Origin of the sequence: Pseudomonas hormoni, from assembly GCF_018502625.1 — a bacterium.
Classification (GTDB): domain Bacteria; phylum Pseudomonadota; class Gammaproteobacteria; order Pseudomonadales; family Pseudomonadaceae; genus Aquipseudomonas; species Aquipseudomonas hormoni.
This window is the reverse complement of record NZ_CP075566.1, coordinates 1658351-1887404: the sequence shown is the minus strand read 5'-3', so window position 1 is coordinate 1887404 and position 229054 is coordinate 1658351. Positions and strand designations below refer to the sequence as shown.

Here is a 229054-nt window from a genome sequence, read left to right as displayed (position 1 = left end):
TTCAAGTTCTGATTGTTATGTGATGAAGGGGATGGGGTATTCGAGCCCTGTCCCCTTTTATTTCAATCAGGAACAGCGTCAGCGCCGACAATCGTCAGCCAAGGCCATCGAGCCTGATAACTTGCGGCCTTCTGAGCAAACAAGTCGGTTTCATGCATGACCGGATTGATCCGTAGAAGTCCTTTCTCGACATAGCCGATTTTCTAGACAGCAATTTTAAGAAGATAGAATAGATGAATGATTTCAGATAGATAGAAAATAATTTGACACTGATATTTGACACTGAAATTGGGTAACGACTCGATAGCGGTGCACCGCAGCCTGCTTTGCCAATAGCGAAAATTAGAAATGTGCGATGGTCGCGCCTGCAATCGAGCCGTTATTGCCTGACTCAACGCCTGAACACGACATTGATTCATGCACAACGTTGATGGCACAGGGTGCGTGATTATAAAAAAGGAAAATTGTCTAGCTAAGGCACAGAGTGATTGAGCGGTTTGAAAACTGAGTTTCTAGTATTCGCACAGATGACTTGGTATTAATCTAGGCCCTCCAGATCGCTAAACTGCCCGATTGAGAGTTGGAGAATCTACTACGCTTGCCAGTGCACATAAATGACGACCAACATCCAATTGGCTTTACAGTTTAGCCTTCAACAAACATAGCTATTCGTCAACCCCATAGATTTTCTTATAAAGAGATTCAACTTCTAACTCAAGCTTTTGAATATCTTGTTCAATAGTACTGCTCACAATAGAATGGCTTTTGAATTTAAGGTCAACTAACGCTTCTTGAGCAGCATCAAGCCGGTCTCTCTGATTCATAGAAGAAACCCGATCGGATTTACCAGTCAGCAAATCGTACTCACTATGAAAATACTCATATAGCGATTCTATATTTCTATGACCCGTTTTTTGTTTAACTATAAAACAAATATCGTCACGCAGCCCTTCAGTCCAGCTGATTTTAAGTGATGAATCTCGTTCAAATCGCAGCAATAACAGAGTGTGAATCTCACGCGTTATAAACCTATGACGAAACATTGACAAACAAGTTCGCATGTCGTTAAATTTTGCCTGCTCACAAATTCTGGCGAACTCCCTAGTTAGACTTTCCTTGGCTAACGACTTCCCCCTATCAGTCAACAAAATTGAATTTTCCCCACGCACAACTTCCCCATCCAATGCTAAAACTTGAATATAATCTTTCCTAGCTTTGAGATAGCGGTTGAAATCTAGCGCCGCCCGCAGTGTAATATTAAACTTGCGAATTGGCGCAGGGACGCCTTGTTTTTTTGTAGGTATGCTTATCTTTAATGAAGAGATAACGTCATCATTCAAATCAAGAGGAATGTCTACAAGCTCCTCTGGTCGTAATCCAGTCAGCTTCATCATTCGTATTGTAAACATACGCCTCTCATACAAATAAACAGCAGCGCTCTGCCCTACCTCGCTATGATTTTTAGAACTACAACTCATATTTAAAAAGCGCTGCCTTTGAAGGCTCATATTATAAATTGTGTTTTGAATATCGCGAATCACTGCTTCAGTTATCACGGCCTTATCATCTTTATAAGGCTCACTCACAACCAAATCCGGGTGAAAAATATCGAGCCGCCCTGAATACCTATTAATGCGCCATGTGATCACGATACTTGGACTTTGGTCTTCAGTACCAATGAGACAATGATCAAAAAACTGCCCAAACTGCTTCGATATCCAAACTAGAAAATATAAACAACGCAACTGCACCGCGCGCACATGATTTCTTCCAACTAATTCTCCGCCGATAGCAGCGTTCTTAATTATGTTATTTTTTAAATACTGTGTGAACTCATAAAAATGATTATCATTTAGCTCGAAAATTTCTATTTTTTTAAAAAAACAATATCTAATCATATGAGTTATTTGCGAAGCGTAAACACGCGCCGTGTCCCTAGCTTTAGTCGCAGAACTGACATTCATTATCCATTGATTAGCGAGGTGACAAAGACGACCGTCGGGCCATCGAAAGAGCGGTAAATTATCTAACGTCTTGTCGCGGTAAACATAGGTTTGACGAGAAGAGAGCCAAGCGTTTCCTGGAATTTTGACGTGCTTCAAATGCGAATAGAGCTGAATACCCATGTGGACAACCCTATTTTTTTATTAATGTAAGACAAGGCTTTGCGCCGTCATAGTTACTGGCATGAGAAATGACAGATTTAAACTTGGCCTTGCTAATCTCTAGTTGTATACGAACTCTATCCGCAGCAAGATTCGGATTGGTGGTAATAGTGCCTGCCAAGCTCGATAAAAAGCACAACAACTCTATATAGGCCATTGAGCAAATATGGGCATCCAACAGGGCTAGCTCCGCCAAAACATGCGCATTCGGAAGTACCGGCGCAACTGAGACAATCGAAATATCGACCACATCTTTGACTTGACTAAACAATAATTTAAATTCCTGCCAACAAATATCATTTCTATCATCACCGACTTCCCCGTGGCTGGCTGCACTTTTAAGAGAATTGTAAGCAATGATAGCGAATGAGTCTCCTTTCATTTTGCAGAACTCCTTGATGGATGCAACATACTTGTAATTTTTATGATCAACTCTAGTCTCGCCAGCTTTAACTTTCCGCAACCAAGCAGTCCTCTCCCGGTAATTATTAAGTGTGGAAGCTCTCATCCACTTTACTCCCTATCCGAATCGCGAATTCTATCTCCAAAACTTCGGAATCATAATCCGCTGAAACTATTGCACAGGTGCTAATCTCGTAATTTTTATTTAGGCGCAAACTCATCAAAAGGTTGAGGATGTCAGAAGCATTGATCGATGAAAGACTGCTAACTTTGAAATGCTTACAACATACATCATAAAGGCTAACTAGCCCTTCGTTCTTAGTCTTATCTATCCTACCAACTTCCAAATTAATCAATTTTTCATCGACACACTCCGATTCAAACCGAAGATAGTCATCATCATATTCATCGAGAGCTATATATGCGTAAAGGTGAGCGCGATTATTGTGCCCGGCGGCATGCCGTAGCGCTTCATTTACCAGAGGGCCTTGGTGACGGTTTGTGATTAAGAGGAAAAACTTCCTCATTTCATGAACTCGCAAATACCATCTACGGCCGGCTTTATCCAAAGGTATATTTATCAGATCGCAAAACCTGTCAATGCACCGATTTGTCTGAGCAGAATTTGTTTTTTTGCCTGGTTTTTTGAAACCAAGTCCGGGTAGATAAAATAGATCCTTTGCATGATCAGTACTGTCACCGTAGATCGTGGAAAGACGAGAGCCGAGCACCTGAAGTAACTGGATGCCCCTTGCAGTAATACTTGGAATATCCCGCGCTATTTGAAAATTGATCCCCATAACGCCCGTCTTACCTTGCAGATGCTCTAAATAGCACCCACCGAACAATGGATTGATAGCCAAGCTGTCCCTTTTTAAATTACAAAGCTCTTTATTACGAATTGGTTTAAGGATTGCAATAAGAACAGCACAAGCGCCGACAAATGCTTCTACCATAGTGCGCAAATCCGGTTCTAACACAGAAACACTCTTGGCTACTGGTGTTTGAATATTTAGAACATCGCAAAGTGAGCAGACTTCGCCACTGCAAGGATCTATATAAGTCCACTGATGTTTTGTGGCCTCAAAAAGCTTTTTCTTTTTTTGGTACTGATGATTCAGTGTAGTGGAGTAGTGAATCTTTTCGAACTCCTCAGCATAATATATAGCAGCAGAAATTATGGCTTCCCCGTATATGATTACCCATTTTGCAGCCTGATTGATGGCGTGCAGGCCAATAGTTAACGGAATAAGTTTCGTATGCGACCCTCGCGAAATTGATAGATATAACTCAGATACTATCCTTTTTTTATTTATTTCCAGGAAAGGGATTAAATCGTAGGTCTGGGGGTGAGCAGTAAAAAAATACGATAGAAAAGTAATTTCGTCGAGCAAGTGGTTTTCTTTAAGGCCACCCTTATCAATTTCAGCAATTCCGATTGTATTCTGGCTCGGATAGCGTCTAACGCTACGTGCTGGCACTAACAACGTTCCATGAAGTTTAGGTTCAAACTGCCGAAAAAAAGCTTTCAAATTAGCCGACATACCAGCGCTGCCGATTCCAAAATTGGCTGTTAGAAATTTTCTAGATACAGAAGCACCTAACAGACCAGCTTTCAATCTACGGTAACTGTAACCATAATTTGATCTTAGCCACGAGATTACTGCATCTTTGAAATCTTCTGACAGACCATCAGGATTGTCTATCAGAATTTCGATCGGTGTTAGGTTGCCGGTAGCCTCATGAAAAAACTCCAAGACACGTTCTTTTACGCAAAGGGCCTGTGACCAACCTCCATTAATCAATTCTTTTAAAAGTTCCTCGATGGCATCCAAAGTTACCAACCCAAATGCGTATTTTTCTGGCAAAAATCTTTCTTTATGCCTTACGAGCCAACTTGATAATCTCACAGAGTAATCAATAAATCGGTGCCATCTTTGAGGTGAAAACTGAGAATCAACCACTGCCCCCATCCTCAAGTTGAATGCCCAGACTTGGATTGCCCGGAGAACCAGAGAATTAGATTCGTCCGTAAGCTTTGATCCATCACTGAGCACCCGATCGAAATTGATGGTTGTAATCTCGTCAGATCCTGGCGAGGTGGTTGTCCAAATACTGCTACCAATTGTTCCACTGATAAGCCACCTCGCTTCGAAACTCGGTCTCTTTTCAGAGTTATTTCTTTCTCGAGCTTGCTTCAATAGCATATCCACTCGAACGTATGGATCGATGGACTTCGTCGCTTTTGGCATTAAGATATCCCTTTCATCACTCCAAATTATTGTTTACAGTTTTTAAACCGTTCTACATAAAAATCAATTTTTTGCGTGGCTTCTGAATGCACGTGTTGAAACCGCGACACGCTGTCCCCGGAAATTTTTTCCAATACAGCCGATTCTGCACTCGACAAGTCCTTATCGATTATATCGACCGCTCCATGTATCAGTCTTGACAAATCGCATATGGATCTGTTGGAAATTATCAATTCGTGACCCGCTGTCGCTAAATTGCTAGTGGCTTGCTGCATCGAATTGTCGAATACAAGAGCATATGCATGTATGGCGGCTATACTCTCTACATCCAACTTAATTGCAATATCGGCCTCAAAAAATGATTGAAAACAGTCATTGTTGGAGTTTATATATCGTGCCAATTTGATTTGGATCAACTGGCTGAATGCATCCCCATATTTCATTGAAAGCAGCATTTTCGCGATAAATATGCGCAACTGTTGCTCGGTTCGAAATCCGTTGCTTCCAACTGCCATGGAAAGCTGTCAGTGGCAATGACTATGAGCTTCTGTTGCATCAAGCGAATAATACGGCTAGCCCAGTGCACAATGAGCCATGAAGGAATATAATATTTTCTGACAGTACGCACCGTATTACCAAGGAGACTTGCTACTTTATTTAAACTTCCGCATTCTAAAAAACATATCAACCCCTGAGCTGTTCTCAATGCGCTCAGGGTAAAACCGCTAACCTCAATATTTACGCGACTTAGATGATCTTCTATCGCAGTAAATACAGTCGATCCGCGATAACGTTTTGTACCGCACATTGCGTTCCCCATGCCTCGTGACGAACCAAGCTTTTCTCTGGATGCGAATAAAAATAGCTTGCGCCAGTTCTTCTTCCCTTCCGCTTTGAGACGTGCACGAATTATAACCGTGAGTTTTATGACGTCGGTTATAATCATCTCACTGAGGGACGAGAGGGCTGACATATTTCTTCTAGAAGCTCTTGGCTTAGATACACTAAAAACCGAGAAGCAGTTGACATCTCTCGCCCTTAAATAGTAACGTCCTGATTGGGTATAAAGGTCGCAGTTTGTCAGTGACATACTGGTAAAAGAAGGATTTTCCATAATCAAGATCGAGGAGGCCACTGCGCAGTCCCGCATAGATAACAACCCAAGCAATCTTGTGAGATATTCCGAAGATGATGTGCCCGCTGGCATGTGGCCCGCAACATCTTGCAAGCGCTTAGAGAAGCGATTGTTGTTGTAGTCACTGCACATTATCTCGCTAAAAAATGGAGCTTTGGATAGTTCCGTAATATTTAATGCAATAAATCCAGGGCCGGTAGTCAAGTACCAATGAACAATGGCTAGTGTCCAAGCCAAACCATTTGGAGCATCAGGCTCAGCCAAATGAACTCCGTTTTTGAAATAGTCTCCGGAATTTAATACTCGAATTATTTCCGCCTCAGGAATTGTTTCACGTAATTTCCTCCCTATTTCATGGCATTTTTTCATATCTTCCCAGTATTCGGTACAGCCCTCCATTACAGCATCCGTTGCACGCTGAAATTTACCCTTAATTTTCAAAAGGTATTCATCATCCTCAAGCTCTAACCCCCTGGCTATTAACATGTGCTTCGGATGCACTAAGTCAAGCGTGTGCGGTACTGCCATACGCTCTAGGTTTGCGCCAAGAGGTGCGGTAGGCTCCTCAAAACAACCACCTCTGATTTTATTATTAGGTACATGTGCAGATTTAGGTATCCAGCCTTGTCTCACCAGTTCAAGGTAGATCTGCCTTGAATATGACCATACGACCATTCGTTCTTTCGGACTTTGTGTAGTTGATAGACAGGATTCAAAGTGGCCATGCAGATGGCTATCCCAATTACCAGGCGGAAACTGTGCAATTCCACACTCCACTATGAAATTGAAAATACTATTCATAGCTTTACGATATACAAGAATACTTGATTCGCTTCCTCTCCCCGCTAGTCTTTTAAAAGAGTCAATAAATGCATCAAGCCAATTAGTATCCATTCCTTCAGGATATTGAAGACTTGTTGATCTAAAGCCAGTGCAGCAGTCACGGTCTGGCCAAGTAAAAGTGATGGTATTTGGTGGCGCCAAGTGGTGATTCAGCACAAAAGCGTCCTCTTATCCAAGTCTCACAATAGACTTGGAAAGTAAGTGATGGGAAACGCTAGTAAGACCGTTGTCAATTTTCTTCTTCTGCGTTTATATCGTTGCAAGTACTCAATCACTTAAAATTAACTAGCAGCACACTTTCCACTAACCATCACAAATGCCGATGATGTTCTTTGATAAACTCACAATACAACCGCAATCTACTTCTGAGCGCATTTATTGTGGCAGGCTTATGATTTTTCTTGCTGGCGAACTCGAGGACAAACGCTTCGATTTCATCCGCACTTGGATATTTGTGAGCACTCGAAAAACCGACTTGCTGCCCACTAAGAGCCGACCTAACCTTACGGGATTTTTTACTCGCCATATGCCACCTCCGCATACATTCCATCGCCTGAATAATCCGGCAAAATAACCGAAAAAAATTCAACCATCTTTACGGGGTTTACTAATCAGCGAGCGCCGCAAGCTGCGAAAGTTATGTTCGCCACTTCCGAGATCAATGCCACGAAACCAGCCGGAAACTATTTTTTTGAACGCGAAAACAGAGAGCGGCTTGATTTTATAGTGTGGATCAGGAAATAACAAATCACCGTCCCTGATGCCACCAGCGAGAACCCACGCCCTCAGCGCATTCGAAGGAGGGCAAATAAGAGTACAAAGATTGTTGCCCTCCCTACGTTTTTGACCTTGGATCAATACGCCAAAACCGCTCGGTTCTCGGAAATCCTTGAGTCGGGTGGTGAGGAGTTCATGCATCCTTACGCCGACCAAGGACAATTCGAGCAAGGCTAACTCCATGGCGTCTCCCCTTCTGAGGACGTTAGCAATCACCGCGTTCAGTTCGCCTTTCGTGAGTGCGGGCTCAATTTCGCTTGGCGTTTCCTCGAGCATCATCGTCACCTCATTAGTCAGTCACTCGATTACGACGCTAGTCCCATTACTAAACTTTTTCCAGTAAGTTTTTTGTGTTTTTCCACGACACTATTTTCGCGCCCAATAATAATTAGCGACATATTGACAAACGATAAAAGCCGATCGACATACATACTTATTAATTGACAAATCACACACAAATAAAAACAACCAGACATATAATAAAATATTGTTTTCCAGTACTCCGGCCCAACACGCCTTTAAGGGAATTAACTTTCGTGAATTTTTCAAGACAATTCAATTGTTCGCATTACAAATTAACGCGCAAGTGACTGATTTACAAACAACCGAGCAAATTATTATCTTACACATTGACTAATTTCCACTTAACAATGAACCACTTAGCCCTTTAAAAGAAACAATGACATTCTGATAAACATTACGACCGTCAATGCCCGTAATCCGCAGACCCATTTGAAAATGCATTCTTCCTAACTTCGATATCTGTACAAACGCCGGATGTTCCGAGCAGCCCTCGTAAAATCTCCAGAACCATTTGTCGGATGACAAAATTTCCTTGAACCGAAGGTGTGCCTTGAGCCACCAAAAAACTTCAAGGCCTATTTTTTCCGTACCTCGATTACCAAATTGCGACCAGGCGACACACCAACATCTTCCGCACGAGGCCCGCCAAAACCGACGACGCTCTGTTTACCCAGGGTGATCTCGTGGGACTAAACCAGCGCGTGAATGGCCCATAGCCCCCACCTATCAACACGTAGGAAGCACTAGATCTGCAGCGATTTCGATGTGTAGGGAATGAAAGACAGCCCGCGTTGCGGAAGTAAACGACTTGCTCTTGCACGGTGGTTCCGCCGGATGCACATCAACGGGCGTCAGCTGTCGCAGCTCATTTTCCGTTCAATCGCCGCTCTACCAAAGCATCCAGGAGGCATGAAGTCTGGGCCGATTTCGATGCGTGGGGGATGAAAAGACAGCCCGCGTTGCGGAAGTTACGACTTGCTATTGCACGGTGGTTTCGCCGGGGCACGTCAACGGGCGTCAGCTGTCGCGGATATTTGGCGTTGGGTCGCCGCTCGACCAAAGCATCCAGGAAGCATGAGGTCTGAGCCGATCTCGATGTGTAGGAAATGAAAACAACCCGCGTTGCGGAAGTAACGACTTCTTTTCGCACGGGGTTTACGTTGAGTGCAGAGCGGTAGACGCCGGCCCGTCACGGGTAGTTTTTCATTAAATGGACTTCAGCCTATTTGGAGGTCGCCCGCACATAGCTCTACCGATTCGAGAGCGCTAGGCCACTACCAGGGCTTGTGGGAGACATCAGGACTGAGCTGATATCCCTTTTGGGATACCGCACGGCCTGAAGCTGCAATCGCTCGCGACCGCTGAGTGCAATGGAGTCGCTTCTTCCGCGAAGCGGGCTGCGTTTAAGTCTCTACAAAGGGCTTCAAATCCAAACGACATCAGTTCGAATAAGCTCATCTGAAGGTTGGTCGCTCACTCTTGATGTTCCGACGGCAGCATTTCCAACAGCCATCACCGAAAAATTGCGAACACCACCAAAAAGCTGACGACATTTTTCAGCTGGTCACCGAAGATGCTTCTCTCTATCGAAGCAATGAGAAAAGGCATGAAATGGTTGTGGCGGTGCATTGGATTCTTATGGCGAGACAAGCGGTCTGAGTCGGAGCAACTGCGCGAGCGAGCATTCATAATTGCTGTAAACGGGCTCAGAACACTCCATGTCACTCCCGAAGGGCGGATGTCTATCGAACCCGAAGAAATCCGCGAGCGAGTGATCGCAGGTCGTCATGCGTTAAAGCACCTCGTGCAACGCGACTAGACCCATCAGGTAGTACAAATGCTCACAGCTCGAGAAGTCTGCCAAATCCTCCGCGAAGCATCCATGGCCTCGCGTGCAATGCGACGAATCACCTCAGCCAGCTGGAACGAAATCTACTGCGGATTGATGACGGTCGATGTAGATGGATGAGTAATCACGCTGTTCAATGATTGCGGTACGCTCGATTACTGCGATTGCTGTTACAGCCCCGACGGCCGAGAGTACGAATTCAGCTCAAGAGATGCATCCGATCCTATCGAGCTACTGACCCATGCGGAGCATCGCCAGCTCGAGGAACTGCTCCGCCGCATCTGATCCGGACTTAAGGTTTCGCCCGCAGTGCACGTGCCGACAAAGCCTCTTCGAAAACATGACTTCACAAAAAAGCCCAGCTGATAGCTCAGAGTGGCCTATAGCTCCATTCGGAATTCAGCTGGATAGAAGCCTGCCATAGGCCTGCAACTCATGCTCGTTGTCTCCAAGGTATCCAGCTGTTCACGCCCGATGGCCTTCATCAATGCGTTAGCAAGCCACACAGCGTCGAGCATGCTGAATGAATAACCCATAAAGTCGAACACAAGCTCTATCCCACCGCCTTCAATGGTATAGACCCCCACCCTCTCAGTTATGTCGCTCTCATCCACCGCAAGCTCAACAACATAGACTTGATCTTCTGTCTCATGGCCGTCGAATCGGCCATCAGCACTGTAGCTCCATTCGCCCGACACCCTTTTTCGAAATGTCCTCTCAAGCTTGCTGTCGCATGCGGTAGGCGTTGGTACAAATCCTGCCAAATTCCCAATGGTAACGAGCACCGCATCGTAGAGGCAGCGGGCGATTTCTTGAGCGACGGTGCTAGCAAACCTAAACGGCATGATGTCTAAATTTAGACTGACATAGTGATCCCCCCCTCTGGATACCTTGCACGAATACAGCTCGTCATGTTCCCGCCCACGCCAGCAAATAAATTCGCGCTCCGCAAAAAACGTTGCTGGTTGTACTTCAGTTTTGCTCACAAATTTCACCAATGCGTTGTTCTTAAAAATAACAACGGACGCGGTGCAGGAAAACTTTAGCGACAGGGTGAAATATTTGTGGACGCTAGAATTTTAGGCCTCTGAACCAGGCGGCGAGAAAGTGGCTTAGGTTCGTGCGGGCTGGTACGGCGTATCGCGAAATCACTTTGATACGCTAGCTGAAAGCGGCAGCCAGTTTTGTCGCTCACTGGCACTGACATTGTTCGTGCAGCCTGCTTCGTTGACGTCACGCACCTACCGCTATTGAAAAAATTTAAGACCGCCCTCAAGTTTTTTTATAACGATCCGTTTTTCATCTGTATGCCCTCAGCGAGAAAGCAATTTTGAACCGATCGACAACTGACTTTGCCAAGTCCCTGAGTTGCGCCATAGCGTTTTCTCAAACGACTCAAGGCAATCGGCAGCGCAGAGCGTGGGAGCGACTCATCAATTACATCGGATCGTCAGAGTCCCTTCCGGAGTTTGACAAAGCTTCGGCCCGGGCGGAGGGATATGCCCAGGCCTTGGTAGACAGCGAACAGATCTACACCAAATCCACTGAGCGCGACCTACTGATAATTGCGACCATTGATGCATGGCGCCGACACCACATTCACACAAATACTCCGATCAGCGTGTAGCACTACCCTCCCCTACTCAACGGTGATGAGCCGGTATCTCATCAGTTTCATGTTGATATACGCCAGTCTTTCACCCCTAAACCAGCAGCACCCACTCAGCTCTTCCCTATGGTGGCGGGTTCGGTAGCGTCCATGCTGGGCCACAACAGCGATCTGATGACGGTGCTTTACGCTTGCCCGGCTCATAAAAAGCCAGACGCCTAAACTCCGGTCGAGCGGCCATGCTGTTTGTCGATGCATATCCACCTTCGGAGTGACGTTCATCACAGTCCCTTCGACAAAACGGTGTCCCTCATGATCTATTCCCGCTTGCTGTATACCGAGCATGACCAACCTCACAACCATAATGGTGAAGGGGCGTACACGATTTTTTCTACACAGCAGTTGTTCAGTGCTGACTGCATGCCACTTGAGGCTGTGTGCATTCAGAAATTCGCTGTGCTTTGGGAAGATCAACCCGACACCAGAGTGATCGATTTGATCGAGCAGTCGATTATCTTGATCATTCTCTCCCCAGTGAAGCTGTTGCATGCCTCCAAAGGGATGCTTGTCGTCGTTTATGACTCCGCATTAGCCGGCGAAAACTACAAATTGTTCCACCTTGTCTGGGAGAAAATTACTGCCGGCGTGATGTATGACGATTGGACTCTACTGCTTGTCAAAGATACCGATGCAGGGCGCGGCTATGACGGAGGCAGGATATTTAGAAAATTTGCCCGCGAGATTTTGGACAACAACGAGATCGGAATTACAGAATTTACGCCTGATATGTTCTTGTTCAAGGATGACTGGACGCCTGAAAATGTCTTCGGGCCAACTCCTGTTGACGAAGCGAAAGCTGAGTCAGAAAAGCTGGGAGCTGGGCCAGACCTATTTGATGATGACTTGGATTTGTGGAGAGAGTCGACCGGCGCTCCATAACACTAGCCCATCACCGCTCAAGCCCAGTCCTTCGCACTTGAACTGCAAGATATTGAGAACGAATATGCGGCTATCTTTTGCCTGCCCTGCCGGGCCGGCTGTCGTGAACCAGGCCCGGCGATACTCGCCGTTGGCCTGGCCCTGCGGGCTTTCATCCTCACGTCTACGCGCTCCGCTTGCCCGCCTCGTCCTCGCCTTCTGGGGTCTGTAACATAGCTTTGTGCGCTGTAACGTAAGCAGCGTTACAGAGCACAAAATTGCGTTACAGACCATATGGTGGAGCATGAAATCAGTCACATCGAGCTCTGAAACCGCTGTACTTGGCAAAGCATTTTTCCAAGCTGGCGAAGAGCTGGGGCTTGATGACACAGAACTATCAGCTGTCTTGGGCGAGCAGGTTTCCACGATGCTGCGTCTACGTCACGGCCATGAACTGCTTCAACCGGGTACTGAAGCGTGGAGCCGGGCCTTGCTTTTCGTCGAGTTGTATCAGTCACTGCTCGCGCTTGTAGGAACCGAGCAAAATGCAAAGGTTTGGCTAAGCAGCAAGAATCGTGGTCTGAGTGGTCGACCACGTGATCTCATCGCATGCCGAACGGGACTGGAGTAGGTCGTCCAATATCTGGCTGCTACTCGCTCACTCATTTAATATCTCCTGCACATCGCTGAAAATGCTGCCATTGAACACGAAATCAGGAGTGCGGCATGAAGTGGTTCGGTCGATTGATAGGACTTGTTTGTCGAGACAACAGATCTGGCCAAGAGCAAGCCAGAGATCGGGCGTTCATAGCTGCCCTCAACAATCTGAAATCTCTGCGCGTGACACCAGACGGCGGTATGTCGATCGATCCCGACGAGATTCGAGAAAAAGTAATAGCGAATCGGCAATCACTTAAACGATTCGTGCGATGACCATTTGCGATTTATGTCGCGTACTGAGCCGAGCCGTTGGCTCGAAGGAGCGATGGCAGGACAGCATTGCATCGTGCTCAGCGACCTTTTTCCGGATTGACTTAAACCTGGAAAACGATATCGGATCGCCTCACACCAGTACTCCCCTTTCGAGCCTACCCATCAGCTCACTCAAACAGCGTTTATTTCTACCCTCGTCCTCAACATGTCTAGAGGCCACTTCAACCCTAAACCTTGCACCGGCGAGCTCATCCATTTTGCGGCAGCGGTGGCATCGTTTTCGAATAGGGAACGGGCCTGCTGAAACACAGCTATCAATGCCACCAGACGATCGCTTTTAGCTGTTTTCAAGCGGCCTTTTGCCCTGCGCGCCAACGTCGTGGGCGACACTCAAATAGCGTGGGAGATATCCGCACACGGCATCTGAACCAGGGTCGCTATCTGGTCGAGCAATTCGACGGGAACCCCAATAAACTCCGCCGCCTTTGACACTCTTGGTCAAGCAGGTCTGCCTCGCTTGTTCTCATTCTCCATCGCTCTGATCAGCCGCCACCTGATTCGCCTCGATGGCTTTGATCGCGGCCGCTCCTCCTCGCTTGGTGAGGTCTATGCCGATGACCTTGATGTCCTCAACGTTAGGAAACTTCGATGCGATGGCCAGCCAGTGCTCTTGCAATGCGATTACTAGATCATTAAACCCGACCCGGCCTTTGGTGGGCGTCTCCCACGCGGCCTGACCTCCATGGTTCACCAGCAAAAAGATGCCGCAGCTTGAGCTTATGTCACGGAGGTAATCCCCGCAGAGTTGGTTCTCAAGTCGTTCGAAATGCCCGGGGCCGCTCCAGTTCTGCGAAAGCTTAAGTTCGACAGGCACGGGCGCGTAGTACTGACTGTTTTGGAATCGATAATCAGGGCGCTTGTCATCGGCAAGCTGCTCTTCCTGCGGCACGACGTAGCGTCCCGCAGCATGATCCCTCAGCCATTTACCGATGAACTTCCGAATGGACGTCTCCTGATTTGTCTGGAGCAAAATTTCTGCGTAGCTGGAGTCGCTATCTTCTAAATCGTGCTTTAAGTCCAGAAGACGATCGATTGCCAGATTCCAGAGATCACGGTTGGTGGATGGCGTGCTTTCCAGCGATTTGTGAAATTCGACGACCTTCGATGGTTCCCATGGAGGAGTCTGGGAGTCGGCCGTAGCCTTCTGCTGAGCGTAGAATGCGCTCCAGGGACGTAGTCGCTCCGCAGGGTGGGCCTGTGCGATTTCCTGCAATGCTAGGAATGATTCCTTCCCAGGCGTCTCTCGGATAAAGGCTAAAAGCCCATCACGAGCATTCTGGGCATCGTCCCTAAGTCCTGGCGAATAGACTCCTTTTCCTGCACGGTCAATGTCTTCTGCAATACGTATGTATGTGTGCATTAGCAGATACAGCGATTTGACATGCTCAACCGTTTTGTACTTCTGCCGACAACGGCTGGCAGTGCGGCTTCCGACAATGGCAATCAGGCAAAGCATGGCAAATGTGGTTTTTTCCTCATCTGAAGATAACGAGTCGATGCGAGCTACTAATGCCGGGATAGCAAGTGCCGGCTCCACTCCAACCCACACGGCATACCAAGTCGGCGCAATCTCCGAATTGACTTCTTCTACGGCACGCTTGCAGGCGAGCTCGGCCAGTAACTCATCAGCGACCGATGACTCCTGCACAATGCTTAGCACGAGCTGGAGCGACTCAAGGTCGCTTATGTGCTGTGTCAGCCGAGGCATGAGCGGAGCAGCAAGCTCCTCGTACATCCAGCCCCCACCCCAACGCAGTCTCTGTAACACCCAATTACCGCCTAACTCCAAACGTGGCGCATCCATCTCGTAATTGATTTCACGCAGTACGACTTCTTGGATAACACGCGGGTGTAGCTCGAAAAGCCTGGGAAGCCACTCCGGAAAGCCGTTCAGCTCAAGCAACCCATAGCGAGCTGCGTACTTAACGTCATCAGCTGACATCTGCGAGAAGCTCGATGGCTCCTCTTTCGCTTCAATAGCGAGCCCAGTCAAGCCAAAAATCACCTGGTATGGGGTCGAATTGGCAGGAGCCCCCTCGGATGGCAGAGTCGGGCAATAGCCCCGCCAGAAATTAACAGCGCCGGTACGAAACGCTTGGGCAACTGGCAGGCCGAACTCAGTTATAAGCGACTGCCAATTGCCGCTGCTCCAAGTATTTGACGACGATGAGCCTTCACGCATGCGTTCCATTAGGTAAGATTGGCTTCGAGTCATTACGCTTGGCTGGGGGCTATTTATCAGGGCCACATCGGCGGCGAGCCCCTCCTGCCAAGAGCGACGATGCTCTGTTTCTTCAGCTTTCCGTTGGGCTGCTTCCTCTTTCCACTGAGCCTGCTGGATCTCCCACTCCTCAACTTTTCGCTCCGGTGGATTTAACAAAATCTCAAGCTTCTCGAGAAGCTCGTCTTGAAACTCAGTTGCTTGCCTGAGCTGAATCTCCCAAGAGGATGGTTTGTCATGCTGCGTGTAAATGTTGAAAGCCAGACTCAGCGCCATCAGCCGATCATGCATGTTCGTGAGGCTAGCGATGTTGTCGCAGGCGAGGCTGAAGTTTTGCCTATTCAGCGACCAGAATGGCCGGAAACCAAGCAGCTGCCAGACGTGAATTACAGGTTCACCGCGATGCACTCGACCGTTACGAGCTAGTCCAACGTCATACCAGAACAGCTTGTAGTCAAGCTCCGGCCAAGTAGGCACGATCTCCCGGAGTTTTTCTCCGAGCTCTCGAGTATCTCGCTCATCGTAAATGTGCGCTTGGGCCAGCTTGCTCAGAATCGCGAGGGCCGAGTCATCAAGCGCAAACGGGTCTCGTGCCTGGAGCAAACGGAGCACTGCCATACCAGCTATCTCGGCTAGCCAGCCGTACCTCTTAGAGATAGCGCTGAAACCGTGCTGTTCAGTTGGAGGCTTGTCTAAAAGCACACCGAGTCCGCATATGATGGCTGGCAAGTTTTCTAGCGGACAATCCATTGCCAGGGAAGAAAGCTTCAAAGCCAGGGCATCCCTACCGCTATAGCGCTCCTTCTTCGCGCTTCTCTCGATTGCCTGTAGCAGCCAAGGTAGCCATTGACTATCGAGCGCAAGCCCATCAAGCAGCTCAGCTAACCATTCCCGGTTAACCTTGGAGTCTCCTACCAGCAGCGCCAGGCGCACTTCGGCTATATCTTGGGCCGTCCCCAGATCGATAACAGCTCGGATTGCTGCCAAACGAGTATGTTTGTGCTTAGCATCTAGGGCAAATTGCTTAGTCTCTGCAAGTGCACCCACCACCTCGCCCTGCCATACCATTCTTAAAAGGAACCAAGCGATGTCATCGTTGCTACGGTAAAGCGTCAGTAGTTCTTTGATGTCTTCAGTGAGATCGTGGTGCGCGAATCGCTGTACGGCTGAATAGTCAGTCATCGTCCAGCTGTGAGCCGGCTGAGCCAAGTGCTCGCACGCCTTGCGCAGCACTCTACGGCGTGTACTCAGCGGGAGCTGCCCAGGATCGCCGCCCTCAAAAAATACCTCCGGAGCAACCTCCTCCAGCCGTGTACAAATGCGATCATCCAACAGCGCTAACCAAGGTAGAACTGGACGCATTGAAGGATTGATAACCTCCAGCCCATATTGTGTACGGAAGAACAAGTTCTCGATTTTGACCCGCGAACCTGCGCCACAGATGAGTTCGTGGAGCCATTCCGCTGTTAGGTATTCTCGGACAGTACGATGGTGGAAACGAACCGTTCCATAGATGCCCGGCTCGAAAATTGGTCGATTCAGCAAGGCTGCTGATTCTGTGTCATTCCAATCCGTCAGAACGTCGCGAATGGGAATCCCACTTTTATTCGTCTCACCATCAGGGACGCGGATCGCAGACGTTTGCCCTAATGTTGTTGCTGCTGCAATTAAGCGTACGCCTTCTCTGAGCCTATCTGGAGCAATGGGTCTAGATTCGGCACGATCTTGATCACGCTCTTCAAGGCGGCGATTAATGCTGCTTCTCATGAGCTCCAAGCGCGAGCCTATTCGATGGTGCTCGAGCCAAAAGTCGACGAGTTCCAGAAAGTCCAAGGGGCGCGTGGTTAACGACCATGCTTCCTTGCGCTCAACTGCGGCTCGAAACGCTTTGATGTCTTGGACGCCAGTGGCATTTAAGAAGCGATCAATCTGCTCGTCATGGATGTCGTCCAACGTCACCAGGAGGAACGACGTATCTGGCTCCGTTTTGTATGGAACCGTTTGCACAACGTCCTCAAAACCATCTGTTGTTGTGGAAGGAGCTTGCCGAGCTACGGGCCCAAACGCAAAAGCCTTTTCACAGATCTCAAGATCTGTCTTTGCGCGCCATGCTGTGCTTCGTCCAGTGATGATTATGTGCGCCTGGGCCACAATGTTTTGGGTCAATCGGCCAAGTTTTCGGATTGCGCGCTCGAAATCTTTCGGATCATTTAACCGAGCCTCGTCGACTGAATCCATCAGCAGCCAGCCCTCGGTGCCTGAATCGAGCCAGCTCTCGAACTCATCAAACGTCCCCACCTCGAAGGCGTCCTCCAAGTCTGAAGTTACGTTCTCAATACGAAGAAAGAATGAATTTTTTCCTTGGCTCCGGAGCTGGCAAGCGACGTTTCGGATCTCAGCGGTTTTACCTGATCCCGCCTCGGACAGCAGTATCACCCGATTATGAGTTAGCAAGTCAGGCCAGCGGAGCTCTCCATGCCGGCTATGCCTACCGCTTAGGTCGACATCGTCAGACGCATCAGCATCAAGAGGGATTTGGGAGAAGGTGCGATCAAGGTCAATGAAGGCGTCCGAGTGCTTGGTCATAGCGAGTCTCAAAGCAGGTCAGGAGCAGCCCCGACGCGGGCTGAAGGGGCTCTACCATCCTACTCGAAATGCCACCTTGGCCGGTGACCTCTATCGGGAGATCGACTCGTATCCGCAATCGCCTGATGACGAGCGCGGCCTCATTGCGTTGATGTGTCATGGCGCTAACGCAGTTCGATAACGCAGAAAATGTCAACAGTTCGCCATCTCCAAACGTGGGGTAATTTGATCCTCCGGCAGATCTAGCCCTTCGATGTCATTATCCCAAATAATAATTGTGCTGCGCATGACATGCGCGCTGGTGCGAGAGGGGTGAAAGTTTTGATCCCCATAGCTTCCCAGAATGGCATCAAGCACCTCCTGACCAAACCCATGGGGTTGTCCTGGTGCCTCACCAGGTACTTACGGTATCACCCTCATCCTACCTAGCTGTACTTCCTTCGCAGTTGTAACCCAGGGAAGAAAAAATAGAACAGACATGTCAATTCCTCGGTGTGCACATCGAAGGTTGAATCATTGAATTGCCTATGTGGCCAATATGATTGACCCTAGACTACAACCAGAGTCGACTGGAAGTCGGACTGCAGATAACAGGAGCAGTGATGCGCGTACTCATCAAATATCAGGATGGCTCAGGCCAGATTACGGAGCGTGAAATCTCGGATCTACGAAAGGAGAACGAGTCCAATATTGATGCGTTTTGCCATACCAGAGAGGAGCGTCGGACATTCAATCTCGACCGGATAATGCATGCAGTGGCCCCTGATACAGGAGAGGTATTGAACCCATATCAATTAGTGCCATTGATGCGTGATTCCGAATCAATTGACGTCCTAACCTGGAAAAGTCGTCAGGCTATCAAGGCACTAAAATTTTTCAGCCTCACGACTCGCGGCTTCGCCAAGCGTGAGCGCAAGCACGTAGACGCCTTCGTCAAATCCTTAGCCAACACCTCGATACACACAGACGAAGATATCAGCGAGTGGGTCTACAGCCTTTGGTGCGCAGACCTGTATGACTACCGTGACGGTAACGTTGAAGAATACAAAGGATTGTTAGAACAGATCCCAAATTCACTGCTTGAGGAGTGCCGAGCATTCGCAGTACGGATCGTTTTAGGCTCCGCTAGACAGCCAGAAAACCTAGACTGGATGCAAAGGGTGAATGACGAATTTAGCCCTCATCCCGTGGTGCGGAAGCCTTTGCGACCAAACTGCGATGACTGACGTACGCCCAGAGGCTAACTATCAGTATTAGTTCTTACTGACGGCCCTTGGGCGCTGCACTCAAAAATTTCTTGTTCGGATTGGGCCACACATTCGCGAATCAGCCCCGAAGTGAACAGTCCAATATCGTACCTGCGCTGTTAGATGCCAGTTTGGGCATCGCGGATACCCAACCGCGGCAGGCCACTGTTGAGGTGATTTCCCTTTCCTGCGTCGCCACGTTGTGCTGCGATCCCTCAAGAAAATGAGTTTCTCAGCATCCAAGAATCACACAACATTCTTCATCCTTCCGGTAGCTCAACCCTTAAGCTTGGCATCTGCTAACGCCTGTGACAGATAGGTATCTGGCGATTGCAATGACTTACGAAACTCAATCGTGAAGCGATCTCCATCATAGTGGGTGAGACGACCAATCAGGTCTTCCCGTATGGAGAAGGTGTTGTTCAGTTTGCTGGCATCACCACCCTTCGCAACCGCCGCAGGATTATCGGTCTTTGCAAGCACGAGCCTAACTTCTAGTTTCCCTGCCAGGGTCATTTCAAGGTGTCTTCGCAGCAAGTTCCAGCCCGCACGATTGCTGCCGTTCCACCGCGACAGTGAGTCGACATATCGAAGAACCCCACCCGCCGGGCGTTCGAAGTATTGCTCCCAGCAACTGATCACCAGAGCGCCATCTGCGGAAATGGCGGAAACGGCCCAATTAGGGTTATCAAGCTTTGCTTTGTAGCGATTAAAAGCGGTCGTGTAGTTCAGGCTAGCCATTGGCTTTACATCCTTGAATCTGGCAGTGAAAGGATCCGTATAGGGACGATCTCAGTCCGGGTGTTCGTAGTCAACTAAGAGAGATGCTGGTCACCACTTCCCAATGCCTTGCTCGATCAGAAGCTTCGCGAACTGATCACCATCGACCAGTTCGATCTGAATCCCCGTAGCTTCGGCGTATTCCTCGGCCGCCTTTACAGCGCTTTCCGCAATTGTGCCGGACGTGATAACCATCCCTAGATTGGCGTTCGCCGCCTCTATACCGTCGATTAGCTGCTCGAAGATGTTGTTCACTGGGGCTTTGTCATTCCAGTGTTTGGCTTTTGTGTGTATTGGAAGGTTTCGGCAAGGCGTACGTATTCAATTCGGTGAAGGAATGAACGAGCGGCTGTCTAGGGATATACAGCCTTGGCTGATACTGAGCCACTTGGCAATGACGCTCATGGACATGGGCGATGGTGGTATGTCGGTGAACTTGTCAATTGTCGCCACCTGGGGCAATTCTGAAGATCTGATTTTCAAACCGGCGCCCCGCAACCTCAGAGACATGCTTGGCCTTCATACAACCACATTTCAGGCGTTGGCTCAGTACTGTGCGTGAATAGCGGCATTGTGGAACCCATCATGCAGGCCATGTACTTGTGTTCATCAAAGCGACCTGACGAGCTTGAACAGTTGGTGACATACGCAATGCGAGAGGATAAGCGCCATCTAGCGTGGCGCCTGGTGATACTCTGCAATCGGCTGAGAATGATAAAGATGAAAATGCCAGTGCCGCTGCTCGCGATGCGCTGCGACGGCTGGACAAATACTGGAAAGCCTTCATCGCGTCAGATGACGCCAGATCCGACACTTGCAGCGCTTAAACGATAAGCGCCTCCGGTAAGTCGGCTAGTGCGTGCCTAACCTACACCGCGAGTAGTAACCGGTGATGAATCGCTTGGCTGGCTCTCCTGAGCAACCTACCACGCGTTCACCAGGAGTTTCGGTCAGGCTGGCTTGAGATTCATTTTGGCTTCAAATATCAGCAGATCGCTCTCCCCGTTCGCGACCATCATGTTGACGAGACGAGGGCTCACTTCGATTTCGCCGCTGGGTGCTGCTCGCAAAGTTTCGGGATACCTTTCAAGCAACATATCCGCCAGGCCATGACTATACCCATCGCGAATAAGCTTGATCTTAGTGTCATCTGCCGTTCCGTATTTGATGAGCTTGTAGAACCCAGGATCCAAGGCGCCTACGCCATTCAAAACCTCGACGAATTTGAAAATCTTATTGTCAAAAAAGTCATCTTCATCCTTGAGCCGGACGATTGCCAGGTTGATCCGCTCGGCGTCATCCTTCTTAGAAATTCTGACCCAGTTTTCGTACTTGCTGTCCCGATACTTGGTGTCGCCCCACTTGCCTACGAAAACGTGATCGCTGGCGCTGTTTTCAACCAGTTTCTTCCAGTACGCCAGCGTTGATCGGATCGTCTGCTTCACGCTGTGTTTTTTCAGCTTCCAATCCAAGATCATGGCGTAGAAGTTCCGAGCGGCCTCTTGCTTGAGACGGATCAGATCGCTGTACTCTCGGCTTTCATCGAAGTGATCAATGAATGATTTGGAAATGGCAAGCATGAGCCTGTCGACGGTATTGATCGGGCCGTTCGCCTCAATGCCTCGCTTAATTTTTCGCTCGATAGCTTCCTCCTCTGAGAACACATCAATCTCACTAACGCTGTTCGCGATTAGAAGCTTGCCCACCTGAGTAGTGACATACCTACACTCCCGATCTTGAACCACGCCAGGGTGCAAATTTTCTAGGCGAGCCACGGCATCGTCGTAGAGATCCGACACCTTTCCATCGATGATCTTAGTTGCTTCAAGCAGAACGTTGCTGACGGTGTCCTTAACCACCTTGGAGACGTTGACAGACTTATCGTAGAAAGTTTCAAGAGCTGCATTCCCGCGAGTGTAACCATCCACACCCAAGAGGTAGATGCTGGACTCCAGCTTTCTTAACGCCGCCTCAGCGCCAGGAGCAAACACCTCACTAAACCGGTTGACGCGTCCCACCAAATTCTTAAATTGAGATGGCGTCAGTTTGTTCTTCCCTTTGAAAAAATCAAAGACGAAAAGCCGTTCAATCGGCAGATTTACCCCTTCAAGGAGGGTGGAGTTGCAGACCAGAACCTTCATCTGCTTGGAGCTGCTGAAGAGGCTCTCCAGGTACAGGCGGATGGTGTCAGGAATCGAACCGTGGTGGTACATGACCCCTTTGCGCAGGCAGCCGATTAGCTTGTAGCGCCGATCAAACAGCTCTTCGAGCTCGCCGCAGGCCGTTTGAATCAATGGGCAATCCACGGGCGGCAGTACTGCAGCCAACTCGACCGCGAATGACTCAATGCTTTTCTTCTTGTTGCCATAAACGATGTTTTTGGACAGTGCTTCGCCCTGAATGAGTTCGAAGCAGTTGGCATACTTCCTATCGAACTCCATCCAGTCATTCAAGAAATGGTCGTAGAGCTTGAGCTTCGTCTGCCCCTTCCCTGCCCTGAAATCCCTGATGTAGAAACGCTCAGACTTGATGTACTCGTCTATCTTGAACCCGCTCGGGATCATGTCCAGGAAGCGCACACGGACATTGAGTTCATCGCACAGGAAGGGGGTTAGGAACTTGAACGCCGTCTCAGCGTTACGAGCCCCCAGGATGCACAGCATGGCAGCGAGTAACTCACTTCTGCGGTCACTCTGCAGCAGGTTATGGGCCTCGTCGACGAAGACCATATCGAAGCTCAGCCCGGCGTTCTCGTTCAGGAGCCTGTTGAGCCGCTCTTGAGTCAGAACAAAGGCCTTGTTATCCCGTTCCACCGAATACATCTCGGGGTGGGTTACCACCTTACCTAGCCCCTCAATGTCCGCGTAGATCAAACGCTTCTTCGTCTGGGCCAGCAGGGCCTTCGAGGGTACCAAAATCAGCACCCGCTGCTCCGGATTTTCCTTCACCGACTGAATGATGAGCTCAGATTTGCCATAGCTGGTCGGAGCAACAACGACTGAGGATTTACGGTACTCCGACTGAATGAATGTCCGCAGGGCGTCCTGTTGTTCGGTCAGCACAATGCCTTGATCGCGGAAGGTATCGATGTAACTCCCTACGATGTTCCTGATGAACGATTCGCTACGATGGTCGTCCTCGGAAAAGTAGCTGCTGATCACTGCTGAGACAGGGTGCAGGCCACTGTTGAGTGCAACATCGTACAGCGCCTGATATTGACCTGATGCGTTCCCGTAGAACAGGATGATGCGGTAGCCAAGACGCCGAATCTCGGGGGTCTTGTGATTAAGAAGGAGCACTGCGATAGCCAAAAGCTTCACTGTCTCCGTGCTACCCAGTTCGTCTCCCTTGAGAAGTTGAAAGTACAGGCCCTTGAACTTGGTGTTGCCCAGCTTCCTGATAGTCAGCTCTTCCATGCTACTGCTTCGCCTCCAGCCTCAAGAACTCTTCCAGTTTTTCCATGGTGCCCTTGTGAAGGGATAGCACCCACACCGTCTTGAACACCGCATCAGCCACAAGCTTGGTGGTGAATTTCGACACGGTCTTCTCGGCGATGGCCTGGGTGACATCGCTGAACAGAGCGGAGATGAGAAACACATTGTTGTCCAAAGCGGTCGCACCGTTTTCTTCGGCTAAATCACCTTCCAGCTCCAAAATCTCAATGACGGAGTCACGGTAATTGGCTTTGTTGTGGATGGCATTTTTCGCGGCATTGATCGCGTTGAGCCAGTGATTGAGCTCTGGCTCAGCCAAGCGCTTCTTGAGATCATCCCGAGCCAGGCGCAACTGCGCGCTGGTGGCCGAGCAAGAGGTCTTGTCTGCCCCTCTGCCGCCCGACTTGACCTCGGTGATCCAGACGTTGTTGGTGGAGGTCTCGTACAGGAGGAGATCGAACCCTTTCCGGATGCTCTTTTCTTCCATGTTAAAGAACGGCGAGACGACGTCAAAGCCGGGGAAGAGCTTCAGAATGATGACGTGGGACAGAAGCTCGCCCAGCATACCGATCCGGGTTTCCCAGGGTTTCTTGATGTAGCGCTCGTTCCAGAAATGCTTGATCGTCGCAGGGTATTTGTAGATCGCCCTGTCCTTGCTGGCCTGATCAGCGCCATGGCAGATCCGTGTAAGGTTCTCCCTCAGAGCGAGCTTGAGCTCATCAGAAAAATTCTCGACACAACACAGGGCATATTGGTCTACCTGCTTGAAGCTGACGCCGTCCATAACACTTCCCAGAAGAGCCGAAGCCGCAGAATCCCGATGCGGCTACTACGCACATTTGATGATCCATCCCTGAGTCAGGGTAGGTACCAACTCGGCAGAGATAAACGTGTACCAAGGTGAATCATGAGATGCACGATAGCGGCACCGTGCCATCTTCGCCGCAAATTAGCGTGATCGAGGGGACAGGTAAACAAAATATTGTGCAAATTTCGGCGTAACTTGTCGGAGAACCAATGCTTACGGAGCGGGGCTTCGCCATCCCTAACGCCTGGCTCACAATCAGTTTTCGCCTACAGCTATGATCCGTACATCACGCTGTCGGAGCCCGCCACCTCAGCCCCCAGTGAAGCTAAATGTTGAATGCCTACGTGGCTACCGAGTAGAAAAACAAAGCCCCGGAGGTTCGCGGCTCCAGGGCTTCTATTTTCGCCTCCATCCCTTAATGGTTTGACGAACGTGGCTAGGACATTACCAGCGGTCTAGCCACTGAAGTTTTAATACGGCCGCGACGCGGCAGAGATGCTCTAGAGCCCGCGATAGTTCACCGATTAGCCCCAGCAGGTTTAAGGCACTACATAATCGTCGTTGCACACGCATTTTAGGGTGATATGCGACCAACCTCATCTAGCCTTTAGCCGGGCCTCGTTGGCCCGAAGGAGCGAACGCAGAACTCCTGAGAAACCTATAACGCGAGCTTAATGGCCCCGCCTTGGATTTCGTCACGCGCCATTCGCAAATCATTGGCGTCCTGGTTGAGCCGGTGAATCATGTTGAGTAAACGTTGACGAAGCACCTCGTCTTGGAGCTGCTCAGCAGCACGCATCACATCAAGCGCCGCAACCTCATTGTTGGTGGCTACGGAGTCGAGCAGTTTGCGCATGCTTCTTGATGGCCGATTCATCTCCAATCTCCTAGATTTCAGTGGGCGAATCATATGGCCGGAATGTTTCGTCAGTGTTTCAGTTGTACGAACAGGTCTTAATTACCGGCTGATTTGAAGCTAGCTGGAGGGTGCCTCATGAGGTGTCAATTACCCTATACGCTCATCATGCTGTACACGTCGTTGAACTGCGACGCAATCGGCCACGCGGTACAACCCTCAGTCTATCGTGAGCCGACTTGGCAAACCGTTGCCGGCACCAACATTAGGCTGAGGCGTGCGTCCTGTTTTTGCTATTTTCAAACTTTATAAAGTCATTCACCGCAGGCGGTTACAGTTAGGGCTTGGACTCCCGTCTTTCACCATCCAATGAGCCAATCACTGACCGCCAACTAGGAGTAACAAATTGCTTACCCGTCCCGATAAAGACGCCCTCCGTGCGATGCTGGAGTCGCAAGTCCAAGAGAAGCTGCAGCATGACCCAGACGCGTTAACGACTTATGCAGCCAAGCCTGAACCAGAGCGCAAACCGTACACCAGCAAACCCACGGTTCAGGACAAGGCATTTCGCAAAGAGCTCGAGCAGATGCGTGCAGATGCCGAAGCCGGATTGATACATACGCCTAAGCGTGAGTCTCGAGACACGGGGGCTCCTAGCCTTAGGCTGGACGATTATCCAGATCTGTAAACCTACCGCCGTGAATCTCTAAATTGAACAGCTTGCAGATTCAGCCAATGGAGACCACACGTGAAAAAGCCACCGATGAAAGTGACGATCGAGGAATGGGATGGTGACGGCGCAATTCGAATTCCGGACGAAGCGCTGCAGGAGCTCGAACTGGATGTCGGCGATTCTGTGTATCTGATAGAAGAATTTGTCGGCAACACGCGCTGCCTTGTCCTATCAAAAAAGCCTCAAATCTCGGATCGAATAGACGAGCTCACTGAAGCCTGGGATAGCGGACGGCTTGGTGACGCCCCGGAAAAATGAGGCAGCGGCAATGCGCCTCTCGAATCAATCGTGGAAGGCCAACTGCGGAGTGAATCGCTCAGGGCATATGAAGACTTTGGGTCGAGCCGGGCTTAAGCCCGAATGAGCGATAGCCGATGTAGCTATAGCTCCGCAGCCCAGCAAATCGCCAATTGAATCAGAGATCAGATACTTGCGGGCCGAGAATTATGCAAAGGCATGGTTAAACGGTAGCGGTACCCAAGGCGAGCATTTATCGCCCATAAAGCGCTCAAATCACGTAAGGCTCGAACAGCCTCCGGACATTCACCCGCGCCTTCAGCTTCGCGGCCAACAGGTACAAACCTGCCACCTTGCGATGCAGAAACAGTACATCCACAGGTGGCGCGTGCCAGAAGTCGCGGTCGGCACCTAGTTCCCAACCGGTATTACGCAGGCGTACGGCCAGGTCAGACGTCGCAAAGTCATAGGCACCTTGATGCCTCAGTGGCTCGCAGGCCTGTGTAATGAGATCAGTGAGCACCGCTCGGTGTTTGGGCAGCGTTTCAGGCTGAAAGTAGCCGACGTCCAGCGCGGCATTGGTGATGGCGGCACGGTCTTCATGCAGGCCTGCAATCAGCAAGCGGCGATAAGCCTCGGTAGTGTTGCGGTCATAAAGTCGCGTGGCGCCGAAGTCCAACAACACCATCCGGCCGGAGCCTTGCTGATAACGGTAATTGGCAAAGTTAGGGTCGGTCTGCACGCACTGGAACTCGAACACCTCGCGCAGAAACAGGCCGAATAGCAACATGATGATCCGGTCGCGCTCTGCCTGGGGCGCGTGCTCTAGTGACTCCACCGCTACTCCGTCAACGAAGGACATCACCAAAATATTCGGCGTGCTGAACTGGGCATACGCACGAGGAACCAGAAAGTCATGACTGTCGGCCAACAGTTGATCAAAGCGCCGTAAGTGCTCGGTTTCTTTCATGTAGTCCGCTTCATCCTGCAGCTGACGCTTGGCCTCTTGGAGCAATGGGGCGACGTCCATGCCCTTAGGCAGCATCCCGGACATGCGCAACAAGGTAGCAACGTTATCCACATCGCTCGAAATACTCTCGCGCACGCCAGGGTATTGCACCTTGATCGCCAGGCTTTGGCCGTCCTTTCCTTTCGCAACATGAACCTGGCCGATGGACGCTGCCGCCAATGGCGTGAAGGAAAACCGTTCGAAGCGCCCTTCCCAGCCCTTGCCCCAGCTTTCGTTGAGGACTGCCACCAACTGGCTCATGGGCATAGGATGAGCGTCGCAACGCAGACGAGAAAGGATTTCGCTGAACTCGCGCGGCAACAAATCACCTGCATCCATCGATAACAACTGCCCAACCTTCATGGCGGCGCCACGCAGTTGCGACAGTTGCTCGACCACCCGATGCACATTGCTGGACGTCAACAGCAGTTCGCTGAGTGCCGGACGTTTGCCCTGAACCCACTGCCGAGCGCCTTCGGCTAGCATGCCGCCCGCGACGCCCGAGGCCAAACTGCCTAAACGCATCAAGCGCGATAAGCGGCTGCCAGGCACGGGCAACGAGCCGGGCTCACGAGGCTTCATGAATGAAGCGCCTCAACGATCGCGGCAAGCAGCAAGCAGACGCTCGCCACGAGGGTAAGCCGTAATCGCATCGGCAGGTACCAGGCAGGCAAGCTCGTAACCCGCAACATCTGCCTGTCCTGCCGGAGGTGGACAACAAAGCCGATGACCAGCAGCAAGCAACCCAATGGCATTGGCATTAACGTGGCAATCCAAGCAATAAGCGCAGGAATGACACTCCAGATGAACCGGTCGCTGCCCTGCTCGGCGCTCATGTCTTTCACGGTCATGGCGAAGCCCCAGTGTAAGGCGCCGACGAAGCTCAGGATGACTGCGCCATAGTTAACAAGCGCAATCGCAAACAACGGCCGATAGTCGAGAGAGAACGGGATCAGCAGCGGCAGAAAAATAAACGGCAACAGACCGCCATAACCCAGCAGGCTGACGTGCTTTGGCAGAGAGGTTGAAGGCAACGCGTTCATTTGTATTCCTTGCAGTGAGCGACACTCAAGACTGTAGGCCCAAAAGCAACGCTTGGGCGAGATTGATGGCGATCCGAAGCTGGGGTCAGCGTAATGAGTCGCTTTGTAGAATTAGGTCATTGCCCCATTGCTTTTCGGGCAAGCAGGCGACGGCATATGAGGAGTTTCGTATCCTTGAGATCATGCTCAGTGCCTGCATTTACCAAGTCGACCACACCCTAGAACCCTTCCAGTCTCCAGTTCTTAGTGAGCGGGTTTTTAAAGCGTTCCAATGCAATCAACAGATTCTTGAAACCAAAATTAATAGGAAAACCGCGCCAACTGTGCTTTGCCTGGTAGTCGAAGACTGCTTGCAGTCAGTCTTGGCGCGGTGTAGGTGATGGCGCCGCACCAGACTTGATTAGGCGCTAGAACATGGAAATCACGACCCCAAATGTTCGGAAATATCTGGTCGTTTCACCGTCGCTTTTAAGCATACGAGCCCGGGCTCTCGCTGACCAATCCCAGTTCCCTCATCGGGCCGCGTAGCTTTTTACGAGCTGATCCGCTCGCCATCTTGGTGCATCACCGAAACCAGACTGCGACTGCCAGCAGTGGCTCGACTTTGCGAGAAGCGGTAAAACCTATACAAAACTAAATTCGTGTATAGGTTTTCTGCAATGTGTGCCATTCTGCCATCAGTCAGCGATCACCAGCTGCTCGCGCTCGTGCCTCGTGGGGCTCTCGTCACTTTCAAAAGGGCGGTAGAGGCACACAAGTAGCCCTTGACATGGATAGCAAAACAGAACCACCACGTCTTGCCCGTACAGGGTCTATCTAAGAGCTCAGCCCATGAAAAACTCAATCTCACTAGCCTCGCGCATAGGGCTTGGCTTCGCCGTAATTGTGTCGCTCCTCATACTAATCACCGCCGTGGGCATTCAACGTGTGAGTTTTATCGATTCCACCCTGGAAGACGTAAGCAAAAATGCGGCAAAAATTCAACGCTACGCTATTAACTTTCGCGGAAGCGTGCACAATCGGGCCATTGCTATTCGGGACGCAGTGTTGGTGGATAGTGAACAAGACTTAAACGTCCACCTCAATGAAGTTGTAAATCTAGAGCAGGCCTACTCCGATTCAGCCATACCAATGGATCAGCTATTCGCAATTGCAGGAGTAACATCGCAGGAGCAACAGCTGTTACGGGCGATTAAAGACATTGAAAAGCAAACGCTAGCTTCTACCAAATCGGTAATTGCCCTGCGTCGCGCCGGGGATATTTCTGGTGCACAGGCTTTGCTGCTGCGCCAAACCTCCGGTGAATATAACGAGTGGTTGAAACGCGTGAATGCACTGATTGACTATGAAGAAGCCTCGATCAAAACCCAACTCAGTGCGGTACAAGCCACCGCTAGTGAGTTTCGAGGACTGATGCTCATGGCCACCGGGATAGCGCTGCTGCTGAGCATTATTTTGGCGATCTCTATTATCCGCTTCGTCAAGTCAACGCTGGGTGCTGATCCGACTCAGGTTGCACAGGCTATCCAACGGTTGGCCGCAGGCGATTTGCAACAAGTGATCGTTACCGATTATCCGAACAGCGTGATGGGCGTTCTGAAAACTGCCCTTAGCCGTTTGGCTGATACCATTAGTGAAGTTCGTATTGCGGCCCAAGAGGTCAACAATTCATCTCGGCAACTGTTGACCACATCGTCCACCAATAACAATCAAATCAGCCTGCAGACCCGCGAAGCCGAGCAGGTGGCAACTGCAATTACGCAAATGGCGGCAACGGTCAATGAAGTTTCGGGCTATGCATCTCAAGCAGCGGACGCAACGCGTCTAGCCGATGCTGAAGTTATAAGCGGTAATCGCGTCGTTGCGGACACCACTCTCGCTATCGAACAATTAGCGAACACACTGGTTGAAACCACCAATACCGTAGAGCAGGTGTCAAAGCGCAGCGAAGAGATCGAAATAGTGATCGAGGTAATCAATTCAATTGCCACGCAAACTAACCTGTTGGCGCTTAACGCGGCCATCGAAGCGGCCCGAGCAGGTGAGCATGGCCGAGGGTTTGCGGTTGTGGCCGATGAGGTGCGCTCTCTAGCTAATCGAACTCAGGAGTCGACGCGGGAAATTCGCGAAATGATAGGCACCCTGCAGAGCGGTACTGAAACTGCTGCACAAACCATGCGTAATAGTTGCGAACTGGTAAGCCACACCGTTGCGCAAACCCGCAACGCCCAGACGGCGTTAGCTAAAATTAGCCAGCAAGTCGGCGCCATAAACCACATGAATGCCCAAATCGCCAGCGCATCTATCCAGCAAAGCGTCGTGGCCGAAGACGTTGCGCAAAATATCACGCGCATCCATAGCTCAACGGTGCAATCGGCAACTGGCTCTCGTGAAGTTGCCACGGCCAGCCAGGAGTTAGCGCAGCTTGCTGATCGTCTTACCCTGAAGGTCGCATTTTTCAGCGTGGCTTAGGGCGCGCTCATTGTCAGTCCTTTTCTTTCGGCATATCTTGTGCAAAACCTATACAAGGTCGCTATAAATGTACAATAAAAAGGATTGGCCACTGACGCTGTACTTTGACAGTCAATGTCCGCTGTGTGCGCGCGAAATCAAGATCCTGAATCGACACGCCGCAGAGAGTCGACTGCTATTTATTGACATCAGCAGCGGTGCGTTCGACGCCAAGGCACTCGGGTTCACGTTCGAGCAAATGCAGTCCTCGCTGCACGCCCGTTTCGCCGATGGCCGCTGGGTAACCGGCCTGGACGCCACCCTGTGGAGCTGGCGAGCCGCCGGTTTGGGGTTTTGGGCAGCGCCACTGACATGGCGTGCCATCCGACCGCTTCTTGCTTTAGGTTATCGCCTCTTCTGCCGCTTACGCCCCCATTTGGCGTGGCTTCCTCACCCTGATGGCCGCCGTCGCTGTGTCGATGACCGTTGCGGGGTGCCGGAGTCAAAACCCCGCACCTGACGAGCGGCCCACTTTGAAAACAAAGCAGACCTAGAAAGCTTCGCTTTGTCATGGCCGGACGAAGAACCTGGGTCATAGCTGATCTGGTGAACAACGTGTTTTCTGGTGCGCAGCAGGCACTCCCCTACTGCCAAGTATTGCCGCCACATTAAGCGCAGCATGGCTGCCAGGAATCTAAATGAACCCATCAATAGCCAAGCATTACCGTGAAATTCTTGTCGCCGTAGGCGAGAACCCTGAGCGTGAAGGACTGCTGGACACGCCCAAGCGCGCAGCCAAAGCGATGCAATACCTTTGCAACGGCTACACGATGAGTTTGGAAGACGTGACCAACGGTGCCCTGTTCGAATCGCAAAACGATGAAATGGTCATCGTGCGCGATATCGAACTGTATTCATTGTGTGAGCATCACCTGCTGCCCTTCATCGGCAAGGCTCATGTCGCGTACATCCCCACAGGGAGGGTAATGGGCCTGTCCAAGGTCGCACGAGTGGTCGATATGTTTGCCCGCCGCTTACAGATTCAGGAAAACCTCACAAAACAAATTGCCGACGCCATTCAGCACATCACCGATGCCGCCGGTGTGGCTGTGGTTATTGAGGCAAAGCACATGTGCATGATGATGCGAGGCGTGGAGAAGCAAAACTCGGTGATGACGACCTCAGTGATGCTCGGGGCCTTTCGCGAGTCATCCGCTACGCGTCTCGAGTTCCTGCAACTGATTGGGCGACGCAGTTAAGGCCCAAAATCCGCACAAGGCGTGGGAGAGGCTCAATGAACAGTTCCTTCAAGATGAACTCCCTTGGCGACGGCTACCGTGCCTTAGTGATAGGCGCCAGTGGAGCGCTCGGCTCGGCTTTTTGTGAGTTGCTCAATAAAGATCCACGTTGTGCGGGCGTTCGTGAGCTGGGGCGCAACAGTGTTCCAAGTTTGGATCTGGAAAAGCCCGACAGTATCGCCAGGGCGGCCGCAGAATTGACTAAGGAAGCACCGTATCAGTTGATCGTGCATGCCGCAGGACTACTCCACCGCGACGACATCAAGCCTGAAAAAAGCTACTCCGCTATTGAAGCGGATACGCTCCAGGCGATATTCCAAGTCAACACACTCGGGCCTGCGCTGGTTTTGCGTCACTTTCTGCCATTGCTTGACCCTAGTGGCGCGATGGCAGTGCTCTCCGCCAAGGTGGGCAGTATCGGCGATAACCGTTTGGGCGGCTGGTACGCCTATCGCGCCTCCAAGGCAGCGTTGAACATGTTGATTAAAACGGCTGCGATCGAACTAGCACGAACACGCCCTCAGACCCGCTTGCTGAGTCTTCATCCAGGTACGGTCATTTCGGGCCTGTCCCAGCCCTTTAAAGGCGCTTCTGCCGCCAGGCCTGCAAGCCTCGCTGCCCGCGAATTGTTATCACTGATTGACCGCTTGGCGCCTGCCGACAGCGGCAATTTCTTTGCTTATAACGGAGAACGCCTACCGTGGTAGGCAGGGAGTGAACCTTGAATCTGCAAGCGTTGACCGAACGGGGCGCGAATGGCGAAGTACGAGAGTTGGAGCTGCTGTCTCTGGAAGGCGGTTTTTATCTGGCGCGAGTCGGGCTGGATCAAGGCCAGTTCACACTGCTGGACGACGAAGCAAAGCCTATGCGCCTTCGCTCCATCAATCACCTGCGTGAGTTGTTGCAGTTTGTCCCGCCATTTCCCTGCGTGCTTGTGCAGCAGTGCGTCCATGACGAGATGTGCGGCTCACGTGAAGGGCGCATTGAGCCGTTACGCATTCCTTTCTCGCTGGCTGCGCCTTGGTGAGTCACCTTCCGTTGGACTCTTTCGAATGTATAAGACTCACCGACTATGCCTGGTCTTGGGCGACCAGTTGTCTTTTGACCTGGCCTCATTGAAGGGGCTGGATAGGCAGCGCGATACGGTTTTGCTGGTGGAGGTGATGGAGGAAGCCAGCCATGTGCCCCATCATCCGCAAAAAATCGCGCTGATCTTCAGTGCCATGCGCCATTTTGCTGAGGCGTTGCAGCAGCGCGGCATCCGCGTGCAATACGTCACGCTCGATGATCCGCAAAATAGCGGCTCGGTGCCGGGCGAGTTACGGCGCTGGCAGTCGCTGCTGCAGCCGGATGAGTTGCACCTGACAGAATGCGGTGACTGGCGCCTGGAGCAGTCGATCAAAGATTGCGGCTTGGCGATTCAGTGGCATACCGATACCCGTTTTCTCTGCACCCGACTCGAGTTTGCGTCCTGGGCCGAAGGCAAAAAGCAGCTGCGCATGGAGTTCTTCTACCGTGAGATGCGACGCAAGAGTGGTCTGTTGCTCAACGGCGACGGCAGCCCGGTCGGCGGTGCCTGGAACTTTGATGCCGAAAACCGCAAGGCACTGCCCAAAGGAGTGAGAGCTCCCTCGCCAGTGCGATTTTCAGCCGATGCAATCACCAAGGAAGTGCTTGAGCTGGTCGCAAAAAACTTCTCCAGCCACTACGGCGCACTCGACACTTTTGATTACCCGGTCACCCACGCCGATGCCCAAGCGTTGTGGGATTACTTCCTCCATTGGGGCCTCGCTGCTTTCGGCGACTACCAAGATGCGATGGCTAGTGATGAACCTTTCCTGTTCCATGCGCGGATCAGCGCCGCGCTGAATATTGGCCTGTTGGATCTACGTCAATTGTGCAGCGACGTCGAGGCTGCTTACTGGGCGCACAACATTCCATTAAACGCTGCCGAAGGCTTTATCCGTCAACTCATTGGCTGGCGTGAATATGTACGGGGTGTCTACTGGCTGAAAATGCCCGACTACGCCGGTGGCAATCTGTTTGGCAACAGCAGACCGCTTCCAGAGTTCTATTGGACGGGCGACACCAAGATGAATTGCATGGGCCAAGCGATTGGCCAAAGTTTGAAACATGCTTATGCCCACCACATCCAGCGGCTGATGGTGACCGGCAACTTTGCGTTGCTGGCGGGCATCGCGCCGCCCCAGATTTGCGACTGGTACCTGGCGATCTACATGGACGCATTCGACTGGGTCGAGCTACCCAATACATTGGGTATGGTCATGCACGCCGATGATGGTTACCTGGGCTCCAAGCCTTACTGCGCCAGTGGTCAATATATAAAGCGCATGTCTGACTACTGCCGTAATTGTGCGTACAAAGTCAGTGAAAGTACGACCGACGACGCCTGCCCTTTCAATTCGCTTTACTGGCATTTTCTAATACGCCATGGTGACCTTCTGCGTAGCAATCAGCGTATGGGCATGGCCTATAAAAACCTCGATCGTATGACTGAATCCAAGCAGCAAGCACTCTGGGATCGTGGCCAGAAACTGCTCGCCAAACTGGATGTCGGGGAGTCGTTTTGAAGAAGAGTGAACTACCGATCAAAACCTGTGCGGTCTGCGGATTGCCTTTCGCATGGCGCAAGAAATGGGCGCGCTGCTGGGCTGAGGTGCGCTACTGCTCGGAGCGTTGCCAACGGCGCAGAAGCAGTGGATGCCATGTCATCCCCTCCCCAAATGCCGGACGTACTCTAAACCCTTCACGAAAACCAGCTCGCGCTTGCCGGCGCTATTTAGTCGATAGCAATGTGGATTGATCAGAGGGGATCCACTGGCGTTTCCAGTACCGCCTTGGCGCTATCCCACGCTCGACTAATGCCGAGTCGGTCACTATCCCCATTTCTCAAAGTCGCCAATTCGCTAGGAGGCAGCCGACTGGCGGCAGCCAACTTTTTAGATTTACTCCTGCGAGCCAGCAGAGGCCTGGTCGCGGGTTTTCCACAGCGACAGCAGCACACCGCCCAGCAACAGCCCCAGGGTCACGCTCAGGGAAATGCCCGCCGGAATCTTGCCGATGATGCCGACCAGGAAGATCTTGCCACCGATAAACACCAGCACCAGTGCCAGCGCGTACTTGAGGTAGGCGAAGCGGTGAATCATCGCCGCCAGGGCGAAATACAACGCACGCAGGCCAAGGATGGCGAAGATGTTCGAGGTGTAGACGATGAAAGGGTCTTGGGTGATGGCGAAGATCGCTGGCACGCTGTCCACGGCGAACACCAGGTCGGCACATTCGATTAGCACCAAGGCTAAGAACAACGGCGTCGCCCAGACCACGGACTTGCCGCTGGCATCCGCCTGAAGGACAAAGAAGCGCCCTTCATGCAGTTGCTCGGTTACCCGCATGTGTTTGCGCAAGAACTTCACCAGCAGGTTTTCGCTAAGGTTCGGATGGGCATCGACCTTGCTGAACAGCATCTTCACCCCAGTCAACAGCAGGAAGACTCCGAACACATACAGAATCCAGCTGAACTCGGCGATCAGCGCCGCCCCCAGGCCAATCATGATCGCGCGCAGCACGATTACACCGAGAATGCCCCAGAACAGCACCTCGTGCTGATACCTACGCGGGATAGAGAGGAAGCTGAAGATCATCGCCATCAGGAACACGTTGTCCATCGACAACGATTTCTCGATCAGAAAACCGGTGTAGAAATCCATCCCGGCGTCAACACCCTTGACATGCCAGACCCAGAGGCCGAACAGCAAGCCAGCCGTGATATAGCCAGCAGACAGCAGCAGACTTTCAGTAACGCCGATTTCTCGCTGCTCACGGTGGAGAACCCCGAGGTCGAAGACCAACAGGCCTATCACGATGCTTATAAAGACTAGCCACAACCAAGTGGCGGTGCCGAGGAACTCGGCCAGGAAGAACGGTTCTAGGGCAGTCATGAGCCTCTCCTCTAAGTGTCGAAGTTATACAAACTGCAACTCCGACATGGCAGCGGGTAGCTGTCAGAGGGGCCCGGCATTGCGAGTTCAAATCTAGAGAGGCGTGTGGGGTTTCTCAATCACGCAAGGTTTGCAAGTTATTTCAAATCGGTAGGTCGTAGCGGAAGTCGGAATGCCGATATGCAGAAATGATATCTGCATCCAGAGAACCTTTAACAGAGCCTGGCTCCCTGGCTTTTTTTGTTGCCGAACTTAGCGATTAAAAGAGCCTGAATATCCTATAAGCATCTCAAGCTTCCGGGGACTCAGTCATCGCGACTCCTTTTCGCCCCAGTTGTTTAACGCCATACATGGCCTGATCCGCCGCCTTAAGCAATGTATCGAGACTCTTGCCATGGATAGGACACAGCGAGACTCCAATACTGCACGATATTGAAAGCTCTCCTGCACTGGTCACGACTGTCTGCGCGATGGTTTCGAGCACCCTCGCCGCCCTCAGTTCCGCACTCTCGGGGTGGATAATGCCTGTAACCAAAATCACGAATTCATCCCCGCCGTAGCGTGCGATGGTGTCACACGAGCGAGTGGCTTGAAGCATTCGATTTGCGACCGCTCGGAGAACCTGATCGCCGACCTCATGGCCGTACTTATCGTTGATATCCTTGAAGTGATCCAGGTCGATCAACAGCACGGCAAACGGAACCCCGTTCACTTTCCAATCGGAGAAGGCCTGATCAAATCGATCGGCGAAAAGGTAGCGATTAGGCAGTTGGGTGAGCACGTCATGAGTTGCGAGATAAGCCGAGCGTTCGTGTTCAACCTCTGCTCTTTCGATCGCTTTGAAATGACGAATCAACACCACAGGCACAAGCACGAATGCCCCCGCGAGAACCGCAAGGATGATCAATGTTTCCGCTGTCAGAATATCCCCTAATCGCAACTGGCGCTCAAACAACAAGGTCATCGGTTGTGAAACACTTCTGATCTCGACTCGGTCAGACAGAGCCGGCAATAGGAGGCGATCCAGGATACCGGCTTGCTCGGTCTGCGTTGAAAAGACATTGCTTTCAGATCCTGCAGAGGTTTTCAGGACAGCACTGACGCGAACCAGGGGATCTACGTTCGCATAACTCACAGCATCCTGTAGCGAATCCGTCTTGATCAAAAGCAAAGACACCATCTTGCTGCCAAAGAAATTGGGGCGGGTGTTCTCTCGATCCTGTTCAGGACGACTGACTGACTGCATCAGAATGTAAGCGTCACCCCCCTCATACATTGAGAAAACAGGCGATACCACCGGCTTCTGATTATTGTGTGTTCGAGCCAACGCATAGGACAGATAGGCGACGGTTTCTAGCTTGACGCCATAGATCGAACTCGATTCTGGGAGTAAGGGGTACATGAACAATACAGGCCAAGTCTCATTGAGATAGACCTGATGTTGCGCAGGTTGGTGAGTGAGACTCGGAAAATCCTTGAGTTGAAAGTCTGGACGCCAAGTACGACGCAACAGATCTTCAAAAGCCGCCTGTTCGGCGATGGGTACCGCCCGCGCCGCCTCAAGCATGTAAATATGAGGGTAAGCGGCTAAAACGACAGCAGCATACCGGGCCGCAGCTTCCGTATCGCTCTGATCGACGGCCTGAAGAAATGCCGAGAAACCCGCCAGCACAGCCTCATTAGTATCAAGCTGATTGCGCACGATGCCGGAAATATTCTGCACGTATTCCGAGAAACGCTTTTCTCTACGTTCAGTCTCGGGCTTCAGCAGTAACAGAGCTGAAAAACCAACCAATCCGACAGCGAGGATAATGAAACCTGCTAGGGAGCTGCGCCGCCTAGTAAGCATCACTTTAACTTTTCCAAGGCGCAGAGCGAGAGCCGAGCCTTGGCAAGCACCGTTGAAGCTAAACGAGATCGCGGGTGAACGACCGATAAATGCCGATTTGAAGGTCGCTGAGCATTGAAAACAACTCCCAAGGGATCAGATCCGATACGATTTCTGCTCTGCACTGCGACTACCCCTTTCGCATGTGCTCGAAAGAAAAATTTTCGAGCCCCATTTGCTGCTTCCTAGATGGTCATCACTGCAACGAAACTCACTATAGGGCAATTTGCCAGCATTCGCTGTGTCGTGTGCAATACCTTCGGTTCGAGCTCAGTCGTTTATAAGGGGAAACTCCAAGTGAAAGCTCGTACCTGCGTCAGTGCTATCAACGGTTATACAACCGCCATGCAGTTGCATAATCGAACGAACGATGGCCAATCCCAGACCACCGGAATCGTCGGGTTGATTGCGTGATGGGTCACACCGGTAAAAGCGCTCAAACAATCGTGGAAGATGTTCTGCTGCAATCGGCTCGCCGTGGTTGTGCACCGTGATATCGAGCCTGTGCTCCAAAACCCTGCTGCTGATCGTCACTGCAGAGTTGGGAATTGCGTAGCGCAGCGCATTCGCCAGCAAGTTAGCCAGTGCTCGACGGATCAAGCCTGGATCACCCAGCAACTGATCCTGGGTCTGGTTTATCAGTTGCACATCTCGTTCTTGCGCTACCCCTTCGAAATACTCACAGAGCTGCTCAATGAGATCGTGCAGGTTGATTTGCTCAAATTTTACGCAAGCGTTTGGCTGCTCGGTGCGAGCTAGAAACAGCATGCTGTCGATCATTCGGGCCAGCCTTTCATACTCTTCCTGATTGGAAACCAGCAGGTTCTGATAGTCCTCTATAGAGCGACTGCGTCTCAGGGTTTGTTGGGTATGTCCCATCAGGTTGCCTAGTGGGGTTCGCATCTCATGGGCGAGGTCTTCCGAGAAACGTGAAAGCTGGGCGAATCCGTCCTCAAGGCGTGCAAGCATCTGGTTGAGGGCACTACAGAGCGGTTTGAGCTCATTCAGTTCACTGAACTCATCCAGCCGCAGATGAAGATGCTGCACATCGATTCCGGCAGCACGCTTGGCCAGCAGGCGCACAGGGTGCAAGCCTCGTTGACTCACCCACCAGCCGAATGCGAAAGCCAGCAGCGCACCGACTGACATGGCCAACCAAAGTTTGAGTCGGTAAACCCCCATCATCTGCTCGCGCTCCCCCAACAACTTGCCAGCGATCAGGGTCAAGCCGCGATCACCCTGCATGACATCCTGCCAGGCAAGCCGCACTGGCTCGGAAGAGTGATCGTCAACGAGGCGAGCATGGGGCGCACCCGGCAACTTTGGAAAAGTCATACCCACCGGGTTGATTTCGATCAACACCTTGCCGGTGTCATCGACAATCCATAGCAGACTGTCGCGATTGCCCAACATGTTTTCGTAGAGCTTGGGCCGACCTCGCAGTTGCTCGATGCTGTCGCTATCGCTGATCAATGCTTGCATTCGCTCAATGCGCCCCAGTAAGGCCTGGTCATCGCGCCAGGCAATCTCTCGCTGTAACGATTGATAAAGATAAAAACCAATGGAGCCCAGTAATAGCGCGCTGACCAGTGCGAACATGATGGCCAGGCGCAGGCTCAGAGTGCGCGGATATAGATTCAGGATTGCACCTCGAGCATGTAACCGATACCACGGACTGTGTGTATCAATTTCAGCGGGTAAGGATCATCAACCTTGGCCCGCAGTCGACGGATGGCGACATCCACCACATTGGTGTCACTGTCGAAGTTCATCTGCCAGATTTGGGAGGCAATCAGCGAGCGCGATAACACCTCCCCTTCACGACTGAGCAGCAGATGCAGTAGGGAGAACTCCTTGTTCGTCAGGGTGAGGCGCTCTCCGTTGCGCGTTACCTTGCGTCGTAACAAGTCCAGGCTCAGGTCGCCAGCCACAAAATGCTCAACCTCGCGAGGCGGGCCACGGCGCAGCAAAGTGCGTACCCGTGCCAACAACTCGGCATAGGAAAAGGGTTTCACCAGATAATCATCGGCCCCCAACTCCAGCCCTTTGACCCGATCATCAACCGAATCACGTGCGGTGAGAAACAGTACCGGGGTCTGCCACTTACGCCGGATGATTTGCAGTAATTGCCAGCCGTCCAACCCCGGCAGCATGACATCCAGAATGATCAGATCGAACTCACTCTCCTGCGCCAAATGCTGGCCGTCCAGCCCGTCAAGGGCGATCTCTACCGCATAGCCCGATTCAGTCAGGGCTTTGCGCAGGTAATCCGCCATTTTCGTTTCATCTTCAACCACCAGGATACGCATTTTTTCCTCCAGGACTGGAGCACAGGCTAGCCCGCTTCGCTGTTTTCTCACATTACATATTGGTAATCAGGAGGCAATCATTCTGACGGGGTGGGCTGGTCATGATGTCTGGCAATGACTCAGAAAGACTCAACCAATCAAGGAAACACCATGCGTACAAGCCTATCGACTTCATTGCTGATCACGCTCGCAATGAGCTCTGCGTTCGCCGTTGCAGCCCCGGATCAGGTTGCGCAACGCAAGGACGTGTCACTCGCAATGGCCAACGATTTGCTAACAGCCGCGCTGACGGCCTGTCACGCCGATGGCCGCTCAGCCGTTGCCGCAGTTGTTGACCGTGGCGGCAATCTGGTTGCTGTGCAACGCGATGACAATGTCGGCCCGCACAACACGTCAGCCGCACAACGTAAAGCCTATACCGCCCTGTCGACCAAGACTTCGACGCGGCAGTTGGCGGAGCGTGCGCGCAGTACTCCGGATGCTGAAAACCTCAACACCCTTGATGAGTTGTTGCTGCTGGGTGGAGGCGTGCCATTGAAGTTCGATGACCAGGTCATCGGCGCCATCGGTGTGGCCGGTGCGGGTGGCGCTGCACACGATGAACGTTGTGCGGAGGTCGCCATCAACAAAGTTTTACCTGCCGTTAAAAACTAAGGACATCACCATGACTGTATTGAAAAGTTTCTTCGCTGGCGCTGTATTGAGTGCCCTTTCAGCCCTTGCATCAGCGGCAACAAATCCATTGAGCGTGCATGTACTTAACTTGCAGGATGGCCTGCCCTCCCCTGGCGTCAACGTCACGTTGGAAAAACAGGATGGGAAAAACTGGGACATGCTCAACAGCGCGGCAACCAACGAGCAAGGTCGTATCACCGGGCTGTATCCGGAAGGTCGGGGTTTGGAGAAAGGTACCTACCGTGTCACCTTCAAGACTGGTGAGTGGTTCAAGTCGCACAAAACGTCCAGCTTCTTTCCGGAGGTACCGGTCATTTTTGAGGTGGACGGTACCGTTCCTCACTATCACATCCCGTTGCTTCTCAGCCCTTACGGCTTCTCCACATACCGAGGGAATTGATCGTTAAGCGATACCAAATGGATACCGCCCGAAGGTGAAGACAGCCGCCCCTACTCAAAAGGGCGACACTGTCGCTTAACTTTTCGGCATCAAAATCTTCAGCGATGACCTGGCCGACTCCTCAGAGTTGGTTCACGTTTTAGGGGGGAATGCCGGCGACAACTCCTTTCTGATCCTTGACCATGAATTGTGGGCCACTCATCAAAAGCCCTGGTTGGCCATGCTGAGAAAAGGGCATGCGGTCGATTTCACGGCGGAAAGAATGGCGCCCTTCCTCAGTCTGTTCCTCGGCGTACTTGATACAAACCTATACAAGATAATGTCATGCGCATAAGGCTGATCAGAAGGCGGTGATGCTTTACTTTGACGACGAATGCCCGCTCTGCGCTCGATAAATCAATGTCCTGCGCAGAGGCGCTAATGAGCCCCAACTGCTCTATTTGTCGGCGTCCGGTGTGATGGGCTTGAACCCGCAACATGGAGCTCGCGCGCCGCAAGCTTTAGGTACTTCGGCCACTAAAATGACTTGAGGCGCAATCCGTTCGCCCCTTTCGGTCGGATATCGAGTGCTCTGCCGATTATGCGACAGCTGCGTAAACCGATAGTCAATTGCCGGTGCTCAATCCCCTACCCGATCAGCGCAATACCCGCGATCAACATGCATTCCTCGCGTTTAACCTCAAATTATCTTGTACAAAACCATATCTTTGTATAGGTTTTGCGTTGACTTGATGAAAGTGCCAAGCAGTCCATAGCCACTGAGGTTCGTATGTTCAACTCGCAAATCAAAAAAGAACTGGTCGTCAGCCAGCAGCGCTTGGCTGACTGCGAAGCCACCCTCGCAGCATTAGGTGGCTCCATGGCTCTGATTGAGTTCCAACCTGATGGCACGATCCTCGGCGCCAATCACAATTTCCTGAGCGTAATGGGCTATCGCCTTGAGGAAATTCACTCCCGGCATCACCGCTTATTCTGTACACCGACCTACGCCTACAGCGTCGCTTATCAAGGTTTTTGGTCACGCCTGAGTAATGGTGAGTCCATAAACGACCGCTTCCTGCGCGTGGACAAACAGGGGCGTGAGATCTGGCTGGAGGCCAGCTATAACCCTGTTCGCGACGCCTTTGGACGGGTGATTAAGGTCGTCAAGATTGCTACTGATGTCACTGCTCGGGTGCAGAAGGAACAAGAGCAGGAAAGTCAAATCAACGCGATTAACCGTTCCATGGCAACCATTGAGTTCAACCGGCAGGGAGAAGTCATTAGCGCCAACGAGAACTTCCTTGCAGTGATGGGTTACCGCCTCGATGAGATTGTTGGCAAGCACCATCGTCTGTTCTGTGAGCGTAGCGAAAGTGAATCCAACGAGTATCGCCAGTTCTGGGAGCGCCTGAATCACGGCGAATTTTTCTCCGGTAACTTCAAGCGCCTCAACCACCAGGGACAAACCGTCTGGTTACGTGCGACTTACAATCCGGTGTTCGACGCCAGCGGCAGCCTTTACAAAGTAGTTAAGTTTGCGAGCGATATCACGGCTCAGGTTCTCCAGCAGGAAACTGAGTCACGAGCAGCACGCATGGCTTACGAGACTTCACTGAAAACCGACAATACAGCACACGAAGGCGCCCGAGTGGTGCAGGAGACCGTGGATGTCATGCAAAGCCTGGCTGGCGAATTGAATCACGCAGCCGAAGGTATCAAAGATGTCAGCCAGCAGTCGGAAGTAATCAGCAGCATCGTGCAGACCATCCGTGGCATCGCCGAACAAACGAATCTTCTTGCGCTAAACGCCGCCATCGAAGCCGCTCGTGCCGGAGAGCAGGGTCGAGGCTTTGCGGTGGTCGCTGACGAAGTGCGCAATCTGGCTTCGCGCACAAGCCAGGCCACCATCAAAATTGTCGAGGTGGTGCAGCACAATCGTTTATTGGCCCAGGGGGCAGTTGCCAGGATGGAGGCGAGTAAAGACAAGGCAGAACAAGGAGTCAAATTAGCCGGTGAGGCTGGTCAAGTAATCCTGGATATTCAGGATAGTGCTCGCCAAGTCGTAAAGGCGATCAGCAATTTCTCGTCGACATTAGCTAGATGATTCAGCCTTGCGGCATGTGCAAAATCTTGGTTTGATCGACACATGGATAGTGATTGAAAAGCGGGGGTTGAATGAACGAAAAATCACGACCAGTATCTCCTTGTAGCGCCTGCCGGGAGGGCAATGAACTGGATTTTGAGTTCAGTATGGCGTTCCAGCCAATCGTAGATCTGCGCGACAACAGTATTTTTGCCTACGAGGCTTTGGTACGTGGTTGCGATGGCAGTGGTGCCGCTGCCATTCTTGGAAAGGTGAACGAACAGAACCGTTATGCCTTTGACCAAGCATGTCGAGTCAAGGCTGTTGAGCTTGCTTCGCGCTTACAAATACCCTGCTTTGTCAGCATCAACTTCTTACCCAATGCGGTCTATCAAGCAGCCACGTGCATTCGTGCGACGCTTGAAGCCGCACGCAGATTTGGATTTCCTACCGAAAGGCTGATTTTCGAGATCACCGAAAACGAAGAACTGGTGGACAAGGAACATCTAAAAAGCATCATTCGAGAATATCGCCTTAAAGGCTTCAAGACAGCGATAGATGATTTCGGTGCTGGGTACTCGGGGCTCAATTTGCTGGCAGAGTTTCAACCCGACATCATAAAACTGGACATGACCCTGGTACGTAGCATAGGCACTGACCCGGTGCGAGAGGCAATCGTCCAAGGTATATTAGGTGTATGCAAAGCTCTCAAAATTGAAGTGATTGCAGAGGGCGTAGAGACCAATGCTGAATTGCAGAAGTTACTAGCCTTGGGCATTAACTACTATCAAGGTTATCTGTTCGCAAAGCCCGAATATGAAACGCTGCCTAACGTGACCTGGCCGATACCAAACATCGGCTAGATATAAGGTGCCCTCACTTTTTATAAATCGAGGCGATCAATACTCTGAGTGTTTTGCGGAGAATCTGTTTGCTCCCAGCATTACTCGGATTGCCCCATCTCCTTCGTGCTCACCTTGAGTACCACCACCGCCTGCTTACCATTGAGTTACGCGGGTGCGGGCTTGATTGTTACCGAGGGCACTCAGATCGAACCCGGGGACAAGGTTATGCTTGGACTCCAGACATCCATACAGCCGAGCAGATCGCTGGATCGCATGAAGTGACCGAAGCTGTGCATGGCCACGAAGGCGTTATCTTCGCGCAGCTCTGGCACGTAGGACGCGTCTCTCACACCTCCCTGCAACCTGAGAGTGCAGCTCCTGTTTCGGCTTCTGCCATTGCGACCGAACGAGTGAGTGTCTTCAGAGAAACCGAACCAGGTGCCGGAGCATTGATGAAGCCGTCAACACCAAGAGCTCTGATCACTCGTGAAGTTGAAGAACTTGTACAGCTTTAGATTCAGGCGGCACGTAATGCCATGGAAGCAGGCTTCGACGGTATTGAGCTACATTGCGTCAATGGTTACCTGGTCAATCAGTTCATTTCAGTCCATAGCAATCATCGCGAAGACCAGTACGGCGGCTCCCTTCACAACCGCCTACGGTTTTTGCGTGAGGTGGTTGCTGGGGTAGCCGAGTGTATTAGCAAAGAGAAGGTTGGCGTCCGTTTCGCGCCATTGTCAGCAGCACCGATGAGGAGCGCACTTACCTAGGGATGGTTGAAGACGATCCTCATACCACCTACATCGAAGCGATCAAAGTTCTTGAGTATGCTGGCATTGCTTACCTCTCCATCGCCGGAGCGGACTGGGATAATGCACCACGGATGCCGGAATCGTTCCGTCGCGCAGTCCGTAGCTCCTTCAGCGGGGCGATCATCTACGCCGGTCGGTACACTGCACAAAGCGCTACACAGTTGCTGGATTCAGGACTGGCCGACCTCGTCGCTTTCGGCCGTACGGTCATGGCCACCCCGGATCTACCAGCCAGAATCGCGAACGATTGGCCGCTGAACCCTCTGAACTCAGCCATACTGTATGGCGGTATGCCGAGGGTTATACTGATTACTCCGTGTATGGCGGGTAACCGCTAAAAATGAGATGTCACTCACTGGGGCTCTGAAAATGATCGACGCAGAACTGCTGAAACTGGTGGTTGAAGCATCCAACGACGGCATCGTGGTAGCAGAGCAGGAAGGCGACGAAAACATCCTGATCTATGCCAACCCCGCCTTTCAGCGCCTGACGGGGTACAGCGTTGACGACATCCTGTACCAGGACTGCCGCTTCCTGCAGGGTGATGACCGTAACCAAGCTGGTTTGACAGTAATCCGCGAGGCGATAAGGAACCTTCTCCCCTGCCGCCAAGTCATTCGCAACTATCGCAAGGACGGCAGCGCCTTCTGGAACGAACTGTCGATTACCCCAGTGTTCAACGACGCAGATCAACTCACCTACTTCATCGGTATCCAGAAGGACGTCAGCGTCGAGGTTGAGGCTAGCGAGCGAGTGCGCGAACTGGAAGCTGAACTCGCACTGTTGAAGAAGCAACTCGGATAATTGGAGCGCAAAGATTAACTCCGTACGGACTTGATAAGTTAACGCTCCAGCAATGTCCGGTCTAATAAAGTCCCTGTTCAAACACCAAATATTGGTTGTCGTTTAGCAAGGTACTAACTCCGACTCCAAGTCACCGACCGCCAGGATTTCTTCTCTGCAAAAATCGCCTAAATTGCTGCAGAGCTTCGATTCGATTGGAGATAAAAGGTGGTCATCCCTACGACCGCGCCGTGTTGAACACTAACATCGGTCTGCTGAGAAATCTCATATGCCGTTTCAGATACCTTACTGACTTGGAGCTCACACGCAACCTGATCCGTGACTACCGTCGCAAACCTAACCACCAGGCCATTTAAGTGCTTGGCAAAATTCTCTCACAGACGTCAACACAAACGCATTGAGTCGAATTAAAGCCAGCAAATTTAGGGCCCACATGCTGAGATTCAACTTCATCGGGCTGTGTTTCCACCCAGGCTGGTGCGCGGGAAGCTTGCGTTCTGCTCGTGAGCTACTAATATTACTGACAATCGATTAGTATCCAAACTTAGCTGAATCGACATTCGCGCAAGGATGCCGGGGCTAAACAAGGCTTGATAAGTTTGTTTTTTGCTAAACGATCACATATCGAATGGGCTTTTTATGTAAAAACGCTCGATACCTGTAGATTGTCGTACCACACATTCCCATTTCTTTAAATGCCGAACATCAACCCTTGATATCGATGATCCGTTGGATAAAGAAAATTTACAGAAAGCACTTCATTTCTAGTTCCTAACGCCGTCAATCAATTGATAGTAGCCTGGCAGCCGTCATCGCCAATGAGCCCACGACGAGCAATGAAACCGAGCTAAGCGCTCACAGAAGTCTACGTACCTGAATACTGGCAACTATTTCAGCAGAAAGTACGCGCCTGGCCAATACACCTACTCAAACGCTCACGCTAAGGGTAATGGTGTCCACGCAACCGATGTGGCAGAGTTCAAAGTCGGAGGCTGGAAGCGTTATGTTTTAGTGATACTTGACCTCTACAATAGCGGGAGTCACCCGCAAAATCCCTTGCTGAAAATAGGCCTGTTGATCTGGGGAACAGGGTGTACCATCGAGAAATATCATCATGAAGTGATACCTGTGCATGGAAAGGGATGATAGCCGCAGGATTTCGGCATCGACGGCTAAACGCGCCGGGGACACTCCGAACGCCGGACAAAACGCCAATGCGGTAGTGGCAACATTCAGGGATATTTATACTACTCTCGCGCCGATTATTGGCCAGGGAGGGGTGTTAGCGCTTTATAGGCGAAGCGTTTTTATCTGCGCCTCACGTCACAATTGTCTCTCCAGCCTCAACGACAACCTCGAGAAAGACTTTTCTAGGTTGAGATCCCTGCTCGCGCAGCAAACCAGCGACACAGCCACAGCATATGGTGACGATTTACTGAAGACTCTGAATGAGCTGCTGATCTCGTTTATAGGATCTTCTCTATCCGAACGTCTGTTGCAGCCCGTGTGGGAAAACTCTTTTAGCGACACCCCTGCGCAGGATACCTCGTCATGAATACCAAAATGACAATCAATCGCTTGCGCACAGGTGTGCCAGGACTGGATGAGGTGCTAGGCGGAGGATTGCCGGAGTTTTCGTTCAATCTGATCACCGGCCCACCGGGCTGCGGAAAGAAAACGCTGGCGCATCACATGATGTTCGCCCTGGCTACACCGGAACGACCAGCTCTGTATTTCATCGTGCTGGGTGAGCCGCCATTAAAGATGTTGCGGTATCAGCAGCAGTTTGAGTTCTTCGACAACGAAGCAGTGACGCGTTCGATCCGGTACATCACCGACCTCCGCTTCAGCCCTTACGGCACGGCGTTCTCGACCGATACGATTATTGTTCAGCGCTGTATCGAAATTGAAAGTCGGTTGCTGCGAGTCATGGCAGAGGAGAAGGTTCGTGCAAGCGATTACTCCGATGAGTTACGCCTGTACCAAATCGACGATTACGGCATTCGTATTAGCAAAATGCTTGTTGAGCAAGAAGGTCTCTTAGGGGGCCGCCCGACTCAGAAGAACAATCAAATGCCGTTGCCGCAGTTTGAGACGGATGAACTTGGGGCGCTTTCGTGAGCCGCGAAACGGACAACGACAAACAAGCGCTCGCTGCTGCGAGCATCGAGCTGACTCTGGTTGTTCAGAAAACTCAGGAGGCTCGCCTAAAGCTTGATGCTCTTGAGCAGAAAGTCGTGAACACTCAGCACCAAGTGCTGGAAAACCACCAGTCCGGGCAGTTAATCGAAGCCAATGAACAACTGGTACTGGCGCTTCTCCAAGCCCAAGTTGGCGTTGAACAGGCAGCCACTGCACTGCGTGAAGTTTCTCACGCCGCGCAGCTCGATGTATTGACGGGGCTACCCAATCGCAGATTGCTACTCGGACGGTTGGCCCAGGCGGTCGAAGAAGCGAAGCCGGACGGAGATGGTCTCGCGGTACTCTTTTTGGATTTAAATCACTTCAAATTGATCAACGACACTTTGGGGCATAGTGCCGGCGATGAAATGCTCAAGGAGGCTGCACTGCGACTCAGTGGCGCGGTACGCAAGAACGATACGGTTGGACGATACGGCGGGGACGAGTTCATTATTTTGCTGGGAGGCGCTACCAGCCATACCGATGTATTGGGTATCTGCGAGAAAATAATCAAGGCGCTTGGAGTGCCACATCCTATCGGGAATCAGGTTCTGCAACTGGCAGCGAGCATTGGAGTGAGTTATTACCCGAAAGATGGAGATGACCCGCACACGTTGATCGACTGTGCTGACGCGGCAATGTATCGGGCGAAACGGCATGGTCTAGGGGTAGCCTTTCACAGCACCGACTTGCCTCCAGTACCGCTGCCTACCCGCCTCCTCATTATCCAGACACAAAAAAAACCCGGCGCCCACCACTACATAGCCCCTGGGGAATACGAAAGACGGCGTGCTCAATTGCGAGAGGCCAACGAGCAGTTGGTATTAACGGCACTCAACGCGCAACAACTCCAGGCCGCTGCGGAGGACGCTCTTAATAAGCAGAAAAAAATTCTGGCAATAGTTGCGCACGAGTTGCGCAATCCACTGACACCGCTAACCCTGGCGGCGGGGATGCTGATGCGCTCCTCCCCTGAACGGTTGGCTACTATACAGGCAATTATTGAGCGTCAGACGAGCCATATTGCGCGGCTGGTCGACGACCTGATGGACGTATCCAGGGCCCAGACAGGCAAGCTCAACCTGAACTTCCAGCCTGTGGACATAGCAACGATTATCGATGAGACGGTCAATGTTTGTCGTCCAGCGATCGATCTACGCTTTCAGCAATTTGTCGTACACCAGCCAAGTCGCCCGCTGATGATCAATGGCGATCAGCTCAGATTGACGCAAATTTTATGTAACCTGCTTGGCAATGCCTCCAAGTACACACCCAATAATGGTTCGATCGAGCTAGTAGTCGGTGCCGGTACCGAGGACATCACCTTGATCTTTTCCGATACCGGAATAGGTATTAGCGCTGAGGTTCTGCCTTTTATTTTCGATCCCTTCGTTCAGGACGCCCACGCGATTGGGGTAAACGGCACAGGCCTGGGGGTTGGTCTGACAGTCGTTCGCGAATTGGTCGAGGGGCACCAAGGCTCGGTAAGCGTGTTCAGCGGTGGCTTAGGGCTCGGCAGCAAGTTTATCGTCACGCTACCGTTGCACCCGCAATCCAAATAGCTGTTTTGTGATGGTGAGTTACATGCCCGTCGTCTCGACGCGCAGCATCACGTAGGCAATGGGATGGACGCCTCCGCCCATAATCGTATCGCTATGCCAGAGTGAGTGACGTCACCGCCCACTTGCACGAGAGGTTATCAGTCATGGGGATCAGAATTGTTGGTATCCTGGTCGTCGACGACGAATATTTAATCGCTGATATTCTCTGCTACGCGCTCGAGGATGAAGGCTTCATGGTCGTGAAAGCCAGCAATGGCCAAAAAGGTCTAGAGGTGTTTGAGCGAGAGCGGCCTGCCTTAATCATCACCGACTTCATGATGCCTGTCATGGACGGACTCGAATTCGCCAAAGCCATCCGCGCCTTGCCCTCAGTTAACCACTTACCGATCATCTTGATCAGCGGCGCGCAAGCACACATCTGTATGAAGAGATCAAATTTGTTCAATGCTGTTTTGGAAAAGCCGTTCAACATCGATTCGATTCTTGCCACTGTTAGAGGCCTGTTGGCTGGTAATTGACACCGACGTCAGTCAGCCAACTTGCTTAAATGGCTCACGAGAAGTGGGGTTCCCTCCCCCCCTAACGCTAGCTGTGAAAATGTGAACCTATCCAGCTCAGCTGCGGTCAGCTGATATAGGGTGACTCTGACCATCCGATTCTTGATGATTCAGTAGAGGAGCCCCTTTTCCTCATTCGATCTCATTCTTTCTTCAATTTTTTTGCCCCCAAGTGCGGCCTGCAGCCGATCTTATCGAATGGAATCACTCTGAAGCGAATCACGGTGCACCCAGGCGATGCCGCAGGTGCCTTTAAAATGATTGATCCTTAGGAGTGACGCTTGAAAAAATCACGAGCGGCACATGCAAATCAGGATGAATCTGTGTTAGGTAACGCGCACCAAAACTTGTGGCGTAGCTGTTTGTTACCGGTAAGCATTTTTCTCACTGGAGTCGCGCTTTCTGTAGCTCTTGGCAACTTTGATGTACGAGAAAAATCCTTCGAGGCGAAAGCTCAAGTTATTTCAAAATTAGCGAATGTGCGGACACAACTTGAAAGTGAAGTGCGCTCGACCTTTGACGTCACGGACGGCATAGCGCAGTTGCTTAGGCTTGATGGCGGAATTTCGTCCGAGCATTTTGTCGGCATGTCCAAGCAAGCTATTTCGTCGAAATCCCATATTCACCACATCGCGTTGGCCCCCAACGATATTGTGCGTAACGTCTTTCCCGTTGAAGGAAACGAGAAAGTCATAGGCATGGACTATCGCAAGATACCCGATCAATACGACGCACTTTTACGGTCTCGTGAGCAGAAAACGTCACTGCTGGCTGGCCCCGTTGAGTTAGTGCAAGGCGGTCAAGGGTTTATTTATCGTCGTCCGATTTTTGTGAAAAATTCAACCGACGAAGATAGCTATTGGGGTAACGCATCGGTGGTTGCAGATGTTGTCCCCCTTCTCAACGCTGGCGGCGTTAACGTCCCTGATAGCCTCCAGGTAGCAGTTCGCGGAAAAGACGGATTGGGTGCCCGTGGAGACACGTTCTTCGGGGATGGCCGGGTCTTTCTGGAAGAAGCTGTCACCACCGATGTCGAGGTGCCCGGTGGCACCTGGCAACTTGCGGCGATACCCGTGAACGGTTGGCCAACCACCTCCTTATTCACTTCTCCTCTTTTTCTCATTGCCCTCACGTGTACCGGGTTTTTCACATATTTCGCAGCCCAGCTCAGCAAAAGCAACAGGGTCATACACCAGCGTCATACAGAGCTTGCCAAAGAAATCAGAGATCGCCAAACCGTGGAGTTATCTCTGGTACAAAGTGAGGCTCGTTTCCGAGCCCTTTTTGAGCGTTCTCCCGATCCCATTTGCATCCTGAGTCGAAGAGGCATTTGCACCGATGCGAACGCAGCGGCCATCAAGATGTTCGGCTTTAATGATCTAGCGAAGCTACATCGGATCAGGGCAACCGACATCTCGCCGATACTGCAGAGCGATGGCCAATCGACCACGATCAAAGCACAAGTGATGCTTGAAACTGCCCTGGCGAATGGCGTGCATCGTTTTGAGTGGCTACACAGAAGCGCTGATGGGACTGTCTTTCCTGCCGAATTAACACTTTGTGCGGTAACGCTGTCCGGCGAGCCGATGCTGTACGCCGTGGTACGCGATATTTCTGACCGGAAACAGGCTGAAGAAGCCTTACTGACCCAAAAAGCCTTGTTGCTGGATATTGTTGATAACGCCCCTTCTCTAATTTATGTGTATGACACCGAAGGACGGCTGCGCCTGTGCAATCGCCTTTTTGAACAAACGGCGGGTTTCAAATTCCAAGAGATGGAGGGCAGCACGCGAGAAAAGCATCTGCCCCTTGGAGAAGCGAGTACCCTTCGAAACAACGATAAAAAAGTGCTCTCAAAGGGCGGAATCTTTCGCTTTGAAGATCAGATCCTCAAGCATGGAAAACTGCATACCTACTTGACGACAAAGTGCGTATTGCGAGGCACCGAAGGGCAAGCCACTGGGGTATTGGGGATTTCTACTGACATCACCGAAATCAAACAGAATACTGAACAGCTTCGTCTCGCCGGCATCGTTCTGGATAATACTGCTGACGGCGTGATCATCACCAATGCACGTGGACATATATTATCGGTCAACGCCGCCTTTACCAAAATTACGGGCTTCAGCGCCGAAGATTCCATAGGCCTGAAACCCAACATCCTGACTTCCGAAAAACAAGACAATGCATTCTATCGCGACATCCTTGACAACCTGAAATTAACAGGTTTTTGGCGCGGCGAACTGTGGAGTCGTAGAAAAAATGGAGAGCAGTATCCAAAATGGTTGACCATCAATACAGTTTACAATGATGCTGGCAAAGTCATTAACTACGTTGCCGTATTCTCCGACATGTCAGCCATCAATCAGTCGCAGACTGATCTCGAACGTATGTCGCACTACGACCCGTTGACGGCTCTACCTAATCGGTCGCTGTTCCACGAACGATTGCAACACTCGCTCGACCTGTCTCTGAGCTACAACCAATCCTTGGCCGTGATCGTATTAGACCTGGACGGTTTTAAAACAGTGAATGAAAGTCTTGGCCACTCAATGGGAGACCTGCTGCTACAACAGGCAGCGACCAGATTTTTATCGTGCGTGCGCTCGGAGGACACTGTCTCGCGATTAGGTGGAGATGAGTTCGCGTTGATTCTGAACAATCTTGCGCACCCTACCGATGCCATTATCATCGCGAAAAAACTGTTGAATGCGCTGCAGGAGCCCTTCGATTTAAAAGGCACGTCTACTCTGCTGACGGCCAGCATCGGAATATCTGTTGCGCCCTATGATTCCGAAACGCCAGAACAGTTGCTGAGGCAGGCTGATACGGCCATGTATGGTGCCAAAGAGTGCGGACGTAACGGCTATCGCTTTTACCAGCCAGAGATGACGCTGCGCGCTCAAGAAAGATTGAACAGCGAACGCTTTTTAAGGCGAGCGGTGCAAAACCATGAATTCGAAGTTTGGTATCAACCTAAAATAAACCTCTTAAATAATAATGTTGAGGGAGCGGAAGCGCTGATACGCTGGCGCGACCCTGTAAAGGGGCTTGTTTCACCTGCCGATTTTATTCCTTTGGCAGAAACTACAGGATTGATTATTCAGATCGGTGAGCAGGTAATTGATATCGTTTGTAGGGACATAAAGCGGTGGAGTGATCGGCGAATTGAACCCGGGGTAATCGCGGTAAACGTAGCCGCATTGCAAATTGACAGAAGCGATTTCATCGAAACCATCAGAAGCACCCTGGAAGAATATGATTTGCCTGCCAGTGTTTTAGAGGTTGAAGTGACTGAAAGCTTAATGATGGCGAGCCCAGAACATTCGAGAGAGGTATTAAGAACGCTACAAAGTCTTGGTGTAACGACCGCCATCGATGACTTCGGCACAGGGTACTCTTCTTTAGCTTATCTTAAGCTCTTACCCATCAACAGCTTGAAAATTGACCGGACTTTTATTAAAGAATTACCTCTCGACCCCAGCGATGTGGCGATTACTAGAACCATCGTGGAGCTTGGACATGCTCTGGGCTTCAAAATCATAGCAGAAGGCGTTGAAACCGAAGAGCAAAATAGGTTTCTAAAAGATATAGGATGCGATCAAGGCCAAGGGTACCTGTATGGACGCCCAATGCCTGCAGCAGATTATGAAGTTTGGCTCAAACAACTATTTACTAGCTCTGGCATCAGAGCCTCACACTAAACTTGGATCGCTGCTGCTCTCCTCCTTCATCCAGTCTTTGGTTACGCCTTTGACACTTAAATTCGCGTGCGGCGGTAGGCTCAAATATTCAAACAGTTGGGTGCCATAGGTGCGGTAGCAGTTGATCGACCTCAATGGCTCGGTGTATCGGTAGCCGCGCCAGCACATCTTTGAGATAAGCATACGGTCATGCCCATTCAGCCGCGCAGACTGGATCAAGCTCATGATCGCCGCTGCCCGCTTTCCGCTGCGTAGCGACCCTGCGAAGAGCCAGTTCTTGCCTCCAAGAGCCCTTGGTGGGATCTGGTTCTCGGCCCAATTGTTGTCAATGGGTACGGCCCCGTCATCGAGGTAGCGCGACAGCGCTGCCCAGCGTTTCACGGACTGCATGAGAATGTAAGCGGTGCCTCCTTCGTACATAGAGAAGACAGGTGATACAACCGGCTTCGGATTATTGTGAGTGCGGGCCAACGCGTAGGAAAAATGCCCAACGGTTTCCAACCTAACGCCATAGATAGAACTGGATTCGGGAAGCGGCGGGTACATAAACAACACAGGCCAGGTCTCACTGAGGTAGGCCTGATGCTGGGCAGGTTGCTGGGTGAGACTCGGGAAGTCTTTGAGCTCAAAGTCCGGACGTCAGGTGCGGCGCATCAGAGTCTCAAATGCAGCCTGCTCCACGATGGGAACCGCCCTCGCCGCCTCAAGCATGTAAATGTGGGGGTACGCGGATAAAACGGCTGCCGCGTAACGGGCCGCAGCTTCCGTATCACTTTGGTCAACAGCCTGGAGAAATGCTGAGAAGCCCGCCAACACGGCTTCATTGGTATCAAGCTGATTTCGCACGATGCCGGAAATATTCTGCACGTATTCAGAGAAACGCGTTTCTCGCCGTTGTGTCTCAGACTTCAACAGCAACATGGCCGAAAAACCAACCAGGCCGACAGCCAGAATAATGAACTCCACTAAGGAACTGCGCCGTTTAGTGAATATCATCCTGGTTGACCAACATGTAAAACGTGCACAGCCTCTTGGCCAGCCCCTCTCCGATCCTTACACCCCATCGCGTCTCGTCCTTGTCGTACTTTCTTGCGGTTGTGCCTGATCTAAGCATCTGTTGCGCTCGGGCTGAAATCTCAGCCTTCCGAGTGATAACGCTTTTAACGTTTGCGAGGTTGCGGGCTTCGCTTGCGACAACAGAACAAGCTGATTCTAGGGCAATTCGCCATTACTCAGTAGGGCGAATTCTACTCCCATTGCACAAGCCCAATTCTACGCAGCGTGCCAATGGGGAACCGCCGCGCATGTTTAGCGGCGGAAGCGAATCGTTAAATTGATGGAAATGAGCACCTCATCCAGCTCTCATGGATTGGAATCAAGGCAACACGAATCACCTCAACGCCCCTCCTTCGATCAACAAAAGGCGAGGTGCACTGTCATAAATTGTCTCAGCTCAGTCCTGCACAGTTGTGAAATTACGGAGTGATGCCGGTACTTGTAGATCACCATTCTTTAGCAGGAAACGCACAACCATGCAGCCAAGATTCAAGGTGATCGAGACTACTAAATTGTATGACGGCCGTAAGCGATATAGTGTTGTAGATCTCGTGGAGGGAGGTGCAGCTAGCTAGCATGGCGTGTTCGAATCCGGGCTGAAGCAGAGACTGTTTGCTCAATATTGAACGCTGAGCATCCAAGAGAAACAGGAGTGCGTCGCACATCACCGCTTAGTACCCACCAATCTGCTGGCTATCCGAAACTAAGGGCCGGGTAATCGTTTACATCGGTGAGAGCCTAAAGAATCGGTATGGTTTCCCGTTCTGACAGGACGCCCTGGAATCGCTCCATGTTAACCCGCAGGCACTCACTCTCGGCTTCTTCCCGGGTCTGGTAGCTTGTCTTCAGCCGCAGCTTTTCCTCATTGTCATAGAGGTTGAAGCCTATTGGTGCGGTCTGGCAGTAAAAACGCGATCCGTTGCGCATTGATCCCGTTTCCGTTGGGATTGCAGGGACGACAACAAATCTTGAAATCATCTTCACGCCCTCTCCAAGAACCTCCTTACTATTAGCGGCTATGAGCCACCATCGCAAGCAACCGCAGTCAGTTTCCGATGAGAAGTACGACCGGACATGAGTCGATTGGAAGCATCGTAAAAAAGGCTCGGGATCTGCCATACCCCGCACCTCTATTTGCTGGAAAGGCCATCTATTCCTAAAGAGTCTCCTGCTGCTACGCTGACCTCTTCCACGGAGGAATCGCGATGCCAAATTCAGACCTGCTGCCTTCCCTGCTATACAAGATCAATGAAAACCAGTTGGCACTCGAAGCCGCGATCATGGAGCTGACGCTTTGGGTCGAGCAGCGCGGATCGGCGGAGGTTGCCGGCAACGTTCGAGGAGCGCTGGACACCATTAGCAAGAACGAAGATTTCATCAATATGACTCTCGCGGTGCTCATGGCACCGGAGTGATCTACCCCATGATCCGTATGCTTACCTGAAGGACGTTCTCACACGCCTGCCGACGCAGCGAGCGAGCGAGATTAACGAGCTGCCGCCGCATAGATGGGTGCCCGTCTAACCGTGCAAAGGGTAATAGCTGGGCTTACCAAGTAACCGCCTCACAAGCCCCCTATGTCGGTTCTTTCTCGACCGCGAACACCCAGCGGCTAAGCGGCCCAAAATACACCAAATCGGCGACATCAAAAAAAACCCACCTCCGAGTCCTCACTGAAAAAGCCTGAACGGCTTGGTTCGGGGAAATACCAAGCCCCCTACTGGTCGAGACGATGTCATCAGCCATATTTCCAATGTAAGGCGATTTCCTAGAGTCAAGGAGGCCGACTTGCAATGTTCCGCAGACGTCCGGGAGTGTCAGGGCCATGATTTCGCCGGTTGCCAAGCGGCCCACAACCGCGCCGTCAAAGAGGACTAAAAGCGGGACGCATCGTCCATAGGAGTTATCAAAAAAACCACTCTTCCGGCGAATCGTAATTTCCATGTGCCGTCCTTGATGTAGTGATCACACAAAGTATCTTTCGTTTCCGGGGCCAGCTATCCCGCGACCCGACGACCGGAGTCTTACTGTCCTTTCTAGGGGGGCGGCCATCGAAATCATCGCGTCCACCAACCGCAAGCAATAGCCGCCCGAGCAATATGCCTTCCTGACGCCCTTGCCATTAGCTTTGGGATCTTGGCCGGACGCTTACCAATTGGGTGCGGTCGTGTAACCTCTAATGGAATGGCCAGACGCTACAATCGTTTCTATCGCCCAGAAAAAGGACGTACAAGCGTGCTTGATATACTGATCGAAGTGATTTTTCGCGCCATCTGCTTTCCTATTGGTTGGCCCATAATGAGGCATATCTCGCTAGGTAAACATCCGTCGAAGGGCTCTTGGTTTGCCTATACACCGAAATCCGAGTGCACTTCAGCGGTGGGGCTCGCCGTTCTGGTGATCGCAATAATGGCAGCTATGAAACAGTTCATTTTTTCGTAGCACACCGACAGCACCGTTCGCTAGGCGTGATCACCGGACGCTTACTTTTGACTTGCGCCTCTCGGTAACCGTGCAGCCGTGTGCCGAGCGCATGAGATAGCCGAGGCATCAATAAAGGCAGCATAAATTCGGGTGGTTTCTATGAGGCACTGGATCAACGCCTATGTCCTGCGCAATAGCTTCCGCTCTACCAGCGCGCGGCTACGCAGCACACGGACGTGTCAGGTTTTATGCCTTATCTAACGAGTTACGACCTAAGTGATCAGGACTTTTCAACTTGTAGCACGATCGCTACATGGGTGCCGGTTGAGTTCGATGGTGTGAAGTGTCTTTGGTGTCCCCTTCACCACGCACAGCCCAACCGTCATCTCGCTTTAGAACATGCTGGTTTTTGCCTTTACCATGGTCGGAGAGTTGGGCTCCGAAGCATATCTTGTGTAGCGTTGTTTCACCGACTCCAAAAAAACCAGTGAAACCGCTAAAATCGCTCGAAATAAGCTGTGCAAAAATCTAAGATTGTACAAAAGTTGTCGAGTTTGTGATCATCATGACTCCTTCAGAACGACTTATCACTTGGCACGGAAAGTGGCGTATTTCACAGAAGGTCGTCATTTGCAGGTCATGTAACGCGACGCAGCCCGAGCTGGATAGAGGGAGCGATTTCCCCCACAATCCCGAGTGTCCGACAGCACTTGTTAGGTAGCGGCCCTGGGACGAACTTGATGAAATCCGACCTGCCTCCTCTCCCCTCCACAACTGACTGATACGCGCTACCAAAAGCTTTTGGACAGTCCCCGACGGCTAAGGCTTCGTTCAGCGCCGCAGAACTCTTAGGAGGATTTGGCGCACCCGCAAAGGGCCCGAAAAGCTTTGACTCTGCGTTGGGTCTGAACAGGCTCGATGTGAGCTGTATATGGCAAGTGACAAATTAGAGCTCTAATTCAGCTCTCACTGTTCACTCCGGCTTCGACCTCGACTCCATAACCAGGATTACGGCATGCGCCTGTCTGCCTTCATCATCAAAAACCTCGAACCGATTCTGCAAGCGTGGGAAGACTTCGCAAGAACCATTGAGATACCCGGCGAAGCACTGGACTCCAAGGCTCTACGGGATCACGCCGAACAGATGCTGCGTGCAATAGCGGTAGACCTTTGCACATACCAGTCTGCGCAAGAGCAAATCGCCAAAGCTCAGGGTAATGCCCCGATGGAGGAGTTAGAAACCGCAGCCGAAACCCATGCGGTAACGCGCTTAATGGCGGGTTTCACGCTAGATCAAATGGTATCTGAGTATCGTGCTCTGAGGACGAGTGTTCTCAGTCAATGGCTGGGGCAGATGAAGGCAGGAACAGTTCTGGAAGTGGACGATATGATCCGCTTTAATGAGGCCATAGACCAAGCGCTCGCGGAATCTATTGCGAGCTACTCGCGTGCAGTAGAGGCCTCACGCAACGTTTTTCTGGGCATCCTTGGCCATGACTTGCGCACGCCGCTAGGAGCTATTTTGCTGGGTGCCGATGTGCTGCGGCGATCGGTTGATCTGGATACACGTAAGAGTAAAATTGCACTGGGAATATACACGAGCGTCAAACGAGCCAGCCAGATCGTTGGCGACCTGCTGGATCTAACACGATGCCAAATGGGCCCCGGGATTCCCGTCAAAAAGGAAGACATCGACCTCACGCCACTCTGCACACGCATAGTTGAAGAGATTCGCACTGCTCACCCAAACGCAGATATCACTTTCAAAGGCGGAGAATCGGCGCGCGGCGAATTCGATGGCGCCCGCATGGAGCAAGTATTTTCCAATCTGCTCAGTAATGCCGTGCAGCATGGCGATTTACAGTTTCCTATTAAGGTTTCACTGGAGGTAAAAGACGGCAGCATCGTTTTCGTCGTCCATAATTTTGGGGAGCCGATCCCGGAGGATATTTTGCCCTTCATCTTCAACCCCATGGGGCGTTTCTCCCAGCATGCATCTCTCGATCTAGGCTCTAGCACTGGCCTTGGCTTAGGTCTGTACATCGCTTCCGAAATCGTGGCAGCGCACTCGGGGGCGATAGACGTGACCTCCGACAGAGAGCGCGGAACCACATTCCTCGTAAAAGTGCCTGTAACAAAATAGTAAGGCCAGCCGCCGTCACTCTTGCGCCGGACGGGGATGTTACTGTAGTGGTCTAATGGTGCACAGGCTGGGTGGGCGGTTGTTCACCGAAGCGCTTTTCGACCGCCTCCAGCATCAGATCGCGGATATCGTCACCGCTGTAGCCCGTTGGGCTGGCCACCCAGCCGATGGCTTCGCGGTCGCAGCAATCCAGGGCGAAGGTCACGCTCAGCTTGGAGCCGTCTTCGCAGCGAAACTCAAAGCCGTCTGAGCACCAGCGTGTGTTGCTGGTTTCTAAGGCCATGCGACCTTCGTGACGTCGCACCACACCGGGTTGTTTGACCCGTCGCTCAAGCAGCAACTGGTGATCGCGCATGACGCGATAGACCCGCTTTACATTGATCGGCGCCTGGCTCTGCGTTTCACGTCGACGAGGCAGCAGCCCCAGACACGGCGGTAGCCATAACTGGGCAACTCACTGACCTCTGCTCGAATCTCTGCGACCAAAGCGGCATCGCCCAGCACTCGACGCCGCCTGCCGGAAAGAGCGGCAGGCTTGAGTCGAACCGTTAACTGCGAGCGCGCTACACCGAGACTTTCACTGATCAGCTTCACTGGTCGTCCCCCGGCAACAAGGGTGAGTGCGCAATCCATTTTCGCGAGCGCGCGATCTCCACAGCTTCCTGGAGGATCTCGACCTGCATGGTTTTCTTGCCGAGCATCCGCTGCAATTCACGAATCTGCTTGAGTGCATCGGCCAACTCAGAGGCAGGCACCACGCTCTCACCAGCACTGACAGCCGAGAGACTGCCGCTCTGATAGAGCTTGCGCCACTGAAAAAGTTGGTTGGCATTAACACCGTTCTGCCGAGTCAGCACCGAGACGCTTTGTCCTGGTTGCAGGCTCTCACGAACCATCGCCAGCTTTTGCTCTGGGCTCCTGCGGCGACGCCGCTCCTGGCCGAGCAGTTCTACATTCTTATCGTTTCTATTAGTCATAAACACAGTCGTTTGCCTATCCCTTATGCTAAGGGGGAAACGGTGTCCTGTCTTTCAGGGGGCTCGTCCACTAGCAAACAGCTCACCCGCCACCTTTAGGCTTTTGCTAATGACCGAGAACCTGTCGTCACAGACTCATCACCGAGCAATTAACAACTAAGGATGCGTAGTACCCGCAGACAACCAGTGAGCTTATTCAGACCAAGAACCGTAAAGCTTGTAGAGCGGCAAGGTGGCCCGGATAGAACCAATAGCCCCATTGCCGCACAGGCCAGACCTTGGAGGTGAAGGCATGACGCAGAAGCCAGAGTCCGATCAAGGGAGACGCGAACGCTGCGCTCAAAGCCAGCAATGATTAGATTTCAAACCGGCACGGCAGAGCGTGCCGTTAATTCTTGCTCGTTACAGTCTCATTTTTTAATGGAAACGATTGTGGCTTTTCCACCCTCTTGCCTAAAGGAGAACGTTACACGGTCTCCGACTATCAGCCCCGTCAGTTGATTCTCCGTTACGGAAAAAGCCATGGTCATCGGCGGCCATTGCACGGCTGGAACAGCTCCGTGAGAGATGGTCACCGTATGCTTCGTAGTATCGATAGCCTTAATTGTTCCCTCGGCGTTGGCGACTGGAGCCAGCTTTGTTTTCTCCTCCATCTGCATGCCCTCCATACCGTCCATTTTCATACCCGGCATGTCCTCCGCATGGACAGAAAGTGATAGCGCGAATACGGTGCTTACAACTGCAATCAGGGTCAGTTTCATACGACTTTTCCTTCAGGTTTGACGGGTTCAACTGAGAGGTGCCGGCGACGCATTAGGCGATAGGCTGCCGGAATGACAAAAAGGGAAAGCAATGGTGCTGTGACAATGCCGCCAACCATGGGCGCGGCGATGCGGCTCATCACTTCGCTACCAGTCCCGCTGCCCAACAAGATAGGTAACAAGCCCGCAATAATGACGGCCACGGTCATGGCCTTAGGTCGAACTCGCTGCACAGCACCTTCACGAATCGCCGCAACCAGTCCGCGCTCAGTGCTGTCGCCGTCGTCTTCACGTTCGGCCCAGGCGTTCTTCAGGTAGAGCAGCATGATTACGCCGAACTCGGCAGACACCCCGGCCAAGGCGATAAAGCCGACTCCGGTGGCGACCGACAGGTTGTATCCCAGCAGATAGAGAAACCATGCTCCGCCAGTCAGTGCGAATGGCAGAGTGGCCATGATCAGCAACGCCTCATCGAAGCGGGCGAAAGTCAGGTAGAGCAGCACAAAGATGATCAACAGCGTGGCAGGCACCACCAGTTTGAGGCGTGCGTTGGCTCTTTCTAGAAACTCGAACTGTCCTGAGTAACTCAGGCTCATGCCGGGCTGCAACTTGACCTGCTCATTGACGACCTGGCGTAGATCGGCGACCACCGAGGCAATGTCTCTCCCCCGCACGTCGATGTATACCCAGCCAGAAGGCCGTGCGTTCTCGCTCTTGAGCATTGGCGGGCCGTCTGTGACCTTGACCTTCGCCACCGTGCCGAGGGTGATCTGGCTACCTAGCGGGGTGTAGATAGGCAGCTGCTCCAATGCACTGAGCGAGTCCCGCCACTCACGGGGATAACGCACGTTGATCGGGAAGCGTGCGAGCCCTTCGATAGTCTCTCCGACATTTTCACCGCCAATAGCACCGGCCACAATGGACTGCACATCAGCGATATTTAGTCCGTAGCGGGCGGCGGCATTGCGGTCGATATCCACGTCGATATAGCGGCCACCGGTCAGTCGCTCGGCCAAAGCCGAACTGACACCGGGCACACCCTTGGCCACCCGCTCGACCGCCTGAGTAGCGGCATCGATCTCCGTCAGGTTGGTGCCAGCAACTTTCACTCCGATGGGACTCTTGATCCCCGTGGCAAGCATGTCTATACGGTTGCGAATCGGTGGTATCCAGATATTCGTCAGCCCAGGGACTCGTACCACTCGATCCAGTTCTTCCACCAACTTTTCCTGGGTCATGCCTGGACGCCATTGCTCGTGCGGCTTGAATTGGATGGTGGTTTCGAACATCTCCAGCGGTGCGGGGTCGGTGGCGGTTTCAGCGCGGCCCGCTTTACCGAAGACGTGTTCGACTTCAGGCACGGTCTTGATCAGACGGTCAGTCTGTTGCAGCAGTTGTGCCGCTTTCTGCGCGGACAATCCCGGTAGAGCTGAAGGCATATAGAGCAGATCACCCTCGTCCAACGGGGGGAGAAACTCGCCACCCAAGCGAGACATTGGCCATAGCGCACTGACAAAAAGCAATAGCGCCACCAGCAGCGTGATCTTTGGTCGACGCAAGACTGCGTCCAGGGCTGGCTGATAAATTCGAATCAACCACCGGTTCAACGGGTTCTGTTGTTCACTGGGAATTCGTCCTCGAATCCAGTAGCCCATCAGCACCGGCACCAAGGTCACTGACAATCCCGCCGCTGCGGCCATGGCGTAGGTTTTGGTGAAAGCCAACGGGCCAAACAACCGCCCCTCTTGCGCTTCCAGGGTGAATACCGGAATGAACGACAGGGTGATGATCAACAAACAGAAGAACAGCGCAGGGCCTACCTCTGCCGCTGCTTCGGTCATCACGTGCCAATGACGCTCACCCTTCAGTTCCTCCCCAGGATTGGCCGCATGCCAGGCCTCGATCTTCTTGTGAGCATTCTCGATCATCACCACGGCGGCGTCGACCATGGCGCCGATGGCGATGGCAATCCCACCCAAGGACATGATATTGGCGTTGATTCCCTGGTAGCGCATGACGATGAAGGCAATCAACACCCCAACCGGAAGGGAGATGATCGCCACCAGCGATGAGCGCAGGTGCCAGAGAAAGATCCCGCAGACCAGCGCGACAACGATGAACTCTTCGATGAGCTTGTGGCTGAGATTCTCCACAGCGCGGTCGATCAGCTTACTGCGGTCGTAGGTGGTGACGATTTCCACACCAGCCGGCAGACTGCTTTTCAGTTCGTCGAGCTTGGTTTTGACCGCTGCAATGGTTTCGCGAGCGTTCTTGCCACTGCGCAAAATTACCACGCCGCCGACGGTCTCGCCTTCACCGTCCAGTTCAGTAATCCCGCGCCGCATTTCCGGGCCCAACTGAATCGTAGCGACATCGCCAAGGCTCACCGGAATGCCACCCGCGCCCAACTTAAGCGGGATTGCCCGAAAGTCATTGAGCGTCTTCAGATAGCCGGAAGCGCGCACGATGAACTCGGTCTCAGCCATCTCCAGCACTGCACCACCGGTTTCCTGATTGGCCTTGCCTATAGCTTCGGTTACCTCAGCCTGGGTGATGCCAAGGCTGGCCAGTTTGAGCGGATCAAGTTGAACCTGGTACTGCTTGACCATGCCTCCCACAGTGGCTACTTCCGCAACGTTGGGCAGGGTCTTGAGTTCGAACTTGAGGAACCAGTCCTGCAGTGCGCGAAGCTGCGCCAAATCATGTCCGCCGCTGCGATCCACCAGTGCGTACTGATAGATCCAACCGACGCCCGTTGCATCAGGCCCCAACGCCGGCTTAGCGCTGGCCGGCAACCGACTTTGTATTTGGCTCAGATACTCCAGCACCCGCGAGCGGGCCCAGTACAAGTCGGTGCCGTCTTCGAACAGCACATAAACAAAGCTGTCGCCGAAGAAGGAATAACCTCGCACGGTCTTTGCCCCAGGTACGGAGAGCATGGTGGTGGCTAACGGATAGGTCACCTGGTTCTCGACAATCTGCGGCGCTTGACCAGGATAAGGGGTTCGGATGATTACCTGCACATCAGAGAGGTCTGGTAGCGCATCAATCGGCGTGCTCTGCACAGACCAAATGCCCCACGCCGTGACAAACAGCGTCGCCAGTAGCACCAGAAATCGGTTGGCTACTGACCAACGAATCAGGGCAGCGATCATGGCTGGCTCCCCGATTTATCCAGGCGCTCAACACGCAAGCCATCATCAGTCTGGCTCACCGCGACCCGAACCTTGTCGCCCGTTTTAAGGCCCTGCATCAGAGCCGGGTTGGCGAGTGGGAAAGTCATCGTCATGCCAGGCATGCCCAGCGTCTTGAAGGGGCCGTGGGCGAGCGTGACTTCTTTTTCGTTGATCTCAACGATCTGCCCATCCGCTTCATGAAAGCTGGAGGCTGCTGCGCTGGATGGTGACTCTTCCTCTGAGCTTGCAACGATGCCCTTAAGACTGGCCTCCGAATCGAGCAGGAACTGGCCAGAGGTAACTACCTTCTGTCCTTCTTCCAGGCCTTTCAATATCGCCGTCTTGCCATCGCTTTCCTGCCCGAGTTGCACCTCCACGGGACGGTAGCGGCCCGCGTCTTCGGCGAGCATCACCAAGGCACGCCGGCCAGTGCGAATGACGGCTTCGCTCGGCACCCACAACACACTTTGCCCGGTCGAGCGATTCAGGCGTACCTGCGCCGTCAAACCCGGTCTGAGGCGCCCGTCGGGATTGGGGAGTTCCACCCGCACGCGAAGAGTGCGGCTGTCCGGGCTGGTCTCGGGCAAAATCGCGCTGACTTTGCCTCTGAGCATTGTCCCTGGGAAGGCTGGCAGACGCGCTTCGACCGCCTGCCCCACGGTGATCGATCCGGCATCCGATTCTGGAACGGCCACGGCGAGCCAGACACTGCTCAAGCCATTGACGCGTGCCAGAGTATCGCCAGTAGCCACAGTCATACCCGCACGTATATTCAATTCTTGCAGCACACCACCAATTGGGCTGGTGAGAGTCAGGTAGGGCTGAACCTTACCGCCACGCTCTACCTGAGTAATCAGTGCTGCCGGCATCCCTGTGAGCTGCAGTCGCTGGCGGGCCGCAGCCAACAAATCAGCATCCCCGCTGCGCTTCAATGCAAGAAACTCTGTCTGGGCAGCGGCCCATTCCGGCACCAGGATATCCGCCAATGCCGCGTTGGCTTTGAGCACATCACCGGGAGCGTGGGAATATACCCGCTCCACAAAGCCCGTGGTGCGTGCCTGAATCACCGCGACATCACGTTCGTTGAATCCCAAAACACCCGTCACATCGAGGCTGGAGTCAAAGATTCCACGGGTGACTGTTGCAAAACGCAGGCCGAGATTCTGGGTCAGACTCGGATCGATACTGACGGTCGCACGATCCCCTGCGCCACCGGCGTACTGAGGAACCAATTGCATGTCCATGAAGGGGGATTTACCCGGCTTATCGAACTTTTGCTGCGGGTACATGGGGTCATACCAATACAGAGCCTTGCGTTCGTCAGGTGAATCGAGGCTCTGCTCCAGGGCAGAACTTGATACCCCATTCATGCGCTGTTGGGCGAACCAGTAACCACCGGCAATACCGAACGCCAGCGAGACGCCTACCAGCAATGCCCCGTTCCATTTTTTAAGGATCATTGGCTGGACTCCCCATAAGCAAAATACAGACGCGCACTGGTCAGTGCTCGCTGCTCTTCCACATCGATCTGTTTGAGACGGGCTTCAATGAGTTCACGTCGAGCGGCAACCACCGCGTTTAAATCGCCCTTGCCTGCACGGTAACTGGCCATGCTGAGTTCGACCTTTTCCTTGGCCAGCGGCAACAGGCTGTCCTGATTTCTGCGCACGGCACGATTCAGACGCTCATAGTCAGCCAGTTCATTTTCCAGTTGCTGGGTATGCTCGCGTGACAGCGCTTCGCGCTCGGCCTCCAGCTGGTTGAGTTCAGCCTGCTTGGCCGCAATCCTGGGGTTTTGGCGAGAGTCGGGAAATAGCGGTAGATCCCAGGAAAGTTGAACGCTGACCATGTCGCCGAACTGACGGTCACGATGCTGATAATCAAGCTCCCAACTCCAGTCCGACTGCTTTTCCGCTTCGGCTTCACGAACTTTGGCTTGCGCTTCGCGGGTCATCGGCGCAAACGCTGCCAACTCGGGGTGGTGTTGCAACTTATGGGAGTAGCCTGAGGTATCTACGGGCCATTCAGGCAAACGACCCACGGGCTTGTCGTTGGCGGCGGAGCCAATCCAGCGATTGAGGGCTGCTCGCGCCTGGGCTCTCTGGAGAATCAGATCGTCCTGTTGTTCCGCCAGTTGAGCTGCTTCCTGCCTGGGTGTCACCGCATCGGCGGGTTGAGCGAGGCCACCGGCAATTTGGGCCCGGACGGTATCGCTCAGCAGGCGGTTTTCTTTGTAGAAGTCCTGGAACAGCAGATCTTTGCGCTCAACCGAGTAGCTGGTGATCCAGGCCAACGCCGTGGACTGGCGCACCTTCAGACGTTCGACTCGACGCTCCGCAGAGGCACGATCAATAGCTGCATCGGCGACTTCGATACGCGCTTTGCGCTTGTCGCTATTGGGCATCTCCTGCCTGACGCCGACCATCTGCATGGTCATGAAGTCCTGGTTGATACTCCAACGATCCGGGCCTCCGATGGGGTAGTTCTGCACGCCCACCAAGAGCTTGGGATCAGGTAATTCACCAGCAGGGATGGCTGCATTGCTGGCAGCCTGAATTTTCGCGTCTTGTGCGGTCAGCGACGGCGCATTGTTTTCTGCCAGCCGCAACGCTTCATCGAGCGTCAATGCGGCAGCGAAACTCGGCAATGCCAGCACGCTTGCCGCTAGGCCGGCCACGAGAGACCAGCCTGTGCAATTGCACTTGGAGTTCATGTTTACGATTCCTGTAATCATCCACTGCACGCGTCAAAAGACATGCGCGCAGCTAGTCCATCCCGCTAATGCGGAATGAGGCTCAATGTGGGACAGGAATCAAACGCGGGGCGGTCGCCATACCCCGGACGGGGTCTGTACAGGTAGGGAGTCGCTGATGAGGGAAAGCACTACGGGGCTGAACACGGTTACAGGAGGCTTGAAGATCGAGACTTGCAGCATGCCGCCCGTCTTGCATTCCTGGCCCGGCTTGCAAGGTTTACCGTGCTCGGAAGGGCTTTTCATGTCGTTGCAGCAGTCCATCCCCATGTCGTCCATCATCGCCATGCCCATCGTCTTCATTGGGCAAGGTTCTGTCGGTGCCTGAACCCCCGCCATCCCGCTGAGGGGAAGCGCCAAGCTAATCATGAAGATGATGCAAAACCGCAGATAGCGTTTCATGGGCTGGAGTGTAGTCGCTGAAAATGGCTCTTACAATTGGAAGCGGTCGACCCAATAGGCCTGCCAAAGCCGATAAAACAAATCCTAAGTTAAGCCAACATTACCGACGCGAAATAAAGTTTCTGACATGCAGTTTCTAGATCTGCAGTGGTAAAAAACGATCAAGGCATCACTCAAACCAATCCAACCGAGACGCATTACTTCGCCTGCACAGTTGCGTGGCTAGGTTATTTCAGCTGCCATTGCATAAGGATAATACTCACTGCCAAACCGAGTGTAAGGATTCCGATTCCAAGCAAAACTCCGATAAGCAGGGGACGTTTCCACAAGGCCCTAACCTCCGGTTTTCGATTACTCAACGAATATTGAGTACAAGCGTGAGAGCAATTACCAAGCCAGTTGGTAGGGTCACCACGACTTGGCGATGAAATGGCCACTTCAGGACGGTAGATTCATATTGCTTCACGGAGCATTCCCCAAAAGTGGGGTGACCTTCCTTACATATGGTGCTGAGTTCCCGAGAATGGTGCAGGCATTGGGGCTATGACTGACTTCATCCATTAGCCTGTCCTTCGCGGTTTTGCGCGATGGTGCCTTTCTATTGCCTGACTCCAATGTCTATCGTGAAGCCTTGGAGTCCGTCGAACGCGACATCCTTTCCATCAATGGCACTACTTACATCCTCCCGGTGGTCGATCCGCAGGGTGAGCGTTTTGTCGAGTTGTTCGACCGTAGCAATGACTACAGCAAGCTGCGCGTAGAGATCGAAAAATGCCGTGAGCATCTCAATCCTGAAAACGCATTGGCCACCACCAAACAGATTCTCAAGCTGCGCAAAACCTACGAGCTGCTTATCAACATCGATTACTTCCCAGGCAAACCTTAAGCAGCAGATTGACTCAGCCTTGCAGGAGCTTGAGATGGCAGTCAGCAGAGCGTTATCTGCGGATGAACCCCATAGCCGCGACCTCCAGGCTGTTGATTCGGCTCTTGAGCGAGATATGCTGGGTCGTATCAGCCATTATCACTCTTACACCCGCGCCGCTCACTGTCGCCGTTAGAACCGAACGGTAAGTCGATGAACAATTCGTTCGCGGATTAACGCAATGATCCGTACGTATCAGTTAAAGGTAGGTACATTCATTCAACTTTCAGGACGAGGATGAATAATGCGAAAGTGGAGAGGAGCGGCGGCTGGGCCGATCAGCCAATTGATGATGGCAGCTGGTATTAGCCTGATCGCAATCGTAACCAATGCGCAGGCTCAAGCCACACCTCAAGCCACTCAAGAGATAAAGGGCTTGCTGGACTTTGTCGAACACAGTGAATGTCAGTTTGTGCGTAACGGGATCGAATTCCCAGGAACCCGGGCTCGGGCGCATCTGGAGAAAAAGCTGAATTATCTGGAAGGTAAAAACATGGTGAACAGTGCAGAAGACTTCATCGATCTTGCTGCCACTAAAAGCAGTATGAGTGGCCGCGCATATGAGGTGCGATGTCCAGAAGGCGCACAACCGGCAAGCACCTGGCTCAAGCGGGAGCTACAGAGGCAACGGCAGCTTCATTGATTTTGCCTAAAGTCGAATAATACTCAGTGTGGCGTTGGGCTTTTTCACTTGCATCTGTGAAGCACCCGTTGAGTAAAGTCGCGGCGGTGCTCATCGTCGTGGTTTGAGTGGCTGCTCTGGCGGGAGCTTGGTTCGCCTGCAAGCCTAAATAGCTTTCTCAGTCTCTCCTTGATACCGATGAGTACAGGAAGAAAATATGAGTAGCGAAAGCCCACACACCAACGCTGAGCGTCTTCGTATTCCGCGCACGATATGGGCGTTGGGCTTTGTCAGCCTATTCATGGATCTATCGTCTGAGCTGGTACACAGCTTACTACCCGTATTTTTGGTCACGACATTGGGTGCGAGTGCATTGACCGTTGGGGTGATCGAGGGGGTTGCTGAGTCGACCGCCATGCTCGTCAAGATTTTCTCTGGTGCTATCAGCGACTTTATCGGTCGACGCAAAGGACTGTTGCTGCTCGGATATGGTTTAGCCGCTCTGACCAAGCCACTTTTCCCCATAGCTCACTCGGTTGAAGTGGTCTTTACCGCACGCTTTCTGGATCGCATTGGCAAAGGTATTCGCGGAGCGCCAAGAGATGCCCTGGTCGCCGATGTGTCGCCACCAGAGATCCGTGGCGCCTGCTTTGGAATACGCCAATCGATGGACACCGCAGGGGCTGTTCTTGGCCCCGCTCTGGCCATCTTGCTGATGTTATGGCTCGCAGATATACAGCTTGTACTGTGGTTTGCAGTGATCCCGGCAGCAGTGGCGGTGGCGCTCATTGTCACGGGAGTAAAAGAGCCAATACACCTCGCCAGCGAACACAAATTTCGATCTCCAATCCATTGGAAAGTCCTTCACGACTTCTCCTCAGGGTATTGGTGGATCGTCATCATTGGAGGGGTGTTTACGCTTGCTCGTTTCAGCGAGGCGTTTCTGGTATTACGAGCGCAACAGATAGGCCTGTCGATCACCTGGATTCCAATGGTGATGGTGGTAATGGCACTTTTTTATATGCTGTCTGCTTATCCTGCTGGCAGGCTATCTGATCGCATCCCTCGCACGAAATTGCTCTGCGTAGGGATGGGGGTACTCGTTCTGGCGGATCTGGTGCTCGCTCAATCCAGTACTGTCATTACGATGATGCTGGGCGTTGCCTTGTGGGGGCTTCATATGGGATTTAGCCAAGGCATTCTTGCCTCGCTGGTAGCTGATAAAGCTCCCACAGAACTCAAGGGCACCGCCTTCGGCATTTTCAATTTGGTCAGTGGTATATGCATGCTGATCGCCAGCGTTCTTGCGGGCTGGCTTTGGCAAAGCATTGGGTCAGACAGCACTTTCCTCACGGGTGCACTGCTTGCCACAACAGCTCTGTTGTTACTGTTACTCAAGAAGCAGTAAGCGCAACCAAAAAGCAAAACAAATGGTTCTGAACAAACAACTCACCGTTTGAGCAAAGTGTTTTCGCAGCAGGAGTGCCCACCCTGGCGGGCTAATAGGACTTCGCCATCCCAATCTCCATCTGCCATTCCTTCGGTTCGAGGTAGGAGCCGCCCATCGTCAAAAGCGGCAGCTAGCGTGCTGCGCGGCGCATCTACACCAGGCTGTGTCGACGTCAACGTGATGAGGGGTATGGGATGATAGTGATCCGAGCAGCTCGCGACACCTCGGCCTGTTCGTCATGGGCGTGATACGCGACTTGCGCAATCTCCCAGGCCGGCTGTTTTGATGCTACCGACAACGTATAGGTATGCCCGGCCCAGGTCATCAATATAGCGAGAGCAAGCGCGAATAAGCCAATTATCATGCCCAACCCAGGGTGACGGCGGTCAGTACGAGATAACGAATGCCCTTGGCCATGGTAACTATCAGCAGGAAGCTCCAGAGAGGCTCGCGCATCACTCCAGCAACGACCGTTAATGGATCGCCAATGATGGGCACCCAGCTCAGCAATAACGACCAGCGCCCATAGCGCAAGTAGGATTGCTGGGCCTTTTCGAGCTTGCTCTCGCTCACCGGAAACCAGCGCTTGTGGCGCAATCGCTCAATGGAGCGACCCAACACCCAATTCAGGGTAGAACCGAGAACGTTGCCGAAGGTGGCGACCGCCAATAACGTCGAAGCGATGTACCGGTCTGAGAGCAACATTGAGACCAGCACGGCTTCAGATTGCATTGGCAATAACGTGGCGGCACCGAATGCCGCCAGAAACAGACCAACGTAGCTGGTGAGTTCGAACACTCGGACATCGCCTTATGCGTTCAGGCCGATCCAGCCATGGAACCCTACGTACAGACCAACACCTATGATCAACACGCTGGATAGGTACGGTGCACGACGTGCCACGGTGCCCAGCCACGGCCAGCGATTGGAGGCCTGTTTAGCACCGATGGCTGCCGCAGCACCGACCGTGACTAAGGTAAGGGCCAAGCCGATGCTGAAGCACAGGACGAGCATGCCACCCAGTGCCACTTCTTTAACCTGAAGACAAAGCAACAGAACGGTGATGGCAGCCGGACAAGGAATCAAACCGCCCGTCAAACCGAACACGACGATCTGGCCCGTGGTGACCTCGCGGTTGGTGAAGCGCTTACGGATATCGTTGGCATGTGCGCGCTCATGCGCATCCTGATAGCCGTCAATCGACAATTCCAGACCTTCCAGTTCGGAATGCGCATGCCCGTGATCATGCTCCTGGTAGTCCAGATCATAATCATGGGAGTGGCCCGCATGCCCAAGACTCAGGCGAGCACTGAACTCATGAGGTTCAGGGATATCGACTGCCGACTCCAAGAAGCCTTCGCGCTCGACGAAAGAGAACGATTGGGTGCTGCCGTCTGGACGGGTAGTCATCAAGCGAACATCCGAGGCCGCCCAGGAGTGTCCGGTCAATGTCTTCAGGCGCCAATGCGGTGGCATACCTTCCTCGAAGATCGACAGTTCGATGCGCCCGTGGCCGGTATCGATTCGATGGGTCTCGTCATGATGACCATGGTCATGCTCGCCGTGATGGTGGTCATCACCTTGCTCGAACTTGAACATCTGCTCACCGCGCCAGGTACGCCACAGCATCCAAAGCGCAATTGCGATGATCAGTGCAGAGGACGCGAGCTGGAAGTATGGCTCAGTTGTTTGTGCGTCCAAGCCTTTGCCCAGATACATCCCGCCGATAGCGACTAGCCACACTACGGCAGTGTGCGAAAGCGTAGCGGCCAAGCCCAGCAGCACGGCCTGTTTAACCGAGCCACGAATGGCCACGATGAACGCCGCCATCATGGTCTTTGAGTGGCCGGGCTCCAGGCCATGCAAGGCACCGAGCAGAATGGCGCTAGGGAAATACAGCCAGGCGTGAGCCCCGCCCTGTTGTAGCAATTCAGCGAAGTTGGGCATGTCAGACCTAGAGGTATTTGGTGATTTGCTTGAATACTTCCAGCGGTGCGCGCTCGCCATTATTCAAAGCCGAGACGGTGTCCTCCAGGCAGTGATCGATGTGATCCTGAATGAGCATGCGCTTGGCTTGGCACACCGCTTTTTCAACAGCGTGCAACTGCTGAGCAATGTCCACGCATTCACGACCCTCTTCGATCATGGTGATGATGCCGCGTAAATGGCCATCAGCCCGCTTGAGGCGCTTGATGATCGCATCGTGACTTTGGTGGGTGTGCGGATGGCTATGTTGGTGTTCTTGCTCACTCATGGCTTGAGCCTCGGGCCTCAATGAATTACGCCAGCATCCTATCCCCCCTAGGGGGATAGGTCAAACGTATCAGAACCCGATAAGAAGAGTTGAAACCCGAACGCCATGTTCAGCAGAACACTCACATTGACGGTGGTACTCGCGTTTGTTCTTGCCATGTTTGTGGACAGGGCCGGGCGATCCCTTTGCTTTCACTCGTGGTCAGCAGGCCACGCGGGTAGGCTGATCATAAAGGTCGTATGGCCATCTCTGGAGACACATCCAACGGTGCCGTCATGGGCGTCGACCAGTGATTTGACGATTGCCAGCCCTAACCCCGCATGGTTCGTAGCGCTCTCTCTCCGTGCGGGATCGACTCGGTAAAAACGGTCAAACAGCCGGGGCAGATGCTCTACCGCTATCTCCTCGCCGGGGTTTTCCACTGACAAGCTGATCATGTCGCCAAGGGGCTCGATTCTCACGGAGATCGTACAGTCAGGTGGGGTATACCTGAGCGCATTGGACAGCAAATTTGAGATCGTCCGATCCAGCATCGTCCTGTCACCATTCACCGCGCCGTGCCCGACTACCTGTAGCTTTACCCCTGTGTCGTCTGCCAGAAGCTGGTAATACTCGAATAGTTTCTCGACGACCGAACGCAACTCAATTTTCTCTTTGGCAGGGAGAACCAGACCATTGTCCGACTTTGCTAAGAAAAGCATGCCGTCAATAATGCTGGAAAGTCGGTTCAGATCTTCAAGGTTAGAATAGAGATTCTCTTCATAATCCTCTGGTGCACGTTTCTTTGTGAGGATGACTTCGGTATGTGTGCGCAGATTGCTGATAGGGGTACGCAGCTCGTGCGCGATATCGGCTGAAAAGTTAGACAACCGAGCAAATGACTCTTCAAGGCGAGCCAGCATAGCGTTGAACGAAGTGACAAGGAGCTCAAGCTCGCGAGGCACAGAATCCATCGGAATACGCTCCTTCAGCGATCCGGCTGACATCGAGGCCGCGACTTTCGTTACTTGTGCGACCGGCTTCAGCCCGCTGAGCGCGACCAACCACCCTAAACCTGCGCTGACCAAGGCGCTAATCGCCAGCCCGATCACTAACCACCAGCGCAGAGTTTCAACGAAATGCATATGGCTTGTGATGTCTAGACTCAGCCACGCGATCATTGGCTCAGCGTCATTCGCCAAATGAACTTGAGCTTTCATGCCTCGGTACATATGGCTTCCAGCTGTCCACTCCCACATATCTTCCCTCGGGTCACCAGAGGAGGAAGAAGGATGTCCCACTGCATTTGAAGTCGCGAAGAACGTCTCCCCGCCCATCGCGATAATTGAGGCTGAGAGTTCCTGGTGAGCACCAAGGAGTGCTTGTAGTTGCAACACAACTTCTGAAGGGTCTGCGGAGCCAGCTTCGCCATCCATTATTTGCCGAATGGATTCGAGCTTTTCCGTCATCGCTTGACGGTCGATGGCCTTAAAGTGATGCTGACTGAACCCATCAAAGGTAAAGCCTGCTACTACCAACACGGCCACCACGGCACAGACAAACATCATGCTTAAACGGAGGGTAAGAGATGCGCGCTTCATTCTGTATCCGGAGCATCTAGCATGTACCCCATTCCCCTCGCGGTCTGAATCATCTTGGTGTCGAAATCGTCATCGATTTTGGCCCGAAGCCGACGAATCGCGACTTCGATCACGTTGGTATCACTGTCGAAGTTCATGTCCCAAACCTGCGATGCGATCAGTGATTTCGGCAAGACTTCTCCCCGACGGCGCATCAGCAGCTCTAGCAGCGAAAATTCCTTGGCGGTGAGGTCAATGCGTCGACCTGAGCGCGAGGCCCTTCGCTTTAGAAGATCGACCTCCAGATCCCCGATCTTAATAGATGTCTGGTTGGGTACGGCGGCGCCACGGCGAAGCAAGCTTCTGACGCGGGCAAGCAATTCAGAAAATGCGAAGGGTTTGACTAGATAATCGTCCGCACCTAACTCCAAGCCTTTGACCCGGTCATCAACTCCGTCCCTGGCAGTCAGAAACAGCACAGGAACCGAGCTCCCGGCTGTGCGGACAGATCGAATGACCTCCCAGCCATCCAGGCCCGGCATCATTACGTCCAGGATTAGAAGATCGTAGGCCTCATTTAGCGCCTGGTGTAACGCCTCTGTTCCCGTCACAACCCGGTCGACACTGAAGCCAGCCTCCAAGAGGCCTTGCTGTAGGTACATTCCGATTTTGGGTTCGTCTTCTGCAACCAAGAGTTTCATGCTTGGGCTCCGGTTTTGCGGTGCTCTAGTGTGCTACCAATCTGACGACTGTGCGGAAGCTTACTCAAATGTAATTGCCCCAACAGCAAACGAAAAGTTCCCAGGCAAGACAGAGTCGGAGTGCGCTGGATTTAGGGAGTGCAGCTAGTCGGCAGCTTACAAAAACGAATCGGCAATCTGAGCTTTTTGCGCTTACCAGCCCCCAGAGGACTGGTCTACCATGCCACAACGGCTTGGTTTTACGCAGTGACCGCCCCTCACTCGAAAAGGAGCAGCATCGATGACGATCACCCTGGACGACACTACCCGCGACGCCCTGGACAAACTGCTGGTGGTGGCCGGCACCGACACCGGCCAGGCGCGCCTGGTCGCGAACTTCCTATTGGCCTGGCACAACGCCGGGGAAAATGGCGGCTTCGACCTGACCGACCTGTGGGGGCTGGATGACACCCTGGTCAGTGCCTGTGCCGTGGTGTTCCTGTGGGTGGCCGGGAATAAGGCCTACCCCGAGGATCTGGGCCTGGGGTATGAAGGTCAGTTCCACGACATCTGGCGCGCCTGGAGAGCTCCGCAATGAGCGGCTGCGACGGGCACGACCCGTTGGTCGCGCTGAACCTGTCGCACGCGGTGCAGGCCCAGGCGCTGACCCCGGCGAGTCTTGAGGGGCTATAGGTGACTTCGCCGGACGGTTACGAGGGACATGTTCCAGCTGATGAAATCAAGAAACTGAATGGTCGTTCAGACCTCGCAGGAATTGCAGTGCCAGGCATGCCCGCAGGTTCTCCTGGTATGGACTACGGCCAGAATCATCAACCTTACCAAGTCCTGGGGCTCACCAAGGCAGGTGCGCAAGAAGTGGTCGCTGACTACCCCATCAGCCGATAGTCGTTGCTCAGATCTGAGCGCCCTTGGGGCCGCTCGGATCTAGCTCCTGGATCACCCTTGAGCCATCTCGATTGAGGGGCTCAATGTTCCTAGCCAAGCCACCAAGCAAACGATGACGACAGCACAAGTCGATTCGATCACCACACTTTTTCTCAAAGCAGTTGCCGCTAGAGAAAAATCACCGGCCACCACAGATCGCTCTAGTGAAGGGCTCAGGTAGAAACGATTGAGGGTAGCTAGCCCGATCATGCCCACGAAAAGTAGGATCTTCACGAGTAGGAGAATGCCATAGGTACTGGTTACGACTTCGATTACTGTCGGCCCGACAATGAAGAGATAATTAGCGACGCCAGTAACTATGATCGTACCAACAATGAATGCGCCCGCTGTTTCGAATCCCTTGAGCGCTCGCGATAGCACTCGTACCAGTTGCTCCGAATTAGCCCCCCTAATACTCAACATCAGCCCAAACGCCGCGAGAGCTCCGATCCATCCGCCAGCGGCAAGTAGGTGCAGAATGTCAGCGGCAAAGTGCCAGAATCGCAGGGCGCCTTCATCCATCGCCCCGTGACCTGTCCATGGGATTGTCGCTAATGCAATGCTGCCCGCAATGGTAGCGAGCCAGAGACTGCCCGTCGGCCATCGCCTGTTCTGGCTTCCAGCAAAAATCACCACTGCTAGCGAGATCATGCGTGTCACCCAGCTGTAGCCGACCTCAGTCTCGTACAGCATCATTTCCATGTGAGTTCGCAGCTCCGCCCAGTCGGATGCGCCGCTCATATTTTTTGTCATAACTACAAAAGCTGCTATGGACAAAAGCATACCTATAACAGCGGTGCCAGGTAGTAGCGACCCAAAATGCAACAGCGTTCCCGATACGCGCTCTTTTCCCCGAAAGCTGTATAGCCCAAAGACGGCAAGACCGAAGAGGAGCATCAGATCCAAATACAGCGCGAGGCGCAGCGCCACGTTAATTGGGTCGCTCATACTTATTTCACTTTGAAGGTGACGCTGCCAGTAATCGGATGGGTATCGGACGAAACCGCTCGCCATTCCACTTTGTAGGTGCCAGTTGTGAGAGGAGAGGCCGGGGTCAAGACCATGGTTTTAGGGTCGTTACTGCCGGCCACGCTGGCTTTCACACCCATAGGAGAGTTTGGCATGCCGGGCATGTCGGTCATGATCAACTTGGCTCCGGAAAACTGGGTAACCAGGTTTTCAGAAAAGTGCAGCTCAATCTTTGCTGGGGCTGGGCCGTTCGCGCCTTCAGCTGGAGTTGAAGAGACTAGCTTCGGGTGAGCCTGGGCAACTGCACTGAGCAGAAGGCTGGATGAAAGAGCGACGGCCACAACACAGGATTTAAATACAGACATGCAAGGCTCCTCACAGCGCGTAGCTGTTGTAATGAGGTTAAGTAATTATTTGGTGCCGTTTACTGTGATTTAGAACCACACCCGCACGCCAAGCACTAGACGTGCTTCGCTGCGGTCTTCGCCTTCCTCGCTGGCATAGTCAGCGGTTTTTCCATAAGAGCGGTTCCAAGTCACACCTACGTAAGGTGCGAACTCTGGACGGATTTCGTAACGGAGCCGTAAACCGACCTGACTCTCAGACAGCCCCGAACCCACTCCACGGTTGGGATCGTTTTTGCCATAAAAATTGAATTCTGCCGTTGGCTGCAAAATCAGCTTATTGGTTAGGAGAATGTCGTAGTCCCCTTCCAGACGCGCTGCGGTCTGTCCACCTTCACCCAGGTAAGCAGTAGCCTGGGCCTCGAAATTGTAGAGCGCCAAGCCCTGGATACCGAAAGCCGCCCACGTTTGAGGGTCGCCTGGTTTGAAGTCTTGACGAACGCCGCCGACTAGATCCCACCAAGGGCTGATGGCGTGTCCCCATAAAGCTTGAACTTCAGCTTCTTCAGTCTTCCCATTAGTGCGCTCGCCTTCGGAGCGCAACCATAGACGATCAACATCTCCCCCTATCCAACCTTGGGCTTCCCAGTTCAGTGCGCTTCCATCGTCAGCATCCTGCCATTCCAATTTCTCAAATATAAAAAATGAGTTGAGGGCTGTGTCATGAACTTGGTGACCACCAGGGGACTTATAGACTGCGGCTCTGTCAGCATCGGTTAGCGGCGGTATCGGAGTCCGGCTTTGGGTTTGTGGTTGCTTGGCGGGCTGCATACCCTCCATTTTGCTGTGATCCATGCCCTGCATCTGGGTGTGATCCATGCCTTCCATCTTGCTGTGATCCATGCCCTGCATCTGGCTGTGATCCATGCCTTCCATCTTGCCGTGATCCATGCCCTGCATCTGGCTGTGTTCCATGGTCTGCATCTGCCCGTCTTCGGTGCCCTGGCTTGTTTCAGCGGCTGCCGGCAAGATAAAACCAGCGGTTAGAGCGACCGTAAACACAGCTGAGTGCATGCGAGTCCCGCAAAGAAAATTGCTCATAGTCGACTCCTTATTCCTCTACACGCACTTCGCGGAACATCCCCATTTCCATGTGGTACAGGAGATGGCAGTGGTAGGCCCAGCGCCCCAGCGCATCGGCTGTCACTCGGTAGCTGCGCTTCGACCCTGGCGGCATATCAATGGTGTGTTTGCGGACAAGGAATTGCCCGTTTTCATCTTCAAGGTCGCTCCACATGCCATGCAAGTGGATGGGATGAGTCATCATGGTGTCGTTGACGAGAACGATCCGGACTCGCTCGCCGTATTTCAGTTTTAAAGGCTCGGCGTCCGAAAACTTCACGCCGTTGAAAGACCAGGAAAATTTCTCCATATGCCCGGTCAAGTGCAGTTCGATAGTTCGACTTGGCTCACGGCCATCTGGATCCTCAAACGTGCTTTTTAGATCAGAATACGTCAGCACCTTTCGACCATTCTCGCGAAGGCCCATGCCAGGATCATCAAGCTTTGGCGACGTTGACATGGCCTGCATGTCGACGAGAGGATTGTTGGATTCTGATGCTGGGTGCGACTGCATTTCTCCCATACCACTCATGCCATCCGTAGACATTTTGCTGTGATCCATTCCAGCCATGCTGTTCATGCCGGACATGTCCTGGGCAGCGCCATGATTCATACCTTTCATGTCGCCGCCATCCATCCCCGACATACCCTGCATTGAGCTGTCTGCCGCACCGGCCATCTTGCTGTGATCCATTCCAGCCATGTCGTCCATACCACCCATCCCGCCGTGATCCATGCCGGCCATACCCATGTCGGCCATGGTGACGAGAGGACGAGGGTCAAGTTCAGGTACAGGGGCAGCCAGACCAGGCCGGACGGCCAATGTGCCTCTGGCGTAACCCGACCGATCCATCGACTGCGCAAACAGTGTGTAGGCGTCCTGAGTTGGTTCGACGATCACATCGAAGGTCTCAGCAGTGGCGATCCTGAACTCGTCCACGCTCACCGGTTTGACATACTGGCCATCGGCAGCCACTACAGTCATCTTCAAACCTGGAATACGGACATCAAAGTAGGTCATTGCCGAACCATTGATGAACCTCATCCTAAGCTTTTCGCCAGGTTTGAAGGTGCCAGTCCAGTTGGAATTCGGAGCCTGTCCGTTCATCAAGTAGGTGTACGTCGCACCACTGACGTCTGCAATGTCAGTAGGATTCATCTTCATCTCGGCCCACATCTTGCGATCAGCGACGGTTGCTGACCAACCTTTGTCAGCCACGTCATTGATGAAGTCACCGACTGTCCGCTTGTGGGTGTTGTAGTAGTCCGCCTGTTTCTTCAATGTTTTCATCAGCGAAGCCGGATTTTCATCCGTCCAGTCGGTAAGCATCACCACGAGGTCGCGGTCATACTCAAAAGGCTCCGGCTCTTTGGCATCGATAACCAGTGGGCCGTATACGCCAACCTGTTCTTGGAAGCCAGAGTGACTGTGATACCAGTACGTTCCGTTCTGCTTAACTTTGAATTGATAGACGTACGTGCCATCAGGCTCAATCCCATGGAAGCTAAGGCCTGGGACACCGTCCATATTCGCGGGAAGGATAATTCCGTGCCAGTGGATGGAAGTCATATCCTTCAGGCGGTTCTTGACCCGCAAGGTCACGGTATCGCCCTCACGCCAGCGCAGCTGGGGCCCAGGAATCCCGCCATTTATGGTCATGGCCGTCCGGGCATTCCCGGTGATATTTACCGGTGTTTCTCCGATAAAGAGGTCGAACTCTGTACCTGACAGGACATTAGTCTCGCCCAAGCTACGGGCCGCCCATATAGGGGTATGCCAGAGGCCTAAGCCACCGAGAATCCCGCCTGCGGTGAGACCTTTCACAAAGGTGCGCCGAGAAGTTTTGGAATGCATACCGATTCATGTCCCGTCAGTCGGATGTCAGGTGCACGCACGTTGGCGTGTTCCCGAGGGTTCACGCTTTGGATAGCTAGTGCGCTTGATACATCGGAAGATGCCATAAGCCAGCAAACGGGGTGATTACATTTCCGTAAGCTGGGCGGTTCAGCAATCGTGAAAGGGGCGGTGCACCACAAGATGCTAGTAAAGGACGACAAAGAGGGGTAAACATCTGAAAGGTCGACGTAGACCATACAATTTTGACCACACCACAATAGCCGACACCCGGCTGCATAAACTGATGTAGATCAACCTTGGCACTTCGATGTGCTGTATGTTGAAAAATCAAAACCCGCTAATCAGTACCGGAGATTCTCCATGTTCTGGTTTCGCCATCACCTGCTAACGTTCATACGCCTCGCCATCGTGCTGTGGGTGTTAGCGTTTGGTCTGGCAGCGAGCCAGGGATGTCTGACACAGCCCAGCCACAATCCAGCTACACCCCATGTCTCGCTGAACACCGCGCAAGATCACGATAGCCACGACGCCCATACCCTCGGTTGCCTTCAGCACTGCGCCGATGCGGCAATAGCTGTAAGTCCTTCGCTCCATCTTCAAATATTTGACCTGTCCAGTTGGACGTTTCTGCTCCTAATCCCTGCGTTGCTGATTTTGTATCCCGCCAATCCCTCCGCTTTTGCCTTTCTTGCATTACGGCGCCCTGTACCGGCGAGACCGCCTGTACGTCTGATTTTCGTCCGTTTCAACGATTAATCCGACCTTCTGCGCGCCAATCTTCGGCGCACTGTCTGACTGCGCCAACTTGGCGTGGCTTGGTATTACTTGCGTTGTCCTCACCCTTTGGAGATTGCCATGCATGCCTCATTGAAATTGATCCTCGCCACCCTGCTCGTGAGTAGCCCACTTATGGCATCGGCAGTCGATGAGCATCACCCGGAGCAGACGTCGACCACACCAGCTCAAACAAGCGAAGCGGCCACGCCTATGCAGAACAAAGCCATGACCGAGCAAATGCAAAAAATGCAGGCTGCACATGACAAAGCAGCGGCGGCCAATACCCCTGCGGAACGGCAGGCAGCCATGCAGGAGAGCATGAAGACGATGAAGGACAGCATGGCCATGATGCACAAAAACTGTCATGGCATGGACATGGCCGGCAATAAAGACGGCATGGAGATGGGAATGATGAACATGATGATGAAAATGATGATGAAAATGATGGATCAGCAATCGAGCATGATGAACATGCCGATGAGCAAGTGACGCGCACAAGCCTGTAGGCAATGCAGCGACGGTTTCACTTTAGCCAATATGCCAAGGGTAAAACTGCTGCCCGTTGCACCTTTACGACGTATCACTAAACAGCACTCCCTCAGGAGTACAGAACCATGATGAGTTCACCACATTCCGCTAACACCTCTCCAACATTTTGGAGGAGCAAACCCGGCATAGCGCTGGGCATGCTGCTGGTGATCGTGCTGTTCTATCTAGCAAGAGAACACTACGGCCATATGCTGGGCTTACTGCCTTACATGATTTTGCTGTTGTGCCCGCTGATGCATTTTTTCGGGCACCACCACGGTGATCACATTCATCACGGCGAAACCTCAGTCTCAACCAAAGATGCGAACAGGAGTTAGCTCATGCACACGCCTGAGGTTCGTCAAGAGCACGGCTCAATACAGAACTCTGAACTCCAACCCACCGGCTCCCATGACCCGGTATGTGGCATGACCGTCAGTAACGACAGCCAGTTCAGCACGGAATATGAGGGGCAAAACTACCGGTTCTGCAGCCAGAAATGCCAAACGACCTTCAGGGCAGCGCCCGAGCGTTATCGAATATCTCAACTGAAACTCGAACAAGTTCATCAGACAACAGCAGAACCGGTAACGGGTGCCGTTGAATACACATGTCCCATGCATCCGGAAATTCGCCAGATCGGCCCCGGCGTCTGCCCTAAGTGCGGCATGACCTTAGAGCCGGTGATTCCCGAATTGGAGGAAGAAGAGAACTTAGAACTCAAGGACTTCACCCGGCGCTTCTGGTGGACATTGCCACTGACAGTGATCGTCACCGTGCTGGCTATGGGTGGCCATGCCCTGGTGCTGTTCCATGGCACCACGCAAAATTGGGTCGAGCTGGGATTGGCTACACCCGTCGTGCTGTGGGCTGGCTGGCCGTTTTATGTGCGTGGTGTGCGTTCGGTGATTCAGCGAAGTCCGAACATGTGGACGCTAATCGGCCTCGGCACGGCGGCGGCCTTCCTTTACAGCGTCGTGGCCACCCTGACCCCCAATGTATTCCCCAGCAACTTCATGATGGAGGGCCGCATCGGTGTGTACTTCGAAGCGGCGGCTGTGATCATCTCACTGACCCTTCTCGGCCAGATGCTTGAACTCAAGGCTCGCTCGCAAACCTCGGCTGCCATCAAGTCGCTGCTTGGACTGGCACCCAAAACTGCCCGACGGATCAATGCCGATGGCACGGAAGAAGACATCCCTCTGACACACGTACACAGCGGCGACACGTTACGTGTGCGACCGGGCGAAAAAGTGCCTGTCGACGGTCAGGTGTTGCAAGGCGAAAGCGCTGTAGATGAGTCGATGCTCACCGGCGAACCGATACCGATCATGAAGAGAGCCGGCGACGCGCTGATTGGCGCCACTCTCAACATCCACGGCAGTCTGGTGATGCAGGCGCAGAAGATAGGGTCGGCGACCCTGCTCGCACAGATTGTGCAGATGGTTGTGCAGGCACAGCGCTCAAAAGCGCCGATGCAACGGCTGGCAGATGTGATTGCCAGTTACTTCGTGATTGTGGTGATTGCTATCGCCGCGCTGACTCTGCTCGGCTGGGGGCTGTGGGGGCCCGAGCCAAGTTGGGTGTTCGGACTGATCAACGCTGTCGCGGTCATGATCATCGCCTGTCCCTGTGCCCTTGGCCTAGCGACACCGATGTCAGTCATGGTTGCCACCGGCAAGGCTGCTGGCAGCGGCGTATTGTTTCGCGATGCCGCCGCCATCGAAAACCTGCGCAAGATAGACATCTTGATAGTCGACAAAACTGGCACCCTCACTGAAGGTCGACCTGCATTCCATAGCGTCGAGGCCGTACCCGGATTTACACAGGATGAAGTGTTGCGCCTGGCCGCAAGTCTCGATCAGGGCAGCGAGCATCCATTGGCCCACGCCATCGTCGAGCAGGCTCGTGCCGCAGGGCTAAAACTGGTGACACCTGAAACCTTCGAGTCAGCCTCAGGTATTGGGGTAAGCGGTCAGGTCGAGGGTCGCCGCCTGATGATAGGCAATACCGCGTTGATGCAGGAGGCCGGCGTCTCCACAGAGAGCTTGCAAGAACATGCCGAGAAGCTACGCGGCGACGGTACGAGCATCATGTACCTGGCAGTCGATGGCGCCCTGGCGGGTTTGCTGGCTGTTGCCGACCCCATCAAACCCACCACGAAGCTGGCCGTCGAGCGTCTGCAGGCGGATGGCGTCAAGGTCATCATGGCCACTGGCGACGGCCTTACGACTGCTCGCTCGGTAGCTCGCCAGTTGGGCATCGAGGAGGTTCACGGCGAGGTCAAACCGCAAGATAAAGAACGTCTGGTGGCATCTCTGCAACAAGCCGGACACCGGGTGGCGATGGCCGGCGACGGCATTAATGATGCCCCCGCACTGGCGCGCGCTGATGTAGGTATCGCCATGGGCACTGGCACTGACGTGGCGATGAACAGCGCTCAGGTCACCCTGGTCAAGGGCGATCTCCTCGGTATCCTGCGTGCTCGCAGCCTGTCAGTAGCAACGGTGAGAAATATGCACCAGAACCTGACCTTCGCCTTCCTTTACAACGCTATGGGCATCCCACTTGCCGCCGGCTTGTTCTTCCCTCTTACCGGTCACCTTCTGTCACCACTAATTGCCGCACTGGCCATGAGCGTGAGCTCGGCGTCGGTGATATTCAACGCCTTGCGTCTGCGCCAAGCTTCCATTGAATGAGTGAAAACGACCGCTTGACCTTGCCATGGCAGCAAGGTTGAGGATAAGCCAACGCCGCAGAAAAGCCTCATGCGTCAGTCTTTCCATGATCAACTTTGTTGTGAGGAGTCACCAATGAAAACTGTTGAACTGCAAGTCCAAGGCATGAGCTGTGGTTCATGTGTCAAACATGTCACCGAAGCGCTGCGCCCAGTTGAAGGCGTCAGTGACGTAGCGGTGGATTTACAAGCCGGACGGGTGAAGGTCAGCGGCGATTCGGACAGCCATGCGCTGCTTGCAGCCCTACAGGACGCGGGCTATCCAGCACAGCTGGCGACAGTGGAAAGCGTAGCGAGTAAGAAAACCTCAGGTTGTGGCGGGAACGGCGGTGGTTGCTGCTGCCGGTAAGCGTTATTTTTAAACTGGAGAACTCGCAGGTACGGGCCTTCGCCCAGTCCAAAAGGGCAAAATCATGAAAAAAACAGGTCGTGATTTTCTCGAAAGCGTTCAGAAGCCCAAAGTTATCCTAGAATGATGTGACATTCACTGGGGCTCTGAAAATGATCAATGCAGAATTGCTGCAACTGGTGGTTGAAGCATCCAACGATGGAATCGTGGTAGCAGAGCAGGAAGGCGACGAGAACATACTGATCTACGCCAATCCCGCCTTCCAGCGCCTAACGGGCTATAGCGTTGACGACATCCTGTACCAGGACTGCCGTTTTCTGCAGGGTGATGACCGTGACCAAGCCGGCCTTTCAGTTATCCGAGAGGCGATAAAGAACCTTCACCCCTGCCGGCAAATCATTCGCAACTATCGCAAGGACGGCAGCGCCTTCTGGAACGAACTGTCGATTACCCCAGTGTTCAACGACGCAGATCAACTCACCTACTTCATCGGTATCCAGAAGGACGTCAGCGTCGAGGTTGAGGCTAGCGAGCGAGTGCGCGAACTGGAAGCTGAACTCGCACTGTTGAAGAAGCAACTCGGATAATTGGAGCGCCAAGATTAACTCCGTACGGACTTGATAAGTTAACGCTCCAGCAATGTCCGGTCTAATAAAGTCCCCTGTTCAAACACCAAATATTGGTTGTCGTTTAGCAAGGTACTAACTCCGAGTCCAAGTCACCGACCGCCAGGATTTCTTCTCTGCAAAAATCGCCTATATTGCTGCAGAGCTTCGATTCGATTGGAGATAAAAGGTGGTCAACCCTACGACCGCGCCGTGTTGAACACTAACATCGGTCTGCTGAGAAATCTCATATGCCGTTTCAGCTACCTTACTGACTTGGAGCTCACACGCAACCTGATCCGTGACTACCGTCGCAAACCTAACCACCTTTCAGAGCGCGCATACGGTGTCCTAAACCGAGTTGTGCGTCGGGTCACTCGTGCCCGCATGCTGCTTGCGTCTTCATCAGTATCGGGAACAGCTGGCACAGCTTCTCAATATCTTCATTAATGTCTTTGCGACATATCTCTTGTTAACCCAGGTGATGCCATAAATTAGCAGTCATCAATATCAACTACACAATTCCTACCCTTGGATTTTGCATGATAGAGAGCACTATCTGCGGAGATTAACAGCTCCTTGAGAGTGGATCGCGATTGACTCATCGAGGCACACCCAATACTGACTGTGATTCTTATTTCCTCACCACCAGCATCGACACTAGATGCTTCAATGCTGCTCCTTAGTCGCTCCGCAATAACTGAAGCCTCGAGGCTATTGCTTTTAGGCAACATAACGACAAATTCTTCGCCTCCAAACCTAGCTATAGTATCTCCGGGACGAAGAACCCCCTCGGCAATTTTGGCTATCGACTTAAGAACTTCATCGCCAATGGGATGCCCCCAGCTATCATTAACATGCTTGAAGTGATCGGCGTCTAGCATGATTATAGATATTGAGTGCTCGTATCGACTTGCCCGCGCAAACTCTTTCTCTGCCAAGTTGAAAAAGTGGGCGCGATTAATTGCACCTGTGAGGTGGTCTTTAGTGAGCAAGTTGGCCAGATTATCACTCGACACCTTTCGCTCGGTGATATCTCGAAACACCACCGTATAGCCAGAAAACTTGTCATCTTCGTCACGCAGAACGGCGATCATTGTTTGAGCAAAAAAATTGTGTCCTGATTTGTGCTGGCAGCTATAGTCTCGTGAGTGCCAACCTTCTTCACGTGCGAATGTGAGTTGCTCCTTCAAAACATCCACTTCCAAAGCGGACAAACTATAGAAGCGGCCCAACGTCTCACCAATAGCCTCGGACTCCGTGTAACCTGTTAAACGCTCTGCCGAAGGGCTCCAGCTATTAATTACACCCTGTTCAGTCAAGCCGAGGACTGCGAAATCGTTAACAATCGTATAGATGGCGTCCAGCCATGAGTCTGTCTGCCTTAGCCTCCTTTCAGTTGCAACTTGGCAAGAAATATCAGTTAGAACTGTTATTAGAACCTCGTCATTGACCTTTACAATTGTACATGCGAGAACAATACCTCCGTCGGCTGCGGACGACACGTGGATTCTATGATTTACACATATTGATCCGCATGGCTCTCTAAAACTTGTCACTAAGTTACGTAGCTCAGGCGCAACGGAAGCAAGTGTTTCAAACAGATTTTCAAGGCCAATCGACTTAACCAATGGCATCAACAATTGTGTTGCCATGGGATTAAGCATATCAATTTTTCCGCCGGGGTCGGTTCTTACCAGCCCTACTGGCGATAGATACATGAATGAAATTAATGCTTCGTACTCTGACTCGATTGAGTCATTGGTCAGCTCTACGCTACTCATTTTTACGCCCACTCAACCAGTAGGAAGCGGGTGTTATTATCAATCTTTTTAAGCAGTCTTAATCTTACTGGGACGGGCCTCATTCTAAGTGCTAGAACGTAAGAAATAATCACGTCCAACTCAGGTTCATTCTCAAATCTTTGAGCGACCATTGCGTTATTCAAGCAGGGAGCAATTTCTAAAAATAGATTCTTACCTAAAACACGCGACTGTCGCAAGGCCGCACTTGTAGCTTCAAAAGTATTGTAAATCACCACTTCTGACGCGTCGCTAAAGCCAATTATCCCGAAGTTAAGAGTATCCAGTTGATCGGGTGCGCCCAACAATGCTTGAATCGATGCTTCTTCGAACGTAAGATTCATTTTCCTACTCACTCGCAAAGTACAATATTAATTTTTAAACGCCCCAGTCGGGCTGTATCCACCCTACCATATAGCAATAAGGCCCCTCCCCTTTTAGCATTCAATTATGAAGAACGGATGGCTATCTTCCAATTTAACCTTACCCTCTGCTCCAATGTCTCGCATGTCAAGCGCTTACCTTCGGAACGTTGCAGAAAGAGCCTAGTATCAAATCAAGCATAGCTACTCATTTTTTATTATGCCGTCCACTAATTGTATTTTTAGTAGCACCTTAATCTGTCATCCTGGAAGCTATCGATCCCTTATGGAGTTTTTTATATTGATAATCAGATACAAAGAGCTTTATCTTTAGCGCCTTGGCCACGGCGCATTTGAGGCAATCTATGCTTTATGCCAAGACTTGGCAGCGACCAGAGCCATTGCTTCAAATGCAGGCTTGGCGAACCAATACCCCTGCATCAGATAAACCCCGCAGTCGGTAAGAAAATCCCGTTCCTCAGCATGTTCGATTCCTTCTGCAATGATTTCAATACCCATTTCCGCACATATTATGACAACACCACGGACGATAGCCTGACGGGAGCGATCACGATGGATATTACGCACTAAGGCTATATCGAGCTTTATAAGATCCGGTTGAAAATCTGCCAACAGGGTCAGTCCCGAATAACCTGAGCCAAAGTCATCAATTGCTATTTTCAAACCGAACTCCCGATATACGCGTAGAATGTTGGTCAGATGGTGATTATTTTCAATGTATTCGCTTTCGACTGTCTCGAAAATCAGCCGATCGAGCGGGAAGTTGTGAATACGTGCGGCTTCCAACGTGCTTCTAATGCACAATTCTGGACGGTAAACCGCGTTGGGTAGAAAATTAATCGATAGGTGCTGAGTCATTCCAAGTTGCGCAGCAGTGGAAATAGCACGCATGCGGCAAAGCTGATCGAATCGATAACGGTTTTGATCGTTTACTTTCTCCAGCACTGACAACGCCCCCTCTCCATTAATGCCTCTCACCAACGCCTCATGTGCAAAAATTGATTGATCGCGAACGTCCACTATTGGTTGAAAAGCGAAAGTAAAATCTAAATCCAGCTCAAGAGTGCTTTTGCAACCTTGGCAACCATTGGACGAAGTCAATGAATTTGGAAATATTGTCACGTCGCACTCCAAAAAATTAATACTATCTTTATGGTGGCTATTCCAATTAATGCCTGAGCATCGTAATAAACATTAAATCAACTTTGGAAGGATTTATAATGACTCGGCTGGGCGTTTTGATTGTAGCAGTTTATTCTTGTATTGCTTCTTTCCGACTGATAAATGCTCGATTTTTAGCCTTCTAAATAACACGACGAGGTCAAAAACGGTTATGGCTTAGACACTTAACCTTGATTCATACCGCAGGACTTTTTGACACAGGGAACTGTCAGTCGCTGATTGCAAGGCTATGCGGCGAAAATAGAGACCAAAATAATCAGACGGAGAGCGTCAGATGAGGGGGCTTGAGGTAACGTGCTGAGTGAGTCGCTCCCAGCAACTTAGACTCTTCAGCGGATAGCTATGAGGCGGTAGCCACTTGACGCTGAAGTAGGAGTGATTCACAAGCCGAAGCTCGAACCTGAGGATAATGATCAGCTTGTGGATAATCCCACAGGCAATTTGCCAATAGCGGCATACTCCGAGAGGTGGGCAACGTGGCTAAAGACGAGAAGAAAAGCAAAGGTGAAGCTTCCAAAGGCAGCAAGGAATTAAAAGACAAAAAGTCATCACCGGCAAAGAAATCAGCTGCTTCCTCGGCTCTTTCGAAATCTTCCGAAAAGAAAGACAAGAAAAAAGATGCCGAACCGAAGAATTCTGCAAAAAAAAGCTGATAGCAAGCCAGAAAAGGCTAAGAAATCAGAGAAGGCAGAAAAGCCGGAGAAAAAGAAAAAGTGACATCTGCTATCCGCTAGGGCTTTACGCCCTAGCTTCCGGTGGGCTTGGCTTTAACATGCCGTTGGCGATCATCGGTGCGGGCTCTTCATCGCTGTGATCCTGGCAGAGGAATTCGCGTACAGCCATAGCGAAGGACGGCCATCGTAATGCCTGGTGGGATCTGGCGCGTGCCCCTGGACTCAGATAAATCAGCGTCCACGCCTTTTTTATCCGCTTGAATGGTTCGCCAACGGTAACGTGACCACGAACTCGCTACCCTTGCCATCACCCTCACTCATACCAGTAACCTTACCGCCGTGCGCCTCAACCAACTCGCGGACGACCGTCAGTCCGATGCCCAAGCCTGATCCATTGAAGCCGACGGCATGCACGTCTTGAATATAGGGATCGAAAATAAACGGGAGTGCTTTAGCGGAAATACCGATTCCATTGTCGGAAATCTTTATCTTCAAAACGTCGGACGCTACTGTTAAAGACAGTGCGATTCCACCGTGGGGTGGGGTGTATTTAGCCGCATTCGCCAGAAGGTTGTGGATAATCTGCGCGAGGCGCCCCGGGTCACCATTTACCATCAAGATGCCATCGGGAAGATGGGCGTCGAAACGCTGCTCCTGTGCGCTCATTAAAGGGCGACACGCATCAATGGCCTCACGTAGAACTTGAATCATGTCGACATCGCGGCGATTGAGTCGCAACTTCCCAGTGCTGACACGGGAGACGTCCAGCAGATCGTCGACCAGCTGTGACATATGTTGCACTTGGCCCTCGATCAACTCCCGCATTCGAGGCAGTTCGTCACTAGGCATCCGAACCATACGTTCTGCAATCATGCTGATAGGTGTTAATGGGTTACGTAGCTCATGGGCCACTGTCGCCAGTATGCTTTTTTGCTGACTCAGTGCGCGCTCGGCTACAGCTTGAAGGTCTTGAGCGCTGAGCGCAGCTATGACCAATTGCGCATTAGCCTCACGCAGTTCCTGATACATCCGCTGTTCTTCCAAACGAGGGGCAACTACTGCGTCTGACTGCACGAGGAGTTTAGCCGGTACCAACTGCTGATCGGCCCCAATCACTTGCTCGATCTGCTGACTGTCCACCAGCGGGTTGCTAGCGTCGCTCAACTCTTTTTGCAAGGCTGCCAGCACGGCGCGCGCTTCAACGGTTTTCTGGCCAAGCAGGAAGAGCTCGTTAGCGGCATTAGCGATCTCACGCTCTTTCTTGCCATCGACATTACTCATGAGTCGGGCTCAAGCATTTTTATCTCCTGGATGTGGTACACCTGAAATCCGCTTTGTAGGTCGGCCTCCGAGCAGACCTTCTTGGTCATGAAGCGTTTCGCCAATCTGCAAGCCATTTTCATCGACGCGGTATAAGCGCAGCTCATCGGAGTGGGCACTGGCCCGCAACTTGACCACGGCCATGATCCGCAGTAAGCGGCTCTCTACTTCGATATAGCGTTGGACAATGATCGCGTCAGTGAGAAATGCCGTGCCGTAAGGGCTGAAACGCAAGTCGGTGTAGCGGTCTTCCAGCTCTGAGGTCATCAGCACACTGACCCCGGCACTGGTCAGCGCGGTGACCATACGCGACAGCGATTCACGGAAGTCTTCGCGGAAGGTCGGCGCCAGCGCCAGTTCGAAGCCCGACAACGAATCGATCACCACCCGGGTGGCTTTCAGTCGGCTGATCTCGCTGAGCAGCAACTGCACGATTTCGTCGATGGACAAGTCCGGTGCGCGACTGTCCACCAAGCCGACCTGACCGTTTTGGATCAATTGAATGAGGGCGGCATTTTGAAAATGATTGGGCCGTTGTTCGAACACCGCGATGACGCCGGTTTCGCCGTTGCGTGCGCCTTCTGCGAGGAACGTCGCTGCCAGGATGCTTTTGCCCGACCCCGACGGCCCGGCCACTAGCAATGAATAACCACGGGGCAGGCCGCCACCCAGCATCTCGTCGAGCTGTGGCACGCCCATTTTCAGGCGCTTGATGGGGATCTCCAGCGGCGCTTCAACCGGGTTGAGTGGCGCGGGTGCAAACACCTTGATCCCCGACGTCGCAATGTGGAAGGTGTGCAAGCCCGGTAACGTGGGCTGTCCGCGCATTTTCATGATTTCTATCTTGCGCACCATCGAGTTGCGCTGAACGCTCTGGCGCAGCCAAATCAGGCCATCGGCCACGGTGAAAATCGGGTTGGTGTCGGTTTCGGTGAAGTATTCGCCAATCAGGAAGGTCGTCGCCTGCCAGGTGGTCATCAACATGCCCAGTTGCTGTACGAACTGCGGCAGGTTGTTGTTGGGGTTGTCCTGGGTCTGGCTGGCCAGCACCACCGAACGGAACGAGTCGACGAACACCAGCGCCGGGGAATGCGCCTCGACCTCGCTGACGATGCGCCGCAGCACCTCGTCCAGATTCCCGGCCAGGGTGTCGGCGGCCAGGTTGACGTAGTGGATCGAGTGGTTGATCGCTTCGCTGTCGAAAAAGTCGAATTGCTGCTGGTAACGCAGCATCTTCAGCGGCGGCTCGCCGAGCACGGTAAAGAACAGCGCCGGACGCTCGGGCGTCGCGAGGGCGAACATCATCTGGTGTGCCAGAGTGGTCTTGCCGCAGCCTGGAGGGCCAGCGATCAGGTTGAACGAAAACTCCGGCAAACCTCCGCCCAGCACCTCGTCCAGTCCTGGCACGCCGGTGGCCAGGCGGTTGATAGTCACTTTGGAATTCATGGCGAGGTTTCCTGCTCAGGTGGGGCGCTCAAAGAATTGTCCCACACGTCACGAAGCAATCGTGCGGAGAGCGAGGGCCCAATCAGCGTGGTCAGCAACTCGTAAAACGTGGTCAGCAGGACTTCACCGAAAAACAGCGCATCGACTTCGCTTTGCTCGACGAGTACGGAGTTGAGGTTAATCAGATCCAGCGCGGTCTGCACACGGTTATAGATGCCGGCCAGGCGCGGATGGGTGGAGGCGCACAGATGGAGACTGCGGCGGTACAGCGCGACCACCCCTTGCTGGCCGATGATGGGCGTGAGAGCTGCACTCATATCCTGCAAGGTGGAAACAATCGCCTTGGCGATCCTTGTAATCTCAGCGTTGGCCCCGACACGGTGCGCCAGAGAAGCTACGATCTGGCGCCCACCTTCGCTTTCCATGGACATGGCTCACTAATTTTTGATGGGCACCTATCGATGGTACACCCTATAACCTGTGATCGAGTTTTCATTTGGGCGCAGAGCTGATGATGTTCGGAGCCTGCTAGGTGGCTGAAGAAAAGTAGTCCCAAACAGCAAGGGTTTACCTCTCTGTTTACGTCTCAAGCACCTGGATTTGTGATTTGGATACAAACCGACCAAATGCCAAGCAATATCCAGAATGTCGCAAAGATCCAAGGTGTGCGCACCGAAAACAGCAACGCCTTTCGATACCCCTTTTGCGTGGACTCTCTTTCACAAAATAAAGGCGACTCGTCATAAGCCAATCCCATTACAGGCTCGCTATGCAATAGCTCGCTCTGCTTGAAATGCCAATGGCCGATAATGTCGTATGCCGCACGAATACCGGGCCAAGCATTCAACGAACTTAGCACTCCAAGCAACGTAAGAAACGGTGGTACTACCAGCGTGAACAACTTGCCCCATTCGGGGTTGAGATTGCCCATAGAAGAGGCAAATGCGATGACCAAAAAAGACTGAGATGCCAAAAAGGCGTCAGTTCGATTAGCCAAGATGCTGGTTTCGTACTGAATCTCTCTTCGGTAAAAATCCAAGCGCTCCTTTGGCGACCCGAACATCCTGGCATTGTGCTCGTTTAGTGCGGTGTCACTTATCTGGGAAGTCAAAATTCTCGGCACGGTGGGTTCATCCTCATCAAACATTTGAAGCCGGCTTACCACCCATCCCAATCCGCGAATTGAACTGGATATCTCCCACGTCAGCGTTGGTCATTCACTAACGACTGCCGAAGGGTATTTATTCCTGATTTCATCTTTGCGTTGAGCGCTCCGCCATCATCCGCGCCCCGACCTCATGCTCAGCAACCTGCACCAGCCCATGGTCAGCCGCTGCAAGCGGAATCACCACCTCATCAACACGCTTCACCTTGACGTTGATCCGCCAGACTTCCTGGCCTTCAATGTCCTCCCTGCAGTTCACGTAATTCCAGGGCCGAAAGCCTTCGCGCTCGTTATAAGTACCCTGCTTGGTCACTCGCTGCAATGATGGCCGTATGCTCTTCACAGAAAAGGAAAAAGGTGTGGTTCATCAGTTGACCGAAGGCCGCAACGATCCTGCCGTGTCGGCAAATTTAAACCAGCCTACGTTCTTAAAGTGCGATGAACGTGGATTGTGGATTGTGGATTGTGGATTGTGGATTAGGGAGGACGCCACGCACCGTTCCCGGTTGTTGCTGGTTGACTCGCGAGGTCGCCAACAAACAATCCTTTCGTTCTTGAAAGCTCCGCAGTCGATAGTTCTCACAGCCAAGGGCGCATGCTTGTTCGCGGAACGTGGTCACAACCGAGTACTGGAACTGGTGCCATCCTCAGTCCTGGAAGTTCACGAGGAGGATGAATTGCTCGAGCAGCACGACGTGCAGGGTGAGGGTTTAGAGGAAAATTCTGAACGTCGTGAAACCCGAGAAATGATCCTTTTGTATCAAAACTTATACCGGTTGGTGAAGGTAACTTGATTGCAATTCGTATGCCGCCTCCGCCTAGGGTTTCGTGGCGAGCAGTAGCGTCGGGGCATGCGCTAGCATGCTTGATAGGATGGACCCCCAAGGCCTGCGTTTCAGTTTCAGCTTCTGTTCCAGCTTTCAATCCTGTGGGATTAAAAAGCTAAAGAAAACAGAAGAAAAAACCGGCGGCATCCTATCGAATAAAGGTGTGTGGGGGCAGCGCTGCTTTTCTCTTGCCTTCAAATATATAAACCCTGTTCCATCCTTGTATAAAGGCCCACTCTCACCATCAAGAATTTAATTCTGGAACCCGCTCCGGGTTTTATACTGTGGTTCCCAACAGGGTACCGACTCCTGCTGCCACCGCCATCGAAAGCGCACTCCAAAAAGTCACACGTAAAACCCCATTTTTAATATTCGCCCCGCCGACCTTGGCCGCCAAGCCGCCAAGGATAGCAAGGAAGACCAACGACGCGACGACGATGACTGGGATGAGATGTTCTTGTGGAACTACTACGACCACGAGTAATGGTAGTGCCGCACCTACGGCAAAGCTTAGCGCAGATGCAAGAGCAGCCTGTAATGGCTTTGCACTCATCGCATCGGTGATTCCCAACTCATCTCGGGCATGCGCCCCCAAGGCGTCGTGATCCATTAGTTTAGTCGCGACTTCTTTTGCAAGCGGCACCTCAAGTCCTCGCTCAACATAAATTCCTGTCAGTTCACGATTCTCGCCCTTCGGATTTTCCTGAATCTCAATTCGCTCCTTCTCTAGGGCAGCCGCTTCCGTGTCGGCTTGGGACTGCACGGAAACGTACTCTCCGGTAGCCATCGACATAGCACCGGCGACGAGAGCAGAGACACCCGCTATAAGGATGCTGTTGTGAGTTGCGTGAGAGGCGGCTACGCCCAGAATCAGACTTGAAGTTGAAACGATTCCGTCATTGGCCCCCAATACGGCAGCGCGCAGCCAACCAATGTTGTCTATTGAGTGTTTCTCTTTATGATGCGCTGCCATTCTGGAATTCTCCGTGTGAAAAATTGCATTAGGTCAGGTCTCTGGCGTCATGAGCACCGTGAGATGCATGTTGATGAACGGAGATCCAATCACCGGTAATGACTGAATCAACCGATTAAATTTCAGAAAGATGCTTTACGCTGCCAGCATGTCCCAGAACATACCGATCACGGTAAAAAGCCATTACGATAGTACATCGTGTTTAACAAAAAAGGCCCTCGAAGGGCCCTTTTGTACTCAAATCAAACTCACTTGGTCAGCCAGGACTCAACTGTCGCGGAGCCGTGCTCTGCTTTCCATTCTTTCAAGGTCTTGTGTTTGCCGCCTTTGGTTTCGACGACTTCGCCGGTGTGCGGATTTTTGTAAACCGTCACCTGGCGAGGCTTAAGGTTGCGGCTTTGGACTCAACAGCTGGAGCACGACGGCCATTTTGTGGATCGAGCAGGTTGATCACATACATTGTATGGCGACCACACCTCCGACCAAGCTGCAGATATAGGTCTAGGCAACATGCCTTTCAGTAGGTTTGAGACCAATCGCGAGTCGCCTTGCACACCCCACGCCCCATGCTAAAGCACGAGTCATTGATTCACCTGGCCTGGAATCAAGCGCCTCTTCATGCAAAGCCATGCCGCTCGCTGCATACACTCCAATGAACATCTGCGTGTTTCCCGTGGGCGACAGCCTCACTTGGACATCAATGAAGGTTCCGTCGTCTAACGTTTCGTCGTGCGTTCGATGGTGAAGCGCTGGATCAGCCCATTGCCAAAACACATCCCCGCGAATACGCATGTCATGCCCTCCTACGACTTTAGTCTTATATGTTGGAAAACTTACCATAGCGCAGAGATGCGCGGAGGCCACGGGTTGCTTCAAGTTTGAATGCTAAATCGGACGATTGGCCGCGATTCCTATACACGGCTAGAAATCCTGCATAGGTTCGGAGGAAGTCTTTTAGCTTTAATTGAGGGTATGAGGGTTTTTGCCGGTTTCAGCACCGCACGCACCAGCGCCGTCATGCTGGTGACGTCCAAAGGCGCAGCAGCGGTGTCCGGCGACAGCCTCGTCGTGTTCGCCGCCACGGTGACAGCAATAGGTGTACTACCAATGGAAGGCCTCGCCCTGGCGTATACCGTTTTATGTCCATGGCCATTGCCACCTGCAACACCATCGGAGACAGCGTGGCGACGGTGGTGGTGCGAAGTAGTTGGGGGGAGTTTACCGAACAGACTGCGAAGGCCGAATACAGCCGAGTGTTAGGGCGTAATCCGGAGGCGGCGCTTTAAAGGATCTAAAGTGGTAAACGGAAAGCCGCCACCCTCAGACTGATTAAAAATCGATAACAAAAAAGGCCCTGATGGGCCTTTTCTTGTACTCAAACCACACTCACTTGGTCAGCCAGGACTCGACTTTGTCCGAGCCATATTTTGCTTTCCATTCCTTCAGCGTTCGGTGGTTGCCGCCTTTGGTTTCCACGACTTCGCCGGACTCAGGATTTTTGTAGACCTTCACCTGGCGAGGCTTGCGAGTGCTGCTCTTCGACTCAGCAGCGGGTGCGCGACGACCTGCCTTTGGATCAAGTAGGTTGACGATGTCTTTTAAGCTGAAGCCGTACTTCGCCAATAAGGCACGGAGCGTTGTTTCAAATTCGATTTCAGCCTTCAAGCCCGCGTCACCCTTGAGGGCTTCGAGTGCTTGAAGCTGTTCAGCTAGGTGTTTTTCGAGCTGACGGAACTCTGCGAGCTTGGACATGGGAAATCTCTGCGTGATTGTTATTCTAACGTTACACCAAAAACTCCCATTTGCATGAAGCGAGGTGCGTTTACTTTACTCATTAAGTCGTCTCCGTTGCAGGATTCGCACTTGAGCAAACGTCCATTAATAGACATTTGGCGACGAGCGAAGGTTCGTAATATCGCAATAGAACATTGGTGTGATGGCCCCGCATCTGACTCTGATTTGTGGAACGGAATTGTCAGCGGTGGTGTCGTTTGTATTAGACACCTTGGTGTCGAAATCCCGTTCAGATAAAGAGGTAGTTTTCATGAACAATATCATCTACATCGTTGGGGCAGTGGTAATCGTCCTAGTCATCCTGTCGTTTGTCGGCCTTGTATAGCCTACCCCAGCTGAAACCCATTCTGGTGACGCCGCTAGCGGTTCAGTCCGAGCTAAACCACGGTACTCAGAGGAGTTTCAGACATGTATCCGACGACTCCTGACGGTCGCTACTTTGTGGTCAAAGGACAGCTGTGGCGTTGCACCAACCCATCGTTAAATGAAGATGTGCGACAGCGTCTTGTCGACGAACTCATGGAAGCGCGACGTGAGGTAAAGGCAGCGAAAGCCTCCGGCGATCCTGGGCAGCTAAAGTTGGCCAGGGCGAGCGTCCAAACAGCGAAGGTGGCGCTCGGGGAGCGCGGGCCGGTTTGGTGGGACGATGGGAGTCCTGATTTCAATAGGCATCAGGTGACCGACAGTCCCTACGCAAACTGGTACCGAGCGTTGAGCGCCGAAACCACAAAATCTTGATAGCCGACATGAGATGGAAGAACGAAAGTGATATCAGTTTTCGAGGCTCCTCCTCCGGAGCCATTAGATAACTCGCGTCCAACGAATCTGAGTTTGTGGCTTGCTATCAACGCCTGAATCACCTGAATCGCCTGAATCGCCTGATTTCAACGTCTTGAAGCGCTGAACGAAGAGTTTTGCACGAGCAAATAAAATCGGCCGCGTATGCGGTCTTGGTCGTTTTCACATCTCCACCTGTGTACCTAACTCAATCACCCTATTCAACGGCAATTTGAAATACTTGAGGTTGCTATTGGCATTCTTCAGCAGAAACGCGAACAGGCCCTCTCGCCAGCGCGCCATCCCAATACGCTTGGTTGGGATCACCGTCTCCCGGCTGAGGAAATAAGTCGTGCGCATCGCGCTGAAATCCAGCTCATTCAAATGACAAAGACTTAAGGCTTTGGGAACGTCGGGCTCCTCCATGAAACCGAAGTGGAGGCTGACCCGGAAGAAACCTTCGCCATAAGCTTCAACCTCAAACCGTCGGTCAACAGTCACCCTAGGACTGTCTTCGGACACTACAGTGAGCAATACCACTTGCTCGTGCAGCACCTGGTTGTGTAGCAGATTGTGCAGTAGTGCATGAGGAACAGCATCGGCCCTAGCCGTCAGAAAAACCGCAGTACCCTGCACCCTATGCGGCGGCAGTGAACGGATACTGCTGATAAACAACGGTAGAGGAAGAGCAGTCTCGTCCAGCCGCTCGACGATGATCTTTCGCCCCCTTTTCCAGGTGGTCATCAAAATAAACAGGCCAACACCGGCGATCACCGGGAACGCACCGCCCTGAAAAATCTTCGGAGCATTGGCGGCAAAATACAGACCGTCTACCAGCAAAAATCCGAGCAGCATCGGGATGGCCAGCCAGCGCGGCGTTTTCCAAAGAAGCAGGACGACCGCCGAAGACAGAATGGTCGTGATCAACATGGTGCCCGTCACAGCGACCCCATAGGCAGCGGCCAAGGCACTCGACGACTCGAAGCCGATCACCAGCAGCACAACACCGACCATCAACGCCCAGTTAACCGTGCCGATGTAAATCTGACCCTGCTCTTGGCTGGAGGTGTGCTGGATAAACATCCGAGGGACGTAACCTAGCTGGATGGCCTGGCGCGTCAGGGAGAAAGCACCAGAGATTACTGCTTGAGAAGCGATGATGGTCGCCAGTGTGGAAAGCGCAACCATTGGCAGCAGTGCCCAGCTTGGCGCGAGCAGATAGAACGGATTGCGCACCGCCTCCGGGTTCTCCAGGATCAGGGCGCCTTGGCCAAAATAATTGAGCACCAGCCCCGGCAACACCAGAATGAACCAGGCACGGGAAATCGGTTTGCGACCAAAGTGGCCCATGTCGGCATACAGCGCTTCAGCACCGGTCAATGCCAACACGACGGCGCCCAGAATCGCCACACCCATTCCCGGATGTACCACAAAGAATTGCACAGCCCAAGCAGGGTTAAGCGCTTCCAACACTTCGGGGCGCTGCAAAATACCGTAGATTCCGAGCGCGCCCAGTACCACAAACCACAGCACCATGACCGGGCCAAACAGGATGCCGATGCGTGCTGTGCCGTGTTTTTGTATCAAGAACAGCGCCACCAACACGACCACTGACAGTGGCACAACCCAGTGCTCTATTCCGTCAAACGCCAACTGCAGGCCTTCAACCGCCGAGAGCACCGAAATCGCAGGGGTGATCATGCTGTCCCCGTAAAAAAGTGCCGCTCCAAACAGGCCGAGCAGAACCAGTACTTTGCTCATGTGCGGATAAGGTGCGGCTGCTCGGCGGGCTAACGCGGTCAACGCCATGATGCCGCCCTCACCCTGGTTATTGGCACGCAGGATGAACAGCACGTACTTGATCGAGACGACCCAGATCAGCGACCAAAAAATCAACGACAGAATGCCTAGCACACCGTCGTGGTTCACCTGGACTCCATAGTGGCCGGAAAATACTTCTTTCAGCGTATAGAGGGGGCTGGTGCCAATGTCCCCGTATACCACTCCGACAGCAGCGACGAGCAAGCCCACTCCTGACGTTTTGGATGGAGAGTCTTCGTGTGCAACGGTCGCTGTTTCACTCAAGGGGCGCTTCTCTCAATTATCGGGGAGTTACTGCACGCCATCCTTGGGCAATACATTTTTTCAAGGCCATCTAAAAAGCGAGGCGCATGGACGATCTAAAAAATCGCGGCCAGTATCGTTGCGGGCAAAAACACCTATCGTAAAGAAAGCGTAAAAAAATACGGCAGATACGACCCAATTCCAATCGAACAGTTAGACATCAGGTTGGGTCTGAAGGGAGGTTTTCGTTGCTTTAGATTTACACCGCAAATCTTCTACTTTCCCAGGATCTGGATCATCTGCTGGGTACCGCTTTGTCTTCGTCCGTAAGATGAGATACCTAAGCATTTAGCACAAAGGGCCCTCGCAAGGCCTTTATTTGTACTCAAACCGAATTCACTTGGTCAGCCAAGACTCGACGGTGTCGGAGCCGCGTCCGGCTTCCCATACCTTTTGCTACGCTGAACTCTTTCATGGAGGATTCGCGATGCCAAATTCAGACCTGCTCCCTTCCCTGCTATTCAAGATCAATCAAAACCAACTCGCCCTCGAGGCCGCCATCATGGAGCTCACCCTATGGGTCGAGCAGCGTGGATCGGGTGAGGTTGGAGGCAATGTGCGTGGTGCGCTGGAAACGATCAGCAAGAACGAAGATTTCATCAAAATGACTCTCGCGGTGCTCATGGCACCGGAGTGATCTACCCCATGATCCGTATGCCTACCTAAAGAACGCCTACCGACGCAGCGCGCGAGTGAAATTACCGCGATGACCTCCGAGGAGTGACCATGTACGACTATGCAATTCGCTTCGAGGAAGACAGTGCTCCAGGACTTGCCATTTTCTGCCGCGACCTTCCAGAGCTGAATAGCTATGGCAATGATCGGGAGAGCGCAATTAGCGAATCCCTGGACGCGATCGAGACAACTCTATCCATTTACGTCGATCAACGATGAGTCATACCAGTAGCATCTGCGCCGGAGGCTGGTGAGCACGTAGTCCGCTTGCCAGCGGTAACCGTGGCGAAAATCGCGCTATGGAACGCCATGATGGAGCGAGATATGCGCAAGGCCGACTTGTGCCGGTTGCTCGGGGTGCACCAGGCACAGGGTGATCGTCTAGTGGACTTTTTACACACATCAAAAATTGAATAATTAGAAGCGGCTTTGAAAGCTTTTGACTTGCGCCTCTCGGTAACCGTGCAGCCGTACTGTGCCGAGCGCATGGGATTCCCGAGGCATCGTTAAAGGCAGCCTAAACGCGGGGGCTTTCTATCAGGCACAGAATCATCACTGATCTGATCGACCCTTTAAGTACCTCGAGCGTGTACTGCCAGATGTGTCTATAGATCCTGGGCAATTCAGGTTTCTGGAAAATTAGTGTTGTTGCGTGGCGTGAGCTTTTCCGGGCATCTGATCTGCTTTTTTTAGTCTTTCCTGCCACTTTTTTTTGGCCTACCCGGCGTGCATAGTCGTCGCACCGCGACGATGAGGACGCCTTGCACATATCGCTACGACGAGTACGATCGCGCGCTGGTGCGCGAGCGTGCTGCCCAGTTCCGCGATCAGGTGGAGCGGCGTATCGCTGGTCAACTGAGCGAGGAAGAGTTTCTACCTCTGCGCCTGCAGAGCGGCCTGTACTTGCAAAAGCATGCCTACATGCTGCGCGTTGCGACCCCTTATCTGTTACGTACTCGTCTGGGCTGGCGCGGTGAGCTGCGCGCAGTGGGTGATGCGCTGCGCGACCAGTTAGCGCACATGCGTCAATGTGGTTTCGACGCTTTTGCCGTGCGTGCCGACAATTCGCTGGAAGATGCGCTCAAGGGGCTGGCCGGGCTGAGTGTGCTGTACGGGCGCTCGGCAATCTAGCCACGGCCGCTGTTTCGCCGTGAGCGCCTAAAGGGAGAATAAAGGCCGTGATGAAATCCGATTCGCGCAGAAGACGGAGCTGGAGCTGTCTAGGTTTTTACGAAGCAACGCCGAAGTCGAGCTATTTTGGAACCGCCAAAAAGCAGCTCTCTCAGAAACCTACTTTTTCAACACAATAGGTCGCTAGGTGACGCTGGAAACGAACTGCTTCTGGCCGGTTGCTGCCCTGAGAACAGCCGATAACTGGTCGACGACTGCGTAGACGCTGCAAGCTATTAACCAACAGGAAATTGTATATGAAAAACCTCAGCGTCAAGTTGAAGCTGGCTCTAGGATTTACAACCGTTGTGCTGTTGCTTGTGATCGTCGCTGGCAGTGGAGTCCTTAGCTTGGACTCGCACACTGATCGCGGTGGGAAAGTCAAAACGGTGGCGGAACTTCTCAATCAGGCGAATGATATTCGCTACGCACAGATGGTGTATGAGGCTACCGGTGATTCAGATCAGATTGGCAAGATTGATAGCGCGGTGCGCAAAATTTTGGCCACGGTTGAAAAGCGCAAGGCAAACTTTATCCAGCAAGAAGACGTAAGCCGGCTCGAAAGCATCGCCTTAGCGGCGCAAGAGTATCAGCGCGGTTTTAAGCAGAAGGTGGCGTTGCGCGAAGCCAAGATAGCCAAGCGCGCCAGTTGGGTGGCGGCCGGTAATACGGCTGATGAGGCTGTTACTACCATGGAACGTAGTCTGGCAGGTACGCCGACGGCACCGAAAATTCCGTTAGATAAGACTGAAGCTGGGCTTGCGCTGTACGCGGCCGAACTGGGCAAGCAGAACCGCCTCATGCGCTATTCAATACGTGGCTACTTGATGGACGAGTCGCAAAAGTCATTGGATATTCTGACGGCGCAGTTCGTCCAAGTGCGTGCGGCAGTGAAGCCGCTGGTGGGGCAGCTACCCGGGGCCCAAGCTGCACAACTTGAAACTTTTCAGAGCAACGTCGAACGCTATATCACTCTGGTGCAGGAATTTCCGCAACTGGTCGCCGGCGAAAAGGAAGTTCAGGGACAAATGGCGCAACAATTCGCCAGTTTTTATGAAAATACCGAAGCTATTGTTGAAAATCAAAACCTGAAAAGCATCAGCGAAGCGTCTACCAGCAAGCTGAGAATGATCGCCTTGACGGTGCTCGGCTTTGCCTTGGCCGCCTTAATTGCTTGGCTGATCGTCCGTCAGGTTACCCGCCCGTTGCAGGAGGCCTTGCAAATCGCCGAGCGCATAGGCGGCGGCGACATGACCGAGCACCATTTTGAGCCGCGCAATGACGAGTTCGGGTTACTGCTTCGCGCCATGGACAAGACCCGTCGTAACTTGCGTGAGCTGCTGTCGCATGTCAACGGTATCACCATCCAGCTCGCCTCGGCGGCGGAGCAACTTTCAGCAGTTACCAAGCAGACCAGCGCCGGGGTGACTAACCAGCGGCTGGAGACAGATCAAGTCGCCACTGCAATGAATGAGATGGCGGCAACCGTCCATGAGGTCGCACAGAACGCTCAAGAGGCCTCGGTTGCAGCGCAGAGCGCAGACAAACAGGCAGTCCAAGGGAACGCCGCCATTCAGCGGGCACTGATCCAGATTGATAAACTCTCCGAAGAAGTCAGCCGCTCCGCCGACGCAGTTGCCCACCTTAACAAAGAGAGTGTAGGTATCAGCACTGTGCTGACCGTCATCAATGGCATCGCCGAGCAGACGAATCTGCTCGCGCTCAACGCTGCCATCGAGGCTGCTCGCGCCGGTGAAGCTGGGCGCGGCTTTGCGGTGGTTGCTGATGAAGTCCGTGGTTTAGCGCAGCGCACCCAGCAATCTACCCGTCAGATTGAAGAACTGATCAGTAACTTGCAGGCGGGTGCACAGAACGCCGCGAACATGATGAGTGCCAGTAGCACGCTGGTTGATGAAACAGTGAACCGTGCCCATGAAGTGCAGACCGAGCTGGCAGCTATCACTCAAACTGTGTCCCTTATCCAAGCCATGAACATGCAAATCGCCACCGCGGCGGAAGAGCAGAGTGCAGTGGCCGAGGAGATTAACCGTAGCGTATTGAATGTGCGCGATGTTGCGGAGCAGTCTGCGGCGGCATCCGAAGAAACAGCAGCCTCCACGATGGAGCTGGCACGGCTGGGCAATGAACTGCAGCAGCAGGTCGGACGTTTCAAGGTTTAAGCAAGCATACGCGGGCTCATCTCGTTACTCCCCCAGTCGAGCGTTCTTGCAGGGAAATGTGCGGCGCCCATCCGGAACTTCAGCGTACGGAACGTGTGAGCCCAACGTTCAAGACGGCGACTGGACTGGACTGGATATGATTGAATCGTCCCTAGTTTCGTCGACACTCGATGGCTGCTTTTGGCCCAGAGTGTGTAAAAACGCATGAGGGCCGTGTCGGTGCGAAGAGCCAACGGCCGTTCGCTGAGTGATTTCGCTTAGGGCACCATAGTTGATCAGTATCGCATCGGAGCCCTTCAGCAAGCTTCTACAGCTATCTAGCTCTATAGGCTGGGTGATCTGGCGGGCCCGGTGTCCGCCAAAGACTGTTATCTAACTCATGCTTTTACCGCAACAGATGCACTACCAAGCCGACGAGTCCGCAGGCCATCAGCACCTGAATAACGCCCGGTTTGAAGCGAAACAAGGCAACTGCCGCCGCCATGGCGATCAGTGCAGAGGGCCAGTCCAGGTTGCCGCTGAAGCCTTTCGGCCAAAGCACGTGATAGCCGAAGAAACACGCCAGATTGAGGATTACCCCAACTACGGCGGCGGTGATGGCGGTAAGCGGTGCCGTGAACTTGAGTTCGTTGTGAGTCGACTCCACCAGCGGGCCACCCGCGAGGATGAACAGGAACGAGGGCAGGAAGGTGAACCAGGTCACCAGGGAGGCGGCCACAGCCCCAGCCAAAAACATTTGATCTGCACCGAACACCTGCGAAACATAAGCTCCGACAAAGCCGACGAAGGCCACCACCATGATCAACGGCCCAGGTGTGGTTTCCCCAAGAGCCAACCCGTCGATCATCTGTGTAGGGGTTAGCCAACCATAGTGACCAACCGCGCCTTGGTAGACATAGGGGAGCACGGCGTAGGCCCCGCCAAAGGTCAGCAAGGCGGCCTTGGTAAAGAACCAGCCCATCTGGGTGAAGGTGCCTTCCCAGCCAAAGAGGACGGTCAAAATCCCCATCGGCAATGCCCATAGCGCGGCGCCAATCAGTGCGAGCCATGCCAACTTCAACCAGCTGAACCGGGCATGCTCCGGGGACGGAGTGTCGTCATCGATCAAGGCCGGGCCGAAGGATTTTTTGGCGGCGCTATGGCCCCCGGGTCTGAATTTCTCGGGTGCCAGGCGTCCACCGACATAACCGATCAATGCGGCACCCAGAACGATCAACGGGAACGGAACATTGAATGCGAAGATTGCGGTGAATGAAGCTGCCGCTATCGCCCATAGCCAATTGTTCTTCAATGCCCGAGAGCCGATTCGATGGGCCGCCTGCACTACGATTGCGGTCACGGCAGGCTTGATGCCATAAAAGAGCCCAGCCACCACAGGAACTTCGCCGAAGGCGATGTACATCCACGACAAAGCGATCAGGATGAACAAAGAGGGCAGCACAAACAGCACGCCAGCAATCACCCCGCCCCAGGTTCGATGCATCAGCCAGCCGATATAAGTTGCCAACTGCTGAGCCTCTGGCCCAGGGAGCAACATGCAGTAATTGAGGGCATGCAGGAATCTGCGCTCGGATATCCAGCGCCGCCGCTCCACCAATTCCTGGTGCATGATCGAGATCTGACCCGCAGGCCCGCCGAAGCTGATGAAGCCGAGCTTCAACCAGAACCAGAACGCCTCACGCAGACTGATCGCTTCCGGCCTCGACAGCTCTTCTTCAACCATGGGTGCCAATACCTTACTCATTGGGTTGTTCCTCTTTCACAAACCCGGCGAGCAGACCGTCGAAAATGGCACTCGCAGCAGCCAGCAAATGGTCGTCGTTGGTAATGGTTTCGCGCAGTCCTGCCAGTACGCGCTCGACGCCGGCAGCCTCCACCGGCTGAATTCCTCCAACATCGAGGTAATGCACCAGGGCCGCGATACGGTTAAGGCCGGGCTCTTGAAGTTCAAAGCTGGCTTGTAAAGTTTCAAAGGTGACCCGGTTGCCCAAATGACTGAAGGTTGCCTCATCGAAGTCAAAGCCCAGTGCATCCACCGGACAATCTTGTGGTGTGTTCAGCCAAAGAATCTGAGCCAGCGGGTCAATGAAGCGGCGAATCAGCCATGCACATGCCAGCCGGTCGACCCAGGGACGCTTGCGCGTTGCCCAAACACGACTCTGATAATCGCCAAGTTTGAGTGGTGTGATTGGTTGATTGCGGCTGTGTGGCTCATCTGGAGATAGGGCCCTGCTGACCGCCGTCTCTAGCTCCTGCAAAGCCGAGTCGATCTGCTGTTTCGGCCTGCCTGGAAAGTAATCGATGCCGGTCAGCTGATCGTAGGCTTTACGCAGCTTGCGAATCTGCTTGGTGGTGGGCAGTGCATTCTCAGCCGTGAGTTGACCCCGGCATTCCTCGATCTCGGTGCGCAGTTTGCTGTAGTCATCGCTACGGTCGAACAGCTCGATAAAGCGCTCACCGCTGGGATCGACCACGGGAAGGACGTAAGCAGTTCCGTTGATCGCCAGGATGTCGCGCTCGACGGAACCTAACGCTTCACGACAGGCGCCGGTATCAGGCAACAGATAGGCACCATCTCGCAACACCGCTGCACCTGATGCTTTCAGGGCACGCCAGGCACGCATTCGTTCAGTTGCATTGGCAGTGGGAAGGCCAAGAATCAGAGCAAGCCAGTATTTCATGTAGAGACAGCTATTTATTTTGTAGGTCTTGCGACTCTATTCCTGTTTTTTCCAGTTGAGAAGTCGGTCTCCAGCTAATTTTAGAGGTACTCACTTGGACGCTATGACCCCAGGCTGGGGAATGAAGCGCGAGATGCTTAGATCCAGCTACGTAACCCGGCTCGATCAGCTTTGCACTGTCAAATGCCAATAGGGGCTATATGCTGGGCTTTTGAGTCAGGATGCTGAGAAAATTCCGTCCGCTGAGAACTATCTCTGCACGGCTTCTCTTCAAATCTCAATCAAGAAATTAGGATCGAAGCCAGTACTTTGATTCGGGTATCCCCGTGGATTAGAAACAACGCGGCACCCACCCTTTAAGAAATCCGCTGCGACATGGGTATGTCCGTAGACCCAAAGATCGGCCTTACCCAATAGCTCCGGCCAATCATTCGCATAGGCTGCGACCAAGTGTTCGGGCAGCTCATCACCGACGTGCTCCAAGGTTGGCGCGTGGTGCGTAACCACTACGGTTTTGCCGTCGAATGGCTTATCCAGTTGTTCAGAAAGCCAGGCATAGGCTGCCTTGGATTTAGCAATCAGATCATCAGGGCGAAGCCGCCGGTAACTCGCATCTGTTCTGATCACAGTGAAATCGTTCATCCACTCCCAGGCGATGCGTTTCGCCGCAACGACATCTCCAGTCGACGAGTAATCTGTCCACGCTGTAGTGACCAAAAACCGAGTTTGATCCAGGATCAGGACTTCATTTTCGAGCACGTGAATATTCGGCGCTGCCGCTTCCTTCATTTTGCGCAGCGTGTGATGAAGGTGCCCACCGTAGTACTCGTGATTTCCGCACACGTAGATCACAGGGCACTGAAATACTTCGTTCGCCCACTTCACTCCGCGCGATTTCAGATCGATGTCACCGGCGAGGATGACTACATCAGCTTCGCTTGGGGCAGGATCGAATCGAGCGAATTCGGTGTGTAGATCTGAATAAATTTGAAGCTTCATTGGATTACCCGCCCTGAGCAGTGCTTTGCGAATTTTTAAACTGGTGCATTAGCGGTCTGCTGTTTCATCGGGTCGATGGCTTGCATCCGATCACTTCATTTGCAGTCGTTAGAAGGTGACCAATGGATGTGCTCAATGCATCGTACGCTCAGCCAACGCCCCTCTCCTAAAATCCCGGCCTGCCCACAAACTTCGCAAGTCGAGAGTGACCGTTCTTCTGCAGCGGCAACCACCCCACGGCACGCCGTATCACCGCCAGAAAAATAGAAGCGCAACCCACCAAACTTTTCCTTCACTTGGAGCACCTTCGCCTGAGGAACATCAGGATGAGAATCCAGGTGAATTTGCAAAGTGCGGCACAGTTCATCAATCAGATTTAACCATCCGGGCAAGCATGCAATTTCCCGAAGATGAGTATTGGTAAATAGCTCTGGATAGCGCCCCCGTAAAATGAGCAATAGGTCATCCGTCATATGATTCCAATCCCCCACTTTCTGTATTAGCGCTCGCCGCTAGTGCCGGGGCAGCAGACAAGCTTGCGCGCCTCGTTGACGCACACTCATCAAGGACGACTTTCGATAACAGGTCTGCAACCTGCAACCTGCAATCGCCTCTTCGCGCTAGCGCCTAGCTTTACCGTGTCCTCTTCAACCAGTGAACAATTGCCTGGGCTAATCAGTGCATCGTAGGTTCACCAGCACCCCATATCGGCGGATGCTCAACAATATCGATGGTCATCGTCAGCTCAAATTGCATACGAGCGAAAACAGTACCGAGGTTCGGATAAGATCCCGACTCCCGTAGGGCTGTTACTAGCTGAAGCAGCTCTTTGCCACTAGCCAGGGACATTTGAACATTGCAATACACGGTATCGTCGTCTTCCCGAGCCATATCAAATCCAGATTCCCATGCTGCATTGGCGTGCCCTGTGCTCACTGAACAGTTGGTGACACAGGAGACCCATTCGTAGAGGGTTGCATGAAAGCTCTGAAACTTGGCCGCCCTACCCCTTTCATGAAGGAAGCGACCAAATATCGCGAATTCATGGTCGTCAACACCCAGAACTTCCCCTCCTTTTTTGCATAGCGAATGCTGGATGTGCGCATCAAATGTCCATCCGCGAAACGCCCAAAACGATCCACCTTGGTATGGCCAAAAACCACACCAACAGCCACGCCATTTGATACGAAGACATCGCTCAAGCATGCAGTGATGGGCGCGTCATAGACGTATTCACTTGCACGAACGATCCGACGTAGCTGAAAATCCGTAAGACGCTTTGAGTGAAGATCGACTTCGTGGATGTCGCTCATTAATTTTCTCCGCAGTAATCGCCCAGCGATGGAGTAAAAACGTCAGTAAATTTTTCTGACGTTAGTTAACGACTCCGGCTTGAAGGAGCGATCGTGAGTGTTTGTGTAGATCTTGCCGCTCTCAACCTCAAGCACGCATATCACGCAGCCATTACGGTCATGGCCGATGGAAATCGCCTTGATTATTTCCATTTGCCAACTTTTACCGCCATTCATCCAAGAGGGTGTCAACGCTTGGATTTCTGTAATGACAAAGTCTTCGTTCTGCAAGTTGAGAGCCTCGAGCAGACGTGTCTCGTCATTCAGCATATCAATCATGTTTATGAATCGACCGTCGAGCCGCTTTTTTACGCATACGTGATACCAGTGGATGTTCAAGGCACGCGAAATGCCGTGCCAGTGCGCGAGCCCCTCCCCGAACATTCCCGGTTTACCTTCAATGTCTTCGATTTTGGTTCTGAACATTCTTGTCTCAGTTGGAAATCATTGCCTGGGCAATGCGTCATCTAAAAAAAAGAAAAGATAGTTTCGAGCCTTGCAGATTTTTCATGGCCGGGCCCTACCAATACATAAACGGTGTTCCAGGTTTCAAAAAGGAAGCCGTCCTGAAACGAAATCGCCATCGTGGAACGTACCCAGTCGCCAACATCAAAACGGCGCTGGCTGTCGAAGCGCACATTGTGAGCAAACAAAACCAGCGGTAACTTTCCTGCTGCGTCGATTTTTTGTAGCTCGTCGTCAGTGACGTCAACCTTGAAGATTGTCCAATCTTCTACAAGGCAGTAAGGCTTTCGAGGGAAGAGAGCCTTAACCAGTTCGATGAGAATCTCGTCGTCGTCAGTCGATCCTTGACGAGGGGTGCCAGGGTCTCTGAGGAGCTCGCTGTTAGTTGATGATTCGGTCACTGTGCATCCTCACTGGTGTGGCAATACAAATAAATTGTTCGAGCGAAAGCCATCCCCTTAAATGGAGCGCATTCCTTCTTTTGAAACCCGTACCTTTAGGTGGAGCCCGTCCCCTCAAGTGGCTTCTCTCCCTCTACGTGAGACCTGTCAGTCCATCCCCTCAGATGAAAGCCCAAGCAGTCTCCGAGTTGAATGTCCGGGCTGCATGTCCAAGTCGCATCAAACCTAGGTTCAACGGGAGAAAAGCGTCCATTTCTAATGTGGCACTCCCAGAAAGTCCCAACTGTTTCAATATATAGATTTGAGTGGGAAGTAGCAAACAGTCATACCGTTCGGTTTACGGAGGACTGATCACATGTCATTACGGATGGCGTACGCGGCAATGCTGCAATTCGTTCGAACGCGTCGTGGATTGTTACAGCAGGACATCGCAGTACGAGTGGCGCATTCGCACATCAGCCAACTCGAAGCCGTCAAAACATCCGCCTCGTTGGAGGTTCATCAAGATCTAGCCGCAGCGTTGAGTCTCAATCCCGTGACCTTCCTTGCCCTTGTTCAAGCGTCGTACGAACACAAATCAGCACGCGAAATCCTGCAGACCGCCCTCCAAGAACTTGAGGAATTGGCGCTTCTAGACGAACTGCTCCCCGATAAACCAAAGAAGCTGAAGTCGCCCCAAATGGAAGATTCAGAGAGAAAGCGGGAGGCTGTTCTGAAGTTGAAAAACGAAGGGTATAAGCAGGTTGAGGTGGTGAAAATGCTGGGGATGCCGAAGTCGACTGTGGGTCGGTTTTGGTATGCGGATGAGACTGGCGCCAATGCCGGTGACAGTGAGTAGCGGGTAGCGGGTAGCGGGTAGCGGGTAGCGGGTAGCGGGTAGCGGGTATATTCGCTCGGCGGCACCAGCTTGCAACACGATCCTTTAGCACGTTTGAGGCAGGCATGCCCTCCTGCCCTACAGCTAGCCCTCTGCCAATCAATCGACCAGTACTCCAGTGCCGGGCCAAAAAAAAGGCTCCCGGGGTATGCCATAGATAGAGGTGAATCAGGAACACCAAGGCAAGAGCAATTCCAAGCAAAAGCGGGCTTTAACTGCTTTAAAGGCAGGTGCAAGAGCATGTCAAAGACTAAGGTCTTTGACACCAAAGAGGGGGGTGTCTAGAAAACGCTCAAACCGTTAGGCGCATACACCTCGCCGCTCACCACATCAAGGCCGATGCACGTCCCTGCAATCAGGTACCGATCGATGCCATCCTTTGTCGAATGCAGCTGCGGATACTCCTGGCCAAATCGCTGTTTGTACCAACGATGAACCCGTGCCTGGTTCTTGATTTCGATCGTCGCGTCGAGGTCGTGAAAGAGCGCTCGCGCCGCCAGGATGACGTCGTTTTCGGCGTCCCAGGATTCGTCTTCATCAAAGTAGAACACGTCGTAATCCTTGATGCCCCACGCGGCAGGCCGGCCGGCCTGATGATTCCACACCGCCTGAAACAGGCAGCCCGCCGTCAGCATGCACTGGCTCAGCCCGAGTGCAGGCAAGCGCCGGACAATCTTGGCGTTGGCCGGGTTGGTCATCGCGATTTCGATCAGTGTTTTGGCGGTCAATGTCATGTGGGCTCCGTGCACGATCTCAAATCCTTGAGGGCAGACGATACATCAAGAGGCGCTGGCGGGCATTGAGACAACCTCCTCCCGTTTCAATCGGCGAACGCAGAGATTGCAGTGTCGATCTTGCCACAGGTAGTATTGAGAACGATTCACACTAACATCTGGAAAGCCAACCGGTGCAATCTCCTCCAACCAGCAAGCTGGGCTTCTTTTTCAGCGACCATCATCGCTGGCTGCTGCAGCATATCCAGCGGCGCCTGCGCAATCACGCGGACGCCGAGGACACCGCCGCCGATACGTTTTGCCAGATGCTGACGGCCCGGGTAGACCCGGACAGCATCGAACAACCTCGCGCTTACCTCTCGACCATTGCCCGACGACTGATCTTTGACCGTCATCGCCGGCGCAAGCTGGAACTGGCCTACCTCGAACGCCTGTCCACGCTGCCCGAAGCGTTCGCGCCCTCCCCTGAAGAACAGTTGCAACTGATCGAAGCCCTGGTTGCCATCGACCGAGCGCTCGACGGCTTGCCAATGGTCGTCAAGGCCACGTTCCTCTACAGCCAGCTGGACGGTCTGAGCTACGTGGCGATTGCGCAAAAACTGGGGCTGTCGGAGCGTACGGTCAGCCGCTACATGAAACAGGCATTGTGTCAGTGCTATCTGAGCGAGTCGGCGCCATGAGCACGCCGCGCCTCGATCCGGTCAGCGAGCAGGCCATTGACTGGATGGTGAGCCTTCGTGCCGGCAAGCCCGATGCCGCATTGCAAGAACGGTTCAACGCATGGCTGGCGATGGATCCCGCACACGCCCGGGCCTGGGCCACATTGCAGGAGCGTCTCGGAGCGTCCTTCAACACGATTCGTGCCCTGGATCGACGCCTGCCCGGTCAGGCCGACGAAGCGCGGCAACTGCTGCTGCAGCCTCACGGTTCACGCCGCGATGCGCTCCGCGTGATCGCGGGCCTCGGCCTGCTGGGTGGCGGTGCGTGGCTGGGTATTCGCAGCCCGTTGGGTGACTCGCTGTTGGCGGATCTGCACACCGGTCGCGGCCAGCGTCAGGACTTCACGCTGGCCGACGGCAGCCGCCTGAGCCTGAATGCCAACAGCGCGGTGGATCTGCGCTTCGATGACAAGCAAAGGCTGGTGATTCTGCGCCACGGCGAACTGGTGATTCAGGTCGCAGCCGACCCCCAGCGTCCGCTGCGCGTGCGCACCGCCCAGGGGGAAATACGTGCACTGGGCACCCGATTCCTGGTGGCTCAGGAACACGACGCGACTCGCGTCGTGGTGCTGCAGCATTCGGTCGAAGCCCGTCTGTTCAATGGCACGACGCTTGCCCTTCAAGAAGGTCAATCGGCCTTGCTGCATGAAGGGAAAATTGCACCGTTCGCCGGCGATCAGCGTTATCGCGCCGACTGGCTCAGCGGAAGATTGAATGTGCTGGATGATCCACTGGAACACGTCGTCGACGCGCTACGCCCTTACAGCCGGGGCTTTGTCCGCGTGGCGCCCGACGTTCGCGGCTTGCGCGTCCAGGGCGTATTCCCGTTGAACGATCCGGATCGGGTGTTCACGGCACTGGCGGAAACCCTGCCGATTCGCGTGGAGCGCTACAGCCCATGGTTGACGCTGATTCGTGCGAAATAGCCCCGCCGGAAGGTTTTTTTTGCAAATCGCTCTCATTCGTGTCCGGTTTTCATTTCTCGTCCCACCTATCTCCTGACACTTCCACATTTTCAGGAGAACGCTGTGTTCAACCCGTGGCCCCATGCCCTTTCCGTCGCCGTCGCCCTGGCAACCCTGGCGAGCCCTACCCTGTCGCAGGCGCAAGACCTGACGTTCAATTTGCCGGCCGGCCCACTCGCCAGCACGTTGAATGCCATCGCCAGCCAGAGCGGCCATATCGTTTCATTGGAGCCTTCGCTGGTGCGGGGCAAACAGGCGCCGGCGGTGGTCGGCCAGATGCCCGCGGAACAGGCGATGCAGAAGGCGTTGGCGGGCAGCGGCCTACAACTGCGAGTGACCGGCCAAGGAAACTTCAGCGTCGAGCCAGCCGCGGACAACAGCGCAGCGATGCAACTGGGCGTTACCAACATCGTCGAACGCAGCACCGACGCCACCACCGAAGGCTCAGGCTCCTATGCCGCGCGGGCGGTGACCATTGGCAAGGGGACCCACACCCTCAAGGAAATTCCGCAGTCGGTCACGGTGATGACCCGCAAGCAAATGGACGATCAGGATATCGTCGATCTCAAGGACGCGGCCAACAAGACCACCGGCCTGGTCGGTGCTCAAGGCGTCGGCAGAGGCTTGATCCTCAGTTCCCGCGGTTTCCAGATCGATGACTGGCAATACGACGGCGTGCCGATCCCGCGCAACACCTACGCGCTGGGCAACTGGGCCACGCAGGACCTGATTTTCTTTGATCGCATGGAAGTGCTGCGTGGCGCGTCCGGTTTGCTGCAAGGCACCGGCAGCCCTGGTGGCGCCGTCAACCTGGTGCGCAAACGCGGCCAGAACGCACCGACCGTCACCCTCACCGGCAAGGCCGGCTCCTGGGATCACTACGGTCTGCAACTGGACGCCGGCGGGCCGCTGAACCAGGCAGGTACCGTGCGCGGACGCCTGGTGGCCGACCAGGACGACAGCCACTCGTTCGTCGATTCCGAATGGTACAAGACCACCTCGCTGTACGGCGCGCTGGACTTCGATCTGAGCGAAGCCACCACCCTGGGCCTGGCAGTCAGCCAGTCCGACGGCGAGTCGCGCTCCAATGTCCGCGGCTTCCCGCGCTACGCCGACGGCAAACCCGTCGACCTGCCGCGCAAGACGTACACCGGGGCGAAGTGGAACCATTCGGATATCGATGTCACCACGCTCTACACCGACCTGGAACACCGTTTCAACGACGATTGGGCCTTCAAGGTCGGCGCTGTGCGCATGACTGAAACCAACAAGGCAAAGAACCAGAGGGTGCAATCCAGCGGCACCGGCATCAATGCCGATGGCAGCGGCGTGCAATACGCTGACTTTGTGACTGACCTGGACTCCACCAAAGTCGCTCTGGACATGAACCTCAACGGCAAATTCGAAGCCTTGTCCATGCAGCAGGAAATCATGGTTGGCGGCAACTACTCCAAGTACACCTCGGATGACAAATTCGCCCGGACCTTCAATAACAGCACTGACAATATATTCAACATTGATCACGATCGTCCGGAAATCAGTTACGACGGTTTGCTCAATAGCCCCGGAGGTCGTGGGACACCGAGCAAATATGACATCCGCCAAAAAGGCCTGTACGGCAGCTGGCGGGTCAAGCCGATCGATCCGTTGACCCTGGTGCTCGGCTCGCGGGTCAGCTGGTACGACTACAGCTACAAATCGTGGCGCCAGGACGCGACCAGCATCACCGCCGATCCTGAAAGCACCAGCAACGAAAACGGCGAAGTCACACCCTTCGCCGGCATCGTCTATGACCTGAGCCGCGAATGGGCGGTCTATGCCAGCTACACCGACGTGTTCACACCGCAAACCGAACGCGATACAGGTGGCTCGGTCGTCAAACCGATTATCGGGACTAACTACGAAGTGGGTCTCAAGGGCGAGTTGATGGACGGTCGGGTCAATACGTCCCTGGCTTTGTTCCGTTACGACCAGGAAAACCGTGCCACTCTCGATACGGACGGCGGGCAAATCTGCGACGGTTGGTACTGCTCGAAGGCCTCCGGCAAAGTACGCAGCCAGGGTCTCGACGCCGAAATCAGCGGCGAAGTGCTGGACGGTCTGCAACTGTTTGCCGGTTATACCTACAACACCACCAAGTACATCAAGGACCCGGAAAACGAAGGCAAGGTCTTCAGCTGGTGGACGCCGAAACACATGCTGCGCGTCTGGGGCAACTACCAGTTCAGCGGCGACTGGAACCGTGTCAGCACTGGCCTGGGCTTCGTTGCTCAAACCCACACGATAGGTTACGACCACTCCGTCAACGTACCGGGTTACACCGTGTGGAACGCCCGTGTCGGCTACCAGCTCACGCCGGAAATCGAGCTGGCGATGAACGCCAACAACCTGTTTGACAAGACCTACTTCACGGCGGCCTACAACCAGATCAATGGCAACAACAACTACGGTGATCCGCGCAACGTGATGTTCAGTGTGAAATACACGCCGGAGTTCTAACACCGCTGATCATTTCATCAACGCCCTCCCCGTTCGCAAGCGCAGGGAGGGTGGTTACACCATCCTTACGCTTGGCTTCGACTCCCCTTGAAAGCCTCACGCCGCGTATGCCGTTCTGCGGCGTAGGCTTCGCTCTGCTCACTGATCAGCTCATCCCGACGCAACACCTCACCGCAATGTTCGCAAAGCGGTCCTAATCCTGCGGGCTCGCCACAGGTTTTGTGGGTATACACCACCGCCAGGCCTTCCTCCGGCGACTTGCACCAGGTTTCCCCCCAGGCGCGCAGCGCCAGCACCACCGAGTAAAAGGCCTGCCCTTTTTCGGTCAGGTGGTATTCGTAGCGTGGCGGGCGTTCGTTGTAGAGACGGCGTTCGACCAGGCCGTCAGCCTCCAGATTCTTCAAGCGGGCGGCGACCATTTGCGGGGTGCCGCCGGTCTGCGCCTGGATCTCGTCGTACCGATGACTCCCCATGATCAGCTCACGCAGAACCAGCACGGTCCAGCGGTCGCCCACGATCGCCTCGGCCCGGGAAATCGGGCACAGGGTGTCGGGAACAGTGGTATTTATCGACATACGGACTTGCCTCTTTCACAGTTACTATGATTATCATATCAACAAGATGCCCAGGCAAGTCCCCGGCACCGGTCACTCAACTTTTCGTGGAGAACATCGTCATGTCGAACGCCCTTTATCCGCTCAACAGGACCGCCTACCTGCTGGTCGATCCCTACAACGATTTCCTGTCGGAAAACGGCAAGGTCTTCCCCTTGATCAAACCGATCGCCGAGCAAGTCGGCCTGCTCGACAACCTGCGCACCCTCGACCGCGCGGTGCGTGCCCACAACATTCCGGTGGTCATCGTACCGCACCATCGCTGGGAACACGGCGACTACGAAGGCTGGGACCATCCGACGCCGACCCAGTGCAAGATCATGCACATGCACCACTTCGCTCGCGGGGAATGGGGCGGCGAATGGCATCCGGATTTCGCGCCAAAGGACGGTGACATCGTCGTTCAGGAACATTGGGGCTCCAGCGGTTTTGCCAATACCGACCTCGATTTTCGCCTCAAGCAGAAAGGCATCACCCACGTGATCATCGTCGGCCTGTTGGCCAACACCTGCATCGAAGCGACTGCCCGCTATGCGTCGGAACTGGGTTACCACGTCACCCTGGTGCGCGATGCGACTGCCGCCTTCCGCCCGGAAATGATGCACGCCGCCCACGAGCTGAACGGCCCCACCTTCGCCCACGCCATTGTGACGACGGACGAACTCGTCGCCACCCTGGCACAGCAGGAATAACCGCCGATGAAACTGACAGGAAACCTGATAATCGGCGCCCACGATGTCCCGGCAACCGAAGGGACGATGAAAGCGCTCAACCCTGCCACCAACACGTTGATCGAACCGGATTTTGCGTTGGGGGGCGCGGCGCAAGTCCACCAGGCGGCCACCCTCGCTGACGAGGCGTTCGACAGTTACAGCCATACCTCGCTCGCTGTGCGCGCGGCGTTTCTCGACAGCATTGCCGACAATCTCGAAGCAGTCCGCGAAGCGTTAGCAGCACGGGCCGCGCTTGAAACGGGCTTGCCGCAAGCGCAACTGGAAGGCGAGGCCACAAGGGCCGCCACACAGTTTCGCCAATTCGCGGAGGTCGTGCGCAAAGGCCGCTTCCTGCAACTGGCCATCGATCCGGCGCAGCCTGATCGTCAGCCTCGCCCACGCATGGACCATCGGTTGCAAAAAATGGCCATCGGCCCGGTGGCGATTTTCGGGGCGAGCAACTTTCCGATCGCCTATTCGGTGGCCGGTGGCGACACCGCATCGGCACTGGCCGCTGGCGCGACCGTCATTCTGAAGGCGCACAACGCCCATCCGGGCGCTTCGGAAATCCAGGCGCGGGCTATCCAAAAGGCGGTGCAGGACCATGGCCTGCACGAGGGTGTTTTCTCGATGGTGCGCGGCATCGGCAACACAATCGGTGAAGCGCTGGTCGATCATCCGCTGGTCAAGGCCGTGACGTTTACCGGTTCGGAACAGGGAGGCATGGCGCTGTACCGCCGCGCGCAGCTACGGCCCGATCCCATTCCGGTGTTCACCGAGATGACCAGCATCAACCCCACGTTCATCCTGCCCGCCGCATTGGCCGAACGTGGCGTGCAGATAGGTGACGGCTTTATCGAGCGCATGCTGGTCAATGTCGGGCAAGCCTGCCTCAGGCCCGCCCTGCTGATCGCGATCAAAGGCGCCGGTCTTGAAGCGCTGCGCGACGCCATGGTGAAACGCGTAGCCGAGGCCTCGGCGCGCACGATGCTGACGCCGGGGATTCATGCGTCCTACCTGAAGGGTCTGGCTGCGATGGAGAACGCCGGTGCGCGCCGCGTCGCCGAAGGCTCGGCGGCCAGCGCAGACTTTGACGGCCAGTCGGCGCTGCTGGAGGTCGACGGCCAGCGTTTCCTGAGCGAAGCGGTACTTTCGCAGGAGGTCTTCGGTCCATCCGCCCTGCTGGTGACCGTCGAGGATGAGGCTCAATTGCTCGCCGTTGCTCGCTCGCTCGAAGGCCAGCTCAGCGCCGCCCTGCACTTGGAAGAAAACGACTTGCCATTGGCTCGGCGCTTGCTGCCGGTGCTGGAGCGCCGCACCGGGCGCATCGTCGTCAATGCGTTTGCCCATCCCCAGGAGGTGACGTACGCCACCGTTCACGGCGGACCGTTCCCGGCCACCTCGGACAGCCGCTTCACTTCGGTGGGCATGACGTCGATCGAACGCTTCTTGCGTCCGGTGGCTTATCAGGGTTTTCCGGATGCGCTGTTGCCTGAGGCACTGCGTGATTTCAACCCGTTGAAGCTGCCTCGCCTCGTGGACGGGCAATAGGCGCCTGCCACCGCCAAACCCAAGCGGGTCATTGGCCACTGCTCAGTGGCAAATGATCCGGATTGCGCCGATGGAATTTAGATTGGCTCTTTTTTAAATACCCGGCTCGACCGGTTTGCCCAGTGCGCTGTCGATCATGTGACGCACGCCCCGCAACACCTGGGCCGACACCTCTGGCCTGGCCTTCGCCGTGGCGCGCGCAACCGAGAGCGCGCCAACCATTGCCGCTACGATGCCCATGGCGGTATCAAGCGCGTCGACGCCGGGATTGTTGGCGGCAACCCTGCGCTCAAACGCCCGCACCAACACCATATAACCTTCGGTAAACGTTGCGCTGGTCGCCACATCCTGGCGCCCGATTTCGCTGGCGGACGCGGCCATTGCACAGTGATCGGCGTAGTCGTCGCGCCTGTCGACGGACAGATAGTCGGACAGGAAACGGTCCAGATCCGGCTCGCCATCGACCGTGCCGGTATAAAGCTTGGCGTTTCCCTGCTCCAGGCTCCATGCCAGCGCCTCGGCTGCCAGCGCTTCCTTGGATGGGAAATGCGCGTACAGCGCGCCGTGTGTCAAACCAGCCGACTTGCTGATTTCGGCAACGCCTACCCCGTCGATCCCTTTCTGTTGAAACAGGCGGCTTGCCGTCTCCACCAGTGCGGCGCGGTTTGCTTGTGCTTTTTCTTTCGAGATTTTCATGATGAGTCTCCTTCGCGCGCACTCTGGCACATTATCGTTGCAACCGCAATTAACGACAATTCCATGTTTAATCGGACATTAAAATTGTTTTGTTTTTTTGCTTGACTTTAATGATTGCGACTACCACTATAAAAACATTGATTGCAACCGCAATCTTAATGAGCGCAAGTCGCTCCCCCTGCCAGAGCACACACCATGAACATCAAAAACTCCGTAGCATTTGTTACCGGCGCCAACCGTGGTCTTGGCCTTGCCTTCGCAAAAGAACTCGTGGCACGCGGTGCCAGCAAGGTCTACGCAGGGGTGCGCAATCCTGAAGGCGTCGACATTCCGGGCGTCATCGCCATTCGCCTCGACGTCAGCGACCCGGCATCGGTCGCCGCGGCAGTGGCACAGGCTGGCGACGTGACGCTGCTGGTCAACAATGCCGGTATTGCCCGCGTGCTGCCCTCCATGCTTGATCCTGGCCTGGTGGAAGCCGCCCGCGAAATCTTCGAAACCAATTACTACGGCGTCATGCACGTCAGCCTGGCCTTCGCACCGATACTCAAAGCTAACGGCGGTGGCGCGATCGTCAACGTACTGTCGGATGCAACCTGGGTTGCCGCGCCCTTCCTGTCCGCCTATGCGGCATCGAAAGCAGCGGCGTGGAGCTTCACCAATTCGCTGCGAATCGAACTCCATGGCCAGGGCACAAGCGTGCAAGGGCTGCATGTCGGCTTCATCGACACCGACCTGACACATGGTTTTGACGTACCGAAAGTCCAGCCATCCGACGTCGTGATCCAATCGCTGGACGGGGTGGAAGCAGGCCTGCAGGAAGTGCTCGCAGACAAAGGGACTCGCGCCATCAAAGCCAGCCTGTCTACCGGGCAAGCGGCTTACCTGAACCCAGAAACCGTTGCGTAAGGAGCACACCGTGAAACTCTTCCAGCGACTGGCCCTCGGGGCTGCATTCTTTACCATCGCGGTCAGCGGCGCCCTTGCGGCGCCGGCTGCCACGCACAACAACGCCCCCAATCAATTCGTCGTAGCTGACGGCGTGCGTTATGCCTATCGCCAATTCGGCGCGCAGACCGGTGTTCCCGTAATCTTGCTCCAGCACTTTCGCGGCAACCTGGATTACTGGGACCCGGCAGTGACCGATGGCCTGGCAAAGCAGCGACCGGTCTACCTGTTCGACAATGCCGGCGTGGGCCTCAGCAGCGGCGAAACACCCGATTCGTTCGAAGGCATGGCCGACCACGTCGCTGCGTTTGCCCGCGCCCGTGGGTTGAAACAGGTCGACGTGCTTGGCTTTTCAATCGGCGGCATGGTGGCGCAGGAAGTTGCGTTGCGCCATCCGCAGCTGGTGCGCCGGCTGATCCTGGCGGGAACATCGCCACGCGGCGGGATCGCGGGAAATGATCCACGGGTTCCCGAAATCGCACTGCGCGAATCCATCGCCACGCTGGAAGAGACCGCTTACCTGTTCTTCGATCCGGCGCCATCAAGCCAACTGGCAGCCCGGGAATTCTGGGAAAGGCGCCATCAGCGCAAGGAAGGTCTCGACAAGCTCAATTCGATGAAAGTCATCGCGGCCCAAGGGGCGGCGCTGGGCAAGTGGAACACGCCCGGTGACGGCACGTTTTCGCAACTGAGCAAGATTAGCCAGCCCACTCTGGTGGTCAATGGCAGCAAGGACATCATGGTGCCCACCCAGAACTCCTACACGCTGCAACAGCACATTCCGAACGCCAAGTTGTTGATCTATCCAAACTCGGGGCACGGTGCGTTATTCCAGTATGCCGACGATTTCGTGACGCAAGCCAATGCCTTTCTGGACTGATGGGCCGCCGTGGAACAGAAGACCCGGGATATCAAGATCCCTGTGGCCGTGACGGTGTTTCCGGGTGAAATCTACCAGGCACCGAAAACCTGGACCGAGCGCGCCTATCCCAACCTGATCTACTTCAACGAAGTGGACAAGGGCGGGCATTTCGCTGCGTGGGAACAGCCTGAGTTATTCGCCAAGGAACTGCGCGCGGCCTTCCGCACCTTGCGCTAAAAGCTGCGTTGCGTTGGCCTGCCCATTGTCCCGGTGTGCAGGTCGGTCCCTTGTGGGAGCTGGCTTGCCAGCGATGGTCGTTAACGATGACGCGTGCTGTCTGAAATAACGCGGTGTCTGGGCGTCCATCGCTGGCAAGCCAGCTCCCACAGGGGATTGTTGGGGGGTGTGACATTGGTGTTCACCGCCGATGATCCTGACCAACTTCAGGCCGGCTATCAGGCCGCCTCGCTTTGGTTTTTGATCTTGATCTGCCCCGTCGGAAGGCCGAGCGCAGGTTCTGCGCAGTGGGCAACCCGGCAGGGATGCCGGGTTAGCCGCCCCCGGCCATGGATGGCCGATGGCGGCGGGCCCACGGAGCAGGACCGGAGCGAGGGCATGGCGAGCCTAGGCGAGCCACCGTACGTCAGGGGCGCCGGGCGCTTGGTTACTTGGCGCTTTTCCAAGTAACCCGCCGTAAGGGCGGAACCAATAGCAGTCGTCACCGCAGCAACGGATATGTACACCATCAAAACCTATGTTGCCCAACACACAGCCATCGCGGGCAAGCCCGCTTGTGTCTAGATCTAGGAATAAGCTCTGGGGTGAGAGGGGTGAATGGCAAGCTGTGAGTCCGCGGTGCTTAAAGCACGTGTGGGAGCCAAGCTGCCATTCACCTTTCCACTCTGGCCCATAAGCCCGAACAGTTGGACGAGCAGCCACTCGAAATCACAAGCGTGGGCAAAGCCAGAGCACTCTCACTCCTGAGTGTAAGAGGGTTTTGCCATGATTTCCTGGGTCGGCATCGATATCTCCAAATCAAACCTCGTTGTTTGGGTTCAACCAGACGGTGAAGGTTTTGAGCTTTCAAACACCTCAGAAGGCTGTGTTGAGCTTCTTCAGCGCTTGAGCCAGTACGAGGTTGGCCGAGTTCTGCTGGAGGCCACGGGAGGCTACGAGCGCAAGGTCATGGCCGCATTGCTAGGTGCCAACTTCAATGTCCTCAGGATCAATCCTCGCCGGGCCAGGGCTTTCGCCGTGGCGATGGGCAAAAATGCCAAGACCGATCTGATCGATGCAGCTGTGTTGGCCGATTTCGCCGAGGTCTTGAAGATGGACGGCGACAAGGTCATTTCGCCTGAGCGTGAAGCGTTGCGCGAGCTGGTTCAGCAACGCGAGCACTTCGTACAGCAACGGGACGACAATAAGCGCCGGCTTCAGCAGGCTCAGCTACCCGCTGTTGTGGCGGCAATCAAAGGCCATATTCATTACCTGCAAGTTCAGATCAAGCAGCTCGATAAAACCATCCACCAGAGCATGCACGACCTGGACGCAGAAAAAACCGAGCGGCTCATCTCTGTTAAAGGTATCGGCACGGTCGCCACTGCCAGTTTGCTGGTTTACCTGCCCGAGTTAGGCAAGCTCGACCGTCGCCAGGTCGCCGCACTGGCAGGAATTGCACCCTGCAACGATGACAGCGGCAATCACAGCGGGAAACGCCAAATCTATGGAGGAAGAGCCCGTGTGAGGCGTGCGCTTTACATGTCCTGCTGGGTAGTGATCCGCTATCAAGCTGACTTTAAAGCACGCTATGACGCTCTTCGGGCGCGAGGCAAGAGCGCGAAGGTCGCGCTCATCGCCTGCATGCGAATATTACTGATCAGACTGAATGCCATGCTGAGAGACGGCACCGAATGGCGCTGACGAATGGCAGGGTGAAGACAGTTGCTCCCACATTGGTTTCGGGTACATCCGTGAGAACAGAGGTCGTCTGTCCGGCCAACTTCGCGAGCAGGGGTTCCGGGTACACACGCAAGAACAGATCGACTATCAGACCGCCTTTCGCAGGCAAGTCGGATCGCCGCACCGCAGCTCCCACAAGAAATATCGCTTCAGACACGGCCAGTTCGCAGCCCTCAAGGATCAACCTGAGCCATCAGTTCGACGACGCTTTCCGGGCGATTGGCATAACGCTGCGCCAGCACCGCGCAGACCATCAACTGAATCTGGTGAAACAGCATCAACGGCAGGATCAACACGCCAATCGTGCTGCCGGCGAACAACACCTGGGCCATCGGCACGCCGGTGGCCAGGCTCTTTTTCGAACCACAGAACAGGATGGTGATTCGGTCTTCCTGATTGAAGCCAAAGGCCTTGCCCAGCACGGTGGACGCCAGCAATACCAGGCCCAGCACGATGCAGCAGACCACCACCAACCCGGCCAGCTCCCAGAGCGGAATCTGGTGCCAGATGCCTTCGATCACCGCCTCACTGAACGCACCGTAGACCACCAACAGAATCGAACCCTGGTCGACGAACTTGAGCCAGCTCTTGTTGCGCGCCACCCAGGCACCGATCCAGCGCCGGGCGATCTGGCCGGCAATGAACGGCAGCAACAGTTGCACGCTGATCTTCAGAATCGCATCGAGTGTCGAACCGCCCTCGCCATGCACATTCAGCAGCAACGTCACCAGCAACGGCGTGAGGAAAATCCCGAACAGGCTGGAGGCTGCCGCGCTGCAAATCGCCGCCGGAATATTCCCGCGAGCCAAAGACGTGAAAGCAATCGCCGACTGCACCGTTGCGGGCAGTGCGCAGAGGTAGAGCATGCCCATGTACAGATCGTCGCCGATCAGCGGCGAGAGCAAGGGTTTGAGCGCCAGGCCGATCAGCGGAAACAGGATGAACGTCAGGCTGAACACCAGCAAATGCAAGCGCCAGTGACCGGCACCGGCGATGATCGATTCACGCGACAGTTTGGCGCCATGCAGGAAAAACAGCAGGGCAATGGCGAGGTTGGTCAGCCAGCCAAACCCGACCGCAACCTGGCCGCTGGCGGGCAGCAGGCTGGCGAGAACGACCACGCCGATCAGGGTCAGGGTGAAGTTGTCGGGCAAGAAACGGGGGCGGGTCATCGGTGTCATCCGGCGGTGGCGAGGAACGGTGCCTCGACTCTAACGCGCCTGCCAATTGCCGACTAACGCTAATAAGCCAGTAGATATCGTCTAACGGACATAACCCTGACGCGGATGCATTCGTTAATAAAAACAGCGGCAGCGGCAACTTCATGCGAACGCGGTACTCACCATTACACAAATCAATTGTAGGAGCCGGCTTGCTGGCGATAGCGGCCGAAAGGGCAATGCAAGGCTAAGGCCCAATCGCCAGCAAGCCGGCTCCTACAGGGGAACGAGTACATCCGAAGTGTCAGCTCGGCTGTCAGGTAGCCCACCCGCTCAATCATCCTCATGCAACTTGATGCCCCTGGCGTGCAGCAGATGCGGCACCACCAGCACCAGCAGAGTCAATGCGAGAAACGCAGCGGAAATCGGTTGTGTCAGAAACACCGTCCAGTCGCCCTCGCTGATCGACAACGCGTTGCGCAGTTGTTTTTCCGCCATCGGCCCTAGCAACATGCCCACGATCACCGGGGCAACGGGGAAGTCGAAACGACGCATCAACACCCCGCCCCACCCGATCGCCAGCATCAGCAACAGGTCGAAAGAAGAGTGGCGCATGCCGTACACGCCGATGGTGGCGAACACCAGAATCCCGGCGTTCAAGTACGGCCGCGGGATTTGCAACAGCTTCACCCAAAGCCCCACCAACGGCAGGTTCAACACCAGCAGGATGACGTTGCCGATATACAGCGACGCCACCAGGGTCCAGACCAGCTCCCCCGAGGTTTCAAACAGCAGCGGTCCCGGTTGCAGGTTGTAGTTCTGGAATGCGGCCAAGAGGATGGCGGCCGTGGCCGACGTCGGGATACCGAGGGTCAGCAACGGCACCAGAGAGCCGGTCGCACTCGCGTTGTTCGCCGCTTCAGGACCAGCGACACCCTCGATGGCACCCTCGCCTTTGCTGGCTGCAAATTCTTTCGGGTATTTACTGAGCTTGCGCTCGGTCGAATAGGACAGAAACGTTGGAATCTCCGCGCCACCGGCCGGAATCGACCCGAAGGGAAATCCGATCAGCGTTCCCCGCAGCCACGCCGGAACCGAGCGCTTCCAGTCGGCGCGCGTCATCCACAAGGAGGTCAAGCGATGTCGGCCCGTCGCCTCTTCTTTCTGATACAGCAGGCTGTACAACGCCTCGCCCACCGCAAATAACCCGACCGCGACGAGCACAACTTCAATGCCATCGACCAGCTCCGGAACGCCCAAGGTGTAGCGGGCAATACCCGAGGTCGAGTCCAGGCCAATCAAGCCGACGGTCAGGCCAACACCCAGCGAGGCAAAACCGCGCAACATGGACGCCCCGAGTACGGCAGACACTGTCGTGAACGACAGCACCAGGATGGCGAAATACTCTGCAGGTCCAAATTTGAGCGCCAGTTTGGCCACGATCGGCGCAAACAGGGTCAGCAGAATGGTAGCAATGGTGCCCGCCACAAAGGAACCAATGGCCGCCGTGGCCAAGGCCGGCCCTGCCCGGCCATTGCGGGCCATGAGGTTGCCTTCCAGGGCCGTCACCATGGACGACGATTCCCCGGGCGTATTGAGCAAAATGGACGTCGTAGAGCCGCCAAACTGAGCGCCGTAATAGATACCGGCAAACATGATCAGCGCCCCGGTGGGGTCGACCTTCGCGGTGATCGGCAGCAGCAGCGCCACCGTCAGCGCCGGCCCGATGCCCGGCAAGACACCGATGGCGGTGCCGAGCAGGCAGCCAATGAACCCCCACATCAGATTGATCGGCGTCAGGGCCGAGGAAAAACCCATTGCCAGGCTTGCGAGAATGTCCACCCTGTTGATCTCCTTCGGCCCGAATCAGATCCAGGCGTTGACAAGCGGCGGAAGGGAAACCCCCAGCCCGGCATTGAACAACCAGTAAATCGGCAGCGTCAGGGCAATGCCGATGGCAAGATCGCGCAGGGGATGGCGACTGCCAAAGCCCCGCGCCGAACAGGCGAACAACAGCGCGGCCGCCAGGACGAATCCGATCAGATTGATCAGCACGGCCACACCCACCAGCCCCCCCGTCACCCACGCCACACCGGCCTTGCCGCCGGGCAACACCTTTGCGGACTCGTCTTCGTGGTCAGTCAGTTCGCGAAAACCGCCGGTGAGGGCTTGATAGATCAGGACCGCACCCACGCCCCCCAGGAACACCGCTACGGCATAGGGATAAACAGACGCGGCGAGGATGATGAACCCCATCTCGGGGGGAAACAGGAAGGCGCCGTACGCCAGCACGGCGCTGATGACGAGCACTCCGGCGCCAATCGCCAGTTGCACCGGTACGACTTTGCGCGACTGAGTCATTTCGCAACCAGCCCGACCTCGACCAGCATCGCATGCAGCCGCACATGCTCCTCGTCGACGAATTTACCGAACTCGTCACCGGTCAGAATGTTGGCAGACCATTTGTTGGTTTCAATATTGTCTTTCCAGACCTTGCTGTTGGCGGCGGCGAGCACGGCATCGGTCACTTCCTTGCGCTGCTCGGGTGTGAGATTCGCGGCACCGTAAACACCACGCCAATTGCCGATGATCACGTCATACCCGCTTTCTTTGAGCGTCGGGGCATCGATGCCGGCAACGCGCTCCGGTGCACCGATGGCGAGCACACGGAACTGATCGCTCCTGATGTACTGGCCAAGCTCGGCGTAACCGCCGGTGATCACTTTGATCTGCCCCCCCAACGCCTGGGCAACCACTTCACCCCCGCCCGCGAAGGCAACGTAATTGACCTTGTTGACCGGAATACCCATTTTTGCGGCCAATTCGGCAATGCCGATGTGATCGATCGACCCCTTGGAGCCACCGCCCCAGGAAATACTGGTCGGTTTGTCCTTGAAAGCTTTCAGCAGGTCCTCCAGGGTTTTGAATTCGGACTCCTTGCGCACGGCAATCACGTTGTACTCGGTAAACAGCCGGGCAATCGGCGTCACATCCTTCAAGGTAATCTGCGGCTTGTTCTGCTCAATGCCCGCGACCATGATCGCGCCGACCACGAGCAGCGCATCCGGATCGCCCTTGGTGCTGTTGGCAAACTGCGCCAGCCCCAGCGTGCCCCCTGCTCCACCCTTGTTTTCGAAGGTGGCGGATTTGGCGGCCTTGGCTTCAATCAAGGCTTTGCCCAGCACTCGCGCCGTCTGGTCATAACCGCCGCCCACCGAACCGGGGGCCATGAATTTGACGGTTTCCAGCGCAAAGACAGGCGTTGCAAGCACAGCGGTAGTGACGACAACCGCGAGGCAACGGGTGGATCGACGTAACAATGCAAACATGCGTTTTCTCCCGAGACTTTTGTTTTTATGTGGCGCCGGCTGAACGTCGATCAGGGCGAATACCCCGATCAATGAACATCCATCTCGGGATAAGCGTAGGCCATGGTTAGAATGGCGGCATACAACAGTGAATCACTTCATTTCAGGAAGACGCGTACATGGACGAACCCCGTGCCGATAGCCGCAGCAGTCCATGGTCGGTGTTCATCATTTTCCTGCGCCTCGGGCTGACCTCTTTCGGCGGACCCATCGCCCACCTGGGCTACTTCCGTGACGAGTTCGTCACACGACGGCGCTGGCTGACGGAGCGCAGTTATGCGGATCTGGTGGCGCTGTGCCAATTCCTGCCGGGACCGGCCAGCAGCCAGGTCGGCATTGCGCTGGGCATGTCCCGGGCGGGATACCGCGGGGCGCTCGCCGCGTGGGCCGGCTTTACGCTGCCTTCGGCCATTGCCCTGATCCTGTTTGCACTGGGGCTTTCCCGATACGGTGCACTCCTGTCGCCCGGCGCGCTGCACGGGCTCAAAGTGGTGGCCGTCGCGGTGGTTGCGCAAGCGGTGTGGGGCATGGCGCGAAACCTGTGCACGGATGGGCTGCGCGTCACCCTCATGATGATTTCAGCCTGCGTTGTCCTGCTTGAACCGTCCGCCTGGGCGCAGGTCGGGGTGATGATCGCCGCCGGTGTCACCGGCCTGCTGTTGCTCAGACCCGAGCAGCGTGACGGGCACGATCCTCTGCCCATCCCCCTCAGCCGACGGGCCGGGGCGATCTGGTTGTCGCTGTTTCTGGCACTGCTGATCGGCCTGCCGATCTTGAATCAACTCTTGCCGAGTCAATCTCTGGCGCTGGTGGATACCTTCTACCGTGCCGGCTCACTGGTTTTCGGTGGCGGCCACGTCGTACTGCCGCTGTTGCAAGCCGAGGTGGTGCCTTCGGGCTGGGTCAGCAACGAAGCGTTTCTCGCCGGGTATGGCGCCACGCAGGCCGTACCGGGTCCGCTGTTCACGTTCGCTGCGTTCCTCGGCGCATCCATGAGTCTTGCGCCGTCGGGCTGGCTCGGCGGGTTGATCTGCCTCCTGGCGATCTTCGCGCCATCGTTCCTGTTGATCCTGGGTGCCTTGCCTTTTTGGGAACGGTTGCGTCGCAGCGTACGCGCGCAAGCCGCATTGATCGGGGTGAATGCTGCCGTGGTCGGCTTGCTGTTGGCTGCGCTGTATCAGCCGGTCTGGACGAGTGCGATTTTCACCGCACAAGACTTCGGCCTGGCGCTGGTCGCCCTCATTGCGTTGATGTTCTGGAAGCTGCCGCCGTGGCTGGTGGTGCTCGGCTGCGGGGTTGCGGGTTGGCTGTTGAGCGCCGGGTAATCCAAAAGAGGTGAATAACCGTTTGATTTTCACGCAGTTACTTTTTCGGAAACACTAATCCTGGAGTCCTCGACGTAACACTGAAAACGGGCGAGCTATTCTAAAAACCAATTGGACTTCGCGACTTGAGTTTATGGATGGCGTGCATCAGGAGACAGGTCATGAAAGGCATGCTCGGCGGCATTGGTTTGTCACTGATACTGGCGGCAACCGCAGCGTTCGCTCATCACGGCTGGAGTGAATACAACTCCGACAACCCCTTGCAATTGAACGGCACGATCGAAGAATCGGGTTACTCCCATCCTCATGGATTCGTGCGCCTCAAAACACCGGACAAGACCTGGAACGTGGTATTGGCGCCGCCCTCGCGCATGGAAAACCGTGGTCTTTCCAAGGAGATGCTAAGTGTCGGCAGCACGGCCAGTGTGGTCGGCTATCAGAATCGCAACAAACCGGATGAACTGCGCGCCGAACGCATCACGGTCGGCGGCAAAACCACAGAGTTACGCTGATGCAAACCCTCAATACCGGCATGGAGCCGGGTGCGGACAGCTGGCTGGACTGGGTGGGTGACTCGCAGCTGGGCGCCGCCATGCGGGGCGACCTGTGGCTGTATCCGATGGTGGAGGTGGTTCACATCATCGGGTTCACCGTGTTGGTCGGCTCCGTGGTGATGTTTGATCTGCGGGTGCTCGGGTTGTCGAAAAACATTGCCGTGACTGACCTCGCTCGCCACCTTCTGACCTGGTCAGTCGCTGCACTGTTGTTGATCGTGCCTGCCGGACTGATGATGTTTTCAGCCCACCCACATGATTTCGCCTCCAACGGCGTTTTCATCCTCAAGCTTTGTCTGATCGCGACGGCGGGCCTCAATGCAACGCTGTTCCACGTTGGTGTCTATCGTTCAGTCAATCAGTGGAACACTGCTGTCGCGGCGCCTGGCATCGCAAAATGCCAAGCGCTGCTGTCGATCGCGTTGTGGCTCACCGTGGTGTTGTGCGGTCGGCTGCTGGCCTACACCTGATGATCAGGTGTTGGTTTTCAACTTGGTCCACAGACGCGTGCTCAACCGCGCAATCGCCGCCGGCAATTCCTCGACGGTAAACAGCTTGTCCAGCACACTTTTCGGCGGGTAGATCGCCAGGTCCTGCTTCACGGCCGGGGTCACGTACTGATCCGCCGCGAGGTTGGGGTTGGCGTAGTGGATGCTGTTGCTGATGTTGGCAATGACTTGCGGCGTCAGCAGGTAGTTCATGTAGGCGTAGCCATCTTTCTCATGCGGCGCGCTTTTTGGCATAACCACCATGTCGAACCACAGGGTCGAGCCTTCGTCAGGAATCGAATACGCAATGTCGATGCCGTTTTTGGCTTCCTTGGCGCTGGCGGCCGCCTGAACGATGTCGCCGTTGAACCCGATCACCGCGCAGACATTGCCATTCGCCAGGTCACTGATGTACTTGGACGCGTGGAAATATTGCACGTACGGCCTGATTTTCAGCAGTGCCTGCTCGGCTTTCTTGTAATCCGCCGGCTCGTGGCTGTGGGGCGGCAAGCCCAGGTAATTGAGGGTAATCGGCAGAATCTGCGTCGGGTTGTCGATAATCGCCACGCCGCACTGGCTGAGCTTCTTGATGTTTTCTTCATCAAAAAACAGCTTCCACGAATGGGTGACATCGGTGTTGCCGAAGATCGCCTTGATCTTCTCGACGTTGTAGCCAATCCCCGCCGTACCCCACATGTACGGATAGCCGTACTGGTTGCCCGGATCATTGACTTCGAGTTTTTTCATCAGCGCCGGGTCAAGGTTTTTCCAGTTCGGGAGCTGGCTCCTGTCGAGTTTCTGAATGGCCCCGGCCTTGATCAGGCGCGACAGAAAATGGTTCGAAGGGCTGACCACGTCGTAACCGGTGTTGCCGGTCATCAACTTCGACTCCAGCACTTCGTTGCTGTCATGGATGTCGTAAGTCGCCTTGATCCCGGTTTCCTTGGTGAAACTGGTCAGGGTGTCGTCGGCGATGTAGCCGTTCCAGTTGGAAATATTGACGACTTCGTCCGCGTAGGTGGCGGCCGACAACGTGGTCAGTGCAACCATCAGGGGAATTGTGTTCACGCGCATGTTCAATCACCTTGTTGATGAGCTTTTGTTGTTTTTTGATCGGCGGGGTTTCTAGATTTCAGTTCTGGCCCTGACCGCCTCCACGCGCATGCGAAGCATGGCACCGATATCGAGCAAAGGACGCGGCGGCAGCCAGCCCGGTTGTGCCCTGCGCATCACCGATTCGAGGATTGGCGAGCAGGTGCCCGAGGCCATTTCGGCAAGCAGCCGCCCCCACAGCGTGCCGCGCGCAACACCCGAACCGTTGCAGCCGGCTACTGCAAACACGCCCTCTTCAGCCTTGCCGAAGTAGGGTTGCCCGGTGCGCGAGGCGCTCAAATGTCCGGTCCAGGTGTACTGGATGTCCTGCTCGCCCAGAAACGGAAAGCGCCGTTGCAAGCCGAGCACATGGTGTTTGCGCCGATGCAGCAGCTCGCTGTCGGTCAGGTCACGGGAACGGTACTCCGCGGTGTTGCGGATCATCACGCGACGATCCGGGGTCAGTCGCACCGTGGCACCGAGCGGCCGGGTGGAAAGCACGCCCCACGGCAAGACAGCACCGATGGACTGGAACTCTTCATCGCTGAGCGGCCGGGTAAGACTGGCGCTGAGTTCCATCGGGAAGGTTCCGCTGTCCTCGATCCCCGAACGGGGAATGAACGCGTTCAGGCACACCATGACGTGTTTCGTCTCGATGCTGCCGGCGGTGCCTCTGGCGCGAATACGCCCCACGCCCGAACGCTCCAGGCCGGTGATGTCGGTGTTCTCGAAGACGGTCACGTTGCCCGGGAGTGCATCCAACAAGCCCTTCACGTATTTCGCCGGTTGTAGCAGCGCGTTGCCGTGGCCGCACCAGATCCCCGCCTGGTAATGCCGGGTGCCGAGTTTTTCGTTCAGCTGTTCACCTTGCAGAAATTGCGCAGAGGCGCCGACGGCGCGCAGTGTTGCCAGTTTGGCCTCGACATCGGTCAACTTGCCTGGATCGCTGACGGCGAAGAAATAGCCGGAATCCCGGAAATCGCATTCGATGCCGTGACGCGCGATGCGCTGGCGGACTTCGTCACTGGCGGCGCGTGAAATCGCGGTATCCACTTCATAACCGGCAAACCCGGGGTTGCCGATCAGTTCATCCTTGGCCGGGTGTTCATGGCCCACCACGAAACCCGAGTTGCGCGCCGAGGCGCCTTGCGCCGCGCGTTGGCGGTCAACGATCACGATCCGCGCCTGTGGGTGCATTTCCGCAAGCGAGTGTGCGGCACTCAGCCCGGTGATGCCGGCACCGATAATCAGCCAGTCGGCCTTTTCCGTGCCTTTGAGAGGACGGCGAGCGGGGGAATTTCCCGCCTGCGCAATCCAGCCACATTCATTGGTCATGCCTCACCTCATTGGACTGTCGTTCTGCGAGCGCATGTTGTAATCGCATGAGCGTTTTCGGAAGGTGCTCGCCAAAGCTAGAATCTATAAGGCCTGTAGTGATACAACCAACGTTATAAAATCATCGAGCCATTCAAAAAACGCATGGATAAAATTCGCCACGTTCCCTCGCTCCAGGCCTTGCAGGCGCTGGTGGAAGTCTCCGACTCGGGCAGTTTCACCCAGGCGGCGGCCAGGCTTTGTCTGACGCAAAGTGCGGTCAGTCGAAAGATCCAGCTGTTGGAAAGCCACTTCGGCGTGCCGATGTTCGCGAGGAACAGCCGCAATGTCCGGCTGACACCGGAAGGCGAACAGGTGCTGGGCACCGCGCGGAATATCCTCGCGCAACTGAAAACACTGGAGAACCGGCTGGCACCGCAGGAACGCCCTTTCCGCATCCGCATGCACGTGTCGCTGGCGGTTCGCTGGTTGCTGCCGAAATTGAGCGAGTTCTATCGAAGTCATCCGGAGGTTTCGCTGTCGATCGAAACCGTGGCGACGGAAGTGGTGGAGCCTGCCATCGACAGTGATGCCTACATCCTCTATCTGCCCGAACCGTCCCCCGATCCGGAATGCCTGACCCTGTTCAAGGAAGCGTTGGTGCCGGTGTGCGCCCCCGGCCTGGGCACCTCGACGCGACCACTGGCGGCGGTGCAAGACCTGGTGAGTTTCCCGTTGTTGCATCGCTCGGCGGACCGGCATGACTGGGTCCAGTGGCTGTCAGCCAATGGCGGAAAATCGTTGGAAGATTACCGCCACATCCCCTTCAACCTCGACGAACTGGCGCTCGACGCCGCGGCGCGAGGATTGGGCGTGGCGATGACTGACAGGACGCTGGCCGGGGAATCGATCGAACGGGGCGTGCTCGTCATCCCGTTCGGCCGTCCGTTGGAAACACGAGGTGTTTATGCGTTGAATCTGCAACCTTCAGCTGCTGCACATCCGGCCTGCGCGCTGATTCTGCAATGGTTCGCGCAGCAGGCCGAAAAGGAAGCCGGTGAGCGAATTGGGCGCTAGGTGCCTTTGCCCACCCCTTCTGTCGCATTGGAAAACGCCACCCCGGCCTCGCGCACCAGGGTTCGCCATTCCGCTCCGCTGATCAGTCCTTGGCGCTCCATCTCATCGGCTGCCTTGAGCAACTCGTCATACTGCTCCTCCACATCCATGCGGATCTCGGGTTGTGCGAGGAGCTTGTACCAGGCCGCCAGGGCATCCCGTCTCAGATCATCGGTCATGGTCTAACTCCCAAGGATTGTCTTCGTTTGGAAGTTTTTGAGTGGGTAACCGTTCCGGGCTCCCGACATACGGCAAACCTTGCATTACAAACTTGTCATCGAGTTGTCAGCGTAGCCAGCGCCCTCGCTTCCTACAGTGGCGTCGTCAGTCACCCACACCGGGTGACGCCTCCCACTGAAGATGACAAGGGTCGATACCATGAAACCATTGAGCAAACTCTGCCTGATCGCCGCCAGCCTGTTGATGCTCGGCACCGGATCCGCCATGGCCAGCGACATCGCGCCGGTCAAGGCCGACAATGTCGTGCTGGTGCACGGCTCCTGGGCCGATGGCTCGAGTTGGGCGGACGTGATCTCGCGGTTGCAGGCCGCCGGACTGCACGTCACCGCGGTTCAAAACCCGCTGACTTCGGTTGCCGACGACGTCGCCGCGACCCAGCGCGTACTCAATCAGCAAGACGGCCCGACGGTGCTGGTCGGCCACTCCTACGCCGGCACCGTGGTCAGTGAAGCCGGGGTCAATCCAAAGGTCAGCTCGCTGGTTTACGTTGCCGCCCGCGCGCCGGATGCCGGGGAAGACTTTGTGGCGCTGTCGGGCAAATACCCGACCATGCCCGTGCGCGCCGGTACCGAAGAGCACGACGGGTTCGTCAGCCTGAAGCAGGACGCCTTCCTCAAATACTTCGCCAGCGACGTGCCCCACGATAAGGCGATGCAACTGTTCGCCGTGCAGCAACCGATCGCCAAAACCCTGTTCACTGATCGCACCACCGCAGCCGCCTGGCACAGCAAACCTTCATGGTACGCAGTCTCCAGCCTCGACCAGACCATCAGTCCGGACCTCGAACGCTTCCTCGCCAAACGCATGGGCGCGACCACCATCGAGCTGCCGTCGAGCCACCTGTCTCTGGTTTCTCACTCCAAGGAAATCGCCGACCTGATCCTCGAAGCTTCCGGCCGCTAGCCATAACGCCGAGGCCGTTTCATTACAACTTTGTCATTGAACTGTTGGTCGGCTGTCCGGATCGCCTGGGTAACCTGAGTTCACTGTCAGGCCACCCGCCGGCAGCCACCAAAACCCCGAACAGAGAGCCTCATCATGAAAATGTTTATCCTCGGCTTCGCCGCCCTCCTCGCCACCGGTTCGGCGTTTGCCGATACGCAGACAACCACGGCGCCGGTGATCCACGACAAGCCCGGTTTCTTCGTGCACATGGACGTCGATAAAGTCCTGTCCAGCACCGACATTGCGCAGAAGTGCGGCCTGATTCCGGCGCGGCTCGACTACCTGGACCACCAGGGTCGCGAGCATGTGCTGGATTACCAGGTCGACGGCACCGGCTGCACCAATGATCATTGATCCGGCTACACTGGCGCCAATTGTCTGAGGCACAACCCCATGAACATCCTCGTAGTCGAAGACGAACCCAAAGCGGGTAATTACCTGCTCAACGGCCTGCAGGAGCTCGGTTACTCCGTCAGTCTGGCGCGGGACGGTGCCGACGGTTTGCACCTGGCCCTGGAGCACGACTTCGACGTCATTGTGCTGGACGTGATGATGCCGAAAATGGATGGCTGGGAAGTCCTGCGACGCTTGCGCAAGGAAGCCGACACGCCGGTGCTGTTTCTCACCGCCCGGGATGACATCGCCGACCGCATCAAGGGCCTGGAACTGGGCGCCGACGATTACCTGATCAAGCCTTTTTCCTTCGCCGAACTGGTGGCGCGCCTGCGTACCCTGACCCGCCGTGGTCCCACCCGCGAAGAAGAACAGTTGCACGTGGACGACCTGCAAATCGACGTGCTCAAGCGCCGCATCACCCGCGCGGGCGTGAAGATCACCCTGACCAACAAGGAATTCGCCCTGCTGCACCTGTTCGCCACGCATCAGGGCCAGGTCCTGTCGCGCTCGATGATCGCTTCAAGGGTCTGGGACATGAATTTCGACAGTGACACCAACGTCGTCGATGTCGCCGTGCGCCGCTTGCGCCTGAAAATCGATGACCCGTTCCAGCTCAAGCTGATCCACAGCGTGCGCGGCATCGGCTACCGCTTCGATACCCAGCCATGAGCCGCCTTCGCCATTCCCTGACACTGCGCCTGGCGCTGGTGTTTGCCTTGCTGGCGTTTGTCTCACTGACGCTGTTGGGCGTGGCGTTATACCGCGACCTGGAGCGCGAGCTGATCCGTCGCGATGACGCCGCCCTGGTGAACCGCATCGATCAGTTGCGCACCTTCCTCAACGACAGCAATACGCTGGAGCTGATCCGAACCAAACCGGCGCTGTTCCAGAACATGCTGGGCAATCGCGAAGCCCTGTTGGCCATCGGCGCGCCGGGACAAAAACCCTTGTTAGTGGTCAACCCCGGCAACCTTGCCATGCCGTCGCTGGCGCCGGTGTCGATGGACCACCCGCTGAGTCTGGCCGATGTGCAACATTACCCCGGCGTGGATGGCGTGCCTTTCGCGGCGTTGGCGGCGACCATCGATTCCGGCGACATGGGCAGCCTGCAAGTGGTCACCGGGCGCCTGATGACCGAACGCACCGCCGTGCTCGCCCGCTACCGGCTCAATGTGTACCTGTTTGCCAGCGTGGCAGCGATTCTGCTGGCGCTGTCCGGTTATCTGCTGGTGCATCGCGGCCTGCTGCCCGTGCGACGCCTGGCCCTGCACGCCCACGGCATTGGCGTCGGCAACCTCACCGAGCGCCTCGATGGCCAGGGCGCGCCACGGGAGCTGCTGCCGATGATCGATGCACTCAATGCAATGCTTGACCGTTTGGGTAAGGGCTTCGTGCAACTGGGTCAGGTGTCGACCGACATGGCCCATGAACTGCGCACGCCGATCAACAACCTGCTAGGCGAAACCCAGGTCGCGCTGCAGCAGAACCGCAGCGTCGAAGCCTATCAGCAGTTGCTCGCCTCCAACGTCGAAGAGCTTGAGCGTCTGGCGCGGATGCTCGACAACATGCTGTTTCTGGCGCGCACCGATCCCGCCAGTGCCCTGAGCCAACGCCAGGAACTGGACGCCGCCGATGAAATGGAACGCATGGCCGACTATTTCGAAGGGCTGGCGGCGGATGTCGGGATCAGCATCGATGCCCAGGGCAGCGGTGTGATCTGGGCCGAACCGATGCTGCTGCGCCGTGCGTTGGCCAACCTGTGCGCCAATGCCATCAAGTACGGCGCGCCGGATTCCGAGCTGTTCATTCGCGCCACGCCTGCGGCTGACGGCATTCGATTGATCGTGCGCAACCAGGGGCCGACCATCCCTGCCGAACACTTGCCCCGGTTGTTTGAACGCTTTTACCGGGTCGACGAATCCCGCGAGCGCTCGGCTCAGTCCAATGGCTTGGGGTTGTCGATTGTGGCGACGATCATGCAGTTGCATCACGGGGGGTACAGCGTTAGTAGCAGTGAGGGGGTGACGTGTTTTGAGCTGTTTTTTCCGGGGCGGCGGGTGGGTGAGTGAGTGAGTGACGTTGGATGTTTTTTTGGTTGGGTGAATATCCGTTTTTTGGGTGATGGCTGATATTGGTTCCGCCCTTACGGCGGGTCACTTGGAGAAGCGCCAAGTAACCAAGCGCTTTTGCCCCTTTCGTTCGGTGGCTCGCCTAGGCTCGCCATGCCCTCCTTCCGGTCCTGCTCCGTGGGCCCGCCGCCATCGGCCATCCATGGCCGGGGGCGGCTAACCCGGCATCCCTGCCGGGTTGCCCACTGCGCAGAACCTCCACTCGGCCTCTCGATGGGCGACTACCGCCACAGCACCGCGAGGCGGCCTTCGGGCCGGCCTGTCGTTTGAAGCGTTTCGCATTCCCCTGTGGGAGCTGGCTTGCCAGCGATGGTCGTTAACGATGACGCGTGCTGCCTGAATGAACGCGGTGCCTGGATGTCCATCGCTGGCAAGCCAGCTCCCACAGGGGATTTTGGGGGGGCATTACATTGGTGTTTACCGCCGATGATCCTGACGAACTTCAGGCCGGCTATCAGGCCGCCTCGCTTTGTTTTTGATCTTGATCTGCCCCGTCGGAAGGCCGAGCGCAGGTTCTGCGTATTGGGCACCGCGGCAAGGATGCCGCGGTAGCCGCCCCCGGCCATGGATGGCCGATGGCGGCGGGCCCACGGAGCAGGACCGGAGCGAGGGAATGGCGAGCCTTAGCGAGCCACCGTACGTCAGGGGCGCTTGGCGCTTGGTTACTTGGCGCTCTTCCAAGTGACCCGCTGTAAGAGCGGAACCAATAGCCGCCGTTACCGCAGCAACGGATATGTCCCCAGTCAAAAACCATAAACTCGTCCCACACTGGATTCAGAAACATCGCCCACCATCTATAAGCCGATCTAAAATACCCCCCTCTGAAATGGCAAAAAAAGCCACCCCCCTTGAGCACTTTCGACATAGGCCAACCACACCACCGCCCCTAGACTCTTTCCCCCAATAACAGCGCCAAACGCGCACCAGACTGAACCAGGGAAACCCTCATGAACCCATCCGACATTTTCGTTATCAGCGCTGTCCGTTCCGCCATCGGCAGCTTCGGCGGCTCGCTCAAGGATGTCCCGCCGATTCAACTGGCGACCGATGTGTGCCGCGCCGCCATCGAGCGCTCCGGCCTGGCGCCTGAGCACATTGGCCATGCGGTGATGGGTCATGTGATCCCGACCGAAGCACGCGACGCCTACATTTCCCGGGCGGTGGCGATGAATGCAGGCCTGCCGAAAGAGACACCAGCCTTCAACGTCAACCGCCTCTGCGGTTCCGGTTTGCAGGCGATTGTCAGTGCCGCCCAAAGCCTGATGCTGGGTGACGCAGGCGCGGCGCTGGCCGGTGGCGTCGAGTCCATGAGCCGTGGCGCTTATCTGTTGCCACAAGCGCGCTGGGGCGCACGCATGGGCGACATGCAGGCCATCGACTACATGCTGGGTGTGCTGCAAGACCCGTTTGCCGGTTTCCACATGGGCATCACCGCGGAAAACATCGCCGGGCGCTACGGCATCACGCGTCAGGCCCAGGATGAACTGGCCATGATCAGCCAGCAGCGCGCCGCGCGCGCAATCGCCGAAGGCCGGTTCGACAGTCAGATCGTGCCGATCGAAGTGACGTCGCGCAAAGGCACCGTGACCTTCGCGACCGACGAACACGTGCGCGCCGAGGTCAATGCCGAGCAATTGGCCAAGATGAAGCCCGCCTTCAAAAAAGACGGCAGCGTCACCGCCGGCAATGCCTCTGGCCTGAATGACGGTGCGGGTGCGTTGATCATGGCCACCGGTGAAATGGTGCGCGCCCAAGGCCTCAAGCCGATGGCCCGGCTGGTCGGTTACGCCCATGCCGGGGTCGAGCCGGAACTGATGGGACTGGGGCCGATTCCTGCCACCCGGCTGGTGCTCAAAAAGGCCGGCCTGACCGTGGCCGACCTGGACGTCATCGAATCGAACGAAGCCTTCGCCGCGCAAGCCTGTGCCGTGGCGCAGGAACTGGGCTTCGACCCGGAGAAGGTCAACCCCAACGGTTCGGGCATCTCGCTGGGCCACCCGGTGGGCGCCACCGGCGCGATTATTGCCACCAAGGCCATTCACGAACTGCACCGGGTCCAGGGCCGTTATGCCCTGGCGACCATGTGTATCGGCGGCGGCCAGGGCATCGCCGTGTTGTTCGAACGCGTCTGACACGTCCACCCTCCCCCTCGCCCAGCGGGGGGCAGGCGACCAAACTATTCTTCGAAGGTTTACCTGATGACCTAACCTCATAGGCTGAATGATTAACAACAGAGTCGGACACTCCTATGCGTCATGCACTGAAAGCCATGATTTTCGTCGCTTTCACGCTTTTCGGGGCGGGACCCGGAATGCTGTCGGCGGCCGACCAACCAGAGATTTCAACGCCCAGGGCGGTAGCTGCGCCCCTCACCGTTTCCCCAAGCGATCTTCAGACACTGCAGCTTCGGCTCGACAGCCTCAAACAGCAGATCTCGCTGGTCGATAACTTCAACCAGCTGGAGGGCCCGCAGGACCTGGTCCAGATGTTCTTGCTGGATGTCGATCGCCTCACCGCCTCACTGCTTCCGCTACAAACTCAACTCCGCGCACAACTGGGCGTGTTGGGGCCTGTCCCCCTCGATGACACCGCGGCCGAACAATCCGATATCGCCGCGCAGCGAAAAGCGCTCACCGAACAAAAAAACAAAGTCGACGCCACCCTGAAAACCCTGGCCGCTCTGAAAACGAGCGCCACCGACCTCATCACCCAGATCGCCGGTATCCGTCGCAACCTGCTGGAAAGCGAACTGTCCCTGAGCACCCGAAGCATCCTGAACCCAGACTTCTGGTCACCGGTCATGGCCCCTTCGATGGACGATCGGCTGCGCGTCAGAATGTTCTTCGATCAGGCGACACAGGTCGCCGGAGCCGCCTGGCAACCGGGCCAACGCCTCTACACCAGCGCACTGTTGCTGTTGGCCCTGGTCATCTGGACGCTCGGCCGCCGGCTCGCCGAACGAGGGCTGACCTGGCTGTGCATTCACCGGATGCCGGAAGGACGCCTGCGCCGAAGCTCCCTCGCGCTGGCCTCTGTGTTGGCCACCGTATTGACCGTCGGCGTCGCCCTGCAACTGCTGTTTTACACCTTCACACGGCAGACTCCGCTGACACCGATGCTGAACACCTTTTCCCAGGAATTCGAAAAAGTCGCCTACACCTGCGTCCTGATCACCTCGCTGAGTCGCGCCCTGTTATCCACGCAGCACCCGTCCTGGCGGCTGCCGGCGCTCGCCGACCCGGTGGCGCTGTCATTGAAACCTTATCCCCGGACTCTGGCGGCCGTGCTGTTGGTTGGGGTGACGATGAACCAGATCATCAACGCAGCCGGGATGAGTAGTGGCGTGGTGATCGCCGGTCGAGGCATCGTTGCAATGGTGGTTTCGTTTATTCTGCTGGACCTGTTGTTGCGCACCGGCAAGGTCCGAAGGGCCGTCGTGGTCGCTGGAGAAGCCCCTGAAGCAGGCAGGACTTTTGCTGGCCTGCTCTACACAATCGCCAGTCTCGCGATGGTGATTTCACTGTTAGCTCTTTTGACGGGGTACGTGTCCCTGGCCCGGTTCATCACCTATGAACTGGTCTGGGGATTCCTCGTGCTCTGCGGTTTCTACCTGCTGATGCAATGCTTCAAGGATGCCTGCGAATACCTGTTCTCGATCAAGAGTCCCAGCGGCAAGGCGCTAAAACAGTTGCTGGGCATTGAAGACCGGCGCCTGGAGCAGATCTCGACCATTCTGTCGGGGGTCGGCCGCGCAGGTCTGTTGCTGATGGCGATCATTACCCTGTTTGTCGGGGGTGTCGGAACAACCCTGGGGCAACTGCTCAGCAACGTGTTTTCCATTCTCGGTGGCGCCGGGCTGCGCAAACTGAACATCATCCCCGGTCACTTGCTCAATGCCACACTGGCTCTGTTGGTCGGCATTTACCTGATACGAACGCTGGGCCGATGGCTGGACAAGGAGCTCCTGCCAAAAACCGAGATGGACCCGGGCATGCGCGCTTCGCTGACCACGCTGTTTGCCAATATCGGCTATGCGTTGGTCATCCTGATGACGCTGTCATCATTGGGCGTGCAGTGGACCAACCTGGCCTGGATCGTCAGCGCGTTGTCGGTGGGGATCGGTTTCGGCTTGCAGGAGATCGTCAAGAATTTCGTGTCCGGCCTGATCCTGCTAACCGAGCGCCCGGTGAAAGTCGGCGACCTGATCAGCATCAGCGGGGTCGAAGGCGACATCCGCCGGATCAACGTGAGGGCCACCGAAATCCAGCTCAGTGACCGCTCGATCGTCATCGTTCCGAACTCGCAACTGATCTCGCAGAACCTGCGCAACGTGACCCTGGGCGGTAGTGCCCAAGGGGTGGCGACGCTCGAACTGACCTTCCCCCTGGACATCGACCCCGAACAGGTGAAAGACCTGCTCTACGACACCTACTGCGAACACGAAACCATTCTCGACAAACCGGCGCCAGTGGTGCGATTCAGCAAACTGACGCCCGAAGGCATCACGCTGACCATCACCGGTTATGTCGGCAGTCCGAGAATTGTCAGCATCACCAAAAGCGACCTGCTGTTTGAAATCCTCAAGCGCCTGGGTGCCGCGGGTATCGAACTGGCGAAGCCGGCACCCACGGCGTGAATCAATGGGCGGAAGCCGATTGCCCGGGCCCGCTACTGCGTTAGCGTGAACTACCCATTGCAATGCGCCGACTGCCACCTGGGCAATGGCACGGGCTCCCCCTTGAATGTTCGATGAATCCGCAGCGATTCAGTGAATGTTTGCACAGTGCTGCTAAAGTGATAGCACCCGTCTTCGTCTCACCAGATTTACACATTTGAGGGTGGAGACCTGTCACAAGTATGAGTAACTTGTGGGTGACGCTGAGGCTCTCAAGCGAGGGCTGTTTTGACCTGAATTCCGTCATTATCGAGCGCAAGGGAAAGCAAATGAGGTCTGAAAATGATTTTTGAGCCCAACAGTACCCGTTCCGTTCTCCAGCGAAGAAGCAGCACCAGTATTGTCATTCAGGCCGGTCTCGATTGCGTTGCGGTAACCGGTGTCGCGTGGTTTTTGATCAATTATCATATCGGCTTCATTTCGCAAGACTACGTCATCATGCTCCTGCTGCTGCTTGGGGCATTGGCCGTCGTTTACGACCACTACGCTATTTATCGCAGCAATGTCGGATTCACCGTCAAAGCCTTCAAGCTTCTAAAGGCGTGGACCGCGACCTTTGGTTTTCTCGTGGCCATGGCTTTTCTAACCAAAACAAGCGAACAGTATTCGCGGCTGTTGGTTGGGGAGTTGTTTGTTATTGGCTATTTTGCCCAGTTGTTTTTGCACCTTGCCACTCGGGAAATGCAGAAGAAGTTTCTGGCTCACCCGACGCAACTGGAAAATTCGCTGATCATTGGCTCGGGCGAACTGGCCAGCTACCTCCACAAGAAAATCAGCAATAACCCCTGGCTCGGTGAACGCATCGTCGGCTGTGTATTGATTGGCGCGGACGATGATCGGGGAAAGGAAGGCCTGGAAGGCGCACCACGCCTGGCGATATTGGGCAATATCTCTGATCTTGATGAGTTGGTTGTTAAACACGCCATTCGTACCGTCTATTTTGTGACCCCTGTCGGTGGCTCCGAAGTGATCCAGAAGGTCTATTTAAGTCTGTTCGATAAACACGTCAGGGTTAACTGGGTGCCGGACATTTTCGCCTTGAAGTTGATCAACCACAGTGTTCGCGAGATTGCCGGCATTCCCGTGCTGACCTTGTCCGAAACGCCGCTGATGGGGATGCGACTGTTCCTGAAGAATCTCGAAGACAAAGTCGGGGCTTTTCTCATCCTGCTTTTTGCGGCGCCAGTGCTGGCGCTTGTCGCCCTTGCGATCAAGATCGATAACCCCGGCCCCGTGTTCTTTCGTCAACAACGCATGGGCTGGAGTGGCGAAGTTTTCCGGATCTGGAAGTTCAGAAGCATGGTGGTCCATCAACCGTCAGACGGCACCGTCAAGCAGGCACAAAAGAATGATCCACGCGTGACCAGGGTGGGTGCCTTTATTCGGAAAACCAGCCTGGATGAGCTACCGCAGTTGTTCAACGTGTTGATGGGAGAAATGTCGCTGGTAGGCCCTCGTCCGCACGCGATTCAACACGATGTGCAGTACTCACCCGATGTCTCGGGCTACTTTGCGCGTCACAACATTAAACCGGGCATCACCGGCCTGGCTCAGGTACGTGGCCTTCGCGGTGAAACGAAAGATATAGAACAAATGATTCGGCGGGTTGACTCAGACATCGAGTACATCAACAACTGGTCGCTCTGGCTCGACTTCATCATTCTTTTACGAACGGTATCTGCCTTCTCCGGCAAACAAGCCTACTAGTCGGTCATGAGTGAAGGCGAGGCTTATGCCTCGCCGTACGATGACGGAAAGAGATCCAGCGTGCGCTCGACTTCATCGGGGTCGATGGTGAAACCACTTCCTGCTGGCGTACCGACCACAAAACCAAAGTTCTGCCGGTCACGATCGGTCAGGTACTTGAAGAAACAGACGAAACGATCAGGCGGCTGCAAAACGAGCAGCGAACCACCTGGGGGAAGTACATTAACCCCATGGATAAGATGACTCCCCTCGATCCCTATCACCGTTCTTGCCCCGGCACAGGCCTCGACGATGGTCGGAACATCGGATGTCGCCGGGTCGAGAATGCGAAAACCCCTACGGTCACGCAGACGTTCTGCAAGTTCCCTCTCGTTGCGCAGCAATCGCAGCTCACCCTTGCCACCTCGCAGGATGAACACGCCCGGATGAGCGCTGACGTTGACGTGTGACAGCAGTTTTTCACCCATCGCCCGGAAACGCAGGTGCTTGTGTCGATTTTGGCTTAGATCGTCAAAGATCACGAGCTCACGGAAAAATGCATTGCGTAAACGAACCGGCCTCATGTCCAGCCAGTTCTCGTAACCGGGGGCGTGAAGTATGCCGTTCCTGGCGATGGAAACATTATCGGCAAAGGGTGCCGTGGTCACCGGGACACCTTCGTCGCTGGCCAATCGATACGTTAAACAATCATCCATCAGCCAGGTGCCAAACCATTTGTTTCCCCCCGCCGTGCAATACAACGCGCCGCGATCGATTTCGTTTTCAACGCGAATCCCCGGTAACCGGCCAGAACCAGGGGTCAACCATGATTTGGCATCGCCCTTGTAGAGCGTGCCATCGATCAACCAGACATCCTTCAGCAAATAACCTCGGGTCGGACTGTGTTCAACACGACCGACACCTTCCATTGTGCGTCGAGGATGCTCGTGCGGATAAAAAAGCGCCTCTGCCCACCCCGTTACACGCTCGAGCTGGTTGGGCAGGTAAAAAGCGGGCGGAGCCATCGCGATTTCGCCCGGGGCAATTTCCCAGGTTTTCACGGCCTGGCTCTGCAGAGGCAACGAGGGCGTCCCTGTAAAGCGTGTGTAGAAAAGGTGCTTATACGCAACAAGGCTCCATTTCGATTGGCCGCCACTCGTCAACGCATTAAATTGAGACATAGCCACCCCATCCAGATAGGGATAAACAGCAACAAGCGTTATTGGTTGAAACTGATCTTTTAAACGCAACGACGTGTTCAGGTGGAAACGATACTTTCCAGGACTGGGGGCGACTTCAAATGAGCGTAACGGCTGCGCAAAGTATCGAGAAGTTCCTCTCCCGGCACCCTGGCGCAATGGATATATATTTTGAAAAGACCACCAAAACCCATTTCTCGATATCGGTGCGTAACTTCTTCATCACTCGGCCCGTCCGGCAACCCGAGATGAAGTGTCAGGTTCTTGCCCTCTACAGCAAATAGTGGCGCCTCCCAGAGAAACTGAGCTGCGCCTGTCCTGGGCAGTTGAACAAACAAATAGCCGTGATTACCCAGCGTATCAACATCACCGCCGCGCCTTCTTTTCCATTCGAGAAGTCCGTCGTCCGGGCGTGCCAGGCAAGTTCCGATATCGTAATAGTCAAAACCATTTTCAATCGCCCATTCAAGCGCCATGAACGTGGTAATGGAGTTAACTTCGCGTAACTTCTTTGTATCTGAAAACACAACATCAGGGTAACCGAAGCGCACGGTACTCCAATAACGCTTCCCTGCCCGGGTGACTACGCAGCCAAGATGGCATGCAACAATCTCGTCTTCCAGCAGCACCAGATCGAGTCGCCCGGCGACTTTTGCCACCCGGTGAACTTCCTGCGCTTCAATTTGCGAGGCGGCCGCACCATGCCGGGCTGCGGCATAGGGTTGAAGCATTTCCCGATCCGCAGTTTCAATCTCGTCATCGTTCAAGGCTTGTTTCATGCGGTAGCGCAGACGGTTCTTGCGTAGATTTCGGCGCAGCTCGGTGTTGTATCTCGCGGTGATCTCGTCAATTGACCTGCTCAACGGCACGACAGCACTCAGGTACTGAGGCACATACAATGCCCCCGGGGTCGGCATTTCACTGACCACCACTGTCCGGTCTGACTTGCCCAACTTCAACAACTGTTCATCAACTGTTTGAGATTGAACGCCCAGTAAAACCTTCACAAACTCCCGCTGTGTTTTCCTGCCCACGTAGAGAATGTCATAGGCGCTGTCTTCCCGCAGTTTGAACCTGACAATTTCCCAGCGCCAAAAACAGGCTCGCCCGAGAATATCCCGCAGCCAGGCGACAGCTTTCCTTAGCTCGAATCGCACCGAAGGAGTTAATAAGTGACGCACTGATTCCGCTATATATTCTTTCATTTGGTTACTAGCACAATTCAAGGAAAGGCCATTTGAGTTTCAAATCAATAAACCAAAGATTCGAAATGAAAGCGCGACAACTGAGCACACTGTTCAAACTGGGCGGATATTACAATCTCGATACAATCCGTCATCCACTTTGATCCTGTCACCTTCCTTCTTGCGAAAAATCCGCAACTCCCTCCCTGGAACTCAAGATTGCCCGACAACATTTTGTTGACGCCAATCTTAATGAAGCCAACAGCCCAAAGCACACCCGTCAAGTCGAAACTTCAACATGAGTAAAGGTGCAACGCCGAAGTTTTGCAAGATATTTCAGACGCTGTTTTTATGGCGCCGGAAAAGCTTGAGCGGGGTATCAAAAGAGCTGCTGCGTCAGGCTTGCCTGAAGATCAAAGTACGTAACAGAAACAGCGGATTACCCATCACATAACGACGAAAGAGTCGCTTTGGCTCAGTGATGAGTCTGAACACCCACTCGCAACCGATACGACGCACCCATTGCGGAGCGCGAGTCACCTTGCCGCCGAGAAAGTCCAGGATCGCCCCGCCACACACGACAAGACAGGGCACGCCGCTGTTGGCCAGCCTGGCAGCGACGGCTTCTTGCTTGGGCATGCCCATCCCCAGCACAACCAGTTCCGGCTGAAACTGCCGGGCAAGGTTGATGTAGGCATCCACTGGCGCGAAGCCATGGTGAGCAGAGACGACATTGACCGCAAACTGCGCTTCGCTGTGCCGCACCGCATGAGTGAGAAAAGGCTCTTCAGTGCCCCAGAAAGCCACGCGCCGGCCCTTGTACGCCGCCAGCAGTTTGGGGATGAAGTCGGTGCCATTCATATTCAGCCCCGGTTCCAGACCGAGGCGACGAAACAGGATGGCCAGGCCGGAGCCATCCCGCAGCAACACGTCCGCCGAGAGCAGCGCGCAATGGTAATCGGTGTTGGCTGCCACCAGGTTCATTGCATGGGCATTGGCGAATCCGAGCACGGTCGTCGCGTCAGGTCTGGACAACGCCTCAATCAATCGTTGCTCATCTTCAATGTCGCTGACCACCCGGAGTTTGCGGGTAATCGTTTGCCAGCGGTGTTGCCAGGACGAAGCGTGCATTAATTGTCATCTCTCTTCGAACGCACCCACTCGACCTGACGCTTGAGCACAAAGCCGATGTACAGGGGGATTTTTTTCAACGCGTAGAACGGCGCATACATCAAGGTCGAAAAAGCGATGATCTCGCGACCGAACCGGCTCCATGCCAGCAGCACAGTCCCTGCCAACAGGACCATCCCGATCGAAGCGATCAATGCGGGCGCCAATGCACCGCCCAGCAAAAATACCAGCCATGACAGGGCAAAGGTTGCGCCCAGAGCCAACGTCAGCAAGGCCAGCGGAGGCACCAACAAATCCAGCGTCATCGCCAGCAGACTCCCGTTACCCCGGGTGATCGCCTCTATCATCAACTTTGGCGCATCACCCAGGATGACCCCCAGATGACCGTGTTCCCAACGCTTGCGCTGAGTACTCAAGCCTTCGTCACTGCGCGGAAAATAACTGGTCACCAGCGCATCGCGGCAAAACAAGGGTGGCTTGCCGCTTCGGCAGAAATCCAGGCCCATCTTCAGATCTTCGACGATATGGCCGCTTGCGAGGTCAATCAAAGCCAGGTCCTTCCAGACGAAAGCCATCCCCGACCCCATTAATGAACAAGGCAAACCAAGCCTGGCCCAACCTTGCGGCCGCACCCGGTTTTTCACACACCAGGCAAACTCGGCAAGCTGCACTTTCAGCCCGGATCCTGCAGGAGCATGCATTAAATACAGGGCCTGAGTCGGCCGGCCGGAGTCGATGCAGCACAGTGCCAGGCGCAGGATCGAGCCTTCACTCAGCAGGGAATCGGCATCGACGATGATCATGACTTCCGGCGCATCGCTCGCCAGATGACGCACCCCGAAGTCCAGCGCATACCCCTTGCCACGCTGCTGCTCATTGCTGCGCTCCACCACCTCGGCACCCGCTGCGCGGGCCAGCGCCGCGGTGTCGTCAGAACAGTTGTCCGCCACCACCAACAGGCGATCGCCTTCTACCAACTGCGGCTGAATGCTATTGAGCGTCGCAACGATGAGCGAGGATTCATTGTGCGCCGGCACCAGCACCGCCACCCGCGGCCGCGGTCCTGGTGTCGACGAACGTGACCGCGCAGGCAGACAGGCCAGCAGCACCTGGGCAAACAACACCAACACCGGCGGTACGATGAGCACCAGCAGTGCGCTGAACAGCCAACCCAGTAATGTGATCATGCTTGCGCCTTGAATAAATCAGCCAACCTGGCTGCTTCGGTATCTATATCGTGGCGTTCCACCACCCGCTGCCAGGCCGCTTCGCCCATCCGCTGCAACACCTCGGCAGGTTGCGCGAGGCAGTCCACCATCGCCGCTGCCAGCTCCTCCACTTCGCCAGCGGGAAACAGCCAACCATTCTCGCCCTGGCGCACGAGCTCGGGAATGCCCGCCACATAGGTCGTCAACACCGGTCGGCGCAATGCCATGGCTTCCATGATGACCACCGGTAGACCCTCGGCAAAGCTGGGCAGTACCAGGGCGCGCGCGGCAAGAATTTCGGTGCGTACCTGGTCGCTGCTGATCCAGCCGGTAATTCGTACTTTCGACTGCAAGCCATGCTGTGCAATCAGGGCTTCGATTTGCCCACGCATTTCCCCATCGCCGGCCAGTACGATCTCGAACTCCACGGCTTGCGCGGCCAGGATGCGGGCGGCCTCCAGCAACAACAGCTGGCCCTTTTGCTCACACAAGCGACCGACGCAAACCAGACGTGGCACGGAAGGCACGGCAACGGGCGTGACATCGTGAAACGTCCGCTCCAGGCCGCAATGCACCACTTTTACCTTGGCCCAATGCGAATGATCCACCCAGCGAAACAACTGACTGCGGCCATAAGAACTGATGGCGGCAACAAACGCCGCGCGACGTACTTTCTCGCCCAGATGAATGAACTGCGGTTTATCGAACTCCTCCGGGCCGTGCACCGTAAAACTGTACGCTGGCCCGCCGAGTGCGTTGGCCAGCATCACCACCTCGGTGGAGTTAGTGCCGAAATGCGCATGCACATGCCTGGCGCCGAACGCCTGCAACCAGGTCAGCAGGCGACAGGCTTCGAGCAAATAAACCACGTGATACGGCCAGGCGCGATCAGCACGCAAACCCATGCGTAACGCCAGCCACAGTGCCGAAAAAAAGCGTCGTGGCTGGGCGCGCAATACCTGCAGCGCGGGGCCCAACAGCCCTTTTATTCCGTCCTGCAAGACATACCGGGTTTTATCGCGTTCGGACACGTCCTCGGCATCCACCAACTCGGCGTCCCAGCCACGCAGCGCGATACGTTGCACTTCAAAACCCTGACGTTCCACCGCCAAAATCTCGCGACGAATGAAGCTATGGCTGACCTTCGGGTACTGATTGATGAAATAAGCAATACGCATAGGAACCCAGGCTTAGTTGTCGTTGCGGAGGGTTATTGCTGCGGGTGATTCCACTGTCGTACGGCTATCAGGAACGTCACGCTGTTTGCTGTAACTGGCTGACAACACGCTGTCGATCTTTCTGAACGTGTCATCCAGAAGCTCATAGCGTCGGCGGTACATGGCACGTTTTTTTGAAGCAATACTGTCGAGCGGTTTTCTGGACGGTTCCATGGGAATCTCAAAAAAGTCTTCGCGCGCTGAGGGCGTCGCGCCGTGCTCCAACCAGATCACGTCGTAATTTGCCGCCAGGTCCTGACTTTTTTCAGCACCAAAATACGGATGCCGATGGTGGCGATACCCATCCCCTACTGCATAGATTTTTTCAACGCCGAGGTTGATGGCAAGGTATTTGATCGCTTCGATCAGAAAGCTTCTTGGCCGCAGCCCTTCAAAATCTTTTGTCAGGTCCCTGTAGATACTCAACGACAGATCACTCTCCACGCCTTTGTGTATCCCTTGAACGGCGCCGATAAAAATACACACCTCAGTGTCTGTGCGGCACAAGGTGAACGCGAGGGATGCGATGCGCAGATCGCCTTGAAACAAATTCAGTACCAGTTCCCCTTCCCGCATGAACCACGTCGGACGATCCAGCACCAGGAAACAACCCGCGGAGAATTCCGACAAGTCACTCAACACCAGACTTTCGCTTCGCCCGAACAGCAATAATTGCGGGCAGCTTTTTGTGATGACTTCGTAATGCGAAGCCAGCACGCCTAATCTGTCCTGAGCGTTCCAGTTTTTACTGATGTAGGGCCAATGAACGACACCGACACAATCGCGCCCCAACTTCTCGACACCGGACTTGCCCAGGGCGTTCGACATGCGCCCCAAAAACACATTGAGCCCTGACCAGTTCTGTCCAATCAAAACCAATAATTTAAGCTTGTTTTTCAAGGCTCTTAACGAATAGCCCGCGTGCAGGGAAAACACGCTTTTCAACAGCAGCCAATTATTCATGGACGTCTCACTTGTATTCGATCAACGCGGTTTTGCCGGTGCCGAATCTGTTCAGAAGAAACCTGGCTTGTCCGAGCATCTCGGGAAATTTTCCCAGCACGAGGAATAAAGCCAGCAGCCAGTTTTCGCGCTTTGATCTACCGCCCCGGCGAGCCAGGCGCACGACTTGCAAGGGGTAGACCAGCAGCAGAAGCAGCCCTGACCAGCCCAGCATCAACATGGCGATCACCGTCGCCAGCGGCACACCCAAGCCCCAGAACCAGGCACGACGTGATTCCCGTAGCCAATGTTTCTCCGGTGCAGCCCCATGCAAAAAAGCACCTTCGGCAAAGGCATGGCCACCGCGTAATGTACGCCGCCACCACTGGCCGAAGCGGGTCATGGCCGCATCGTGCAAGGTCATTTCCTCAGCCAGACGCCAGACCTTCCATCCATTCGCCCGCAGGCGCACACACAATTCGGGTTCCTCCCCGGCGATCAGGTCCGCTCGAAACCCCGACGCTGCGGCGAAAGCATCCGCCCGCATCAACGCATCGCCACCGCAGGCCTTCGCCTCGCCTATCGGCGTGTCCCATTCCAGATCACACAACAAGTTGTAAATCGAGCGTTGCGGAAATCGTTCGCGGCGCCGTCCACAGACCACCGCCACTTCAGGTCGGGTATCGAGAAAGGCCTGTGCCCGGGACAACCAGCCTTCGACAACCTCGCAATCACCGTCGACAAACTGTACGTAACGCATCGCCGGCAGCAGATGTTGCAGGCGGGCAAAGCCTTCATTGCGCGCGCGGGCCGCCGTAAACGGGATCGACATATCCAGCTCGACCACCTCGACCCCGAGCGCCTTCGCCATCTGCACCGAATCGTCCGTTGATCCAGAGTCGACATAGACCACCTGCTCCGCCGCACCCACCAGCGAAGCCAGGCAACGCTCAAGCCGCAGGCCTTCGTTGCGACCGATAACGACGACACCCATGCCGATCGCCATGGGGTTCACTTGGCGTCGCAGTCGGAAGTGTCCAGGGAGCTTGCTGTTGCTTCTGCCGACTGCCTTCTCTTGATAATGGCGGGCACACCCACGGCAACCGAGTCATCCGGTACATCGGTCAGCACTACGGCATTGGCACCGATCACGACATTGTTACCAATGCGGATATTGCCCAGCACCTTGGCGCCGGTGCCGATATCAACGTTATTGCCGATCACCGGGGCGATCGGCTCATTCACATTCTTCAGCCCCACGACCACGCCATTGCGGATCCGGCAATCATCGCCGAACTGCGCATACCCACTGATAATGATGCCGCCGAAGTGATCGATGACAAAGTTGCGTCCGACCACGACTTCACAGGGCAGCTCGATGCCCGTGAGGATCTGCACCAGTTTGTAGAGCACTTTGTAGATAAAGGAGAGCAGCTTGCGCAACAACGCCGGCCGCACACCGTAGCGCCAGCGTCCGAAGCGATAAACCAGCATCACCCAGAAACCCTGAGCCCCCCAATCACCCGCGTATGCACGCAAGTCCGCACGTATGTTTTCGAACATGAATGGCTCTACCGTGTTGGTTGGGTAGCGAATTTGGTCTCGCGCAGCAGCGCCCAGGTGGCACGCGTATGTTGCCAGCACGCACCGATGGCGGCTCGGCCGCGACCTTTCAATACCGCCTTGAGCGCCAGAATCAGATCCCCCAGGCACACCAGAAACATATGCAAGGCCAGACCGGACAGACCGTGGTGCTTGCGGAAATACAACAGCTCGCTTTCGATCTGCATTTTGGGTATCTGTCGACTGACCGCATTGAGCTCGACAACCGTCTTGGCACTTTCTCCGCCGATATGCACCACCGTGGTATCCGGGTAATAAACCACCTTCCAGCCGGCCTGCTTGACGCGCTTGCAGTGATCGACCTCCTCGTAATAAAGAAAGTAGCGCGGATCGAACAAGCCCACCTGATCGATGACTTCACGGCGGATCAGGTAATAGCAGCCAGGGACCCAGTCGCACTCACGGACCGAGGCGTGATCCCACTCCATGTCGTCGACCCTTTTCACCACCGGAAAAAAACGTTCAAGCCCGGTACGCGAGAGGAAGACGTTCAATGGCGTCGGAAAATAGCGGCAAGAGGGCTGCAGATCACCCTCTCGTCCAACCAGTCGAACACCGAGGACACCGCAATCCGGATGAGCCTCCATGTAATCGAGCGTCTTGTTCAGGGTGTCCGCGGCAACGAAAGCATCGGTGTTGATGAGCAAGGCATACTTGCCCTGCAGGTGTTCAACCAGTTGATTGTTGGCACGACCAAAACCCACGTTTTTTTCATTAGCCAGCAGCAACGCTTCCGGACAAACGTTTTCCAGGCGCTCCAGGGAGTTATCGGCCGAGGCATTGTCCACGACCAGATAGCGCGTGGGATCCGCACTGTTGGGCTGGCGTAATGCGTCAAACATGGGCTGCAACAGCTTCGCGGTGTTGTAGTTGACCACCAGCACATCAAGGGGGGTATGGGTCATTTTGGTGGCTCGCCAAAAAAGTACTGCACTCGCATTTCCGTAAGCGCCGACTCCAAACCTGGATCATAGGAACCGGTGCGCTCTCTGATCACGTCCATCCACGGATAGTCGTTGCAACGCGCCTCGAATTTTTTCATCAGCTCTTCAACGGTACAAAAAACTCTCGCTGGATTGCCCCCGACCACGACACCAGGCGGAACATCTTTCCTGACAACAGCACCTGCGGCGACAATTGAACCCGGACCTATGGTCACGCACGGCATGATGATCGCACCATGCCCGACAAAACAGTTGTCACGGATGTCGACGGGGCCGACAGAATCAAGTTTTACGTTGTAGAGAGTGGAGAAGAAAACAGCTCCATCGTGACAGAACAGCGTGCAATCCGATAAAGCGATGTTGTTGCCGAGACGCACCAGCGAAGGGTCAGCGATATTGCACCCGACATTGATCCACACATTGCTGCCAACGGAATGCAGCGATCCCCAGCGCGCCAGATATCGAGCCCACTCGAACCCGTCAGGATTACAAAACCGTTTAAAGAGCCAGCGTCCCCGCCCCGTTTTGTTGACGTAATAACTTACAGCACGCCTTGCCAGCCCTATCATCCTGTCAGCCTCACAAATCCTTCGATTCTCGTCCGTGCCAGAGCCAGATACACCCCGGTTTTTTTGATTGTAGTATCAGGAGTATCTGCTCGCCGGGCCCGCTTGATGATTAAGATGATCTGCCAGCCTCAGGGCAAGCTGTATAAGAGGCATGGTCGGATTGCTCGCACCGGCTGTAGCGAAAACACTGCTGCCCGCCACGTAAAGATTGTCGGTGCCGAACACTTTGCAGTTCTCGTCGACCACGCCGGACTCAGGCGTCGAGGCCATCCGTGTAGTCCCCATATGATGCGCGTGGGGCGCCACTTTCAGTGGCACTGCGACGTCATAGACGTACTCATCCAGCTTGACGAAGCCCAGTCCCGTCTCGGCAAAACACTTAGCCACCTCCAGCCCTATGGACTTGATGGTATGCCTGTCTTCGGGGACCAGCTCCCAATTGATGTTGACCTTGCGCATCCCCAATGCATCCCGTTCCTCGAGCAAAGTGAGACGGCTGTTGCGGTTGGGAAACTGTTCGATAAGGGTGGTAATCACCCCATCCCCGGGGCAATTGAAGTGGGTAATGAAATCGATCTTGTGCGCCAGGCCGACATCGCAGGCGAGGTTCTCCAAAAAGTCCTTGATGGCCGCCGTTCGCCCATAGGCCTGCACTTGCGCCAGAAGCGCAGCAGACACATTCCCTTTGCCTGACTGAAACTGCGCTACAAACGCATCGGTCGTGAAGTATTGTCGAGGCTCGGGGCTCTGCCCCTCTCCCAGGATGAAAGTCCCCAGGTCGAGGTTCAGGTGCTCCATGAAACATCTGCCGACGAAGCCGTCCTTGCTGACGACACCGGCGGTTGCCAGCGATTCACTGTTCATCAACTGCCTGGCATTCTCGATGGCGCCCGTTGCCAGAATGAACTGTTTTGCCGTCACTCGCTCTCGGTGCCTGGCGTAATCCGACACAACGACGGAGGTGATGCGGCCGGTCTTGTCATCAAACTCAAGATCGACACAGTTGCAATTGATGAAGACATCGAGCCCCTCGGTCTCTTGAAGATCCTTGGCGTATTTTTGTGCAAACCGCGTCGGCGGACTCAGCAAAAAACGATCCGCTACAAAGTCGTTGCCATCCATGGACGCATTAATGGCCTTGAATCCGGAATCCGTCGGGAGATCCACAATGGCCATGGCCGCTGGCAGATAACGCTCGATCTCGGAAAACGCTATGGGCCAGCCGGGCACATTGACGGGAGGGGCCACGTCAAAGTCTGACTTCTCGAAGGGGCGGCAACGCCCCGCCCAGTGGTTGGACGTGCCGCCGAGAAAGCGCAGGCGTGTTTCTTCCGCGTAGACATTCATGCCTGTCGAAGTGCAGTTGTAGAGGGTTTGCGAGGGCTGCGAATATTCGTGCCCCCCGCCCTCGATCAGCAGCACGCGCCGACCACTCCCGGCCAGGCGCAGCGCCAGCGTGATGCCCGCCGGCCCGGCACCGATGATGCAGAAGTCATAGCGGTCGCGCAGTTCTTTCTGCGATTGGTAATCTTTGATCATGTGCGCGTTTGCCGAAAATACTGGGCAGGCAACACCCAGCCGTTGACCACGACAAACCCGTTTTTTTCAGAAGAAGGCGGAGCAAGGAGCGAGGACAATCCAAATGTCATCCCCCCAAGACTCAATAATGCAAACGCCTGGAGGAAATCTCTGCGCCCCATCACAGAGGTATTCAAATCAAGTTCACTCATGATTCAAAGCCCCACGACATTAAGATTGCGTTTGTATTTTCAGCTACACATCAAACCCCATCACTCCCCCGAGGGATGACGTTGCGTCAAGGCGTTGAAGTAGCAAGTGACCTCGTTCAAATCAAAGCCATTCGGCAATGCCCAGCACCAACTCCCCGCACAACACCCCGACCAACAACATTGGCAGCACAACAAGCTCGCGTTTGAGATCGAACAGCCCCACCCGACAGTTCACATAAACAATTAGCACAAGTGTAGGAAACGTATGCAGCGCGACACCCCAAATCGCATATTTCACTCCGCCCAAGGCCAGCAGCAGAGGCAGCAACACCCATAACGAGACGGCGCGAATGATGTTATCCATGGCCTGGTACTTCGTGAGCCCCAAGGCAAGCCAGGCTTGATGCGCCACGCCGTAGCGCAATGTGAAGAAAGACAGTGAAAGAATGGCCATCATGCTGCCGGCCTCGGCATAACGCTCATCGTATAACCAGTGGATGATCAGTGGGCTGATGACCCACAACAGTCCGGTGATAAACAGCAAGGCGATGTCGACAATCAGTCTGAAGCGATCATACAAAGAGCGGAGCCGCACGGTGTCATTGCTTCTTGCCGCTTCGCCAAAGGCGGGCAACGCCACGGCGCCAACCAGCCTCTGCACACCGAGTGTAATAGCCCCCAGAATCAGCACGGCAATGGAGTACACACCCAGTTCGGCGGCCGACATGCTGCCGCCAAACCAGATGCGATCGCCATTCATGGCCAGTACGCCCACTGCCGAAGACAACAATATCCATCGGCCGAAGACGACCAGCTCCTGGAGCGCACTACGATCCCACAGCAGACGGTTAGGCGGGCCCGGAAACCAGAAATGCCCCAGAAGCAGGCTGACCAGAGCGGAGACCAGACCCGCCCCCACCAGCGACCAGATAGACCGGGTGAAGTAACCGATCACCAGCATCACCAGCAGGCCGGCAATCTGGGATGCAAACTCGGCGAGCACGACTTTCTTTTGCTGGAATGAGCGAACGGCCACGTCGACTTTTGTCGACTGAAAACCATAGATGATCGCGGACAAACCGGTAATGGCCAACACCAGCGGCAACTCGGGTGCACCATAGGTGGATTCGGGCGACCACAGATGGATGGACTGCGCAAACCAGGCGAAGCCTGCGATCAGAAGTGTCGTGGCAAACAGGACAAAACCGCGCACGATCTGCACGGTCCACACGGTATTGAGAAATACCGGGTCGTCACCCCGCGGGCTCTGGATGATGTTCTGGCGCAAACCGACATCGGAAAGCAAATGGATGATCACCGAAACGGTGGTGGCGATGATCATGATGCCGAACATCTCCGGCATCAGCAGACGAGCCATGATCAGGTTGCCGCCCAGGCGCATGGCCTGAGAAGTGACAAGTGCCCCGAGATTCCATGCCCCGGCGAATATCGCTCGCTTGCGCAGGCTCAACGATGGCGATATATCAATTGAAGGCATAACATCAATCCCGGACTCTGTTGCACGAACGTTACTATAGCCGCAATCAGGCAATCCACTATGCTTCGCTCACCATTCAATAAGTTCATGAATTCATGCCTGAGCATATACGCGCGCTAATCGTCATTCTGGTTCTCGCCGGCACGGTTTTTACCCTTGCCCGTCAACCAGCAAAGGACCTGATCCCGTACAACGACTTCACCCGTCGCCGCAATCTGTGGTTCGTGTTGACCCTGATGGTTTTTTTCGCGCACAGCTTCTGGGTGTATGCCGCCGTTGCCGCGGTGGTGCTGACGGTTGCACGAAAACGCGAGCGCAATCCCGTGGCGCTGTTCTTCATGTTGCTGTTTCTCGTTCCGCCGGCGTCGGCGCAGATTCCCGGCTTTGGCGTGATCAACTATTTCTTCGATCTCAACCATATCCGCCTGCTGTCCCTGTGCGTCTTGCTTCCGGCGTTTTTCGTGCTGCGCAGGCAAGCGGACACGCTGCCTTTCGGGCGCACCTGGCCTGACAAACTGTTGGCCGGCGGCCTTGCGCTGACGAGCCTGCTGTTGCTGCGCGAAACCACGCTCACCGACACGTTGCGCCAAACGGTCTACATGTTCATCGAAGCTTTTCTGCCTTACTACGTTGCCAGCCGGGCTCTGAAAAACCTCAGCGACTTCAAGGATGCCTTGTTGGCCTTTGTCCTCGCCGCCATGGTGTTGTCCATTATCGGGCTTTTCGAATTTGCCCGGAGCTGGCTGCTCTACAGTGCGCTGACGGACGCCCTGGGCATGCAATGGGAAATGTCCAGCTACTTAAGCCGTGGCGGTTCGTTGCGCGCCAGCGCCACCACTGGCCAGGCCATTGCGCTGGGGTTTGTCGTCAGCGTCGCCCTCGGCCTGTACCTGTTTTTGCAGGAAGGTGTGCGCAGCAAGTTCCAGCGACGCCTTGGCGCTCTCTTGCTGGCTGGCGGACTCTTCGCGCCGCTGTCGCGTGGCCCCTGGATCGGGGCCGTCGTCATGATCACAGCGTTCATCGCCACGGGTCGCGGCGCGGCCAAACGCTTGATGCTGCTGGCGCTCGCCGGCGTGCTCGCCCTTCCAGTGCTGGCCATCGTGCCTGGCGGGCAAAAAATTCTGGACCTGCTACCGTTCATCGGCACGCTCGAAGTAGAGAACATCACGTACCGGCAACGTTTGTTCGATAACGCAATGATCGTTATCCAGCGCAATCCCTTGTTCGGCGCTTTCGACTTCCGCAGCACGCCGGAAATGCAGTCCATGATTCAAGGCCAGGGCATCATCGATATCGTGAACACCTACATCAACGTGGCGCTGCAGGTCGGGTTGGTCGGGTTGACGCTGTTCGTGGCTTTTTTCGTCACTGTTCTGCTGGGCATCCGCAAGGCGATGCGTTCGTTTCCCGACAAGGATGATGAGACACGCCGGCTCGGACGCGCACTCCTGGCGACACTGGCCGGGATCATGGTGACCATCGTGACGGTCAGCAGCATCACGTTTATCCCCGTGGTGTATTGGTCGGTGGCCGGGCTGGGTGTTGCCTATGCCCAGATGGCTCGCAAGCTCAGGCAAACCTCGACCGCAGTCACTGCGAGTGCCCACCTCCAACTCCGGTAATGCCAATGACCACTTTGTTTCGCCGCACTTCGATGCTGCTCCCGGTTTTGCTGTGCGTTGCGATCTGGCCGTTCACGACCCGGGCGGCGGACTGGGTCGCCAGGGTGGATGACCGCACCGGGTTGCCCATGCTGGAGCACGGTGGCACTCCTGCCGTTGCCTCAAAGTTCGAGTTCTGGGAGAGCAACTGGGGCTGGACGAATTCTACCAGCCGCTTCGAGATCAATTCGCCCTACAAATACACCCTGACCGGCCAGAACAAAACGCTGGACTTCGACCTGACGGCGCAGATTCAGAAGGAAGGCGAGCAGAAGCTGACCTGGGACTTTGACCTGGATGCACACAGCGTGAAGTCGGGGGTAATGGGTGGGGGTGTCACCTTCAATTTCGACCCTGCCCTTTTCGACGGTGAGATGGGCAAGCCGGATTTGCTGCCCGGTAACCGCGGCTGGTCGTGGGGCAACGCACAAGGTCGACGCATCGAGATGCGTTTTGAACCGGCACTGGCGAGTGTGTACTTTGAGCCCGGCAGTCAATCCGAGGTGCGGGCCTTTTTCTACAAGAATTCAATCAAGCCCGGTCGCCAGAATGTCAAAGCCACCTTGAGCATTTCCGGTGACATGACGCTCGGCCCAACCACGACAGAACGCTTTGGCCTCACGGACCCGAAGACCTGGCCAGATGACAAGGTCGACATCAAAACCTCTCCCGTCGATCTGTCCTTTCTCAACGCAAACGAAAAACCTGCCGGCAAGCGCGGCTTTGTCAAAGCGTCCGGTGAACAATTGATGTTCGCGGACAACACCCCGGCGCGTTTCTGGGGCACCAACATCACGTCCTATGCGCTGTTTCGCACCTCTGACGAAGGCATCAAGCAACAAGCCAAACGCCTGTCGGCACTGGGCTTCAATCTCGTGCGCCTGCACCACCATGACTCGCCCTGGGTCAGCCCGAACATTTTTGGCGACCGCGACCAGGCGCATGACACTCAGCAACTCAGCGCAGAATCGCTGAAAAAAATCGACTGGTGGATCAAGTGCCTGAAAGACGAAGGCATTTATGTATGGCTCGACATGCACGTCGAGCGAGCCCTTACGGCGAAAGACAACATTTTCGGCTTCGAAGAGCTGCCAAAAGATGAGCAGAACAACGCCAGCCTCAAGGGCTACGCGTATGTAAACATCACCATTCAGCAGGCAATGAAGCGCTTCACCGAAGCCTACATAACCCATGTGAATCCCTTTACCGGCCTCGCCTATAAAGACGATCCGGCAATCGCCGCCGTCCTGATCACCAACGAAAACGACGTCACTCAACACTTTGGCAACGCCCTGTTGCGAGACAAGGGAGTCCCCAAACACTGGGAGCTCTACAAGAACCGGGCCGATGCCTTTGCCAGCCAGCACAAGCTGTCGGCAGGACTCACCTGGCGTTCGTGGGAGCATGGTCCCGCCAAGCTGTTCCTTAACGATCTGGAACAGAGTTTCAACACAGATATGATTCAGCATCTGCGCCAATTAGGCGTGAAGGTTCCCATTGCCACCACCAGCAGTTGGGGAGGCGACGGCCTGAGTTCCTTGCCGGCCCTGACTGCCGGCGACGTCGTCGACGTTCACAGCTACGGTGGCGGTGGTCAGCTGGAAAAAAATCCGCTCACCAGCGAAGGCATCGTGGACTGGATTGCCGCCGGCCAGGTCACCGGCAAACCGCTGACCGTCACCGAGTGGAACAACGAACCGTTCCCGACACCCGACCGCCACTCGTTGCCACTCTATGTCGCCGGCACCGCCAGCCACCAGGGCTGGGACGCGCTGATGCAATATGCCTACAGCCAGCAGCCGCTCGACGGCGGCTGGGTAACGGCCGACAACTGGCACGCCTATAACGACCCGGCCATGCTGGCCACCCTGCCCGCCGCCGCCCTGCTCTATCGCCGCGCCGACGTCAGCGAGGCCAACACGACGTACGTCTTCGCACCGACGCCCGACACCCTGTACAACAAACCCGTCTCACCGGCCAACTCGGTGTTGCTGCGTACCGCCATGGAGAAAGGCAAGCTGCAAATCGCCATGCCACGAACGCCGGAACTGCCCTGGTTGCAGCCGGGCATTATCCCGAGCAATGCGCAGGTGTTTCATGACCCTGACCAATCGTTGCTGGACGCCAATGCCAGCGAATCCACGACCGATACGGGTGAACTGAAGCGCAACTGGAAACAAGGCATCTACACCATCAATACGCCGCGCACCCAGGCTGTTACCGGCTGGATCGGTGGCGAGTCGATCAGCCTCGGCAACATCCAGGTTCAAGTGAAGACCGCCAATGCCAGCGTGGTGGTGCAAAGCCTGGACGCCGCGCCTGTCGGTCGATCGCAGGATCTGCTGATTTCGCTGGGCACGCGCGCCATCCCCAAAGACGATGACAAAACACCTTTTTACGTCGAACCGCTCGAAGGCACGCTCAGCATTCAGGGACCGCCAGGCTTGACGCTGTACACCCAAGGCACGCTGGCGCAAATGAAGAAGTTGCCCGCGACCTACGTTGACGGGCGCTACACGATCAAGTTCGACGGCGTGCAGGCCTTCAATTGGTTATTTTTGAGAAAAAGCGCTGCGCACTGACGGTACAATCCGGGTTTGCGCAGCAACAGTTTCCAGGAGGACAGGATGAATTTTTTGGTGGTCGGCGGTGCAGGTTATATCGGCTCGCACATGGTCAAGCATCTGCTGCGTGCAGGTCACGAACTGGTGGTGGCCGACAATTTTTCCACGGGGTATCGCGACGCCTTGACGGGCGGAAAACTGGTTGAGCTGGACATCGCCGACGCGCAGGCCCTGGATACCTTGTTTGCCGCACACCACTTCGATGCCGTGTTCCACTTCGCCTCGTTCATACAGGTCGGCGAATCCGTCACTGAACCGGCCAAGTATTATCAGAACAACCTGGCCGCCACGCTGACGCTGCTACAGGCCATGGTTCGCGCGAACATCAAGCACTTCATCTTTTCCTCGACGGCCGCCGTTTACGGCAACCCGGAATATGTGCCCATCGACGAAGAACACCCCAAGGCGGCGATCAACCCCTATGGTCGCAGCAAGTGGATGGTGGAACAGATGCTTGAAGATTTCGATCGCGCGTACGGGTTGAAGTCGGTTTGCCTGCGCTACTTCAACGCCGCCGGAGCAGACCCTGAAGGACAGCTGGGTGAACGCCATGAACCGGAAACCCACCTGCTGCCATTGATCCTGCAAGCCGCCTCCGGCCGACGCGAGAGCATCACCGTCTATGGCCGCGATTACGACACGCCTGACGGCACCTGTATTCGCGACTACGTCCACGTTGCCGATCTGGCGGCCGCCCACGCACTGGCCGTGGATTACCTGTTGGCCGGCGGTGCAAGCACGGCGTTCAACCTCGGTAACGGCCAAGGGTTTTCGGTACAGGAAGTAATTGACACCGCGCGCCGCGTGACCGGTCAGGACATCTCCGTCAGCGATGCGCCACGCCGTGCGGGTGATCCACCACGCCTTGTGGCCGATCCCCAAAGGGCCTGCACGCTACTTGGCTGGCAACCACAATTTGCTTCACTGGAGCAGATCGTGACGCACGCCTGGAGCTGGGAAAAGAAACACCCTTGGCACTGAAGCAGGCGCTCGCCACTAGCGCCGTTCGCTTGAGGATAACGCGCTAGTAGTACGAGCGGTTTTGCGGCTCCGCTTTGTTCAGCACAGTGCCAATCAGATTGGCTGTCCCCAGATGATGAAGGCTTTCCTCGATCTCTTTCCGGTTGTTCATGCCGTTGGCGACCACGAGCAGGACGCAGTCGAATTTAGGCAGGACGGTAATGACATCGTCCGAACTCAAGATGGGCGGCAAATCGAAAATCACGATTCGTGAGTTGTAGCGTTCGCGCAAATCACTAATCAAGTGGCTCACCTTGGGCGATGACAGCACCTCGGTGGAGAGCGGAATCGCCTTGCGGGTCGGCAGGACTACAAAGCGCGGCAAGGTCGGGTTAACCAGAACCTCTTGCAGTTCCGCTTCATCGGCCAGGTATTCATTCAGCGATTTCTCCATCGTCAACCCCAGGCAGGCACCCACGGTCGGACGGCGCAAGTCGAAATCCACCAGCAATGCCGTCTTGGTGGTGTGATGCGCGATGCTCATGGCCAGGTTGATCGCCAGTACCGTCTTGCCGGCCTCAGGTGTCGGCGAGGTGATGGCGAGCGTGCGCCAGCCATTTTCTTCCATGACTTTCAGGACTTGCGTACGCAGCAGATCGAACGCCCCGCCCATATTCGAGTTCTTGTTGTACGCCACAATGCGATTGCGCTCGAGGTGATCCGGCCGCAAAGGGACAACCTTGGTTTGCACATAGCTGAGCGCATTCAGACCTGAAGATTGCGCGGTGGAAGTCATGGCTTTTGACGAGTTCTTGGGCTCGGTGTTTTCGGTATCGGGCTTGATAATTTCCATGTCTATATTCCTTATGCAAACCGGCCCAGCGTTTTGAACGCCAGCTGATCCAGAGGCATGTAGAGGAAGTGCACGAGCACCAGAAGGATCGCGAACAGCACGACGGCGCACACGATCAGGCGCGTTCGCCACTTCTTGCGGCGTTCCAGTTCGGCCATGGTGTGAATGTAGGGAATGGAAACCAGTACGCGTCTGCCCAGCACGCTGGCCAGGGCTTCAGCCCCGCGCACGCGCGAACTCATCATCTCGAGAAGCATCACCAGCGCGCCAGCGCCCACCGGGGCAAGCACGAAGCCCATGGCGACCACCTTTTTACGGTTCGGCCGAACCGGCTTTTCAGGCATCAGCGGCGACTCCAGGAGAACAAAACGCTCGGCCTTGTTTTCCTGTTCCAGGCTTTCGGAAATTCTCGCGTTGATCTCTTTGGCGCGCATCTCCTCATATTTCTTTTTCGCGTTGTCATGGTCGCGCATCAGCGTGATCAGGCCGCGCTCGACTTGAGGCATTTTAATAATCTGCGCTTGGTATTCAGATATTTTCTGGACCGTCTGCTGCTTCTGATCGGCCAGTGACCTGATACGTGCCTCGGTGGCGGCGATCCGCGCCTGAGCCTTCGCTACATCCATATTGACGGGCACTGCCGCACTACCCGCCCCCGACTTGTTCGCCTCAAGTGCCGCAATCTTGCGTTTCACGGCACGCACATCGGGGTGGGCGTCGGTATACAGCGTCTGCAAACGGGCGTACTCCACCTTGAGGCTGCCCAGATCCTGCGGTTTGTCAGCGGCTGCACCCGCCGCTCCAGGCTTGGTCGCTACGCCGGTATTGGCGGCGATAAGCTCCAACTCGTTGAAACGCAATTCCTCACGGGCAGCCTTGTAGTCACGGTCGACGTCCTTGAGGTCGTTTTCGGCGCGCGTCAACATGTTCGTGAGCAATTCCCGATTCTCGGGCAGCGCGTCGCTGTGCTCCTCCTTGAATATCGCCACGCGACTGTCCTGGGCATTCAGGGCAACCTCGAGCTTGTCTGCCTCCTGCTTTGCGAACTCTGTGTTTTCATTGGCGCGCTCGGTGCGCTGCCTGATGTTTTCATTCAGGAACAGCGTCACCAGCTCGTTGGCCACCTGGGTGGCAATCTCTGGCTGGCGGTGCTCAAAGGAAAGGCGAAACGCAATTGTCACTTCCCCGCGCCCCTTGATCGCGGCGCTGACCAGGGTGACGCCAATCGCATTGCGCATTTCATCGATTTTCTCGGAAACGCTCAAGTGCCGGCCAGTAGAGAACAAATTGTATTTGTCGATGATCGCTGCCAGATTCTCTCGGGTCATCACACGCTGACGAATGACTTCGATACGCTCATCGGCAAAGGTGCCGTTGTTCGCCGCGACCAGCTCAGGCGAGATCTGCTGCGACTCGATCAGAATCGTGCCGGAGGACTCAAAGGTTGGGGGGAGCGACATCGCGACCGCAATGCTGATGCCAAGTATCGCCGCGCAACTGACGATCAACAGCACCGCATGGTGCTTGATGATTGCAATGTAGTCGTTGACCGACATTTCGTATTCAGTAGTCATAGATCATCACAAAGCTGAATTTCAGAGACCGGGGTAACTATAAGTCAAGGTCAACCCGACGACATTTGCGCTGGCATCCGGCAAGCTGTCCTGCTTGCGTTCTTTGTAAGTGAAGAATAGGCGGGCATTCCAAAAAGGCGAGAGTTCCTGACTGACCCAGGCGCTGTAATTGACCAGGGTATTCGGCGTCTGCCCCTTGGTGTCTTGCCAGGAAGCATCAAGACCGGTGCGTCGGGTTTCATCGATAAGGTAACTCACGGAGCCCTTCAGGTTATCGGCCTCGACGAACCCTCCGTCCCCGCTGGCGACGGTGCTGCGGCTGGCATCGAGGCTGGTTTCAAAGCGCTCACCGGTATACTGCAGGTTCACCCCGCCCTCGCCTGTGGGACCGTCCCCCGTGCCGGAGACTTGATTGACGCCCGCGTACACCGATCCCTTCAATGCCTCGGAGATCAGGAAATTCACGCCAACCGTGGGAGTGTAGCTATTCGAGGAAGACGCCACGGTTCCCTCATCCGGCTCGTAACGCCTCACGCCAATACGGGTAAAGAGCTCGACCCGCTCGCTCCATGCATAGGTCAAGGTAAAGCGGCTTGCCAGCTCGTCATAGTTGATCAGGGTAGGAATGTCGTAAGTGACATGAGTGTAGTCAGTTTCGTTGAGCAGGGTGGTTCGCTCGCTGAGCGCAGTGCGCCAGTTGCCACCCACGGTATAAAGCTTTTGCGTGCCGTCGGAAGCCACAACGCCGGTTTCCTGAACCTCGGTGGAAAGCGTTGAGCTCTCTTCATAGCGAGCCGTGAGTCCATAACCACCGGTTTCAGTCTCGCGATGCCACCCGAATTTAAGCCTGGGATCTTCACGGTCTGACACGATGTCCGTATCGGACGAACGCACGACATACACCCCGAGTCCGAACTGGAACTCATCCCGTCCGGAAGTGCCGACAAGGCTGAGATCGGGGGCGATGATGGTGCGGGTCACCCCCTTTTCATCACTCGTCAGCAACAGGGGGTTGCTGTCGTACTCGACAGTCGAAGGCACCGCGATTGCTGTTTGCCAGGTAGCCGCATAGGCCATACCCGAACACGGCAGGATGAGGATTGCGGTGGCAATTCCGGTGGTTCGCAGCGCAAGCAAAGTAATCCCTAGTGCATCGCGCAAGGCTAAGGCACGACCAGCGTATCGCCGGCTTTAAGTAGAAAATTGGTGGACATGTCATCCCCGGACATCAACTTGCTGTAGTTGACGCGCAGGATCTCTTGCTTGGTCCCGTTGAGTCGCACGACCTTGATGTCATCCGTGTCGGCGAATTTGTCGAGGCCGCCCGACTGGCTTAATGCCTGCAGCACTGACGTTTGACCGGACATGTGCACAGGGCCGGGTTTCACGACCTTACCCTGCACGTAAACGAGATTGCCTTCGGTGCTCGTGACAACGACGCTCACCTGCGGATCGGGTATGAACTTTACAAGCTTGGCGGCTATTTTCTCTTCGACTGCGGTGGTATCGAGACCCGCGACATCGACCGGCCCTGCCAGCGGGAAGGTGATGCTTCCATTGGGAAGAACGATCACATCCTGTTTGAGCTTGTCTTCGCCCCAAACAGAAACGTTGAGCTTGTCACCCGGACTCAACAGGTAAGCAGCATCGTTTGCAACGGCACTGGAAATGCTGGGCAGGACAGCCAGCGCGCAGACCACAGGTAACCAGAAACGCAACATCGGGATCCCTCCGCCTAAGTAGCCTTGCCAAGAGTTTCACACAAAAGCCGAGGCAAATCACGCTCGCAATTTTTGGCGCTCGATAACCTTTCAACGAGCATTTTTTTGCGGCTGGCGGCGGCCATTTTTCGTCGACCCGACGTATCAATTACCTGCAGTTCGGCCTCTAGCGAAGGAAGTTTTTTATTTAACAGTAACTTGTCGTTAAACATGTTGCCCCCGATGTTTACTCGCCAAATTAATAGCACTCTGTTCAATAGAGCCCGTCATTCAGCCAATACATCGCCAACCACTAACGCATCAAAGTGACATCAAATACTAGTATCAATGCGCCATTTAATCGTCAGCAAAAACAAACCGCTAGCTACACCTTCCGCCGGTTCGCAACCATAACAAAACCGAACAATGCGGACGAAAACAACCAGGCAGCAGCAGACAGCGGAACTGCATTGGGTTGATTGGTGAAAGCATCAGCTCCCCCACTCAACACTTTAGTCTGTTCCTCTAAATCTGCCGAAAACTTGTCAGTGTTTAGTTGCGCCATTAATCCGTCGCAGGAAGAACTATTGACGGTTGCGCCCACCTTGGCGACAGAGTTGATAAGGCTGTTGAGTTGATCTTTTGCAGCATCTACCGAGGAAATATCGCTGACCGAAACCGGGGCGTCATGGCCGCTTGCAACTGCAGAAGGGGCACCGGCCTGCACTTCGACGACCTTGCCCGTTTTTGGACCAGACCCTGTGCAGGAATCGGCTATGCGGTTAATTTCATGGGCCAAATTGGTCGCGTGAGCGTTGGCGATGGCCGCACCATTAAAGAGCACACAGAACAAAACGGATTTGATAACCAGTGATGAACGCATGATGACCGCCTCCCTGCACACAGGGTTTTCCTGATATCGAATGAAGGATTCGTTACCCAGTTGCTTGGAGCCTATAAGCACATCGCCATTACGTCAATGGTCCGTCACCACAATAAATAAAAATAAAATTTTACGGAGAATGGCGTCAAAATAACGCCAATAAATGCCTTTCAATCCAGCTTCCTCTATCCATATGAAATGGCTCAAGCGTGGGCATCAGCCCCTGCCTGAAGGCTTGAAAAACCTGGTTCAGTACCCCGCCGAAAGGCAGACGACAAAAAACTATCGCCCCTTCCCGTTCCGCATCCACTCTCGCGGACTGACACCGGTCTTGCGCCGGAACGCCCGAGCCAGGGCCGAAGGACTTTCATAGCCCACCTCATCGACAATCAGGGCGATGGACTTGCCCTCACGCAAACGCTTCTGCGCCAGACTGATGCGCCAGCTCACCAGATAATCAACCGGCGTCTGCCCCACCACCTGACGAAAGTGCTCGGCGAAGCTGGCCCGGGACATATTGGCTGCCGCTGACAACTCAGCCACGGTCCAGGCTTTGCCGGGGGTGTCATGCATCAAGCTCAACGAGCGCGCCAAGCGTGGGTCGGCGAGGCCGGCCATCAAGCCGGGGCTTTGCTGATGGTTAGCCAACAGGTGCCGCAGCAACTGGATGACCAGCACTTCGAACAGGCGGTCCATCATCGCTTCGCGACCGCAAACACCACCGAAGGCTTCGTTGAACAGCCAGTCCAGCGTACCGGTCATGTTCGGTATTTCGTCGAGGCCCAGCACCAGGTAATCGGGCAAGGCCGCCGCCAGCGCGTTGCCCGCACCGCCATCGAAAGTCAGTGAGGCGCACACCAGTTGTGTGTCGGACGTTTCAGCGGCAAACAAGCGATGTCGGAAGGGCCGAGGGAAAAAAATCAGGGTCGGCTTGTTGAGCTGGATGTCGCGCTCATCGCCCAGTTTGAGGGTCAGTTCACCGGCCTTAAGCAAATGAAGGTGCCCACACGCCTGTTCACCGTCAAAACCCGTGGTGCCGCAGAACGTGCCGCTGTGGAAGGTTCCGGCACTGACGCCGAAATGGCTGAGCAACGTAGACAAGCGATCCATGGGCAGGCTCCCGAGTGCAAATCTGGACGATCTGTCGCATATCCTCGACGATTTGCACCCAATAGACCAGCGCCCGTCAATAGCATGGACCCCGTACCCAGCGCACACCGCGCAGCCATCTACGGAGATCCACCATGAGCCGCATCAATACCCTGAGCCTTGAACACGCCAACGACACCACCCGCCCGTTGCTGGAAGGCGTGCAGAAAAAAATCGGCTTTTTGCCCAATGTCTTCAAGACGCTGGCCCACGCACCTGCGGTGCTCGCCTCTTATCTGCAACTGTCGGCGACCCTCGGTAAAACGTCCCTGAGCGCCACCGAGAAAGAAGCAATCTTCCTCGCCACCTCTCAGGTGAATGGCTGCGACTACTGCCTGGCGGCCCACACTCTGTTTGCCGGCAAGGCCGGGTTGTCTGCGCAAGACATCCTCAGCGCCCGTGATGGCCAGCTCAATGCGTTCGCCCTCCTCGCCCGACAAATCACCGAAAGCCGCGGCCACCTGAGCAGCGAGCAGATCGAAGCGGCGCGGGCAGCCGGCATCGACGACAGCAAGATTGTCGAAGTGATCGGCCATGTGGCGTCGCAGACCCTGACCAATTACCTCAACAACGTCGCGCTGACCGAGATCGATTTTCCGGCGATCGATGCTTGAACAGGGCTTTCAATTCAGGAGGAACGCTTATGAACACTGTGACGCTCTATACCACCGACACTTGCCCTTACTGCCGCAACGCCAAAACACTGCTGGCCAGTCGGGGCATTGCGGTTCGGGAAATAAACGTTCAATCGGAACCGGGGAGATTCCAGGAGATGCTCAGCCGAAGCGGTCGTCGCAGCGTGCCGCAGATTTTTATCGGTGACACGCATGTCGGCGGTTTTGATGACCTGGCCAAACTTGATCGTCAGGGAGGTTTGTTGTCGATGCTGGCCTGAGTGTGAGGCGACGGTTTTTTTGATGGGGTACATATCCGTTGCTGCGGTAATGGCGGCTATTGGTTCCGCCCTTACGGTGGGTTACTTGGAAAAACGGAACGCCACCCGGCGCAAAGTAACCAAGCGCCTGCGCCCCTGACGTACGGTGGCTCGCCTAGGCTCGCCACCGAACGAAAGGGGCAAAAGCCCTTTGGTTACTTTGGGGCTTTTCCAAAGTAACCCGCCGTAAGGGCGGAACCCTAAGTGGCCGTTACCGCAGCAACGGATATGGCCCCAAACGCCAAAACAACCCGCCTTTGACGCCCCCTCGGGCACACCGGCGATCCCTATGGGCAAACCCGCCCACCGCGCTCTATGATTGAGCCCATGACAACCTCGCTGCCGATCCGCCAACCCTGCCCGCCCGGTGCCTGCATCTGCGAGCGTGAACCGCTGCTGGAAACACCCGGCGCGGACCTGCGCATCCTGTTTCTGACCCGCACCGAGGAAAAGCGTCTGATCGAACGCCTGGAAAATCTCCAGAGCCTGAGCGACCTCGAACGGCTGCAGCAACGGATGTACGAGCAACTGGGCATCCGGGTAGAAGTCGCCCCCGGTTTCAACGAAGTCCGCACCATGCGCGGTATCGCCATCACCATCGCCGAACTGCCGGGCCTGTGCCGCAAAACCCGCCAGGCAATCCCGACCGCCATTCGCCGCGGGCTGGAGAAACGTCCGGAAATCGCCTACGAACTGCTCAACGCCAACGACCTGTTGCGTGATGCCTGATGGTCAGGCGCCTCGATCAATTCCAGATGCATTAAAAGAGGATCAGCGGTCATACGCGAACCGCCGCGCGCTGCTATGCCTTCTCATGGGAGCAATCGCTTCAGCCCCGTCAGGATGACACGGGAAACAGGCGTGGCCGTGGTTCCGGCGCCAGCCAGGCGCGCGAAGAGCAGCAGGTGCCAGTCCGTAGCAGGAGGTGGCAAATGTTATTCATGGTCAGTTGGTCGATCAGCCCGGAAAACCGTAACACCGTGATCAAGCGTTTCCTCGAGACCAAGGGAGCTCCGCCCTCAGGCGTCAAGATGCTGGGGCGCTGGCATGCCGTCGGTGGCTCGAGCGGTTTTGGCATCGCAGAAACCGATGATGTCGTACAGATTCAAAAGTGGGTGCTGCAATGGAATGACCTGATGAACATGGAGGTGCATGCCGCACTCACCGATGATCAGGCCGGGCCGCTGCTGGCGGCGGCTGTCGGCAAGCAATAGTCGTTCGGGGCGGCGAGTGCTGCTCGCCGCCCGGCACCCTGTCAGCGTTTCCAGCACTCTGAATAACGCGCACACACCCCGTACTGCCGATCCATTTGCGCCATCCGGTCGAGGTGGTGGTTGATGGTTTCGAGCAGCAGGTTCTGACTGGTCTGGACGTAAAACTTCGTCATCGTCTTGCGCTCCTCGGACGCCACAAAGTGCGTGGGCCTGGACGCCTTGTCTTCAGGGTGTGCCCATTGTTCCAGTTGCTGATCCGTCAGTCGCTGCAGGCGCAGACGGTATCTGTCGCTGTAACGCTTGTACGTTTGCGTCTTGTTTCCCGCCGCTTCTTCATCAAAGGCAATGAGGTTCTGGCGGTACAGGGCCCAGTAATCGTCCGGCAGGGTAAAGCCCAGCTTCGCCTTGCGTTCGGCAATCAGCTTGTCGAGCTTTTCCGGCGTGAAGCGCGCGCGGCTGTCCTTGGCCAGGTCCGGCTTCATGTCCGCGAGGGTCGCACTGTCGAAGATCTGGTCGATCAACATCACCCGATGGGGCGTGTCGGGCAACACGGGCGCAAGCGTCGGGAATGACGTGCCGCGACCGACACAGGCAGGCAGGCCCTTGTCCATGACCGGCATCGGCAACCGCACGTCTCTTCCATCGATTCGCTTCAGCTGATTCAACAGCACGCCGCAACGGCCGTCGCGCAGATTCAACGTCACCTCGTATTCAGCATTGCGCTCGGGTGTCAGGCTCAAACTGGTGACACACACCCAGTTGCTGCCACTCGTGCCAAGGTGCAGGTAATTATCCTGATCGGGTTTGACCTTGATCTCCAGATAGCCCCTGGCGTTGGCCGGCGGCACGACACTCATGCCCACCCGACGCTCTGTATCACGCGAGTACAGGTTGTTGAGTTCACCGGTGACTCGCCCCTCACAATGCTCCGGATCGTAGTAGTAGAGCTTCGCATTGCTGGTGTTGGCGATGAAGCGCACCTTGGCGGCGTCGGGCTCGGTGGCATCGGTGTACGTGTCTTTGACGGCGCAGCCGCTGAGCACAGCGGACAAAAGCGCCGCAACAGCAATGACGCGTGTGGAGCGATTAGAGGAAACCGGCATTGGATCGTCCCTGACGCGCGAAGGCTATGGAAAGCGCGCGATACTACTAAAGGGCCACTACCCTGTCCATCGTGCAAGTCAGCGCCTGCCCGTGGGGCCGACAACCGGCACCGGAGAGTTCGTTGACGTTGGGGTTGAACTATCGGTTTTAGAACCCGGACCGGGGCAGGCGCCAATTTCGCAGGCACCGCAAATTTCCTGTGGGAGCGAGCCTGCTCGCGATAGCGGTGTATCAGGCGCCTTTAATGTTGACTGTCAGTCAGCTATCGCGAGCAGGCTCGCTCCCACAGTTGGGTTGCGCAAGGCTACTTCTTCATCCCCACCCGCCGCCGCATCTCGGCGGTAATTGCCTGTTTTGTTTTCTTCAGGTCGGCCCAAGGCTCGTCGCCCACCTCGGCCAGGCGTTCATGCACATTGTGCACGTTCCACTGATTGCCGCCCTTGAGCCCGGCCACTTCCTCGCGAAAGATCGGCACCGACACCGGCAGCCCTTCGCGGGTGCGCGCCGCGTAAGCACAAATGGTGGTGGCGCCGAGGCCGTTGCGCAGGTAATCGATGAAGATCCGCCCCACCCGGTTCTTCGGCCCCGACACCGCGGAAAACCGCTCCGGCAACAGTTTGGCCATGTGGCTGACGATAGCGTGGCTGAAATCCTTCACTTCATCCCAGCCGAGCTTGCGGGTCAGCGGCACCACGAGGTGGATGCCTTTGCCGCCGCTGGTCTTGAGGAAGGCCTTGAGTCCCAGTTCGTCCAGTACCGACAGCGTCAGTTGGGTCGCCTCGACCATGCTTTTCCACGGCAGCGCCGGGTCCGGGTCGAGGTCGAGAACGAAGCGGTCGGGCTTGTCGAGGTTGTCCGAAGTGGCATTCCAGGTGTGCAGCTCGACGGTGCTCATCTGCACAGCGCCGATCAGCGCTTCGGCGCTGTTGATGATCATGATCGGTTGGCCGGTGAGTTCCTTGTCTAGGGTGGTGATCCCCGGAATGGCCAGGCGCTCGGCGTTCTTCTGGAAAAACAGTTCACCGGCAATACCGTCCGGCGCGCGAACCAGCGCCACGGGCCGGTCTTTCAATTCGGGCAGAATCCATTCGGCGACGCGGGCGTAATACTCCGCCAGTTGCACTTTGGTGGTGCCGCTGCTGGCGTCGATGACCCGGTCCGGGTGAGTGATCCGCACCTTGCCCTCGCCCAGGCCGAGTTGTGACGGCGCCGGTGCGGTTTTTTCCGAGGCTTTCTTTTGGCGGGGGGCAGGTTTTTCTGCCGTGCTTTTCTTCACCACTTTTGGACGCTCCTCGGTGATGTCTTCGGCCGGCTTATCGTCGCGCAGACCATGGAACACGGCATGGCGAACAGAGCCTTCCTTGGTCATTTCGGCGAAGGCAATTTCAGCCAGCAGAACGGGTTTGAGCCAGTGCACACCTTTGGCGTCAAAACCGGTCGGTGGATTGACCACCGAAGGTTTCTTGGTCTGCAACGGTTTCAGTTGTTCGTAGATGCTTTTAAGCGTTGTCTCGTTGAAGCCCGTGCCGACCTTGCCGGCATAGCGCAGCTCCCCGCTGTTCCGGTCATGCAGCCCCAGCAGCAACGCACCAAACGCATTGCGCGATCCTTTCGGATCGGTGTAGCCGACCACCACAAACTCTTGTCGATGCTTGCACTTGAGTTTGATCCAGTCGCTGCTGCGACGCGACACGTAAGGCGAGCCCAGGCGTTTGCCGATCAGCCCTTCCATCTGCATCTGGCAGGCGCTGTTGAGCAAGGCGTCGGGTTCTTCGGCGAACGCGTCGGAGAACCGCAGCAACGGATCTTCGTTCGGCTTGAGCACCGTCGCCAGCGCGACCCGCCGCTCTTCGACCGGCACCTCGCGCAGGTCCACGCCATTGAGGTACGGCATGTCGAACAGGTAGTAAAGAATGTTGCCGCTGCGCCCGGAGTCGAAGGCGTTTTGCAGCGCTTGAAAGTCCGGCACGCCCTGCTCGTTGGTCACCACCATCTCGCCATCGAGCCAGGCGGATTCGAGTTGCAGCGAAGCCAGCGCCTCGGCTTGTTTCGGCAGTTTGTGGGTCCAGTCGTGACCGTTGCGGGTGAACAGCTTGACCTCGCCATGGTCGATGCGAGCCATGATCCGATAGCCGTCGAACTTGATCTCATAGCTCCATTCGCCGTCCGGGGCTTTTTCCACCAGCGTGGCCAGTTCGGGCTTGATCAGGTCCGGCAATGTCGCTTTGTGCGCACCGGTCAGTTGCGCCGACTGTTTTTTTTCCGCGATTTTGCGCGCCGGTTTCTTGATGGGCTTGGGCTTGTCCGCCGCTTTCGACTTTTTCGCAACGATGGTCCGGTCACTGAGTACGCTGTCCGGCTCGGCGGCGACCACGTCGTAATCGCTTTCGGGTTTGGCCGCACTGTCCTGATGCTTGATCAGGAACCACTGTTCCTGCTTGCCCGGCATGTGCGTACGCACCAGATTCCACAGGCCACCAAGCTTCTCGCCCTGCAGCTCGAACTTGAGCTTGCCCTTGGCGTAGGCCTTGGCCGGGTCTTCCTGCGGAATCCAGACGCCACGGTCCCAGACAATCACGTCACCGGCACCGTAATGCCCTTCGGGAATGCTGCCCTCGAACGTGGCGTAATCAATCGGATGGTCTTCGACATGCACCGCCAGGCGCTTGACCTTGGGGTCCAGCGACGGGCCTTTTGGCACCGCCCAACTCTTCAGCGCGCCATCGAGTTCCAGGCGAAAGTCATAATGCAGGCGCGAGGCGTCGTGCTTCTGGATGCAGAACTGCAAGGCGTGATCTTTCGCGGCTTTCTTGCCCGAACGTTTGGCGGCCGGTTCAGAGGTCGCCGAGAAGTCGCGCATGCGGTTGTAGTCATCCAGATTCTTGTTCATGGCTCACTCACCTGTGGCTGATTCAACGCTTCCACCGATGCCCGGATCGAGCCGCGTGACGATCAGCGCGACCACCGCAATCCGTTCCACCCGTTGGTAGCCCGGCATCAACAGTTCTTCGCCGAACACGTCGGGATCGATCTCGCGATAGGTCCAGCCGAACCGTGCCGAATCCAGGTACGGCGCCAACGCGGCGAGAAACGCATCGCAGCCGTCGACCATCGCCACTCCGGTGTACAACACCAGCGAACCGCCAGGGGTCAGTCGGTTCAGCGCCTGCTCGACAATGCGCACCGACAATTGCGCGCCAAGCGCCCCGCCGCCGTGGCGATAGGCACGCTCGGCCGGGTCGGCCATGTAGGGCGGATTGGCGACGATCAGGTCGAATGTACCGTCGACATCCTGCAGCACATCACTGGCCTCGATGCTGACGTTGGCCACTTCGGCGAGCGCGGCGTTCACAGCCGTCAGGCGTAGCGCCGCCGGGTTGATATCGACCGCCAGCACTTCGGCTTCACGGCGTGCGCGAGCAATCACGATGGCGCCGACGCCCGCGCCGCAGCCGATGTCCACGGCGCGTCTGACCGGCGCGAAACTCTGTTGCAGATGGGTGTGAATCAACTGGGCAAAACGGTAGGTATCCGGGCCAAAGAACACCGCGTCGGCCGCGTCCGTGGGGAATCCCGAATGCACGAACAGCAGGTCATCGAGGCTGGACCAGCGTACGTGGCTTTTCAGCCGGCCATTGCTCTCTTCGAGAACGCCCGCCTGTTGCAATTGCCGTTGTTCATCCGCTGATAACAGACCCGGTTCGAACGGCCGCGACCAGCCGAACACCTCGCGCAGAGTCCGGGCACTTTGGCCGAATGCACGGTCATTGACCCGCTGATGGGTCAGCGGTGTCGGCGTGATAAAGCGGTAACCGTCCGCCTGCAAACGGCGCCCCAATTGCAGCAAGGCCAGATCCGCAGCACTTAGTTGTTCTTCCTGATTCATGCGACTCTCCCTATCGAAGGCTGGATTTGAGTTCGATGAATCGCCGCGTGGCCATCAGGCCGGCAGGATGGGCGTGTCGATGGGCGGACAGCCAAGGAATCAACACCGGCATCTGCTCGGCGGCGGACAACCCTTCCAGCGCGGCTTGCAAGGTCTGAATATCCGGATCGCTGGCAGGCAACGCCAGTTCGACCGCGCCACTGCTTACGCGGCGAACCGCGGGTGTTGAACGTTCCGCTGTCCAGTCACCCGCGATCCAGTCGTGCAACAGTTGCTTTTCATAAGGGCTGAACACACCGAACATGGCCGCGCCGTCGCCATCAATCAACTGCCAGAAGCGGCTTTCCTGGGGATCCTGATGACGTTTGATCCAGCACTTGTGTTCCAGGGCAGCAAGAAAACCCGGTAGCTGCTCCGGCGAGGACAGCCATTGATTGACGGTCTTGCCCTCAAACCGGCAGTAGTCGGAATGCATGTGCTGGCCAAACGGGCGTTTGCGTTCCAGCATGTTCAACACTTCAGCGTTAAGGTCGAACGACTCGATGATCGCGCGACTGCCCTGCCCCAGGTCATTGAGCCGATAACCCAGCGCGACCCTGCGCAAAAAGTCTTCGCGATCACCTTCGATCGGCAGCAGTTGCAGCACCGATTGCACGGCTTTTTGCGCGTGCCCGGTACTGGCGTTGTCGATGGTCACGTGCAGGGTGAAGTAATACGGATCGATGCCCAGTTCGCTGAGTTCATAGGCGCTGATCAGCAAGTGCAGCGGCAGCTGTTCGTAGCCGAGGTTGTAGCCGATCACTTCTGGCAAAAAGTCGTCGGCGCATTCGCCGAGCGCCAGTTGTATCGCGCCTTGCAGGAAATGCTCGTCGGCGATGACGCCGGTGTCCTGCAAACCGAGTTCGGCAAGGAGCTTGCGGTAGATCACCACATGATTTTGCGCCGGGTTGCCCTCGCCCAACTCTTCCAGATAGGTACAGACCAGCCCTTCGAAACGCGGGTCGCGCCAGTGCTGCAACAGGCCGTACAACCAGGCACCGTCCACCAGCTTGATCGGGCTGACGGCTTGCAGGAAGAACAGCGCATGCGCCTTGTTGCTGAAGAACTGCCGGGGTCCGCCTTCCTTGCGGGCGCTCAGGTAGTCAGCGTATTGGCGCGCCACTTCGGTGCTGTGCTGTTCGACGAAAGTTTGCAGGGCCGACAAATCCTCCGGCATCTCTTCGGGCAGGTCTGCGGCCCGTTGCAGTTGCGCTGTCAGGAACGTTTTGCCGAGCGCGCGGCGTTGCCCGGCATCGTCGCCCAGCAGCAGCTGTTCATAGCACTGCTTCAGGCTGCCGGCAGTCGGGATGGCGTGCTCGTGGGCAGGCCGGGATTCGAGTCGTGTCAGGGCAGTCATGGGCGCATCTCTCGGTCTGTGGCCAGTGGCAGGACGCTGAATCAACACGTCTCTACTTCAGCAGAGCGATTTGCCCGGAGAAAAATTCAATCGGGGTTGAAATTGCGCTGACAGACGGCCTTGCGCCGCTGCACCCGGCGCGGGCTCGAGTGAATATACTCAACCGGGTATGGACTCATCCCCAGGAGAGCAATCATGCGAACGGTTCACGTCATCGGGTCTGGAAAAGCCCCCAGACCGGTCAATGTCGTGGGTGAGGCGATCACGATTCTCGCGGGCGGTGATCTGAGCAAACCCTTTGAGGTGCACATCCAGGAAGGCGTGCAGGGAGGCGGCCCGCCACCGCACTTTCATCCCTGGGATGAGGCGTTCTACGTGATTGACGGGCAGGTGCAAGTGACAGTCGAGGGCGCCTCCACCACCGTCTCGGCCGGCGGTTACGTGCATATACCCGCGGGGTCCATTCATGCCTACAAGAACATCAGCGCTACGGCGAAGATGATCGGCGTGGTGTCTGATCCACGGGGCGGCCAGTTCTTTGCGGCAGTGGACCGGCTCAGGGTGCCGGAGGATTTGCCGCAAATACTGGCGATTGCCGAAGCGCACGGGGTGACGTTTTTGCTGCCGAAATGACCGCACCCCCTGTAGGAGCCAGGCTTGCCGGCGAAGGCGTACTGAGATGCGCTTTCGCCGGCAAGCCTGGCTCCTACGAAAAGCAGGTCAGGCCACGCCACCCTTGGCCTGCTGTTCCAGATGCACCTGCAAATCCGGATCGATCTGCAACGCCGCCGCCAGTTCATCGAGGTAGGTGCGTTCGGCGTCCTGCTGGTCGTCCACCAGCATTACGCTGGCGAGGTACATTTCCGCGGCTATCGCCGGGTCCGTTGCCGACTGCGCCACATCGGCGGCATCGAGCGGGCGGGCGACTTCATCGTCCAACCATTGCTGGAGTTCCGGGTCATCGGTGTGGCGGCCGATTTCGGTGCTGATCATGTGCTTTTCGGCGTCATCGATCCTGCCATCGGCCTTCGCCGCTGCTATTAATGCTCGAAGGACGGCGTGGCTGTGATCCTCGACTTCCGGGCCGGATAACAGATCCACGGTGCGGGGCGCCTGTTGCGGCGAGGCCGCCTGGCTGCGTTGCCAGGCCTGATACGCTTGAAAAGCCATCATGCCGAGGGACGCCAGCGCGGCGTAGTTGGTGCCGCCACCGGAGCGTCGCTGGGTCGAACCGCCGATGGCTGAGCCGCCACCGAGCATTCCTCCCAACAAACCACCTAATCCGCTGTTTGCACCTGCACCGCCGCCCAGCAGGCCGCCGAGCAATCCGCCAAGACCACCGCCCAGGGCGCCCTGGCCGCTCTGGGCAGGTACGCCGCCACCTTGCTGTGTCATTGAGCCCTGGCCGGCTCGCAAGAGCTGTTCGAGCAAATCGCTGGTGTTCATGACGACGTCCTCATGGGTTGGAGTTGTCCAGTCAGGCAACGATAGTCCTCGCAGGCTATTGCGCCAGCGCCGTTTGGCTGACGTTGCGGTGACCTTCCTTTAATACGTGATGGTGTTTGCTTGGGGTTGGTGTTCAGGTGATTGGGGGTATATCCGTTCCTTCGGTAACGGCCACTTATGGTTTCGCCCTTACGGCGAGTCACTTGGAAGAGCCCCAAGTAACCCGCCGTAAGGGCGGAACCCATAGCGGCCGTTACCGCAGGAATGGATATGTACACCATCAAAACCTACGGCGCCTGAAGCTCAGCCATCGCTAGCAAGCCAGCTCCTACAGGGGGTCCGGGTACATCCGCAAAACGCAGCCAGTTGTCTGCCGCAGACCCGAAATGGCCGGCAGCGCAGTCCGACGGGGACATTCCCCATCGTCAGGAATGTCAGCCCCACTCAAGAATTTCGTTACGTGAACAGCATCAAGATTAATCCGGAGTATTTTTTGGCGACCCAGCTAAGATTCACAGACGGTGAACCTTATTCCCGGATTTCCGGTCGATACCTGCAACCCGACCCGGTTTGCCGCCGCCCTCGATCATCGAGGGTGATGACTGGCTTGCTTCACTTTTTGGAGAACGCCCCCGTGATTTCGACTCTACACATCGCCAGGCTCAAAGCATGGGGTGCCCATGGTTTTACCGCCACGGGCGTGGTCACTGCCTTCCTCGCGACCCTCGCCCTGCTGGAAAACCAGCCCACCAACTGCCTGCTGTGGCTGGGCGTCGCCCTGATCGTCGACGGGCTGGATGGTGCGTTGGCGCGCAAGGTCAACGTCCAGTCGGTGCTGCCGAGTTTCGACGGTTCAATCCTCGATCTGGTGATCGATTACCTGACGTATGTGTTCATCCCGGCGCTGTTCATCTATCGCTACATCCCGTTGCCGGACTACACGCTGCTGCTGACCGTCTCGCTGATTCTGGTCTCGTCGCTGTTTTGCTTCTGCAACGTCAACATGAAAAGCAAGGACAACTATTTCCAGGGCTTCCCCGCCGCATGGAACGTGGTTGCGCTGTGCCTGTACATCATCGCCCCGTCGCCATGGATCACCCTGCTCACCGTGATCGGCCTGGCGCTGCTGACCGTGACGCGGATGAAGTTCCTGCACCCGTTCCGCGTGCGCAGGTTCATGCCGATCAACATTGCCGTGACCGCGATCTGGTTGCTGTGCAGCCTGTCGCTGGTGATCAACCACCCGGTGATCAACCCGATGGTCATGGGGCTTTGGCTGCTGATGTCGGCTTACTTCCTGGGGATCTGCATCTGGCGTACGGCGCTGGAATGGTTTGACGATTCGCGGCACCGGTAAGTCGCCATGCCCATTCATATCGTACGACTTGGTTCACCGCGTCTGCCCGATGAAGGCCTGCGGTTAGGCACGGTGCGCCGCCCGCCTCGGGGTGTGCCGAAATCGGAGTTCGCCAGCCGTGATTTTTATGATGTGTGGCAGCCGCTGCTGTCGCCCAGTGCGGAGCTGGTTGCGGAGGCAAAAGCCGCGGAGGACGAAAAAGCCTGGGAAGTTTTTCGGCGCAAGTTCAAGGCTGAAATGAATCATCCTGCCGCTAGCCAGCTGCTCGATTTGTTGGCAGCCCTCTCCCATCAAACCTCGATGGCCGTTGGGTGCTATTGCGAGAATGAAGCGCACTGCCATCGCTCCGTATTGCGCGAACTGCTCGAAGCACGAGCCGCCAAAGTTGTATAGGTGGCGCTAACACCAAATATCCCCTGTGGGAGCGGGCTTGCTCGCGAAGGCGGAATGTCAGTCATGCAGATGGCGACTGACACTCCGCCTTCGCGAGCATGCCCGTACCCACATTTAATCGATGTCACCCGGCAGATTTGCGCTCGGCACGAACGTCAGCTTCCGTCCACCTGACAGACGGGACGTTGATCATGGTCAATACTTGATTAATTGAATGCCTGTCGAATGACCGCGCATCGGGCGGCAATGTCCAGGTTATTGCAAAGGGACCGTCACCTGCTCGTTCACCCACGGGAGGTTTGTCATGTCTGAGCAATCACGTTTCATGCTGGTCGCCTCGCCCCTGATGGAACACAGCCCCGCCTTCGACCGGGCCGCGGCGCTGGCCAAGGCCGAAGACGCGGCGCTGCACATTGTGGCGTTCGATTATCTGGAAGGCCTGGCGACCGCCAGCCTCGTCAACGAAAAAGCGATGGAGCAAATGCGCCTGGGCTATGTCGATCGACACCGGCAATGGCTTGAGGAACAGGCCCGACCCTTGCGCAAGATCGGCGTGAAGGTCACCACCGAGGTGACGTGGGTCGAACGTCCGCTGGAAGAAATCCTGATTCACCTCAAAGAACAACCGATGGACGTGCTGATCAAGGCGCTGGAGCCGCATTCGATGCTCTCGAGGCTGATGTTCACGCCACTCGACGTGCATCTGCTGCGGGAATGCCCGGTGCCGCTGCATTTCGTCAGCCATGCCGTGCATGCCCTGCCCCGCAGGATTGTCGCGGCGGTCGACCCGTTTCATCGGGATGATCAGTACAAAAGCTTCAACGACCGGATCCTTCACGAAGCGTTAAAACTGGCGAGCGCCTGCAATGCCGAACTGGATGTGGTCTACGCCTACGACCTGTCATCCATCAGCGCCGACGAATTCGGCTTCGACAATGGTTCGGCGTTTTTCTCGTCGGCCAAGGCCAGAACCGTGTTCGACTACCAGGAGGAAGCCTTCCACGAACTGGTCGAACGCAACGGCATCGCACCTGAGCAACGGCACATGATCATGGGCAACCCGGCCAAGGTGCTGACCCGCTATGCCGATACTTTCGACGTCGACGTGATTGTCATGGGCCGGATCGGCCATCGCGGCCTGGGGCGGCTGATCGGCAGCACGGTGGAGCACCTGCTGTACAAAATGCCATGCAGTGTCTGGGTGGTGTACACCGAGCGGCTGGATGAATAACTGATCGAACAAACACCATACATCCCCTGTGGGAGCGAGCCTGCTCGCGATGAGGTCCTTACATTCAACATTGATGTTGACTGAATGTCCGCCATCGCGAGCAGGCTCGCTCCCACAAGGGGTTTTGTGTTGTCGGGTTCAACGCCTTGTGATCACCACTTCAAGGTATTCACTCGGCACCACCAGCGACTTGTCACCCGCCCGGTTCATGCGGTTTATCAGCTCGGTTAGATCCTCTTCAAAGGCTTTGGCACCTTCCGGTGGCAGCGCCGCGAACGCCTTGTGGACCGGGCCGTACCAGGTGCGGAACGTGTCGATGAAGTGCGCCGCCGAGCGGTAGCGGAAGTTGAAGAACCGCCGTGTCACCTGGAGCAAAAAATCCCGTTCATCGAAGTGCGAATGCAACCAGGCCTCGGTGCCCCAGTTCGACGGCGGTTGAGCCCCCGGCGGTGGCGGCAAGTGCCGGCCCAGGGTTTTGAACATCTGGCCGACAAAGCCTTCGGGCGTCCAGTTGGCCAGGCCGATCCGGCCACCGGGGCGACAGACACGCGCCAGCTCCGCCGCCGCTTTTGCCTGGTCCGGTGTAAACATCACACCGAAGGTTGAAAGTACGGCGTCGAAACTGGCGTCCTCGAAAGGCAGGGCCTCGGCGTCCGCTACCTGGAACGTCACTTCCAGACGTTCCGCCCGAGCCCGGTCTTCGCCACGTTCAAGCAGTGCAGCTACATAGTCAGTGGACGTGACATGAGTGCCGCGGCGCGCGGCCGCCAGCGTTGCATTGCCGTTACCGGCGGCGACGTCCAGCACGCGTTCATCGCAAAGCAGGTCGCAGGCTTCGGCGAGCTGCTCGCCGACAATCTGCAAGGTGGTGCCGATCACGGCGTAGTCGCCACTGGCCCAAGAGGCCATCTGACGGTTTTTCAAGGCAGTTAGATCAATGGGTGTACTCATTAAATCCGCTCCGTTACGGGCTACGTCCCCGGCTTATTCTGCCGTGGTGGGATCGATGATGGAGGTGACCCGGGAAATGCTGTTGGCCGGGAAACCGCTCTGCCTGGCGTGCTCCCTGATCAACTCTTCGCTGGGCGAGATGTACACGCAGTAGAGCTTGTCGCCGGTGACATAGCTCTGCTGCCATTGCACCTCCGGCAAGTCGCGCAACGTCCTGCAGGACTTTTGCGCAGCTGCTTTCAAGTCCCTTTCTGACAGTGTTCCAGCACCCGGAATCTCGCGTTCAATGACGAACTTCGGCATGGCAACCTCTCATTCTTGTTATTGATGACAGAGTCGGCAGACCCTGTGTGACCACTATCGCGCTGCTGGCCGGGGGCGTCCTGCCCGATCGTCGGCCAACCCTGTCCGATCGTCCGGAGGTTTCGCGTTGCGCTGAGACAGGCTCACAATCAAAAGCTGCCCGCCCACAGGGGAATACCACCATGGACGCCCTGTCCCAGACCCTGCGCGTCGTCCGCCTGGTCGGCGCGATTTTCATCAACGCCAGGTTCACCGCGCCCTGGTGCTACCAGTCACCGAGCGCCGACACGGCAGCACCGTTTCTGGAGCCTGGCGCCGAACGCGTGGTGATCTTTCACTTGATCACCGAAGGCGAGTGTTACGTCGAACTCGGCGATGATCCGCCCCTGCTTCTAACGGCCGGCGATGTGGTGGTGTTCCCTCAGGGAGACGCGCACCGCATGGGCTCGGCACCCGGTCTCAAACCGGCAACTGGTGCGCGGCTGGACGTGGTGCTGTCACGGCGTCCGCGGCAGTTGAGCTATGGCGGTGGCGGCGCAGTCACGCGGCTGGTGTGCGGCTATCTGGCGTGCGACACGCGGTTGGCGGGCATGTTGCTGACCGGGTTGCCGGCCGTGGTGCGGGTCAATGTGCGCGGCTCGAATGCCGGCATCTGGCTGGAATCGTCGGTTCGTTATGCGCTGGCCGAAGCGCGCTCGCCGAGGCCCGGCGGCGAAGGGGTTCTGGCCAAACTGGCCGAGGTGCTGTTCATCGAGGTGCTGCGCCTGTACATGCACGAACAGGGCGAAGGTCGCACCGGTTGGCTGGCGGGTGTGGGCGACCGGATTGTTGGCGCCGCCCTCAACGCGCTGCACAAAAAACCTTGTCACACCTGGACACTGGATGAACTGGCGCGCACCGCCGGCACCTCAAGATCGGTGTTGGCGGAACGTTTTCAACAACTGGTGGGGATTTCGCCGATGCAGTACCTGACGCAATGGCGGATGCTGCTGGCGGCCAATCTGTTACGCAGCAGTAACAGCTCATTGCTGCGCATCGCCGAAGAGGTGGGTTATCAGACTGACACGGCATTCAGCCGGGCGTTTCGTCGTGAGTTTGGCGCACCGCCGGCGGCGTGGCGGCGCGGTCAGGAGCAAAAGACAATGGCCCACGGCGCGGAGCCTGTGAGCCATTGATCGGTCGGTTTATGCCGCTGGTGCGGGGGCTTTGGCGTCTGCCTTGGCCTCTTCCAGCAGCTGCTGGATCATCTTCTCCTGAGTCTCGTAGCGACCTTCACCGAAGTGGGTGAAACGCACCTGACCCTTGGCATCGATCAGGTAGTGAGCGGGCCAGTACTGGTTGTCGAAGTTGCGCCAGATCGCGTAGTTGTTGTCGATGGCCACCGGGTAGGTGATGCCGAGCTTCTTCACCTGATCCTTGACGTTGCCAATGATGCGTTCGAAGCCGTATTCCGGAGTGTGGACGCCGATCACCACCAGGCCATCCTTCTCGTATTTCTTCGCCCAGTCCTTCACGTAAGGCAGGGTGTGCTGGCAGTTGATGCAGTCGTAGGTCCAGAAGTCCACCAGCACCACTTTGCCTTTGAGCGAGTCGTTGGTCAGGGCTGGCGAGTTGATCCATTCGACGGCACCGGACAGCGACGGCATGGCGCCTTGGGCATTGTCCAGGGTCGTGTCGGCCTTGACCTTGCTGACCAGGTAATCCACCACTTTCGGTACGCTTTCCAACACGCCTTTCTCGAGGGTGCTGACGCCTTCGGACGAAGTGCCGGCCAGCAGTGTCTTGTCGGCACCGGTAGAAATCACCACCGCAGCGGCCAACACCGCAAACCCGGCGCCCTTACGCAACCAACCGGTGACCGGAATCGATGCTTTCAAGCGATTGACCAGGCCGCGGCCGGCGAAAATCAAGGTACCCAGGGACAACGCGCTGCCCAGGCCGTACGCCACCAGCAACAGACTGGTTTGCGCATTGGCGCCTTGCAGCATGGCACCAGTGAGGATCACGCCGAGGATCGGCCCGGCGCACGGTGCCCAGAGCAGACCGGTGGCAACACCGATCATGACCGAACCCAATGGGCCGGACATTTTCCGGGTTTGCGGGTCGAGGCGGTTGCCCAGCAGTACGAACGGGCGAGCCAGCCAGCCACCGACCCGTGCGGAAATCAGCGACAGGGCAAACAGACCCATCACGACCAGGGCCACGTGACGACCGGTGTTGTTGGCTTGTACCACCCATTCGCTGCTGACCACAGCCAGGCTGGAGATCAGGGCGAAGGTCAGGACCATACCGCCGAGGGTGAGCAGGATCGACGAACGAGTGCGCTTAACGCCGGCGAACAGAAACGGCACGACCGGGAGGATGCAAGGGCTGAGGACGGTCAATATGCCGCCCAGGAAAGCGATGAGAAACATGAGAATCACCTTGAAAATAATAGAGGGCGGCGCACCACTAAACCTGTGGGAGCGAGACCGGCTTGCCGGCGATGAGACCGGTACATTCAACATTGATGTCGACTGGCAGTCCGTCATCGCCGGCAAGCCGGTCTCGCTCCCACACTGGATCAGGGGTGACTACTGAAATACTGTCTGGCCTCAGGCCGTCTGCTCATCCAGCAACTGGCCTTGTGGCGTGCGGCTGCCACCGTTCTCGGCCACCATCTGGCCTTGCGGCGTACGGCTCGAACCATCCGCAGCCATCATTTGCCCTTGCGGCGTACGGCTGGAGCCGTCCTGTGCGAGGAAGGCGCTGGCGCCCTGCTCGTTCACCGGGGTCAGCTGGAAGCAGGTGCTGCTGCCGCAGGTGCTTTTTTCAACGGCGGCGTTGGCGTGGGCGGCGGCGCCGGCAAGGGCGAACGCGGCGGCGGTCAAGAAGCGGGTTACGTTTTTCATGATGTTCTTCCTGTATCAAAGGGGATTGGCAATCGGCAGCGAAAGACTCAGTTGTCCGAGTTGCAGTCAGCAAATTTGCGGTAGTCCAGGACCTGGGTTTTGCTCTGGGAATCCAGGTAAGTCAGCTGGGCGTCCACAATCCCGCAGGAATTCGAGGCGTCCTGTTTCAGCGACACCACTTTCTTGATGTCCAGGTGCGTGCCGTAGGAGTAGGTTTTGGCGGTGACGTCTGCTTCAGCACGGGCCGACAAGGTGCAGATGTTCAGGGCGGCAAACAGACAAGCGGCGTAGATGGCTTTGGTGTTCATGGCGGTTTCCTCAAGGCTTCAATAAGTAGGTCGTTCAATTGAGCCGAGGCGGTTGGGTTTGCCTCGATGGAACCTATTAGAAGCCTGCGAGGTATCTCGTCTGTGTCGAAAACCGGCGCATGTAAATCGGTACGTATCAAAGGGGCCTGCGGATACACAGCGATACAAAACCCCTGAAATCCGGCGTTTTTGCGTCCACGTGTATCCGCCGATACACCAGATACACTGCAATACAAAGGGTGGCGGGCGAACGGGCCAAGGCTCGATAGACTGTGCGTCATCCCCCATTTTCAGAGGCTTGGCCCCATGGAACACGTCGATCACATTCTCATCGTGGACGATGACCGCGAGATTCGAGAGCTGGTAGGCAACTACCTGAAGAAGAATGGCCTGCGAACCACCGTCGTCGCTGACGGCCGGCAGATGCGCGCATTCCTGGAGTCCACGCCGGTGGACCTGATCGTGCTCGACATCATGATGCCGGGCGACGATGGCCTGATGCTGTGCCGCGAGATCCGCGCCGGCAAACACAAGGCCACGCCGGTATTGATGCTCACCGCCCGCAACGATGAAACCGACCGCATCATCGGCCTTGAAATGGGCGCCGACGACTACCTGGTCAAACCGTTCGCCGCCCGTGAACTGCTGGCGCGGATCAACGCGGTGCTGCGCCGTACGCGGATGCTGCCGCCGAACCTGGTGGTCACCGAAAGCGGACGCCTGCTGGCCTTCGGTCGCTGGCGCCTCGACACGTCGGCCCGCCACCTGCTCGATGACGACGGCACCATGGTCGCCCTCAGTGGTGCGGAATATCGGTTGCTGCGGGTGTTCCTCGATCATCCTCAGCGCGTGCTCAACCGCGACCAGTTGCTGAACCTGACCCAGGGCCGCGACGCCGATCTGTTCGACCGCTCCATCGACTTGCTGGTCAGCCGCTTGCGTCAGCGCTTGCTCGACGATGCGCGGGAACCGGCCTACATCAAGACAGTGCGCAGTGAGGGTTATGTGTTTTCCCTGCCGGTGGAAGTCCTCGGTGCGCCCTCATGAAACACTCGTTGCGCTGGCCTCGCACCCTCGCCTCGCGGCTGTCGCTGATCTTCCTGATCGGCCTGATTCTGGCGCAGGCGCTGTCTTTCGGCGCGCAGTATTACGAGCGTTACGAAAGCGCGAAAAACACCATGCTGGGCAATCTGGAAACCGACGTTTCGACCTCCATCGCCATCCTCGACCGCCTGCCGGCCGAAGAGCGCATGAGTTGGCTGAAACAGCTGGATCGCCGCAACTACCGCTACTTGCTGGATGAAGGCTCGCCGGGTACGGCGATGAGTGACACGCCGATTGCGATGACGTCGATCAAGGACGCCATCGGCAAGGACTACCCGATGACCGTGACCGACATTCCCGGCCCGGTAAAACACTTCCAGGTCCATCTGAAACTGGCCGATGGCAGCCCGGTGACCATCGACGTGCGCCCGACGATGGTGCCGCTGTCACCCTGGTTGCCCACCGTTCTGCTGGGCCAACTGTTGCTGATGATTCTCTGCACCTGGCTGGCCGTGCGAATCGCCATCCGTCCCCTCACCCGCCTCGCACAGGCAGTGGAGACCCTGGACCCTAACACTCACGCCGTAAACCTGGATGAAAAAGGCCCGACCGAAGTCGCCCATGCCGCCATGGCCTTCAACGCCATGCAGGCGCGCATCGCGGCCTATCTGAAAGAACGCATGCAACTGCTGGCGGCGATTTCCCACGACCTGCAAACCCCGATTACCCGGATGAAACTGCGCGCCGAGCTCATGGACGACTGCAGCGAAAAAGACAAACTGTGGAACGACCTCGGCGAAATGGAGCACCTGGTGCGTGAGGGTGTGGCCTATGCCCGCAGCGTCCATGGCGCCACCGAAGAGAACCGTCGCACCGATCTGGATTCGTTCCTCGACAGCCTGGTGTTCGACTATCAGGACGTGGGCAAAGACGTACAGCTCAGTGGTAAAAGTGGAGCCGTCATCGATATCCGGCCGCACGCCTTGCGACGCGTGCTGGTGAACCTCACGGACAACGCGCTCAAATTCGCTGGTGCGGCAGAATTGCAGGTGGAGTCGAAACCCGGCGGCAATCTGTCGTTGAAGGTGATGGATCGCGGCCCCGGCATTGCCGAAGACGAACTGGCCCACGTGATGGAGCCGTTCTACCGCGTGGAGAATTCACGTAACCGCAGCACCGGCGGGACCGGCCTGGGCCTGGCGATTGCCCAACAATTGGCGCTGGCCCTTGGCGGCTCGTTGACATTGAGCAACCGTGAAGGCGGTGGGTTGTGCGCGGAGTTGAGATTGCCGACCCGACCTGTGTAGGAGCAAGGCTTGCCCGCGAAGGCCACGACGCAGTTCCACCTGAGAACCGTGTCATCGTTCTTCGCGGGCAAGCCGTGCTCCTACAGAAGCCGAATTGATGGGCATTAGGCGCAGGAAAGCCTTTATATTGTCGGGTGCAGTCGGTGAATCGCCACTGTGCTGTACTCGGCAGTACCTCATCATTGATATGGACATTGGCTAATGGATGAAAACAGAAGACCCATCAAGACGCGTTCTGCGGGGTGGGCCAGACACATCACCGACATTTTGGTGAAAAGAGATCTCTCCCCCAATCAGATCTCCGTGGCCAGCATCGCCTTCGCACTCGTTGGCATCGTGGCCCTCAACATCGATAACGGCATTGCCGGCTCAATCCTCTGCGCGATCGGCATTCAGTTGCGCCTGCTGTGCAACCTCTTCGACGGGATGGTGGCGATCGAAGGCGGCAAAAAGTCCGACATCGGCAGCCTCTACAACGAATTCCCCGACCGGATCGCCGACAGCCTGCTGATTGTCGGGCTGGGGTATGCCATCGGCTATTCGGACCTTGGCTGGTTTGCGGCGCTGGCCGCGGCACTGACGGCTTATGTCAGGGTGTTTGGTGGTTCGATCGGGCTCAAGCAGAGTTTCATGGGACCCATGGCCAAGCAGCACCGAATGGCCGTGATGACCGTGGCACTTCTGTTGAATGCCGTCGAAGCCAGCGTTTATGCCACTCACTACGTGCTGTTGATCGCGCTGGTCATCATCGCGGCCGGATCCGCCGCGACCTGCGTTACGCGCACCCTGGCCATCTCGCGCCAGCTGAAGGGGAATCCTCATGTGGATCAGTAACGCGCTGATTTCTGTTCTTCGATTCGTGATCGGCGTCACCGCCCGATGGGAAAGCCCGCCGGACCTGACACGCCAGCGTATCTATTTCGCCAATCACTCCAGCCATATGGACACCCTGGCAATTATCGCCGCCCTGCCACCGGAAGCCCGAGTGAACGTGAAACCGGTTGCGGCCGCTGACTACTGGGGAAAGAACAAATTCCTGTCATACATCTCGCAGAAAGGCCTGAATGCGGTGCTGATCGATCGCAATCCCGCGCCCGGCGTCAACGTGCTGGAGCCGATTTTCGATGTGGTGCGTGCCGGCCATTCGATCATCATCTTTCCGGAAGGCACGCGCGGCAGCGAGGCATTGCCCGGTCCTTTCAAATCGGGTCTGTTCCGCTTGGCCGAGACATTCCCCGAGGTTGACCTGGTGCCCATCTACCTGGAAAACCTGCATCGCTCCATGCCAAAAGGCAAACACGTCCCGCTGCCCATCATCTGCACGATCCGTATCGGCGACCCGCTGCAACGGATCAGCGGTGAGGAAAAACAGGTGTTTCTGGATCGGGCGCGTGACGCGATTGTGAGGTTGTCGGAATGAATCTTGATGAAAAGTTTTTGTGGTTCTTCGGCGCCATTGCCGCCCTGTTGGCGATCGCTTCGATCATCGGCCGTATACTGGCCAAGCGGGCTACGACAGAGGGCTCGATCTCAACTATCGAAAACCTCAATCAGCGCGTAAATGCCTGGTGGGGGATGGTGATCATTTTCTTCGTGTCCTACCTGCTGGGCGGGAACGCGACGGTCATTCTGTTCGGCTTCATTTCCCTGTTCGCACTCCGGGAATTCATCACCCTGACACCGACCCGGCCTGGCGACCATAACGCGCTGTTTTCGGCGTTTTTCATTCTGATCCCCCTGCAATACATACTGATCGGCACCCACTGGTATTCGCTCTTCACGCTGTTGATTCCGGTGTACGCCTTCCTGCTGTTGCCGGCGATTGCGGTGCTGAGCCAGGACACCGACGCCTTCCTGGAACGGGCGGCCAAAATTCAGTGGGGGGTGATGATTTGCGTCTACTGCATCAGCCACGCGCCTGCATTGTTGCTGCTGGATCTGGAAGGCTTCCAGGGTCAGAACGCGCTGCTGCTGTTCTACCTGGTGTTCGTCGTTCAACTGAGTGATGTGTTGCAGTACGTGTTCGGCAAGCTCTTCGGCAAGCACAAGGTTGCGCCGCTGGTGAGTCCGTCGAAAACCGTGGAAGGCCTGGTGGGTGGCGGTTTGTCTGCCACGCTGATTGGCGGCTGCATGTTCTGGATGACGCCGTTCAGTTTCTGGCAGTCGCTGATGATGTCGTTCGTCATCGTGGTGATGGGTTTCCTGGGCGGGCTGGTGATGTCGGCGATCAAGCGCAGCCTCAGCGCCAAGGACTGGGGCACCATGATCAAGGGCCACGGCGGCATGCTCGACCGGATGGACTCGATCTGTTTTGCGGCGCCGATTTTCTTTCACCTGACGCGGTATTTTTTCTCCGCCCAGTAATTAACGGGCATCCCCGATCCCCCTGTGGGAGCGGGCTTGCCCGCGATGACGGAGTGTCAGCCAACATCGATGTTGGATGTGCAGGCCTCATCGCGAGCAAGCTCTCTCCCACAGGGTTATTGGGTGTTTGGAGGATTGCGTTCGGTCAGGCAGTAACGCCAACCACTCCTTCCCCCTGCATCTGCCGCAACAACGCCGCCCCACTTTCGATGAAATCCTGCGACCCAGCCGTTCCTGCCTCCACAGCCAATCCCTCCAGCTGCTCGCGCCCGTTCAGCTCGGGAAACTCTCCAATGCGCTGCAACAACCGCCAAGCCAACGGGCTCAACGCGGAAAACTTCACACTCCAGTCCTCAACCCGCCGCACCAGCAGCAACGTCGGCTCGGCCGGTACAGCGTCCGGTCGATAATCCGGTCCGACCAGATGCACCGGCCAGGCATACGCCAACGGCCAGGCCAGCGGCGAAATCTGCAACGGTCGATCCAGCAACAACCCGTCATCGCTCGCCGGCAACGGCTCGGACTCGGACTGCTGCAACGCCATCTCGACCCACTCGTAATGCGCCAGCTCCACCATGAAGGGCGGCCACGGTCCGTCGTTCAACGCCGGCGGCTGTGCGGCGAGAAACTCGACGAACTCCTGGGCGATCTCACCGAATTTCGGCGTGTGCGCGCGGTAGTCCCGAAGGAAAATCCGCATCAGCGAACGCCAGTGTTCATCACCCAGAATCTTGATCAGCACCGGAAAAGTGCCGCTGAGCAACATCGACAGGTTGTTGAAAATCAGGTCGCGATAAACCTGTGCCCGCGCCACATCCATCCCGGCCGGCGGTGCGCAGTGATCCGGGTCGCGCAGGTAAAGACCCAGGGTGTTCTGCTGTTGAAACAGGGTTGGTTTATCCACGGTTCACCCCCTCGGTTTGCAAGCGGCGGATGGTCTGCAATTCGGCGACCAGTTCAGAGAACGCAGGGAAATTGAAATCCCGCTCCAGCAGCGTCGGTTGTGCGCCGAACCGGGCATAGGCCTCGGCCAGCAACGACCAGACCACCGGTTTCACCGAGGCGCCGTGGGTGTCGATTTTCAAGGTGTCGGACTCATCGAAATGCCCGGCCACGTGCATCGCCACCACCCGGCCGGAATCGATGCCGGCCAGAAAGGTCTGCGGATCGAAACCGTGGTTGATCGAGTTGACGTACACATTGTTGACGTCCAGCAGCAGGTCGCAATCAGCTTCGCGCAGCACGGCATTGGTGAACGTCAACTCGTCCATGTCCTGCTGTGGTGCCGCGTAGTAAGAGACGTTTTCCACCGCCAGACGCCGACCGAGGATGTCCTGGGACTGACGAATGCGTGCGGCGACGTGATGCACCGCTTCTTCGGTAAAGGGCAGCGGCAACAGGTCGTAAAGGTGACCGTCGTCGCTGCAGTAGCTGAGGTGCTCGCTGTACAGCGGCACGTTGTATTGATCGAGAAAACCCCGGACTTCCTGCAAAAACCCGACGTCCAGCGGCGCCGGCCCGCCCAGTGACAGCGACAGACCGTGACAGGACAACGGATACCGTTCGGCCAGGGCGCGCAACGCCGCGCCATGGGCGCCGCCGATGCCGATCCAGTTCTCCGGCGCGACTTCCAGGAAATCGAAATCACCCATGGGGGCAGCCTGGAGGTCCTTCATTAATCCGCGACGCAGGCCAAGTCCGACGGTCGCTTTCGCTGTGTTGATGGGGGTCTGCATGATGTCGATCTCAAGGGTTGCCAGAACAGAATCACAGTTAATCGAAGCGATGTATCGGGCCTGTGTTCCGTTCCGGCAGAAAATCGCAGTGGTTGTATCGCCGACGGGCCTGTACACACTTCGGTACAGACCCGCCGATTGGCGTTACGCCAGGTCGTATTTCTCACGCACCAGATGGCCGATGCCGATGCGATCCAGTACCGGCATCGGGCACAGGAACGTCACGCGCACGGTACCCGGCAAGCGGCTGATGTCGATAGAACCGGTGATGGTCGCGCGGTTGAGCACTTCGTCATACGCCAGGCCAGTGACCGAGGCAGCGCGTTTCAGGCCGTTTTCCACCGCCACGTTGAGGTTTTCGCCACTGCCGATGAAGGTGATCGGGCCGCTCTCTTCGATTTCATGCTGCCCCCAGCGCTCGCCCAGTTCGCGGACTTTCTGCCGCTGCCGGGCATTCATTGGCTGGGCCATCGGCGGCAGATCGTCGAGGTTTTGCAGGAGGATCGGCCCTTCCAGGGTCAGGTTTTTGATCACTTCAACCTGCACTTCGGTTTCCCCGGAGCAATCGGTGGCGTGCCCGGCGATTTCGCCGTTGCCCTGCTGGGCGTGCATGTCGCCCATGTAAACACCGGCGCCAGGGACTTTCACCGGGCAGATCAGCACGCAGCCTTCGCGGATCGAGTTGGTGTCCATGTGACCGTCGGTCTTGGCCGCGTGCAGTTCCTCGCGGGTCATGCCGAAACGGTGCGGTGCGCCGATCAGGTACTGACCGAAATCGGCGCAGTTGTGCGAGTCCGGCAAGTCACGGGACGGCGTGGTACCGATGTTGCCAAGGAACGGCCGCATGTGCGCGGCGACGCCAGGAATGTCGGCGCGGGCCAGGGACAGGATCGAATGCTGGGCGGCGAATTCAGGCAGCGCCGACATTTCGGAGGCGTTGCCGGCCAGTTGATTGGCGACGTCCTGATTGACGGTCAGGCTGACCTGGTTCTGCGCATCGAACACGATCACGTAACCGTGGCTGAATCGGAACGCGCTGACTTCGGCGCCACAGTTGTTGCAGCGAATCGAATCCTCGCCGATGCCTTCAACGTGGCTGGCCGGGTGTTCGGTGCCGCATTTGCTGCAAAATTTCGAAACGAACGGGTCGCCGTTGTAGCGGCCTTCGACAAAACTCATCACACCGGACGAAGTGGCCAGTGAGGTGACGCGCATGCTTTTGATCTTGATCGCCACGGCATCGCCGATTTCGGCACCGGCAATGGCCACCGGTTGGGTGACTTCATGGCCGCCCTCGAAGGCCGGCGTAATCATCGGCCCCCAACAGCCCGGCGGCGTGCCGGTGATCAGGGTGCCGCCGTCGGCCAATGGGCCGAGCATCGGCTGGCTCGGGCCGATGAGGCCGTTGGTGTATTGGTCGACGCGCAGACGATTGACGGGTGTGGATTTCAGGTCGGTTTCAGGCAGGAGCGTGGTCATTGTTGTCCCCTTCACGGTGTATAGGGTGCCAAGCGGCCTATGCAGTTCATCGCAGGTTTGTATCTGGGCTGTGTTCGGCGGTGGCGGGGAATGAACTGGAATGTGTCGGGGTGGTGTTTAGATACAGTGAGATACACACGCCTCTCGCAATCACTGCTGATCCCTGTAGGAGCAAGGCTTGCCCGCGAAGACGGTGTGTCAGGCAGCTCATTGTCAACTGACACACCGTCTTCGCGGGCGAGCCTCGCTCCTACAGGGGTTCAGGGCGGTCCATGTGGGCTTTCGTCGCTCCAGCCAGCAGCCCACAGCCTCCGGACTAAACTTAGTGCACCCAGGACGCGGTTATTGTCCTGTTCATTTCCACGACCACCGCCCAGAGCCGAATGCCTCGAAAAACAATGCCTCTGGACCGTGATCCTGCTGAAGGAGCACACATGATGGACGAGGCCAGACTCAACGATTTCATGGGCAAACTGGTGAACGACATGGGCGGCGCGGCCATGCTCGCCAATGTCATCCTCGGCGAAGAACTCGGGCTTTATCGGGCCATGGCCGACAGTCAGCCAATCACCCCTGAAGCACTCGCCGACAAGACCGGCTGCAACCCCCGTCTGCTGCGCGAATGGCTCAGCGCCCACGCCGCTTCCGGCTATATGGAACACACCGACGGCCAGTTCCGTCTGCCCGAAGAACAAGCCCTGGCCCTGGCCATCGAAGACTCACCGGTCTACATCGCCGGGGGTGTCGGGGTGGTCGCGTCGTTTTTTCATGACAAGGACAAGCTGGTCAACGCCATGCGCGGCAACGGTGCCCTGGCCTGGGGCGATCACCATCCGTGCATGTTCAGCGGCACAGAGCGATTCTTCCGTCCCGGCTACAAAGCGCACTTGATCGCCGAGTGGCTACCGGCCCTCGACGGCGTCGTCGCCAAACTGGAGGCTGGCGCCAAAGTCGCCGACATCGGCTGCGGCCATGGCGCCTCCACGGTGATCATGGCCCAGGCGTTTCCCGATTCGCGGTTCGTCGGCTTCGACTACCATGCCCCGTCCGTCACCGTCGCCACCCAGCGCGCTGAAGAAGGCGGCGTAGGCGGTCGCGCCCGGTTCTTCCAGGGCACGGCAAAAAGCTATCCGGGTGATGACTACGATCTGGTCTGCTATTTCGACTGCCTGCACGACATGGGCGATCCGGTGGGTGCGGCCAAGCACGCGTATGATTCGCTGAAACCGGACGGCACGGTGCTGCTGGTGGAACCGTTCGCCAATGACAAGCTCGACGATAACGTCACCCCGGTCGGCCGGCTGTTCTACGCGGCCTCGACCTTTATCTGTACGCCGAACTCCCTGTCCCAGGAAGTCGGTCTCGGGCTGGGCGCCCAGGCGGGTGAGGCGCGGTTGCGTAAAGTGTTTACCGAGGCGGGATTCAAGACGTTCCGTCGAGCCACGGAAACGCCGTTCAACCTGATTCTTGAAGCCCGCAAGTAAACCCCGCCCTTGTAGGAGCGAGGCTTGCCCGCGAAGGCGGTGTGTCAGTCGACAAAGAGCTGTCTGACAAACCGCCTTCGCGGGCAAGCCTCGCTCCTACAAGGGCGATCCGCAAATGGTACCCTGCACACACTCAAGATTTTCCGGAGTGTTGAACATGCTCGACAGCCGCACCCGCGAACAACTCGACCGGCTCCAGCAGCTCATGGCCGACCAACCGTTTGTGGTCCTGACCGGTGCCGGCATCAGCACCCCGTCGGGCATTCCGGACTACCGCGACAACCAAGGTGTACGGCGTGGCCGGCAGCCGATGATGTACCAGGAATTCCTCTCTGCCCCGGAATCCCGACGCCGCTATTGGGCGCGGGCGATGCTCGGCTGGCCGCGGGTGCGCCTGGCACAACCGAATGTGGCGCACGAGGCGCTGGCCAGTCTGCAAAGCACTCGGCGGATCGGCGGATTGATTACCCAGAACGTCGACACCTTGCACGACCAGGCCGGCAGTCACGACGTGATCGAACTGCACGGCAGCCTGCACCGGGTGTTGTGCCTGGACTGCGGGCAACGCAGCGAACGCGATTCGATCCAGCAGTTGATGGAAGCGCAGAACCCTTACCTGGCCGGTGTCGACGCGGTACAGGCACCGGATGGCGATACCTTGCTCGACTCGGCGTTCGAGGCGCGGTTCCAGGTGCCGCAATGCCCGCATTGCGCGGGTGAACGGATGAAACCGGATGTGGTGTTTTTTGGCGAGAACGTGGCGCAACAGACGGCAGCCAAAGCGATGGCGGCGGTCGAGAAAGCCGCGGGGTTGCTGGTGGTCGGGTCGTCGTTGATGGCGTATTCGGCGTTCCGGTTGTGCCGGGCGGTGGCGGATCAGGGGAAACCGTTGATTGCGATCAATCTGGGGAAGACGCGGGCGGATGACCTCCTCGACCTGAAAATTGAAGCCTCCTGCGAACAGCTGTTGCCGCTGCTGGCTCAGCGCCTCTCTTCCTGACCCACCGCAAATCCCTGTGGGAGCCAGCCTGCTGGCGATTTGGTCGGCACACCCAGCGTTCATGGTGACTGACACATCGCTATCGCCAGCAGGCTGGCTCCCACATTAGGTGGACGGTGATCAGTCCATGGAAACCTGTTGGTCCAGGTTTTCTTCCTTCAGAATATCGAACAACGCCTGAGCCGCCGCCGACAATTCAATCCCCGGTTTGGTCAACACGCCAATCGCCCTTTCCACGACCGGGTCGCGTAACGTGATGCACCGCGCACCCAGCTCGCGCATCTGCCCGGCACACAGCGCCGGCACCGCACTCACCCCCAAACCGCTGGCAACCATCCTTCCGACCGTCGCCAACTGATGGCTTTCAAACTCCACCGGCAACTTCATCCCTCGCGCCTGCAAGTGCTCTTCCAGCATTACCCGCACCGTCGACGGTCGTTGCAAGGTAATGAACGGTTCTTCAAGCAACGTCTGCCAGTCGATATCGTCCCGTTCAGCGAACGCGGAATCAAACGGCACCACCGCAACGAAACGGTCCATGTACAGCGGCGTGAACGCCAGCGACGAACTCTGCGTCGGCTCGAACGCCACCCCCAACTCGACCTGCCGATCACGTACCATTTCCAGCACCTGTTCGTTGATCACGTCATTCACCGTGACGTTGACCTTCGGGTAGCGCGCACGAAACGTCTTGAGGATTGGCGGCAACAGGTTGCCGGCAAACGACGGCATCGCCGCCAGCGTCACCCGCCCGCGTTGCAGGGTAAAACGCTGGCGCAGTTCGTCCTCGGCATTGTCCCAGTCGGCGATCAATCGACGGGCCAGCGGCACCAGCGACTCACCTTCAGCGGTCAGCGCCACATTGCGCGTGTTGCGCGTAAACAGCCGCCCACCCAGGCCTTCCTCCAGCGCCTTGATGGTCAGGCTCAGCGCCGATTGCGACAGGTGCAACCGCTCGCAGGCCACGGCAAAGCTCAGACTCTGGGCCACGGCCAGAAAGGCGCGGATCTGCTTGACTGTCATGGGCGTATTGCTCCAGTAATGGCGCAGGCACTGCCGCCCGGCGATGGCGCCCTATAGATCGCCATCGCGAGCAGGCTCGCTCCCACAGGGTTGATTGGTGAGTTTTATCTATCAATCAACCTTAAAAATCAACTTAACAAATAAATCCCCTGGCGAGACACTCCTTCCCATACGGCTAGCCAGCCGCCCACAAAGAATAAAAGAGGTGCATATGGCAGGTTTCGACAAGCGCGTGAGTTCCTACGAGGAAGCTCTGGCAGGTCTTGAAGACGGCATGACCGTGATCGCGGGTGGCTTTGGCCTCTGCGGCATCCCGGAAAACCTGATCGCCGAGATCAAGCGCAAAGGCACCCGCGACCTCACCGTTGTTTCCAACAACTGCGGCGTCGACGGTTTCGGTCTCGGCGTGCTGCTGGTAGACCGGCAGATCAGCAAAGTAGTGGCCTCTTACGTCGGTGAGAACAAACTGTTCGAAGACCAACTGCTGAAAGGCGAAATCGAAGTCGTCCTGACCCCTCAAGGCACCCTCGCCGAAAAAATGCGCGCGGGCGGCGCCGGCATCCCGGCCTTCTTCACCGCCACCGGTGTCGGCACCCCGGTTGCCGAAGGCAAGGAAGTGCGCGAATTCCACGGTCGCAAGTACCTGATGGAAGAATCCATCACCGGTGACTTCGCCATCGTCAAAGGCTGGAAAGCCGACCATTTCGGCAACGTCATCTATCGCCACACCGCCCAGAACTTCAACCCGCTGGCCGCCACCGCGGGCAAGATCACCGTGGTCGAAGTCGAAGAAATCGTCGAACCGGGCGAGCTGGACCCGGCGCAGATCCACACCCCTGGCATCTACGTCGACCGGGTCATTTGCGGCACGTTCGAGAAGCGCATCGAACAGCGCACCGTGCGTAAGTGATCCCCTGCCCCCGGACCGAATGAAGGAATAACAACAATGGCACTTTCCCGCGAACAAATGGCTCAACGCGTCGCCCGCGAAATGCAGGACGGCTTCTACGTGAACCTGGGCATCGGCATTCCGACCCTGGTCGCCAACTACATTCCTGAAGGCATGGAAGTCATGCTGCAGTCGGAGAACGGCCTGCTCGGCATGGGTCCCTTCCCTACTGAAGAAACCATCGATGCCGACATGATCAACGCCGGCAAACAAACCGTGACCGCGCGGATCGGCGCTTCGATCTTTTCCTCCGCCGAGTCCTTCGCGATGATTCGCGGTGGTCATGTCGACCTGACCGTGCTGGGCGCCTTTGAAGTGGACGTGCAAGGCAACATCGCCTCGTGGATGATCCCCGGCAAGCTGGTCAAGGGCATGGGCGGCGCCATGGACCTGGTGGCCGGCGCAGACAACATCATCGTCATCATGACCCACGCGTCCAAGGACGGCGAGTCCAAGCTCTTGTCCCAATGCAGCCTGCCGCTGACCGGCGCTGGTTGCATCAAGCGCGTACTGACCGACCTGGCTTATCTTGAAATCGAAAACGGCGCGTTCATTCTTAAAGAACGTGCACCGGGCGTCAGTGTCGAGGAGATCGTCGCCAAGACCGCCGGTAAACTGATCGTGCCGGACCACGTTCCGGAAATGCAGTTCGCTGCCCAGTGAGGAATCATTCCATGCAAGAAGTCGTCATTGTCGCCGCCACCCGCACCGCCATCGGCAGTTTCCAGGGCTCGCTGGCCAATGTGTCCGCCGTTGACCTCGGCGCCGCGGTGATCCGTCAGTTGCTGGCGCAAACCGGTCTGGACCCCGCGCAGGTTGATGAAGTCATCATGGGCCAGGTGTTGACCGCCGGTGCCGGGCAAAACCCTGCGCGCCAGGCGTCGATCAAGGCCGGCCTGCCTTTCGCTGTACCCGCCATGACCCTCAACAAGGTGTGCGGTTCGGGCCTGAAAGCCTTGCATCTCGCCACCCAGGCGATTCGCTGCGGCGACGCCGAGGTGATCATCGCTGGCGGCCAGGAAAACATGAGCCTGTCCAATTACGTGATGCCGGGCGCGCGCACCGGTCTGCGCATGGGTCACGCGCAAATCGTCGACACCATGATCAGCGACGGCCTGTGGGATGCGTTCAACGATTACCACATGGGCATCACCGCCGAGAACCTGGCTGAAAAGTACAACCTGACTCGCGAACAACAGGACGCTTTCGCGGCGGCCTCCCAGCAGAAAGCCACGGCCGCCATTGAAGCCGGGCGCTTTGCCGACGAGATCACGCCGATCCTGATTCCGCAGCGCAAGGGCGATCCGCTGTCCTTCGCCACCGACGAGCAGCCACGCGCCGGCACCACCGCCGAATCCCTGGGCAAACTGAAAGCCGCCTTCAAGAAGGACGGTTCGGTGACCGCCGGTAACGCTTCGTCCCTGAACGATGGCGCCGCCGCCGTGATCCTGATGAGCCTGGAAAAAGCCAAAGCCCTGGGTTTGCCAGTGCTGGCAAAAATCGCCGCTTACGCCAACGCGGGCGTCGACCCGGCAATCATGGGCATCGGTCCGGTGTCGGCCACTCGTCGTTGCCTGGACAAGGCTGGCTGGTCCATCGACCAACTGGACCTGATCGAAGCCAACGAAGCCTTCGCTGCGCAATCCCTGGCGGTGGCCAAGGACCTGGAATGGGACTTGAACAAGGTCAACGTCAATGGCGGTGCCATCGCATTGGGCCACCCGATTGGTGCGTCGGGTTGCCGGGTTTTGGTGACCCTGCTGCACGAAATGATCAAGCGTGACGCCAAGAAAGGCCTCGCCACCCTGTGCATCGGTGGCGGTCAGGGCGTGGCACTGGCGCTCGAACGAGCGTAAAGCGTTCAACAGACGGCGCGGGGACCCACGAAGATCCGCTGCCGTCTGGCAACACCCCCGGTGTTTCTGTAAAAGCTTGCGAGCTTTTGTGGCGAGGGCGCTTGCTCCCGCTGGAGTGCGCAGCGCTCCCAAAATCTTCGACAGTTGCCGAGATTTTGGGGCTGCTTCGCAACCCAGCGGGAGCAAGCGCCCTCGCCACAATGGGCTGGCAGACATCAGATGCACCGGGTTCTTTTTGTCCGAGCCTTCAGCCGAATTTCACCAGGTTCAGAATCGGCAAAGGCCCGCCTGGAAACTGTGCCAGTCGCGCGCCGACGCTCAGCTCCCCGAGATCAATCCCGCAGAAACCCAAGCGCTCGATCAACGCGATCACTTGCGCCTTCGCCTCGGCCTCATCACCCGACACGAACAGCACCCGCTTACCGCCCTCCGCCGCCGGATCGCTCTCCAGCAAACGCGCCGCCAGGTGATTGAACGCCTTGACCACCCGCGCGCCCGGTACCCATTCAGCGAACACTTCGCTGGACATCCGCCCGTCCAGATCCACCGCTTTATACGACGGAGCCTCTATCGAGTTATTGGCGTCGATCACGATCCGCCCGCCGAAGTCCGGCAAACCGGCCAATGCTGTCGGTAATTTCGACCAATTGACTGCGACCAGAACAATAGGCTGGGCAGCCGCTTCTTCACGGGTCCCGGCCCGCGCCGTCGGACCGAGCTCCGCCACCAGCGACGCCAGGGTTTGCGGGCCACGGCTGTTGGCGATGACCAGCTCGATGCCTTGACGCGACAGTGCTCTGGCAAACGCTGCGCCGATTGCGCCGGCGCCGATGATTCCGATAGTGCTCATGATGGTTCACTCCGAGGGGTTGTCGTTGGAGTGAATACTGAACTTGCCAATGCGGCTTTATTAGACGGTAATGCTTTGAATAATTTTCAAGCGTCGTTTGAAGGTGCCAGCCATGGAAACCCTCGCCAACCTCGAATCCTTTGTGCGCAGCGCCGAAACCGGCAGCTTTTCTGCCGCCGCACGTTTGCTTGCGCTAACGCCTGCTGCAGTCAGTCGCAACGTGGCGATGCTTGAGCGCAACATCGGTGTGCGGCTGTTTCAGCGCTCGACCCGCAAGCTGTCGCTGACCGAGGCCGGTGAAAGTTTTCTGGCCAGCATCGGCGGCAATCTGGAGGCGTTGCAGGTGGCGATCAGCGCCGTGAGCAGCGATCGCGGGGAGCCGGCAGGTGTGCTCAAGGTCAGCCTCGCGCCGACGTTTGGCATCGGTCATGTGTTGCCGTTATTGCCGGCATTCCTGGCGCGGTATCCGTTGATCCGACCGGAGTGGCATTTCGAAAATCGTCAGGTGAACCTGATTGCCGAAGGCTACGACGCGGCGATTGGTGGCGGGTTCGAGTTGACGCCGGGCGTGGTGTCTCGGACGTTGGCGGCAGCGGATATCGTCGCCGTTGCCTCACCGGCCTACTTGAAGGGACGCACCCCGCCACGCACCCCTGCGGACCTGCTTGGACACACCGGCATCGTGATGCGCGGCATTCGGACCGGGCGGATTAGGCAGTGGGTGATGCACGATCGGGCGGGCCATGAAGAAAGCGCCACCCTGAACGAAAACATTGTACTGAATGATCCGGCGGCCATGCGTGAGGCGGCACTGCTGGGCCTCGGTGTGACGCTGCTGGTATTGCCTGATGTGGTCACGCACATCCAGCACGGTGAGTTGGTGCGCTTGCTGCCGGACTGGTATGCGGAGGCGGGACCGATCTCGCTGTATTACCCGAGCCGGACGTTGATGCCGGCCAAGACCCGGGTGTTTATCGATTTTGTGGTTGAGGCGTTTCAGCGATAGTCCGCGTCATCGTTCATCGCCGGCAAGCCGGTCTCGCTCCCACAGTTGAACCGCATTCCCCCTGTGGGAGCGAGACCGGCTTGCCGGCGATGAGGCCCGAACAGTCACCCCAAAAACTGCAGAATCAACCAGCTATTCGCCCCACTGATCACCGTAAACAACCCCCAAGCCAACACCCGCGTCGGCAGCCGGTTCACAAACGGCCCCATCAATTTGTGGTCATTGGTCATCCGGATCAGCGGATACAGCGCAAACGGCAACTGCAGACTCAACACCACCTGACTCAACACCAGCAGCTTGCCGATCGCATTGTCACCCATCAGCCAGACGCCGATAAACGCCGGGATCAGCGCCAGCCCCCGCGTGATCAACCGCCGCTGCCAGCAAGGAATACGCAGGTTCAGGTAACCCTCCATGATCACCTGCCCCGCGATGGTGCCGGTAAACGTCGAACTCTGACCGGACGCCAGCAGCGCAACGCCAAACAACACACTGGCCAACGCCCCGCCCACCAGCGGATCAAGCAAGTGATAGGCGTCCTGGATGTCCACCACGTCGGTGTGCCCGGTCTTGTGAAAGGCGGCCGCCGCGAGGATCAGGATCGCCGCGTTGACCAGCAGCGCCAACGCCAGGGAACCGATGGTGTCGATGCGCGCCAGCTTCACCGCATCCTGCTTGCTGGCCAGGTCCTTGCCGATCATCCGGGTCTGCACGATCGAAGTGTGCAGGTACAGGTTATGCGGCATCACCGTGGCCCCGAGAATCCCGATGGCCAGGTACAGCGGCGCCGCATCGCCAATGGCGGACAACGACGGCGTGAAGCCGCGGGCGACGTCCGGCCAGTAAGGCTTGATCAGCAACAATTCAACGAAGAAACACACACCGATGGTGCTCACCAGCACCAGCATGATCGCTTCCAGTCGGCGGAAGCCACGGTTCTGCAGGGCCAGCACCAACAACGTGTCGAACGCCGTGAGGGCGATGCCGAAGGTCAGCGAGCAACCCAGCAACAAATGGAATGCCAACGCACAGCCGAGCACTTCGGCGAGGTCGGTAGCGATGATCGAGATTTCCGCCAGCACCCATTGGGTGCGCGCCGTCCGCGTGCTGTAGCGTTCGCGGGACAGTTGCGCCAGATCGCGCCCGGTGGCGATGCCCAGGCGCGAGCACAAACACTGCACCACCATGCCCGCCAGACTGGCCAGCAACACCACGAACAACAGGCTGTAGCCAAACCGCGAACCGGCCTCGATGGCGGTGGCCCAGTTACCCGGGTCCATGTAGCCGATGGACACCAGCAAACCCGGGCCGGCGAAACGCAGGACACGCTTGAAGAATGACGCGCGAGGGTCAACGGCGACACTGCCCGCCACTTCGGGCGGGCAAAACGGCGCAGTGGCGACTTTTGGCAAACTGAATTTCACGCACTCATTCCAAAAAAGCAGGCGGGAGGGGCAGCTTAGACGTTTCACCCCGCGGGCCCAAGGGGCAAATGCCAAGATCCCGCCGCTGGCGATTTGTATACAAAATCCGACTTTTCATAGAGCAATCCGCCACCCGCAATGCTAACGTTGCCCGCTCACACAGGTCGGAGGTGTATGCGTGCTGCTGCTCAAACTGCTGGTCATTCCCGGGTTTCTCTTGTTGATCTCCCTCGCGGGCAAACGCTGGGGCCCAAGCGTTGCCGGTTGGCTGTCGGGGTTGCCGGTGGTGGTCGGGCCGATTCTGTTTTTCCTCGCCATCGAGCAAGGCGAAGTGTTTGCCGCGCAATCGGCGACCGCCGCGTTATCCGCGATGTTTGCGATGATCGCCTTCTGCGTCACCTACGCCCAGGTCGCACAACGGGCTGGATGGCCATGGGCACTGACGGTTTCGCTGCTGGTCTGGGCGACGGCGGCCATTGTGCTGTCGGTGATCCCGTCGTCCCTGGTGTTCTCCGTCATCGCCGCCGCGACTGCGCTGCTGGCGGCGCCGTATCTGTTCCCGGCCGTGCAGCCCATCGTTTCGGGCCCGGCACCCAAGTCCGACAAATTGCTGCTGCGCATGATCGCGGGCGCCCTGCTCACCCTCGCCGTGACCTTGCTGGCGAGCACCGTCGGCGAACGCTGGAGCGGCCTGCTCGCAGTGTTCCCGGTATTGGGCAGCGTGATGGCGGTGTTCTCCCAGCAAACCCGCGGGCCGGCGTTTACCGCTGCATTATTGCGAGCCACAGCAACGGGCATGTATTCGTTTGCAGCGTTCTGCCTCGTTCTCGCACTGACGCTACCCGTCATGGGTCTGGGCGGGTTTGGCATCGGCGTCGCTGTGTCCGTGGCCATGCTCGGCGTCACCAAACGCCTGTTGGCCAAACCGGTGGTTAGTCCACCGACACCTTCAACTATTTCGAACGAGTAGAACAACAACCTCGTACGTCAATCGAACGGGTTTCGCCCACCATCAGCCTCAGTTAACTCACCCATCACTGACTGAGGCCTACACCATGAAGTTCTTTTTCCACCCTTCGCCCAACCCGATGAAAGTTGCCCTGCTGCTCGAAGAGCTGCAAACGCCGTACGAATTGATCGGCGTCGACACCTTCAAGGGCGAGCAACATCAGCCGGCCTTTCTGGCGATCAACCCAAACGCCAAGGTGCCAGCGCTGGTCGATGGCGACGCCACCGTCTTCGACTCCCAGGCCATCCTGCTGCACCTGGCGCAAAAACATCAGCGCTTCCTGCCGACCTCGGTCACCGGGCAAGCCGAACTGCTGTCGTGGCTGATGTTCATCGCCACCGGCCTGTCGCCGTTCTCCGGCCAGGCTGTGCATTTCCTGCACCACGCACCGGAAGACCTGGCCTACGCGAAAAACCGCTACCTCAAGGAAGTCGAACGTCACTACCGCGTGCTCGACCAGCGTCTGGCCGATCATCCCTATCTGGCGGGCGACACCTACAGCATCGCCGACATGGCGCTCTGGGGCTGGGCCAGTTACGCACCGTACATCCTCGGCGAGAACGGCCTGGTGGCGTACCCGAACGTCAAGCGTCTGTTCGATGAAATCAGCGCCCGCCCGGCAGCGCAGCGCGCCCAGGGTCTTAAAGAGAAACTGGTGTTGAAGGCCGAGTTCGACGAAGAAACCCGCCGCAATCTGTTTCCACAGAACCAGGCGCAGTAAGCCGTTTCCGACATTCGAAGGTGATGAAAATGAGTGATCAAGTCGCGTTTATCGTTTACCTCCCGGCCAAACCCGAACGTTTCGCCGAAACCAAGGAACGGTTGCTGGACGTGGTGCACCAGATGTCAGCCGAGCCGGACTTCGTCAACACCTGGGTCCACCAGTTGCAGGGCGACCCGAATACCCTGGTGCTCTACGAAACCTGGAACTGCAGCAAGGAAGACTTCATCACTCGTCACCTGCGCAAGCCGTATCGCCAGGAATATGAAAAACACCTGCCGGCGTTGTTGGCCAGCGAACGCAGGATCGAGTTCATGGATGTGATCAAGAGCTACCCGGTGCGCCGCGAGGTGTGACTGCGTCAAATCCCTTGGTGAGGGCTCGGCTCTCACCACGGGGACACTGGCCACGTTCAAAAGCGGTTTATTCACTGGAACCCGACCGTCCGTTAGCCCACGCTGGAATGCGTCACGACCTCCATGGGATGATCGCCCCCCACCGCGAGTCCACCCTGGAGATTTTGAATGTCACTGTTGAGTAAAAAAGCCGTTGTCCTGCTGCTGGCGGTTGCCAGCCTGGGGGCTTTGAACGCGCAGGCTGCCAAGGTCGTGGCCAAAGAGGCAGCGTCGACGCAGAAAGTCTCGATGCTGGGCAACAAGTTCACCTTTACCCTGCCCAAGGGCTTCATCGCCAACGCTCTACCACCGAGCTCGACTGGCGCGAGTGGCACCATGTACACCAACGAAACCACGAAAACCGTGGTGATCGCTGCTGAAAACACCATCCCCGGTGGCGTCAATGCCAAGGACAACGACGGTGAGTTCCTCGACGCCACGGCATCCGACTTCGCCACCGAGCAAGCCAAGGCGCTGCCGGATTTCACCAAGCTCAGTGAAAAAAGCATCACTCAGAAAGGCACCGGCCTGGGACTGCGACAGCTCGACAGCATCGCCACCCAGGGCGGCGGCAAAACCCTGGATACCACGCTGATGGCCGCCTCGGGCACGCGCATGGCGCTGGTTCAGGTAATTTCCCGCCTCAGCGACAATGCCGGCCATGAAGCGCTGGTTAAACAGATCGTCAGCGGCAAGTAAGGCTCAGGGGTTGAGCCCCTGCAACCAGGCGCTCAAGTCCTGCATCTCGGTGGCACTGATGCTGTGACCGACGCCTGGGTAGGCATGAAACTCAGGCTTGAGTGACAGGCTCTGCAACAGGCTGTCCGCCTCGGTGCCATCGTTGAAGGGAAGGCGTTTATCCGCCGTGCCATGCCCGATGAAAATCGCCAGTTTCTGGCGTTTTTCATCGGGTTTGAGTTCGGACTTGAGCACCGGCAAAATCCGCCCGCTCAACGCTGCGATCCCACCCACGACCTCGGGGTGACGCAGTGCAACTTCGTAGGACATGATCGCGCCCTGGCTGAAGCCCACCAGGAAAACCTTGTTCGGTTCTGTGTGATATTTCTTCGCAGCCTGTGCGACGAAATCCAGCAACACCTGGCCGCTGGCCTTCAGATCATCCGTCTCGCCGTTGTAGGCACCTTCACCTTTTTTGCGAAACCATTGATAACTGCCCTCTTCCATCACCATCGGTGCACGCACCGACAGGTAGTTGTAGCGAGTCGGCAGCTCATCCTTGATGCCGAACAGGTCCTGTTCGTTACTGCCGTAGCCATGGAGGAAAATGACCAGAGGCTGATTGACGGATTCGGGGTTGGCCTGCTCCAGGTATTTGAGCGGCAGATCGGTGTGCAGCGGGGTTTGAGCGTGGACGGCGGCGGACGCCAGGAGTGTCAGCAGAGCGAAAACCTTCAACATAAACCTTCCTTCACAAAGCGCAGGATTCGGGGCAGAGCCTAACACTGTGAAGCCGGCCGGGGGATTTTCGGCGAGCCGACTGCCGCCTTCGCCAGCAAGCTGTGCTCCTACAGGGCACCGCCAATTCCGTAGGAGCACAGCTTGCTGGCGATGAGGCCCGACAAGGCACCGCCAATTCCGTAGGAGCACAGCTTGCTGGCGAAGAGGCCCGACAAGGCACCGAAGACTCCCCGGTCAGTCGTTAATCAGCTTCCCGACCCGAATCGGCGCGCGCCCCGCCACTTTCGCCTGCCATGTACCGGGTTGCGTATAGCGCCCACGATCAATCGCAAACAACACCCCGCTGGTCCCGGCGCGCACGGTGGTGACCCGATCGTTCAACGGATCAACCACTTCAAACAACGCATCACCCTGCTCCACCCACTCACCGGCCTCGCGCAGAAAACTGACCACACCATGATGCGGCGCAAACAGATATTCCGTGCCTTCAAACGGCATGCCCTCACAACATTCGCTCGGTGCCGCTGGCCAGGTGCCTTTGATGAAACCCTGCTCGGCGAGGAACCCGAGAATGGCCTCGCAATTGGCCTGGGCCTGATCGACGCGGGTATCGCCCATGCTGCCCAATTCCAGGGTTGTCGCCAGGTTGGCCGGTGGAATCGCCGCCTCGGGGAACGCCCTGGCGAGTCGCAACCATGGCGAAGAACAGGACTCATCGAATGAACTGCCGCCGGAATCTTCACACAGCAACGCGACACCCGCCTTCAAGCGCGCCGCCAGTGGCTGCCACTGCGGCCAGTGTTGCGGCAAGGCGTAAATATGAATGGCCGCCTCGAAATCGCAATGCAGGTCGAGGGTAATGTCGGCGTCGCAGGCGTGGCGCAGCAGCAAGCGGTGCATGGCTTCCAGTTGCGACTTTGGCACAGGTAAATCGTCGAGCACCTGGCCCATGGTCTGACGGATCAGCGCGATGTTGGCGTGTGCGTCGGTACCCAACTGATCGCCGATCAACTCGCCCACTGGCGCGCTCAGTTCGACGAACGAGCGGTTGAAATTCTTGCCACTGCCGAGTTCGAAACGGCCCATGTGGCTGCCTTGCAGGTGCTGGTCCAGACCGATGGGATTGGCCACCGGCACCAGTTCGATCACGCCTTGCAACTGGCCCTGGGTTTCGAGTTCCGTCAGGCGTTTCTTCAGTTCCCAGGCCGTGCGCATCCCGGGCAGTTCATCCGCGTGCAGGCTGGCCTGGATGTAAACCTTGCGTGTGCCCGCGCCATAGCGAAACACGCTGAGGGTGCGTTCGGTGCCCAGGTGGCTCCAGGGCAGTGGATGGTCGATGCGTTGCATGGGAACTCCTGAATTTCAGAACACTGAGAAACCCTGTGGGAGCGAGCTTGCTCGCGATAGCGGACCGACCTCAGCATTGATGTCGTCTGACACGACGCTATCGCGAGCAAGCTCGCTCCCACAGGGTTCTCGTTTCAATAGAAAGAAAGCATAAAAAAAGTGGCAACCGCATCACTGGTTGCCACTTTTTTATACGGCTCGATTACTCGCCGTAAACGTCAAAAGCGAAGTACTTGTCCTGCACTTGCTTGTACTTGCCGTTGGCGCGGATTTCAGTGATGGCGGTGTTGAATTTGTCCGCCAGCTCTTTATCACCCTTGCGCACCGCAATACCGGCGCCGCCGCCGAAGTACTTGGCGTCTTCGTAGGTAGGGCCGACAAACGCGAAGCCTTTACCAGCGTCGGTTTTCAGGAAACCGTCGTCGAGGTTGACCGAGTCCGCCAGCATCGCGTCGAGGCGGCCGGAGACCATGTCCAGGTTGGCTTCCTGCTGCGAGCCGTAACGCACCAGGATAATGCCCGCCGGTTGCAGCACTTCAGTGGCGAAGCGGTCGTGGGTACTGGCGCGCAGTACACCGACTTTCTTGCCCTTGAGTTCGGTCAGCGGGTCTTTCACGTCGGAGCCTTCCTTCATCACGAAGCGCGCCGGGGTGTGGTAATACTTGATGGTGAAATCGACGTTTTTCTTGCGGTCGTCGGTGATGGTCATGGACGACAGGATCGCGTCGATTTTCTTGACCTTCAGGGCCGGGATCAGGCCGTCGAACTCTTGCTCGACCCAGACACACTTCGCTTTCATCTGCTCGCACAGCGCGTCGCCGATATCGACGTCGAAACCGGTGAGCTTGCCGTCAGGCGTCTTCATCGAGAATGGCGGGTAACCGGCTTCGATACCAATGCGGATCGGCTTGGCGTCATCGGCCACAGCGGTCAGGGACAACATCGACAGTGCCAGGGCACCGAACATCACTAGCTTCTTCATTTATAACTCCTGTGTGCGGAGGCTTTTATTGGCAGCGTTCGATTGGTAGCTTTCGGTCAGAGCTTTTTTATTGGAGAAGACCGAAGTGGCGGGCAGTCTAGAGCGGCTGCAGGCGTGCAAATTGTGCATATGCGACAAATACTTATAAAAAAGGCGAGCTGAATGAACAATGAAATGCGCGGGTTGAACCTGATCCAGCACCACCCTGCCGAAGGTCCGGGCGCGATTGCCGAGTGGGCCGAGTCGCGTGGATTGCCGTTGAACGTCTTTCGCGCCGACCTTGGCCAGTTACCACCCGTGAGCGCGCAACCGGTTATTTTGTTGGGCGGGCCTTATGAGTCCAACGCCGGACCGGCGTGGCTGGAGGCAGAACGGCTGTGGCTGGCGGGCTGCCTGGATCGAGGCGCGCCGGTGTTTGCGATTTGTCTGGGAGCACAGTTATTGGCGCTGGGGCTGGGCGGAAATGTGCGGCGGATGGATCGGACCGAAACGGGCTGGACCTCAGTGACGTTTGCCGATGGCCAGAAGCTGAACGTGCTGGAGTGGCACGAAGACGCGATAGAGCTGCCACCCGGCGCGCAGTTGCTGGCCAGCAGCGATCAATGCGAGCAGCAGATGTATTGCATAGGCCCTGCGCGGGTGGGTTTGCAGTTTCATCCGGAGTGGAACGCAGCATCGGTGGCGACGCTCAATGCGCACTTTGCCGATGAGTCGCCGCTGCCACGGGGTGAACCGGACAGCGCCGCCCATGCAGCCGTTTTTGAATGGTTGCAGGCGACGCTGGATCAGTGGTGGGCGGTATCAAGCGGCCGCTGACTCTGTGGAAGGTGCTTTTGTGGCAGGCACCTTTATGGCAGGTGCCTTTGTGGCGAGGGAGCTTGCTCCCGCTCGGCTGCGAAGCAGTCGAAAAAGTGAGAATGTGCTCTTCCTGACACAATGCAGTAGCAGGTTTTGGGGCCGCTTCGCGACCCAGCGGGAGCAAGCTCCCTCGCCATATTTGATCAACGCGGTCTGAAGCTCAGCATTCACAACCGATGATGGTCGCGGCAGGCTGTTGCACCTGCGTGCTCAATTCAAGCCCTTCATCCAGCCACCCGGTCACCCCGCCAATCATTTCCTTGACCGGGTAACCCAGCGCCGCCAGTTTCACCGCGGCCTTGTTGGCACCATTGCAGTGTGGCCCGGCGCAATACACCACGAACAGCGTGGATTTCCCATAACCCGCCAACCCTTCGGCGGTCAGCAGTCGCCCCGGCAAATTGATTGCGCCCGGCACATGTCCGCGCTCGAACGCCTGCGGACCGCGCACGTCCACCAGGACAAAATCCACGTCCCCCGCCTGTTGGCTGTTGTAGACGTCGGAACAGTCGGTTTCAAAAGTCAGACGGTTGCTGAAATGCATCAGGGCAATGGCCGATGGTGCGGCGGGAACATGGCGGACCAGGCTGGTCATGGGGCGTACTCCAGAGTCTCGGTGGGTGTGAGAAGACTTTATTCCCCAGTCGCCAGCGGCTAAAGTGGCGCACAAGACACTCACCGGGAACTTTCCGCCAAATGCAGCCCACCCCTGGATTGGTCGCGATTCTGGCCTACGACGGCCTCTGCACATTCGAGTTCGGCATCGCCGTGGAGATCTTCGGCCTGGCACGGCCGGAGTTCGATTTCCCCTGGTACGAGCACCGGATCGCCGCCGTCGATCAGGGCCCGATGCGCGCCATGGGCGGGATTCAGGTGCTGGCCGATGGCGGCATGGAACTGCTCCGAGACGCCCGGACCATCATCATTCCCGGCTGGCGTGATCGCAGCGCCCCGGTGCCCGAAGCGTTGATCGCGGCCCTGCGCCAGGCCCACGCACGAGGCGCGCGGTTGCTGTCGATCTGCTCGGGCGTGTTTGTGCTGGCGGCGACCGGTTTGCTCGACGGTCACGGGGCTACCACGCATTGGCGCTACACCGCGGAACTGGCCGAGCGATTCCCGAACATTCTGGTGGACCCGGACGTGCTTTATGTCGACTCGGGCCAATTGATTACCTCGGCGGGCAGCGCGGCCGGTATCGATGCCTGCCTGCACCTGGTGGCGCGGGATTTCGGCACGCAAGTGGCCAATTCCGTGGCGCGGCGGCTGGTGATGTCACCGCAACGCACCGGCGGCCAGGCGCAGTTCATTCCGACACCGGTCAGTCCTACGCCGCGCAGCGATCTTTCACGCGTGATGCAGTGGGCTCGGGAGCGCTTGCATGAACCACTGGAAGTTCGCGACCTGGCCAGCGAAGCGGCCATGAGTGAACGGACTTTTCTGCGTCGGTTTACGGAAGCCACAGGCATGCCGCCCAAAGCGTGGTTGCAACATGAACGCCTGGCGCGGGCTCGGGAGTTGCTGGAAAGCACCGGGCAGAACACCGACAGGATTGCTGAACACTGCGGTTATCGCTCGGTGGAAAGTTTCCGGGTGGCGTTTCGCAACGTGGTCGGCGTGCCGCCGTCGGTGTATCGGGAGCGGTTTGGGCGGGGGGTCAAAGCGGGGATTTGAGGTGTGGTTGAGGGCCTCTTCGCGGGCAAGCCTCGCTCCCACAGGTATGGTGGTGACTTATAGGAGCGAGGCTTGCCCGCGAAGGCGGCTTCAAGGCTTACGCAAAAGATACGTATCCATAATCCACCCATTGGCCAACCGCGCCGCCTTGCGCACCCGCTCGATCTCATCCGCCACGTCCTTGAGCTTGCCGCTGATGAGGATCTCATCCGGCGTCCCCAAGTAGGCACCCCAGTAAATCTCTGTCTCCTGATCCGTCACCTGATGGTAGGAATCTTCCGCGTCGAGCATCACCACCAGGCTGTCGGCTTCACTCACCTGCCCGGCCGCCAACCGCCTGCCGGTAGTGATTTCGATGGATCGACCGATCCGGTTCAGCGGCACCTTGTGCTGCGCCGCCAACGCCTGAACGCTGGTGATGCCGGGTATCACGTCAAACTCGAAGACACATCGGCCTGACGCCAGAATCGCCTGCAGGATTCGAATGGTGCTGTCATACAACGCCGGATCGCCCCACACGAGGAAACCGCCGCACTGACCGTCGGACATTTCCTCATTGATCAGCCGCTCGAAGGTCAGCTGCTTGGCAAGGTTCAGATCATCCACACTGGCCTTGTAGTCCACATCACCGCGCTCACGCTCCGGGCTGTGCGCTTCAACGAAGCGGTAATCGGGGTCGCTGATGTAGCGTTCGCAAATCTCGCGACGCAGGTCGATCAGCTTGTCCTTGCTCTGGCCTTTGTCCATCAGGAAAAACACATCAACCAGGTTCAGCGCCTTTACGGCCTGCATCGTGATGTAGTCGGGGTTGCCGGCACCGATGCCGATGACCATCAGTTTTTTCATTAACAGGCTCCTTCAACGCCAGTGCCCGACAAACGCAAGCGCCAGCAACCGTTGAACCGCAACTCGATGGCTGACAGCGGTTCGACGTCGATTAAATTGAACGACGGGCTTTGCAACACCTGGGTCAACGCCGCACGAATGACAAATGGATGGGTGATGGCAACGATGTGCCCCGGCGTTGCTTCCAGTGTCTTGAGCCATGCAGCCACCCGCTCACCGAGTTGTGCCACAGACTCGCCACCGTGAGGCGCCGAGTGCGGGTCATCGAGCCAGGCCTGCAGCGTCTGCGGTTCGGATTTCTGCAGATCATCGATCTGCGCGCCGTTCCAGCGTCCAAAATCGCAATCCCTCAGCGCCTCGACAATCTCCACATCACTGCCGAACAACCCGGCGGTTTGCCGTGCCCGACGTTCCGGACCACTGAACAGGCGAGGCTTCCCCTTGAACCGGGAACGAAGGGAGCCCTGTGCCGATTGCCAATCCATCTCAACAGGCTCATCCGTAGGAAAGCGCGCCAATTTCTGTGCGACGGTTCGAGCGTGGCACATCAGGGTCAAACGGGTTGCCTGCACGAAAGATCACTCGGCTGAAGGAAAAGAAAACGGCATCAAGCCACCATTCAGGCGCAATTGTGCCGTAAGAAATGCGATCGAGGGCGTTTCATTACGCCGATCCTTCTTAAAAAGCAGCTATCTCTGACATCACTGTCAGCGAGGGCCTACAGCGCTGATCGACATCCGTGTAGCCCCCAACCTACGGGCATTTCGCCCCATTTTGGGGCTGGACAGGAACGCGCAAAAATTCACTAGACATGGGGCGCGGGTTAAATAAATACTGCTGTAACGGATTATTAAATGTAAACAATACCCCCCATCCAGCAGGAGCCCGGATGCCCTCTCCCAGCACCATGAACCACCGCCTCCGTTGCCAAAACCCCGACCGGTCTCTCACTACATGGGACACCGAAACAGTGCTGTCCCGAATAACGGCTGACTAGAAAAAGAGCGGCGCTGGCAAACCATCAAGCGACCGCCGATTAAACGCGTGGAAACCGACAGTGATAGTCAGGTTCGTGCCAATCGCCGAACCCTTTGATACAGGAGTGCATCCATGCTGGTCTTACGCCCAGTGGAGTTAACCGACCTGCCCCAGTTGCAGCGACTGGCGCGCGAAAGCCTGGTCGGCGTCACGTCCTTGCCGGACGATACCGAACGCTTGCGCGAGCGGATTCTCGACTCCTGCGCCTCATTCGCCAAAGACGTCGAGGGTCATGGCCCGGAAAACTACTTCTTCGTGCTGGAGGACCTGACGAACCAACGCCTGGCAGGCTGCTCGGAGATCCTCGCCACGGCCGGTTTCGACGAACCGTTCTACAGCCTGCGCAACCGCCATTTCACCAGCGCCTCGCGAGAACTGAACATCGAGCATGGCGTGCCGGCGCTGTCGTTGTGTCATGACCTCAGCGGCCATACCTTGCTGCGTGGTTTTCACATCGATGCGGCGCTGGTGCGCACACCGTCCTCCGAACTGCTGTCACGGGCGCGACTGATGTTTATTGCCGCTCATGCGCAGCGCTTTGCCGAAGCGGTCATCACCGAGATCGTCGGCTACAGCGACGATGAAGGAGGGTCGCCATTCTGGGACGCGCTGGGCAAACACTTCTTCGACTTGCCCTACGCCGAGGCCGAGCGCCTTTGCGGGCTGGAGAGCCGGACGTTCCTGGCCGAACTGATGCCGCACTACCCGATTTACGTGCCGATGCTGCCCCAGGCAGCGCAGGACTGCATCGGCCGAATCCACCCCGATGGCCAGGAAGCCTTCGATATCCTTGAACGCGAGGGATTCGAGACCAACAGTTACGTAGACCTGTTCGACGGCGGCCCGACCTTGTACGCGCGCCTCGCCAGTATCCGTTCCATTGCGCAAAGCCAGACCGGCACGGCAACACTGGGCGACGTCATCGATGCTCGCGGTCGCTACCTGGTGAGCAACGATTCGCTGAAGGACTATCGCGCCATCGTCGCCGACCTGGACTACACCGCCGGACATCCCGTGCCCTTGAGCACCGAGATGTGCACGGCCTTGAACGTAAGCGAAGGCAGCCCGATCCGGTTGATCGCCCTGTGAGCATCATCCGGGCCCGAGCCCAACGACTGCGTCGCCCCGTAGAAGGAGCTGCATCATGATTGTCCGTCCGGTTCACGTCACCGACCTGCCCGCCCTGCTGGCACTGGTGCGGCAGGCCGGTCCGGGGTTTACCACCCTGCCCGCCAACGAGGATCGCCTGGCCCACCGGTTGCGCTGGGCACAACGGACCTTCGCCGAACAGGTCGAGCGGGCCGACGCCGACTACCTGTTCGTGCTCGAAGACGACGACCAGCAAGTGGTGGGGGTCAGTGCCCTGACGGGGGCCGTCGGGCTGCGCGAGCCCTGGTACAACTATCGGGTCGGCCTGACGGTCAGTTCGTCACCGGACCTGGGTATCCAGCGGCAGATTCCAACGTTGTTTCTGAACAATGAAATGACCGGGCAATCGGAGATCTGCTCATTGTTCCTGCGACCCGATCAACGCCAGGGCAGCAATGGCCGACTGCTGTCGTTGGGACGCTTGTTGTTTGCGGCCGAATTTTCCCACCTGTTCGGCGAGAAGCTCATCGCCGAACTGCGTGGCAGCGCCGATGAGCAAGGCTGCTCACCGTTCTGGGACAGCCTGGGCCGGCACTTTTTCAAGATGGACTTCAGCCATGCTGATCACTTGTCGGGGCTGGGCAGCAAAGCGTTCATCGCCGAACTGATGCCACGTCAACCGCTATACACCTGCCTGCTCACCGAACAGGCCCAGGCCGTGATCGGCAAGGCTCACCCCAACACCGAGCCGGCGATGAAAATCCTCACGGCCGAAGGTTTCACCCACAAAGGCTACATCGACATCTTCGACGCCGGCCCGGTCATCGAGGCACCGCTGTCGAAAATCCGCACCGTACGCGACAGCCAGGCGCTGGTGCTGACCATCGGCACCCCGGACGAGCAGGCTCCGGTCTGGCTGATCCACAACCGCCGACTGGAAAGCTGCCGCATCACCGCCGCCCCGGCCAGGCGAGTGGGCAACAGCCTGATCGTCGACCGGCTCACCGCCAAACGCCTGCAACTGCAACCCGGCAACTCCGTACGCGCAGTGCCGCTGCTCAATCAACAGCAACAGGCTGTGGCAGCCTGAAAAACCTGCCTCCCACCCTACAGGATGGGCTTCGATCACGGCCGTCCAGCAAATTCGTCATCATTCTCCCCCCTGTTGCGTGATAGCCTTTTGTATCTTCGGCGTTGACACTCTTGCTCAAGCCCTTCCATTCCTTTGTATTGGTGGAACTCATATGTCCAGGCTTTCTCATCAGGATTTGCGCCGTAACTTCCGTGAACTGTTCGCTTCCAACACGTGCTATCACACGGCATCGGTCTTCGACCCGATGTCTGCACGCATCGCGGCGGACCTGGGTTTTGAAGTGGGGATTTTGGGTGGTTCGGTTGCCTCGTTGCAGGTACTGGGCGCCCCCGACTTCGCCCTGATCTCGCTCAGCGAGTTCGCCGAGCAGGCCACCCGAATCGGTCGCGTTGCGCAATTGCCGGTCATCGCCGACGCCGATCACGGCTACGGCAACGCATTGAACGTCATGCGCACCATCGTCGAGCTCGAACGCGCCGGCGTGGCTGCCCTGACCATCGAAGACACGCTGTTGCCCGCGCAATTCGGCCGCAAGTCCACCGACCTGATCTGCGTCGCCGAAGGTGTCGGCAAGATCCGCGCCGCGCTGGAAGCACGGGTTGATACGGAAATGGCAATCGTTGCTCGCACCAATGCCGGGATCCTGCCAGTGCAGGAAGTCATCAGCCGTACCCAGCAGTACCAGAAAGCCGGTGCGGACGGGATTTGCATGGTGGGTGTGCGTGACTTCGACCACCTCGAACAGATTGCCGAACACCTGACCGTGCCGCTGATGCTGGTCACCTATGGCAACCCGCTGCTGCGCGACGACAATCGCCTGGCCGAACTGGGCGTGCGGGTCACCATCGACGGGCATGGCGCTTACTTTGCGGCGATCAAAGCGACTTACGACAGCCTGCGGGAACAGCGGCAGATCTTCACTCAGGCGTCGGATCTGAGCGCGACGGAACTGACGCATACCTACACGCAGCCTGAGGAATACATTCGTTGGGCGGAAGAATTCATGAGCGTTAAAGAGTAAAAGCGTGCGTCTGTTCTGGCGCCAGCGTCTGCCGGCGATGGCGCCAGAACTGACGACTTATTTCTTGGCCAACTCCATGATCATCCGCGACAACAGATAAATCCGCGGTGCCACACTCTCAACCTCCGCGTATTCCTCCGGCGTATGAATATTGCCGCCCACAATCCCGAACCCATCCAGCGTCGGCGTACCCACGCCTGCTGACAGGCTCGCATCCGCCGCGCCGCCACTGCCCTCTTCCGTCAACTTGCGCCCGATTTCGCCATAGATTCCCTGCGCCATCGCCATCAGCCGATCCGATTCGGCCGTTTGTGGCATCGGCGGCAAGCCGCGCTGCAGTGTGGTGGTGACTTCGGTGTCGGGTATCAGCTTGTCTTTGGAAACCCGCGCCAGATCCTTCTCGATCCGGTCGAACTCTTCCGGCACCGCCGCCCGCACGTCAGCCTTGGCCGTGGCTTGATCGGGAATCACGTTGGTGCGGTCGCCGGCCTTGAGCACAGTGAAGTTGATGGTGGTTTTCTTTGCTTCATCGCCCAGTTTGCCGAGCTGCAAAATCTGGTGCGCGGCTTCCATGGCGGCGTTACGACCCAGCTCAGGAGCGACACCCGCATGGGCCGCCTTGCCTTTGACTTCGACGACGGCGGTCGCGCTGCCCTTGCGCCATACCACTAGGCCATCCGCCGGGCGACCCGGTTCGAGGTTAAGGGTGACGTCATGGGCCTTGGCGGTTTTCTTGATCAGGTCGGTGGCGATGTCCGAGCCGGTTTCCTCGCTGGCGTCGAGCAGAAAGGTGATTTGCGCATAGTCCTTGAAGTCGAGGTTCTTCAGGACTTTCAGCGCGTAGATACCGGCGACGATGCCGCCCTTGTCATCCATCACACCCGGCCCGTAGGCGCGACCGTCCTTGATATGAAACGGGCGTTCGGCGGCAGAACCTTCCTTGAACACAGTGTCCATGTGCGCCATCAACAGGATTTTCGCCTTGCCAGTACCCTTCAGCGTCGCGATCACGTGGTTGCTGTTGTCCGGCGTGTTCGGCACGAGTTCGATGGTGGCGCCGAGTTTTTTCAGTTCATCGATGGCGATGTCGCTGACCTGGGTCAGGCCCGGTTCATAACCGGAGCCGGAATCGATGTTCACCAGCCGCTCCAGCAGTTTCAGGGCTTCACCCTTGTACTGTTCGGAATCGGCGAGGACTTGCTTGTGGGGTTCGGCGAATGCCGTGGGGGCGAAGGTGCCGAGGGCGAGCGTGAGGCCGAGGCTGGTGGCCAGCAGGGAGCGAGGGAGATTGAGCGTCATGAATCGGTCCTTGTTTCGTGTCGGGAGTCAAAAACACCCTACCTGACTATCGCGCAAGGCTCTAGACCGGATGCGACACCTACAACCCCGATTCACCGAAGATCCCTTGTGGGATTTGTGCAGGCCTTCAGACCGAGTCGAGCAGTTCATGACGGGGCTTGCCGTCCCCGCAACAAATCACGCGATTTCGGCCAGTGGTCTTGGCCTCATAGAGCGCCTGATCGGCGTCGTTGAGCCACAGCATCGCGTCATTGTGGGCCGGGTTGAAGGCGGCGAGACCAATGCTCAGGCTGACTTTCAGCGCAGGGCTCTGCTCGTAACCGAGGGTGGCGAAGCGATCACGAAGCGCATCCATGGCAGCCGCAGCATGATCGAGCGCAAGGTCCGGGAGGATGACGCAGAACTCGTCGCCACCGTAGCGACCCGCCACATCGGCCGCCCGCAGGTTCTGTTTGAGCATCTTGCTCAGTTGACGCAACACGATGTCCCCGGCGACATGGCCGTAGGTGTCGTTGATGGTTTTGAAATGGTCGATGTCGATCAGCGCAATCGCCCCGCCCTGAGGCTGGCGTTTGCAGCGCTGGAATTCGACTTCCAGCTGATCTTTCCAGGCGCCGTGATTGAGCAGGCCGGTGAGGCTGTCGGTGCGGCTCAGGGCCAACAATTCACGCTTGTGCCGGCCCAGCGTGGTGGCCTGTCGGAAGCAGATCCAGCCCAGCGCCAGCGGATACAGGGTCAACAGCGGCAGGCAGGCATACATCTGCAACGGGCTGGTTTGCGGTACGAAGGCCGGCGCAAACACCAGAAATCCGACACCGATTCCCAACACCTGCGCAACCGCACCCACCAGCAGGAAGCGCAGGCCGCCAATGGCCACGTTGTTCATTGCCATCATGGCGATGGTGGTTGCGCTGGGCAGCGGATTGAATTGCATGGCGGCGACCCAGACGCCACCGAGAAAGGCATCGACCAGCAGATTACGATGTTCGGCGTGGTAGGGAACCTTCGCCCGACGCGCCCATTGGTAAGCGACGTGCGGCCAGAAGATACCGTTGAAGAGCATCAGTGCCCAGACCCACGGCGCCGGGTCAAGTGGGTACATCGCGGCGGCAACACACACCAGTCCCGAGGCTAAACCCAGGGTTCGCGTTGCATAGAGCCTCCTGGCCAGTGAAAGTCCTTTTCCGCCCGTTTTTTCCATTGGAGCCTCTGCACCACTGCACGGAACCTGCTGACACCGGGGTTTCAGGTGTGGTGGAAGTCTAACAGGGTAACGTCAAATAGCCATCACCGGTTCGCAACCTGAATACCCCGGTATTGCCGTGAGGCGGGCGTAGAATGTTTGGCTATACATGAAGAGAGGGTTCAATACACAACGATAAAAAAGGAGACCCATGCAGACTTTTCAAGTGTTGATCATCGGCAGCGGTTTTGGCGGGCAGTGCGCGGCGATCAATTTGCTCAAGGCCGGCATCGATGATTTTCGACTGCTGGAACGGCGGGACTTTTTCGGCGGCACCTGGTGCCAGAACACGTACCCCGGTGCAGCCGTCGATGTGCCCTCGCCGCTTTATTCGCTGTCCTTCGCCCCTTACCGCTGGACACAAATGTTCGCCGAACAGGCCGAACTGCACCGCTACACGCAGCACGTGGTGGATCAATTCGGCCTGCGCGACCGTGTGGAACTGGAAGCCAACGTCGAAGGCATCGAATGGGACGACGACACGAAATGCTGGGCAGTGCACACCGCGAACAAAGGCACGTTCTACGCCCGGTTCCTGATCAATGCCACGGGACCGCTGAGCCAACCCGTCATCCCGCATTTCGAGGGCCGGGAGCGCTTTCGGGGCAAGACTTTTCACACCAACAATTGGGATCATGCCTACGACTATCGGCAAAAACGCGTCGCCATCGTCGGCAGTGGCGCCAGCGCGGCCCAGGTGATTCCGGCCATTGCGCCGGACGTCGAGCATTTGCATGTGTTCCAGCGCACGCCGCACTGGGTGCTGCCACGGGCCGATCGCGCCTTCGGCCCCTTCCAGCGCTGGTTGCTCGGCCTCAAACCGGCCTACAAACTGCTGCGCTGGATGATCTATTGGCAATTCGAAACGCGGGTGATTGCCTTCAAATACTCGAAACCGGCGATCCGCATGGTCCAGCAACACGCCCTGCGTTTCCTCAAACGCCAGGTCCCCGACCCTGAACTCAGGCGCAAACTGACACCGGACTACACCATCGGCTGCAAACGCGTCATCATCTCGAGCACCCTGTACCCGGCACTCGGTCGGCCCAACGTTACGTTGCACAGCCGCGAACAGGGCATTGCGTCCATAGACGAAACCGGCATCGTCACCCAGGACGGGCAACACATCGACCTGGACCTGATCGTCTGGTCCACCGGTTACGACGCCACCGACGGGGTGATTTCCTACCCGGTAACAGGAAAAAACGGCAAGCAACTCAGGGATTTCTGGGCCACCTACCCTCGCGCCTATCTCGGTACCAGCCTGCCGGACTTCCCCAACCTGTTTATCGTCACCGGGCCCAATACCGGCATCGGCCACACTTCGGCGCTGTTTATCATCGAATCCCAGATGAATTACATTCTCGATTGCATTCGCACGCTGAAAGAACAAGGTTTGCGCAGCATCGAAGTTCGCCCCGAGGCAGAACGTACCTACACTGAAATGATCCACCGGGAAATGGAACGCACGGTGTGGAAATCCGGAGGCTGCCACAGTTGGTATCAAAGCAAGAGTGGTCATGTGATTGCCATGTTTCCCGGGTTCAGTTTCAGCTACCACCGATTGACCCGGACGCTGAAACCCGCCGATCACATCTTGTCCTGATCAGAGAGAAGGGAGACGCCTGATGCTTTTGTTGGTTGTCGCAATCGCGGTTTTCGTGGCCTGGAGCTGGTTGAGCTACCCGGCCATCGGTCACTGGCTCTATGACCTGAACATGGCGGCCGAAGCCAAGCTGTATCGGCTGCACAAGATCGTCGTACCGATTGCCGAAATGACCGTTTCGACCTGGCAAGGCGGGCCGTACGAAGCGTCAAGCAGCGTGCTGATGCTTCACGGCTACAGTGCCGACAAGAACCTCTGGCTGCGCTTCGCCCGGCATTTTGTCGGCACTTACCGGGTGATCATCCCCGACATCGCCGGGCATGGCGAAACCGGCTTCAAGGCCGGTGGCGGGTACGACATTCCTTTGCAGGCGAAGCGGATGATCCAGTTGCTCGATGTCTGCGGCGTCGAGAAGGTGCATGTGATCGGCAACTCGATGGGCGGCTACATGGCGGCGTGGCTCGCGGCGACTTACCCGGACCGCATCGCCTCGGTTGCCCTGATCGACCCGGCCGGTGTCACCGCGCCCGAAATCAGTGACCTGGAACGCCACTTGGCCAAGGGCCACAACCCGTTCCTGATCAACTCCCGGGAAGAATTCCGGCGCTTCTACGCCATGACCATGGCCGAGCCGCCATGGGTGCCCGGCGTGGTGCTGGACGCCATCGCCCAGCGTTATGAACAGTCCCGGGATGAGCTGGAAGAAATCTTCAGGGACTTCCGTGCCAGCCCGCCAATGGAGCCGAAGCTGCCCGACATCAAGTGCCCGGCGCTGTTGCTGTGGGGGCGCAAGGACCGCTTGATCGACGTCAGCAGCGTGGCGATCTGGAGCAAAGGCATCGAAGACCTGCGGGTGGAGATCTGGGAAGGTGTCGGCCATATGCCGATGGTCGAGGCACCGGCAGGCACGGCGCGGTTGTATCGCGAGTTTTTGGCATCCCAGCGCACTCAACTCCATGTATAGCGGAGGGCTGCCGCTTCAGCAGTCCTTTGCAGAATGAAGTCCGTAAGATTCTTCGTTTGTCGGCGCCGCGGAAGGCTGCGATCTTTTCTCCCATCCCTCTCGTCACCGCGCCTGGAATTTTTTCATGAGCCACCCAAGCTTTGTCAGCCCTGACCTGATCCGCCAACGCTTCTCCAAAGCGATGTCCGACATGTACCGCGAAGAAGTGCCGCTGTACGGCGCGCTGATGGAACTCGTGGAACAGACCAACCGCCATGTACTGGACAGCGAACCGCAGATCGCCCGGCAGTTGAACAGCACAGGCGAAATCCAGCGTCTGGACCTGGAACGTCACGGCGCTATCCGCGTCGGCACTGCCGATGAACTCGCCACCCTCGCCCGGCTGTTCGCGGTGATGGGCATGCAACCCGTTGGCTATTACGATTTGACCCCGGCCGGCGTCCCGGTGCATTCGACGGCGTTCCGCGCGGTGCATGAGGCCGCGTTGCAGGTCAGCCCGTTTCGGGTGTTCACCTCGCTGCTGCGTCTGGAACTGATCGAAGACCCTGAGCTGCGTGCCTTTGCCCAGTCAGTATTGGATAAGCGTTCGATCTTCACGCCAAAAGCATTGGACCTCATTGAACGTGCTGAAACCGAAGGTGGCCTCACCGAGTCCGAGGCCAAGGACTTCGTCGAGCAAGCGCTGGAAACCTTCCGCTGGCACCACAGCGCCACGGTCACTGCCGAGCAGTACCAGAAACTCAGCGCCCAGCATCGTCTGATCGCCGATGTCGTGGCGTTCAAGGGCCCGCACATCAACCACCTGACGCCGCGCACGCTGGACATCGACATTGTGCAGGCGCAAATGCCGGCCCACGGCATCACCCCCAAAGCAGTGATCGAAGGTCCGCCCCGCCGTCAGTGCCCGATCCTGCTGCGCCAGACCAGTTTCAAGGCGCTGGACGAACCTGTTGCTTTCACCGATCAAGCCGAAAGTCACGGTAGCCACAGCGCCCGGTTCGGCGAGATCGAGCAGCGCGGCGCCGCGCTCACCCCCAAAGGTCGGGCGCTGTACGACCGATTGCTCAATGCTGCCCGTGACGAACTCAAAGACTTCCCCAACGAAGCCAACGCCGCACGCTATAACGCGCTGATGACGCAGCACTTCAGCGAATTTCCTGACACCGTTGAGGGAATGCGTCAGCAGGAACTGGCGTACTTTCGCTATTTCGTTACGGAAAAAGGTCAAGGGGCGGAAGCGCTTAAGTCTTCGTCGCTGGAAGACCTGCTCAGCGGCGGTTATTTGCGGGTTGAGCCACTGGTTTACGAAGATTTCCTGCCGGTCAGTGCGGCGGGGATTTTTCAGTCGAACCTGGGGGATGCGGCGCAAACCCACTATGGCGAGCATTCGAATCAACAGGCGTTCGAGAAGGCCCTCGGGCGCTCGACCATTGATGAGTTGGGGTTGTATGCCGAGACGCAGCGGCGTTCGATTGAGGAATGTTTTGCAACCTTGACCGTACGTTGAACTGTAGGAGCACGGCTTGCCGGCGAAGGCGATTTCAAACGCGCCTTCGCCGGCAAGCCTGGCTCCTACAGGTTTTTAGTTATTTCAACTGCGCCAACAGCGCTTCAGCCGTGGCCTCGGACGACGCCGGATTCTGACCGGTCAGCAGCAGCCCGTCAGTCACCACATAACTCGCCCAGTCCTCACCCTTGGAATAAATCCCGCCCTTCTCCTTGAGCATGTCCTCCACCAGAAACGGCACCACGTTCGTCAGTTGCACCGCTTCCTCCTCGGAGTTGGTGAAACCCGTCACCCGCTTGCCCTTGACCAGCGGCTGACCGTCCGCCCCCTTGACGTGGCGCAACACGCCCGGAGCATGACAGACCGCCGCCACCGGTTTGCCTGCCTTGTACAACGCCTCGATCAACGCGATCGAGTTCTTGTCTTCGGCCAGATCCCACAACGGACCATGGCCACCCGGATAGAAAACAGCATCGTAATCGTCAGCCCTGACACTGCTCAGCAGCGCGGTCGACGCCAATGCCGACTGGGCCGCAGAGTCTTTGCGGAAGCGATCAGTGGCCGCGGTTTGCGCGTCCGGCTCGTCGCTCTTCGGGTCCAATGGGGGTTGCCCGCCCTTGGGCGACACCAGCGTCAGCTGAGCGCCGGCGTCTTTGAAAGCGAAATACGGTGCGGCGAATTCTTCCAGCCAGAAGCCGGTTTTCTTACCCGTATCACCCAATTGATCGTGGGACGTCAAAACCATCAGGATTTTCATGTCGCGCTCCTTGAATTCGGGGAATGTTCAATCACCTCGGCGCTGGGTTTGACCACCAGGCAGCGCTGTTCGTTGCACTTTTCACACCGGCGCTCTGCGTGATGGCCAACCGCCTTGATGCGCAAGAAGTTGCGCAATCGATACGGCAAAACACGCTGCTTCAGCGCTGAACGCCCGGCTTGTCAGGCCTTCCAGCCCAGTGCGCAAGAAGTTGCGCAGTGCTGCGCAAGTTCTTGCGCACATTCTGCGGTGAACGTTGCCGGCCAGCTTTCCAGCGACCAAAAATTCACTGCGAAGCCCTGATTTATAGGGCTTTCAGCGTTTCTGGCACGGACCTTGATAACAGTCATGCACCCACCGGGCGATATCGCCTCCCGGGCACCCTCACTTATTCAGCAAGGAGAGCATCCATGGCAACACCAGCGTACATGTCCGTCACTGGCGAAAAACAAGGTCTGATCACTGCCGGCGCATTCACCGCCGACTCGGTTGGCAACACCTACCAGGAAGGTCACGAAGACCAGGTCATGGTTCAGGCTTTCAGCCACGACGTGATCATCCCGCGTGACCCGCAATCCGGCCAACCGACCGGTCAGCGCGTACACAAGCCAGTCGTGATCACCAAGGTATACGACAAGTCTTCGCCACTGCTGCAGGCCGCTTTGACCTCCGGCGAGCGCATGAGCGAAATCGTTATCCAGTGGTACCGCACCTCGGCTCAAGGTACCCAAGAGCACTATTACACCACCAAACTGGAAGACGCGATCATCGTCGCCATCAACAACAAAATGCACAACTGCCAGGATCCGTCGAACTCGCACTTCACGCACCTGGAAGAAGTGCAATTCACCTACCGCAAAATCACCTGGACCCACGAAGTATCCGGTACTTCGGGTTCCGATGACTGGCGTCTGCCGGTGGCCTGATCCAGGTCGACCGTCTAAAGCATCGGCCAGCTCTGCTGGTCGATGTTGTTTACGCCCTTCCAGAATTTTCGCGTCCGCAAGCTCCCTGCACGGGTGCCGGAGAACGCCGCAGCACTGCACGAGGAACAAGGGATGTTCGCGCCGGCCAATCAGACTCACTTTGCCCTGACCATCGAAGGTCTTTCCAACGACTTCCAGGTGCTTTCCCTGCAAGGTCGGGAAGCCATCAGCCAGCCGTTTGTGTTTGAGGTGGAACTGGTCAGCGAAAAACCGTCCCTGGACCTCGAAAGCCTGCTGCACAAACCCGCCTTTTTGCAGCTCTCGCCCGACGGCAGCGGCATTCATGGCCAGATCTATCGCGCCGCCCAGGGTGATTCCGGCAAACGCCTGACCCGCTACGCGGTGACCCTGCGCCCGCAACTGTCCTACCTGGCGCATCGCATCAACCAGCGCATCTTCCAGAACCTCACGGTGCCGAAAATCATCGGCCTGGTCCTCGAAGAACACGGCATCCAGAGCAATGCCTACGAATTCAAGGTCGGGGCGATTTATCCCGAGCGCATCTACTGCGTCCAGTACGATGAATCGGACCTGCAATTCGTCCAGCGCCTGTGCGAGGAAGAAGGTATCCACTACCACTTCCAGCACAGCGCCACGGCCCACAAACTGGTGTTCGGCGATGACCAGACGGTGTTCCCGAAACTCGCGCCCGTGGCCTATCAGCAAGACTCCGGCATGGTCGCCAGCGACCCGGTGATCAAGCGCTTCGACCTGCGCCTGGAAACCCGCACCAGCCGCATCACCCGTCGCGACTACGACTTCGAAAAACCGCGCATCACCCTCGAAAGTGAAAACCGCGGCGGCGCCCTGCCCGACCTCGAAGACTATGACTATCCCGGCCGCTTGATCGACCGCGAACGCGGCAAGCACCTGGCCAAACGCGCCCTCGAACGTCATCGCAGCGACTTCCAGCTGGCCGAAGGCAAAAGCGATCAGCCGTTGCTGGTCAGCGGCCACTTCCTGGCCCTGACCCAACACCCGAAAGCCAAATGGAACGACCTGTGGCTGCTGACCGAAGTCCTGCACGAAGGCAAACAGCCGCAAGTCCTGGAAGAGTCGGTCACCAGCAGCACCACTAACCTGAAAGACGATTTCCACCAGGGTTATCGCAACCGCTTCCAGGCCACGCCGTGGGACGTGCCGAATCGCCCGCCGCTGACGCAGAAAAAACCGCGCATCCTCGGCAGCCAGAGCGCCGTGGTCACCGGCCCCAAAGGTGAAGAAATCCACTGCGACCAGTACGGCCGCGTCAAAGTGCAATTCCACTGGGACCGCGAAGGTCAGGCCGACGACAAGACCAGCTGCTGGCTGCGCGTCTCCTCCGCCTGGGCCGGCGCGCACTACGGCGGCATCGCCATCCCGCGAATCGGCATGGAAGTGCTCGTCACCTTCCTCGAAGGCGACCCCGACCAGCCGCTGATCAGCGGCTGCCTGTACCACAAGGAAAACGTCGTCCCGTACGCCCTGCCGGCGAACAAGACCCGCACCACCTTCAAAACCCTCAGCTCGCCGGGTGGCGCAGGCTTCAACGAACTGCGCATCGAAGACAAGAAAGGCCAGGAGCAGATCTTTCTGCACGCCCAGCGCGACTGGGACGAAAACGTCGAACACGACCAGAAGATCCGCGTCGGCAACGAACGCCACGACACCGTCGAGAAAAACAGCTACAGCGAATTCAAGGCTGAAGAACACCACACCGTTTATGAAGACCGCAAAGTCGAGGCCCGCGCCAACGACCACCTGACCGTGGGCGTGAACCAGCACATCAAGATCGGCACTGGGCAATTCATCGATGCGGGCCAGGAAATCCACTTGAGCAGCGGCATGAAAGTGGTGCTTGAGGCCGGGAGCGAATTGACACTCATTGGTGGCGGCAGCTTCATCAAGATCGATGCGGGTGGCGTGACCCTGAGCGGGCCGGTGATCAACATGAACTCCGGTGGAGGGCCGGGCAGCGGAACGGGGGCGGCGCCGTTGTTGCCGGGGCCGTTGAAGCAGGCGGATGCGGACAAGGCAGGACAATTGTTGGTGCCGGCACAGCGACAAGCGTTGATGCAGAAAAAGCCGATCTGCGCGATCTGCGAGAAGGCCAAACTGGAGGCGCAAAATGCTTAAGTCCGACTGGCCGCTGGAGAACGGATTACCTCAAGGCCTGCCGTGGAATGGCACCGTCGGCTTGCTGCTGGATGGTGTCAGCGTCGAAAAACTGCCCCAGCACCTTTATCAATGGTCGGACGATCCGGTGTTCGAGCCACTCTACCTCGGCACGCAGTGGGCCGAGTTGGGTGACGTTTCGCCGTGCCTTGTCCAGATAAAAACCCAGAACAATCCCATCCTCGCGAAGTTCCTGGCTGAACCCCGCCAGGAGTGGGGCTACCTGGTGTTCAGCGATCAACCCTGGGCGCAAATGGTCGAGCACTTCCGCTGGCTGACCAGCGTCATGCACCCACAGGGTGAAGAAGTCCTGCTGCGCATCGCCGACCCTGCCGTGGCCCACGCATTGCTCAGCCACGCCGAGAGTATCAAGGACCCTACCCTGTTCGGACCTTGCTCGCAGATCGTCGCCGCCGACGCGGCGCTGGGCTGCTGGCACATCAACCAGCGACCGGGCAAGGCCCCCGAGCCCAACCACAGCAAACGCTACCGCTTGAGCGACGAGCAACTCAGCCAACTGGACGAAGTGAATTTCCGCAGCATCGTCCTGCGCCTCGACCAACACATGCACGAATACTTTCCGTCCTATCAGGCACAATCGATGCCGTTGCAGCGCTGGGAACACCTGCACGCATTGGCATCGACCTCGTACGATCGCGGCTTCAACACCGAACTCGACATCACTCTTTACGCCAACATTCACGGGTTCCTCGGCGAGCGAGCGCTGGCGGAGCATCCGGACCTGGATGCAATACTCAAGACCCCGTCGGAACAAACGCCCGCTCAGCGACTCGAACGGGTCGCTGATATTGCCCAGGAACGGGCTGAAACCCTGCACAGGAGCCAAGGATGACCACGCCAACATCGGCCGGCAAAAGCCCGAACAACGTTGCAAAAAGCCAGGACGACGGCAAGTGCGCCATGGGCGGCTGCTCCCTGATGAAGGCCAAGATCCAGCTCATCCCTCTGCGCTACGGACTGGTCGAACGACTCGACCCGTCCAGCGCGCTGGCCATGCCGTACAAAACCACTTCACGTCCACTGGGCATTCGCTTGATCCGCGACGGATGGCTCTACATCATCGTCGACAAGAAACCTCAAGCCGTCATGCACGAATACCGCATCCAGAACGGCATCGTGACCCAACTGCTGTGGGAAAAAGGCGAAATCACCGCCAACAAACGCGAAAGCAACGTGGGCGAAGCCGTATTGGTCTTCCCCCGTCTGAGCAAGCTCTACGTCAACTACTCCGAAGTGCAATGGACTGCCGCCAAATGCGCGCAGGTCATCAAGCACAAGTCCGAGCGTGAATACTTCATGCAGGCAGTGGACCTGACCAAGGCTGATCCGGAGAAAGGCGCGGCTAATCTGTTGACGCCGAGTCAGGCGGAAAAGTGGATTGCGGAGGTTGCGGAGCAGCCGAGTAAGGAACCGGCGGTTACGGGTGCCAAGCCTGAGGAGAGCAAAGACTATCTCTGGGAGCAAGCGTCGCACTTCAAGAAAACTCAGCTGGGCGCGCTCAAAAAGCAAGTCAAGGCAGAAAATGAGCGTGACCATCTGTACTTGGTCATACAGGATGACTTGGGCGTGCTGCGCGATCTCGCTGAGCATCAGGATTTGGTCACTGGCTGGATTAGTGACTGGAGTGACGCTGAAGCCAATCAAAAGAAGTATGTGTTTGGTTGCTACATTGAATCGTTGTACACCGTTACGGGCGCAAATCTCTCCAATGCCGCAAAAGCAGATCCTCGCTTCGCAAAGCTTAATGACGAGACAAGCCCTGAGCAGCGACAAAACATCGTCGACTACGTGAATGTAAAAAACCAAACTCAATGGTCTGGTGTAGGTACTCATAAAAGTGCTATCGCCACTGCAAAAATGCGGATGCGCACAAATCTTGGCCCCCTGTATCCTCGTTACGAGGATCTTATTGAATCAATCGAAGATAATGCTGATGATGCACTTAATGGCGCCAAGATGGGACAACAAGGCATCAATGACCTGATTGACCGCCCTGCAATGGAAGCATTCCTTAAACAGCAAAGGGTTCAACTCAATCGTTGGAATAATCGTCTCGACCTGATCACCGACGATCGAATCAAGCTAGTTTGCGAAGGTCGATTCTATCGTTCTGCCTGGTATTTTGATCCAAACTTCAGCAACCAATTGGAAAACTCCTTGATTGCTGAATATGCATGCATGAAAGATATTTGTCGAACCGACAAAGCAACCAAAGCAATTGCAGACCTAATAGAAAAAGAGCCTGGCTTTACTGTTCCTACTTTCTTCACACTTAGCCTATCTGATCGAAAAGACTTCCAAGC

The 229054-nt window shown here is 56.2% G+C and carries 204 protein-coding genes and 26 pseudogenes (2 of these 230 cut by a window edge); 113 read left to right on the top strand and 117 right to left on the bottom strand.

The features are described from left to right. Positions 1–12 carry the 3' portion of a nuclear transport factor 2 family protein gene (locus tag KJF94_RS08910; protein WP_214382677.1) on the top strand. Its footprint begins 420 nt before the window's first position, so only the last 12 of its 432 coding nucleotides appear in the window; the start codon falls outside the window, past its left edge; the stop codon is at positions 10–12. A 50-nt stretch (positions 13–62) separates the two neighbouring features. On the opposite strand, the pseudogene KJF94_RS30510 reads toward KJF94_RS08910, so the two are convergent. From KJF94_RS30510 to KJF94_RS08885, 6 genes and pseudogenes are all read right to left on the bottom strand, one after another. After that, a pseudogene (locus tag KJF94_RS30510) lies at positions 63–191 on the bottom strand (nucleotidyltransferase family protein); the annotation flags it as partial. 474 nt (positions 192–665) lie between these two features. Next, the gene (locus KJF94_RS08905; protein WP_214382675.1) at positions 666–2126 is read right to left on the bottom strand and encodes a site-specific integrase; all 1461 of its coding nucleotides are present in this window, start codon (positions 2124–2126) and stop codon (positions 666–668) included. Positions 2127–2136: 10 nt separating this feature from the next. Next, on the bottom strand, positions 2137–2673 hold the full coding sequence (locus tag KJF94_RS08900) for a hypothetical protein (protein WP_214382674.1): 537 nt from the start codon (positions 2671–2673) through the stop codon (positions 2137–2139). After that, positions 2654–4819 (bottom strand): hypothetical protein, encoded by a 2166-nt coding sequence (locus KJF94_RS08895; RefSeq protein ID WP_214382672.1) that lies wholly within the window; start codon positions 4817–4819, stop codon positions 2654–2656. Before KJF94_RS08895 ends, KJF94_RS08900 begins: the two co-directional genes overlap by 20 nt. A 439-nt stretch (positions 4820–5258) precedes the next feature. Beyond that, positions 5259–6953: a hypothetical protein gene (locus KJF94_RS08890; protein ID WP_214382670.1), complete on the bottom strand. Its 1695-nt coding sequence runs from the start codon at positions 6951–6953 to the stop codon at positions 5259–5261. A gap of 429 nt (positions 6954–7382) precedes the next feature. Further along, positions 7383–7853 (bottom strand): hypothetical protein, encoded by a 471-nt coding sequence (locus tag KJF94_RS08885; RefSeq protein WP_214382668.1) that lies wholly within the window; start codon positions 7851–7853, stop codon positions 7383–7385. Positions 7854–9714: 1861 nt separating this feature from the next. Here KJF94_RS08885 and KJF94_RS30135 point away from each other — a divergent pair. Continuing rightward, positions 9715–10011, top strand: a pseudogene (locus KJF94_RS30135) (DUF7693 family protein). Positions 10012–10106: 95 nt separating this feature from the next. Here KJF94_RS30135 and KJF94_RS08880 read toward each other — a convergent pair. Beyond that, a complete protein-coding gene (locus KJF94_RS08880; RefSeq protein ID WP_214382666.1) occupies positions 10107–10712 on the bottom strand; it encodes a hypothetical protein in 606 nt (201 codons plus the stop codon). Positions 10713–11647: 935 nt separating this feature from the next. On the opposite strand from KJF94_RS08880, the gene KJF94_RS08875 reads away from it, so the two are divergent. The 3 genes from KJF94_RS08875 to KJF94_RS08865 all read left to right on the top strand — a co-directional run bounded on the left by KJF94_RS08875 (position 11648) and on the right by KJF94_RS08865 (position 13186). Next, positions 11648–12274, top strand: coding sequence for a hypothetical protein (locus KJF94_RS08875; protein WP_214382664.1), 627 nt, complete (start codon positions 11648–11650; stop codon positions 12272–12274). A gap of 283 nt (positions 12275–12557) precedes the next feature. Then, a complete protein-coding gene (locus tag KJF94_RS08870; protein ID WP_214382662.1) occupies positions 12558–12884 on the top strand; it encodes an antitoxin Xre-like helix-turn-helix domain-containing protein in 327 nt (108 codons plus the stop codon). Positions 12885–12979: 95 nt separating this feature from the next. Then, positions 12980–13186, top strand: coding sequence for a hypothetical protein (locus KJF94_RS08865; protein WP_214382660.1), 207 nt, complete (start codon positions 12980–12982; stop codon positions 13184–13186). Between the two features lie 171 nt (positions 13187–13357). Here KJF94_RS08865 and KJF94_RS30130 read toward each other — a convergent pair whose 3' ends face one another. Beyond that, on the bottom strand, positions 13358–13438 hold the full coding sequence (locus tag KJF94_RS30130; protein WP_250548301.1) for a hypothetical protein: 81 nt from the start codon (positions 13436–13438) through the stop codon (positions 13358–13360). A gap of 271 nt (positions 13439–13709) precedes the next feature. Beyond that, the gene (hyoA, locus tag KJF94_RS08855) at positions 13710–18053 is read right to left on the bottom strand and encodes an NACHT domain-containing antiphage protein HyoA (protein ID WP_214382658.1); all 4344 of its coding nucleotides are present in this window, start codon (positions 18051–18053) and stop codon (positions 13710–13712) included. A 602-nt stretch (positions 18054–18655) separates the two neighbouring features. Between hyoA and KJF94_RS08850 the strand changes: the two genes are divergently transcribed. Then, positions 18656–19279, top strand: a complete 624-nt coding sequence (locus KJF94_RS08850) for a hypothetical protein (protein ID WP_214382656.1) — start codon at positions 18656–18658, stop codon at positions 19277–19279. Positions 19280–19576: 297 nt separating this feature from the next. Here KJF94_RS08850 and KJF94_RS08845 read toward each other — a convergent pair whose 3' ends face one another. The 5 genes from KJF94_RS08845 to KJF94_RS08825 form a co-directional block, all read right to left on the bottom strand. Beyond that, positions 19577–20041, bottom strand: a complete 465-nt coding sequence (locus KJF94_RS08845; protein WP_214382654.1) for a hypothetical protein — start codon at positions 20039–20041, stop codon at positions 19577–19579. A gap of 90 nt (positions 20042–20131) precedes the next feature. Continuing rightward, positions 20132–20374 (bottom strand): restriction endonuclease, encoded by a 243-nt coding sequence (locus KJF94_RS08840; RefSeq protein WP_284681152.1) that lies wholly within the window; start codon positions 20372–20374, stop codon positions 20132–20134. Positions 20375–21030: 656 nt separating this feature from the next. Continuing rightward, positions 21031–23496 (bottom strand): DEAD/DEAH box helicase, encoded by a 2466-nt coding sequence (locus tag KJF94_RS08835; protein WP_214382649.1) that lies wholly within the window; start codon positions 23494–23496, stop codon positions 21031–21033. Position 23497: 1 nt separating this feature from the next. Continuing rightward, the gene (locus KJF94_RS08830; protein ID WP_214382647.1) at positions 23498–24298 is read right to left on the bottom strand and encodes a Hachiman antiphage defense system protein HamA; all 801 of its coding nucleotides are present in this window, start codon (positions 24296–24298) and stop codon (positions 23498–23500) included. Between the two features lie 682 nt (positions 24299–24980). Continuing rightward, entirely contained in the window at positions 24981–25199 is a 219-nt protein-coding gene (locus tag KJF94_RS08825; RefSeq protein ID WP_214382645.1) for a hypothetical protein, read from the bottom strand. 727 nt (positions 25200–25926) lie between these two features. Here KJF94_RS08825 and KJF94_RS08820 point away from each other — a divergent pair. After that, positions 25927–26169, top strand: coding sequence for an AbrB/MazE/SpoVT family DNA-binding domain-containing protein (locus KJF94_RS08820; protein ID WP_214382643.1), 243 nt, complete (start codon positions 25927–25929; stop codon positions 26167–26169). 250 nt (positions 26170–26419) lie between these two features. Here KJF94_RS08820 and KJF94_RS08815 read toward each other — a convergent pair whose 3' ends face one another. The 3 genes and pseudogenes from KJF94_RS08815 to KJF94_RS30505 all read right to left on the bottom strand — a co-directional run. Beyond that, positions 26420–27739, bottom strand: a complete 1320-nt coding sequence (locus KJF94_RS08815) for an ABC1 kinase family protein (RefSeq protein WP_214382641.1) — start codon at positions 27737–27739, stop codon at positions 26420–26422. After that, on the bottom strand, positions 27736–28200 hold the full coding sequence (locus KJF94_RS08810; RefSeq protein ID WP_214382639.1) for a DUF3429 domain-containing protein: 465 nt from the start codon (positions 28198–28200) through the stop codon (positions 27736–27738). Before KJF94_RS08810 ends, KJF94_RS08815 begins: the two co-directional genes overlap by 4 nt. Positions 28201–28572: 372 nt before the next feature. Beyond that, positions 28573–28813, bottom strand: a pseudogene (locus KJF94_RS30505) (IS3 family transposase); the annotation flags it as partial. Positions 28814–29031: 218 nt separating this feature from the next. Between KJF94_RS30505 and KJF94_RS30500 the strand changes: the two are divergent. From KJF94_RS30500 to KJF94_RS30125, 8 genes and pseudogenes are all read left to right on the top strand, one after another. Then, positions 29032–29544 (top strand): annotated as a pseudogene (locus tag KJF94_RS30500) (MCP four helix bundle domain-containing protein); the annotation flags it as partial. Between the two features lie 600 nt (positions 29545–30144). Then, positions 30145–30672, top strand: a pseudogene (locus KJF94_RS30495) (methyl-accepting chemotaxis protein); the annotation flags it as partial. A 67-nt stretch (positions 30673–30739) separates the two neighbouring features. Next, complete coding sequence (locus KJF94_RS08800) at positions 30740–31171, top strand: thiol-disulfide oxidoreductase DCC family protein (RefSeq protein ID WP_214382635.1); 432 nt, start codon at positions 30740–30742, stop codon at positions 31169–31171. A 178-nt stretch (positions 31172–31349) separates the two neighbouring features. Next, entirely contained in the window at positions 31350–31910 is a 561-nt protein-coding gene (gene folE, locus KJF94_RS08795; RefSeq protein ID WP_214382633.1) for a GTP cyclohydrolase I FolE, read from the top strand. A gap of 35 nt (positions 31911–31945) precedes the next feature. Continuing rightward, complete coding sequence (locus KJF94_RS08790) at positions 31946–32656, top strand: SDR family NAD(P)-dependent oxidoreductase (protein ID WP_214382631.1); 711 nt, start codon at positions 31946–31948, stop codon at positions 32654–32656. A gap of 14 nt (positions 32657–32670) precedes the next feature. Beyond that, positions 32671–32976: a DUF6482 family protein gene (locus KJF94_RS08785; protein ID WP_214382629.1), complete on the top strand. Its 306-nt coding sequence runs from the start codon at positions 32671–32673 to the stop codon at positions 32974–32976. 25 nt (positions 32977–33001) lie between these two features. Then, the gene (locus KJF94_RS08780; RefSeq protein WP_214382627.1) at positions 33002–34540 is read left to right on the top strand and encodes a cryptochrome/photolyase family protein; all 1539 of its coding nucleotides are present in this window, start codon (positions 33002–33004) and stop codon (positions 34538–34540) included. Then, positions 34537–34668 (top strand): annotated as a pseudogene (locus KJF94_RS30125) (DUF2256 domain-containing protein); the annotation flags it as partial. The gene KJF94_RS08780 and the pseudogene KJF94_RS30125, both read left to right, overlap by 4 nt. A 247-nt stretch (positions 34669–34915) precedes the next feature. On the opposite strand, the gene KJF94_RS08770 reads toward KJF94_RS30125, so the two are convergent. From KJF94_RS08770 to KJF94_RS08755, 4 genes are all read right to left on the bottom strand, one after another. Further along, positions 34916–35908, bottom strand: a complete 993-nt coding sequence (locus tag KJF94_RS08770) for a TerC family protein (RefSeq protein WP_214382623.1) — start codon at positions 35906–35908, stop codon at positions 34916–34918. Positions 35909–36197: 289 nt separating this feature from the next. Further along, positions 36198–37757, bottom strand: a complete 1560-nt coding sequence (locus KJF94_RS08765) for a sensor domain-containing diguanylate cyclase (protein WP_214384808.1) — start codon at positions 37755–37757, stop codon at positions 36198–36200. A gap of 309 nt (positions 37758–38066) precedes the next feature. Further along, the gene (locus tag KJF94_RS08760; RefSeq protein ID WP_214384806.1) at positions 38067–39437 is read right to left on the bottom strand and encodes a heavy metal sensor histidine kinase; all 1371 of its coding nucleotides are present in this window, start codon (positions 39435–39437) and stop codon (positions 38067–38069) included. Next, positions 39434–40105, bottom strand: coding sequence for a heavy metal response regulator transcription factor (locus KJF94_RS08755; RefSeq protein ID WP_214382621.1), 672 nt, complete (start codon positions 40103–40105; stop codon positions 39434–39436). Before KJF94_RS08755 ends, KJF94_RS08760 begins: the two co-directional genes overlap by 4 nt. 150 nt (positions 40106–40255) lie before the next feature. Here KJF94_RS08755 and KJF94_RS08750 point away from each other — a divergent pair, with 150 nt between their 5' ends. The 7 genes and pseudogenes from KJF94_RS08750 (at position 40256) to KJF94_RS08725 (ending at position 45706) form a co-directional block, all read left to right on the top strand. Continuing rightward, complete coding sequence (locus KJF94_RS08750; RefSeq protein WP_214382619.1) at positions 40256–40759, top strand: GlcG/HbpS family heme-binding protein; 504 nt, start codon at positions 40256–40258, stop codon at positions 40757–40759. Between the two features lie 10 nt (positions 40760–40769). Further along, a complete protein-coding gene (uraH, locus tag KJF94_RS08745) occupies positions 40770–41180 on the top strand; it encodes a hydroxyisourate hydrolase (protein WP_033044307.1) in 411 nt (136 codons plus the stop codon). A gap of 769 nt (positions 41181–41949) precedes the next feature. Then, a pseudogene (locus KJF94_RS30490) lies at positions 41950–42723 on the top strand (PAS domain-containing protein); the annotation flags it as partial. 33 nt (positions 42724–42756) lie between these two features. Next, complete coding sequence (locus tag KJF94_RS30485) at positions 42757–43266, top strand: methyl-accepting chemotaxis protein (protein ID WP_250548300.1); 510 nt, start codon at positions 42757–42759, stop codon at positions 43264–43266. Positions 43267–43337: 71 nt separating this feature from the next. Next, positions 43338–44108: an EAL domain-containing protein gene (locus KJF94_RS08735; RefSeq protein ID WP_214382615.1), complete on the top strand. Its 771-nt coding sequence runs from the start codon at positions 43338–43340 to the stop codon at positions 44106–44108. Between the two features lie 150 nt (positions 44109–44258). Beyond that, a pseudogene (locus KJF94_RS08730) lies at positions 44259–45233 on the top strand (oxidoreductase); the annotation flags it as partial. Between the two features lie 38 nt (positions 45234–45271). Continuing rightward, entirely contained in the window at positions 45272–45706 is a 435-nt protein-coding gene (locus KJF94_RS08725) for a PAS domain-containing protein (RefSeq protein ID WP_109631416.1), read from the top strand. 206 nt (positions 45707–45912) lie between these two features. Here the strand turns inward: KJF94_RS08725 and KJF94_RS30110 are convergent. Further along, positions 45913–46050 (bottom strand): annotated as a pseudogene (locus tag KJF94_RS30110) (chemotaxis protein); the annotation flags it as partial. A gap of 788 nt (positions 46051–46838) precedes the next feature. Between KJF94_RS30110 and KJF94_RS08720 the strand changes: the two are divergent. The 5 genes and pseudogenes from KJF94_RS08720 to KJF94_RS08700 all read left to right on the top strand — a co-directional run bounded on the left by KJF94_RS08720 (position 46839) and on the right by KJF94_RS08700 (position 53710). Continuing rightward, positions 46839–47261, top strand: coding sequence for a hypothetical protein (locus tag KJF94_RS08720; protein WP_250548243.1), 423 nt, complete (start codon positions 46839–46841; stop codon positions 47259–47261). Further along, positions 47258–47539 (top strand): annotated as a pseudogene (locus tag KJF94_RS08715) (RAD55 family ATPase); the annotation flags it as partial. The gene KJF94_RS08720 and the pseudogene KJF94_RS08715, both read left to right, overlap by 4 nt. A gap of 284 nt (positions 47540–47823) precedes the next feature. Then, on the top strand, positions 47824–49449 hold the full coding sequence (locus KJF94_RS08710) for a diguanylate cyclase domain-containing protein (protein ID WP_214382613.1): 1626 nt from the start codon (positions 47824–47826) through the stop codon (positions 49447–49449). 143 nt (positions 49450–49592) lie between these two features. Continuing rightward, complete coding sequence (locus KJF94_RS08705; RefSeq protein ID WP_375379858.1) at positions 49593–49967, top strand: response regulator; 375 nt, start codon at positions 49593–49595, stop codon at positions 49965–49967. A gap of 320 nt (positions 49968–50287) precedes the next feature. Beyond that, the gene (locus KJF94_RS08700) at positions 50288–53710 is read left to right on the top strand and encodes a bifunctional diguanylate cyclase/phosphodiesterase (protein WP_214382611.1); all 3423 of its coding nucleotides are present in this window, start codon (positions 50288–50290) and stop codon (positions 53708–53710) included. Between the two features lie 88 nt (positions 53711–53798). Here the strand turns inward: KJF94_RS08700 and KJF94_RS08695 are convergent. The 3 genes and pseudogenes from KJF94_RS08695 to KJF94_RS08685 all read right to left on the bottom strand — a co-directional run. Then, positions 53799–54097: pseudogene (locus tag KJF94_RS08695) on the bottom strand (transposase domain-containing protein); the annotation flags it as partial. Then, positions 54083–54706: pseudogene (locus tag KJF94_RS08690) on the bottom strand (CHASE domain-containing protein); the annotation flags it as partial. The pseudogenes KJF94_RS08690 and KJF94_RS08695, both read right to left, overlap by 15 nt. A 798-nt stretch (positions 54707–55504) precedes the next feature. Then, positions 55505–55744, bottom strand: coding sequence for a hypothetical protein (locus tag KJF94_RS08685; RefSeq protein ID WP_214384799.1), 240 nt, complete (start codon positions 55742–55744; stop codon positions 55505–55507). A 227-nt stretch (positions 55745–55971) separates the two neighbouring features. Here KJF94_RS08685 and KJF94_RS08680 point away from each other — a divergent pair, with 227 nt between their 5' ends. After that, positions 55972–56181, top strand: coding sequence for a hypothetical protein (locus tag KJF94_RS08680; RefSeq protein WP_094467276.1), 210 nt, complete (start codon positions 55972–55974; stop codon positions 56179–56181). 7 nt (positions 56182–56188) lie between these two features. Next, positions 56189–56290: pseudogene (locus KJF94_RS30105) on the top strand (transposase domain-containing protein); the annotation flags it as partial. A gap of 51 nt (positions 56291–56341) precedes the next feature. Here KJF94_RS30105 and KJF94_RS08670 read toward each other — a convergent pair. Continuing rightward, positions 56342–56710 (bottom strand): hypothetical protein, encoded by a 369-nt coding sequence (locus tag KJF94_RS08670; protein WP_214382609.1) that lies wholly within the window; start codon positions 56708–56710, stop codon positions 56342–56344. Positions 56711–57514: 804 nt separating this feature from the next. Next, positions 57515–57640 (bottom strand): annotated as a pseudogene (locus KJF94_RS08665) (DUF2188 domain-containing protein); the annotation flags it as partial. A 565-nt stretch (positions 57641–58205) separates the two neighbouring features. On the opposite strand from KJF94_RS08665, the gene KJF94_RS08660 reads away from it, so the two are divergent. Continuing rightward, positions 58206–59333 (top strand): sensor histidine kinase, encoded by a 1128-nt coding sequence (locus KJF94_RS08660; protein WP_214382607.1) that lies wholly within the window; start codon positions 58206–58208, stop codon positions 59331–59333. 82 nt (positions 59334–59415) lie between these two features. Here KJF94_RS08660 and KJF94_RS30095 read toward each other — a convergent pair. The 6 genes and pseudogenes from KJF94_RS30095 to KJF94_RS08620 all read right to left on the bottom strand — a co-directional run. Further along, positions 59416–60310: pseudogene (locus KJF94_RS30095) on the bottom strand (IS3 family transposase); the annotation flags it as partial. Between the two features lie 410 nt (positions 60311–60720). Further along, positions 60721–61071, bottom strand: coding sequence for a copper-binding protein (locus tag KJF94_RS08640; protein ID WP_214382604.1), 351 nt, complete (start codon positions 61069–61071; stop codon positions 60721–60723). After that, positions 61068–64226: an efflux RND transporter permease subunit gene (locus tag KJF94_RS08635; RefSeq protein WP_214382603.1), complete on the bottom strand. Its 3159-nt coding sequence runs from the start codon at positions 64224–64226 to the stop codon at positions 61068–61070. The genes KJF94_RS08640 and KJF94_RS08635 overlap by 4 nt, the downstream gene beginning before the upstream one ends. After that, a complete protein-coding gene (locus KJF94_RS08630) occupies positions 64223–65707 on the bottom strand; it encodes an efflux RND transporter periplasmic adaptor subunit (protein WP_214382602.1) in 1485 nt (494 codons plus the stop codon). The genes KJF94_RS08635 and KJF94_RS08630 overlap by 4 nt, the downstream gene beginning before the upstream one ends. After that, positions 65704–66960 (bottom strand): TolC family protein, encoded by a 1257-nt coding sequence (locus KJF94_RS08625; RefSeq protein WP_214384797.1) that lies wholly within the window; start codon positions 66958–66960, stop codon positions 65704–65706. Before KJF94_RS08625 ends, KJF94_RS08630 begins: the two co-directional genes overlap by 4 nt. Positions 66961–67059: 99 nt before the next feature. Next, positions 67060–67401 carry a hypothetical protein gene (locus KJF94_RS08620; RefSeq protein WP_140669756.1) on the bottom strand — a complete coding sequence of 114 codons (342 nt, stop codon included), beginning with the start codon at positions 67399–67401 and terminating at the stop codon, positions 67060–67062. Positions 67402–67975: 574 nt separating this feature from the next. On the opposite strand from KJF94_RS08620, the pseudogene KJF94_RS08615 reads away from it, so the two are divergent. The 3 genes and pseudogenes from KJF94_RS08615 to KJF94_RS08605 all read left to right on the top strand — a co-directional run. After that, positions 67976–68417, top strand: a pseudogene (locus tag KJF94_RS08615) (chromate resistance protein ChrB domain-containing protein); the annotation flags it as partial. Positions 68418–68570: 153 nt separating this feature from the next. Further along, complete coding sequence (locus tag KJF94_RS08610; RefSeq protein ID WP_214382601.1) at positions 68571–68969, top strand: YfeK family protein; 399 nt, start codon at positions 68571–68573, stop codon at positions 68967–68969. A gap of 196 nt (positions 68970–69165) precedes the next feature. Then, positions 69166–70356 (top strand): MFS transporter, encoded by a 1191-nt coding sequence (locus tag KJF94_RS08605; RefSeq protein WP_214382599.1) that lies wholly within the window; start codon positions 69166–69168, stop codon positions 70354–70356. 402 nt (positions 70357–70758) lie between these two features. Here the strand turns inward: KJF94_RS08605 and KJF94_RS08600 are convergent, their stop codons facing one another. The 5 genes from KJF94_RS08600 to KJF94_RS08580 all read right to left on the bottom strand — a co-directional run bounded on the left by KJF94_RS08600 (position 70759) and on the right by KJF94_RS08580 (position 74912). Next, positions 70759–71196 (bottom strand): YqaA family protein, encoded by a 438-nt coding sequence (locus KJF94_RS08600; protein WP_214382597.1) that lies wholly within the window; start codon positions 71194–71196, stop codon positions 70759–70761. 12 nt (positions 71197–71208) lie between these two features. Then, positions 71209–72345 carry a nickel/cobalt efflux protein RcnA gene (locus KJF94_RS08595; RefSeq protein WP_214382595.1) on the bottom strand — a complete coding sequence of 379 codons (1137 nt, stop codon included), beginning with the start codon at positions 72343–72345 and terminating at the stop codon, positions 71209–71211. Positions 72346–72352: 7 nt separating this feature from the next. Then, complete coding sequence (locus KJF94_RS08590) at positions 72353–72652, bottom strand: metal-sensing transcriptional repressor (protein ID WP_214382593.1); 300 nt, start codon at positions 72650–72652, stop codon at positions 72353–72355. A 191-nt stretch (positions 72653–72843) separates the two neighbouring features. Further along, positions 72844–74232: a heavy metal sensor histidine kinase gene (locus KJF94_RS08585; protein ID WP_214382592.1), complete on the bottom strand. Its 1389-nt coding sequence runs from the start codon at positions 74230–74232 to the stop codon at positions 72844–72846. Continuing rightward, a complete protein-coding gene (locus KJF94_RS08580) occupies positions 74229–74912 on the bottom strand; it encodes a heavy metal response regulator transcription factor (protein ID WP_214382591.1) in 684 nt (227 codons plus the stop codon). Before KJF94_RS08580 ends, KJF94_RS08585 begins: the two co-directional genes overlap by 4 nt. Before the next feature lie 280 nt (positions 74913–75192). Here KJF94_RS08580 and KJF94_RS08575 point away from each other — a divergent pair, with 280 nt between their 5' ends. Together KJF94_RS08575 and KJF94_RS08570 are read left to right on the top strand one after the other, a co-directional pair. Beyond that, positions 75193–75489, top strand: coding sequence for a DUF7673 family protein (locus tag KJF94_RS08575; RefSeq protein ID WP_214382590.1), 297 nt, complete (start codon positions 75193–75195; stop codon positions 75487–75489). Between the two features lie 116 nt (positions 75490–75605). Continuing rightward, positions 75606–75797, top strand: a pseudogene (locus tag KJF94_RS08570) (DUF411 domain-containing protein); the annotation flags it as partial. A gap of 51 nt (positions 75798–75848) precedes the next feature. Here the strand turns inward: KJF94_RS08570 and copD are convergent. From copD to KJF94_RS08550, 4 genes are all read right to left on the bottom strand, one after another. Further along, positions 75849–76784: a copper homeostasis membrane protein CopD gene (gene copD / locus KJF94_RS08565; protein WP_214382589.1), complete on the bottom strand. Its 936-nt coding sequence runs from the start codon at positions 76782–76784 to the stop codon at positions 75849–75851. Positions 76785–76786: 2 nt separating this feature from the next. Further along, entirely contained in the window at positions 76787–77170 is a 384-nt protein-coding gene (gene copC, locus KJF94_RS08560; protein WP_149660843.1) for a copper homeostasis periplasmic binding protein CopC, read from the bottom strand. A gap of 69 nt (positions 77171–77239) precedes the next feature. Then, on the bottom strand, positions 77240–78250 hold the full coding sequence (locus tag KJF94_RS08555) for a copper resistance protein B (RefSeq protein ID WP_214382588.1): 1011 nt from the start codon (positions 78248–78250) through the stop codon (positions 77240–77242). 10 nt (positions 78251–78260) lie between these two features. After that, complete coding sequence (locus KJF94_RS08550; protein WP_214382587.1) at positions 78261–80126, bottom strand: copper resistance system multicopper oxidase; 1866 nt, start codon at positions 80124–80126, stop codon at positions 78261–78263. Positions 80127–80489: 363 nt separating this feature from the next. Between KJF94_RS08550 and KJF94_RS08545 the strand changes: the two genes are divergently transcribed. The 6 genes from KJF94_RS08545 to KJF94_RS08525 all read left to right on the top strand — a co-directional run bounded on the left by KJF94_RS08545 (position 80490) and on the right by KJF94_RS08525 (position 85107). Then, positions 80490–80885 (top strand): hypothetical protein, encoded by a 396-nt coding sequence (locus KJF94_RS08545; protein WP_214382586.1) that lies wholly within the window; start codon positions 80490–80492, stop codon positions 80883–80885. A 99-nt stretch (positions 80886–80984) separates the two neighbouring features. Continuing rightward, positions 80985–81395 (top strand): hypothetical protein, encoded by a 411-nt coding sequence (locus tag KJF94_RS08540; RefSeq protein WP_214382584.1) that lies wholly within the window; start codon positions 80985–80987, stop codon positions 81393–81395. 125 nt (positions 81396–81520) lie between these two features. Next, the gene (locus tag KJF94_RS30090; RefSeq protein ID WP_250548240.1) at positions 81521–81772 is read left to right on the top strand and encodes a DUF2933 domain-containing protein; all 252 of its coding nucleotides are present in this window, start codon (positions 81521–81523) and stop codon (positions 81770–81772) included. A 90-nt stretch (positions 81773–81862) separates the two neighbouring features. Continuing rightward, positions 81863–84133, top strand: coding sequence for a heavy metal translocating P-type ATPase (locus tag KJF94_RS08535; RefSeq protein WP_250548297.1), 2271 nt, complete (start codon positions 81863–81865; stop codon positions 84131–84133). A 114-nt stretch (positions 84134–84247) separates the two neighbouring features. Further along, complete coding sequence (locus KJF94_RS08530) at positions 84248–84520, top strand: heavy-metal-associated domain-containing protein (protein ID WP_214382582.1); 273 nt, start codon at positions 84248–84250, stop codon at positions 84518–84520. A 152-nt stretch (positions 84521–84672) separates the two neighbouring features. Further along, complete coding sequence (locus KJF94_RS08525) at positions 84673–85107, top strand: PAS domain-containing protein (RefSeq protein ID WP_214382581.1); 435 nt, start codon at positions 84673–84675, stop codon at positions 85105–85107. Positions 85108–85326: 219 nt separating this feature from the next. On the opposite strand, the pseudogene KJF94_RS30085 reads toward KJF94_RS08525, so the two are convergent. The 4 genes and pseudogenes from KJF94_RS30085 to rimA all read right to left on the bottom strand — a co-directional run. Continuing rightward, a pseudogene (locus KJF94_RS30085) lies at positions 85327–85455 on the bottom strand (chemotaxis protein); the annotation flags it as partial. A gap of 164 nt (positions 85456–85619) precedes the next feature. Further along, positions 85620–86909, bottom strand: a complete 1290-nt coding sequence (locus tag KJF94_RS08520) for a sensor domain-containing diguanylate cyclase (protein ID WP_214382580.1) — start codon at positions 86907–86909, stop codon at positions 85620–85622. Between the two features lie 2 nt (positions 86910–86911). Further along, entirely contained in the window at positions 86912–87271 is a 360-nt protein-coding gene (locus KJF94_RS08515; RefSeq protein ID WP_214382579.1) for a hypothetical protein, read from the bottom strand. A 381-nt stretch (positions 87272–87652) separates the two neighbouring features. Continuing rightward, a complete protein-coding gene (gene rimA / locus KJF94_RS08510) occupies positions 87653–88432 on the bottom strand; it encodes a S6 modification regulatory phosphodiesterase RimA (RefSeq protein ID WP_214382578.1) in 780 nt (259 codons plus the stop codon). Between the two features lie 527 nt (positions 88433–88959). Here rimA and KJF94_RS08505 point away from each other — a divergent pair. Beyond that, positions 88960–89209: pseudogene (locus KJF94_RS08505) on the top strand (hypothetical protein). A 206-nt stretch (positions 89210–89415) separates the two neighbouring features. Here KJF94_RS08505 and KJF94_RS08500 read toward each other — a convergent pair. The 5 genes from KJF94_RS08500 to KJF94_RS08480 form a co-directional block, all read right to left on the bottom strand. Next, on the bottom strand, positions 89416–90447 hold the full coding sequence (locus tag KJF94_RS08500; protein WP_214382577.1) for a sensor histidine kinase: 1032 nt from the start codon (positions 90445–90447) through the stop codon (positions 89416–89418). A 9-nt stretch (positions 90448–90456) separates the two neighbouring features. After that, positions 90457–91932, bottom strand: coding sequence for an ATPase domain-containing protein (locus KJF94_RS08495; RefSeq protein WP_214382576.1), 1476 nt, complete (start codon positions 91930–91932; stop codon positions 90457–90459). Beyond that, a complete protein-coding gene (locus KJF94_RS08490) occupies positions 91929–92357 on the bottom strand; it encodes a hypothetical protein (RefSeq protein ID WP_250548239.1) in 429 nt (142 codons plus the stop codon). The genes KJF94_RS08495 and KJF94_RS08490 overlap by 4 nt, the downstream gene beginning before the upstream one ends. Positions 92358–92518: 161 nt before the next feature. After that, entirely contained in the window at positions 92519–93055 is a 537-nt protein-coding gene (locus tag KJF94_RS08485) for a hypothetical protein (protein WP_214384793.1), read from the bottom strand. A 130-nt stretch (positions 93056–93185) separates the two neighbouring features. Then, positions 93186–93410 (bottom strand): hypothetical protein, encoded by a 225-nt coding sequence (locus KJF94_RS08480; RefSeq protein ID WP_214382574.1) that lies wholly within the window; start codon positions 93408–93410, stop codon positions 93186–93188. Here KJF94_RS08480 and KJF94_RS08475 point away from each other — a divergent pair. Then, positions 93406–93744, top strand: a pseudogene (locus tag KJF94_RS08475) (hypothetical protein); the annotation flags it as partial. The gene KJF94_RS08480 and the pseudogene KJF94_RS08475 sit on opposite strands and share 5 nt — an antisense overlap. Positions 93745–94201: 457 nt before the next feature. On the opposite strand, the gene KJF94_RS08470 reads toward KJF94_RS08475, so the two are convergent. The 3 genes and pseudogenes from KJF94_RS08470 to KJF94_RS30080 all read right to left on the bottom strand — a co-directional run bounded on the left by KJF94_RS08470 (position 94202) and on the right by KJF94_RS30080 (position 95689). After that, on the bottom strand, positions 94202–94897 hold the full coding sequence (locus tag KJF94_RS08470; RefSeq protein WP_214382572.1) for a VIT1/CCC1 transporter family protein: 696 nt from the start codon (positions 94895–94897) through the stop codon (positions 94202–94204). Between the two features lie 248 nt (positions 94898–95145). Beyond that, a pseudogene (locus KJF94_RS08465) lies at positions 95146–95351 on the bottom strand (histone-like nucleoid-structuring protein, MvaT/MvaU family); the annotation flags it as partial. 47 nt (positions 95352–95398) lie between these two features. Beyond that, entirely contained in the window at positions 95399–95689 is a 291-nt protein-coding gene (locus tag KJF94_RS30080; RefSeq protein ID WP_250548238.1) for a hypothetical protein, read from the bottom strand. Between the two features lie 219 nt (positions 95690–95908). Between KJF94_RS30080 and KJF94_RS08460 the strand changes: the two are divergent. Beyond that, a pseudogene (locus KJF94_RS08460) lies at positions 95909–96183 on the top strand (cation:dicarboxylate symporter family transporter); the annotation flags it as partial. Positions 96184–96283: 100 nt separating this feature from the next. Here KJF94_RS08460 and KJF94_RS08455 read toward each other — a convergent pair. Then, positions 96284–96649, bottom strand: coding sequence for a histone-like nucleoid-structuring protein, MvaT/MvaU family (locus tag KJF94_RS08455; protein ID WP_214382570.1), 366 nt, complete (start codon positions 96647–96649; stop codon positions 96284–96286). Between the two features lie 450 nt (positions 96650–97099). On the opposite strand from KJF94_RS08455, the gene KJF94_RS08450 reads away from it, so the two are divergent. After that, positions 97100–97429, top strand: coding sequence for a hypothetical protein (locus KJF94_RS08450; RefSeq protein WP_214382568.1), 330 nt, complete (start codon positions 97100–97102; stop codon positions 97427–97429). A 222-nt stretch (positions 97430–97651) separates the two neighbouring features. Here the strand turns inward: KJF94_RS08450 and KJF94_RS08445 are convergent, their stop codons facing one another. Beyond that, positions 97652–99553: a potassium transporter Kup gene (locus KJF94_RS08445; protein ID WP_214382566.1), complete on the bottom strand. Its 1902-nt coding sequence runs from the start codon at positions 99551–99553 to the stop codon at positions 97652–97654. A gap of 466 nt (positions 99554–100019) precedes the next feature. On the opposite strand from KJF94_RS08445, the gene KJF94_RS08440 reads away from it, so the two are divergent. The 5 genes and pseudogenes from KJF94_RS08440 to KJF94_RS30470 all read left to right on the top strand — a co-directional run bounded on the left by KJF94_RS08440 (position 100020) and on the right by KJF94_RS30470 (position 103617). After that, the gene (locus tag KJF94_RS08440) at positions 100020–100229 is read left to right on the top strand and encodes a hypothetical protein (protein WP_214382564.1); all 210 of its coding nucleotides are present in this window, start codon (positions 100020–100022) and stop codon (positions 100227–100229) included. 89 nt (positions 100230–100318) lie between these two features. Further along, a complete protein-coding gene (locus KJF94_RS30075; protein WP_250548237.1) occupies positions 100319–100486 on the top strand; it encodes a hypothetical protein in 168 nt (55 codons plus the stop codon). 531 nt (positions 100487–101017) lie between these two features. Further along, positions 101018–101398 (top strand): DUF934 domain-containing protein, encoded by a 381-nt coding sequence (locus KJF94_RS30480; RefSeq protein WP_375379859.1) that lies wholly within the window; start codon positions 101018–101020, stop codon positions 101396–101398. Positions 101399–101694: 296 nt separating this feature from the next. Next, positions 101695–102762: pseudogene (locus tag KJF94_RS30475) on the top strand (methyl-accepting chemotaxis protein); the annotation flags it as partial. Then, entirely contained in the window at positions 102745–103617 is an 873-nt protein-coding gene (locus KJF94_RS30470; protein ID WP_431768153.1) for a methyl-accepting chemotaxis protein, read from the top strand. The pseudogene KJF94_RS30475 and the gene KJF94_RS30470, both read left to right, overlap by 18 nt. Before the next feature lie 385 nt (positions 103618–104002). On the opposite strand, the gene chrA (KJF94_RS08415) is transcribed toward KJF94_RS30470, so the two are convergent. The 7 genes from chrA (KJF94_RS08415) to KJF94_RS08385 form a co-directional block, all read right to left on the bottom strand. Continuing rightward, positions 104003–105361 (bottom strand): chromate efflux transporter, encoded by a 1359-nt coding sequence (gene chrA, locus KJF94_RS08415; protein WP_214382562.1) that lies wholly within the window; start codon positions 105359–105361, stop codon positions 104003–104005. Continuing rightward, positions 105354–106298, bottom strand: coding sequence for a chromate resistance protein ChrB domain-containing protein (locus KJF94_RS08410; RefSeq protein WP_214382561.1), 945 nt, complete (start codon positions 106296–106298; stop codon positions 105354–105356). Before KJF94_RS08410 ends, chrA (KJF94_RS08415) begins: the two co-directional genes overlap by 8 nt. A gap of 270 nt (positions 106299–106568) precedes the next feature. Further along, positions 106569–107297 (bottom strand): metallophosphoesterase family protein, encoded by a 729-nt coding sequence (locus tag KJF94_RS08405; RefSeq protein WP_214382560.1) that lies wholly within the window; start codon positions 107295–107297, stop codon positions 106569–106571. A gap of 95 nt (positions 107298–107392) precedes the next feature. Further along, positions 107393–107770, bottom strand: coding sequence for a hypothetical protein (locus KJF94_RS08400; RefSeq protein ID WP_214382559.1), 378 nt, complete (start codon positions 107768–107770; stop codon positions 107393–107395). A 459-nt stretch (positions 107771–108229) separates the two neighbouring features. Continuing rightward, positions 108230–108610, bottom strand: coding sequence for a hypothetical protein (locus KJF94_RS08395; RefSeq protein ID WP_214382558.1), 381 nt, complete (start codon positions 108608–108610; stop codon positions 108230–108232). A 42-nt stretch (positions 108611–108652) separates the two neighbouring features. Then, entirely contained in the window at positions 108653–109075 is a 423-nt protein-coding gene (locus KJF94_RS08390; RefSeq protein ID WP_214382556.1) for a hypothetical protein, read from the bottom strand. 41 nt (positions 109076–109116) lie between these two features. Next, entirely contained in the window at positions 109117–109515 is a 399-nt protein-coding gene (locus tag KJF94_RS08385; RefSeq protein ID WP_214382554.1) for a DUF6957 family protein, read from the bottom strand. Between the two features lie 355 nt (positions 109516–109870). Between KJF94_RS08385 and KJF94_RS08380 the strand changes: the two genes are divergently transcribed. Next, positions 109871–110353: a helix-turn-helix domain-containing protein gene (locus tag KJF94_RS08380; protein WP_214382553.1), complete on the top strand. Its 483-nt coding sequence runs from the start codon at positions 109871–109873 to the stop codon at positions 110351–110353. 329 nt (positions 110354–110682) lie between these two features. On the opposite strand, the pseudogene KJF94_RS08375 reads toward KJF94_RS08380, so the two are convergent. Then, positions 110683–111126, bottom strand: a pseudogene (locus KJF94_RS08375) (nucleotidyltransferase family protein); the annotation flags it as partial. Positions 111127–111299: 173 nt separating this feature from the next. Here KJF94_RS08375 and KJF94_RS08370 point away from each other — a divergent pair. From KJF94_RS08370 to KJF94_RS08360, 3 genes are all read left to right on the top strand, one after another. Beyond that, entirely contained in the window at positions 111300–111806 is a 507-nt protein-coding gene (locus KJF94_RS08370; protein ID WP_214382551.1) for a sigma-70 family RNA polymerase sigma factor, read from the top strand. Beyond that, the gene (locus KJF94_RS08365) at positions 111803–112771 is read left to right on the top strand and encodes a FecR domain-containing protein (protein ID WP_214382549.1); all 969 of its coding nucleotides are present in this window, start codon (positions 111803–111805) and stop codon (positions 112769–112771) included. The genes KJF94_RS08370 and KJF94_RS08365 overlap by 4 nt, the downstream gene beginning before the upstream one ends. Positions 112772–112873: 102 nt before the next feature. Then, on the top strand, positions 112874–115309 hold the full coding sequence (locus KJF94_RS08360; RefSeq protein WP_214382547.1) for a TonB-dependent siderophore receptor: 2436 nt from the start codon (positions 112874–112876) through the stop codon (positions 115307–115309). 65 nt (positions 115310–115374) lie between these two features. On the opposite strand, the gene KJF94_RS08355 is transcribed toward KJF94_RS08360, so the two are convergent. Then, positions 115375–115884 carry a winged helix-turn-helix transcriptional regulator gene (locus tag KJF94_RS08355; RefSeq protein ID WP_214382545.1) on the bottom strand — a complete coding sequence of 170 codons (510 nt, stop codon included), beginning with the start codon at positions 115882–115884 and terminating at the stop codon, positions 115375–115377. 101 nt (positions 115885–115985) lie between these two features. Between KJF94_RS08355 and KJF94_RS08350 the strand changes: the two genes are divergently transcribed. Next, complete coding sequence (locus KJF94_RS08350; RefSeq protein ID WP_214382543.1) at positions 115986–116615, top strand: cysteine hydrolase family protein; 630 nt, start codon at positions 115986–115988, stop codon at positions 116613–116615. A 6-nt stretch (positions 116616–116621) separates the two neighbouring features. Beyond that, a complete protein-coding gene (locus KJF94_RS08345) occupies positions 116622–118187 on the top strand; it encodes an aldehyde dehydrogenase (NADP(+)) (RefSeq protein WP_214382541.1) in 1566 nt (521 codons plus the stop codon). A 93-nt stretch (positions 118188–118280) separates the two neighbouring features. Here KJF94_RS08345 and KJF94_RS08340 read toward each other — a convergent pair whose 3' ends face one another. Continuing rightward, positions 118281–118883, bottom strand: coding sequence for a TetR/AcrR family transcriptional regulator (locus tag KJF94_RS08340; protein ID WP_214382539.1), 603 nt, complete (start codon positions 118881–118883; stop codon positions 118281–118283). Positions 118884–119078: 195 nt separating this feature from the next. Between KJF94_RS08340 and KJF94_RS08335 the strand changes: the two genes are divergently transcribed. From KJF94_RS08335 to KJF94_RS08320, 4 genes and pseudogenes are all read left to right on the top strand, one after another. Continuing rightward, the gene (locus KJF94_RS08335) at positions 119079–119792 is read left to right on the top strand and encodes an SDR family oxidoreductase (RefSeq protein WP_214382537.1); all 714 of its coding nucleotides are present in this window, start codon (positions 119079–119081) and stop codon (positions 119790–119792) included. A gap of 10 nt (positions 119793–119802) precedes the next feature. Beyond that, entirely contained in the window at positions 119803–120711 is a 909-nt protein-coding gene (locus KJF94_RS08330) for an alpha/beta fold hydrolase (RefSeq protein ID WP_214382535.1), read from the top strand. Further along, positions 120712–120930 (top strand): annotated as a pseudogene (locus KJF94_RS08325) (alpha/beta fold hydrolase); the annotation flags it as partial. A 765-nt stretch (positions 120931–121695) separates the two neighbouring features. After that, positions 121696–122613, top strand: a complete 918-nt coding sequence (locus KJF94_RS08320; protein ID WP_214377344.1) for an IS110 family transposase — start codon at positions 121696–121698, stop codon at positions 122611–122613. 212 nt (positions 122614–122825) lie between these two features. On the opposite strand, the gene KJF94_RS08315 is transcribed toward KJF94_RS08320, so the two are convergent. The 4 genes from KJF94_RS08315 to KJF94_RS08300 all read right to left on the bottom strand — a co-directional run bounded on the left by KJF94_RS08315 (position 122826) and on the right by KJF94_RS08300 (position 127141). Further along, positions 122826–123824, bottom strand: a complete 999-nt coding sequence (locus tag KJF94_RS08315; RefSeq protein WP_214382533.1) for a bile acid:sodium symporter family protein — start codon at positions 123822–123824, stop codon at positions 122826–122828. A 321-nt stretch (positions 123825–124145) separates the two neighbouring features. Continuing rightward, on the bottom strand, positions 124146–125654 hold the full coding sequence (locus KJF94_RS08310; protein WP_214382531.1) for a tripartite tricarboxylate transporter permease: 1509 nt from the start codon (positions 125652–125654) through the stop codon (positions 124146–124148). A 24-nt stretch (positions 125655–125678) separates the two neighbouring features. Next, positions 125679–126173, bottom strand: coding sequence for a tripartite tricarboxylate transporter TctB family protein (locus KJF94_RS08305; RefSeq protein ID WP_214382529.1), 495 nt, complete (start codon positions 126171–126173; stop codon positions 125679–125681). Then, positions 126170–127141 carry a Bug family tripartite tricarboxylate transporter substrate binding protein gene (locus tag KJF94_RS08300; RefSeq protein WP_214382528.1) on the bottom strand — a complete coding sequence of 324 codons (972 nt, stop codon included), beginning with the start codon at positions 127139–127141 and terminating at the stop codon, positions 126170–126172. Before KJF94_RS08300 ends, KJF94_RS08305 begins: the two co-directional genes overlap by 4 nt. A 158-nt stretch (positions 127142–127299) precedes the next feature. Here KJF94_RS08300 and chrA (KJF94_RS08295) point away from each other — a divergent pair, with 158 nt between their 5' ends. From chrA (KJF94_RS08295) to KJF94_RS08285, 3 genes are all read left to right on the top strand, one after another. Beyond that, positions 127300–128505 (top strand): chromate efflux transporter, encoded by a 1206-nt coding sequence (gene chrA / locus KJF94_RS08295; RefSeq protein WP_214382527.1) that lies wholly within the window; start codon positions 127300–127302, stop codon positions 128503–128505. Positions 128506–128666: 161 nt separating this feature from the next. Next, the gene (locus KJF94_RS08290; protein WP_214382525.1) at positions 128667–129017 is read left to right on the top strand and encodes a DUF6152 family protein; all 351 of its coding nucleotides are present in this window, start codon (positions 128667–128669) and stop codon (positions 129015–129017) included. Then, positions 129017–129529, top strand: coding sequence for a DUF6644 family protein (locus KJF94_RS08285; RefSeq protein WP_214382523.1), 513 nt, complete (start codon positions 129017–129019; stop codon positions 129527–129529). Before KJF94_RS08290 ends, KJF94_RS08285 begins: the two co-directional genes overlap by 1 nt. A gap of 3 nt (positions 129530–129532) precedes the next feature. On the opposite strand, the gene KJF94_RS08280 is transcribed toward KJF94_RS08285, so the two are convergent. Together KJF94_RS08280 and KJF94_RS08275 are read right to left on the bottom strand one after the other, a co-directional pair. Further along, positions 129533–130621 carry a polyamine ABC transporter substrate-binding protein gene (locus KJF94_RS08280; protein WP_214382522.1) on the bottom strand — a complete coding sequence of 363 codons (1089 nt, stop codon included), beginning with the start codon at positions 130619–130621 and terminating at the stop codon, positions 129533–129535. A 51-nt stretch (positions 130622–130672) separates the two neighbouring features. Continuing rightward, a complete protein-coding gene (locus KJF94_RS08275; protein WP_214382521.1) occupies positions 130673–131974 on the bottom strand; it encodes an NAD(P)/FAD-dependent oxidoreductase in 1302 nt (433 codons plus the stop codon). 144 nt (positions 131975–132118) lie between these two features. Here KJF94_RS08275 and KJF94_RS08270 point away from each other — a divergent pair, with 144 nt between their 5' ends. Continuing rightward, positions 132119–133030 (top strand): LysR substrate-binding domain-containing protein, encoded by a 912-nt coding sequence (locus KJF94_RS08270; RefSeq protein ID WP_214382520.1) that lies wholly within the window; start codon positions 132119–132121, stop codon positions 133028–133030. Here the strand turns inward: KJF94_RS08270 and KJF94_RS08265 are convergent. Then, positions 133027–133248: a hypothetical protein gene (locus KJF94_RS08265; protein ID WP_214382519.1), complete on the bottom strand. Its 222-nt coding sequence runs from the start codon at positions 133246–133248 to the stop codon at positions 133027–133029. The two genes, KJF94_RS08270 and KJF94_RS08265, sit on opposite strands and share 4 nt — an antisense overlap. A gap of 199 nt (positions 133249–133447) precedes the next feature. On the opposite strand from KJF94_RS08265, the gene KJF94_RS08260 reads away from it, so the two are divergent. From KJF94_RS08260 to KJF94_RS08230, 8 genes and pseudogenes are all read left to right on the top strand, one after another. After that, positions 133448–134212 (top strand): alpha/beta hydrolase, encoded by a 765-nt coding sequence (locus KJF94_RS08260; RefSeq protein ID WP_214382518.1) that lies wholly within the window; start codon positions 133448–133450, stop codon positions 134210–134212. 135 nt (positions 134213–134347) lie between these two features. Next, positions 134348–134608 carry a DUF2790 domain-containing protein gene (locus tag KJF94_RS08255; protein ID WP_214382517.1) on the top strand — a complete coding sequence of 87 codons (261 nt, stop codon included), beginning with the start codon at positions 134348–134350 and terminating at the stop codon, positions 134606–134608. Positions 134609–134647: 39 nt separating this feature from the next. Next, a complete protein-coding gene (locus KJF94_RS08250; protein WP_084322151.1) occupies positions 134648–135319 on the top strand; it encodes a heavy metal response regulator transcription factor in 672 nt (223 codons plus the stop codon). After that, a complete protein-coding gene (locus tag KJF94_RS08245; RefSeq protein WP_214382516.1) occupies positions 135316–136719 on the top strand; it encodes a heavy metal sensor histidine kinase in 1404 nt (467 codons plus the stop codon). The genes KJF94_RS08250 and KJF94_RS08245 overlap by 4 nt, the downstream gene beginning before the upstream one ends. A 1007-nt stretch (positions 136720–137726) precedes the next feature. Next, entirely contained in the window at positions 137727–138911 is a 1185-nt protein-coding gene (locus KJF94_RS08240; RefSeq protein ID WP_214382514.1) for an acetyl-CoA C-acyltransferase family protein, read from the top strand. Positions 138912–139027: 116 nt separating this feature from the next. Then, positions 139028–141415 (top strand): DUF3772 domain-containing protein, encoded by a 2388-nt coding sequence (locus KJF94_RS08235; protein WP_214382512.1) that lies wholly within the window; start codon positions 139028–139030, stop codon positions 141413–141415. A gap of 9 nt (positions 141416–141424) precedes the next feature. Then, positions 141425–141523, top strand: a pseudogene (locus KJF94_RS30065) (cytochrome C); the annotation flags it as partial. Between the two features lie 213 nt (positions 141524–141736). Beyond that, on the top strand, positions 141737–143161 hold the full coding sequence (locus KJF94_RS08230; RefSeq protein WP_214382510.1) for an undecaprenyl-phosphate glucose phosphotransferase: 1425 nt from the start codon (positions 141737–141739) through the stop codon (positions 143159–143161). Positions 143162–143184: 23 nt separating this feature from the next. On the opposite strand, the gene KJF94_RS08225 is transcribed toward KJF94_RS08230, so the two are convergent. The 13 genes from KJF94_RS08225 to KJF94_RS08165 all read right to left on the bottom strand — a co-directional run bounded on the left by KJF94_RS08225 (position 143185) and on the right by KJF94_RS08165 (position 156385). Further along, positions 143185–144321, bottom strand: coding sequence for a glycosyltransferase 61 family protein (locus KJF94_RS08225; RefSeq protein ID WP_214384791.1), 1137 nt, complete (start codon positions 144319–144321; stop codon positions 143185–143187). Positions 144322–144398: 77 nt separating this feature from the next. Next, positions 144399–145544 carry a hypothetical protein gene (locus tag KJF94_RS08220; RefSeq protein WP_214382508.1) on the bottom strand — a complete coding sequence of 382 codons (1146 nt, stop codon included), beginning with the start codon at positions 145542–145544 and terminating at the stop codon, positions 144399–144401. A 375-nt stretch (positions 145545–145919) separates the two neighbouring features. After that, positions 145920–146654, bottom strand: coding sequence for a WecB/TagA/CpsF family glycosyltransferase (locus KJF94_RS08215; protein ID WP_214382506.1), 735 nt, complete (start codon positions 146652–146654; stop codon positions 145920–145922). After that, positions 146654–147841 carry a glycosyltransferase family 2 protein gene (locus KJF94_RS08210; protein WP_214382504.1) on the bottom strand — a complete coding sequence of 396 codons (1188 nt, stop codon included), beginning with the start codon at positions 147839–147841 and terminating at the stop codon, positions 146654–146656. Before KJF94_RS08210 ends, KJF94_RS08215 begins: the two co-directional genes overlap by 1 nt. Then, a complete protein-coding gene (locus KJF94_RS08205) occupies positions 147838–149040 on the bottom strand; it encodes a glycosyltransferase (RefSeq protein WP_214382502.1) in 1203 nt (400 codons plus the stop codon). The genes KJF94_RS08210 and KJF94_RS08205 overlap by 4 nt, the downstream gene beginning before the upstream one ends. A gap of 12 nt (positions 149041–149052) precedes the next feature. Then, positions 149053–150042: a VirK/YbjX family protein gene (locus tag KJF94_RS08200; protein WP_214382500.1), complete on the bottom strand. Its 990-nt coding sequence runs from the start codon at positions 150040–150042 to the stop codon at positions 149053–149055. A 7-nt stretch (positions 150043–150049) separates the two neighbouring features. Then, positions 150050–151027, bottom strand: a complete 978-nt coding sequence (locus tag KJF94_RS08195) for a glycosyltransferase family 2 protein (RefSeq protein WP_214382498.1) — start codon at positions 151025–151027, stop codon at positions 150050–150052. A gap of 5 nt (positions 151028–151032) precedes the next feature. Continuing rightward, positions 151033–151584, bottom strand: a complete 552-nt coding sequence (locus tag KJF94_RS08190) for a serine O-acetyltransferase (protein ID WP_214382496.1) — start codon at positions 151582–151584, stop codon at positions 151033–151035. An 8-nt stretch (positions 151585–151592) separates the two neighbouring features. Beyond that, positions 151593–152549, bottom strand: a complete 957-nt coding sequence (locus tag KJF94_RS08185; RefSeq protein ID WP_214382494.1) for a glycosyltransferase family 2 protein — start codon at positions 152547–152549, stop codon at positions 151593–151595. Then, a complete protein-coding gene (locus KJF94_RS08180) occupies positions 152546–153157 on the bottom strand; it encodes an acyltransferase (RefSeq protein ID WP_214382492.1) in 612 nt (203 codons plus the stop codon). The genes KJF94_RS08185 and KJF94_RS08180 overlap by 4 nt, the downstream gene beginning before the upstream one ends. A gap of 75 nt (positions 153158–153232) precedes the next feature. Beyond that, positions 153233–154696, bottom strand: coding sequence for a GMC oxidoreductase (locus tag KJF94_RS08175; protein ID WP_214382490.1), 1464 nt, complete (start codon positions 154694–154696; stop codon positions 153233–153235). Then, positions 154693–154887, bottom strand: a complete 195-nt coding sequence (locus KJF94_RS08170) for a hypothetical protein (protein WP_214382488.1) — start codon at positions 154885–154887, stop codon at positions 154693–154695. Before KJF94_RS08170 ends, KJF94_RS08175 begins: the two co-directional genes overlap by 4 nt. 121 nt (positions 154888–155008) lie before the next feature. Then, a complete protein-coding gene (locus KJF94_RS08165; protein WP_214382486.1) occupies positions 155009–156385 on the bottom strand; it encodes an oligosaccharide flippase family protein in 1377 nt (458 codons plus the stop codon). Between the two features lie 95 nt (positions 156386–156480). Here KJF94_RS08165 and KJF94_RS08160 point away from each other — a divergent pair, with 95 nt between their 5' ends. From KJF94_RS08160 to galE, 3 genes are read left to right on the top strand one after another with little or no spacing between them, the layout of a single operon-like run. After that, complete coding sequence (locus tag KJF94_RS08160) at positions 156481–158007, top strand: O-antigen ligase family protein (protein ID WP_214382484.1); 1527 nt, start codon at positions 156481–156483, stop codon at positions 158005–158007. Positions 158008–158012: 5 nt separating this feature from the next. Continuing rightward, positions 158013–160628 (top strand): glycoside hydrolase family 5 protein, encoded by a 2616-nt coding sequence (locus KJF94_RS08155; RefSeq protein WP_214382483.1) that lies wholly within the window; start codon positions 158013–158015, stop codon positions 160626–160628. A 45-nt stretch (positions 160629–160673) separates the two neighbouring features. Continuing rightward, a complete protein-coding gene (gene galE / locus KJF94_RS08150; RefSeq protein ID WP_214382481.1) occupies positions 160674–161651 on the top strand; it encodes a UDP-glucose 4-epimerase GalE in 978 nt (325 codons plus the stop codon). Between the two features lie 43 nt (positions 161652–161694). On the opposite strand, the gene KJF94_RS08145 is transcribed toward galE, so the two are convergent. The 6 genes from KJF94_RS08145 to KJF94_RS08120 all read right to left on the bottom strand — a co-directional run bounded on the left by KJF94_RS08145 (position 161695) and on the right by KJF94_RS08120 (position 167750). Further along, complete coding sequence (locus KJF94_RS08145; RefSeq protein WP_250548296.1) at positions 161695–162426, bottom strand: CpsD/CapB family tyrosine-protein kinase; 732 nt, start codon at positions 162424–162426, stop codon at positions 161695–161697. Positions 162427–162494: 68 nt separating this feature from the next. Then, positions 162495–164057: a GumC family protein gene (locus tag KJF94_RS08140; protein ID WP_214382477.1), complete on the bottom strand. Its 1563-nt coding sequence runs from the start codon at positions 164055–164057 to the stop codon at positions 162495–162497. Positions 164058–164078: 21 nt separating this feature from the next. Further along, the gene (locus tag KJF94_RS08135; RefSeq protein ID WP_214384789.1) at positions 164079–165194 is read right to left on the bottom strand and encodes a hypothetical protein; all 1116 of its coding nucleotides are present in this window, start codon (positions 165192–165194) and stop codon (positions 164079–164081) included. A 26-nt stretch (positions 165195–165220) separates the two neighbouring features. Continuing rightward, positions 165221–165778, bottom strand: coding sequence for a polysaccharide biosynthesis/export family protein (locus KJF94_RS08130; RefSeq protein WP_214382475.1), 558 nt, complete (start codon positions 165776–165778; stop codon positions 165221–165223). 364 nt (positions 165779–166142) lie between these two features. Further along, the gene (locus tag KJF94_RS08125; RefSeq protein WP_214382473.1) at positions 166143–166640 is read right to left on the bottom strand and encodes a hypothetical protein; all 498 of its coding nucleotides are present in this window, start codon (positions 166638–166640) and stop codon (positions 166143–166145) included. Positions 166641–166922: 282 nt separating this feature from the next. After that, positions 166923–167750 carry an AraC family transcriptional regulator gene (locus KJF94_RS08120; protein ID WP_214382472.1) on the bottom strand — a complete coding sequence of 276 codons (828 nt, stop codon included), beginning with the start codon at positions 167748–167750 and terminating at the stop codon, positions 166923–166925. A gap of 134 nt (positions 167751–167884) precedes the next feature. Here KJF94_RS08120 and KJF94_RS08115 point away from each other — a divergent pair, with 134 nt between their 5' ends. The 4 genes from KJF94_RS08115 (at position 167885) to KJF94_RS08100 (ending at position 169937) form a co-directional block, all read left to right on the top strand. Further along, the gene (locus tag KJF94_RS08115; protein ID WP_214382471.1) at positions 167885–168403 is read left to right on the top strand and encodes a carboxymuconolactone decarboxylase family protein; all 519 of its coding nucleotides are present in this window, start codon (positions 167885–167887) and stop codon (positions 168401–168403) included. 29 nt (positions 168404–168432) lie between these two features. Beyond that, positions 168433–168684 (top strand): glutaredoxin 3, encoded by a 252-nt coding sequence (gene grxC / locus KJF94_RS08110; RefSeq protein ID WP_214382470.1) that lies wholly within the window; start codon positions 168433–168435, stop codon positions 168682–168684. A 366-nt stretch (positions 168685–169050) separates the two neighbouring features. Next, positions 169051–169452 carry a hypothetical protein gene (locus KJF94_RS08105; RefSeq protein WP_214382469.1) on the top strand — a complete coding sequence of 134 codons (402 nt, stop codon included), beginning with the start codon at positions 169051–169053 and terminating at the stop codon, positions 169450–169452. A gap of 203 nt (positions 169453–169655) precedes the next feature. Next, the gene (locus tag KJF94_RS08100; protein WP_214382468.1) at positions 169656–169937 is read left to right on the top strand and encodes a DUF3303 domain-containing protein; all 282 of its coding nucleotides are present in this window, start codon (positions 169656–169658) and stop codon (positions 169935–169937) included. A gap of 41 nt (positions 169938–169978) precedes the next feature. On the opposite strand, the gene KJF94_RS08095 is transcribed toward KJF94_RS08100, so the two are convergent. The 4 genes from KJF94_RS08095 to KJF94_RS08080 all read right to left on the bottom strand — a co-directional run bounded on the left by KJF94_RS08095 (position 169979) and on the right by KJF94_RS08080 (position 176323). Beyond that, the gene (locus tag KJF94_RS08095) at positions 169979–171040 is read right to left on the bottom strand and encodes a hypothetical protein (protein WP_214382467.1); all 1062 of its coding nucleotides are present in this window, start codon (positions 171038–171040) and stop codon (positions 169979–169981) included. Between the two features lie 305 nt (positions 171041–171345). Next, positions 171346–173931, bottom strand: coding sequence for a DNA ligase D (ligD, locus tag KJF94_RS08090; protein WP_214382465.1), 2586 nt, complete (start codon positions 173929–173931; stop codon positions 171346–171348). Positions 173932–173934: 3 nt separating this feature from the next. Then, positions 173935–174927: a methyltransferase gene (locus KJF94_RS08085; RefSeq protein ID WP_214382463.1), complete on the bottom strand. Its 993-nt coding sequence runs from the start codon at positions 174925–174927 to the stop codon at positions 173935–173937. Positions 174928–174937: 10 nt separating this feature from the next. Next, positions 174938–176323, bottom strand: coding sequence for an iron-containing redox enzyme family protein (locus KJF94_RS08080; RefSeq protein ID WP_214382461.1), 1386 nt, complete (start codon positions 176321–176323; stop codon positions 174938–174940). A 195-nt stretch (positions 176324–176518) separates the two neighbouring features. Between KJF94_RS08080 and KJF94_RS08075 the strand changes: the two genes are divergently transcribed. Continuing rightward, positions 176519–176956: a cupin domain-containing protein gene (locus KJF94_RS08075; RefSeq protein WP_214382459.1), complete on the top strand. Its 438-nt coding sequence runs from the start codon at positions 176519–176521 to the stop codon at positions 176954–176956. An 87-nt stretch (positions 176957–177043) separates the two neighbouring features. On the opposite strand, the gene KJF94_RS08070 is transcribed toward KJF94_RS08075, so the two are convergent. Next, a complete protein-coding gene (locus KJF94_RS08070) occupies positions 177044–177769 on the bottom strand; it encodes a tellurite resistance TerB family protein (RefSeq protein ID WP_214382457.1) in 726 nt (241 codons plus the stop codon). Positions 177770–178403: 634 nt separating this feature from the next. Here KJF94_RS08070 and pcsA point away from each other — a divergent pair. The 3 genes from pcsA to KJF94_RS08055 all read left to right on the top strand — a co-directional run bounded on the left by pcsA (position 178404) and on the right by KJF94_RS08055 (position 180750). Continuing rightward, entirely contained in the window at positions 178404–179126 is a 723-nt protein-coding gene (gene pcsA / locus KJF94_RS08065; protein ID WP_214382455.1) for a phosphatidylcholine synthase, read from the top strand. A 6-nt stretch (positions 179127–179132) separates the two neighbouring features. Next, positions 179133–179519: a DUF488 domain-containing protein gene (locus KJF94_RS08060; protein ID WP_214382453.1), complete on the top strand. Its 387-nt coding sequence runs from the start codon at positions 179133–179135 to the stop codon at positions 179517–179519. Between the two features lie 304 nt (positions 179520–179823). Then, positions 179824–180750, top strand: coding sequence for a universal stress protein (locus tag KJF94_RS08055; protein WP_214382451.1), 927 nt, complete (start codon positions 179824–179826; stop codon positions 180748–180750). 138 nt (positions 180751–180888) lie between these two features. On the opposite strand, the gene KJF94_RS08050 is transcribed toward KJF94_RS08055, so the two are convergent. Beyond that, a complete protein-coding gene (locus tag KJF94_RS08050) occupies positions 180889–181701 on the bottom strand; it encodes a class I SAM-dependent methyltransferase (protein WP_214382449.1) in 813 nt (270 codons plus the stop codon). A 33-nt stretch (positions 181702–181734) separates the two neighbouring features. Then, entirely contained in the window at positions 181735–182004 is a 270-nt protein-coding gene (locus KJF94_RS08045; protein WP_214382448.1) for a DUF4242 domain-containing protein, read from the bottom strand. Positions 182005–182186: 182 nt separating this feature from the next. Between KJF94_RS08045 and KJF94_RS08040 the strand changes: the two genes are divergently transcribed. Then, entirely contained in the window at positions 182187–183179 is a 993-nt protein-coding gene (locus tag KJF94_RS08040) for an AraC family transcriptional regulator (RefSeq protein ID WP_214382447.1), read from the top strand. A gap of 9 nt (positions 183180–183188) precedes the next feature. Here KJF94_RS08040 and KJF94_RS08035 read toward each other — a convergent pair whose 3' ends face one another. Continuing rightward, the gene (locus tag KJF94_RS08035) at positions 183189–184418 is read right to left on the bottom strand and encodes a cytochrome c biogenesis protein DipZ (protein WP_214382446.1); all 1230 of its coding nucleotides are present in this window, start codon (positions 184416–184418) and stop codon (positions 183189–183191) included. On the opposite strand from KJF94_RS08035, the gene KJF94_RS08030 reads away from it, so the two are divergent. Continuing rightward, the gene (locus KJF94_RS08030) at positions 184417–184584 is read left to right on the top strand and encodes a hypothetical protein (protein ID WP_214382445.1); all 168 of its coding nucleotides are present in this window, start codon (positions 184417–184419) and stop codon (positions 184582–184584) included. The genes KJF94_RS08035 and KJF94_RS08030 overlap by 2 nt on opposite strands. A gap of 14 nt (positions 184585–184598) precedes the next feature. On the opposite strand, the gene KJF94_RS08025 is transcribed toward KJF94_RS08030, so the two are convergent. Together KJF94_RS08025 and KJF94_RS08020 are read right to left on the bottom strand one after the other, a co-directional pair. Beyond that, on the bottom strand, positions 184599–184895 hold the full coding sequence (locus KJF94_RS08025) for a hypothetical protein (RefSeq protein WP_214382444.1): 297 nt from the start codon (positions 184893–184895) through the stop codon (positions 184599–184601). A gap of 47 nt (positions 184896–184942) precedes the next feature. Then, positions 184943–185203: a DUF2790 domain-containing protein gene (locus KJF94_RS08020; protein ID WP_214382442.1), complete on the bottom strand. Its 261-nt coding sequence runs from the start codon at positions 185201–185203 to the stop codon at positions 184943–184945. A 306-nt stretch (positions 185204–185509) separates the two neighbouring features. Here KJF94_RS08020 and KJF94_RS08015 point away from each other — a divergent pair, with 306 nt between their 5' ends. The 5 genes from KJF94_RS08015 to KJF94_RS07995 all read left to right on the top strand — a co-directional run bounded on the left by KJF94_RS08015 (position 185510) and on the right by KJF94_RS07995 (position 189918). Further along, entirely contained in the window at positions 185510–186250 is a 741-nt protein-coding gene (locus tag KJF94_RS08015; protein ID WP_017338028.1) for a response regulator, read from the top strand. Beyond that, entirely contained in the window at positions 186247–187554 is a 1308-nt protein-coding gene (locus KJF94_RS08010; RefSeq protein ID WP_214382440.1) for an ATP-binding protein, read from the top strand. The genes KJF94_RS08015 and KJF94_RS08010 overlap by 4 nt, the downstream gene beginning before the upstream one ends. Before the next feature lie 201 nt (positions 187555–187755). Then, the gene (locus tag KJF94_RS08005) at positions 187756–188388 is read left to right on the top strand and encodes a CDP-alcohol phosphatidyltransferase family protein (protein ID WP_214382438.1); all 633 of its coding nucleotides are present in this window, start codon (positions 187756–187758) and stop codon (positions 188386–188388) included. Then, positions 188375–188974 carry a lysophospholipid acyltransferase family protein gene (locus KJF94_RS08000; protein WP_008028204.1) on the top strand — a complete coding sequence of 200 codons (600 nt, stop codon included), beginning with the start codon at positions 188375–188377 and terminating at the stop codon, positions 188972–188974. The genes KJF94_RS08005 and KJF94_RS08000 overlap by 14 nt, the downstream gene beginning before the upstream one ends. Further along, positions 188971–189918 (top strand): phosphatidate cytidylyltransferase, encoded by a 948-nt coding sequence (locus tag KJF94_RS07995; RefSeq protein ID WP_214382436.1) that lies wholly within the window; start codon positions 188971–188973, stop codon positions 189916–189918. The genes KJF94_RS08000 and KJF94_RS07995 overlap by 4 nt, the downstream gene beginning before the upstream one ends. A 145-nt stretch (positions 189919–190063) precedes the next feature. Here the strand turns inward: KJF94_RS07995 and KJF94_RS07990 are convergent, their stop codons facing one another. The 3 genes from KJF94_RS07990 to KJF94_RS07980 all read right to left on the bottom strand — a co-directional run bounded on the left by KJF94_RS07990 (position 190064) and on the right by KJF94_RS07980 (position 193133). Then, a complete protein-coding gene (locus KJF94_RS07990; RefSeq protein ID WP_214382434.1) occupies positions 190064–190822 on the bottom strand; it encodes an HvfC family RiPP maturation protein in 759 nt (252 codons plus the stop codon). Continuing rightward, on the bottom strand, positions 190815–191654 hold the full coding sequence (locus KJF94_RS07985; protein WP_214382432.1) for an HvfB family MNIO-type RiPP peptide maturase: 840 nt from the start codon (positions 191652–191654) through the stop codon (positions 190815–190817). Before KJF94_RS07985 ends, KJF94_RS07990 begins: the two co-directional genes overlap by 8 nt. A gap of 144 nt (positions 191655–191798) precedes the next feature. Further along, entirely contained in the window at positions 191799–193133 is a 1335-nt protein-coding gene (locus KJF94_RS07980; RefSeq protein ID WP_214382431.1) for an acetamidase/formamidase family protein, read from the bottom strand. Positions 193134–193570: 437 nt separating this feature from the next. Here KJF94_RS07980 and KJF94_RS07975 point away from each other — a divergent pair, with 437 nt between their 5' ends. Beyond that, complete coding sequence (locus KJF94_RS07975) at positions 193571–194617, top strand: class I SAM-dependent methyltransferase (protein ID WP_214384787.1); 1047 nt, start codon at positions 193571–193573, stop codon at positions 194615–194617. A gap of 157 nt (positions 194618–194774) precedes the next feature. Further along, the gene (locus KJF94_RS07970; RefSeq protein ID WP_214382430.1) at positions 194775–195617 is read left to right on the top strand and encodes an NAD-dependent protein deacetylase; all 843 of its coding nucleotides are present in this window, start codon (positions 194775–194777) and stop codon (positions 195615–195617) included. A gap of 120 nt (positions 195618–195737) precedes the next feature. Here the strand turns inward: KJF94_RS07970 and KJF94_RS07965 are convergent, their stop codons facing one another. After that, complete coding sequence (locus KJF94_RS07965) at positions 195738–196640, bottom strand: LysR family transcriptional regulator (RefSeq protein WP_214382429.1); 903 nt, start codon at positions 196638–196640, stop codon at positions 195738–195740. Positions 196641–196851: 211 nt separating this feature from the next. Between KJF94_RS07965 and KJF94_RS07960 the strand changes: the two genes are divergently transcribed. Genes KJF94_RS07960 through KJF94_RS07950 form a run of 3 tightly spaced genes read left to right on the top strand, consistent with a single transcriptional unit; the run spans position 196852 to position 199445 of the window. Continuing rightward, positions 196852–197550, top strand: coding sequence for a CoA transferase subunit A (locus tag KJF94_RS07960; protein ID WP_214382428.1), 699 nt, complete (start codon positions 196852–196854; stop codon positions 197548–197550). Positions 197551–197586: 36 nt separating this feature from the next. Further along, positions 197587–198252 (top strand): CoA transferase subunit B, encoded by a 666-nt coding sequence (locus KJF94_RS07955; protein ID WP_057399619.1) that lies wholly within the window; start codon positions 197587–197589, stop codon positions 198250–198252. Between the two features lie 11 nt (positions 198253–198263). Then, positions 198264–199445, top strand: a complete 1182-nt coding sequence (locus tag KJF94_RS07950; protein ID WP_214382427.1) for an acetyl-CoA C-acetyltransferase — start codon at positions 198264–198266, stop codon at positions 199443–199445. A 247-nt stretch (positions 199446–199692) separates the two neighbouring features. Here the strand turns inward: KJF94_RS07950 and KJF94_RS07945 are convergent, their stop codons facing one another. After that, positions 199693–200295, bottom strand: a complete 603-nt coding sequence (locus KJF94_RS07945) for an NADPH-dependent F420 reductase (protein WP_214382426.1) — start codon at positions 200293–200295, stop codon at positions 199693–199695. 112 nt (positions 200296–200407) lie between these two features. Between KJF94_RS07945 and KJF94_RS07940 the strand changes: the two genes are divergently transcribed. Beyond that, the gene (locus KJF94_RS07940; RefSeq protein ID WP_214382424.1) at positions 200408–201301 is read left to right on the top strand and encodes a LysR family transcriptional regulator; all 894 of its coding nucleotides are present in this window, start codon (positions 200408–200410) and stop codon (positions 201299–201301) included. Between the two features lie 104 nt (positions 201302–201405). On the opposite strand, the gene KJF94_RS07935 is transcribed toward KJF94_RS07940, so the two are convergent. Next, positions 201406–202725, bottom strand: coding sequence for an Nramp family divalent metal transporter (locus KJF94_RS07935; protein WP_214382422.1), 1320 nt, complete (start codon positions 202723–202725; stop codon positions 201406–201408). 178 nt (positions 202726–202903) lie between these two features. Between KJF94_RS07935 and KJF94_RS07930 the strand changes: the two genes are divergently transcribed. The 4 genes from KJF94_RS07930 to KJF94_RS07915 all read left to right on the top strand — a co-directional run bounded on the left by KJF94_RS07930 (position 202904) and on the right by KJF94_RS07915 (position 205549). Next, on the top strand, positions 202904–203695 hold the full coding sequence (locus tag KJF94_RS07930) for a hypothetical protein (protein ID WP_214382420.1): 792 nt from the start codon (positions 202904–202906) through the stop codon (positions 203693–203695). Positions 203696–203780: 85 nt separating this feature from the next. After that, the gene (locus tag KJF94_RS07925) at positions 203781–204455 is read left to right on the top strand and encodes a glutathione S-transferase family protein (protein ID WP_214382418.1); all 675 of its coding nucleotides are present in this window, start codon (positions 203781–203783) and stop codon (positions 204453–204455) included. A gap of 29 nt (positions 204456–204484) precedes the next feature. Continuing rightward, a complete protein-coding gene (locus KJF94_RS07920; RefSeq protein WP_214382416.1) occupies positions 204485–204811 on the top strand; it encodes a putative quinol monooxygenase in 327 nt (108 codons plus the stop codon). A gap of 168 nt (positions 204812–204979) precedes the next feature. Then, a complete protein-coding gene (locus KJF94_RS07915) occupies positions 204980–205549 on the top strand; it encodes a DcrB/PsbP domain-containing protein (RefSeq protein WP_214382414.1) in 570 nt (189 codons plus the stop codon). A gap of 3 nt (positions 205550–205552) precedes the next feature. On the opposite strand, the gene KJF94_RS07910 is transcribed toward KJF94_RS07915, so the two are convergent. The 3 genes from KJF94_RS07910 to KJF94_RS07900 form a co-directional block, all read right to left on the bottom strand. Further along, positions 205553–206269: an alpha/beta hydrolase gene (locus KJF94_RS07910; protein ID WP_214382412.1), complete on the bottom strand. Its 717-nt coding sequence runs from the start codon at positions 206267–206269 to the stop codon at positions 205553–205555. A gap of 234 nt (positions 206270–206503) precedes the next feature. Beyond that, a complete protein-coding gene (locus KJF94_RS07905) occupies positions 206504–207616 on the bottom strand; it encodes a M14 family metallopeptidase (protein ID WP_214382410.1) in 1113 nt (370 codons plus the stop codon). A 202-nt stretch (positions 207617–207818) separates the two neighbouring features. After that, positions 207819–208598 (bottom strand): ABC transporter substrate-binding protein, encoded by a 780-nt coding sequence (locus tag KJF94_RS07900; RefSeq protein ID WP_214382408.1) that lies wholly within the window; start codon positions 208596–208598, stop codon positions 207819–207821. Positions 208599–208772: 174 nt separating this feature from the next. Here KJF94_RS07900 and KJF94_RS07895 point away from each other — a divergent pair, with 174 nt between their 5' ends. Next, positions 208773–209414 (top strand): type 1 glutamine amidotransferase, encoded by a 642-nt coding sequence (locus tag KJF94_RS07895; RefSeq protein ID WP_214384785.1) that lies wholly within the window; start codon positions 208773–208775, stop codon positions 209412–209414. A gap of 202 nt (positions 209415–209616) precedes the next feature. On the opposite strand, the gene KJF94_RS07890 is transcribed toward KJF94_RS07895, so the two are convergent. Further along, entirely contained in the window at positions 209617–210051 is a 435-nt protein-coding gene (locus KJF94_RS07890) for a rhodanese-like domain-containing protein (RefSeq protein ID WP_214382406.1), read from the bottom strand. A 101-nt stretch (positions 210052–210152) separates the two neighbouring features. Between KJF94_RS07890 and ftrA the strand changes: the two genes are divergently transcribed. Further along, positions 210153–211127 (top strand): transcriptional regulator FtrA, encoded by a 975-nt coding sequence (ftrA, locus tag KJF94_RS07885; RefSeq protein WP_214382405.1) that lies wholly within the window; start codon positions 210153–210155, stop codon positions 211125–211127. 90 nt (positions 211128–211217) lie between these two features. Here the strand turns inward: ftrA and cobF are convergent, their stop codons facing one another. Together cobF and KJF94_RS07875 are read right to left on the bottom strand one after the other, a co-directional pair. Then, entirely contained in the window at positions 211218–211973 is a 756-nt protein-coding gene (cobF, locus tag KJF94_RS07880) for a precorrin-6A synthase (deacetylating) (RefSeq protein ID WP_214382404.1), read from the bottom strand. Then, positions 211973–212545 (bottom strand): histidine phosphatase family protein, encoded by a 573-nt coding sequence (locus tag KJF94_RS07875; RefSeq protein ID WP_214382403.1) that lies wholly within the window; start codon positions 212543–212545, stop codon positions 211973–211975. The genes cobF and KJF94_RS07875 overlap by 1 nt, the downstream gene beginning before the upstream one ends. A 538-nt stretch (positions 212546–213083) precedes the next feature. On the opposite strand from KJF94_RS07875, the gene KJF94_RS07870 reads away from it, so the two are divergent. From KJF94_RS07870 to KJF94_RS07860, 3 genes are all read left to right on the top strand, one after another. Next, a complete protein-coding gene (locus tag KJF94_RS07870) occupies positions 213084–214100 on the top strand; it encodes an arginine N-succinyltransferase (protein WP_214382402.1) in 1017 nt (338 codons plus the stop codon). A gap of 55 nt (positions 214101–214155) precedes the next feature. Then, the gene (astA, locus tag KJF94_RS07865; protein WP_214382401.1) at positions 214156–215190 is read left to right on the top strand and encodes an arginine N-succinyltransferase; all 1035 of its coding nucleotides are present in this window, start codon (positions 214156–214158) and stop codon (positions 215188–215190) included. 154 nt (positions 215191–215344) lie between these two features. Then, complete coding sequence (locus tag KJF94_RS07860) at positions 215345–216214, top strand: isocitrate lyase/PEP mutase family protein (protein WP_214382400.1); 870 nt, start codon at positions 215345–215347, stop codon at positions 216212–216214. Positions 216215–216271: 57 nt separating this feature from the next. Here the strand turns inward: KJF94_RS07860 and KJF94_RS07855 are convergent, their stop codons facing one another. Then, entirely contained in the window at positions 216272–217513 is a 1242-nt protein-coding gene (locus KJF94_RS07855) for a M20/M25/M40 family metallo-hydrolase (protein ID WP_214382399.1), read from the bottom strand. Positions 217514–217640: 127 nt separating this feature from the next. Beyond that, positions 217641–218714, bottom strand: coding sequence for a diguanylate cyclase (locus KJF94_RS07850; protein WP_214382397.1), 1074 nt, complete (start codon positions 218712–218714; stop codon positions 217641–217643). A 193-nt stretch (positions 218715–218907) separates the two neighbouring features. Between KJF94_RS07850 and KJF94_RS07845 the strand changes: the two genes are divergently transcribed. The 3 genes from KJF94_RS07845 (at position 218908) to hglS (ending at position 222833) form a co-directional block, all read left to right on the top strand. Next, positions 218908–220362: a flavin-containing monooxygenase gene (locus tag KJF94_RS07845; protein WP_214382395.1), complete on the top strand. Its 1455-nt coding sequence runs from the start codon at positions 218908–218910 to the stop codon at positions 220360–220362. Between the two features lie 22 nt (positions 220363–220384). After that, positions 220385–221326, top strand: coding sequence for an alpha/beta fold hydrolase (locus tag KJF94_RS07840; protein ID WP_214382393.1), 942 nt, complete (start codon positions 220385–220387; stop codon positions 221324–221326). Between the two features lie 124 nt (positions 221327–221450). Next, a complete protein-coding gene (gene hglS, locus KJF94_RS07835) occupies positions 221451–222833 on the top strand; it encodes a 2-oxoadipate dioxygenase/decarboxylase HglS (protein ID WP_214382391.1) in 1383 nt (460 codons plus the stop codon). Between the two features lie 79 nt (positions 222834–222912). Here hglS and KJF94_RS07830 read toward each other — a convergent pair whose 3' ends face one another. Then, entirely contained in the window at positions 222913–223590 is a 678-nt protein-coding gene (locus KJF94_RS07830; protein WP_214382390.1) for a type 1 glutamine amidotransferase domain-containing protein, read from the bottom strand. A 23-nt stretch (positions 223591–223613) separates the two neighbouring features. On the opposite strand from KJF94_RS07830, the gene KJF94_RS07825 reads away from it, so the two are divergent. From KJF94_RS07825 to KJF94_RS07805, 5 genes are all read left to right on the top strand, one after another. Continuing rightward, positions 223614–223760, top strand: a complete 147-nt coding sequence (locus KJF94_RS07825; protein WP_214382388.1) for a hypothetical protein — start codon at positions 223614–223616, stop codon at positions 223758–223760. A gap of 240 nt (positions 223761–224000) precedes the next feature. Then, positions 224001–224516 carry an Hcp family type VI secretion system effector gene (locus KJF94_RS07820; protein ID WP_007948242.1) on the top strand — a complete coding sequence of 172 codons (516 nt, stop codon included), beginning with the start codon at positions 224001–224003 and terminating at the stop codon, positions 224514–224516. 132 nt (positions 224517–224648) lie between these two features. Continuing rightward, positions 224649–226691 carry a type VI secretion system Vgr family protein gene (locus tag KJF94_RS07815; protein ID WP_214382387.1) on the top strand — a complete coding sequence of 681 codons (2043 nt, stop codon included), beginning with the start codon at positions 224649–224651 and terminating at the stop codon, positions 226689–226691. Next, positions 226684–227583: a DUF4123 domain-containing protein gene (locus KJF94_RS07810; RefSeq protein ID WP_214382386.1), complete on the top strand. Its 900-nt coding sequence runs from the start codon at positions 226684–226686 to the stop codon at positions 227581–227583. The genes KJF94_RS07815 and KJF94_RS07810 overlap by 8 nt, the downstream gene beginning before the upstream one ends. Next, positions 227580–229054: the 5' end (the start) of a toxin VasX gene (locus KJF94_RS07805; RefSeq protein WP_214382384.1), read on the top strand. Its footprint extends 1876 nt past the window's final position; the window shows 1475 of its 3351 coding nt (coding positions 1–1475); the start codon lies at positions 227580–227582; its stop codon lies beyond the right edge, outside the window. Before KJF94_RS07810 ends, KJF94_RS07805 begins: the two co-directional genes overlap by 4 nt.

Bases quoted from the DNA above. Each gene is read 5' to 3' on its own strand.
- KJF94_RS08905 (WP_214382675.1), bottom strand. From the start codon at position 2,126: ATGGGTATTCAGCTCTATTCGCATTTGAAGCACGTCAAAATTCCAGGA.
- KJF94_RS08900 (WP_214382674.1), bottom strand. From the start codon at position 2,673: ATGAGAGCTTCCACACTTAATAATTACCGGGAGAGGACTGCTTGGTTG.
- KJF94_RS08895 (WP_214382672.1), bottom strand. From the start codon at position 4,819: ATGCCAAAAGCGACGAAGTCCATCGATCCATACGTTCGAGTGGATATG.
- KJF94_RS08885 (WP_214382668.1), bottom strand. From the start codon at position 7,853: ATGATGCTCGAGGAAACGCCAAGCGAAATTGAGCCCGCACTCACGAAA.
- KJF94_RS08875 (WP_214382664.1), top strand. From the start codon at position 11,648: ATGATCTATTCCCGCTTGCTGTATACCGAGCATGACCAACCTCACAAC.
- KJF94_RS08870 (WP_214382662.1), top strand. From the start codon at position 12,558: ATGAAATCAGTCACATCGAGCTCTGAAACCGCTGTACTTGGCAAAGCA.
- KJF94_RS08865 (WP_214382660.1), top strand. From the start codon at position 12,980: ATGAAGTGGTTCGGTCGATTGATAGGACTTGTTTGTCGAGACAACAGA.
- KJF94_RS30130 (WP_250548301.1), bottom strand. From the start codon at position 13,438: ATGAGCTCGCCGGTGCAAGGTTTAGGGTTGAAGTGGCCTCTAGACATG.
- hyoA (WP_214382658.1), bottom strand. From the start codon at position 18,053: ATGACCAAGCACTCGGACGCCTTCATTGACCTTGATCGCACCTTCTCC.
- KJF94_RS08850 (WP_214382656.1), top strand. From the start codon at position 18,656: ATGCGCGTACTCATCAAATATCAGGATGGCTCAGGCCAGATTACGGAG.
- KJF94_RS08845 (WP_214382654.1), bottom strand. From the start codon at position 20,041: ATGGCTAGCCTGAACTACACGACCGCTTTTAATCGCTACAAAGCAAAG.
- KJF94_RS08835 (WP_214382649.1), bottom strand. From the start codon at position 23,496: ATGGAAGAGCTGACTATCAGGAAGCTGGGCAACACCAAGTTCAAGGGC.
- KJF94_RS08830 (WP_214382647.1), bottom strand. From the start codon at position 24,298: ATGGACGGCGTCAGCTTCAAGCAGGTAGACCAATATGCCCTGTGTTGT.
- KJF94_RS08825 (WP_214382645.1), bottom strand. From the start codon at position 25,199: ATGAATCGGCCATCAAGAAGCATGCGCAAACTGCTCGACTCCGTAGCC.
- KJF94_RS08815 (WP_214382641.1), bottom strand. From the start codon at position 27,739: ATGAAGCCTCGTGAGCCCGGCTCGTTGCCCGTGCCTGGCAGCCGCTTA.
- KJF94_RS08810 (WP_214382639.1), bottom strand. From the start codon at position 28,200: ATGAACGCGTTGCCTTCAACCTCTCTGCCAAAGCACGTCAGCCTGCTG.
- KJF94_RS08800 (WP_214382635.1), top strand. From the start codon at position 30,740: ATGTACAATAAAAAGGATTGGCCACTGACGCTGTACTTTGACAGTCAA.
- folE (WP_214382633.1), top strand. From the start codon at position 31,350: ATGAACCCATCAATAGCCAAGCATTACCGTGAAATTCTTGTCGCCGTA.
- KJF94_RS08790 (WP_214382631.1), top strand. From the start codon at position 31,946: ATGAACAGTTCCTTCAAGATGAACTCCCTTGGCGACGGCTACCGTGCC.
- KJF94_RS08780 (WP_214382627.1), top strand. From the start codon at position 33,002: ATGTATAAGACTCACCGACTATGCCTGGTCTTGGGCGACCAGTTGTCT.
- KJF94_RS08770 (WP_214382623.1), bottom strand. From the start codon at position 35,908: ATGACTGCCCTAGAACCGTTCTTCCTGGCCGAGTTCCTCGGCACCGCC.
- KJF94_RS08765 (WP_214384808.1), bottom strand. From the start codon at position 37,757: ATGCTTACTAGGCGGCGCAGCTCCCTAGCAGGTTTCATTATCCTCGCT.
- KJF94_RS08755 (WP_214382621.1), bottom strand. From the start codon at position 40,105: ATGCGTATCCTGGTGGTTGAAGATGAAACGAAAATGGCGGATTACCTG.
- KJF94_RS08750 (WP_214382619.1), top strand. From the start codon at position 40,256: ATGCGTACAAGCCTATCGACTTCATTGCTGATCACGCTCGCAATGAGC.
- uraH (WP_033044307.1), top strand. From the start codon at position 40,770: ATGACTGTATTGAAAAGTTTCTTCGCTGGCGCTGTATTGAGTGCCCTT.
- KJF94_RS30485 (WP_250548300.1), top strand. From the start codon at position 42,757: ATGGCTTACGAGACTTCACTGAAAACCGACAATACAGCACACGAAGGC.
- KJF94_RS08735 (WP_214382615.1), top strand. From the start codon at position 43,338: ATGAACGAAAAATCACGACCAGTATCTCCTTGTAGCGCCTGCCGGGAG.
- KJF94_RS08725 (WP_109631416.1), top strand. From the start codon at position 45,272: ATGATCGACGCAGAACTGCTGAAACTGGTGGTTGAAGCATCCAACGAC.
- KJF94_RS08720 (WP_250548243.1), top strand. From the start codon at position 46,839: ATGGAAAGGGATGATAGCCGCAGGATTTCGGCATCGACGGCTAAACGC.
- KJF94_RS08705 (WP_375379858.1), top strand. From the start codon at position 49,593: ATGGGGATCAGAATTGTTGGTATCCTGGTCGTCGACGACGAATATTTA.
- KJF94_RS08685 (WP_214384799.1), bottom strand. From the start codon at position 55,744: ATGATTTCAAGATTTGTTGTCGTCCCTGCAATCCCAACGGAAACGGGA.
- KJF94_RS08680 (WP_094467276.1), top strand. From the start codon at position 55,972: ATGCCAAATTCAGACCTGCTGCCTTCCCTGCTATACAAGATCAATGAA.
- KJF94_RS08670 (WP_214382609.1), bottom strand. From the start codon at position 56,710: ATGGAAATTACGATTCGCCGGAAGAGTGGTTTTTTTGATAACTCCTAT.
- KJF94_RS08660 (WP_214382607.1), top strand. From the start codon at position 58,206: ATGCGCCTGTCTGCCTTCATCATCAAAAACCTCGAACCGATTCTGCAA.
- KJF94_RS08640 (WP_214382604.1), bottom strand. From the start codon at position 61,071: ATGAAACTGACCCTGATTGCAGTTGTAAGCACCGTATTCGCGCTATCA.
- KJF94_RS08635 (WP_214382603.1), bottom strand. From the start codon at position 64,226: ATGATCGCTGCCCTGATTCGTTGGTCAGTAGCCAACCGATTTCTGGTG.
- KJF94_RS08630 (WP_214382602.1), bottom strand. From the start codon at position 65,707: ATGATCCTTAAAAAATGGAACGGGGCATTGCTGGTAGGCGTCTCGCTG.
- KJF94_RS08625 (WP_214384797.1), bottom strand. From the start codon at position 66,960: ATGAACTCCAAGTGCAATTGCACAGGCTGGTCTCTCGTGGCCGGCCTA.
- KJF94_RS08620 (WP_140669756.1), bottom strand. From the start codon at position 67,401: ATGAAACGCTATCTGCGGTTTTGCATCATCTTCATGATTAGCTTGGCG.
- KJF94_RS08610 (WP_214382601.1), top strand. From the start codon at position 68,571: ATGCGAAAGTGGAGAGGAGCGGCGGCTGGGCCGATCAGCCAATTGATG.
- KJF94_RS08605 (WP_214382599.1), top strand. From the start codon at position 69,166: ATGAGTAGCGAAAGCCCACACACCAACGCTGAGCGTCTTCGTATTCCG.
- KJF94_RS08595 (WP_214382595.1), bottom strand. From the start codon at position 72,345: ATGCCCAACTTCGCTGAATTGCTACAACAGGGCGGGGCTCACGCCTGG.
- KJF94_RS08590 (WP_214382593.1), bottom strand. From the start codon at position 72,652: ATGAGTGAGCAAGAACACCAACATAGCCATCCGCACACCCACCAAAGT.
- KJF94_RS08585 (WP_214382592.1), bottom strand. From the start codon at position 74,232: ATGAAGCGCGCATCTCTTACCCTCCGTTTAAGCATGATGTTTGTCTGT.
- KJF94_RS08580 (WP_214382591.1), bottom strand. From the start codon at position 74,912: ATGAAACTCTTGGTTGCAGAAGACGAACCCAAAATCGGAATGTACCTA.
- KJF94_RS08575 (WP_214382590.1), top strand. From the start codon at position 75,193: ATGACGATCACCCTGGACGACACTACCCGCGACGCCCTGGACAAACTG.
- copD (WP_214382589.1), bottom strand. From the start codon at position 76,784: ATGAGCGACCCAATTAACGTGGCGCTGCGCCTCGCGCTGTATTTGGAT.
- copC (WP_149660843.1), bottom strand. From the start codon at position 77,170: ATGTCTGTATTTAAATCCTGTGTTGTGGCCGTCGCTCTTTCATCCAGC.
- KJF94_RS08555 (WP_214382588.1), bottom strand. From the start codon at position 78,250: ATGAGCAATTTTCTTTGCGGGACTCGCATGCACTCAGCTGTGTTTACG.
- KJF94_RS08550 (WP_214382587.1), bottom strand. From the start codon at position 80,126: ATGCATTCCAAAACTTCTCGGCGCACCTTTGTGAAAGGTCTCACCGCA.
- KJF94_RS08545 (WP_214382586.1), top strand. From the start codon at position 80,490: ATGTTCTGGTTTCGCCATCACCTGCTAACGTTCATACGCCTCGCCATC.
- KJF94_RS08540 (WP_214382584.1), top strand. From the start codon at position 80,985: ATGCATGCCTCATTGAAATTGATCCTCGCCACCCTGCTCGTGAGTAGC.
- KJF94_RS30090 (WP_250548240.1), top strand. From the start codon at position 81,521: ATGATGAGTTCACCACATTCCGCTAACACCTCTCCAACATTTTGGAGG.
- KJF94_RS08535 (WP_250548297.1), top strand. From the start codon at position 81,863: ATGACCGTCAGTAACGACAGCCAGTTCAGCACGGAATATGAGGGGCAA.
- KJF94_RS08530 (WP_214382582.1), top strand. From the start codon at position 84,248: ATGAAAACTGTTGAACTGCAAGTCCAAGGCATGAGCTGTGGTTCATGT.
- KJF94_RS08525 (WP_214382581.1), top strand. From the start codon at position 84,673: ATGATCAATGCAGAATTGCTGCAACTGGTGGTTGAAGCATCCAACGAT.
- KJF94_RS08520 (WP_214382580.1), bottom strand. From the start codon at position 86,909: ATGAGTAGCGTAGAGCTGACCAATGACTCAATCGAGTCAGAGTACGAA.
- KJF94_RS08515 (WP_214382579.1), bottom strand. From the start codon at position 87,271: ATGAATCTTACGTTCGAAGAAGCATCGATTCAAGCATTGTTGGGCGCA.
- KJF94_RS08500 (WP_214382577.1), bottom strand. From the start codon at position 90,447: ATGAGTAATGTCGATGGCAAGAAAGAGCGTGAGATCGCTAATGCCGCT.
- KJF94_RS08495 (WP_214382576.1), bottom strand. From the start codon at position 91,932: ATGAATTCCAAAGTGACTATCAACCGCCTGGCCACCGGCGTGCCAGGA.
- KJF94_RS08490 (WP_250548239.1), bottom strand. From the start codon at position 92,357: ATGGAAAGCGAAGGTGGGCGCCAGATCGTAGCTTCTCTGGCGCACCGT.
- KJF94_RS08470 (WP_214382572.1), bottom strand. From the start codon at position 94,897: ATGGCAGCGCATCATAAAGAGAAACACTCAATAGACAACATTGGTTGG.
- KJF94_RS30080 (WP_250548238.1), bottom strand. From the start codon at position 95,689: ATGCGTATTCGCGGGGATGTGTTTTGGCAATGGGCTGATCCAGCGCTT.
- KJF94_RS08455 (WP_214382570.1), bottom strand. From the start codon at position 96,649: ATGTCCAAGCTCGCAGAGTTCCGTCAGCTCGAAAAACACCTAGCTGAA.
- KJF94_RS08450 (WP_214382568.1), top strand. From the start codon at position 97,100: ATGTATCCGACGACTCCTGACGGTCGCTACTTTGTGGTCAAAGGACAG.
- KJF94_RS08440 (WP_214382564.1), top strand. From the start codon at position 100,020: ATGCCAAATTCAGACCTGCTCCCTTCCCTGCTATTCAAGATCAATCAA.
- KJF94_RS30075 (WP_250548237.1), top strand. From the start codon at position 100,319: ATGTACGACTATGCAATTCGCTTCGAGGAAGACAGTGCTCCAGGACTT.
- KJF94_RS30480 (WP_375379859.1), top strand. From the start codon at position 101,018: ATGAGGACGCCTTGCACATATCGCTACGACGAGTACGATCGCGCGCTG.
- KJF94_RS30470 (WP_431768153.1), top strand. From the start codon at position 102,745: ATGGACAAGACCCGTCGTAACTTGCGTGAGCTGCTGTCGCATGTCAAC.
- chrA (WP_214382562.1), bottom strand. From the start codon at position 105,361: ATGAGTAAGGTATTGGCACCCATGGTTGAAGAAGAGCTGTCGAGGCCG.
- KJF94_RS08410 (WP_214382561.1), bottom strand. From the start codon at position 106,298: ATGAAATACTGGCTTGCTCTGATTCTTGGCCTTCCCACTGCCAATGCA.
- KJF94_RS08405 (WP_214382560.1), bottom strand. From the start codon at position 107,297: ATGAAGCTTCAAATTTATTCAGATCTACACACCGAATTCGCTCGATTC.
- KJF94_RS08400 (WP_214382559.1), bottom strand. From the start codon at position 107,770: ATGACGGATGACCTATTGCTCATTTTACGGGGGCGCTATCCAGAGCTA.
- KJF94_RS08395 (WP_214382558.1), bottom strand. From the start codon at position 108,610: ATGAGCGACATCCACGAAGTCGATCTTCACTCAAAGCGTCTTACGGAT.
- KJF94_RS08390 (WP_214382556.1), bottom strand. From the start codon at position 109,075: ATGTTCAGAACCAAAATCGAAGACATTGAAGGTAAACCGGGAATGTTC.
- KJF94_RS08380 (WP_214382553.1), top strand. From the start codon at position 109,871: ATGTCATTACGGATGGCGTACGCGGCAATGCTGCAATTCGTTCGAACG.
- KJF94_RS08365 (WP_214382549.1), top strand. From the start codon at position 111,803: ATGAGCACGCCGCGCCTCGATCCGGTCAGCGAGCAGGCCATTGACTGG.
- KJF94_RS08355 (WP_214382545.1), bottom strand. From the start codon at position 115,884: ATGTCGATAAATACCACTGTTCCCGACACCCTGTGCCCGATTTCCCGG.
- KJF94_RS08350 (WP_214382543.1), top strand. From the start codon at position 115,986: ATGTCGAACGCCCTTTATCCGCTCAACAGGACCGCCTACCTGCTGGTC.
- KJF94_RS08345 (WP_214382541.1), top strand. From the start codon at position 116,622: ATGAAACTGACAGGAAACCTGATAATCGGCGCCCACGATGTCCCGGCA.
- KJF94_RS08340 (WP_214382539.1), bottom strand. From the start codon at position 118,883: ATGAAAATCTCGAAAGAAAAAGCACAAGCAAACCGCGCCGCACTGGTG.
- KJF94_RS08335 (WP_214382537.1), top strand. From the start codon at position 119,079: ATGAACATCAAAAACTCCGTAGCATTTGTTACCGGCGCCAACCGTGGT.
- KJF94_RS08320 (WP_214377344.1), top strand. From the start codon at position 121,696: ATGATTTCCTGGGTCGGCATCGATATCTCCAAATCAAACCTCGTTGTT.
- KJF94_RS08315 (WP_214382533.1), bottom strand. From the start codon at position 123,824: ATGACCCGCCCCCGTTTCTTGCCCGACAACTTCACCCTGACCCTGATC.
- KJF94_RS08305 (WP_214382529.1), bottom strand. From the start codon at position 126,173: ATGACTCAGTCGCGCAAAGTCGTACCGGTGCAACTGGCGATTGGCGCC.
- KJF94_RS08300 (WP_214382528.1), bottom strand. From the start codon at position 127,141: ATGTTTGCATTGTTACGTCGATCCACCCGTTGCCTCGCGGTTGTCGTC.
- chrA (WP_214382527.1), top strand. From the start codon at position 127,300: ATGGACGAACCCCGTGCCGATAGCCGCAGCAGTCCATGGTCGGTGTTC.
- KJF94_RS08290 (WP_214382525.1), top strand. From the start codon at position 128,667: ATGAAAGGCATGCTCGGCGGCATTGGTTTGTCACTGATACTGGCGGCA.
- KJF94_RS08285 (WP_214382523.1), top strand. From the start codon at position 129,017: ATGCAAACCCTCAATACCGGCATGGAGCCGGGTGCGGACAGCTGGCTG.
- KJF94_RS08280 (WP_214382522.1), bottom strand. From the start codon at position 130,621: ATGCGCGTGAACACAATTCCCCTGATGGTTGCACTGACCACGTTGTCG.
- KJF94_RS08275 (WP_214382521.1), bottom strand. From the start codon at position 131,974: ATGACCAATGAATGTGGCTGGATTGCGCAGGCGGGAAATTCCCCCGCT.
- KJF94_RS08270 (WP_214382520.1), top strand. From the start codon at position 132,119: ATGGATAAAATTCGCCACGTTCCCTCGCTCCAGGCCTTGCAGGCGCTG.
- KJF94_RS08265 (WP_214382519.1), bottom strand. From the start codon at position 133,248: ATGACCGATGATCTGAGACGGGATGCCCTGGCGGCCTGGTACAAGCTC.
- KJF94_RS08260 (WP_214382518.1), top strand. From the start codon at position 133,448: ATGAAACCATTGAGCAAACTCTGCCTGATCGCCGCCAGCCTGTTGATG.
- KJF94_RS08255 (WP_214382517.1), top strand. From the start codon at position 134,348: ATGAAAATGTTTATCCTCGGCTTCGCCGCCCTCCTCGCCACCGGTTCG.
- KJF94_RS08250 (WP_084322151.1), top strand. From the start codon at position 134,648: ATGAACATCCTCGTAGTCGAAGACGAACCCAAAGCGGGTAATTACCTG.
- KJF94_RS08245 (WP_214382516.1), top strand. From the start codon at position 135,316: ATGAGCCGCCTTCGCCATTCCCTGACACTGCGCCTGGCGCTGGTGTTT.
- KJF94_RS08240 (WP_214382514.1), top strand. From the start codon at position 137,727: ATGAACCCATCCGACATTTTCGTTATCAGCGCTGTCCGTTCCGCCATC.
- KJF94_RS08235 (WP_214382512.1), top strand. From the start codon at position 139,028: ATGCGTCATGCACTGAAAGCCATGATTTTCGTCGCTTTCACGCTTTTC.
- KJF94_RS08230 (WP_214382510.1), top strand. From the start codon at position 141,737: ATGATTTTTGAGCCCAACAGTACCCGTTCCGTTCTCCAGCGAAGAAGC.
- KJF94_RS08225 (WP_214384791.1), bottom strand. From the start codon at position 144,321: ATGTCTCAATTTAATGCGTTGACGAGTGGCGGCCAATCGAAATGGAGC.
- KJF94_RS08220 (WP_214382508.1), bottom strand. From the start codon at position 145,544: ATGAAAGAATATATAGCGGAATCAGTGCGTCACTTATTAACTCCTTCG.
- KJF94_RS08215 (WP_214382506.1), bottom strand. From the start codon at position 146,654: ATGCACGCTTCGTCCTGGCAACACCGCTGGCAAACGATTACCCGCAAA.
- KJF94_RS08210 (WP_214382504.1), bottom strand. From the start codon at position 147,841: ATGATCACATTACTGGGTTGGCTGTTCAGCGCACTGCTGGTGCTCATC.
- KJF94_RS08205 (WP_214382502.1), bottom strand. From the start codon at position 149,040: ATGCGTATTGCTTATTTCATCAATCAGTACCCGAAGGTCAGCCATAGC.
- KJF94_RS08200 (WP_214382500.1), bottom strand. From the start codon at position 150,042: ATGAATAATTGGCTGCTGTTGAAAAGCGTGTTTTCCCTGCACGCGGGC.
- KJF94_RS08195 (WP_214382498.1), bottom strand. From the start codon at position 151,027: ATGGCGATCGGCATGGGTGTCGTCGTTATCGGTCGCAACGAAGGCCTG.
- KJF94_RS08190 (WP_214382496.1), bottom strand. From the start codon at position 151,584: ATGTTCGAAAACATACGTGCGGACTTGCGTGCATACGCGGGTGATTGG.
- KJF94_RS08185 (WP_214382494.1), bottom strand. From the start codon at position 152,549: ATGACCCATACCCCCCTTGATGTGCTGGTGGTCAACTACAACACCGCG.
- KJF94_RS08180 (WP_214382492.1), bottom strand. From the start codon at position 153,157: ATGATAGGGCTGGCAAGGCGTGCTGTAAGTTATTACGTCAACAAAACG.
- KJF94_RS08175 (WP_214382490.1), bottom strand. From the start codon at position 154,696: ATGATCAAAGATTACCAATCGCAGAAAGAACTGCGCGACCGCTATGAC.
- KJF94_RS08170 (WP_214382488.1), bottom strand. From the start codon at position 154,887: ATGAGTGAACTTGATTTGAATACCTCTGTGATGGGGCGCAGAGATTTC.
- KJF94_RS08165 (WP_214382486.1), bottom strand. From the start codon at position 156,385: ATGCCTTCAATTGATATATCGCCATCGTTGAGCCTGCGCAAGCGAGCG.
- KJF94_RS08160 (WP_214382484.1), top strand. From the start codon at position 156,481: ATGCCTGAGCATATACGCGCGCTAATCGTCATTCTGGTTCTCGCCGGC.
- KJF94_RS08155 (WP_214382483.1), top strand. From the start codon at position 158,013: ATGACCACTTTGTTTCGCCGCACTTCGATGCTGCTCCCGGTTTTGCTG.
- galE (WP_214382481.1), top strand. From the start codon at position 160,674: ATGAATTTTTTGGTGGTCGGCGGTGCAGGTTATATCGGCTCGCACATG.
- KJF94_RS08145 (WP_250548296.1), bottom strand. From the start codon at position 162,426: ATGACTTCCACCGCGCAATCTTCAGGTCTGAATGCGCTCAGCTATGTG.
- KJF94_RS08140 (WP_214382477.1), bottom strand. From the start codon at position 164,057: ATGACTACTGAATACGAAATGTCGGTCAACGACTACATTGCAATCATC.
- KJF94_RS08130 (WP_214382475.1), bottom strand. From the start codon at position 165,778: ATGTTGCGTTTCTGGTTACCTGTGGTCTGCGCGCTGGCTGTCCTGCCC.
- KJF94_RS08125 (WP_214382473.1), bottom strand. From the start codon at position 166,640: ATGCGTTCATCACTGGTTATCAAATCCGTTTTGTTCTGTGTGCTCTTT.
- KJF94_RS08120 (WP_214382472.1), bottom strand. From the start codon at position 167,750: ATGGATCGCTTGTCTACGTTGCTCAGCCATTTCGGCGTCAGTGCCGGA.
- KJF94_RS08115 (WP_214382471.1), top strand. From the start codon at position 167,885: ATGAGCCGCATCAATACCCTGAGCCTTGAACACGCCAACGACACCACC.
- grxC (WP_214382470.1), top strand. From the start codon at position 168,433: ATGAACACTGTGACGCTCTATACCACCGACACTTGCCCTTACTGCCGC.
- KJF94_RS08105 (WP_214382469.1), top strand. From the start codon at position 169,051: ATGACAACCTCGCTGCCGATCCGCCAACCCTGCCCGCCCGGTGCCTGC.
- KJF94_RS08100 (WP_214382468.1), top strand. From the start codon at position 169,656: ATGTTATTCATGGTCAGTTGGTCGATCAGCCCGGAAAACCGTAACACC.
- KJF94_RS08095 (WP_214382467.1), bottom strand. From the start codon at position 171,040: ATGCCGGTTTCCTCTAATCGCTCCACACGCGTCATTGCTGTTGCGGCG.
- ligD (WP_214382465.1), bottom strand. From the start codon at position 173,931: ATGAACAAGAATCTGGATGACTACAACCGCATGCGCGACTTCTCGGCG.
- KJF94_RS08085 (WP_214382463.1), bottom strand. From the start codon at position 174,927: ATGAATCAGGAAGAACAACTAAGTGCTGCGGATCTGGCCTTGCTGCAA.
- KJF94_RS08080 (WP_214382461.1), bottom strand. From the start codon at position 176,323: ATGACTGCCCTGACACGACTCGAATCCCGGCCTGCCCACGAGCACGCC.
- KJF94_RS08075 (WP_214382459.1), top strand. From the start codon at position 176,519: ATGCGAACGGTTCACGTCATCGGGTCTGGAAAAGCCCCCAGACCGGTC.
- KJF94_RS08070 (WP_214382457.1), bottom strand. From the start codon at position 177,769: ATGAACACCAGCGATTTGCTCGAACAGCTCTTGCGAGCCGGCCAGGGC.
- KJF94_RS08060 (WP_214382453.1), top strand. From the start codon at position 179,133: ATGCCCATTCATATCGTACGACTTGGTTCACCGCGTCTGCCCGATGAA.
- KJF94_RS08055 (WP_214382451.1), top strand. From the start codon at position 179,824: ATGTCTGAGCAATCACGTTTCATGCTGGTCGCCTCGCCCCTGATGGAA.
- KJF94_RS08050 (WP_214382449.1), bottom strand. From the start codon at position 181,701: ATGAGTACACCCATTGATCTAACTGCCTTGAAAAACCGTCAGATGGCC.
- KJF94_RS08045 (WP_214382448.1), bottom strand. From the start codon at position 182,004: ATGCCGAAGTTCGTCATTGAACGCGAGATTCCGGGTGCTGGAACACTG.
- KJF94_RS08040 (WP_214382447.1), top strand. From the start codon at position 182,187: ATGGACGCCCTGTCCCAGACCCTGCGCGTCGTCCGCCTGGTCGGCGCG.
- KJF94_RS08030 (WP_214382445.1), top strand. From the start codon at position 184,417: ATGAGAATCACCTTGAAAATAATAGAGGGCGGCGCACCACTAAACCTG.
- KJF94_RS08035 (WP_214382446.1), bottom strand. From the start codon at position 184,418: ATGTTTCTCATCGCTTTCCTGGGCGGCATATTGACCGTCCTCAGCCCT.
- KJF94_RS08025 (WP_214382444.1), bottom strand. From the start codon at position 184,895: ATGAAAAACGTAACCCGCTTCTTGACCGCCGCCGCGTTCGCCCTTGCC.
- KJF94_RS08020 (WP_214382442.1), bottom strand. From the start codon at position 185,203: ATGAACACCAAAGCCATCTACGCCGCTTGTCTGTTTGCCGCCCTGAAC.
- KJF94_RS08015 (WP_017338028.1), top strand. From the start codon at position 185,510: ATGGAACACGTCGATCACATTCTCATCGTGGACGATGACCGCGAGATT.
- KJF94_RS08010 (WP_214382440.1), top strand. From the start codon at position 186,247: ATGAAACACTCGTTGCGCTGGCCTCGCACCCTCGCCTCGCGGCTGTCG.
- KJF94_RS08005 (WP_214382438.1), top strand. From the start codon at position 187,756: ATGGATGAAAACAGAAGACCCATCAAGACGCGTTCTGCGGGGTGGGCC.
- KJF94_RS08000 (WP_008028204.1), top strand. From the start codon at position 188,375: ATGTGGATCAGTAACGCGCTGATTTCTGTTCTTCGATTCGTGATCGGC.
- KJF94_RS07995 (WP_214382436.1), top strand. From the start codon at position 188,971: ATGAATCTTGATGAAAAGTTTTTGTGGTTCTTCGGCGCCATTGCCGCC.
- KJF94_RS07985 (WP_214382432.1), bottom strand. From the start codon at position 191,654: ATGCAGACCCCCATCAACACAGCGAAAGCGACCGTCGGACTTGGCCTG.
- KJF94_RS07980 (WP_214382431.1), bottom strand. From the start codon at position 193,133: ATGACCACGCTCCTGCCTGAAACCGACCTGAAATCCACACCCGTCAAT.
- KJF94_RS07975 (WP_214384787.1), top strand. From the start codon at position 193,571: ATGGACGAGGCCAGACTCAACGATTTCATGGGCAAACTGGTGAACGAC.
- KJF94_RS07970 (WP_214382430.1), top strand. From the start codon at position 194,775: ATGCTCGACAGCCGCACCCGCGAACAACTCGACCGGCTCCAGCAGCTC.
- KJF94_RS07965 (WP_214382429.1), bottom strand. From the start codon at position 196,640: ATGACAGTCAAGCAGATCCGCGCCTTTCTGGCCGTGGCCCAGAGTCTG.
- KJF94_RS07960 (WP_214382428.1), top strand. From the start codon at position 196,852: ATGGCAGGTTTCGACAAGCGCGTGAGTTCCTACGAGGAAGCTCTGGCA.
- KJF94_RS07955 (WP_057399619.1), top strand. From the start codon at position 197,587: ATGGCACTTTCCCGCGAACAAATGGCTCAACGCGTCGCCCGCGAAATG.
- KJF94_RS07950 (WP_214382427.1), top strand. From the start codon at position 198,264: ATGCAAGAAGTCGTCATTGTCGCCGCCACCCGCACCGCCATCGGCAGT.
- KJF94_RS07945 (WP_214382426.1), bottom strand. From the start codon at position 200,295: ATGAGCACTATCGGAATCATCGGCGCCGGCGCAATCGGCGCAGCGTTT.
- KJF94_RS07940 (WP_214382424.1), top strand. From the start codon at position 200,408: ATGGAAACCCTCGCCAACCTCGAATCCTTTGTGCGCAGCGCCGAAACC.
- KJF94_RS07925 (WP_214382418.1), top strand. From the start codon at position 203,781: ATGAAGTTCTTTTTCCACCCTTCGCCCAACCCGATGAAAGTTGCCCTG.
- KJF94_RS07920 (WP_214382416.1), top strand. From the start codon at position 204,485: ATGAGTGATCAAGTCGCGTTTATCGTTTACCTCCCGGCCAAACCCGAA.
- KJF94_RS07915 (WP_214382414.1), top strand. From the start codon at position 204,980: ATGTCACTGTTGAGTAAAAAAGCCGTTGTCCTGCTGCTGGCGGTTGCC.
- KJF94_RS07910 (WP_214382412.1), bottom strand. From the start codon at position 206,269: ATGTTGAAGGTTTTCGCTCTGCTGACACTCCTGGCGTCCGCCGCCGTC.
- KJF94_RS07905 (WP_214382410.1), bottom strand. From the start codon at position 207,616: ATGCAACGCATCGACCATCCACTGCCCTGGAGCCACCTGGGCACCGAA.
- KJF94_RS07900 (WP_214382408.1), bottom strand. From the start codon at position 208,598: ATGAAGAAGCTAGTGATGTTCGGTGCCCTGGCACTGTCGATGTTGTCC.
- KJF94_RS07895 (WP_214384785.1), top strand. From the start codon at position 208,773: ATGCGCGGGTTGAACCTGATCCAGCACCACCCTGCCGAAGGTCCGGGC.
- KJF94_RS07890 (WP_214382406.1), bottom strand. From the start codon at position 210,051: ATGACCAGCCTGGTCCGCCATGTTCCCGCCGCACCATCGGCCATTGCC.
- ftrA (WP_214382405.1), top strand. From the start codon at position 210,153: ATGCAGCCCACCCCTGGATTGGTCGCGATTCTGGCCTACGACGGCCTC.
- cobF (WP_214382404.1), bottom strand. From the start codon at position 211,973: ATGAAAAAACTGATGGTCATCGGCATCGGTGCCGGCAACCCCGACTAC.
- KJF94_RS07870 (WP_214382402.1), top strand. From the start codon at position 213,084: ATGCTGGTCTTACGCCCAGTGGAGTTAACCGACCTGCCCCAGTTGCAG.
- astA (WP_214382401.1), top strand. From the start codon at position 214,156: ATGATTGTCCGTCCGGTTCACGTCACCGACCTGCCCGCCCTGCTGGCA.
- KJF94_RS07860 (WP_214382400.1), top strand. From the start codon at position 215,345: ATGTCCAGGCTTTCTCATCAGGATTTGCGCCGTAACTTCCGTGAACTG.
- KJF94_RS07855 (WP_214382399.1), bottom strand. From the start codon at position 217,513: ATGACGCTCAATCTCCCTCGCTCCCTGCTGGCCACCAGCCTCGGCCTC.
- KJF94_RS07850 (WP_214382397.1), bottom strand. From the start codon at position 218,714: ATGGAAAAAACGGGCGGAAAAGGACTTTCACTGGCCAGGAGGCTCTAT.
- KJF94_RS07845 (WP_214382395.1), top strand. From the start codon at position 218,908: ATGCAGACTTTTCAAGTGTTGATCATCGGCAGCGGTTTTGGCGGGCAG.
- KJF94_RS07840 (WP_214382393.1), top strand. From the start codon at position 220,385: ATGCTTTTGTTGGTTGTCGCAATCGCGGTTTTCGTGGCCTGGAGCTGG.
- hglS (WP_214382391.1), top strand. From the start codon at position 221,451: ATGAGCCACCCAAGCTTTGTCAGCCCTGACCTGATCCGCCAACGCTTC.
- KJF94_RS07830 (WP_214382390.1), bottom strand. From the start codon at position 223,590: ATGAAAATCCTGATGGTTTTGACGTCCCACGATCAATTGGGTGATACG.
- KJF94_RS07825 (WP_214382388.1), top strand. From the start codon at position 223,614: ATGTTCAATCACCTCGGCGCTGGGTTTGACCACCAGGCAGCGCTGTTC.
- KJF94_RS07820 (WP_007948242.1), top strand. From the start codon at position 224,001: ATGGCAACACCAGCGTACATGTCCGTCACTGGCGAAAAACAAGGTCTG.
- KJF94_RS07815 (WP_214382387.1), top strand. From the start codon at position 224,649: ATGTTCGCGCCGGCCAATCAGACTCACTTTGCCCTGACCATCGAAGGT.
- KJF94_RS07810 (WP_214382386.1), top strand. From the start codon at position 226,684: ATGCTTAAGTCCGACTGGCCGCTGGAGAACGGATTACCTCAAGGCCTG.